This window comes from Thiobacter sp. AK1, assembly GCF_039822265.1.
GTDB lineage: Bacteria > Pseudomonadota > Gammaproteobacteria > Burkholderiales > Thiobacteraceae > Thiobacter > Thiobacter aerophilum.
Window position 1 is genome coordinate 112644 of the sequence record NZ_JBAJEX010000001.1, and the last position, 223348, is coordinate 335991.

229 protein-coding genes, 3 tRNA genes and 5 pseudogenes (1 of these 237 running past the window's edge) are annotated in these 223348 nt (G+C 64.5%); 111 read left to right on the forward strand and 126 right to left on the reverse strand.

The features are described 5' to 3' along the window. Nucleotides 1–30 precede the first annotated feature (30 nt). From queF to V6E02_RS00605, 7 genes are all read left to right on the forward strand, one after another. A complete protein-coding gene (gene queF, locus V6E02_RS00575; RefSeq protein ID WP_347306119.1) occupies nt 31–450 on the forward strand; it encodes a preQ(1) synthase in 420 nt (139 codons plus the stop codon). 163 nt (nt 451–613) lie between these two features. Then, nucleotides 614–1870, forward strand: coding sequence for an FGGY-family carbohydrate kinase (locus V6E02_RS00580; RefSeq protein WP_347306121.1), 1257 nt, complete (start codon nt 614–616; stop codon nt 1868–1870). 8 nt (nt 1871–1878) lie between these two features. Continuing rightward, complete coding sequence (locus V6E02_RS00585) at nt 1879–2394, forward strand: PilZ domain-containing protein (protein ID WP_347306123.1); 516 nt, start codon at nt 1879–1881, stop codon at nt 2392–2394. A 33-nt stretch (nt 2395–2427) separates the two neighbouring features. Continuing rightward, entirely contained in the window at nt 2428–2637 is a 210-nt protein-coding gene (locus V6E02_RS00590; RefSeq protein ID WP_347306125.1) for a type II toxin-antitoxin system HicB family antitoxin, read from the forward strand. After that, nucleotides 2634–2846, forward strand: coding sequence for a type II toxin-antitoxin system HicA family toxin (locus tag V6E02_RS00595; protein WP_347306127.1), 213 nt, complete (start codon nt 2634–2636; stop codon nt 2844–2846). The genes V6E02_RS00590 and V6E02_RS00595 overlap by 4 nt, the downstream gene beginning before the upstream one ends. Nucleotides 2847–2972: 126 nt before the next feature. Further along, on the forward strand, nt 2973–3401 hold the full coding sequence (locus V6E02_RS00600) for a PilZ domain-containing protein (RefSeq protein ID WP_347306129.1): 429 nt from the start codon (nt 2973–2975) through the stop codon (nt 3399–3401). 111 nt (nt 3402–3512) lie between these two features. After that, nucleotides 3513–5780 carry a TonB-dependent receptor gene (locus V6E02_RS00605; protein WP_347306131.1) on the forward strand — a complete coding sequence of 756 codons (2268 nt, stop codon included), beginning with the start codon at nt 3513–3515 and terminating at the stop codon, nt 5778–5780. Here V6E02_RS00605 and V6E02_RS00610 read toward each other — a convergent pair. After that, the gene (locus tag V6E02_RS00610) at nt 5764–6144 is read right to left on the reverse strand and encodes a VOC family protein (RefSeq protein WP_347306133.1); all 381 of its coding nucleotides are present in this window, start codon (nt 6142–6144) and stop codon (nt 5764–5766) included. The two genes, V6E02_RS00605 and V6E02_RS00610, sit on opposite strands and share 17 nt — an antisense overlap. Further along, nucleotides 6141–7031, reverse strand: a complete 891-nt coding sequence (locus V6E02_RS00615; protein ID WP_347306135.1) for a DMT family transporter — start codon at nt 7029–7031, stop codon at nt 6141–6143. The genes V6E02_RS00610 and V6E02_RS00615 overlap by 4 nt, the downstream gene beginning before the upstream one ends. Nucleotides 7032–7126: 95 nt before the next feature. On the opposite strand from V6E02_RS00615, the gene dapC reads away from it, so the two are divergent. The 5 genes from dapC (at nt 7127) to prmB (ending at nt 11831) form a co-directional block, all read left to right on the forward strand. Further along, nucleotides 7127–8317, forward strand: a complete 1191-nt coding sequence (gene dapC / locus V6E02_RS00620) for a succinyldiaminopimelate transaminase (protein ID WP_347306137.1) — start codon at nt 7127–7129, stop codon at nt 8315–8317. Nucleotides 8318–8567: 250 nt separating this feature from the next. Continuing rightward, nucleotides 8568–9389 carry a 2,3,4,5-tetrahydropyridine-2,6-dicarboxylate N-succinyltransferase gene (dapD, locus tag V6E02_RS00625; protein ID WP_430626748.1) on the forward strand — a complete coding sequence of 274 codons (822 nt, stop codon included), beginning with the start codon at nt 8568–8570 and terminating at the stop codon, nt 9387–9389. 59 nt (nt 9390–9448) lie between these two features. Further along, the gene (locus V6E02_RS00630; RefSeq protein WP_347306139.1) at nt 9449–9796 is read left to right on the forward strand and encodes an ArsC family reductase; all 348 of its coding nucleotides are present in this window, start codon (nt 9449–9451) and stop codon (nt 9794–9796) included. Further along, nucleotides 9793–10926 carry a succinyl-diaminopimelate desuccinylase gene (gene dapE, locus V6E02_RS00635; protein ID WP_347306141.1) on the forward strand — a complete coding sequence of 378 codons (1134 nt, stop codon included), beginning with the start codon at nt 9793–9795 and terminating at the stop codon, nt 10924–10926. The genes V6E02_RS00630 and dapE overlap by 4 nt, the downstream gene beginning before the upstream one ends. Before the next feature lie 38 nt (nt 10927–10964). Next, entirely contained in the window at nt 10965–11831 is an 867-nt protein-coding gene (gene prmB / locus V6E02_RS00640; protein WP_347306143.1) for a 50S ribosomal protein L3 N(5)-glutamine methyltransferase, read from the forward strand. 14 nt (nt 11832–11845) lie between these two features. Here prmB and V6E02_RS00645 read toward each other — a convergent pair whose 3' ends face one another. The 8 genes from V6E02_RS00645 to V6E02_RS00680 all read right to left on the reverse strand — a co-directional run bounded on the left by V6E02_RS00645 (nt 11846) and on the right by V6E02_RS00680 (nt 18805). Continuing rightward, the gene (locus tag V6E02_RS00645; protein ID WP_347306145.1) at nt 11846–12370 is read right to left on the reverse strand and encodes a DUF302 domain-containing protein; all 525 of its coding nucleotides are present in this window, start codon (nt 12368–12370) and stop codon (nt 11846–11848) included. 336 nt (nt 12371–12706) lie between these two features. After that, nucleotides 12707–13492, reverse strand: a complete 786-nt coding sequence (gene rluB / locus V6E02_RS00650) for a 23S rRNA pseudouridine(2605) synthase RluB (protein WP_347306147.1) — start codon at nt 13490–13492, stop codon at nt 12707–12709. Then, nucleotides 13485–14246 carry an SMC-Scp complex subunit ScpB gene (gene scpB, locus V6E02_RS00655; RefSeq protein ID WP_430626749.1) on the reverse strand — a complete coding sequence of 254 codons (762 nt, stop codon included), beginning with the start codon at nt 14244–14246 and terminating at the stop codon, nt 13485–13487. Before scpB ends, rluB begins: the two co-directional genes overlap by 8 nt. Next, complete coding sequence (locus tag V6E02_RS00660) at nt 14215–15063, reverse strand: segregation and condensation protein A (RefSeq protein WP_347306148.1); 849 nt, start codon at nt 15061–15063, stop codon at nt 14215–14217. The genes scpB and V6E02_RS00660 overlap by 32 nt, the downstream gene beginning before the upstream one ends. Before the next feature lie 198 nt (nt 15064–15261). Beyond that, nucleotides 15262–16464: a tryptophan--tRNA ligase gene (locus V6E02_RS00665; RefSeq protein WP_347306150.1), complete on the reverse strand. Its 1203-nt coding sequence runs from the start codon at nt 16462–16464 to the stop codon at nt 15262–15264. Between the two features lie 159 nt (nt 16465–16623). Further along, nucleotides 16624–17280, reverse strand: coding sequence for a site-2 protease family protein (locus tag V6E02_RS00670; RefSeq protein WP_347307080.1), 657 nt, complete (start codon nt 17278–17280; stop codon nt 16624–16626). A gap of 5 nt (nt 17281–17285) precedes the next feature. After that, complete coding sequence (locus tag V6E02_RS00675; protein ID WP_347306152.1) at nt 17286–17915, reverse strand: L-threonylcarbamoyladenylate synthase; 630 nt, start codon at nt 17913–17915, stop codon at nt 17286–17288. Nucleotides 17916–17953: 38 nt separating this feature from the next. Next, entirely contained in the window at nt 17954–18805 is an 852-nt protein-coding gene (locus tag V6E02_RS00680; RefSeq protein ID WP_347306154.1) for a 3',5'-nucleoside bisphosphate phosphatase, read from the reverse strand. A 142-nt stretch (nt 18806–18947) separates the two neighbouring features. On the opposite strand from V6E02_RS00680, the gene V6E02_RS00685 reads away from it, so the two are divergent. Genes V6E02_RS00685 through V6E02_RS00700 form a run of 4 tightly spaced genes read left to right on the forward strand, consistent with a single transcriptional unit; the run spans nt 18948 to nt 20899 of the window. Beyond that, entirely contained in the window at nt 18948–19487 is a 540-nt protein-coding gene (locus V6E02_RS00685; protein WP_347306156.1) for a septation protein A, read from the forward strand. Continuing rightward, the gene (locus V6E02_RS00690; RefSeq protein ID WP_347306158.1) at nt 19487–19789 is read left to right on the forward strand and encodes a YciI family protein; all 303 of its coding nucleotides are present in this window, start codon (nt 19487–19489) and stop codon (nt 19787–19789) included. Before V6E02_RS00685 ends, V6E02_RS00690 begins: the two co-directional genes overlap by 1 nt. Then, nucleotides 19786–20049, forward strand: a complete 264-nt coding sequence (locus V6E02_RS00695) for a BolA family protein (RefSeq protein WP_347306160.1) — start codon at nt 19786–19788, stop codon at nt 20047–20049. Before V6E02_RS00690 ends, V6E02_RS00695 begins: the two co-directional genes overlap by 4 nt. Before the next feature lie 22 nt (nt 20050–20071). Next, nucleotides 20072–20899: a peptidylprolyl isomerase gene (locus V6E02_RS00700; protein WP_347306162.1), complete on the forward strand. Its 828-nt coding sequence runs from the start codon at nt 20072–20074 to the stop codon at nt 20897–20899. Nucleotides 20900–21261: 362 nt separating this feature from the next. On the opposite strand, the gene purL is transcribed toward V6E02_RS00700, so the two are convergent. After that, on the reverse strand, nt 21262–25221 hold the full coding sequence (gene purL / locus V6E02_RS00705; protein WP_347306164.1) for a phosphoribosylformylglycinamidine synthase: 3960 nt from the start codon (nt 25219–25221) through the stop codon (nt 21262–21264). Between the two features lie 69 nt (nt 25222–25290). Beyond that, complete coding sequence (locus V6E02_RS00710; protein ID WP_347306166.1) at nt 25291–25497, reverse strand: DUF3330 domain-containing protein; 207 nt, start codon at nt 25495–25497, stop codon at nt 25291–25293. 88 nt (nt 25498–25585) lie between these two features. Between V6E02_RS00710 and V6E02_RS00715 the strand changes: the two genes are divergently transcribed. Then, entirely contained in the window at nt 25586–27082 is a 1497-nt protein-coding gene (locus V6E02_RS00715; protein WP_347306168.1) for an NAD(P)H-hydrate dehydratase, read from the forward strand. Here V6E02_RS00715 and V6E02_RS00720 read toward each other — a convergent pair. The 4 genes from V6E02_RS00720 to V6E02_RS00735 are packed head-to-tail and all read right to left on the reverse strand — an operon-like array spanning nt 27072 to nt 29893. Next, on the reverse strand, nt 27072–27827 hold the full coding sequence (locus V6E02_RS00720) for a sulfite exporter TauE/SafE family protein (RefSeq protein WP_347306170.1): 756 nt from the start codon (nt 27825–27827) through the stop codon (nt 27072–27074). The two genes, V6E02_RS00715 and V6E02_RS00720, sit on opposite strands and share 11 nt — an antisense overlap. A 7-nt stretch (nt 27828–27834) precedes the next feature. Continuing rightward, complete coding sequence (locus V6E02_RS00725; RefSeq protein WP_347306172.1) at nt 27835–28158, reverse strand: DUF190 domain-containing protein; 324 nt, start codon at nt 28156–28158, stop codon at nt 27835–27837. A 4-nt stretch (nt 28159–28162) separates the two neighbouring features. Further along, nucleotides 28163–28546, reverse strand: coding sequence for a fluoride efflux transporter CrcB (gene crcB / locus V6E02_RS00730; RefSeq protein ID WP_347306174.1), 384 nt, complete (start codon nt 28544–28546; stop codon nt 28163–28165). 36 nt (nt 28547–28582) lie between these two features. Next, on the reverse strand, nt 28583–29893 hold the full coding sequence (locus tag V6E02_RS00735) for an arsenic transporter (RefSeq protein ID WP_347307082.1): 1311 nt from the start codon (nt 29891–29893) through the stop codon (nt 28583–28585). Between the two features lie 112 nt (nt 29894–30005). On the opposite strand from V6E02_RS00735, the gene V6E02_RS00740 reads away from it, so the two are divergent. The 23 genes and pseudogenes from V6E02_RS00740 to V6E02_RS00850 all read left to right on the forward strand — a co-directional run bounded on the left by V6E02_RS00740 (nt 30006) and on the right by V6E02_RS00850 (nt 48821). Further along, on the forward strand, nt 30006–30380 hold the full coding sequence (locus V6E02_RS00740; protein WP_347306176.1) for an ArsR/SmtB family transcription factor: 375 nt from the start codon (nt 30006–30008) through the stop codon (nt 30378–30380). After that, a complete protein-coding gene (locus V6E02_RS00745; RefSeq protein ID WP_347306178.1) occupies nt 30377–31297 on the forward strand; it encodes a sulfurtransferase in 921 nt (306 codons plus the stop codon). The genes V6E02_RS00740 and V6E02_RS00745 overlap by 4 nt, the downstream gene beginning before the upstream one ends. Nucleotides 31298–31306: 9 nt before the next feature. Then, the gene (locus V6E02_RS00750; RefSeq protein WP_347306180.1) at nt 31307–32371 is read left to right on the forward strand and encodes a permease; all 1065 of its coding nucleotides are present in this window, start codon (nt 31307–31309) and stop codon (nt 32369–32371) included. Nucleotides 32372–32386: 15 nt separating this feature from the next. After that, nucleotides 32387–32677, forward strand: a complete 291-nt coding sequence (locus tag V6E02_RS00755; protein WP_347306182.1) for a hypothetical protein — start codon at nt 32387–32389, stop codon at nt 32675–32677. A gap of 18 nt (nt 32678–32695) precedes the next feature. Further along, nucleotides 32696–32986, forward strand: a complete 291-nt coding sequence (locus V6E02_RS00760) for a thioredoxin family protein (RefSeq protein WP_347306183.1) — start codon at nt 32696–32698, stop codon at nt 32984–32986. Nucleotides 32987–33115: 129 nt separating this feature from the next. Further along, nucleotides 33116–33421: a hypothetical protein gene (locus V6E02_RS00765; RefSeq protein ID WP_347306185.1), complete on the forward strand. Its 306-nt coding sequence runs from the start codon at nt 33116–33118 to the stop codon at nt 33419–33421. A 151-nt stretch (nt 33422–33572) separates the two neighbouring features. Then, nucleotides 33573–33839 (forward strand): F0F1 ATP synthase subunit gamma, encoded by a 267-nt coding sequence (locus tag V6E02_RS00770; RefSeq protein WP_347306186.1) that lies wholly within the window; start codon nt 33573–33575, stop codon nt 33837–33839. Then, nucleotides 33832–36381, forward strand: coding sequence for a cation-translocating P-type ATPase (locus V6E02_RS00775; RefSeq protein ID WP_347306188.1), 2550 nt, complete (start codon nt 33832–33834; stop codon nt 36379–36381). The genes V6E02_RS00770 and V6E02_RS00775 overlap by 8 nt, the downstream gene beginning before the upstream one ends. Beyond that, on the forward strand, nt 36378–37724 hold the full coding sequence (locus V6E02_RS00780; protein WP_347306190.1) for a hypothetical protein: 1347 nt from the start codon (nt 36378–36380) through the stop codon (nt 37722–37724). Before V6E02_RS00775 ends, V6E02_RS00780 begins: the two co-directional genes overlap by 4 nt. Next, nucleotides 37705–39507, forward strand: a complete 1803-nt coding sequence (locus V6E02_RS00785; protein WP_347306192.1) for an N-acetylglutaminylglutamine amidotransferase — start codon at nt 37705–37707, stop codon at nt 39505–39507. Before V6E02_RS00780 ends, V6E02_RS00785 begins: the two co-directional genes overlap by 20 nt. A 39-nt stretch (nt 39508–39546) precedes the next feature. Beyond that, on the forward strand, nt 39547–40506 hold the full coding sequence (locus V6E02_RS00790) for an efflux RND transporter periplasmic adaptor subunit (protein ID WP_347306194.1): 960 nt from the start codon (nt 39547–39549) through the stop codon (nt 40504–40506). Then, nucleotides 40503–41696 carry an ABC transporter permease gene (locus V6E02_RS00795; RefSeq protein WP_347306196.1) on the forward strand — a complete coding sequence of 398 codons (1194 nt, stop codon included), beginning with the start codon at nt 40503–40505 and terminating at the stop codon, nt 41694–41696. The genes V6E02_RS00790 and V6E02_RS00795 overlap by 4 nt, the downstream gene beginning before the upstream one ends. Before the next feature lies 1 nt (nt 41697). Next, complete coding sequence (locus V6E02_RS00800) at nt 41698–41871, forward strand: hypothetical protein (protein ID WP_347306198.1); 174 nt, start codon at nt 41698–41700, stop codon at nt 41869–41871. Then, nucleotides 41804–41962 (forward strand): annotated as a pseudogene (locus tag V6E02_RS00805) (ABC transporter ATP-binding protein); the annotation flags it as partial. The gene V6E02_RS00800 and the pseudogene V6E02_RS00805, both read left to right, overlap by 68 nt. Before the next feature lie 15 nt (nt 41963–41977). Continuing rightward, entirely contained in the window at nt 41978–42274 is a 297-nt protein-coding gene (locus V6E02_RS00810; RefSeq protein ID WP_347306200.1) for a thioredoxin domain-containing protein, read from the forward strand. Beyond that, on the forward strand, nt 42264–43196 hold the full coding sequence (locus V6E02_RS00815) for a cation diffusion facilitator family transporter (protein ID WP_347306202.1): 933 nt from the start codon (nt 42264–42266) through the stop codon (nt 43194–43196). The genes V6E02_RS00810 and V6E02_RS00815 overlap by 11 nt, the downstream gene beginning before the upstream one ends. A gap of 84 nt (nt 43197–43280) precedes the next feature. Next, entirely contained in the window at nt 43281–43826 is a 546-nt protein-coding gene (locus V6E02_RS00820) for a hypothetical protein (RefSeq protein ID WP_347306203.1), read from the forward strand. A gap of 12 nt (nt 43827–43838) precedes the next feature. Then, complete coding sequence (locus V6E02_RS00825) at nt 43839–44081, forward strand: DUF2789 domain-containing protein (RefSeq protein ID WP_347306205.1); 243 nt, start codon at nt 43839–43841, stop codon at nt 44079–44081. A gap of 397 nt (nt 44082–44478) precedes the next feature. Further along, nucleotides 44479–44790 (forward strand): ElaB/YgaM/YqjD family protein, encoded by a 312-nt coding sequence (locus V6E02_RS00830; RefSeq protein ID WP_347306207.1) that lies wholly within the window; start codon nt 44479–44481, stop codon nt 44788–44790. Between the two features lie 6 nt (nt 44791–44796). Beyond that, on the forward strand, nt 44797–45204 hold the full coding sequence (locus V6E02_RS00835; protein ID WP_347306209.1) for a phage holin family protein: 408 nt from the start codon (nt 44797–44799) through the stop codon (nt 45202–45204). After that, nucleotides 45182–45535, forward strand: a complete 354-nt coding sequence (locus V6E02_RS00840; protein WP_347306211.1) for a YqjK family protein — start codon at nt 45182–45184, stop codon at nt 45533–45535. Before V6E02_RS00835 ends, V6E02_RS00840 begins: the two co-directional genes overlap by 23 nt. A 576-nt stretch (nt 45536–46111) precedes the next feature. Continuing rightward, nucleotides 46112–47191 carry a TDT family transporter gene (locus tag V6E02_RS00845; protein WP_347306213.1) on the forward strand — a complete coding sequence of 360 codons (1080 nt, stop codon included), beginning with the start codon at nt 46112–46114 and terminating at the stop codon, nt 47189–47191. A 352-nt stretch (nt 47192–47543) separates the two neighbouring features. Then, complete coding sequence (locus tag V6E02_RS00850; RefSeq protein ID WP_347306215.1) at nt 47544–48821, forward strand: hypothetical protein; 1278 nt, start codon at nt 47544–47546, stop codon at nt 48819–48821. Nucleotides 48822–48827: 6 nt separating this feature from the next. On the opposite strand, the gene speE is transcribed toward V6E02_RS00850, so the two are convergent. The 3 genes from speE to V6E02_RS00865 all read right to left on the reverse strand — a co-directional run bounded on the left by speE (nt 48828) and on the right by V6E02_RS00865 (nt 53222). Then, nucleotides 48828–50093 (reverse strand): polyamine aminopropyltransferase, encoded by a 1266-nt coding sequence (gene speE / locus V6E02_RS00855; RefSeq protein WP_347306217.1) that lies wholly within the window; start codon nt 50091–50093, stop codon nt 48828–48830. A 138-nt stretch (nt 50094–50231) separates the two neighbouring features. Beyond that, nucleotides 50232–51503 carry an ABC transporter ATP-binding protein gene (locus V6E02_RS00860; protein ID WP_347306219.1) on the reverse strand — a complete coding sequence of 424 codons (1272 nt, stop codon included), beginning with the start codon at nt 51501–51503 and terminating at the stop codon, nt 50232–50234. A 3-nt stretch (nt 51504–51506) separates the two neighbouring features. After that, on the reverse strand, nt 51507–53222 hold the full coding sequence (locus V6E02_RS00865) for an ABC transporter permease (protein ID WP_347306221.1): 1716 nt from the start codon (nt 53220–53222) through the stop codon (nt 51507–51509). A 144-nt stretch (nt 53223–53366) separates the two neighbouring features. Here V6E02_RS00865 and merT point away from each other — a divergent pair, with 144 nt between their 5' ends. From merT to V6E02_RS13025, 4 genes and pseudogenes are all read left to right on the forward strand, one after another. Further along, on the forward strand, nt 53367–53711 hold the full coding sequence (gene merT, locus V6E02_RS00870; protein WP_347306223.1) for a mercuric ion transporter MerT: 345 nt from the start codon (nt 53367–53369) through the stop codon (nt 53709–53711). Between the two features lie 42 nt (nt 53712–53753). Next, nucleotides 53754–55450, forward strand: a pseudogene (merA, locus tag V6E02_RS00880) (mercury(II) reductase). A 350-nt stretch (nt 55451–55800) separates the two neighbouring features. Next, complete coding sequence (locus V6E02_RS00885) at nt 55801–56985, forward strand: MFS transporter (protein WP_347306227.1); 1185 nt, start codon at nt 55801–55803, stop codon at nt 56983–56985. Nucleotides 56986–57625: 640 nt separating this feature from the next. Further along, nucleotides 57626–58594 carry a TolC family protein gene (locus tag V6E02_RS13025; RefSeq protein ID WP_347306229.1) on the forward strand — a complete coding sequence of 323 codons (969 nt, stop codon included), beginning with the start codon at nt 57626–57628 and terminating at the stop codon, nt 58592–58594. Here the strand turns inward: V6E02_RS13025 and V6E02_RS00895 are convergent. From V6E02_RS00895 to V6E02_RS00905, 3 genes are all read right to left on the reverse strand, one after another. Further along, nucleotides 58528–58761, reverse strand: a complete 234-nt coding sequence (locus tag V6E02_RS00895) for a MerR family DNA-binding transcriptional regulator (protein WP_347306231.1) — start codon at nt 58759–58761, stop codon at nt 58528–58530. The two genes, V6E02_RS13025 and V6E02_RS00895, sit on opposite strands and share 67 nt — an antisense overlap. Before the next feature lie 119 nt (nt 58762–58880). After that, nucleotides 58881–61364: an arsenate reductase (azurin) large subunit gene (locus tag V6E02_RS00900; protein ID WP_347306233.1), complete on the reverse strand. Its 2484-nt coding sequence runs from the start codon at nt 61362–61364 to the stop codon at nt 58881–58883. A gap of 10 nt (nt 61365–61374) precedes the next feature. Further along, a complete protein-coding gene (locus tag V6E02_RS00905; protein ID WP_347306235.1) occupies nt 61375–61905 on the reverse strand; it encodes an arsenate reductase (azurin) small subunit in 531 nt (176 codons plus the stop codon). A 207-nt stretch (nt 61906–62112) separates the two neighbouring features. Here V6E02_RS00905 and V6E02_RS00910 point away from each other — a divergent pair, with 207 nt between their 5' ends. The 3 genes from V6E02_RS00910 to V6E02_RS00920 are packed head-to-tail and all read left to right on the forward strand — an operon-like array spanning nt 62113 to nt 65659. Continuing rightward, nucleotides 62113–62937 carry a substrate-binding domain-containing protein gene (locus V6E02_RS00910; protein WP_347306237.1) on the forward strand — a complete coding sequence of 275 codons (825 nt, stop codon included), beginning with the start codon at nt 62113–62115 and terminating at the stop codon, nt 62935–62937. Next, nucleotides 62934–64340, forward strand: coding sequence for a sensor histidine kinase (locus tag V6E02_RS00915; RefSeq protein WP_347306239.1), 1407 nt, complete (start codon nt 62934–62936; stop codon nt 64338–64340). Before V6E02_RS00910 ends, V6E02_RS00915 begins: the two co-directional genes overlap by 4 nt. Next, complete coding sequence (locus V6E02_RS00920; protein WP_347306241.1) at nt 64340–65659, forward strand: sigma-54-dependent transcriptional regulator; 1320 nt, start codon at nt 64340–64342, stop codon at nt 65657–65659. The genes V6E02_RS00915 and V6E02_RS00920 overlap by 1 nt, the downstream gene beginning before the upstream one ends. A 12-nt stretch (nt 65660–65671) precedes the next feature. Here V6E02_RS00920 and arsB read toward each other — a convergent pair whose 3' ends face one another. From arsB to V6E02_RS00975, 11 genes are all read right to left on the reverse strand, one after another. Continuing rightward, nucleotides 65672–66748: an ACR3 family arsenite efflux transporter gene (arsB, locus tag V6E02_RS00925; protein WP_347306243.1), complete on the reverse strand. Its 1077-nt coding sequence runs from the start codon at nt 66746–66748 to the stop codon at nt 65672–65674. Further along, nucleotides 66745–67197, reverse strand: coding sequence for an arsenate reductase ArsC (locus V6E02_RS00930; protein ID WP_347306245.1), 453 nt, complete (start codon nt 67195–67197; stop codon nt 66745–66747). The genes arsB and V6E02_RS00930 overlap by 4 nt, the downstream gene beginning before the upstream one ends. Before the next feature lie 160 nt (nt 67198–67357). Continuing rightward, nucleotides 67358–67774, reverse strand: a complete 417-nt coding sequence (locus V6E02_RS00935; RefSeq protein WP_347306247.1) for an arsenate reductase ArsC — start codon at nt 67772–67774, stop codon at nt 67358–67360. A gap of 37 nt (nt 67775–67811) precedes the next feature. Beyond that, a complete protein-coding gene (locus V6E02_RS00940) occupies nt 67812–68156 on the reverse strand; it encodes a metalloregulator ArsR/SmtB family transcription factor (RefSeq protein WP_347306248.1) in 345 nt (114 codons plus the stop codon). A 162-nt stretch (nt 68157–68318) separates the two neighbouring features. Beyond that, nucleotides 68319–68816 (reverse strand): DUF302 domain-containing protein, encoded by a 498-nt coding sequence (locus V6E02_RS00945; protein ID WP_347306250.1) that lies wholly within the window; start codon nt 68814–68816, stop codon nt 68319–68321. A gap of 41 nt (nt 68817–68857) precedes the next feature. Continuing rightward, nucleotides 68858–69202: a winged helix-turn-helix domain-containing protein gene (locus V6E02_RS00950; protein ID WP_347306252.1), complete on the reverse strand. Its 345-nt coding sequence runs from the start codon at nt 69200–69202 to the stop codon at nt 68858–68860. Further along, a complete protein-coding gene (gene moaE / locus V6E02_RS00955) occupies nt 69199–69654 on the reverse strand; it encodes a molybdopterin synthase catalytic subunit MoaE (protein ID WP_347306254.1) in 456 nt (151 codons plus the stop codon). The genes V6E02_RS00950 and moaE overlap by 4 nt, the downstream gene beginning before the upstream one ends. Before the next feature lies 1 nt (nt 69655). Continuing rightward, a complete protein-coding gene (gene moaD, locus V6E02_RS00960) occupies nt 69656–69910 on the reverse strand; it encodes a molybdopterin converting factor subunit 1 (RefSeq protein ID WP_347306256.1) in 255 nt (84 codons plus the stop codon). Beyond that, a complete protein-coding gene (locus tag V6E02_RS00965) occupies nt 69907–71115 on the reverse strand; it encodes a molybdopterin molybdotransferase MoeA (RefSeq protein ID WP_347307084.1) in 1209 nt (402 codons plus the stop codon). The genes moaD and V6E02_RS00965 overlap by 4 nt, the downstream gene beginning before the upstream one ends. Nucleotides 71116–71126: 11 nt before the next feature. Next, the gene (gene mobB, locus V6E02_RS00970) at nt 71127–71633 is read right to left on the reverse strand and encodes a molybdopterin-guanine dinucleotide biosynthesis protein B (protein WP_347306258.1); all 507 of its coding nucleotides are present in this window, start codon (nt 71631–71633) and stop codon (nt 71127–71129) included. An 85-nt stretch (nt 71634–71718) separates the two neighbouring features. Next, the gene (locus V6E02_RS00975) at nt 71719–71841 is read right to left on the reverse strand and encodes a 30S ribosomal protein THX (protein WP_347306260.1); all 123 of its coding nucleotides are present in this window, start codon (nt 71839–71841) and stop codon (nt 71719–71721) included. Between the two features lie 389 nt (nt 71842–72230). On the opposite strand from V6E02_RS00975, the gene moaA reads away from it, so the two are divergent. Next, entirely contained in the window at nt 72231–73208 is a 978-nt protein-coding gene (gene moaA, locus V6E02_RS00980; RefSeq protein ID WP_347306262.1) for a GTP 3',8-cyclase MoaA, read from the forward strand. Here the strand turns inward: moaA and glk are convergent. Both glk and merR read right to left on the reverse strand, forming a co-directional pair. Further along, nucleotides 73186–74196, reverse strand: a complete 1011-nt coding sequence (glk, locus tag V6E02_RS00985) for a glucokinase (protein ID WP_347306264.1) — start codon at nt 74194–74196, stop codon at nt 73186–73188. The genes moaA and glk overlap by 23 nt on opposite strands. A 172-nt stretch (nt 74197–74368) precedes the next feature. Further along, nucleotides 74369–74782, reverse strand: a complete 414-nt coding sequence (merR, locus tag V6E02_RS00990) for a mercury resistance transcriptional regulator MerR (protein WP_347306266.1) — start codon at nt 74780–74782, stop codon at nt 74369–74371. Nucleotides 74783–75017: 235 nt separating this feature from the next. On the opposite strand from merR, the gene V6E02_RS00995 reads away from it, so the two are divergent. Further along, a complete protein-coding gene (locus V6E02_RS00995; RefSeq protein ID WP_347306268.1) occupies nt 75018–75839 on the forward strand; it encodes an MlaA family lipoprotein in 822 nt (273 codons plus the stop codon). Here the strand turns inward: V6E02_RS00995 and V6E02_RS01000 are convergent. The 12 genes from V6E02_RS01000 to V6E02_RS01055 all read right to left on the reverse strand — a co-directional run bounded on the left by V6E02_RS01000 (nt 75798) and on the right by V6E02_RS01055 (nt 88155). Further along, nucleotides 75798–77090, reverse strand: a complete 1293-nt coding sequence (locus V6E02_RS01000; protein ID WP_347306270.1) for a DEAD/DEAH box helicase — start codon at nt 77088–77090, stop codon at nt 75798–75800. The two genes, V6E02_RS00995 and V6E02_RS01000, sit on opposite strands and share 42 nt — an antisense overlap. 91 nt (nt 77091–77181) lie before the next feature. Continuing rightward, the gene (locus V6E02_RS01005; protein WP_347306272.1) at nt 77182–77553 is read right to left on the reverse strand and encodes a thioredoxin family protein; all 372 of its coding nucleotides are present in this window, start codon (nt 77551–77553) and stop codon (nt 77182–77184) included. 59 nt (nt 77554–77612) lie between these two features. Then, nucleotides 77613–77987 carry an HIRAN domain-containing protein gene (locus V6E02_RS01010; protein WP_347306274.1) on the reverse strand — a complete coding sequence of 125 codons (375 nt, stop codon included), beginning with the start codon at nt 77985–77987 and terminating at the stop codon, nt 77613–77615. 11 nt (nt 77988–77998) lie between these two features. Continuing rightward, nucleotides 77999–79951, reverse strand: a complete 1953-nt coding sequence (yoaA, locus tag V6E02_RS01015) for a DNA repair helicase YoaA (RefSeq protein WP_347306276.1) — start codon at nt 79949–79951, stop codon at nt 77999–78001. Nucleotides 79952–80536: 585 nt separating this feature from the next. Continuing rightward, nucleotides 80537–81319 (reverse strand): secretin N-terminal domain-containing protein, encoded by a 783-nt coding sequence (locus tag V6E02_RS01020; RefSeq protein ID WP_347306278.1) that lies wholly within the window; start codon nt 81317–81319, stop codon nt 80537–80539. Beyond that, nucleotides 81316–81777, reverse strand: coding sequence for a hydrogenase maturation protease (locus V6E02_RS01025; protein ID WP_347306280.1), 462 nt, complete (start codon nt 81775–81777; stop codon nt 81316–81318). The genes V6E02_RS01020 and V6E02_RS01025 overlap by 4 nt, the downstream gene beginning before the upstream one ends. Then, nucleotides 81774–83072, reverse strand: a complete 1299-nt coding sequence (locus V6E02_RS01030) for a Ni/Fe hydrogenase subunit alpha (RefSeq protein ID WP_347306282.1) — start codon at nt 83070–83072, stop codon at nt 81774–81776. Before V6E02_RS01030 ends, V6E02_RS01025 begins: the two co-directional genes overlap by 4 nt. Beyond that, complete coding sequence (locus V6E02_RS01035) at nt 83056–83838, reverse strand: NADH-quinone oxidoreductase subunit B family protein (RefSeq protein ID WP_347306284.1); 783 nt, start codon at nt 83836–83838, stop codon at nt 83056–83058. The genes V6E02_RS01030 and V6E02_RS01035 overlap by 17 nt, the downstream gene beginning before the upstream one ends. After that, nucleotides 83838–84674: an FAD/NAD(P)-binding protein gene (locus V6E02_RS01040; protein WP_347306286.1), complete on the reverse strand. Its 837-nt coding sequence runs from the start codon at nt 84672–84674 to the stop codon at nt 83838–83840. The genes V6E02_RS01035 and V6E02_RS01040 overlap by 1 nt, the downstream gene beginning before the upstream one ends. Then, nucleotides 84664–85773 (reverse strand): 4Fe-4S dicluster domain-containing protein, encoded by a 1110-nt coding sequence (locus V6E02_RS01045; RefSeq protein ID WP_347306288.1) that lies wholly within the window; start codon nt 85771–85773, stop codon nt 84664–84666. Before V6E02_RS01045 ends, V6E02_RS01040 begins: the two co-directional genes overlap by 11 nt. A 46-nt stretch (nt 85774–85819) precedes the next feature. Continuing rightward, complete coding sequence (locus V6E02_RS01050; RefSeq protein WP_347306290.1) at nt 85820–87499, reverse strand: ABC1 kinase family protein; 1680 nt, start codon at nt 87497–87499, stop codon at nt 85820–85822. Continuing rightward, a complete protein-coding gene (locus V6E02_RS01055; protein ID WP_347306292.1) occupies nt 87499–88155 on the reverse strand; it encodes a DUF6781 family protein in 657 nt (218 codons plus the stop codon). Before V6E02_RS01055 ends, V6E02_RS01050 begins: the two co-directional genes overlap by 1 nt. A gap of 128 nt (nt 88156–88283) precedes the next feature. Between V6E02_RS01055 and V6E02_RS01060 the strand changes: the two genes are divergently transcribed. The 6 genes from V6E02_RS01060 to V6E02_RS01085 all read left to right on the forward strand — a co-directional run bounded on the left by V6E02_RS01060 (nt 88284) and on the right by V6E02_RS01085 (nt 96415). After that, nucleotides 88284–88787 carry a C40 family peptidase gene (locus V6E02_RS01060; RefSeq protein WP_347306294.1) on the forward strand — a complete coding sequence of 168 codons (504 nt, stop codon included), beginning with the start codon at nt 88284–88286 and terminating at the stop codon, nt 88785–88787. Between the two features lie 58 nt (nt 88788–88845). Further along, complete coding sequence (locus V6E02_RS01065; RefSeq protein ID WP_347306296.1) at nt 88846–89553, forward strand: hypothetical protein; 708 nt, start codon at nt 88846–88848, stop codon at nt 89551–89553. A 72-nt stretch (nt 89554–89625) separates the two neighbouring features. Then, complete coding sequence (locus tag V6E02_RS01070; RefSeq protein ID WP_347306298.1) at nt 89626–90621, forward strand: Fe(3+) ABC transporter substrate-binding protein; 996 nt, start codon at nt 89626–89628, stop codon at nt 90619–90621. 108 nt (nt 90622–90729) lie between these two features. Beyond that, entirely contained in the window at nt 90730–92298 is a 1569-nt protein-coding gene (locus V6E02_RS01075) for an ABC transporter permease (RefSeq protein WP_347306300.1), read from the forward strand. A gap of 2 nt (nt 92299–92300) precedes the next feature. Further along, nucleotides 92301–93347, forward strand: coding sequence for an ABC transporter ATP-binding protein (locus V6E02_RS01080; protein ID WP_347306302.1), 1047 nt, complete (start codon nt 92301–92303; stop codon nt 93345–93347). Nucleotides 93348–93385: 38 nt separating this feature from the next. Beyond that, complete coding sequence (locus V6E02_RS01085) at nt 93386–96415, forward strand: hybrid sensor histidine kinase/response regulator (protein ID WP_347306304.1); 3030 nt, start codon at nt 93386–93388, stop codon at nt 96413–96415. A gap of 99 nt (nt 96416–96514) precedes the next feature. Here the strand turns inward: V6E02_RS01085 and V6E02_RS01090 are convergent, their stop codons facing one another. The 6 genes from V6E02_RS01090 to clpB form a co-directional block, all read right to left on the reverse strand. Next, nucleotides 96515–96784, reverse strand: a complete 270-nt coding sequence (locus V6E02_RS01090; protein WP_347306306.1) for a hypothetical protein — start codon at nt 96782–96784, stop codon at nt 96515–96517. A gap of 172 nt (nt 96785–96956) precedes the next feature. Continuing rightward, nucleotides 96957–98147 carry an iron-containing alcohol dehydrogenase gene (locus V6E02_RS01095; RefSeq protein WP_347306308.1) on the reverse strand — a complete coding sequence of 397 codons (1191 nt, stop codon included), beginning with the start codon at nt 98145–98147 and terminating at the stop codon, nt 96957–96959. Further along, nucleotides 98144–98449, reverse strand: a complete 306-nt coding sequence (locus tag V6E02_RS01100) for an antibiotic biosynthesis monooxygenase (RefSeq protein ID WP_347306310.1) — start codon at nt 98447–98449, stop codon at nt 98144–98146. Before V6E02_RS01100 ends, V6E02_RS01095 begins: the two co-directional genes overlap by 4 nt. A 10-nt stretch (nt 98450–98459) precedes the next feature. Beyond that, nucleotides 98460–99359 (reverse strand): ankyrin repeat domain-containing protein, encoded by a 900-nt coding sequence (locus tag V6E02_RS01105; protein WP_347306312.1) that lies wholly within the window; start codon nt 99357–99359, stop codon nt 98460–98462. Between the two features lie 2 nt (nt 99360–99361). Beyond that, entirely contained in the window at nt 99362–99781 is a 420-nt protein-coding gene (locus tag V6E02_RS01110; protein WP_347306314.1) for a secondary thiamine-phosphate synthase enzyme YjbQ, read from the reverse strand. A 507-nt stretch (nt 99782–100288) separates the two neighbouring features. Next, nucleotides 100289–102886, reverse strand: coding sequence for an ATP-dependent chaperone ClpB (clpB, locus tag V6E02_RS01115; RefSeq protein ID WP_347306316.1), 2598 nt, complete (start codon nt 102884–102886; stop codon nt 100289–100291). A gap of 89 nt (nt 102887–102975) precedes the next feature. Between clpB and nadC the strand changes: the two genes are divergently transcribed. Further along, on the forward strand, nt 102976–103815 hold the full coding sequence (nadC, locus tag V6E02_RS01120; protein ID WP_347306318.1) for a carboxylating nicotinate-nucleotide diphosphorylase: 840 nt from the start codon (nt 102976–102978) through the stop codon (nt 103813–103815). Nucleotides 103816–103830: 15 nt separating this feature from the next. Here nadC and thrC read toward each other — a convergent pair whose 3' ends face one another. From thrC to alaC, 3 genes are all read right to left on the reverse strand, one after another. Further along, nucleotides 103831–105249 carry a threonine synthase gene (gene thrC / locus V6E02_RS01125; RefSeq protein ID WP_347306320.1) on the reverse strand — a complete coding sequence of 473 codons (1419 nt, stop codon included), beginning with the start codon at nt 105247–105249 and terminating at the stop codon, nt 103831–103833. Nucleotides 105250–105258: 9 nt separating this feature from the next. After that, nucleotides 105259–106572 carry a homoserine dehydrogenase gene (locus V6E02_RS01130; RefSeq protein WP_347306321.1) on the reverse strand — a complete coding sequence of 438 codons (1314 nt, stop codon included), beginning with the start codon at nt 106570–106572 and terminating at the stop codon, nt 105259–105261. 70 nt (nt 106573–106642) lie between these two features. Continuing rightward, nucleotides 106643–107827, reverse strand: coding sequence for an alanine transaminase (gene alaC / locus V6E02_RS01135; RefSeq protein WP_347306323.1), 1185 nt, complete (start codon nt 107825–107827; stop codon nt 106643–106645). 100 nt (nt 107828–107927) lie between these two features. Here alaC and V6E02_RS01140 point away from each other — a divergent pair, with 100 nt between their 5' ends. Further along, complete coding sequence (locus V6E02_RS01140; RefSeq protein ID WP_347306325.1) at nt 107928–108296, forward strand: Mth938-like domain-containing protein; 369 nt, start codon at nt 107928–107930, stop codon at nt 108294–108296. 30 nt (nt 108297–108326) lie between these two features. Here the strand turns inward: V6E02_RS01140 and yrfG are convergent, their stop codons facing one another. The 16 genes and pseudogenes from yrfG to V6E02_RS01220 form a co-directional block, all read right to left on the reverse strand. Then, the gene (gene yrfG / locus V6E02_RS01145; RefSeq protein WP_347306327.1) at nt 108327–108989 is read right to left on the reverse strand and encodes a GMP/IMP nucleotidase; all 663 of its coding nucleotides are present in this window, start codon (nt 108987–108989) and stop codon (nt 108327–108329) included. Beyond that, nucleotides 108989–109933: an RNA polymerase sigma factor RpoS gene (gene rpoS / locus V6E02_RS01150; RefSeq protein ID WP_430626750.1), complete on the reverse strand. Its 945-nt coding sequence runs from the start codon at nt 109931–109933 to the stop codon at nt 108989–108991. Before rpoS ends, yrfG begins: the two co-directional genes overlap by 1 nt. 14 nt (nt 109934–109947) lie before the next feature. Beyond that, nucleotides 109948–110910, reverse strand: a complete 963-nt coding sequence (locus V6E02_RS01155) for a peptidoglycan DD-metalloendopeptidase family protein (protein WP_347306329.1) — start codon at nt 110908–110910, stop codon at nt 109948–109950. A 16-nt stretch (nt 110911–110926) separates the two neighbouring features. Next, nucleotides 110927–111571: pseudogene (locus V6E02_RS01160) on the reverse strand (protein-L-isoaspartate(D-aspartate) O-methyltransferase); the annotation flags it as partial. Nucleotides 111572–111595: 24 nt separating this feature from the next. Beyond that, nucleotides 111596–112339, reverse strand: coding sequence for a 5'/3'-nucleotidase SurE (gene surE, locus V6E02_RS01165; RefSeq protein ID WP_347306331.1), 744 nt, complete (start codon nt 112337–112339; stop codon nt 111596–111598). 62 nt (nt 112340–112401) lie between these two features. Next, nucleotides 112402–112478 (reverse strand) — tRNA-Pro (locus V6E02_RS01170). 48 nt (nt 112479–112526) lie between these two features. After that, nucleotides 112527–112895: a MerR family transcriptional regulator gene (locus V6E02_RS01175; RefSeq protein ID WP_347306333.1), complete on the reverse strand. Its 369-nt coding sequence runs from the start codon at nt 112893–112895 to the stop codon at nt 112527–112529. A 49-nt stretch (nt 112896–112944) separates the two neighbouring features. After that, entirely contained in the window at nt 112945–113307 is a 363-nt protein-coding gene (locus V6E02_RS01180; RefSeq protein WP_347306335.1) for an integration host factor subunit alpha, read from the reverse strand. Nucleotides 113308–113329: 22 nt separating this feature from the next. Then, on the reverse strand, nt 113330–115687 hold the full coding sequence (pheT, locus tag V6E02_RS01185; protein ID WP_347306337.1) for a phenylalanine--tRNA ligase subunit beta: 2358 nt from the start codon (nt 115685–115687) through the stop codon (nt 113330–113332). Between the two features lies 1 nt (nt 115688). Beyond that, nucleotides 115689–116678 carry a phenylalanine--tRNA ligase subunit alpha gene (pheS, locus tag V6E02_RS01190; protein WP_347306339.1) on the reverse strand — a complete coding sequence of 330 codons (990 nt, stop codon included), beginning with the start codon at nt 116676–116678 and terminating at the stop codon, nt 115689–115691. A 114-nt stretch (nt 116679–116792) separates the two neighbouring features. After that, nucleotides 116793–117152, reverse strand: a complete 360-nt coding sequence (gene rplT, locus V6E02_RS01195; RefSeq protein ID WP_347306341.1) for a 50S ribosomal protein L20 — start codon at nt 117150–117152, stop codon at nt 116793–116795. A 12-nt stretch (nt 117153–117164) separates the two neighbouring features. Then, on the reverse strand, nt 117165–117362 hold the full coding sequence (gene rpmI, locus V6E02_RS01200) for a 50S ribosomal protein L35 (RefSeq protein ID WP_347306343.1): 198 nt from the start codon (nt 117360–117362) through the stop codon (nt 117165–117167). 101 nt (nt 117363–117463) lie between these two features. Next, entirely contained in the window at nt 117464–118045 is a 582-nt protein-coding gene (gene infC / locus V6E02_RS01205; protein WP_347306345.1) for a translation initiation factor IF-3, read from the reverse strand. 59 nt (nt 118046–118104) lie between these two features. Beyond that, on the reverse strand, nt 118105–120012 hold the full coding sequence (thrS, locus tag V6E02_RS01210) for a threonine--tRNA ligase (RefSeq protein ID WP_347306347.1): 1908 nt from the start codon (nt 120010–120012) through the stop codon (nt 118105–118107). A gap of 67 nt (nt 120013–120079) precedes the next feature. Next, nucleotides 120080–120156, reverse strand: a tRNA-Val gene (locus tag V6E02_RS01215). Between the two features lie 80 nt (nt 120157–120236). Further along, nucleotides 120237–122456 (reverse strand): RelA/SpoT family protein, encoded by a 2220-nt coding sequence (locus V6E02_RS01220; protein WP_347306349.1) that lies wholly within the window; start codon nt 122454–122456, stop codon nt 120237–120239. A 313-nt stretch (nt 122457–122769) separates the two neighbouring features. On the opposite strand from V6E02_RS01220, the gene V6E02_RS01225 reads away from it, so the two are divergent. Then, the gene (locus V6E02_RS01225; RefSeq protein WP_347306351.1) at nt 122770–124032 is read left to right on the forward strand and encodes a PhnD/SsuA/transferrin family substrate-binding protein; all 1263 of its coding nucleotides are present in this window, start codon (nt 122770–122772) and stop codon (nt 124030–124032) included. Between the two features lie 9 nt (nt 124033–124041). Here V6E02_RS01225 and typA read toward each other — a convergent pair whose 3' ends face one another. Further along, nucleotides 124042–125865 carry a translational GTPase TypA gene (gene typA, locus V6E02_RS01230; RefSeq protein WP_347306353.1) on the reverse strand — a complete coding sequence of 608 codons (1824 nt, stop codon included), beginning with the start codon at nt 125863–125865 and terminating at the stop codon, nt 124042–124044. A gap of 112 nt (nt 125866–125977) precedes the next feature. Between typA and V6E02_RS01235 the strand changes: the two genes are divergently transcribed. Then, the gene (locus V6E02_RS01235) at nt 125978–127585 is read left to right on the forward strand and encodes a bifunctional aminoglycoside phosphotransferase/ATP-binding protein (RefSeq protein WP_347306354.1); all 1608 of its coding nucleotides are present in this window, start codon (nt 125978–125980) and stop codon (nt 127583–127585) included. Here the strand turns inward: V6E02_RS01235 and V6E02_RS01240 are convergent. Further along, nucleotides 127578–128888, reverse strand: a complete 1311-nt coding sequence (locus tag V6E02_RS01240) for a vWA domain-containing protein (protein ID WP_347306356.1) — start codon at nt 128886–128888, stop codon at nt 127578–127580. The genes V6E02_RS01235 and V6E02_RS01240 overlap by 8 nt on opposite strands. 8 nt (nt 128889–128896) lie before the next feature. Next, nucleotides 128897–129946 carry an AAA family ATPase gene (locus V6E02_RS01245; protein WP_347306358.1) on the reverse strand — a complete coding sequence of 350 codons (1050 nt, stop codon included), beginning with the start codon at nt 129944–129946 and terminating at the stop codon, nt 128897–128899. A gap of 142 nt (nt 129947–130088) precedes the next feature. Here V6E02_RS01245 and V6E02_RS01250 point away from each other — a divergent pair, with 142 nt between their 5' ends. After that, entirely contained in the window at nt 130089–130628 is a 540-nt protein-coding gene (locus V6E02_RS01250; protein ID WP_347306360.1) for an NUDIX hydrolase, read from the forward strand. A gap of 26 nt (nt 130629–130654) precedes the next feature. On the opposite strand, the gene fliR is transcribed toward V6E02_RS01250, so the two are convergent. The 16 genes from fliR to V6E02_RS01330 form a co-directional block, all read right to left on the reverse strand. Continuing rightward, nucleotides 130655–131446, reverse strand: a complete 792-nt coding sequence (fliR, locus tag V6E02_RS01255; protein ID WP_347306362.1) for a flagellar biosynthetic protein FliR — start codon at nt 131444–131446, stop codon at nt 130655–130657. A 27-nt stretch (nt 131447–131473) separates the two neighbouring features. Next, entirely contained in the window at nt 131474–131743 is a 270-nt protein-coding gene (gene fliQ / locus V6E02_RS01260) for a flagellar biosynthesis protein FliQ (RefSeq protein ID WP_347307088.1), read from the reverse strand. Beyond that, nucleotides 131743–132492, reverse strand: a complete 750-nt coding sequence (gene fliP, locus V6E02_RS01265) for a flagellar type III secretion system pore protein FliP (protein WP_347306364.1) — start codon at nt 132490–132492, stop codon at nt 131743–131745. The genes fliQ and fliP overlap by 1 nt, the downstream gene beginning before the upstream one ends. Nucleotides 132493–132502: 10 nt before the next feature. Continuing rightward, nucleotides 132503–132928: a flagellar biosynthetic protein FliO gene (gene fliO / locus V6E02_RS01270; protein ID WP_347306366.1), complete on the reverse strand. Its 426-nt coding sequence runs from the start codon at nt 132926–132928 to the stop codon at nt 132503–132505. Next, nucleotides 132925–133380 (reverse strand): flagellar motor switch protein FliN, encoded by a 456-nt coding sequence (gene fliN / locus V6E02_RS01275; RefSeq protein ID WP_347306368.1) that lies wholly within the window; start codon nt 133378–133380, stop codon nt 132925–132927. Before fliN ends, fliO begins: the two co-directional genes overlap by 4 nt. Nucleotides 133381–133400: 20 nt before the next feature. After that, entirely contained in the window at nt 133401–134375 is a 975-nt protein-coding gene (fliM, locus tag V6E02_RS01280; protein ID WP_347306370.1) for a flagellar motor switch protein FliM, read from the reverse strand. A 9-nt stretch (nt 134376–134384) separates the two neighbouring features. Continuing rightward, nucleotides 134385–134900, reverse strand: coding sequence for a flagellar basal body-associated protein FliL (gene fliL / locus V6E02_RS01285; protein ID WP_347306372.1), 516 nt, complete (start codon nt 134898–134900; stop codon nt 134385–134387). 195 nt (nt 134901–135095) lie between these two features. Continuing rightward, entirely contained in the window at nt 135096–136130 is a 1035-nt protein-coding gene (locus V6E02_RS01290) for a flagellar hook-length control protein FliK (protein ID WP_347306374.1), read from the reverse strand. 71 nt (nt 136131–136201) lie between these two features. Further along, nucleotides 136202–136663 (reverse strand): flagellar export protein FliJ, encoded by a 462-nt coding sequence (gene fliJ, locus V6E02_RS01295; RefSeq protein ID WP_347306376.1) that lies wholly within the window; start codon nt 136661–136663, stop codon nt 136202–136204. Between the two features lie 11 nt (nt 136664–136674). Next, nucleotides 136675–138099 (reverse strand): flagellar protein export ATPase FliI, encoded by a 1425-nt coding sequence (fliI, locus tag V6E02_RS01300; protein ID WP_347306378.1) that lies wholly within the window; start codon nt 138097–138099, stop codon nt 136675–136677. Next, nucleotides 138080–138700 carry a flagellar assembly protein FliH gene (locus V6E02_RS01305; RefSeq protein WP_347306380.1) on the reverse strand — a complete coding sequence of 207 codons (621 nt, stop codon included), beginning with the start codon at nt 138698–138700 and terminating at the stop codon, nt 138080–138082. The genes fliI and V6E02_RS01305 overlap by 20 nt, the downstream gene beginning before the upstream one ends. Before the next feature lie 61 nt (nt 138701–138761). After that, on the reverse strand, nt 138762–139757 hold the full coding sequence (gene fliG / locus V6E02_RS01310; protein WP_347306382.1) for a flagellar motor switch protein FliG: 996 nt from the start codon (nt 139755–139757) through the stop codon (nt 138762–138764). Beyond that, complete coding sequence (fliF, locus tag V6E02_RS01315) at nt 139754–141370, reverse strand: flagellar basal-body MS-ring/collar protein FliF (protein ID WP_347306384.1); 1617 nt, start codon at nt 141368–141370, stop codon at nt 139754–139756. The genes fliG and fliF overlap by 4 nt, the downstream gene beginning before the upstream one ends. A gap of 221 nt (nt 141371–141591) precedes the next feature. Beyond that, nucleotides 141592–141912: a flagellar hook-basal body complex protein FliE gene (gene fliE, locus V6E02_RS01320; protein WP_347306386.1), complete on the reverse strand. Its 321-nt coding sequence runs from the start codon at nt 141910–141912 to the stop codon at nt 141592–141594. A 72-nt stretch (nt 141913–141984) separates the two neighbouring features. Then, nucleotides 141985–143322 (reverse strand): sigma-54-dependent transcriptional regulator, encoded by a 1338-nt coding sequence (locus tag V6E02_RS01325; RefSeq protein WP_347306388.1) that lies wholly within the window; start codon nt 143320–143322, stop codon nt 141985–141987. A 16-nt stretch (nt 143323–143338) separates the two neighbouring features. Continuing rightward, complete coding sequence (locus tag V6E02_RS01330) at nt 143339–144520, reverse strand: sensor histidine kinase (protein WP_347306390.1); 1182 nt, start codon at nt 144518–144520, stop codon at nt 143339–143341. Nucleotides 144521–144645: 125 nt separating this feature from the next. Between V6E02_RS01330 and V6E02_RS01335 the strand changes: the two genes are divergently transcribed. From V6E02_RS01335 to V6E02_RS01370, 8 genes are all read left to right on the forward strand, one after another. Then, the gene (locus V6E02_RS01335) at nt 144646–146283 is read left to right on the forward strand and encodes a methyl-accepting chemotaxis protein (RefSeq protein WP_347306392.1); all 1638 of its coding nucleotides are present in this window, start codon (nt 144646–144648) and stop codon (nt 146281–146283) included. A gap of 36 nt (nt 146284–146319) precedes the next feature. Further along, nucleotides 146320–147447 carry a methyl-accepting chemotaxis protein gene (locus V6E02_RS01340; RefSeq protein ID WP_347306394.1) on the forward strand — a complete coding sequence of 376 codons (1128 nt, stop codon included), beginning with the start codon at nt 146320–146322 and terminating at the stop codon, nt 147445–147447. Between the two features lie 27 nt (nt 147448–147474). Beyond that, nucleotides 147475–148440, forward strand: a complete 966-nt coding sequence (locus V6E02_RS01345; protein ID WP_347306396.1) for a chemotaxis protein — start codon at nt 147475–147477, stop codon at nt 148438–148440. Nucleotides 148441–148467: 27 nt separating this feature from the next. Then, nucleotides 148468–149403 (forward strand): chemotaxis protein, encoded by a 936-nt coding sequence (locus tag V6E02_RS01350; protein ID WP_347306398.1) that lies wholly within the window; start codon nt 148468–148470, stop codon nt 149401–149403. A 63-nt stretch (nt 149404–149466) separates the two neighbouring features. Continuing rightward, entirely contained in the window at nt 149467–149862 is a 396-nt protein-coding gene (gene cheY, locus V6E02_RS01355) for a chemotaxis response regulator CheY (protein WP_347306400.1), read from the forward strand. Nucleotides 149863–150014: 152 nt separating this feature from the next. Further along, nucleotides 150015–150620 carry a protein phosphatase CheZ gene (gene cheZ / locus V6E02_RS01360; RefSeq protein ID WP_347307090.1) on the forward strand — a complete coding sequence of 202 codons (606 nt, stop codon included), beginning with the start codon at nt 150015–150017 and terminating at the stop codon, nt 150618–150620. Nucleotides 150621–150649: 29 nt separating this feature from the next. After that, a complete protein-coding gene (locus V6E02_RS01365) occupies nt 150650–152497 on the forward strand; it encodes a chemotaxis protein CheA (RefSeq protein ID WP_347306402.1) in 1848 nt (615 codons plus the stop codon). A gap of 47 nt (nt 152498–152544) precedes the next feature. Beyond that, on the forward strand, nt 152545–153792 hold the full coding sequence (locus V6E02_RS01370) for an EAL and HDOD domain-containing protein (RefSeq protein WP_347306404.1): 1248 nt from the start codon (nt 152545–152547) through the stop codon (nt 153790–153792). A 25-nt stretch (nt 153793–153817) separates the two neighbouring features. Here the strand turns inward: V6E02_RS01370 and V6E02_RS01375 are convergent, their stop codons facing one another. From V6E02_RS01375 to V6E02_RS01445, 14 genes and pseudogenes are all read right to left on the reverse strand, one after another. Then, nucleotides 153818–155047, reverse strand: a complete 1230-nt coding sequence (locus V6E02_RS01375) for a nucleoside recognition domain-containing protein (RefSeq protein ID WP_347306406.1) — start codon at nt 155045–155047, stop codon at nt 153818–153820. Next, nucleotides 155041–156054, reverse strand: coding sequence for a lytic murein transglycosylase B (mltB, locus tag V6E02_RS01380; protein WP_347306408.1), 1014 nt, complete (start codon nt 156052–156054; stop codon nt 155041–155043). The genes V6E02_RS01375 and mltB overlap by 7 nt, the downstream gene beginning before the upstream one ends. Further along, nucleotides 156051–156893, reverse strand: coding sequence for an SDR family NAD(P)-dependent oxidoreductase (locus tag V6E02_RS01385; RefSeq protein ID WP_347306410.1), 843 nt, complete (start codon nt 156891–156893; stop codon nt 156051–156053). The genes mltB and V6E02_RS01385 overlap by 4 nt, the downstream gene beginning before the upstream one ends. A gap of 221 nt (nt 156894–157114) precedes the next feature. Then, nucleotides 157115–157720: a hypothetical protein gene (locus tag V6E02_RS01390; RefSeq protein ID WP_347306411.1), complete on the reverse strand. Its 606-nt coding sequence runs from the start codon at nt 157718–157720 to the stop codon at nt 157115–157117. Nucleotides 157721–157862: 142 nt separating this feature from the next. Further along, on the reverse strand, nt 157863–158528 hold the full coding sequence (locus V6E02_RS01395) for an SOS response-associated peptidase (RefSeq protein ID WP_347306413.1): 666 nt from the start codon (nt 158526–158528) through the stop codon (nt 157863–157865). Then, a complete protein-coding gene (locus tag V6E02_RS01400) occupies nt 158528–159925 on the reverse strand; it encodes an MBL fold metallo-hydrolase RNA specificity domain-containing protein (protein ID WP_347306415.1) in 1398 nt (465 codons plus the stop codon). The genes V6E02_RS01395 and V6E02_RS01400 overlap by 1 nt, the downstream gene beginning before the upstream one ends. An 8-nt stretch (nt 159926–159933) precedes the next feature. Further along, nucleotides 159934–161097 (reverse strand): pyridoxal phosphate-dependent aminotransferase, encoded by a 1164-nt coding sequence (locus tag V6E02_RS01405; RefSeq protein WP_347306417.1) that lies wholly within the window; start codon nt 161095–161097, stop codon nt 159934–159936. 151 nt (nt 161098–161248) lie between these two features. Continuing rightward, nucleotides 161249–161997 (reverse strand): annotated as a pseudogene (locus V6E02_RS12955) (diguanylate cyclase domain-containing protein). A gap of 6 nt (nt 161998–162003) precedes the next feature. Further along, complete coding sequence (locus V6E02_RS01420; RefSeq protein WP_347306421.1) at nt 162004–162480, reverse strand: hypothetical protein; 477 nt, start codon at nt 162478–162480, stop codon at nt 162004–162006. Between the two features lie 10 nt (nt 162481–162490). Next, a complete protein-coding gene (locus V6E02_RS01425; RefSeq protein ID WP_347306422.1) occupies nt 162491–163930 on the reverse strand; it encodes a DNA recombination protein RmuC in 1440 nt (479 codons plus the stop codon). Nucleotides 163931–164049: 119 nt separating this feature from the next. Next, the gene (locus tag V6E02_RS01430; protein WP_347306424.1) at nt 164050–164367 is read right to left on the reverse strand and encodes a YMGG-like glycine zipper-containing protein; all 318 of its coding nucleotides are present in this window, start codon (nt 164365–164367) and stop codon (nt 164050–164052) included. 83 nt (nt 164368–164450) lie between these two features. Continuing rightward, the gene (locus tag V6E02_RS01435; RefSeq protein ID WP_347306426.1) at nt 164451–164831 is read right to left on the reverse strand and encodes a group II truncated hemoglobin; all 381 of its coding nucleotides are present in this window, start codon (nt 164829–164831) and stop codon (nt 164451–164453) included. A 2-nt stretch (nt 164832–164833) separates the two neighbouring features. Continuing rightward, entirely contained in the window at nt 164834–166033 is a 1200-nt protein-coding gene (gene purT, locus V6E02_RS01440; protein ID WP_347306428.1) for a formate-dependent phosphoribosylglycinamide formyltransferase, read from the reverse strand. A 181-nt stretch (nt 166034–166214) separates the two neighbouring features. After that, nucleotides 166215–167525 (reverse strand): sigma-54 interaction domain-containing protein, encoded by a 1311-nt coding sequence (locus V6E02_RS01445; RefSeq protein WP_347306430.1) that lies wholly within the window; start codon nt 167523–167525, stop codon nt 166215–166217. Nucleotides 167526–167965: 440 nt separating this feature from the next. Here V6E02_RS01445 and V6E02_RS01450 point away from each other — a divergent pair, with 440 nt between their 5' ends. From V6E02_RS01450 to V6E02_RS01460, 3 genes are read left to right on the forward strand one after another with little or no spacing between them, the layout of a single operon-like run. Further along, nucleotides 167966–169246, forward strand: a complete 1281-nt coding sequence (locus V6E02_RS01450) for an NAD(P)/FAD-dependent oxidoreductase (RefSeq protein WP_347306432.1) — start codon at nt 167966–167968, stop codon at nt 169244–169246. A 37-nt stretch (nt 169247–169283) separates the two neighbouring features. Then, nucleotides 169284–169595: a c-type cytochrome gene (locus tag V6E02_RS01455; protein WP_347306434.1), complete on the forward strand. Its 312-nt coding sequence runs from the start codon at nt 169284–169286 to the stop codon at nt 169593–169595. Nucleotides 169596–169615: 20 nt separating this feature from the next. Beyond that, nucleotides 169616–170896: an FCSD flavin-binding domain-containing protein gene (locus V6E02_RS01460; RefSeq protein WP_347306436.1), complete on the forward strand. Its 1281-nt coding sequence runs from the start codon at nt 169616–169618 to the stop codon at nt 170894–170896. A gap of 109 nt (nt 170897–171005) precedes the next feature. Here V6E02_RS01460 and V6E02_RS01465 read toward each other — a convergent pair whose 3' ends face one another. Next, entirely contained in the window at nt 171006–173477 is a 2472-nt protein-coding gene (locus V6E02_RS01465) for an ABC transporter permease (RefSeq protein WP_347306438.1), read from the reverse strand. Beyond that, nucleotides 173474–174148 (reverse strand): ABC transporter ATP-binding protein, encoded by a 675-nt coding sequence (locus V6E02_RS01470; RefSeq protein ID WP_347306440.1) that lies wholly within the window; start codon nt 174146–174148, stop codon nt 173474–173476. Before V6E02_RS01470 ends, V6E02_RS01465 begins: the two co-directional genes overlap by 4 nt. Between V6E02_RS01470 and V6E02_RS01475 the strand changes: the two genes are divergently transcribed. After that, entirely contained in the window at nt 174147–174779 is a 633-nt protein-coding gene (locus V6E02_RS01475; protein WP_347306442.1) for an arylesterase, read from the forward strand. The two genes, V6E02_RS01470 and V6E02_RS01475, sit on opposite strands and share 2 nt — an antisense overlap. A 140-nt stretch (nt 174780–174919) precedes the next feature. Here the strand turns inward: V6E02_RS01475 and V6E02_RS01480 are convergent, their stop codons facing one another. Genes V6E02_RS01480 through V6E02_RS01490 form a run of 3 tightly spaced genes read right to left on the reverse strand, consistent with a single transcriptional unit; the run spans nt 174920 to nt 177315 of the window. Then, nucleotides 174920–175225, reverse strand: coding sequence for a putative signal transducing protein (locus tag V6E02_RS01480; RefSeq protein WP_347306444.1), 306 nt, complete (start codon nt 175223–175225; stop codon nt 174920–174922). Continuing rightward, a complete protein-coding gene (locus V6E02_RS01485) occupies nt 175225–176601 on the reverse strand; it encodes a sensor histidine kinase (protein WP_347306446.1) in 1377 nt (458 codons plus the stop codon). Before V6E02_RS01485 ends, V6E02_RS01480 begins: the two co-directional genes overlap by 1 nt. Before the next feature lie 6 nt (nt 176602–176607). Next, nucleotides 176608–177315: a response regulator transcription factor gene (locus V6E02_RS01490; RefSeq protein ID WP_347306447.1), complete on the reverse strand. Its 708-nt coding sequence runs from the start codon at nt 177313–177315 to the stop codon at nt 176608–176610. A gap of 151 nt (nt 177316–177466) precedes the next feature. Here V6E02_RS01490 and V6E02_RS01495 point away from each other — a divergent pair, with 151 nt between their 5' ends. Continuing rightward, nucleotides 177467–177634: a hypothetical protein gene (locus tag V6E02_RS01495; RefSeq protein ID WP_347306449.1), complete on the forward strand. Its 168-nt coding sequence runs from the start codon at nt 177467–177469 to the stop codon at nt 177632–177634. A gap of 42 nt (nt 177635–177676) precedes the next feature. Here the strand turns inward: V6E02_RS01495 and selD are convergent, their stop codons facing one another. Then, entirely contained in the window at nt 177677–178717 is a 1041-nt protein-coding gene (gene selD / locus V6E02_RS01500) for a selenide, water dikinase SelD (protein WP_347306451.1), read from the reverse strand. A gap of 102 nt (nt 178718–178819) precedes the next feature. Between selD and mnmH the strand changes: the two genes are divergently transcribed. Together mnmH and V6E02_RS01510 are read left to right on the forward strand one after the other, a co-directional pair. After that, entirely contained in the window at nt 178820–179887 is a 1068-nt protein-coding gene (mnmH, locus tag V6E02_RS01505; protein ID WP_347306453.1) for a tRNA 2-selenouridine(34) synthase MnmH, read from the forward strand. A gap of 159 nt (nt 179888–180046) precedes the next feature. Further along, complete coding sequence (locus tag V6E02_RS01510) at nt 180047–180478, forward strand: host attachment protein (RefSeq protein WP_347306455.1); 432 nt, start codon at nt 180047–180049, stop codon at nt 180476–180478. A gap of 47 nt (nt 180479–180525) precedes the next feature. Here the strand turns inward: V6E02_RS01510 and thpR are convergent, their stop codons facing one another. From thpR to ispD, 3 genes are read right to left on the reverse strand one after another with little or no spacing between them, the layout of a single operon-like run. Then, nucleotides 180526–181041, reverse strand: coding sequence for an RNA 2',3'-cyclic phosphodiesterase (gene thpR, locus V6E02_RS01515; RefSeq protein ID WP_347306457.1), 516 nt, complete (start codon nt 181039–181041; stop codon nt 180526–180528). A 13-nt stretch (nt 181042–181054) separates the two neighbouring features. Further along, nucleotides 181055–181534 carry a 2-C-methyl-D-erythritol 2,4-cyclodiphosphate synthase gene (gene ispF, locus V6E02_RS01520; RefSeq protein WP_347306459.1) on the reverse strand — a complete coding sequence of 160 codons (480 nt, stop codon included), beginning with the start codon at nt 181532–181534 and terminating at the stop codon, nt 181055–181057. Continuing rightward, entirely contained in the window at nt 181531–182232 is a 702-nt protein-coding gene (gene ispD / locus V6E02_RS01525; protein ID WP_347306461.1) for a 2-C-methyl-D-erythritol 4-phosphate cytidylyltransferase, read from the reverse strand. Before ispD ends, ispF begins: the two co-directional genes overlap by 4 nt. A gap of 214 nt (nt 182233–182446) precedes the next feature. On the opposite strand from ispD, the gene amrB reads away from it, so the two are divergent. From amrB to V6E02_RS01545, 4 genes are read left to right on the forward strand one after another with little or no spacing between them, the layout of a single operon-like run. Next, nucleotides 182447–183253, forward strand: coding sequence for an AmmeMemoRadiSam system protein B (amrB, locus tag V6E02_RS01530; protein ID WP_347306463.1), 807 nt, complete (start codon nt 182447–182449; stop codon nt 183251–183253). After that, a complete protein-coding gene (gene amrA / locus V6E02_RS01535; protein ID WP_347306465.1) occupies nt 183243–183824 on the forward strand; it encodes an AmmeMemoRadiSam system protein A in 582 nt (193 codons plus the stop codon). Before amrB ends, amrA begins: the two co-directional genes overlap by 11 nt. After that, the gene (amrS, locus tag V6E02_RS01540) at nt 183821–184915 is read left to right on the forward strand and encodes an AmmeMemoRadiSam system radical SAM enzyme (protein WP_347306467.1); all 1095 of its coding nucleotides are present in this window, start codon (nt 183821–183823) and stop codon (nt 184913–184915) included. The genes amrA and amrS overlap by 4 nt, the downstream gene beginning before the upstream one ends. Nucleotides 184916–184971: 56 nt before the next feature. After that, a complete protein-coding gene (locus V6E02_RS01545; protein WP_347306469.1) occupies nt 184972–185634 on the forward strand; it encodes a dienelactone hydrolase family protein in 663 nt (220 codons plus the stop codon). Between the two features lie 86 nt (nt 185635–185720). On the opposite strand, the gene V6E02_RS01550 is transcribed toward V6E02_RS01545, so the two are convergent. After that, on the reverse strand, nt 185721–186356 hold the full coding sequence (locus V6E02_RS01550; RefSeq protein ID WP_347306471.1) for a phosphoribosyltransferase: 636 nt from the start codon (nt 186354–186356) through the stop codon (nt 185721–185723). Between the two features lie 221 nt (nt 186357–186577). Between V6E02_RS01550 and mfd the strand changes: the two genes are divergently transcribed. Further along, nucleotides 186578–190000 carry a transcription-repair coupling factor gene (gene mfd, locus V6E02_RS01555; RefSeq protein ID WP_347306473.1) on the forward strand — a complete coding sequence of 1141 codons (3423 nt, stop codon included), beginning with the start codon at nt 186578–186580 and terminating at the stop codon, nt 189998–190000. Nucleotides 190001–190049: 49 nt separating this feature from the next. Further along, nucleotides 190050–190883 (forward strand): phosphoserine phosphatase SerB, encoded by an 834-nt coding sequence (gene serB / locus V6E02_RS01560; RefSeq protein ID WP_347306475.1) that lies wholly within the window; start codon nt 190050–190052, stop codon nt 190881–190883. 21 nt (nt 190884–190904) lie between these two features. Here the strand turns inward: serB and V6E02_RS01565 are convergent, their stop codons facing one another. Continuing rightward, nucleotides 190905–191978: a PA0069 family radical SAM protein gene (locus V6E02_RS01565; RefSeq protein ID WP_347306477.1), complete on the reverse strand. Its 1074-nt coding sequence runs from the start codon at nt 191976–191978 to the stop codon at nt 190905–190907. Nucleotides 191979–192088: 110 nt separating this feature from the next. Between V6E02_RS01565 and V6E02_RS01570 the strand changes: the two genes are divergently transcribed. From V6E02_RS01570 to V6E02_RS12960, 6 genes are all read left to right on the forward strand, one after another. Then, nucleotides 192089–192331 carry a hypothetical protein gene (locus V6E02_RS01570; RefSeq protein ID WP_347306479.1) on the forward strand — a complete coding sequence of 81 codons (243 nt, stop codon included), beginning with the start codon at nt 192089–192091 and terminating at the stop codon, nt 192329–192331. Between the two features lie 149 nt (nt 192332–192480). Then, nucleotides 192481–193359: a 4-hydroxy-tetrahydrodipicolinate synthase gene (gene dapA / locus V6E02_RS01575; RefSeq protein WP_347306481.1), complete on the forward strand. Its 879-nt coding sequence runs from the start codon at nt 192481–192483 to the stop codon at nt 193357–193359. Between the two features lie 40 nt (nt 193360–193399). Then, complete coding sequence (bamC, locus tag V6E02_RS01580; RefSeq protein WP_347306483.1) at nt 193400–194545, forward strand: NlpB/DapX family lipoprotein; 1146 nt, start codon at nt 193400–193402, stop codon at nt 194543–194545. Then, nucleotides 194545–195312, forward strand: coding sequence for an MBL fold metallo-hydrolase (locus V6E02_RS01585; RefSeq protein ID WP_347306485.1), 768 nt, complete (start codon nt 194545–194547; stop codon nt 195310–195312). Before bamC ends, V6E02_RS01585 begins: the two co-directional genes overlap by 1 nt. Before the next feature lie 196 nt (nt 195313–195508). Continuing rightward, a complete protein-coding gene (locus V6E02_RS01590; RefSeq protein WP_347306487.1) occupies nt 195509–195730 on the forward strand; it encodes a transposase in 222 nt (73 codons plus the stop codon). A gap of 279 nt (nt 195731–196009) precedes the next feature. Further along, nucleotides 196010–196702: a hypothetical protein gene (locus V6E02_RS12960; RefSeq protein ID WP_430626756.1), complete on the forward strand. Its 693-nt coding sequence runs from the start codon at nt 196010–196012 to the stop codon at nt 196700–196702. 60 nt (nt 196703–196762) lie between these two features. Here the strand turns inward: V6E02_RS12960 and V6E02_RS01600 are convergent, their stop codons facing one another. Further along, on the reverse strand, nt 196763–197095 hold the full coding sequence (locus V6E02_RS01600; protein ID WP_347306489.1) for a ribbon-helix-helix domain-containing protein: 333 nt from the start codon (nt 197093–197095) through the stop codon (nt 196763–196765). Here V6E02_RS01600 and V6E02_RS01605 point away from each other — a divergent pair. The 11 genes from V6E02_RS01605 to V6E02_RS01655 all read left to right on the forward strand — a co-directional run bounded on the left by V6E02_RS01605 (nt 197057) and on the right by V6E02_RS01655 (nt 202127). After that, the gene (locus V6E02_RS01605; protein WP_347306491.1) at nt 197057–197749 is read left to right on the forward strand and encodes a YeeE/YedE thiosulfate transporter family protein; all 693 of its coding nucleotides are present in this window, start codon (nt 197057–197059) and stop codon (nt 197747–197749) included. The genes V6E02_RS01600 and V6E02_RS01605 overlap by 39 nt on opposite strands. Nucleotides 197750–197751: 2 nt before the next feature. Further along, a complete protein-coding gene (locus V6E02_RS01610; RefSeq protein ID WP_347306493.1) occupies nt 197752–198351 on the forward strand; it encodes a YeeE/YedE thiosulfate transporter family protein in 600 nt (199 codons plus the stop codon). A 15-nt stretch (nt 198352–198366) separates the two neighbouring features. Beyond that, on the forward strand, nt 198367–198669 hold the full coding sequence (locus V6E02_RS01615) for a sulfurtransferase TusA family protein (RefSeq protein WP_347306495.1): 303 nt from the start codon (nt 198367–198369) through the stop codon (nt 198667–198669). 1 nt (nt 198670) lies between these two features. Further along, nucleotides 198671–198880: a hypothetical protein gene (locus tag V6E02_RS01620; protein ID WP_347306497.1), complete on the forward strand. Its 210-nt coding sequence runs from the start codon at nt 198671–198673 to the stop codon at nt 198878–198880. 96 nt (nt 198881–198976) lie between these two features. Further along, nucleotides 198977–199243 (forward strand): hypothetical protein, encoded by a 267-nt coding sequence (locus tag V6E02_RS01625; protein WP_347306499.1) that lies wholly within the window; start codon nt 198977–198979, stop codon nt 199241–199243. A 3-nt stretch (nt 199244–199246) separates the two neighbouring features. Next, nucleotides 199247–199831: a rhodanese-like domain-containing protein gene (locus V6E02_RS01630; protein ID WP_347306501.1), complete on the forward strand. Its 585-nt coding sequence runs from the start codon at nt 199247–199249 to the stop codon at nt 199829–199831. Beyond that, the gene (locus V6E02_RS01635) at nt 199828–200121 is read left to right on the forward strand and encodes a hypothetical protein (RefSeq protein ID WP_347306502.1); all 294 of its coding nucleotides are present in this window, start codon (nt 199828–199830) and stop codon (nt 200119–200121) included. Before V6E02_RS01630 ends, V6E02_RS01635 begins: the two co-directional genes overlap by 4 nt. Continuing rightward, nucleotides 200118–200396 carry a hypothetical protein gene (locus tag V6E02_RS01640; RefSeq protein ID WP_347306504.1) on the forward strand — a complete coding sequence of 93 codons (279 nt, stop codon included), beginning with the start codon at nt 200118–200120 and terminating at the stop codon, nt 200394–200396. The genes V6E02_RS01635 and V6E02_RS01640 overlap by 4 nt, the downstream gene beginning before the upstream one ends. Further along, entirely contained in the window at nt 200393–200572 is a 180-nt protein-coding gene (locus V6E02_RS01645) for a hypothetical protein (protein ID WP_347306506.1), read from the forward strand. The genes V6E02_RS01640 and V6E02_RS01645 overlap by 4 nt, the downstream gene beginning before the upstream one ends. 20 nt (nt 200573–200592) lie before the next feature. Continuing rightward, the gene (locus tag V6E02_RS01650) at nt 200593–201528 is read left to right on the forward strand and encodes a sulfurtransferase (protein WP_347306508.1); all 936 of its coding nucleotides are present in this window, start codon (nt 200593–200595) and stop codon (nt 201526–201528) included. A 44-nt stretch (nt 201529–201572) separates the two neighbouring features. Continuing rightward, entirely contained in the window at nt 201573–202127 is a 555-nt protein-coding gene (locus tag V6E02_RS01655; RefSeq protein ID WP_347306510.1) for a hypothetical protein, read from the forward strand. A gap of 52 nt (nt 202128–202179) precedes the next feature. On the opposite strand, the gene V6E02_RS01660 is transcribed toward V6E02_RS01655, so the two are convergent. Continuing rightward, nucleotides 202180–202269, reverse strand: a tRNA-Ser gene (locus V6E02_RS01660). A gap of 337 nt (nt 202270–202606) precedes the next feature. Between V6E02_RS01660 and mtnA the strand changes: the two genes are divergently transcribed. From mtnA to V6E02_RS01690, 6 genes are read left to right on the forward strand one after another with little or no spacing between them, the layout of a single operon-like run. Next, nucleotides 202607–203698 carry an S-methyl-5-thioribose-1-phosphate isomerase gene (gene mtnA, locus V6E02_RS01665; protein ID WP_347306512.1) on the forward strand — a complete coding sequence of 364 codons (1092 nt, stop codon included), beginning with the start codon at nt 202607–202609 and terminating at the stop codon, nt 203696–203698. Further along, nucleotides 203695–204339 carry a class II aldolase/adducin family protein gene (locus V6E02_RS01670; protein ID WP_347306514.1) on the forward strand — a complete coding sequence of 215 codons (645 nt, stop codon included), beginning with the start codon at nt 203695–203697 and terminating at the stop codon, nt 204337–204339. The genes mtnA and V6E02_RS01670 overlap by 4 nt, the downstream gene beginning before the upstream one ends. Before the next feature lie 34 nt (nt 204340–204373). After that, nucleotides 204374–205783, forward strand: a complete 1410-nt coding sequence (locus tag V6E02_RS01675) for an efflux transporter outer membrane subunit (RefSeq protein ID WP_347306516.1) — start codon at nt 204374–204376, stop codon at nt 205781–205783. Continuing rightward, nucleotides 205780–207045 (forward strand): efflux RND transporter periplasmic adaptor subunit, encoded by a 1266-nt coding sequence (locus V6E02_RS01680; protein ID WP_347306518.1) that lies wholly within the window; start codon nt 205780–205782, stop codon nt 207043–207045. Before V6E02_RS01675 ends, V6E02_RS01680 begins: the two co-directional genes overlap by 4 nt. After that, on the forward strand, nt 207042–207731 hold the full coding sequence (locus V6E02_RS01685; RefSeq protein ID WP_347306520.1) for an ABC transporter ATP-binding protein: 690 nt from the start codon (nt 207042–207044) through the stop codon (nt 207729–207731). Before V6E02_RS01680 ends, V6E02_RS01685 begins: the two co-directional genes overlap by 4 nt. After that, nucleotides 207728–208930 (forward strand): ABC transporter permease, encoded by a 1203-nt coding sequence (locus tag V6E02_RS01690; RefSeq protein WP_347306522.1) that lies wholly within the window; start codon nt 207728–207730, stop codon nt 208928–208930. Before V6E02_RS01685 ends, V6E02_RS01690 begins: the two co-directional genes overlap by 4 nt. Before the next feature lies 1 nt (nt 208931). Here V6E02_RS01690 and nth read toward each other — a convergent pair whose 3' ends face one another. The 4 genes from nth to V6E02_RS01710 are packed head-to-tail and all read right to left on the reverse strand — an operon-like array spanning nt 208932 to nt 211063. Beyond that, on the reverse strand, nt 208932–209570 hold the full coding sequence (nth, locus tag V6E02_RS01695; protein WP_347306524.1) for an endonuclease III: 639 nt from the start codon (nt 209568–209570) through the stop codon (nt 208932–208934). Further along, nucleotides 209567–210010 (reverse strand): bis(5'-nucleosyl)-tetraphosphatase, encoded by a 444-nt coding sequence (locus V6E02_RS01700; protein ID WP_347306526.1) that lies wholly within the window; start codon nt 210008–210010, stop codon nt 209567–209569. Before V6E02_RS01700 ends, nth begins: the two co-directional genes overlap by 4 nt. After that, a complete protein-coding gene (locus tag V6E02_RS01705; protein WP_347306528.1) occupies nt 210007–210864 on the reverse strand; it encodes an HAD-IIA family hydrolase in 858 nt (285 codons plus the stop codon). Before V6E02_RS01705 ends, V6E02_RS01700 begins: the two co-directional genes overlap by 4 nt. Beyond that, nucleotides 210851–211063, reverse strand: coding sequence for an antitoxin Xre/MbcA/ParS toxin-binding domain-containing protein (locus V6E02_RS01710; RefSeq protein WP_347306530.1), 213 nt, complete (start codon nt 211061–211063; stop codon nt 210851–210853). The genes V6E02_RS01705 and V6E02_RS01710 overlap by 14 nt, the downstream gene beginning before the upstream one ends. Before the next feature lie 104 nt (nt 211064–211167). Here V6E02_RS01710 and V6E02_RS13030 point away from each other — a divergent pair. Next, nucleotides 211168–211299: pseudogene (locus tag V6E02_RS13030) on the forward strand (DUF72 domain-containing protein); the annotation flags it as partial. Nucleotides 211300–211365: 66 nt separating this feature from the next. Then, nucleotides 211366–212763: a membrane-bound lytic murein transglycosylase MltF gene (mltF, locus tag V6E02_RS01715; protein ID WP_347306532.1), complete on the forward strand. Its 1398-nt coding sequence runs from the start codon at nt 211366–211368 to the stop codon at nt 212761–212763. Here mltF and serS read toward each other — a convergent pair. The 4 genes from serS to V6E02_RS01735 form a co-directional block, all read right to left on the reverse strand. Next, nucleotides 212750–214033, reverse strand: coding sequence for a serine--tRNA ligase (gene serS, locus V6E02_RS01720; RefSeq protein WP_347306534.1), 1284 nt, complete (start codon nt 214031–214033; stop codon nt 212750–212752). The two genes, mltF and serS, sit on opposite strands and share 14 nt — an antisense overlap. Nucleotides 214034–214548: 515 nt before the next feature. After that, nucleotides 214549–215856 carry a replication-associated recombination protein A gene (locus V6E02_RS01725; RefSeq protein WP_347306535.1) on the reverse strand — a complete coding sequence of 436 codons (1308 nt, stop codon included), beginning with the start codon at nt 215854–215856 and terminating at the stop codon, nt 214549–214551. Next, nucleotides 215849–216454: an outer membrane lipoprotein periplasmic chaperone LolA gene (gene lolA / locus V6E02_RS01730; protein ID WP_347306537.1), complete on the reverse strand. Its 606-nt coding sequence runs from the start codon at nt 216452–216454 to the stop codon at nt 215849–215851. The genes V6E02_RS01725 and lolA overlap by 8 nt, the downstream gene beginning before the upstream one ends. Before the next feature lie 95 nt (nt 216455–216549). After that, entirely contained in the window at nt 216550–218838 is a 2289-nt protein-coding gene (locus V6E02_RS01735) for a DNA translocase FtsK (protein ID WP_430626757.1), read from the reverse strand. 382 nt (nt 218839–219220) lie between these two features. Here V6E02_RS01735 and trxB point away from each other — a divergent pair, with 382 nt between their 5' ends. The 5 genes from trxB to V6E02_RS01760 form a co-directional block, all read left to right on the forward strand. Further along, nucleotides 219221–220168: a thioredoxin-disulfide reductase gene (gene trxB, locus V6E02_RS01740; protein WP_347306539.1), complete on the forward strand. Its 948-nt coding sequence runs from the start codon at nt 219221–219223 to the stop codon at nt 220166–220168. 1 nt (nt 220169) lies between these two features. Continuing rightward, nucleotides 220170–220736, forward strand: coding sequence for a Smr/MutS family protein (locus tag V6E02_RS01745; protein ID WP_347306541.1), 567 nt, complete (start codon nt 220170–220172; stop codon nt 220734–220736). 65 nt (nt 220737–220801) lie between these two features. Continuing rightward, the gene (locus V6E02_RS01750) at nt 220802–222451 is read left to right on the forward strand and encodes a glycosyltransferase family 39 protein (protein WP_347306543.1); all 1650 of its coding nucleotides are present in this window, start codon (nt 220802–220804) and stop codon (nt 222449–222451) included. Then, nucleotides 222448–222819, forward strand: coding sequence for an SMR family transporter (locus V6E02_RS01755; protein WP_347306545.1), 372 nt, complete (start codon nt 222448–222450; stop codon nt 222817–222819). The genes V6E02_RS01750 and V6E02_RS01755 overlap by 4 nt, the downstream gene beginning before the upstream one ends. Then, a protein-coding gene (locus V6E02_RS01760) for a DegT/DnrJ/EryC1/StrS family aminotransferase (protein WP_347306547.1) crosses the window boundary here: on the forward strand, nt 222819–223348 show its start. Its footprint extends 595 nt past the window's final position; only the first 530 of its 1125 coding nucleotides appear in the window; it begins with the start codon at nt 222819–222821; the stop codon falls past the right edge of the window. Before V6E02_RS01755 ends, V6E02_RS01760 begins: the two co-directional genes overlap by 1 nt.

Below are 223348 nucleotides of genomic sequence, written 5' to 3' on the forward strand. Positions count from 1 at the left end.
TTCTACCCGAATTCCCACGAGATTCGAGCCATGCCGAGCCAGCCTTCCAAGTCCCTGGAAACCTTCGATAATCCCTATCCCGACCGGGACTACCACATCCACATGGAGATTCCGGAATTCACCTGCCTGTGTCCCAAGACCGGGCAGCCGGATTTCGCCACCCTCTTTCTCGATTACATTCCGGACCACAAATGCGTCGAGCTCAAAAGTCTCAAGCTCTACATCTGGTCTTACCGTAACGAGGGCGCGTTCCACGAGGCCGTCACCAACCGCATCTTGGATGACTTGGTGACGGCCACTCAGCCCCGTTTCATGCGGCTGACGGCCAAGTTCTACGTGCGCGGGGGAATTTTCACCAATGTGGTGGCGGAATACCATCGGCCCGGCTGGCAGCCACGGCCGCTGGTGGAACTCACCGCCTTCCCACCCCAGTCCAACATGCGCGGCTGACACTTGCGCGTCCCGGGTGACGGCGCGCCGTGGCAGCGGCCTTGGCAAACCTCGATGAAACCCCGGCACGCCGCCCGGACTTTTTCCTGAACGCTCACTGCCGCCTTTTTGCCATTCGCGTTACTATACTGCCTCGATTTAACAAGAAAAGAACATCGGCGTAATGAGCAACGATCTTTTCCTGGGCCTGGATTTCGGCACCAGTGGCGCCCGGGCGTGCGTCATTGACGAGGGAGGACGCGTCCTGGCCCGGGCCCATGCCCTCTATGACGTCCACGAATGGATGAGCTGGCTTAAGGCCCTGGCTTGGCTGGTGGCCGAACTGCCGAGGAATCTGCGGCACCGGCTCGGGGCCATTGCGGTGGCAGGCACCTCGGGAACCGTGTTGCTCACTGACGCCACCAACCGGCCCATTACCGCGCCCCTCCTCTACAACGACGATCGCGCCCAGGACGAGGCCGCCCGCATCCGCGCGGTGGCGCCAGCGGGTCACGTGGCGGCCATGGCCACGTCAGGACTAGCCAAGTTAATGTGGCTGCGCGCCCAGCCGGGCACCGCGCGTGCCCGCTATTGCACCGACCAGGCGAGCTGGTTGGCGGCCATGCTCACCGGCCGGCCGGGCCTGAGCGATTACCACAACGCCCTCAAGCTCGGCTATGACGTGGAGCACCTCACCTGGCCAGACTGGGTGCGGGGACTGGGCATCGCTTCCCTTCTGCCGCGGGTGGTCGCTCCTGGTGAAACCCTGGGCATGGTACCGCTGGAAGTGGCGGTCAAGCTGGATATTCCAGACGACTGCCTGGTGCGCGCCGGCACCACCGATAGCATTGCCGCCTTCATCGCGGCGGGGGCATCGGAAAATGGCGATGGCGTCACCTCCCTGGGCTCCACGCTAGCGCTCAAACTCCTCTCGGCGCACCCGGTGCAGGATGCCGCCAGCGGCGTCTACAGCCACCGCTACGGCAGCCGCTGGCTGGCAGGCGGGGCTTCCAATAGTGGCGGCGCGGTGTTGCGCCAGTTCTTCGATGACCGGCGCCTGGCGGAACTCTCGGAAAAAATCGACCCGAACATTCCCAGCGGGCTCGACTACTATCCCCTGCCTGCGCCCGGCGAGCGTTTTCCCGTCAACGATCCTGGCCTGCTGCCCCGGATGGATCCACGTCCGGAGGATGACGTGCGGTTCCTGCACGGCCTGCTGGAAGGCATCGCCCGCATCGAGGCGGAGGGCTACCGGCGGCTGGTGGCCCTGGGCGCAAGCCCTTTGAAGCGGGTCTATACCACCGGCGGTGGCGCACGCAATGCCGCGTGGACCGCCATCCGCGCACGGTTGCTCGAGGTGCCGGTGACAGCGGCGCGCCACACCGAGGCGGCTTATGGCGCCGCACGGCTGGCCCAGCAGGGCACGCGCCTGTTGGCCTGAGGTGCCTCGTGGCATCGGCGGGTATCACCCTGGATCTCACCCTGCCCCTGGCTTTCACGCCCCGGGAACGGTTCGACGGACAGGAACTCGCCGACTGGATGCGCGGCAACGTCGCCATGCTACAGGCCTTGGCCAGTCTCGAATCCTCGCGCGAACGGGATGGTGAAAGCGGTGGCAATCCCCTCCTCGCGCGACTGGAAGCCAAGATCGATCTGACCCTCACCCTGGTGGGTGAACTGTTGCGGCGTCAGACGCCGCTGCCGCCGGCCACGGCGATGGCGCTCACCAGCCAGACCATCGCCTGGGAACACCCACAGACGCTTGCGCCCCACAGCCAGGGCGTGGTTTCGCTTTACGTTTCCCCGCGCCTGCCGTGGCCGCTCAAGCTGCCGGTGGAAATCATCGGCACCCAGGACGGCAAGACCCGCGCCAAGCTCATCCATCTCAGCGAAGAAGCCCAGGAATGGCTCGACCGCACCCTGTTCCGCCATCATCGGCGGGCAGTGCATGCGCGGGCCAAATAGCCTAGAATCTGGCCATAACCCTCGAGGTGATGCATGAAACTGAGTATCGAATACGAGCAGGAAGAAGACGGGCGCTGGCTTGCGGAAGTGCCGGAACTGCCCGGCGTATTGGTTTATGGGGTTAGCGCCGAGGCAGCCATGGCCAAGGCGGAGATCCTGGCACTGCGTGTATTGGCCGAGCGCCTCGAGGCCGGCGAAGGCCACCCCGAACCGATCAGCATTTCCTTCGCTGCTGCCGCATGAGCCAGTGGCCGTCGGCCAGGGCCAAGCGCGTTCTCGCGGCATTGCTCCAGATCGGCTGGAGCGTCAAACGCCAATCAGGTTCTCACCGCACCTTGTCGCGCCCCGGCTGGCCGGACGTGGTGTTTGCGTTTCACGATGGCGAGGAATTAGGGCCGCGCATGTTGGCGCGGATCGCCAAGCACACCGGGCTACAGCCCAAAGACCTCTGAGTTTGGATCTTATTCGTCCGTTCTCCAAACCAACCACGTGGAACCCACCGGCGTCCACCTCAGCGCAACACTGCCTTCCAATGGCTGCCCCGAGAGTCGTTCGCGCCGGAGGAACTGGCAGAATGGATGCACGGCAACAGCATCGTGCTGCAAGCCCTGAGCAGTCTCGAAAGCCTTCCCAAGGACGGCGACACCGAACACCGCATCGACCACAACGTCGCCCGGCTGGAAGCCAAGATCGACCTCACTCTCACCCTGGTGGGTGAACTGTTGCGGCGTCAGACGCCGCTGCCGCCGGCCACGGCGATGGCGCTCACCAGCCAGGGCATCGCCTGGGAACACCCACAGACGCTTGCGCCCCACAGCCAGGGCGTGGTTTCGCTTTACGTTTCCCCGCGCCTGCCGTGGCCGCTCAAGCTGCCGGTGGAAATCATCGGCACCCAGGACGGCAAGACCCGCGCCAAGCTCATCCATCTCAGCGAAGAAGCCCAGGAATGGCTCGACCGCACCCTGTTCCGCCATCATCGGCGGGCAGTGCATGCGAGGGCGCGCTGACTGCCGGCACCCGATCCGGACCCTGCGCCGCTGCGACATCGTGTCGCATTCCGCAAGCTGCCTGCCCTGCCTACACTCGCGCCTGTTGATTTTTCCGACAGGACGCTTGCCATGTACACACTCCCACCGCACCCGCGCCGCACGGCGCTCGCCCTCGCTCTCGCCGCCCTTCCCTGGAACGTAATGGCAGAGGAGATCACCCCGCTGCCGCCGGTGACGGTCACCGCGCCGGCGCTGACGGACTTCGAAGGCACGGTGCTGAACGGAGATACCCTGCGTGCGAGTACGGTGCGCGACAGCGCCCGGCTCCTCACGGAAATTCCGGGCGTGAGCGTGAACCCGGCTGGCGGCATCTCCAGTCTCCCCGCCATCCACGGGCTGGCCGACGACCGCCTGCGGCTGACGGTGGACGGCGCCGATCTCATCGCCAGCTGTCCCAACCACATGAACGCACCGCTATCCTACGTGGATCCGGCGCAGATCGAGGAGATCCGCGTCTATTCGGGCATCGCCCCGGTTTCCGCCGGTGGCGATGCCCTGGGCGCGGTGGTGCAGGTGGAAACACGCGGCCCGGCATTCGCCAAGCCCGGTGAGCGCCTCCTCAAGGGCCGCCTGGGCGCGAGCTACGGCTCCAACGCCAATGTCCGCGGGGTGAACGCCTCGGCGGTGCTGGCCAATGACAGCCTGTCACTGGCCTACACGGGCGCAGCGAGCCAGGCCGACAACTACACCGCCGGCAGCGATTTCAAGACCTACGACTTCAGCGGCCGCGCCGGCCACACCCTGCCCCGGGACGAGGTGGGCTCCACGGCCTACAAGGCGGTCAACCACCAGCTGGGCCTGGGCTGGAAGAGTGGCGAGCACCTGCTGGAGGCGAAGTTCGCCTTCCAGGACGTGCCCTACCAGCTCTATCCCAACCAGCGCATGGACATGCTGGACAACACCGAGCACCGCATGAGTCTGCGCTACGTGGGCCGCTTCCACTGGGGCGAGCTGGAGGCGCGCCTCTACCGGCAGACGGTGAACCACGCCATGGACTTTGGCGCAGATAAGCGGTTTTACTACGGCTTCTTATCCGGTGGCCCCGGCGCGCCCGTCGGCACGGCGTGCGGCCAGATGGGTAATAATTGTGCCTGGGGCATGCCCATGTACACGGAAAGCCGCACCACCGGCGGCCGCGTCAAGGCGGAGCTCGCCCTGACCGCGCGCGATCTTCTGCGGGTGGGGGGCGAATTCCAGCGCTATCGGTTGGACGACTGGTGGCCGCCTTCCGGCGCCGGCATGTGGCCCGGCAGCTTCTGGAACATCAACGACGGCAAGCGCGACCGCGTGGGTATGTTCGGTGAATGGGAACGCCAGTGGGATGGGCAGTGGAAGACCCTCGCCGGCTTGCGCTATGAGCAGGTGAAGACCGACACCGGTCCGGTGGTGGGATACGCCCGTGCTGTCATGGGGAATCAACTTCGTGATGCCGACCTGTTCAACGCCCGCGACCACGCACGCACGTTCAACGACTGGGATGTTTCCCTGCTCGCCCGCTACACGCCAAGCGCTACCCAGGACATCGAGTTCGGCTTCGCGCGCAAGACCCGCGCCCCCAGCCTGTACGAGCTCTACCCCTGGTCCACCTGGTCCATGGCGGCGGTGATGAACAATTTCCTGGGGGATGGCAACGGCTACATCGGCAATCCGGATCTCAAGGCCGAGAAGGCGCACACCCTCTCCGCCACCTTCGACTGGCATGCCGGCGACCGCGCCTGGGAATTCAAGGCCACGCCCTACTACACGCGCGTGACCGATTACATCGACGCCATTCAGTGGAACGCGGCGGCCAACGCCCCCGCGACGACGCTCACCACCCAGCAGTTCGTGACCCTCAAGTACGTGAACCAGACGGCGCGGTTGTATGGCATCGATCTCTCGGGCAAGCTGCCGCTCGCGCACAACGCCCTGGGCGACTGGGGCCTGAAAGGGCTGCTGGCCTACACCAACGGCAAGAACCTGGACACCGGCGACGACCTGTACAACATCATGCCGCTCAACGCCAGACTCGCCCTGACCCAGAAGCTCGGCCGCTGGGACAATGGCGTCGAAGTCGTGGCAGTACGACGCAAGGATGCCGTCTCCGACGTGCGCAACGAGCTTAAGACGCCGGGCTATGGACTCGTCAACCTGCGTGCGTCCTACGCCTTCAAGCAGGCACGGCTCGACTTCGGCGTGGAGAACCTGTTCGACCGGTTCTACTTCCTGCCCACCGGCGGTGCCTATGTGGGCCAGGGCACCACCATGGCCATCAATCCGAGCACCCAACCCAAGTGGGGCACGCCCCTGCCCGGCATGGGGCGCAATTTCTACGCCGCCGTCACGCTGGATTTTTGACTTCGATGAACTCCAGCGCGTTGCCGTCCGGGTCGCGGCAGAACAGCGCCGCCCGCCCCGACCTGCTCAGGGTGTAGGCGATGCCGGCCGCGTCGAGGGCCGCCCGAAGCGCCGCAAGGTCATCCACCGCCAGCGCCACATGCCGGTCCCGCCCGCCGTGGGCCGGCCGCCCCTCGACCGGATCCGGATTGGGCAACGCGAGCAGATGAATCTGCTGCGCGCCGATGTCGTACCACGCGCCGGGGTAGCCGAGATCGGGGCGACGCGGGTCGGGCGCGAGCCCCAAGACGCTTTCATAGAAGCCACGGGCGCGGGCGAGGTCCGCCACCAGCAGGGAGACATGGAGGATGCCTTGCAGTTTCATCGCTGTTTGGCTCTGGCGTTTGGCTCCATATGGCCAGACAACAGGCTGGCAGCGACGATCATCGCACCGCCGAGCCAGTCCCGCGGCGCCAGCTTCTCGTCCACCAGGAACCAGGCGGCGACCGCCGCCACCACCAGCTCGAATAGCAGGATCACGATCGCCCGATTGGCAGGGGTATGGGTGAGGCCATATTGCATCACCGCGGTCACGCCACACATGACCAGTCCCAAGCCCGCCACCAGCGCGCCGTGCTCCAACACCGGGGCCGCGCCACGGCCAAAGCTTGGCACATCCACCCAGACCACGACGAACGCCACCGCGACGACACCGCCCCACACCGAGAGTGACTTGGCCGCCACCGACAGGGCCTGCGCCTTGCGGCTCAGGACGTTGGAGCAGGCGAAGGCAAAGCCGGCGGAAAGCCCCAGCCATTCCGCGCCATTCTTCGGCCAGGGCAGGCCCACCTCCGGCCGCCAGAGCATGATGAGCGCACCCGCCAATGACAGGGCGATGACGCCGTAGCCTGCCAGCACCAGACGTTCCTTTAGCAACAGCCGGGAAAGCAATACGGTCCAAAGAGGCGCCAGGTAGAACAGCAGCAGCACGCGCACCACCTCGCCGTGGATCACGCCCAGCACGTAGGCCAGATTGGCCCAGCCGGCAGCGAGTCCGATGCCCAGCACAAGCCCCGTGCCAAAGCGGAATTCGTGCACCGCCCGCCAGGTCAAGGGTAGCCCGAGCAGCAAGGCGACGAGGAAGATCGCGAGGATGGCGGAGGGTCCAGGCAGACCTGCCTGCTCCAGCAGACGCAAGGGATACCAAACCAGGCCCCAGGTGGTAGCGCCGGCAAGCAGGCCGCCGATGGCGAGCGAGTTAGATTTGGTCACGGTGTGATCGCGTCTTATAATGCGGGCTTTTCCTGCGTATCGCCTGCCAGCCCGTCCCCGGCAGGCTCCTCGTGAGCGTTCCCTAGGAGCGTTTCTTGAATCCCGATCTCGCCAAGCTCAAGCCCTATCCCTTCCAACGCCTACGTGCGTTGCTACATGGTCTCACACCGCCGGCGGATTGTACCCCGATCAATCTCTCCATCGGCGAGCCGAAACATCCGACCCCGGCCTTCATCCGCCAGGCGCTGGTGGATCACCTGGATGGGCTGTCTGGCTATCCCGCCACCCACGGCATGGACGAGTTGCGATTGGCCATCGCCCACTGGCTGGAAAAGCGCTACGCCCTGCCCCACATCAACCCCCAGACCCAAGTGCTGCCCGTGCTGGGCAGCCGCGAGGCGCTGTTCGCCTTTGCGCAAGTGATCGTGGACCGCACGCGCCAGCCGGTGGTCATCTCGCCCAACCCCTTCTATCAGATCTACGAAGGCGCCGCGCTGCTCGCGGGCGCGGAACCATACTACGTCAACACGACGGCGGAGCATGGCTTTCGCATGGATCTCTCCCAGGTGCCGCCCCAGGTGCTGGCGCGCACCCAGCTGGTGTACGTCTGCTCCCCCGGCAATCCCACCGGCAAAGTGATGCATCTCGACGACTGGCGAGTGCTGTTCGAGCTGTCCGACCGTCATGACTTCGTGATCGCGGCCGACGAGTGCTATTCCGAAATCTATTTCGACGAGGCCAATCCGCCCTTGGGGGCGCTCGAAGCGGCGCATCGGCTGGGACGCCGCGACTTCGTCAACCTGGTGGTATTTGGCAGTCTGTCCAAGCGTTCCAACGTGCCCGGCATGCGATCCGGCTTCGTCGCCGGCGATGCCGAGCTACTGGAGAAATTTCTCCTCTACCGAACCTATCACGGCTGCGCGATGAGTCCCACCATCCAGCATGCCAGCGCCGTCGCCTGGCGCGATGAGGCACACGTCGCGGAAAACCGCCGCCTCTACCGCGCCAAGTTCGAGGATTTCCGTGCCATCGTTGGCGATGTGCTATCGCTCACCATGCCCGACGCCGCCTTTTACTACTGGGTGCGCACCCCGATTGCGGACACGGTCTTCGCCCAGGGTCTGTACCGCGACTATAATGTCACGGTTTTACCCGGCACCTTTCTTGCGCGCGAAGCCCACGGCGCAAACCCCGGTGCAGGCTTCGTGCGCATCGCGTTAGTGGCCTCCGAGACCGAATGCCGCGAAGCAGCCGAACGGATCAGGGCCTTCGTGAAGGCGCTTTGAACCAGATTATCCATTAGACCGGCGCGTGCGCCATGAACTGCACGGCTTAGCCAGCGGCAATTCAGGCCCATGCTTGACAGCCAGCGCCGCCCACTGGATTGCGGCGCCTGGCGCACCCGGCGGGAATGACGATCGGAACGGCATCTAGGGGATCACCATGGTAGCGCCTTTGCCAGGATTTTCTGCTCGCGCGGGAACGAGGCAAAGTGTCACGCATTTACGTAATTCTCGACGATAAGGACGACTCATCATGCATGAACTGCAAGCCATCATCAACGAAGCATTCGAGCGCCGTGCCGACATCACGCCGCGTACCGTGGACGCCAAGACCAAGGAAGCGGTAGACACGGTGATCGACCATCTCGACCGGGGCACGCTGCGTGTCGCAGAGAAAATCGACGGCCAGTGGGTCACTCATCAGTGGATCAAGAAAGCGGTGCTGCTGTCCTTCCGCATGCAAGACAACTTCTTCATCAAAGGCGGCTTCACCAATTACTTCGACAAGGTGCCCTCCAAATTTGCCGATTACAACTCCAAGGACTTCCGCGAAGGCGGCTTCCGCGTGGTGCCACCCGCGGCGGCACGGCGCGGTGCCTACATCGCCAAGAACGTGGTGCTCATGCCGTCCTACGTGAACATCGGTGCCTATGTGGATGAAGGGACCATGGTCGATACCTGGGCCACGGTCGGCTCCTGCGCCCAGATCGGCAAGAACGTGCATTTATCGGGCGGGGTCGGGATCGGCGGCGTGCTGGAACCAGTGCAAGCCAACCCCACCATCATCGGCGATAACTGCTTCATCGGCGCGCGATCGGAAATCGTCGAGGGCGTGGTGGTAGAAGACAATTGCGTCATCTCCATGGGCGTCTATATCGGCCAGAGCACCAAGATCTACGACCGCGAGACCGGCGAGATCCACTATGGGCGTGTTCCCGCCGGTTCGGTGGTGGTATCCGGTAGCCTGCCCGCCAAGGACGGTAAATACAGTCTCTACTGCGCGGTGATCGTGAAGAAGGTGGACGAGAAAACCCGCAGCAAGGTGGGCATCAACGAGCTGCTGCGCGGCGTATGAGCCTGGCTTTGCGAAAGAAGCGTGGCTAGGCCGACTTGCGTGTTGAGGGACGTGCGAGCATGAAACTCTATGGCATCAGCAATTGCGACACTGTGAAAAAGGCACGCGCCTGGCTGGAGGCACACGGCATCTCTTACGAGTTTCACGACTGGAAGAAAAACGGTGTGGATCCAGCGCTGCTTGCGCGCTGGATGGACGCCGTGGGCTGGGAGCAGGTGGTGAACCGAAACGGCATCACCTGGCGCAAACTCCCGGAAGCGGAGAAGGCCAAGGTGCGGGACAAGGATTCCGCCCTCGCCTTCCTCCAGGAAAAACCCAGCGCCATTCGCCGGCCGGCCTTCGAATACGATGGCAAGCTGGTCCTCGGCTTCGACCCCGATACCTACGCTCAGGTGTTTGGCAAATGACCTCTCCCACGCAAGCGCTGGCGGAGGAACTGATCCGCCGCCCTTCGGTCACGCCAGACGATGCGGGCTGCCAGGATCTGCTTGCCGCGCGCCTCGCACCACTGGGTTTTCGCATCGAGCGCTTGCGTTTCGGCCAGGTGGACAATCTCTGGGCGCGGCGCGGCACGACCCATCCCGTGGTGTGCTTCGCTGGGCATACCGACGTGGTGCCGCCGGGTCCGCGCGAGGCATGGCGCAGCGATCCCTTCACGCCTACCGTGCACGAAGCTCACCTCTATGGCCGTGGCGCGGCAGACATGAAAACCTCGCTGGCAGCCTTCATCACTGCTATCGAGCGCTTTCTCGAGGCGCACCCGGATTCAGCGGGCTCCATCGCGCTCCTCATCACTTCGGACGAGGAAGGCGCGGCGGTAGATGGTACGGTCAAGGTCGTGGACATGCTTGCCGCACGGGGCGAGACGCTGGATTATTGCGTGGTGGGCGAACCCACGGCGGTGGCGCGCACTGGTGACATGATCAAAAACGGTCGCCGCGGCTCGCTCTCCGGTCGGTTGGTGGTCAAAGGCATCCAGGGCCATGTGGCCTATCCCCAACTCGCGAAGAATCCGATCCATCTGGTGGCGCCCGCCATCGCTGAGCTCGCTGCCACGCAGTGGGATCACGGCAACGACTATTTCCCGCCCACCACCTTTCAGATTTCCAACATCCATGGGGGCACCGGCGCCACCAACGTGATTCCGGCGAGCGTGGAAATCCTGTTCAACTTTCGCTTTTCTACCGCCAGCACGGTGGATAGCCTCAAACAACAGGTACACGCCATTCTCGATCGGCACAGCCTGGAATACGAACTCACGTGGGAATGTTCGGGGCAGCCTTTCCTCACCCCGCGAGGAGAGCTGGTGGCGGCGGTGGCGGAGGCCATCCGCGCGGTAACGGGTCTGGAACCGGAGCTTTCCACCACCGGTGGCACGTCCGATGGCCGCTTCATCGCTCGCATCTGTCCCCAGGTGGTCGAGGTGGGCCCGCCCAATGCCACCATCCACAAGGTCAATGAGTGTGTGCCACTGGCCGACATCGAAACCTTGAGCGCCATCTACACGGGGATCCTGGAGCGCCTGCTGTGTCGTTGAATCCCTTGTTCGCCCAGGCACGCAAGCAGCTTTCAACCGTGCGTGATCTGTTGCGTTTCGCGGTGAGCCGCTTCAACGAAGCCGGTCTGTTCTTTGGCCATGGCACCAACAACGCCCACGATGAAGCCGCCTATCTCATCCTGCATACCCTGCACCTGCCGCTAGACCAGCTGGAGCCCTATCTGGATGCGCGCCTGCTGCCCACCGAAGTGGACGCCGTGTTACGCATCGTCGAGCTGCGTATGACCAGCCGCAAGCCGGCGGCCTATCTTACCCACGAAGCCTGGCTGGGCTCCTACCGCTTCTACGTGGACGAGCGAGTTATCGTCCCCCGCTCCTTCATCGCCGAGCTCTTGCAGGAAGGGCTCGCACCCTGGGTGGACGATCCGGCGTCAGTGGAATCGGCGCTGGATCTCTGTACCGGCTCTGGCTGCCTGGCCATCCTGCTCGCGGAGGCCTTTCCCCAGGCCCATGTGGATGCGGCGGACGTGTCAGCAGAGGCGCTGGAAGTCGCGGAACGTAACGTCGCCGATTACCATCTGCAGGCACGCGTCACGTTGATCCGCTCAGATTTATTCAAGCGCCTGAAGGGAAGGCGCTACGACATCATCGTCACCAATCCGCCCTATGTGGACGCCGCCGCGATGCAGACGCTGCCGGCGGAATACCGCGCGGAGCCACGGCTGGCCCTGGCCAGCGGTGAAGACGGCCTCGACCATGTGCGCGTCATCCTGGACCAGGCTTTCCAGCACCTCAACCCGGGCGGCCTCTTGATCGTGGAAGTGGGTCACAACCGGGAACGGCTGGAGCAGGCTTTCCCCCATCTGCCCTTCACTTGGCTCGAGGCTGGCGGCAGCGACGAATACGTCTTTCTGCTCACTCGCGAGCAGTTGCGGGGGCACTGAGCCGCAAAGCCCGATCACAGCTCTCCATTTGCGCCGGCGCGCATGATGCTCTCCAGCATGTCGCGCACCTCGATGGCCTTGGCCTTGAGTTCCGGCTTGAGGTTGGCGGCATTGATGAGCATGTTGAGATCCATCATCACCAGCCAGCCCTGCCCCTTCTCATCTTCCACCAGGGCAATGCGGCAGGGCAAATAGGCCGCGAAGTCGAGACTGTAGTCCAGCATCTGGCGCGCGGTCATGGCATCGCAAAACTGGAAGATGGTGGCCTGGCGGGAAGGCTTGCCGGTGATCGCTTCCACCTGCTTGGACAGGGGCAGCTCGGCCACCAGCTTCATGTTGAGCGCGTTGGCACGTAGCTTGAGGGATTGTTCCGCATCCTCCAGCGAGACGCCCTTGGCCAGCGGCATCTTGATCACCGTTTCCGCGATCGACATCAAACGCGGCGCGCCGGTTTGCGCCTTGCGGGTGCCCTGGGCGGCATGTGCCCCTGAAAATACCAACAAACCAGTGAGAACGATCAGGACAGACAATACACGCATGAGACCTCCACAAGACCCACGACAGAAACGGGGCACACGTTGCGCCCTTGCGCCAGCATAGCGCATATTTCGGCCTCAGACGCAAAGCCCCTGTGGGACGGGCTTGAGCCGCAATCAGCATCGCTTCACCACAGGCGGTCCACTCGCTGGGCGTCTCGTCATCTCCGCGCAAGCGGCAATCCCGGCTTACGCGGCATCAGCCACCGGCGTTGCTAGCTTCCGGCTTGCTTCGCTCGACCGGCACGACGGTCAATGTGCCAGTCGGCGAATCAGCGTTGTGGCCCTTCGCATCGATTCCCGGTTGCGCGAAGATGACGCCAAGGCGCCGCCGCAGACTTACCTGCTTTCCGGTAGCCGTGGACGCGGTCGTGCGGGCCGTGATGTGGCTCCCAGGCCCACTTCCTGGAGCAGGGCCGCCACCTCGTCGCGCGAAAGCTCCAGGAATTTGCCGCGCTTGAGGCGAGGCGGCAGGCGCAGGCTGCCATAGCGCACACGGATCAGACGGGAAACCATGAGGCCAACGGCCTCGAACATGCGGCGCACCTCCCGGTTGCGTCCTTCCCGGATCACCACGTGGTACCAGTGGTTGGCCCCTTCGCCGCCACCGTCTTCGATGCTTTCGAAACGAGCCGGCGTGCCATCGATGTCCACGCCTTCCCGCAACTGCTGGGTCTGCTCGGGCGTGAGCCTGCCCATCACGCGCACGGCGTATTCCCGTTCCACCTCGTAGCGCGGATGCATCAGCCGGTTGGCGAGCTCCCCGGAGGTGGTAAACAATAGGAGCCCGCTGCTGTTGAGATCCAGCCGCCCCACGGCCAGCCACTTGGCCGTGCGCAAAGGTGGCAAGTGGCGGAAAACGCTGGGGCGGCCCTGGGGATCGGAGCGGCTGACGATCTCGCCCTCCGGCTTGTTGTACAGCAGCACGCGCGGCATGCGCTTGGCCGCTAGATGCAAGCGCACCGGCTTGCCATCCACGAAGATGTGGTCGCCTGGACCCACACTTTGACCGATGACCGCCGGCTTGCCGTTGACCTGCACGCGACCGGCGCGAATCCAGGCTTCCATTTCCCGCCGCGAACCCAGGCCCGCCGCGGCGAGCACCTTCTGCAGGCGTTCAGACATCGTTGCCCGCCGCCTGCACGTCGCGCACGCCTAAATCCTCGATGACCGCTTCGATGGTCTCCCCCTCGCGTTGCGGCAAGCCCACCTCCCCTTCGACGCTCTCGCGCATCAGTGGCTCGCCATCCGCGGCCGCCGTGGTGGAGGCCGGCTCCTCTCGTTGAGGCGGTTGCGTTTCGTCGGCAACGCCCCCTGCGAGCTCTGGCATGAGCAACTGCTCGTTGATCACGAACTGGTCCAACGAGGGCAGCTCCTGCAGCGAGCGCAGGTTGAGGTCGTCCAGGAACTGCTTGGTGGTGGCATACAGCGCCGGCCGTCCCGGCACGTCGCGATGTCCCACCTGGTCGATCCAGCCCCGTGCTTCCAGCATTTTGAGGATGTGGGTGGAAACGGCCACGCCGCGGATGGCCTCGATGTCACCACGCGTGACCGGCTGACGGTAGGCGATGATGGCCAGGGTCTCCAGCACCGCTCGCGAATACTTGGGTGGTTTCTCGGGATTGAGGCGGTCGAGATAGACCTGGTATTCGGGCTTCGTTTGGAAACGCCAGCCGCTTGCAACCTGTACCAATTCCACGCCCTTGTCCGCCCAGTCGGCGCGAATCTCGTAGAGCACCTTGCGCAGGTTGTCGTGATCAATCTCTGCGTCGAATAGTTTGGCCAACTGGTGCAAAGAGAGTGGCTCCTGGCTGGTAAGCAGGGCGACTTCCAGCACCCGTTTCACCTCATTCAGATTCAGATTCTGGTTCTCGTTCATCCGGATCGGCTTCGGCCAATTTGACGTAAATGGGGGCATACACCTCGGCCTGCGTGATCTCAATCATGCGCTGCTTGGCGAGTTCCAGAATGGCGAGGAAGGTAACGACCAGTTCGGGCACGCCGGCGGCAGGATCGAACAGCTCGCTAAAGGCCTTGTAGCCCTCCACGGACAGCACCCGCAGCACCCGGCTCATGTGCTCCCGCACCGAGAGTTCCTCGCGCGTGACGTGGTGATGCATGTTGCGCCGGGCGCGGGCGACGATGGCCTCCCATGCGGCTGCAAGATCGGCCACGCTCACCTGGGGCAGGCGCGCCACCGCCACCTTTTCCAGATACACGTGGACTAGATGCAGATCGCGGCCCACCTGCGGTAGCTCGTCCAGCTGGCGCGCGGCGTATTTGATCTGCTCGTATTCCAGTAGGCGGCGAACCAGCTCCGCCCGCGGGTCTTCGGCTGGCGCCTCGCCTTCCTCGCGCGGCGGCCGCGGCAGCAACATGCGCGACTTGATCTCGGTGAGCATCGCCGCCATGACCAGATACTCCGCCGCCAGCTCCAGCTGCTTGGCGCGGATGCGATCCACATACTCCATGTACTGGCGGCACAACTCGGCCATGGGAATGTCCAGGATGTCCAAATTGTGCTTGCGGATCAGATAGAGGAGCAGATCCAACGGCCCCTCGAAGGCTTCGAGGATCACCTCCAAGGCATCTGGCGGAATGTAGAGATCGGGCGGCAGCGCCACCAGCGGCTCGCCATAGACGCGGGCGCGGGCTTCGACGGGCGCAGACGCTGGCGCAGCGATGGCTTCGGTCATGATCCGGCGATTTTACCGGATCGCGCCTAAGCCGCCCATGCCACTTCAAGCGGGACGGCAAACGCTGGCCGCCGCGGCTAAAGCCGCTGCCACAGACTCTTCCGCCATGCCAGCCGCGCAAAGCGGGCCGGCATCCAAGCAGCAGTGGCTATGACGAGGCCCCACGGCAAGGGGTCATGCTGCAAGGCTGACAAACGGCTAGCCGTAGGACAGCCCCATGGCCTCGCGCACGTCGCGCAAGGTCTCCTGCGCCAGTTCGCGCGCCTTCTCGCAACCATCGGCCACCAGGTTGCGCACCAGGGTGGGATCTTCCTCGTAGGGGCGCGCGCGCTCGTGCATGGGCTTTTGCTCTTCGAGCACGGCATCGATCACGGGCTGCTTGCATTCGAGACAACCGATGCCGGCAGTGGTGCAACCCTCGCGCACCCACTGGCGCGTAGCGTCGTCGGAATAGACGAGATGGAACTGCCAGACCGGGCATTTGTCGGGGTTGCCGGGATCGGTGCGCCGCACCCGCGCCGGATCGGTGGGCATGGTGCGGATCTTTTTTACCACGCTGTCGGCCGCCTCACGCAGGCCGATGGTGTTGTGGTAGGACTTGGACATCTTCTGGCCATCCAGCCCGGGCATGCGCGAGGCCGCAGTGAGCAGGGCTTCGGGCTCGGGCAGGATCATCTTGCCGCTGCCTTCCAGGTAGCCGAACAGTCGCTCGCGGTCGGCCATCGACAGATTCTGCGCCTCGTTGATCAACGCCTTGCCCGCTTCCAGCGCCTCGGCGTCGCCCTCCTGCTGGTAGCGCGTGCGCAGCTCATCGTACAGGCGCGCCTTCTTGGAACCCAGCTTCTTCACCGCGAGCCGGGCCTTCTCCTCGAAGCCGGGTTCACGGCCGTAGAGATGGTTGAAGCGCCGCGCGATCTCGCGCGTGAATTCGATGTGAGGTACCTGATCCTCGCCCACGGGCACGCGGTTGGCTCGATAAATCAGGATGTCCGCGCTCTGCAGCAGCGGGTAACCCAGGAAACCGTAGGTGGCAAGATCCCGATCGACCAGCTTCTCTTGTTGATCCTTGTAGGTGGGAATGCGTTCCAGCCAGCCCAGGGGGGTCATCATGGACAACAGCAGATGCAGTTCGGCGTGTTCCGGCACACGCGACTGGATGAACAGCGTGGCATTGGCCGGGTTCACACCGGCAGCAAGCCAGTCGATGACCATGTTCCAAACATGCTCCGCGATGGCATGAGGACTGTCGTAATGGGTGGTGAGCGCATGCCAGTCCGCAACGAAGAACAGACATTCGTATTCGTTCTGCAGGCGGATCCAGTTTTTCAGCACACCATGGTAATGCCCCAGATGCAGACTGCCGGTGGGGCGCATGCCGGAAAGGACACGTTCAGCGAACATGGCAACAGATCCTATCGAGGATGACGTAAAAGCGTGACGCCTTTGTCTCGTCCCCGGGCAAGCGGGAATCCAGCAAAATCGTCATGAAATAGCGCGCTCCCCGCTACGCGGGAATGACGGTCCGAGTGCGTGGCGTCTCACCTAGTTTTTCCGTCTCGATCAAGCAGCAAAAATGGTGAGCAGCAAGCGGGTGGTCAATACCACCAGTGGCCACAGTAGCGCGCCCAGTACCCCCGTCACCAGCAACACCACCAGGATGAGCATGCCATAAGGCTCGATGCGGGCGAAGCGCCAAGCATAGGGACTGGGTAGCAGGCTCACCGCAATGCGTCCGCCATCCAAAGGTGGGAGCGGAAACAGGTTGAGCACCATCAGAATAACGTTGATGAGAATGCCCTTCTCCGCCATCGCATAGAACCACTCGCCCACGCCGCCTGCCGGCAACCCGTTGCTGACGTTCGCCACCAGAATCCACAGCACCGCCATCACCAGATTGGCCATGGGACCCGCGGCCGCCACCCACAACATGTCGCGCTTGGGGTGGCGCAAGCGGCTGAAATTCACAGGCACGGGCTTGGCCCAGCCAAACAGAAAACCCTGCCCGGCTAGCGCGGTGGTGAAGTAGATGAACAGCGGCACCAGGATGGTCCCCACGGGGTCGATGTGGCGCAGGGGATTCAAGCTGATGCGCCCCGCCTGCCAGGCGGTGGGATCACCGAAATAGCGCGCCACGTAGCCATGGGCTGCCTCATGCAAGGTGATGGCAAACAGCACGGGCAGCGCCAACACCGAGATTTCCCGCAGGATCGCTTCCACTTCCATCAGTGCTCCAGTCCGAAAGGTGCAAGACTGCCCTTGCCCTTACGTAACACCTGAGGCGTCTCGCCCGTGAGATCGATCACCGTGGTGGGCTCCACGCCGCAGGGACCTGCATCCAGGATCAGGGCCACATGCTTTTCCAGCCGCTCGCGGATTGCTTCCGGGTCGTTGAGCGGCAGGGCATCGCCCGGGAGGATCAGCGTGGTGGAGAGCAACGGTTCACCGAGCTCGCTTAGCAGCGCGAGCGCCACCGGCTGGTCTGGCACGCGGATGCCGATGGTGGCCCGTTTGGGGTGTTGCAGCCGACGCGGCACTTCGCGCGTCGCCTCCAGGATAAAGGTGTAGCTGCCGGGTGTGTTGGCCTTGAGGAGACGGAACTGGCGGTTGTCCACCTTGGCATAGGTGGCGATTTCCGCCAAATCGCGCACCATCAGGGTCAGATGGTGATGTTCGTCCAGACCGCGAATCTGGCGCAATTGTCGCTCGCAATCCTTGTCGCCCAGATGGCAGCCCAAGGCGTAACAGGAATCCGTGGGATAGACGATCACGCCGCCGGCGCGCACGATGTCGGCCGCCTGGCGGATGAGCCGTGGCTGGGGATTCTGCGGATGAATGGAAAAGAACTGCGCCATGGAGGAAGGACATCGCGCCCACAGGAAGGGACCGGAACTCAGGCCGCTGCGGGAAGCACCTCGGGCCAGTCGTGCCAGACGGGGACGCAACCAGGGGGCAGCGCCGCGAGACGACCCATGTCCACGTAACCGTGGCCTGGACCATGATAGTCGGAACCGCGCGAGGCCTTAAAGCCGAACTCGCGTGCAAGCTGGGCGAAACGGAGGATCTCGTCCTGGGAATGGCTGCCGGATACCACCTCCACCGCACACCCCCCCAATTCGAGAAACTCGGCAAACAGCTCGCGCATAAGCCGTGGACCCAGGTCGTAGCGCCCCGGATGGGCGATCACTGCAACACCCCCTGCGCCCTGGATCCACGCCACTGCCTCGTCCAGTCCGGCCCAGATGTGCTCCACATAGCCTGGTTTGCCCTTGACCAGATACTTGCGAAACACGCCACGCATGTCGGCAGCGTGACCTTGCTCGATGAGGAAGCGCGCGAAATGGGTGCGGCTGATGATGTGCTCACTGGCCAGCGCCATCGCCCCTTCCAGACTGCCGGAAATACCAATGCGTTCCAGCTCCTGAGCGATGCGCCGGGCACGTTCGACACGGGACGCACGTAGCCGGGCCAGCCCCGCCTGAAGCACCGGATGGGTCTCGTCGATGCGAAGTCCCACGACATGGATAGTACGACCGCGCCAGGTGACGGAAATCTCCACGCCACTCACCAGATGCATGCCCTGGCAGCTCGCTTCCTCGCGCGCCTCGGCGACCCCGGCCACGTCGTCATGATCGGTCAGGGCGAGCACCCGCACGCCCCGGGCCGCGGCATGACGTACCAGCTCGCGGGGGGCGAGTTGGCCATCGGAGATGCGGGAATGGGCGTGGAGATCGACAGAGAACATGATGAGGACGATGGAATCTACAAATCATAACAAAAATGCGCGTGTGCTGTCTTGCGCGCCCGTGCTAAACTTCTTGCGCCCCACGAACATCGACCTGCGCGCGAACCTGCGACAGGCCCGCGTGTCGAAAACGAAGCCATCCATGAAATTTTTCTTCGACCTGTTTCCCATCCTGTTGTTCTTTGTGGCCTACAAGATCCACGGTATCTACACCGCCACGGCCGTGGCCATCGCCGCGACCTTTGCCCAGATCGCCTGGGTGTGGTGGCGGCGACGTCGTGTGGACACCATGCTCTGGGTGAGCCTCGTTTTGATCAGCGTGTTCGGCGGCGCCACCTTGTTTTTGCACGATCCGCTATTCATCAAATGGAAGCCCACCGTGCTCTACTGGCTGTTCGCCGTGGTGCTGCTTCTCGCCGACCTGTTGTTCGGGCGCAATCTGATCGCCGCCATGATGCGGCACCAGATCAAGCTGCCGGCTTCCATCTGGCGCAGGCTCAATCTCAGCTGGGCCGGGTTCTTTACCCTGATGGGAGGGCTCAATCTGTTCGTGGCCTACCGTTTTTCCGAGGCGGCGTGGGTGAACTTCAAGCTGTTCGGTTTTCTCGGCATCATGCTGGTGTTCGTACTGCTCCAGGCACTGATGCTGGCGAAATACGTGGAGGAAGGAGAACGTTCCTGATGCTTTATGTGATCTGGGGTGAAGACGTCCCGGACAGCCTTTCCCGCCGGCAGGCGGCGCGTCCTGCGCATCTGGCGCGCCTGGAAGCGCTGCAAAACGAAGGCCGCCTGCTCCTTGCAGGCCCCTGCCCTGCCATCGACAGCCCCGATCCGGGACCGGCGGGCTTTGGCGGCAGTCTGATCGTGGCCGAATTCGCCTCGCTCGAAGAGGCCCGCGCGTGGGCTGAGGCGGATCCCTACGTTGGTGCAGGCGTGTACGCCCGCGTCACCGTGAAACCTTTTCGCAAGGTGTTTCCCGCATGAATACGGTGGAATTGATCCGGCAACGCCTCGCTGCGCTTGCCCCGCAGCATTTGGAGATCGCCGATGACAGCGCGCTCCATGCCGGTCATGCCGGCGCCGGTGCGGGTGGACATTATCGCCTCACCATCGTCTGCGAGCGTTTCGCGGGCCTGTCCACCGTGGCGCGCCACCGACTCGTGTATGACACTCTGGGTGAGTTGATGCGAAGCGAAATCCACGCCCTCAGCATCACCGCGGCCACCCCTGACGAATTCTTCTGACCAACCCCAAAGAGGACCTTTCATGAAAACCATCACCTCCCGCGTGTTGTTCGCTCTTCTCGGCAGCATGCTCGCCTTGGGCGCTTGCAATGCTCAACCCGCCGCCAAAAGCGCCAATGATGGCGTGGCCGCCACCGTCAACGGCACGCCCATCAAGCAGGCCGTGATCGATGCCTTCATGCAGCAGCGCGCCGCCCAGGGCGCGCCCGATACACCCGAGGTACGCAAGGCCCTGCTGGAAGAACTCATTAGCCGCGAAGTGGTAAAGCAGGCAGCGGTGAAAGAAGGAATCGACAAGCGCCCAGACGTGCAGATGCAGATGGACCTCGCGCGCCAAAATATCTTGCTCAATGCCTATGTGCAGGACTACATCAAGAAACACCCCATCACCGATGACATGATCAAGGCCGAGTACGACAAGATCAAGGCACAGATCGGCGACAAGCAGTACCATGCGCGCCACATCCTGGTGGCGGACAAGAAGGAAGCCGAGGCCATCATCGCCCAATTGGCCAAGGGCGCGAAATTCGAGAAGCTGGCGCAGCAGAAGTCCAAGGACTCCTCCGCCCAGAATGGCGGCGATTTGGGCTGGAACGTGCCCACCGCCTATGTGAAACCGTTTGCCGATGCACTGGTGTCCCTGAAAAAAGGCGAATACACCAAGACGCCGGTGCAGAGCCAATTCGGCTGGCACGTAATCAAGCTGGAAGACGTGAAAGACGCGCCCAAGCTCGACGAGCTCAAGCCCCAGCTCATCCAGCGCCTACAGCAGCAGCAACTGCAGCAAATGGCTGCCGAGCTACGCGCCAAGGCCAAAATCGAATACGCCACGCCGGCCGAGAGCAAGTAAGTCTCTTACCACGAACCGCGCCGCATGCGCCGGCGCGGTTTTTTCGTCGGCGCGGCGGGGCACTAAAGGACGGGAAATCGCCGCCAACAATCCTCGCGAACGCCCAATGGGATGCCGATAGCCTAGGCATTCACCCCACTCTTCCCTCCCAGGTCAAGCAATCGAGCCCTGCTCGCCAAGGGTGTCAATCTCCCGCCTCAGCCACGGGTCCACCAGGAAATCAAGACGCTTGCACAACGGGACAATGTCAACCCACGCGCCATCGCGCGCCTGGTGAGCAAAGAAGCGAGGCTCACGGACGAAGCTGTGCAACAACTCCAGGAAAGCGTAACCTGACACGCAGCGCGTTCAACGCGCCCGTTTCACCCCAGCCAGCGGCGCGCGTTGCGGAACATGCGCAACCACGGGCCGTCCTCGCCCCATTCCGGCGAATGCCAGGAATGTTGCACGGTGCGGAACAGGCGCTCGGGATGGGGCATCATGATGGTGAAGCGCCCATCCGGTGTGGTGAGGCCGGTGATGCCTTCCGGCGAGCCATTGGGATTCATGGGATAGGTTTCCGTGGGCCGCCCATGATGGTCCACATAGCGTAGCGCTACACAGGCGCGGGCGCGCTGCTCGGGGCTGGCGAATTCCGCGTAACCCTCGCCGTGGGCCACCACGATGGGTAGCCGGCTGCCTGCCATGTCGCGCAAGAAGATGGATGGGCTGTCCGTCACTTCCACCAGCACGAAGCGGGCCTCGAACTGTTCCGATTTGTTGCGCACGAAATGCGGCCAGTTCTCCGCCCCGGGGATGCTCTCGTGCAAGTTGCTCATCATCTGGCAGCCATTGCACACCCCCAAGGCGAAGGAGTCTTCCCGCCGAAAGAAGGCCTCGAATTCGTCGCGGGCGCGGGCATTGAACAAAATGGACTTGGCCCAGCCCTCGCCTGCCCCCAACACGTCGCCGTAGGAGAAGCCGCCGCAGGCGACGAAGCCGGCGAAGTCCTTGAGGGACGCGCGCCCGCAGATGATGTCGCTCATGTGCACATCCACCGACTCGAAGCCGGCGCGGTGGAAGGCGGCGGCCATCTCCACCTGGCCATTCACGCCTTGCTCGCGGAGGATGGCCACACGCGGGCGAGCACCGGTGGCGATGAAGGGAGCGGCAATGTCCTCGGCCGGATCGAAGGTGAGCTTGACATTGAGGCCCGGATCGTCGGTCTTGAGCAGCCCGTCGAACTCCTGCTGGGCGCACAGCGGGTTGTCGCGCAAGCGTTGCATGTGGAAGCTGGTCTCGGCCCAGATGCGCTGCAGGTGCGCGCGCGGGGCGGCATAGATTTCCGCCCCGTTGCGCAGCAGACGAATGGTGTCATCCCGGTTCAGGGTACCGATCACGTGCAGTTCGCTGCGAAGTCCAGCGGCAAAAAAGGCGTCGAGCACCGCGGGGGTGTCGGCGCGTCGCACCTGCAGCACCGCTCCCAGCTCCTCATTGAAGAGCACCGGATAGATGTGGGGCGAATCAACACCCGGCGGCAGCTCCGGTTCCGGTTCGCCGCGCCGTTCCACACCCACGCGGATCTGATCGAAGCAGAGCTCGTCCAGCTCCACCGTGATACCGGTATGGCCGGCGAAGGCCATCTCGCATAGGGTCGCCCACAGACCGCCGTCGGAGCGGTCGTGATAGGCGAGGAGCTTGCCGGCGCGGTTGAGGGACTGCACGGTTTCGAAGAAGGCCTTGAGCTTGTCGGGGTTCACCACGTCGGGGCAGCGGTCGCCCAGCTGGCCATAGACCTGGGCGAGGGCGGAGCCTCCCAAGCGGCCGCGTCCCGCGCCCAGATCGATGAGGATCAGATCGGTCTCACCGCAATCGCTGCGCAACTGGGGCGTGAGAGTCCGTCGGGCGTCGTACACCGGCGCAAAGCCCGACACGATCAGAGACACCGGCGCCGTGACTTCCTTGCGCTGGCCATTTTCTTCCCAGACGGTTTTCATGGAGAGAGAATCCTTGCCCACCGGAATGGCAAGGCCCAGCGCGGGACAGAGCTCCATGCCCACCGCACGCACCGTGTCGAATAATGCGGCGTCCTCGCCCGGATGCCCGGCGGGCGCCATCCAGTTGGCAGATAGCTTGATGTCCGACAATTCGGCGATGGGTGCAGCGGCCAGATTGGTGATCACTTCCCCCACCGCCATGCGCCCGGAGGCGGGCGCGTCGATCAAGGCAAGCGGCGTGCGCTCACCGAGGGCAAAGGCTTCGCCCAGATAGGTGTCGTAGCCCATCAGCGTGACGGCGCAATCCGCCACCGGCACCTGCCACGGCCCCACCATCTGGTCGCGCGCAGTGAGCCCGCCCACGGTACGGTCGCCGATTGTGATGAGGAAAGTCTTGGCCGCTACGCTGGGTAGACGCAAGACCCGTTCCACGGCCTCCGCAAGACGCATGGGGGAGAAGTCCAGCGCCGGCAGCTTGCGTTCCAGATGGGTCACTTCCCGCGTCATTCGTGGCGGCTTACCCAGAATGACGTCGAGATCCACGTCCACCGGCAAGTTGCCGAAATGGGGATCCTCCACGCGCAGATGAGGCTCGGCGGTCGCCGTGCCGAGAACGGCAAACGGACAGCGCTCCCGTTCGCAGATCGCCCGGAACAGATCGAGGCGCTCCGGACGGATGGCGAGCACGTAGCGCTCCTGGGCCTCGTTGCACCAGATCTGCATGGGTGACATGCCGGGTTCCTCGATGGGAATCGCGCGCAGATCGAGCCGCGCGCCGTGGTGGCTCGCATGCACCAGCTCGGGCAGGGCGTTGGACAGACCGCCCGCCCCCACGTCGTGGATAGAGAGGATGGGATTGGCCTCGCCCAATTGCCAGCAGCGGTCGATCACCTCCTGGGCACGGCGCTGCATCTCAGGATTACCCCGCTGCACGGAATCGAAATCCAGGTTCTCGGCGTTGGCGCCAGTATTCATGCTGGAGGCCGCCCCGCCCCCCAGGCCGATCAAAAGCCCCGGCCCGCCCAGCTGAATGAGCAGCGCCCCCGGCGCCACCTCGTGCTTAGCGACGTGTGCGGCCGAAATGTTGCCGATGCCCCCGGCGAGCATGATGGGCTTGTGATAACCACGCATCTCGCCGGCCACCCATTGTTCATAGGTGCGGAAATAACCCGCCAGAGTGGGACGCCCAAACTCGTTGTTGAAAGCCGCCGCCCCGATAGGCCCCTCCAGCATGATCGACAGCGCCGAAGCAATACGCTCGGGCCGGCCGTAGGGCTTGGCTTCCCAGGGCTGCTCGAAGCCTGGAATCGCCAGGTTAGACACGGAAAAACCGGTGAGCCCGGCCTTGGGCTTGGCGCCCCTGCCGGTGGCGCCCTCGTCGCGGATCTCGCCCCCCGCGCCCGTGGCCGCCCCGGGGAAGGGGGAGATCGCCGTGGGATGGTTGTGGGTCTCCACCTTCATCAGGATATGGGTGAGCTCGTCGTGGAACCGGTAGCGGCCGGTGCTCGGATCAGGGTAGAAACGCGCCACCGGCGCCCCTTCCATGACAGCGGCATTATCGGAATAGGCCACCAGCGTGCCTTGCGGGTGCCGCTCGTGCGTGTGGCGGATCATGGCGAACAGGCTTTTACCCTGCCTATGTCCATCGATGACCCATTCGGCGTTGAAGATCTTGTGCCGGCAGTGCTCGGAGTTGGCCTGCGCAAACATCATGAGCTCGACGTCGGTGGGATTGCGCGCAAGGCGCGTGAAATTCTCCACCAGATAGTCGATCTCCTCTGGGGAAAGCGCGAGCCCCATTTCCCGATTCGCCGCCACCAGCGCCGCGCGGCCGCCGGTGAGGATGTCCACCGTCGCCAATGGCCGGGGACTATGGTGGGCAAACAATTCGCTCACGCGATCGAGCTCGGTGAGCACGGTCTCGGTCATGCGATCGTGGATCAGGGGAAACAGGGCGCGCCGCTCTGCCGCCTCCAGCGGCGCCCAGCCAGGCTTGCGCAGATACCAGGCCACGCCCCGCTCGATGCGCTCCACCGCATCAAGGCCGCAACGGCGCGCAATGTCCGTGGCCTTGGAAGACCAGGGCGAAATCGTGCCGATGCGCGGCACCACCAGAATGAGATCGCCCCGCGCATCCCCCGCCTCGCCTGCCGGGCCATAGCTGAGCAGCCGCTCGAGACGGCTACGCTCCTCGGGCGTCAAGGGGCGGCTGATGGCGGCAAAGTGCCAAAACTCGGCGTGCACCCCGGTGATCGAGGGCACCAGGGTGGTGAGGGTTTGGCTGAGTTTGTCGAGACGGAGAGGGGACAGGGCGCTGCGTCCGCGCAGCTGGATGATCTGGGACATGTTCCGGATTTCGCAGGGGAAACCGGAATTTTACCCGAAACCGTTCCACACCGGGCGCGGCGGGCGTCGTCATTGCCGCGTGTCGAGCTTTTCCTTCCAACGTGCCACGCAGTCCAGGCCACAGAAATACTGGACGTAGTCCGGACCTTCCGCGGTGAGCGCCACATCGGCCGGAATTTCGGCCAGACACGTGGCGCAGGACACGATCTCGCAGGCTTCAGTCTGCTCGCAGTTGACGATGGGCGCACCCCCCGGATTCACTTTCTCGCTTGCCATGGTCGCCTCCTTGCGCAGCTAGCGACATTCATCCCCATGCTATATTGCGGCAGTCCTCTCACCGAGTTTAGACCGCTATCCTGCGCGAATGTCCCATCCCCTGCCTATCTATCCTGCCGCCGGTATCCGCGAAATCGAACGCGCCGTGCCCATCGGCCCTGATTCTCCCAGCCTGATGGAGCGCGCCGGCTTGGCGTGCGCGGAACTGGCCCGCACCCTCGCCACGGACCCACGCCCCATCCTGGTTTTGGCCGGTCCCGGCAACAATGGTGGCGATGCCCTGGTGGCGGCGCGCTGGCTCAAGCAATGGTTCTATCGGGTGGAGGTCGTCTCCCGTGCGGACGAGGCCCGTCTGCCACCGGATGCAGCCACGGCGCTGGCGGCCTGGCGTGCCGTCGGGGGATCCTGCCAACCGGATCTGCCGGAGAAGCGCGACTGGGGCCTGGTGATCGACGGCCTGTTCGGCATTGGGCTTACCCGCCCCTTGGACGCCCCCTATGCGGACTGGGTGCAGCGTGTGAACGCGCTCGCCGTGCCCATCCTGGCACTGGACGTGCCCAGCGGCCTCGACGCGGATACGGGCTGCAGCCACGGTGTCGCCATCCGCGCCCAGCACACTGTCACCTTTCTTGCCCTCAAGCCAGGTTTGCTCACGGCGAATGGTCCAGACCACTGCGGCCAACTGCATCTGCGCACGTTGGACGTGCTGGCGCCCATGTATCATCCGGCGTCCGGCTGGCTCCTCGATGAGCACCTGGTGCGTGGCCTTTTACCACCCCGCCCGCTCAACAGCCACAAGGGGCTGTTCGGCTCGGTGGGCATTCTCGGCGGGGCGGCCGGCATGACCGGCGCGGCGCTGCTGGCGGGACGCGCCGCGCTTCACGTCGGCGCCGGTCGTGTCTATCTCGGGTTGCTCGATGACGATGCACCCGCCGTGGATCCCCTGCAGCCGGAGCTGATGCTGCGCCCGGCGGGCCATCTGCTGGACGCGCCCCATCTCAACGTGCTGGTGGCAGGCCCCGGTCTAGGCCGCTCGGCGGCGGCCGTCGGCTATTTGCAACACGTGCTGGCGGCCGATGCGCCGCTGGTATTGGACGCCGATGCCCTCAATCTGATCGCTGCCAGCGATGCCCTGAAGGCGCGCATCGCGCAACGCAAGGCGCCCACGCTGATGACGCCCCATCCTGCGGAAGCCGCCCGCCTCGTGGGGGCGAGCATCGGCGACGTGCTGTGCCAGCGGGTGGAAATCGCGAGCCTGATCGCAGTGCGCTTTAACGCCTTCGTGGCACTGAAAGGCGTGGGCACCGTCTGCGCCATGCCCAATGCCACCTGGTTCATCAATGCGAGCGGGAACCCGGGCTTGGCCAGCCCCGGCACTGGCGACGTGCTGGCCGGCATCTTGGGCGCCCTGCTCGCACAAGGGCTGTCCCCCCGCGACGCACTGCTCCTTGGCGTCTATCTGCATGGCGCCGCTGCCGACCGCTTGCGGGAACGGGGCATCGGCCCGGTGGGAATGACCGCTTCCGAGGTGATCGGCGCGGCGCGCGACCTGCTCAACGAATGGGTGTATGGCCTCAGCCGATGATGAGGCGCGCGCCGATGAGGATGGTCACGGCCTCGAACGCGCGCTTGATCCAGACATTGCCCTTCTTCAGGGCAAAATGAGCGCCGGCGTAGCCCCCCAATAGGGAGCCAGCCAGCAAGGCCGGCATCCAGTCCCAGGCGATGCGGCCTATCCAGCCCAGCACGAGGGCGCCGGTGCCGTTCCAGAACACGCCGCACAGCACCAGCGTATAGGCCACCGCGCGCTTGTAGTCCAGCCCAAACCAGCGCACCAGCCACAGGGTGAGGAACAGTCCCGTGCCGGAGGTAATGGAACCGTTCAACACACCAATGCCAAAAAGCCCCAGCAGGCCGACCGCGAGCGCCTTGCCTTCCCGGTTGCGTGGCGCATGTTCCAGCCCGAGCCGAGGTCTGAACACGGAATAGAGACCTAAGCCCATGGTGAGTACGCCCAGCGCCACCGTGGCCCAGCGCTCCGGCAGCCGCAAGATGGTGTAGGCGCCCAGCACCACACCCGGCAACCCCGCGCCCAGGATGAGTAGGGAAAAGCGCCGCTCCAGAGTACTCTCTCGGAGATGGCGCAGCGTCGCACCGAGGCCGAGGGCGACGCTGGCCACCTTGTGCGTGGCGAGCGCGATGCCGAAGGGCAGTCCGAGAAAGATCAGCATGGGAAACTGGATCAGCCCCGCCCCGCCGCCTGAGAGGGCGGAAAACCAGTTGGCGACGAAAGAGGCGAGGAATAGGATCAGCTGGCCCAACGAATCCATGGGCCCTTCAGCCGGGCTGGCCGGTTACCCCGTGTTGGGCCGGCAACTTGGCGTAGAACAGGCTCAGTCCTTCCTCGCCGATACGTGCCAACAGGCGCTCGGCATCCGCCTCCGAGGTGACGAAGCCCACCTCCACCGGCAGATCGCCCGCGAGCTCGAAGAAGGTTTCCTCATGCATCACGCCATGCCGCCCATAACCGGCGATGGCACGAAAGGCGGAGCCGCCTGGAATGCCCAACGCATGGGCCTGTTCCAGCAGCCATTCATAGAGCAGTCGGCCCCGGTGACGCTGGTTTTCTTCGGTGTAGATCTTGAGAAACACATCGGCCATGGGATCACCCCCTGATTAGTTTGAACGTCCAGATGCCGAGCACGGTGAGGCCCAAGGAACCCAAGAGATGAACCGTCGCGGCGGCAACCGCCCAGGCGAACTGCTCCCGCAAGAGGAGCGTCACCACCTCTGCGGAAAAAGTGGAAAACGTGGTAAGCGCGCCCAGGAAGCCGGTGACCACGAACAACCGCCATTCCGGCGCCAGGCCGGCGTGGTGCCCGAAAAACGCAACCGCCAAGCCCACGAGATAGCCCCCCATGAGATTGACGGCCAAGGTGCCTAAGGGCAGCGTGGGGAAGAAGGGATTGAGCCAGATGGCAAGCCCCCAGCGTAGCCAGGCTCCCAACACGGCCCCCGCCGCCACCGCAAGCAGGGCGTAGATATTCATGAATCGCCTCCGGAAAAACGCAAGGATACCCCGTCCTCAGCGGATGAAGGCAAGCCAGGCGGCGAGGGCCACCAAGCTGAATACCAACACCGGTAGCGTGATGAGCACGCCCAGACGCAGATATTCCAGCCAGCCGATCTTGACACCGCGCTGGGCCAGCACGTGCAGCCACAGCAGCGTGGCGAGGCTGCCGATGGGCGTCATCTTGGGGCCGATGTTGGAGCCGACGACATTGGCATAGATCATCGCCTCGCGCAGGGTTCCGCTCACGCCCGCATCATGGATGGCCAGGCTGCCCACCATCACCGTGGGGAGATTGTTCATGACGGCCGACATGAGGCCGAACAGCAGTCCCGCGCCCAGAGTGGCGGTGGTCAACCCCCAGCCCGCGAGCCATTCCAGTCCCTGGGCGATCTCGCGGGTGAGTCCCTGGTTGCGCAGGCCGAACACCACCAGATACATGCCCAGAGAAAAAATCACCACCTGCCAGGGCGCTTCCCGCAGCAGCGTCATGACCGGAATGACCGCCTTCGGCTGGCGCTGCAAAAAGTGCTCGCGGGCCGCCGCCAGCACCAGCACCAGCGCACCGATGCCGGTGACCACCGAAGTGGCCAGGCCCAGGGCATGCGAGGCGAGGTAGCCGGCGAGCAGGCACGGCAACACTCCCCAGCCCACGTAAAACACGAAGGGATCGCGAATGGCGGTGCTAGGCGCGGGCAGGCTGTGCGTGTCGAAGCGGCACGGGACGTCCTTTCTGAACAGCCACCACAGCACCGCCAGGCTGGCCGCCAGCGCAACGAGATTCACCACCCCCATCACCGCCGCGTAATCGACGAAGGAAATGCCGAAATAATTGGCGACGATGATGTTGGTGAGATTGGAAATCTTGAACGGCAGGCTCGTCGCATCCGACACGAAGCCGATAGCGACTAGAAACGCCAGCATGGCCCGCGGCGGGAAGCGCAGGGCGTGCAGCATCTCCAGCACCAGCGGCGTGAGGATCAGCACCGCCCCGTCGTTGGCGAGGAAGGCCGCTGTAGCCGCCCCCAGCAGCACCAGCAGCACGAACAGCCAGGGCCCGCGCCCGCCCGCCCAGCGCGCCACGCGCAAGGCCGCCCATTCGAAGAAGCCGGCCCCATCCAGCACCAGCGAGATGACGATGAGCCCGATCAGGGTAAAGGTGGCATCCCAGACGATGTGCCAGACGGCCGGCACGTCCCGGGGATGCACCACGCCCAACGCAAGGGCGACCAGTGCACCGCCCGCTGCCGTCCAGCCCACGGGCAGGCCCCTGGGCTGCCAGACCACCAGCGCGAGGGTGAGCAGAAAAATGCCGAGGGCGAGGATCGCGACGCTCCCTGAGTGGACGGGCCGCCAATCTACCCGACGCCTGCGGCGGCGCCAAGTGCAGGCGGCGGTCCCCTTGACATCATTTCAACGGTTATTGTAGTATTGAATCGTGGATAACCAAGCAGCCGTCGAACTTCTCGAGTCCCTCGCCTCCGGCCCCCGCCTGAGCGTCTATCGCCTGCTGGTGAAGCACGGCTCGGCGGGACTGGTGGCGGGCGAAATCGCCGGCACCCTGGGGCTTGCCCCCAGCAACCTGTCCTTCCATCTCAAGGCGCTGGCCCAGGCGGGGCTGGTGACCCCGGTGCAGGAAGGCCGCTTCATGCGCTACCGCGCCAACATTCCCCTGATGCTGGAACTCATCGCCTACCTCACCGAGGAATGCTGCGCCCACCAGCCCGGCGAGTGCGCCAGCCTGCGAGCGGCCTCGCCCTGTTCCGAGGCCGTACTGCCTCCCCTCAAGACGAAACCTGGAGTCAAAGCATGAAACGCCTGATCCTGCTGTTCGCCGCCCTGCTGGCGATCGCCCCGGCCGCCTTCGCCGACCGTTCCTTCCTCGTGGATGCGGACTGGCTCGCCGGCCAGATGAAAAACCCCAAGCTGGTGGTGCTGGAGGTGCGCTACCACCCCCACCGCTACTTCACCGTGGGCCACATTCCAGGAGCCATCCAGGTGCAGCGCTTCAAGGACCTGGGCGATAACGCGGGGCGCTCCATCATGCTGTTTCCGAGCCGGGACAAATTCCAGGCCACGCTGCGCGGCTGGGGCATCGACAACGACTCGCTGATCGTGCTCTACGACGACTCGCGCACGGCGCTCGCCGCTCGGCTTTACTTTCTGCTCGCGCTCTACGGCTACGACATGAGCCGGGTAAAGATCCTCGACGGCGGCACCGTGGAATGGACGGCCTTCAACGAATTGACCCAGAAGCCGACGTTACCGCGCAAGCGCGGCACCGTCACCCTCAAACCCGCGGACCGGCGCCTGTTCGTGGAATGGCCGCAGGTCTATGACGACGTGCTGTCGCGGCGCGACCCGAACATCGTGCTGGTGGATGCCCGCCCCCACGACATGTACACCGGCAAGGTGGTACGCCACGCGATCCAGCCGGGCCACATTCCGGGCGCCATCAACGTGGTAAGCCTGGATGGCACCGATGCGCAAACCCAGAAATGGCTGTCCGAGGAGCAGCTCGCCGCCCTCTACAAGGACGTGCCCCGCGACAAGACCGTCTATCTGTACTGCCACGACGGCTTCCGCATGAGCCTCGGCTGGCTGCAGCTGAAGTCCCTGGGCTACCAGGACGTGCGCGTGCTCAACGGCGGCTGGAGCATTTGGGACCGGGCCATGACCCTGCCGGTGGTCGAAGGCGAGCAGCCCTATGATGCCGACTTTTCACTTTGAGGATTGCCCATGAACACGGCTGACACCACCACAGCCAAAGCACCCCAGCCCCTGGGCCTGGGCGCCTGGATTGCCGCCATCGCGGTCGCGGCCGCACTCTGGCTGCTGGCCTATACCCATCTGACCGAATTCGCCGATTTCGTCGTCGGCGCCCTCGGCCTCTCGCGCAGCACCCACCTGGGCGAGGCGGTGCATTTCTTTTTCTACGACACCCCCAAGGTGCTGCTGCTGCTCGCAGGCATCGTGTTCCTCATGGGCATCATCCAGACCTTCTTCGCGCCGGAGCGCACGCGCGCGCTGCTGTCCGGCCGGAAGCTCGGCATCGGGAATGTGCTGGCGGCGAGCCTCGGCATCGTCACGCCATTCTGCTCCTGCTCGGCGGTGCCGCTGTTCATCGGCTTTCTCTCCGCCGGCGTGCCGCTGGGCGTGACGTTCTCCTTCCTGATTTCGGCCCCCATGGTGAACGAGGTGGCGCTCGCCCTGCTGTTCGGCCTGTTCGGCTGGAAGGTGGCGGCGCTGTACCTGGGCCTAGGCCTGCTGGTAGCCATCGTCGCGGGGCTCATCATCGGCGAACTGAAAATGGAACGCCACCTGCAGGACTGGGTGCGTGCCATCCACATGGGCGAAGCCGCCGCCACCACCGGCGAGACCCTGGGCTGGGTCGATCGCTTCCGCGCCGGACTGCATCACGTGAAAGAGATCGTCGGCAAGGTCTGGCCCTATGTCCTCATCGGCATCGCCGTCGGCGCCGGCATCCATGGCTATGTGCCGGAAGACTTCATGGCCTCCATCATGGGCAAGGATGCGCCCTGGTGGTCCCTGCCGGCGGCGGTGGCCATCGGCGTGCCCATGTACACCAACGCGGCCGGCGTGCTGCCCATCGTCGAAGCCCTGATCGGCAAGGGCGCGGCGCTGGGCACCACACTCGCCTTCATGATGAGCGTGATCGCCCTGTCGCTGCCGGAAGTGCTCATCCTGCGCAAGGTGCTCAAGCTGCCCCTCATCCTCGCCTTCGTGGGTGTGGTGTCGGCCGGCATCCTGCTGGTGGGCTACGTGTTCAACGCCATTCTGTGATCCAAGGAGACCCCCATGAGTGAAGTCACCCTGCATCCTTCCATCGTCGCCCTGGTGTCGCTCGCGGCAAACATCGCCGCCAACCATCCGAAACAGGGCCTGTGCCAGGTGGACAAGCTCAAGTCCTATGGCGTGGCCAAGGAGCAGATCGACCTGGTGATCGAGATCGCGCGCCACATCCGCGATGAAGCGGCACAGATGCTCGACGCCCGCTTCGACGAAGCCTATGCCGGCGCCGCACCAGCCGCACCCGAGCCTGCCGCCGCCTGCTGCACCCCCACGAAATCCGGCGCATCCTGCTGCTGAACCCGAGGAGACAATGCAATGATGAACATCAAGGTACTGGGCACCGGCTGTGCCAACTGCAAGACCACGCTCAAGCTCATCGAAGACGCCGCCCGCGCCAAGGGTGTGGCAGTCCAGCTGGAGAAAGTGGAAGACATCGCCGAGATCATGAAATACGGGGTCATGTCCACCCCGGGCGTGGTGATCGACGGCAAGGTGGTGCACGCCGGCGGCGTGCCCGCCAAAGACAAGATCGACGCCTGGCTCGCCGGTACGACCACCGCCGCTACCGGCGCCGGCGGCTGCTGCAGCGGCGGCAAGTGCGGCTGAGCCGAAGTGCGGTCCGGCCCGATCTTGCAGCAGCCAAGCCCGTCTATACTGGGAAAGGCCGCCCGTTCGAGGAGGGGACGGCCTGACACGCAAGACCTTCCCCTCGTTTCCTTTCAAAAGGAGTTCATCATGCAACGCAGACTCGTCCTCGCGGCCGCGCTGGCTGCCATCGTGCTGTCCACTTCCGCCCTGGCCCAGGGTCCCCGCTATCGTTTCAATCAAACCAACACGCCGGGCTGGACCCTGATGTCGGCGGAGGAGCGGGCCGAGCATCAGAAGAAAATGCTCGCCGCCAAGACCTACGACGAATGCAAGGCGATTCAGGAAGAACACCACAAGGCCATGGAAGCGCGCGCCAAGGAGAAGGGCGTGACCCTCAACGCCCCCCGCTACAACGCCTGCGACCGGATGAAGGCGCGCGGATTCTTCAAATAAGGCGAGACCCCGTCTTTCCTATTGCAGGCAGCGGCCTCGGGCACGTTCCCGAGGCAGCGGACGCGAGGGCCGTCCTGGCCTTCCGCAACACGCTGACCGGGACCTTGCCGAAACAGGAACCACCGACATTACCCTGAACAGCAAAGCCTCCATGCGACCCCTGGAGGCGGCCGCGACGCCCGCCTGCTTCGCTGAACTGCTCGACCAGTACCTGCTGGCCGTCCTCTATGGCCTGCTCTACGAATCGCTTGCCGCCGAGAGCCGCCAACGCCTGGCGCATAGGGAGCAGGCCCTGGACCGCCTCGATGAGACCCTCGCGCGCCTCGCCCTGAAGCGCAATGCCCTGCGGCAGGAAAAGATCGTGGAGGAAATCGAGGTCATTCTCTCCAGCCAGCAGGCCCTTCTCGATCATGGCTGACGCGCCCGTGAATGCGGTCCCCACCCGAACCGGCTTGGACCACGCCGAGGCCGCGCGCCGGCTTGCCGCCGACGGCCCCAACGTCCTGCCCGGCGGGCAACGCCGCACCTGGGTGAACATCATTGTCGAGACGGCCAGGGAACCCATGTTCCTGCTGCTCTTCGCCGCCGGCACGCTCTATCTCGTTTTCGGCGCGTTGCAGGAAGGGCTGATCCTGTTCGGCTTCGTGCTGGTCACGCTTGCCCTCACGCTCTATCAGGAAGGCAAGACCGAACGCGCCATCGAGGCCCTGCGCGACCTCACCAGTCCGCGTGCGCTGGTGATCCGCGACGGCGAACGGCTGCGGATTCCTGGGCGCGAGGTGGTGCGCGGCGACCTGGTGGTCTTGAGCGAGGGCGACCGTGTCCCGGCCGACGCCGTCTTGATCGAGGGCAGCGGCCTCATGGTGGACGAGTCCCTCCTCACCGGCGAGGCCGTGCCGGTCGCCAAATCCCCTGCGGCCGGCGAACCAGCGCCGGCGCGGCCCGGGGGCGACGCCACACCCTTCCTCTATTCCGGCACCCTGGTCGTCGCAGGCCAAGGAACGGCGCGGGTGACCGCGACGGGCCCGAAGAGCGAGATCGGCCGCATCGGCACCGCGCTGGGCACACTGGAGACGGAACGTTCGCCGCTGCAAAAGCAGACCGCGCAATTGATCCGCACACTCGCCTTGCTGGCGCTGGGCATGAGCCTGCTGCTGGTGCTGGCCCACGGCCTGCTGCGCGGCGACTGGTTACAGGCGCTCTTGGCTGGCATCGCCTTGGCCATGGCCATGCTGCCGGAGGAATACCCGGTCGTGCTCACGGTGTTTCCCGCGCTCGGTGCATGGCGGCTCGCGAAAGAAAAGGTGCTGACCCGGCGCGTCGCCGCCATCGAAACCCTGGGCGCCACGTCGGTGCTGTGCGTGGACAAGACCGGCACGCTCACCGAAAACCGCATGACGGTGGCGCGGCTGTGGGTCAACGGTGAAAGCTTGGCGATGAATGACCCGGCGGCGGTCGAACTGCCGGAAGCCTTTCATGCGCTGGTGGAGTATTCGATACTCGCCAGCGAGACCGATCCCTTTGATCCCATGGACAAGGCGTTTCTCCGCCTCGGCCAGCACTTTCTCGCCGATACCGAGCACCTGCACCGCGATTGGACGCTGGTGCACGACTATGGACTGAATCCCGCGTTGCGCACCATGGCGCATGTGTGGCGGGCGGTGGACAGCGCGATATTCGTGGTCGCGGTCAAGGGCGCGCCGGAGGCCATCGTCGATCTGTGCCACGTCGATACCGCCGCAGCCGCAGACATTTCCGCCGCCGCCGAGGCCATGGCCGCCGACGGCCTGCGCGTGCTGGGGGTGGCGCGGGCGCAATTCGAAGGCAAGGCTTTCCCCGCCGTCGAACATGATTTCGATTTCGAGTTCGTCGGCCTGCTGGGCTTGGCCGACCCGCTGCGCCCGGAGATCCCCGCGGCCGTGCGCCAGTGCCATGAAGCCGGCATCCGGGTGGTGATGATCACCGGCGATTATCCGGCCACGGCGCGCGCCATCGCGCGGCAGGCGGGACTGCCTGCCGACGAGATCCTGTCCGGCGACGAACTGGCGACGATGAGCGAGGCCGAACTGCAGGCGCGCATGAAGACCGCGCGCGTGTGTGCCCGCATCGCGCCGGAACAGAAACTCGCCATCGTGCGGGCGCTGAAGGCCAACGGCGAGATCACCGCCATGACCGGCGACGGCGTCAACGACGCCCCGGCGCTCAAGGCCGCCCACGTCGGCATCGCCATGGGCGGCCGCGGCACCGACGTCGCGCGCGAGGCAGCGGCGCTGGTGCTGCTGGACGACAACTTCGCCTCCATCGTGAATGCCGTGCGGCTGGGGCGGCGCATCTTCGACAACATGCAGAAGTCCATGTCCTACATCCTGGCGGTGCATGTGCCGATCGCCGGCATGGCGCTGCTGCCGGTGCTGCTGGGTCTGCCCGCCATGCTGTTTCCCATGCACATCGCCTTTCTCGAACTCATCATCGATCCGGCCTGCTCGCTCGCCTTCGAGAACGAGCCGGCGGAGGCGGATCTCATGCAGCGGCCGCCGCGCGATCCCCAGGCGCTGCTGTTCGGCGGCGCCACGCTGTGGCGGGCGCTGCTGCAGGGCCTCGGCGTGCTGGCGGTGACGCTCGGTGCCTACGCCTGGGCCGATCACCGGCTCGCCGAGCCCGCTGCCCGCGCCTTCGGCTTCACCACGCTGGTCGTGGCCAACCTGGCCCTGATATTCTCCAACCGCTCGCGCGCCAGCGCCGCGCTGGCGTCGCTCGCCGCGCCCAACCCCATCCTGTGGATCGTGACGGGCGCGACCCTCGGCTTGCTCGCCCTCGCGCTGTATCAGCCCTTCTTGGCCGGCGTGTTCCGCTTCGCCCCCCTGCCGCCGGGCGAACTGGCGGTCGCCTTCGGCCTCGGGCTGGCCAGCGTGGCGTGGTTCGGTCTGCTGAAATTTTTCCATCGAAAGCCCACGCCATGAATTCGCAACTCCCTCACGCCACGCTGCCGCTGCCGGTCAGCGCGGAAAGCCTCAACCGCGGCTGCGCCTGCCGCACCCTCGATCCGCAGCGCCTGCGCCAGCAGCTGGAGGCGGAACCGTCGCTCGCGGGTTTGTACGACGACATCGCAGCAAGCCGCCCCACGCTTTTTTCCGCCACCACGGTATTCATTTCACCGCAGCAGTACCGGGCCATGGCGGCCATCGTCTCGGCCGTGGAGACGGTGGTGGCCTTGCCCGCCTACCAGGAGGCGGTGCTTGCCCGCGCGCCGGCCATCGCGCGCCTCCACCACGGCCCGCGCGGCGTGTTCATGGGCTTCGATTTCCACCTCGGTGCACAGGGTCCGCAACTCATCGAGATCAACACCAATGCCGGCGGCGCGCTGCTCAATGCGGTGCTGGCGCGCGCCCAGGCGGCCTGCTGCCGGGAGATGGAATGGGCATTCCAGCCTTCCGCCGATCTCGCGCGGCTGGAAGAGACTTTCCTCGCCATGTTCCGGGAGGAGTGGCGCCGCCAGCGCGGCGAGGCGCCGCTCGCCCGCATCGCCATCGTCGACGACGACCCGGCGGGGCAGTATCTCTATCCCGAGTTCAAGCTGTTCGAGCGGCTGTTCGCGCGCGCCGGGATCACGGCGGTGATCGCCGACCCGGGTGACCTCGCCTGGCGCGACGGTCGCCTGTGGCACGACGGCAAAGCCATCGACCTCATCTACAACCGGCTCACCGACTTCTATCTCGACGAAGCCCGCCACGCCCAATTGCGCCAGGCCTACGAGGCGGGCGCCGTGGTGTTGACACCGCATCCGCGCGCCCACGCCCTGTATGCCGACAAGCGCAACCTGATCCTGCTGAGCGATGCCCAAGCGCTCGCGCGGATGGGCGCGCCGTCCCCGGCGATCGAAGTCCTGCAGGCCGGCGTGCCGCGCACGGAAGCGGTCACGCTGGATGACGCCGAGCGCCTGTGGGCGCAGCGCCGCGGCCTATTCTTCAAGCCGGCGTCGGGCTACGGCAGCAAAGCGGCCTATCGCGGCGACAAGCTCACGCGCCGGGTATGGCAGGCAATTCTCGCCGGCGACTACGTGGCCCAGACCATCGCCCCGCCCAGCGAGCGCCTGACGCAGGTGGACGGGCACACCGCCGACCTCAAGGTCGACGTGCGCGCCTACGTCTATGCAGGCCAGGTGCAACTGCTCGCGGCGCGGCTCTATGCCGGCCAGACCACCAACTTCCGCACGCCGGGCGGCGGCTTTGCGCCGGTGTTCGTGGCGCCGGAAACCCCCGCGAAACTTAGCCGAGGAGCAAGCAATGTGTGGAATTTGTGGTGAATTGCGCTTGGATGGCACGGCTCCCGACGCAGCCGCCGTGCGGCGCATGACGGAAGCGCTGGCGCGGCGCGGTCCCGACGATCAGGGCTATTTCCAGGACGGGCCGGTGGCCTTCGGGCATCGCCGGCTCGCCATCATCGACCTCTCTTCCCACGCCCACCAACCCATGGTGGACAAGGCGCTGCGGCTGGCCCTGGTGTTCAACGGCACGATCTACAACTACCGCGAACTGCGCGCCGAGTTGATGGAACTGGGCTACTGCTTTTTCTCCGAAGGCGACACCGAAGTGATCCTGAAGGCCTATCACGCCTGGGGCGAACATTGCGTGGAACGCTTCTACGGCATGTTCGCCTTCGCCATCCACGACCTGCGCCATGGCAGCCTGTTTCTCGCCCGCGACCGCTTCGGCATCAAGCCCCTGTATTACAGCCTGGACACGGCGCGGCTGCGTTTCGCTTCCAGCGTGCAGGCGCTGCTGGCCGGCGGCGGGGTGGACACCACCATCGACCCCGTCGCGCTGCACCACCATTTCACCCTGCACACCGTGGTGCCGGCACCGCGCACCATTCTCAACGGCGTGAAAAAGCTCGCGCCCGCCACGACCCTGACCTGGAGCGCCACGGGACAGGTAACCCAGCGCACCTACTGGCATTTGGACGCGACCCGCCCGGCTCAGGTGCTTACCGAAGCGGAGTGGCTCGACGCCACCCGTGGCGTGCTTGCCCGCGCCGTGGAGCGGCATCGCCGAGCGGCGGACGTGCCGGTTGGCGTGCTGCTCTCCGGGGGGCTCGATTCCAGCCTGCTGGTGGCCCTGCTGGCCGATCACGTGGCGGATCTGCGCACCTTTTCCGTGGGGTTCGAGGACTTGGACGCAGACGTCGAAAAGGCCGACGAATTCGCGTATTCGGACTTGATGGCGGAGCATTTCCGCACCCGCCATCATCAATACCGCATCCCCAATTCGGAGGTCCTCGAACGACTGCCCGAGGCCGTGGCCTGGATGACCGAGCCCATGGTGAGCCACGACGTCATCGCCTTCTATCTCCTGAGCGAAAAGGTCTCGCAACAGGTAAAAGTAGTGCTGGCGGGACAGGGGGCGGACGAGGTGTTCGGCGGCTACTTCTGGTATCCGCGCATGGAGGCCGAATCGGGCACGCCCCTGGAGCGCTTCCGTCGCCATTATTTCGACCGGGATCACGCCGAATACCTGGAGATGATCGCTCCCGCCTGGCATGTGCCGGACGTGACCGCCGAACTGGTGGAGCGCGAATTGGCGCGGCCCGGTGCCGATACCTTTCTCGATCAGGTATGGCGCTTCGACATCACCACGCTCATCGTGGACGACCCGGTGAAAAGAGTGGACAACATGCCCATGGCCTGGGGGCTGGAAGTGCGCGTGCCTTTTCTGGACCACGAACTGGTGGAGCTGGCGGCGAAAATGCCGCCGGAACTCAAACTGCGGGAAGGCGGCAAATACCCGCTCAAGGCCATCGCCCGGGGCTTGGTGCCGGACGCGGTGATCGACCGGCCCAAGGGCTATTTTCCGGTGCCGGCGCTGAAATACGTGCGCGGCGAGTTTCTGGAACGCATGCGCGGCATCCTGACCTCGCAGGCCTGTCTGCGCCGCGGCCTGTACCAGCGGGCCTATGTGGAAAAGCTGTTGGCCGAACCAGAAGCCCACTTCACCCGCATTCAGGGCAGCAAGCTCTGGCATCTGGCACTGCTGGAGTGGTGGCTGCAGGTCAATGTCGACGAAGCAGGCCATGCCCCGCCCAAACAATAGAAAACGGTTCAACGCGCCGCAAATGACTATTCTGGAAAAATGATGAACAACCGCTTTGCCCTGCCCCGCCAGCTCTGGCTGGTCATCCTCGGCGTCGCCCTGCTCGCCGCCTTTGCCTGGCTCGCGACCCATAGCGGCCCGTTCGCGCCGATCAAGGTGACGGTAGTCCAGGTCGCCCGGGGCGAGGTGCGGCCGGCGCTGTTCGGCATCGGCACGGACGAGGCCCGCCGCTACATCGATCTGGGCAAACAGAATTTCGTCAGCCAGAGCGTGGTGGACGCCAAGCTGCAGCTGCGGCAGTCGGCCGATGCCCAGGTGGCTGCCGCGCAATCGGCGCTGGCCAGCGCACGGGAAGACCTGGCCCGGCTGCAGGCCGAACGCGCCGGGGTGCAGCAGCAGCGCAGCAATATCCGTTTGCTGGCCCCGGTCGATGGCGTGGTGACCGCGCGCGATGCCGAGCCCGGCACCACGGTGATCGCCGGGCAGTCGGTGCTCAAGCTGGAGGATCCCGCCAGCCTCTGGGTGACGGTGCGGATCGACCAGGCACGCGCCGCGGGCCTCAAGGTCGGCCTGCCGGCGGAGATCGCCCTGCGCGCCCATGCAGGCACGCCGCTGTCGGGCAAGGTGGCGCGGGTCGAACCGATCAGCGACAGCGTGACCGAGGAGCGCATCGCCCAAGTGGCGTTCGACAGCCTGCCGCACGGCGTGAGCAGCAACGAGATGGCGGACGTGACGCTGCATCTGCCCGCGGTGGCCGATGCGCTGGTGGTGCCCAATGCCGCGCTGCGCCATCGCGGCGCCCAAGCCGGCGTCTGGCTGCGCGCCGACGGCAGGCTGCGCTTCGTGCCGGTGAAAGTGGGCGCCGAAGGGCTGGACGGCAAGGTGCAGATCGTCGACGGGCTGAAGGCCGGCGACGAGGTCGTGGTCTACAGCGAACGCTCCCTGCAGGAAGGCAGCCGCATCAAGGTGGTGGATGCCTTGGCCGGAGCCGCGCAATGATCAGCCTGGCCGGCCGCGACATCCTCCATTCCTGGGGCAAGTTCGTGCTCACCGGGCTGGGGCTGGGCCTGCTGATCGGCGTCACCTTCACCATGGCGGGCGTCTACCGGGGCATGGTGGACGATGCCCGCGTGCTGCTCACTAACAGCGGCGCCGACCTTTGGGTGGTGCAGAAGGATACGCTCGGGCCCTACGCCGAGTCGTCCAGCCTTCCCGACGACGTCTATCGCGGCATCCTCGGCACGCCCGGCGTCGCGCAGGCCGCCAACGTCACCTATCTCACCATGCAGGTGCGCCGGGGCAACAGTGACGTGCGCGCCATGGTGGTGGGCTTCGTGCCGGGCCAACCGGGGGAGCCCGATTACCTGGTGGCGGGCCGGCGCATCACCCGCGGCCATTACAAGGCGGTGGCCGATGGGATGACGGGTTTCCATGTCGGCGACCGAATCCGTATCCGCCGCCACGACTACGACGTGGTGGGACTCACGCGGCGCATGGTGTCCTCCGGCGGCGACCCGATGGTGTTCATCCCGTTGAAGGATGCCCAGGAGGCGCAGTTCCTCAAGGACAACGACGCCATCGTCAACCAGCGCGCCCGAACCGTCGCCAATCCCGCCCTCAACCGCCCCGGCGTGCCCGGCCTCTTGGACGCGATCGACGCCTCGCAGACCAGCAACCACACCGTCAATGCGGTGCTGGTGCGGGTGGCCGAGGGCCATTCGCCGGAGGCGGTGGCGCAGGACATCCGCCGCTGGAAGCACCTGCAGGCCTACACCCGCGCGCAGATGGAGAACATCCTGATCGCCAAGCTGATCGCCACCGCCTCCAAACAGATCGGCATGTTCCTGGTGATTCTGACAGTGGTCAGCGCGGCCATCGTCGCCTTCATCATCTACACCATGACGCTGGGCAAGATCCGCGAGATCGCCGTGCTGAAGCTGATCGGCACCCATAACCGCACCATCGCCAGCATGATCCTGCAGCAGGCACTGGGGCTGGGCTTGATCGGCTTCGTCGTCGGCAAGATCGCCGCCACCCTGTGGGGGCCAGCCTTCCCGAAATACGTGCTGCTGCTGCCCGAGGACGCGGTGCGCGGCTTCGTCATCGTCATGGGGGTGTGCATGCTGGCCAGCACCCTGGCGATTCAGGCGGCGCTCAAGGTCGACCCGGCCACCGCGATCGGAGGTTGACATGGACAAGGGCGTCGGCATCCGCATCGAAGGCTTGAGCAAGCGCTACGGCAAGGGCGACACCGCCGTCGATGCGCTCAAGGAGGTGAACATGCAGGTCGCCCCCGGCGAGGATGCGTATCCTCGACCAGATGGCAACGCAGTATCAGACCGCCACCATTGTCGTCACCCATGACGAGAAAATCATCCCCACCTTCAAGCGCATCTACCACATCCGCGACGGACGCACTGTGGAAGAGGCAAGTGAAGGACGGGCAATTGCGTAAAGGCGTGCATCAACCATGACTGCATGCGTCCCGCCGCCCCCCGGCGCCCCGCGCATCGCGCTGACCCTGGTCGGCAGCGGCGAGCCCCTGTTGCGCCTGGAAAAGCGCCTGCACTGCGCCGCCGCCGGGCTGGGACTGGCGCTGGACCTGGATATCCGCAAGAATGCCGAGGCGCTGGGCATCCCTTTCGCCCGGACGCCTGCCGTGTTGCGGGACGGGCGGGTCGTCCTCAACGGCCTGCCGCGCACCGAGGAAATCGAAGCCTGGCTGCGCCAGACCTTTCACACTGGGAAACAAGATCATGAGCCATGACCATAGCCACGCCCATACCGGTGCCGGCACCACCCTCATTCTGGCGACGCTGCTCACCCTGGGTTTTGCCGGCGTGGAAGCCGGCGTCGGCCTGTGGGCCGGGTCGCTGGCCCTGGTGGCGGACGCCGGCCACATGGTCAACGACGCGGCGGCCCTGGCCCTGGCGGCGGGCGCGGCCTGGCTCGCGCGGCGGCCGACCTCGCTGCGCCACAGCTACGGCCTCGGCCGTGCCGAATTCATCGCCGCGCTGGTCAACAGCATCGGCCTGCTGGTGCTGGTGGGCTGGCTCACGGTGTCCGCCGTCGAGCGCCTGCAGCAACCCCAGGCCGTGCAGGGCGAGGCCGTCTCCATCACCGCCGCCATCGGTCTGGCCATCAACCTGCTGGTGGCCTGGCTGCTGACGCGTGGCGAGAAGAACCTCAACACCCGCGCCGCCCTGCTGCATGTAATGGGCGATCTGCTCGGCTCGGTGGCGGCGCTGCTCTCGGGCCTCATCATCTTCTTCACTGGCTGGACGCCCATCGACCCGCTGCTGACCTTCGCCATCGGCGCGCTCATCCTCGTCTCCAGCCTGCGCCTGCTGCGCGAATCGCTGCACGGCCTGATGGAGGGCGCGCCCTTCAACATCGATCCGGAAGCGGTGGGCCGAGCACTGGCCGGCGTGCCAGGCGTGGCCTCGGTGCACGACTTGCACATCTGGGCGGTCAAGGCGGATGAGCCCCTGCTGTCGGCGCATCTGGTGGTGCGCGACATCGGCCAGTGGGAAAGCGTGCTCGACGCCAGCCACGCCCTGCTGGCCGAGCGCTTCGACATCCACCACGCCACCCTGCAGCCGGAACCCATGGTACGCATCGTTCGCTGGCGCGCACCACCCGGGCGCGGCCATGACCATGACCATGAACACGATCACGCACACGACTGAAAACGCCCCCATGACCGTATTCAACACTGTCGCACCGGGCACCGAACTCACCGGCCGGATCGTCCGCGCCCAAGGAGAAGCAGCATGAGCGACACGCCCCAGTCCGTCCCCCTCGCCCGCGCCCAGCTCGAAGGCGCGCTCGACGTCATGGCGGAACTGCACGAGGACCTGACCCTGCGCCGCGACGAGGCCCAGAACGAAGCGGCGCGGGAAGCCTACGACGAGGTGCTGACGCTGCTGGAAGCGCGCCAGACCGAATACCGCCGGCGCCGCGATGCGCTGCCGCCGCCCTCGCCCCGCCACGCCTCCTACGTCTTTCTGCTGGACCCGCAGGGGCAGGTGCACCCGCTACCCCATGGCCTGTACGTGGCCCTGGTGCGCGGCGCGGCCAGCGCGCCGGAGTTCGCCGGCCAGACCCTGCGTCTGGCCGAATGGTATGTGCGGCTGAAAGGCACCGAGCCGGACAGCGTGGTCAACGAACACTACGGCTTCCTCGCCTTCGACCGCGAAGGCCGGGTCGACTGGGACGCGACGCCCCGCGACGACCAAGCGGCGCTGCCCACGCCCGCGGAACGCGAACGGCTGCGCGCGCGCCTGTTCGCCGCGGGCCCGGATTCACCCAGCCCCTGAGGACATGCAGCGATGGAACACGGCTTTCACCCGTTTCATGAATTGTTCGAGCAACTGGGTCTGCCCAGCGATTCGGACTCCATTCAGCAGTTCATCGCCCATCACGCGCCCCTGCCCCACGAAATCGCCCTAGCCGATGCGCCCTTCTGGACGCCTGCCCAAGCGGCCTTTTTGCGCGAAGCCATCGAGGCCGACAGCGACTGGGCAGAAGTGGTAGATGAACTCAATGCGGCCCTGCGTGAACATCCCGCCTAACGGGGCTTGAACCCAGATCATCCATTAGACCCCCCCGTGCCCAAAGAACTGCCCTACATACGATCTTCATCAGTGATCCTTCAACATGCCACCCGCGCCTGCGCGGGTGCGGGCGGCTTCGTCCCGCGTCCTAACGTATTGCGCTTTACGAAAGTCGTTGACAGGCTGCGTAAGTCAAACGTCATTCCCGCGAAAGCGGGAACCCAGAGAACGTCATTCCCGCGAAAGCGGGAATCCAGAGTATTTTGGCCATTTTCCTGGGTCAGCGCTTTCGCGGGGAGGACACAACAAAGATGTAACCTACTCAATAATGCACAATATGGGTTGAAAATCCGCGCTGCGCCCCTATTTTTGGATTTGCATTTCTTTCAATCCACTCGTCAAGAAAGGTCCCACCATGGCAACCGAAGAACTCACTGCCCAGGAAAAGCTCGTCGCCGACATGAAAGCCGTGATCAGTGACGCGGAGGAAGTGCTGAAAGCCACCGCCGATCAAACCGGGGAGAAGATCGCCTCGTTGCGTGCGCGAGTGCAGGAGCGCCTGCAGGCCGCGCGCGCGCGTCTGGCCGCAGCTGAAGCGGTGCTGGTCGAAAAGACCAAGGCGGCAGCCCGAGCCACCGACGCCTACGTGCATGAGAACCCTTGGAAGGCGGTCGGCATCGCTGCCGGCATTGGCTTCCTCGTGGGTTTCATCCTCGGCCGCCGTTGATCGCCCATGTCGGAACCCACTGGAGGTGAAGGACTGTTCGCCTCCCTGAAAGCCCTGGCGGCCACCCTGGTCGCCATGGGCAAAACCCGCATCGAGCTCCTCTCCACGGAAATCGCCGTGGAAAAGGCGCGCCTGCTGCGCCAGTTGGTACTGGTCCAGCTGTTCCTCTTCTTCTTGATGCTGGCCATCGTGTTCGGGGCATGGCTCGTGGTGGCATCGTTCGAGGCCCATCGCATCGCCATCCTCGCGGCTCTCAGCATCGCCTTTCTTTTGGCCGCCGCTGTCTGTGTTTGGCTTCTCGTGCAGAGTAGGCGAAATGCCACTTTGCCGCTCGCCGACAGCTTGGCCGAACTGGAAGAGGATCTCGCGCACCTGAAGGCTGCCAGCCGCCATGATCGCGCGCAAGGAAGCTGAACTCTTGGCCCGCCGCGCCGTGCTGCGGGAACGCATCCGCACACAGCGGCAGCTCCTGGCCCAGGCCGCGCATCCTCTGGCCCAGGCGTGTGCGCGTGTGGATCGAATGCACGCCCTGAGCAGCGCGGTTTTCGGCCAGGTACGGCTGTTCGCCACCCGCCATCCCGCCTGGATCGCGGCGGCCCTTGCGGTACTGATCGCGTTGCGCCCCCGTCGCCTGTGGCGCTGGGGTGGCCGGCTGTTCTGGCTGTGGCAGGCGCTTCGTCCCATCCGTATATGGCTGGGCCCACTCCTGGCCCAAGGCCATGCTCGCAATTCTTCTGTTCCATAACCAAAGGGCGAGCGGCCGGCACGGTTTGGTGATCGGTTCAACCACGCCAGACGTTCGCCATGAGAACCCCCATCGTGCTTGCCGCTGTCATCTCGACCTCCATGGGTCCTGGCATCACCCGAGCCCAAGGTTTTCAGATCGCTTCAGTCACAACACCCGGGCTGGACCTCGATGATGCCGGGCGGAACATCAAAAAAGGCTTTCCACCAAGCCCCAGGAAGCGTGCGAGTCGATCCAGGCAGGCCACCGAGGCGCGTGCCTATTGAACGGTATGGGAGTCGGTGAGACTTGCGTCTTCCCTGCGAAAGTGGGGATCCAGGAAAATGGCCTGGACTGTGCTGAATTCCCCCTTACGCCGCAATGACAGACCACTGGCGGAGCCTGTCACCGACTTCTGTTGCCCTCTATAGGAGAAAAGCGTCACCCTCAGCATCCGCGCTACGATGCCTGCGGCCGCGTGAGGGTTGGGATCTGCTTACCACGACGCCGCGGGCTGCGCGATAATCGTGGTTTTCGTTTAGGCGTCCGCCCGCAGGAGCGGGCGGCGTTTTTTGTGTGTCCAGGAGCGAATAAAACATGAACGTCCCAGCTTCCGCACCCGGCGGTTTCCGGCGCGTGGTGCGTCACTTCGCGCCGTCGTGGTTCGCCGCCGTCATGGGCACCGGCGTGGTGTCCATCACCAGCTTCCATTACGGGGAAACCTATCCCTTGCTACGCAGCGTCGGCACCTGGTTGCATGGTCTCAACCTGGTGCTTTTCGTACTCCTGTTCGTGCCTTGGACACTGCGTTGGCTCATGGAGCGACAGGCCGCAGTCGCCGCGCTGCGCCATCCCATCATGGGCCAGTTCTACGCCACTTTCGGCATCGCCCTCCTGGTGCTGGCGGGTGAGTGTCTGCTCTACGGGCATCCCTTGGCGCTCAGCGCCACCCTCTGGGGCCTGGGCGTGATCTTTAGCGTGCTGTTTAGCTTCGCGGCCTTCTGGCTGCAATTCCACGGGCAACAGATGGAGCTGGAACACGTCACGCCGGGTATGTTCATTCCGCCCGTGGGACTGGTCGTGGTGCCACTGGCTGGCCAGGCACTGCTGCCCCAGGTACCCGCGGGCTGGCGCGAACTCATCCTGGTCGCCAACGTCGCCAGTCTGGGCGCGGGGAGCTTCCTGTGGCTGGGGCTCATGGCGCTCACCGTGCACCGCTTCGTCCTGGCCAAACGCCTGCCAGGCATGCTGCTGCCCACGATCTGGATCAACCTGGGCCCCATCGGGGTCGTCTCTCTGGATCTGATCGCTCTTGCGCAAGGACTGCCACTTCCGGGTGCGCGCGAGACCTTGCCGGTACTGGCCTTGATGCTATGGGGCTTCGGACTGTGGTGGTTCGCCATGGCACTCTTGATCACCCTCGCTTACTGGCGACGGGGTGAGTTGCCCTTCTCCCTCGCCTGGTGGGCCTTCACCTTTCCCCTCGGTGCGTACGCCGCCGCCAGCCATCGCCTGGGTAGCTTGTTTGGGTTGGAAAGCGTATGGGCCATTGGCTTTGCGGCCTACCTGGTGCTGCTGGTGCTGTGGACGGCGGCTTTCCTGGGCAGCCTACGCGGTGTCGTCAGCGGCAAGCTCTTCCTCGATCCGCCCGCGCCCAGTCCCTCGGCGGCGCCTTGAGCGGCGCGCCGCGCTGGTCTGGTGAGCGGGTCTGATCCGACCTCCAGCCTCACAGCGGCGAAAGCCATGCAACGGCTGCGACAAAGAGTCCCCACACCTTGCCAGGGAAGGCACGGCGCGGCTGGCCGCGCGTTCTTTCCGAGGCCCTTAGCAAGCTTATGTTCCTGCTCCTGATTGCTGCGGGCAGCCCCTATCTGGCGTTGGGCAAGCTGCGGGCAGGCTGGCTTTTGTTGGGCTTTGCTACTCACCCTGGGTCTCACCGTGTACCAGCAAGAGCGCAGCGAGCATGCCATCGCCACCCTGCCCCGCGAGCCTTGTCCATGCTGGGTCGAAGCCGGTTAGGGAGGGCGTGATGACGACGTTGCCGGTGACAGCGGAAGCCCTCAACCGCGGCTGCGGCTGCCGTACCCTCGATACCGCGAGACTGCGCCACCAGTTGGAAGCCGATCCCGCGCTGGCGGGACTCTATGAGACGATCCAAGCAAGTCGGCCCCACCTTTTCTCTTCCACGGCGGTGTTCATTTCCGCGCCGCACGCACACGTCATCGAGCAAGTGGTGCGCACGGTGGAGGCGGTGGTGGCGCACCCCAGTTATCGTGAAGCCGTGCTGGCGCGTGCGCCCGCCATCGCTCGCCACGACTTTGGTCCACGGGGTGTGTTTCTCGGGTTCGATTTCCATTTGGGGCCGGCCGGCCCGCAATTGATCGAGATCAACACCAATGCCGGCGGCGCCCTGCTCAATGCCGTGCTGGCACGCGCCCAGGCGGCCTGCTGCCGGGAGATGGAATGGGTGTTCAGGCCACCGGCCGATCTCGATCACATCGAGGCACGTTTCCTCGCCATGTTTCGCGAGGAGTGGCGGCGCCAGCGTGGCACCGGTGAGCCGCAGACGGTGGCCATCGTGGACGATGCGCCCAACCAGCAATATCTCCACCCGGAATTCGTGCTGTTCGAGCGTCTGTTTCACCGCCACGGCTGGCAGGCGTTCATCCTGGATGCGGCAGCGCTCAGTTTCGATGGAACTCGGCTTGCCCATGGCAGCACGACCATCGATCTGGTTTACAACCGGCTCACGGATTTCTACTTCGAGGCTTCCACACATGCGTCCCTGCATGCGGCCTATCGAGCGGGCGCGGCAGTCGTGACGCCCCATCCCCACGCCCACGCTCTCTACGCGGACAAACGCAATCTCGTTTGGCTATCGGACGCGGCCTGGCTCACAGCGTCTGGATTGCCGCCGGAATCGGTGGCGATTCTGACGGGCCACGTGCCGCGCACGGTCGAGGTGGATGCAACGAATGCGGACGCGCTGTGGGCGACCCGCCGAGAATGGTTCTTCAAACCCGCCACCGGTTATGGTAGCAAGGCGGCCTATCGCGGCGACAAGCTCACGCGCCGGGTGTGGCAGGAAATCGTCACCGGCGGCTACGTGGCCCAGGCGATCGCGCTGCCCAGTGCCCGGCTTGCGCCGGTGGAAGAAGGCACGGCCGAGCTCAAGCTTGATGTCCGTGCCTATGCCTATGGCGGGGAGGTGCAATTGCTGGCCGCCCGGCTCTACCGCGGACAGACCACCAACTTCCGCACGCCGGGCGGCGGCTTCGCGCCGGTATTCGTGGTGCCCGCGTCCTGAACCCGCTCAGCCGACGGCGCGTTTCGCCTCGGGCTGGACTGGCTCTTGTACCAGGGCGCGATAGAAGTTGGGTAGGGCAAACAGCCCGTAATGCACGTCGGCGTTGTAGTAGGAAAGCGCTGGCAAGGCCGCGGCGCGCTTCTCCACCACCGCGCGCGGGACGGCGGTGGGGTTGAGCCGGTCTGACGCCAGGGCGAAGCCCCAGTAGGCGCCATACAGCGGCACGTAAAGGCCGAAACAGTGCACCTGGGGAAATACGTGACGCAGTCCCCGCACAATGGTGCGCACCTGCTCGGCCTCGAACACGGGGGTGCCCACGTGGAGCACCACCGCGGCTCCTGGATTCATCACCCGCCGCAGATTCTCGAAGAATGCTTCCGTATAAAGTAGTCCAGCGGGCGTTTCGGGATCGGTGAGATCAAGCAGCACCAGATCGAAGCGGTCGCTGGTGTCCCGCACATAGGCAAAGCCGTCGCCGATGCGCAGGGAAAGCCTTGGATCGTCGAACACGCCGCGATGAATCGCGCCCAGATGCGCTTTTGCCACTTGCACCACTTCGGCATCCAGCTCCGCCAGCACCACCTGCTGCACGCTGGAATGCTTGAGCACTTCTTCCGCCGCGCCGCCATCGCCGCCACCGATGATCAGCACGCGCTCGGGCTTGCCATGGGCCACCGCAGCGGGATGCACCAAGGCCTCGTGATAGAAGTATTCCTCGCCTTCCGAGGTCATGAAATGACCATCGATACGCAGGGCACGACCAAAAGCCGGCGTGTCCAACACTTCGATGGTCTGATGGGGACTGCGCTTGACGAGCAACCGCTCGCGGCTGCGAAAGCCATAGACGGCATCGCCTGCGGCGTTGAGGGGTTCGAGGATGATTTCATCCGGTGGACGCCGGTCGCCGCCGCGTTCCAGATGGTGGATCTCGCTCTTGCCGGGCTCGAAGGCCGCGACGATTTCCCGCAGCAGGGCCTCCGCCTTGCCAGAATTGTCGGTGGTGAAGTTGCACACGTACACGTCCAGCGTGACGGCACGCTTCTCCGGCCAGGTATGCACAGCCAGATGTGATTCGGCGAGCAGCAGCATGCCGGTCACGCCACCCGGCTGGCCGTCGTAGGGTGGGAAGGCATACCACTTTTCATCCACGAGCGTGAGGCCCGCGGCGAGGGTGTGGTTGCGACACAGGTCGGCAAGCTGTTTGGCGTCGGTCATCAGACCGTCGGCACACCGGCAGTCATACAGATCAGCCGTCAGATGAAGCCCTTGCATGGCTCAATCCCCCATCCAATCGGTTGCACCACCAGACCGAAGCGGCCTGGACGAAAAGCCGCTGATTATAACAGCGACCCCCTCACGAACAAAGGGTCATAGGCAACGAAATGGGGACGACCGACGGAAATTCCAGACTCAGCCCGCTTCCAAATAGAGTTCGTGGCTGTCCTGGTCGTAGGCGAACAGGTCGGCGAAGCGGCCCCAGCCGATGGCAACGTCGAGCTGACTATCGGCCTCCTCGCCGAATTCCGGCAGCAGGCGTTCCAGGAAATAGTCGCGGTCCACGCGCTGGTTGTCGTCCTGCTGCAAAATTTCGTAAATCCAGCGGATGAGGGGCACACGCAACAGGCGCCCGGCGATGATTTCCTTACGCACCGGGATGCTCGCTTCGGCGTATTCATGACCCAAGGGCGTGAGAATGATATCGCCCGTCTCTACGCGAGCGAGGCCCAGGCGTTCCGCGGCCTCCAAAAGCGGCGCCAGGGCCGTGAAGTCGGGGCCGACCAATTGCGCGAGACGGGGCAGGTCGGCGCGGCCGTTCTCGGCGGCGATCTTTTCCACCAAACCACCCAGGGCATCCAGATGCGCCGCGGGCAGGCGTCTGAGCGCGCCGCCGGTTCCAGGCGCAGGCCCCTGCACCTCCGATTCGCTGCCGGTGCGACCCGTGACGGCTGCATAAACGCGATCCACCAGAGCTTGGAAGGCCGTGTCTTTACGGCTTCGCGGATGGCGCAGGGGCACGGCGATTTCCGCCAGCACCCGCCCCGGATCCTTGGCCATCACCACGATGCGATCGGCGAGCTCAACCGCCTCCTCGATGTTATGGGTGACCATCAGAATCGCCTGGGTCGGCATGGAGCGGGCCAGCCACAATTCCAGCAGCTCGCCGCGCAGGGCTTCCGCCGAGAGCACATCGAGCGCCGAGAAGGGCTCGTCCAGACACAAAAGCTCCGGCTCCACCGCGAGCGCCCGGGCAAAGCCCACCTTCTGCCGCATGCCGCCCGACAGCTCGCGTGGATAGGCGGACTCGAAGCCGGACAACCCCACCAGATCCACCAGTTCCTGGGCACGCGCTTCCCGCCGCGCCTTTTCCACTCGGCGTGCGGCGAGCGCCACTTCGACGTTTTCCAAGACGGTGAGCCAGGGAAACAGGGCGAAGGTCTGAAAGACGATGGCGGTATGGGGATTCACCCCGCGCAGACGTTCGCCGCGGTAACGCACCTCGCCGTGCGTCGCGGCCGTGAGACCTGCGATGATGCGCAGCAAAGTGGATTTACCGCACCCGGACGGCCCCACCAGGCAGACCAGCTCACCCGGCTCGATGACGAGACTTACATCACGCAGCGCATGGAAATGACCGAAAGTCTTGGCCACGCGATGCAGGGTGACGAGAGGATTGGATGCCATGATTCATTCCAGACGGTAACGTGCCTCTGCCAGTCGATACAGGCGCAGCCAGAATAGCCGGTTAGCCAGCACCACCGCGAGCACCATGACCAGGGTCGCCGCCGCCAGCAAGGGGAAATCACCCTGTTCCGTGGCGCGGGCGATCACCGCGCCGATGCCCACGGTGGCGTGAGTGGTGCCGGCGAATTCCACGTATTCGGCCACAATGCTGGCATTCCAGGCACCGCCCACGGCGGTGATCGCGCCGGTGACGGTGAAGGGAAACAAGGCCGGCAGATAGAGGATACGCCAGCGGGCCAAGCCGGTGAGCCCCAGGAGTTCCGTGGTGTCGCGCAGCTCGCGCGGAATGGCGGACGCACCGGCAATCACGTTGAACAAGAGATACCACTGACTGCCCAGCAACATGAGCAGCACGGCGGAGACATCCAAGCCGCCCGGCAGATGCAGAAAGGCCAGCAGCACGATGGGAAACAGCGCGGTGGCTGGCACTGATGCAGCGATTTGCGCCAACGGCTGCAACACCGCCGCCAGCCGCGGGCGCGTGCCAATGGCTACACCCAGGGGCAAGGTCCACGACAAGGCGATCACCAATGCCGCAGTCACGCGCAGAAACGTAGCGATGAGTCCCAGGCCGATGTCTATCCAGGCGCTCGCAGAAAGCGCGGTCAACAGTTCCAAAAGACGCAGCAGGCCGTAGGCCAGGCCGATACCGAAAAGGAACCAGACTAGCCGCTGCCACCAGTGGCGTCGCCTCGCTCTCCCTTCGAGGCGAATGGGCGCGCGGGGATCCTGCCAGCGTCGGTCGAGCCGCTCTACGAGCGGCGCCCAAACGCCCTCGATAAAACGGGAGACCAGCACCGAATGGGACAGCGCGTCGTACACCCAGGAGGTGGCGGGGGCCGCACCCTCCACGGTTTCCAGCTTGAAACGCTCGGCCCAGGCGAGGAGCGGCCGCCATACGAGCTGATCCAGCGCGACGATCAGCCCGATCAAGGTTAGCACCCCAAGGATCAGGGCGTGCATGTCGCCCACATGGGCCGCCGTCTGGAGGTAGCTGCCCAACCCGGGCAGACGGTAATCGCGGCTCCCGACGGTGAACATTTCCGCGGCCATCAGGAAGAACCAGCCCCCCGCCCAGCTCATGATGCTGTTCCAGATGAGGCCCAGCGCAGCGAATGGTAGCTCCACGTGCTTGAAACGAAACCAGCGGCCGAAGCGGAATACCGCCGCCGCTTCCATGAGCTCCCGCGGCACGGTGCGCGCGGACTGATACATGCTGAAGGCGAGATGCCAGGCTTGGGAAGTGAAGATGAGCACGATGGAGGCAAGCTCCACCGCCACCCCCGTGGGCAAGACGACTGTGAGAGACAAGAGCACCACCGGCAAGAAAGACAGGATGGGCACGCTCTGCAAGACATCGAGCAGGGGGAGAAGCACCCGTTCCGCGCGCCGATTGTGGGCGGCGGAGAGGGCATAGCTCAGGGCAAAGGCCAGGGAAAGCGCGTAAGCCGCCAACATGCGTAGCAGCGACAGTGCCGCATACCAGGGCAGGGCCGAAGCCGAGAGGGAAATCTCCGGCCCCTTGACCACGGCAGGAGCGTGCAAGGCGAGCTGCGCGCCAAGCCAAATCGCTGCCGCGATGGCGGCTAGTACCAGACCATCGCCCCAGGTGAGAAGCGGCCGGGCGGGCAGCACGAGACCAAAATCGAAGCGGCGCATGGTGGGTGGGCACTGAAAACAGCGCATGTTACCCAGCTAGGCGGCGTCTCGCTACCGCATTCCAAGCTGGCGAGCACCTACTGCTTGACTCCGTACCGTGGTACTGGGTTTAGCCTGGGAACTTCGCAACTTCCGGAGTCTGCCATGTCCCCCAACCCCAAGCTGCCCCTGGTGGGAAGCGTCATCGCCGCCATCGCCGCCTCCCTGTGTTGCATCGGTCCCTTGGTGCTCGTGCTGCTGGGCGTGGGCGGTGCCTGGGTGGGCAACCTCGCCGCCCTGGAACCGTTCCGTCCCTTTTTCCTCGCCGCGGCCCTGATTGCCCTCTATCTCGCTTGGAAGAAGCTCTACCGCAGCCCGAAAGCCTGCACCCCAGGCAGCCTCTGCGCACATCCCGCCACCGACCGTCTTTACAAGGCGCTGTTCTGGCTGGTGGCCGTGCTGGTCGGGCTCGCCTTCGTCTTCCCCTATCTCGCCCCCTTGTTTTATTGATTGAGGAGTTCCGCCATGCTCAAAAAGTTCACGCTCGCCGTCATGCTTGCCTTCGGCCTTGCCGCTTCCGCCTTCGCCGCCGTGCGCACCGTGACCCTGTCGGTGCCCGGCATGTATTGCGCGGTCTGCCCCATCACGGTGAAGAAAGCATTGCAAAAAGTGCCAGGGGTCAGCCAGGTGGAGGTCTCCTTCGAGAAGAAGGAAGCCGTGGTGACCTTCGACGATACCAAGACCAGCGTCAAGGCGCTGGAGGATGCCACCTTCGAGGCCGGCTATGAATCAAAAGTGAAGGACGGCCCGCGATGAATGCCACCTGTCACTGTGAACTCGGTAAGGGGGCGGAACGCTCGCTGTCCATCGCCATCATCGGCAGTGGCTCCGCGGCCTTCGCCGCCGCCATCCGCGCCGCGGAGGAAGGCGCGGACGTGACGGTGATCGAGGCGTCCACCATCGGCGGCACCTGTGTGAACGTCGGCTGCGTGCCTTCCAAGATTCTCATCCGCGCCGCACACGTGGCGCACCTCGCCGCCCAGCACCCGTTTGCCGGCCTCACCCATCACGCGCCGACACTGGACCGCAAGGCCCTCACCGCGCAATTGCAGGGGCGGGTGGAAGAGCTGCGCCACGCCAAGTACGAAAGCATTCTGGAGACCAATCCCGGCATCAACCTCCTGCGCGGCTTCGCCTCCTTCGAAGATGCCAAAACCCTGGTCGTGCGCAAACCCGACGGCAAGGCGCAGCGCCTTGCGCCCGACCGCATCCTCATCGCCACCGGCCGCTCGCCGCAGGTACCGGATGTGCCGGGGCTTGCCGGCACGCCGTTCTGGACTTCGACCGAGGCCTTGGTCGCCGAGGAAACACCGGATCACCTGATCGTCTATGGCGGCTCGGTGGTGGCGCTGGAACTGGCCCAGGCCTATTCTCGCCTGGGGTCCCAAGTCACCCTCATCGCCCGCGGCAGCTTGCTGTCGAAGGAAGATCCGGCCTTGGGCGAAGGACTCCAGGCGGCGCTTGTGGAAGAAGGCATGCGCGTGCTGACGCACACCACGGTGACAGCCGTGCGTTTCGACGGCAAGGCGTTCGAGCTGGATACCAGCGCGGGCATCGTCAAGGGCGAAAAACTACTCATCGCCACCGGCCGCAAGCCCAACACCGCGGGGCTGGGACTCGACCGCGCCGGCGTGGCGGTGGACGCCAGCGGCGCCATCGTCGTGGACGACCATCTGCGCACCTCGGTGCCCCACATCTATGCGGCCGGCGACTGCACCAACGCACCGCAATTCGTGTACGTGGCCGCCGCCGCCGGCACCCGCGCCGCCATCAACATGACCGGGGGCGATGCGGCCCTGGACCTGTCCGTGCTGCCCGCCGTGGTGTTCACCGATCCTCAGGTGGCCACGGTGGGCCTGACCGAAGCGCAGGCGAACAAGCTGGGCATGGAAACCGACAGCCGCACCCTCACGCTGGACAACGTCCCGCGCGCGCTGGCGAATTTCGACACCCGCGGCTTCATCAAGCTGGTGGCGGACAAAGCGAGCGGTCGCCTGCTGGGCGCCCAGGTACTGGCAGCGGAAGCCGGCGAAATCATCCAAACCGCCGCGCTGGCGCTCCGCAATCGGATGACGGTCGCCGACCTGGCCGGGCAGCTCTTCCCCTATCTCACCATGGTAGAAGGCCTGAAGCTGTGCGCGCAGACGTTCACCAAGGACGTGAAGCAGCTTTCGTGCTGCGCGGGGTAGAACGACAGGGACGCCGCACGCCGGGGATCTCGCAAATGCGACAACGCGTACTTGTACAAGGCGGCGCCGTGCTCGGTCAGCCATGGTTCCGCCTCGTCCATATCGGGGGTTCCCAAGGGGCCTTCTCTTCTTTTTGAGCGTTGCCGCAAGTCCGCCACAACCCCGGCCAGTCACTCACGACAGCTTCGTGGCCGGTCAAGCCACCCGTTGCGGTCGTCCTTCTCCTCGGCCAGTCGTGTGCTCGGCGCGGCTAGGTTTTTCGCGCTATAGTGCGTGCACATCATTCATCTTACCCGCCTACCGCGAGTACCAACCACGGCCGCGCTGCGCGCCCTGAGGAGAAGGCACTCATGCGCACCCATCTGCCCTCCGGTGTCATCACCCTTGGCTTTGTCTCCCTATTCATGGATCTCTCATCCGAGATGATCCATAGCCTCTTGCCCGTCTTCCTGGTGACGGTGTTGGGCGCGTCGGCGATGGCGGTGGGTCTGATTGAGGGCATTGCCGAGGCCACCGCCGCCTTCGCCAAGGTGTTCTCAGGCGCCATCTCCGACTGGGTCGGGCGCAGAAAGCCACTGGTGCTGCTGGGCTATGGGCTAGCGGCCCTCAGCAAGCCGCTCTTCCCCCTTGCCGGCAGCATCGGGGCGGTGCTGCTGGCGCGCTTCCTCGACCGCGTCGGCAAGGGTATCCGCGGCGCGCCCCGCGATGCCCTGATCGCCGACATCGCCCCGGAAGCGCAGCGTGGTGCGGCCTATGGCCTGCGCCAAGCGATGGACACGGTGGGAGCCTTTGCCGGCCCGCTCATCGCCATGCTCCTGATGGCGGCCACCCATGATGATTTTCGCCTGGTGTTCTGGGTGGCGGTGCTGCCAGCAGCGGTGTGCGTGCTGCTCATCGTGTTCGGTCTGCAGGAGCCGGAAGCCACGCGCCCCATTCCCGCGGCCCGTTTTCCCATCCGCCGCGAGGCGCTGACGCGCTTGCCCGCACGCTACTGGAAGATAGTGGGTTTCGGCGCCGTGCTGACCTTGGCACGCTTTTCAGAAGCCTTTCTGTTGCTGCGCGCCGAGGTGCTGGGTCTGGCCGCCACCTGGATTCCGCTGATCCTCATCGTGATGAATGTCTTTTACGCGGCAAGCGCCTATCCCTTCGGCCGGCTGGCCGACACCATGAGCCGCCGTGCGCTGTTGCTTGCAAGCGTGGCTCTCTTGGTTGCGGCCGACCTGGTGCTCGCTACAGCGGGAGACGTCTGGCTGGTGGGCGTGGGTGCTGTGCTATGGGGCCTACACATGGGTGCCAGCCAGGGCCTGCTCTCCACTCTGGTGGCGGCTCACTGCCCAGAGGCATTACGCGGCACGGGTTTCGGGGTGTTCCATCTGGTCAGCGGCGCGTCCCTGCTGTTGGCCAGCGTCATTGCTGGCGCCTTGTGGAGCAAGTTGGGACCCGCCGCGACTTTTTACGCCGGCGCGGGCTTCGCTTTGGTGGCGGGCGCAGGGCTCATGCTCGACGCCCAACAAAAGCCCCGCGAAAAGCGGTGAATGGGTGCAGCGCGACGCCATGCTTTGTGCGCTCATCGCGGGACGTCTACACAAGCCCGTCATGCCGGCAATCGCCGCTATCGGCTTTGGCGTTGACTTGCGGTGGGTTTGCAAACCCTGGGTTTCGGCCGAGACAGCCGGGGTTTCCTCAACGGACCAGCCTGGTTTACAGTGCAGCCATGTTTCGCAGAAAAATACGCCGCATCCTCGCTTTGCTCTGCGCCACGATACTGATCTGGAGTCAACTCGCGGTGGCGGCGTATGCGTGCCCGCAGTTGCTTTCTGTCCCGGCGCCGGGCGCTGCCCAGGACGCGAACATAGCGCCGGCTTGCGCGCGGGAAATGGGCAACACACCCTCCCCCCTGTGCAAGGCACATTGCGACCAGTCTGCCCAGTCTCATTCGCTTCCTACGCTGGACGTCATGCCCTTCGTTGGGCTAGCGCTCTGGACGGTGGCGTGCGCCGAGCTGGCCGCGCCGCCAGCTTCGCGCGTCTATCACCACCGTCCGGCGTGGCTGACGGACGCCTCCCCTCCCCTGCGCATCCAATACCAGGTTTTCCGTATTTAGACCACTTCGGTGCATGAAGCGGCGCCGCGTCTGCGCGGCGCCACGTCCTGTTCCACCGAAGAGAGGTCGTCATGTTTTTACCCGATCCGTTTCAAAAGCAGCGCATGCTCCTCGCCGTGCTGCTTGCCTGTTTCAGCGCACTTGGCCACGCGCTGACCTTCGATGAAGCGTTGCGCCTGGCGCAGACGCAAGCGTCGCAACTCAAGGCCCGCGAGGAAAACGTTGCCGCGGCGCGTTCCAATGTGCTGCCCGCAGGTGATTTACCGGACCCCAAGCTCGCCCTCGGCGTCGACAACCTGCCCGTCAACGGGGCCGACGCCTACAGTGTCACGCGCGACTTCATGACCATGCGCCGCGTCGGCGTGATGCAGGAATTTCCCAACGCAGTCAAGCGGGCGGCGCGTGTCGCGGTGGCTCAGGCCAAGCTGGCCGTGGCCGAGGCGCAGACCCGCAGCACGCGCCTGGCTGTCCTGCGCGAAACCGCCGTGGCCTGGGTGGCACGTGCAACCGTGGAACAGGCTCTCGCCTACATCGACGCCCTCAGGCGCTGGATCGGTGCGGCGGCGGACGAAGCCTTGGAGGGCCAGCCCCCGGACTGGCCGATTGCCCGCGACGTGCTGGCGCAAAGGCTGCACCAGCATCCCGAGCTCACCGAATTCGACTCGAAGGAAAGTCTGGCCGACGCCGAGATCGGCGAAATGCAAGCCGAGAAAAAGTCCGACTGGTCGCTGGAACTCGCCTACCAGCAACGCGGGCCGCAGTTCAGCGACATGGCTCGGTGCAGTTCCGCTTCGATCTGCCGATTTTCCCCGGTTCGCGCCAGGACCCGAAGATTGCCGCCAAGCGCGCCGCGCGTGCGGCCGTTGCAGCCGAACGCGAGGCCACGCTGCGCCAACACGCCGCCATGCTGGAGTCCGACCTGGCCGAACACGAGCGGCTGGCAAACGCGGTCCGGCGCCAGCGCGAGGTGCTGCTACCCCTGGCACGGGAAAAGGTCGAGCTGGCCATGGCGGCCTGGCGCGGCGGCAAGGGCAGCTTGAGCGAAGTGGCGGCGGCGCAGGGCCTCGCCGTCGTATAGCCGGTAGCCGGCTGAGGTCCGGCTCGCGGGCGCGAGCAGCGCTTCCTTCTCGTAGTAGCGCACGGCATCGGCGGTCACACCGGCCTGCGCCGCGAGCTTGCCGATGGTGTAGGTCGCAGGTGCTTTCATCGAGGCCCAGTGCAAACCCTGGAGTGCGGTCCCAGGTCAAGGGGCACGGCGTAAAAAAACGGCGACGGGTCACAAAACCCGCCGCCGCATGACGCCTGCGGTGCTTTTTGAGAATTTCCCTAGGTCTGATAGCGCCGCGACTTGAACGACGTCCCCTCGCGGAAATGGTCGCCGCCGCCGATCTTGCGGATGTTGGCCCAGGTGCCCTTGTAGTAGGGAATGTAGTGGCGGTCGGTCCAGTCGGTGACCACGTCGCCGACGATCCCGTTGAACCACCCGAATTGCATGAAGGTGTGGTTGCGCTTAATGGCGGCATCCGGGTAGGCCATGGCATAGGTGGCCCCGTAGTCGTTGTACAGCTCGACGATGTCGCCCGGCTCCACACCCAGCTCCCTTGCATCCTGCGGGTTGAGTTCGATGATGGCCACGGGGTAGCGGTCCTTCACGTGGGGGTCGTACTTGTTGTGGTAGCCGGTCTGCCACACCTCGTTCACCCGACCGTTGTTCACGTAGAAGCGATACTTGGCCTTCTGCGCGGCCACCGGCGCAGCCAGTCCCGGCCATGGGGAAGGCAGGAATTTCGCCTTGCCGTCCGCGGTGTCAAACTTGTTGTCGGTGTAGAGCATTTCCGTGCCGACCAACTTACCGTCCTTGTATTCCTTGATTGGTAGCTGCACGCCGTTGTTGCCCGCCTTGCGCAGACGCTCGTAAGTGGCCAGGTAGCCGGTGCCGCCGCCCTGGCTGTCGATGGGCCCGGCGCCCGGCTGGCCAGCGCGGCGGAAGCCGTCATTGAAGGCATCCTCCTCGGTCTTCCAGTCGAAGCCAGCAAAGCGCGCGGCCATGGCGGCGTTGCCTTCCTGCTCGTACAGGCGCTTCATGGTGTTGGCGATGTCGGCGGCGATCAGGCAGTCCGGCTTGGCCACGCCCGGCGGGTCCATGAATTTTTCGGAGAGGCGCAGGCGCCGCTCGCCGTTCATGGAGGTGAGGTTCATCTCGCCCGGATGGGCCGCCGGCAGGGCCACATGGGCAGCGTCCATGACCATGGTCGGGTAGAGATCGATCAGAGTCACGAACAGGCCGCCCTTGTTCATCACCGCGTCGACGATGGCTTCCACGATGCGCGGCGTGTCGGCGCCGCGCAGCTTGCGCATGGCCTGCTTGACGATCTCGGAGCGACGTAGCACCGCGTTGCGGTAGGCCTCGGCGTTAAGGGTGGTCTGGAAGGCATTGCAGCCCCAGATGGTGAGCGTGCGGCCCTTGCCTTCGATGATTTCCTTGTCCACGTAGATCATCTTCTTGCCCGGATAGGGCGGCCGGGCGTAGCCCTCCTGGTGCCCGCCCATGCGCACACAGCCGGTGCCGCGCCGCCCCACGTTGTGGGTGGCGATCACCAGGTTAAGCAGCGCCGACTGGATCAGGTAGTTGTCGTTGCCCCAGATGATGCCCTTCTCGTAGGTGTGGCAGGTGCGCTTCAGCACGCCGGGCGCCTTCGGTTTGTAGGCCCATTCCGCATACTGCTTGAGCTTGTCCACCGAGACGCCGGTGATGCGGCTGGTTTCCTCCAGGCTCATGCGGTTGGCCTTCACGGCGTCTTCGAAGCCCGTGGTGTGCTGGGCGATGAAATCCTTGTCGATCCAGCCCTGCTCCACCACATAGGTGAACACGCCGTTGAACAGGGCAATGTCGGTACCCGGTTCGAGATCGAGATGCAGCAGCCGGTCCTTGCCCACGGCGGTCTCCAAGATGGTGATGGTGGGCGTGCGGCGCGGGTCGATGAAGACGATGCGGGTGTCGGGCTGGGGCTCGGCGCCGAAGAATTTCTTCTTCTTGTCGCGGGTTGCGCCCTGCATGTTGGGCAGCAGATGGGCAAGAAAATAATTGGTCTGGGTTTCGTACTGGTTCGCGCCCACGGAGACGATGCAGTCGGCGATCTCCGTGTCCTCATAGGAATTGTTCAGCTCGCCGATGCCCATGTCCCGCGTGGCGTGGCACTCGGAATTGTAGGCCGGCCGGTTGTGGATGCGCACGAATGGCGTCTGGAAGGCGCTGAAGATGAGCTTGCCCGTGCCCCAGGTGTTCTCGAAGCCGCCGCCCGCCCCCCCATGGTCGAAGACATTGAAGCCCAGCCCGTCCGGACCTTCCTTGTCGAGGATTGCCTTGTGCACGCCGGCGTAGATGGCCAGCGCCTTGTCCCAGGTGGTGTCCAGCCACTGGTCGCCGGTGTAGAGGCGCGGATAGGCCAGGCGCTCCTTGGTGAGGCCTTCCGGCTGGTACATGTAGGAGGCCATCTTGCCGCCGCGGGTAGAGGACAGCCCCTGGTTCACCACGCAGCCCTTGTCCGGCACGATCATGATGTTGTAGCGGCGGCCGTCGCGGTCGGTGATGACATTGGTCATCGCCGGCGTGAGCGTGGCGGCGAGGGGCGGCAGCTGCTTGCGGAAATCCAGCCCCAGGGCATTCTGGTGGGGCGCTCGGCCGCCCTCCTCGTTCTCCGGCCATTTGTACACATGGTAACCGCAGCCCACGATGCAGAAGTGGCAGGCCAGGTTGGTCTTCTTCGCCGTGACCGGCGGCAGTGCGATGCGATCGGCGCGTTTGCTCATGATCTCCTCCTCACAGCACGTTGGCCTGGCGGCCGTAGATGAGACCCTCCACCGCCACGGCGGTGACGGTGTCGGTCTTGGCGTCGTATTGCAGCACGATCCGGGGCAGGTCTTCGGTGGCCTGGCCGCAGATCATCTGGCCTGAAAGTTCCGCGTCGAAGGTGCTGTAGTGGCAGGGACAGCGGAAGACGCGGCTGGCGGTGTCGTAGCTCACCGGGCAGCCCATGTGGGTACACAGCGTGCTGTAGGCCACGATGTCCTTGTCCGGTCCCACGCCGCCGGGGACCGCGCGGCCCATCTTGATGAGGGTGCAGGGGGACGCGGCGTCGGGGAAATTGAAGTTCACCGGCATGTTGGTCCGTAGCTCGCGCGCGCGCGTCACCACTTTGTGCGGATAGGGCAGCGTCATGCGTCCGACATCGGCGGGCGCCGCCTGGGCCTGGCCCGGCAGGGCCACGGTGGCCACGGTGCCGGCCGCCACGCCGCCACCGAGCTTCAGGAAGTTTCTGCGGGAAATTTCAGTCACGGTTGTCTCCTCCATCTGGATTTCGCAGCCCCGGTCCGGGCTGCTGGGGCATTGCGCTTGCAAGCTTCGTACCGGCATAACAACCGCAAGCAAATCAGCGGCTTGGATGAAAAGACGTTTCCGGCTGTTTCGCCGGCGTAACAACGGGGTTACCATGTCGTAACAGATACCCGGGCCTTGACGATGCGGCGACTCGTTCACTCTAGGACAATTTGCTGGCTTGTGTGGGGCTGGCTCGCGCTCTTTCCCCTGCCGGCGACGGCGGATCCCGCCCCTCTGCGCATCGGCACCACCGCCGTGTTCCTGGACGACCAGATCGGATTCCTGCGGCAGTGGGGCGCCTATCTCGAACGGCGTCTCCAACGCCCCGTGCGCTTCGTGCAGCGCACCAGCTACCGCGAGATCGTCGATCTGCTGATGAAGGACGACATCGAGTTCGCCTGGATCTGCGGCTATCCCTACGTCCGTGGCGAGCCCGCCCTCAAGCTGGTGGCCGTTCCGCTGTTCGAAGGCAAGCCCCTGTATCGCTCCTATGTGATCGTGCCCAGCACGGACACCCGCACCCGTACCCTGCTCGACCTGCGCGGAAAGATCTTCGCATTCTCGGATCCCCTGTCGAATTCCGGCTGGCTCGTGCCCGAAGCGCGGCTGCGCGAGCAGGGGCTGGACCCCGGCCGTTTCTTCGCCCGCACCTTCTTCACCTGGGCCCACCGCCGGGTAGTGGAGGCGGTCGCGGCGGGACTGGCGGACGGCGGCGCCATCGACGGCTACGTCTACGACACCCTCGCCAAGCTCCACCCGGAACTCACGCGCCAGACCCGGATCGCGGAGCGGTCGCCAAAATTCGGCTTTCCCCCGGTGGTGGCGGCGCCGGGGGCATCGGCCGCCGACATCACCGCCCTGCGCGCGGCCCTGCTGGGCATGGCAACCGACCCCGATGGCCGCAGCCTGCTCACGCATCTGAATCTCACCGGCTTCACGGCGGGCAGTCCCGCGCTGTTCGACGGCATTCGCCGCAACCGCGCCTTGGTGGAGGCCCGCCCATGAAATGGCGGGATCTGTCCTACCGGCACAAGGTGCCGCTGTCTCTGACGCTGGTGATCCTGGCCACCGCCGGCATCGTCTCCGCGGTCCTGCTCGGCCACGCCTGGCGCGATGCCCGCGACCAGTTCGTGCAAAACGCCAGCGCCATGGGGCGGGTGCTGGCCCAGGGCCTGACCGGCCCGCTGCTGCACGACGATCTGTGGGCGGCCTACGAGACGGTGCGCGCTCCCATCGACGGTAATCAGGACGGCCAGCGCTTCATCGTGCTCGACCCGCGCAACCGGGTGTACGTATCCAGCGACCCGCGCGCCATTCGTCCGCTCACCGATGCCGCCCGGCTGCCCTTCCTGCGTGCGGCGCTGGCGGCCGATGGGCAGGCAGCACCGGTGCGCGACGACGGCGACTGGCTGTACCTGCAACTGCCGATCCAGGCCGGCGACGGCACGCGCCTCGGACGCCTGATCCTGGCCTATCATAAGGATCTCGTGCTCCCGCGCTTCCATGCCACCGTGCGCCGCGTGCTCATTGCCACCGCGGCGGCACTGCTGGTGCTGCTGCCGCTGGGCTGGTATGCGGGCAATGCCCTCGCGGTGCCCCTCATCCGCCTCGCCGGCTGCTTTCAACGAATCGGCCAGCAGCCGCTCCGGCAGGAGGATTGCCCGCTCAGCACCGGACAGGACGAGATCGGGCTGCTGGGCCGGCGCTTCCGGGAAATGCTCGGCGAGCTGGAGGAAAAGCAGCGTCTGCAAAAACAGATGGTCGCCACCCAGCGGCTCGCCGCCATCGGACGCCTCACTGCCGGCATCGCCCATGAGGTCAACAATCCCCTCGGCGGCATGCTCAACGCCATCAACACCTACAAGCGCCATGGCTCCGAAGATCCCATCGCCCAACGCACCATCGCGCTGATCGAGCGCGGGCTGATCCAGGTGCGCGAGACGGTGGGGGCGCTGCTGGTGGAAGCCAAGCTGGAAAACCACGCGCTCACCGCCGCCGACCTGGAGGATATCCGCACGCTGGTCGGGCCGGAGCTCAGCCAGCGACGGCGCCATCTGCGCTGGACGTGCGCGGTGCCAGATACCCTGCCGCTGCCTTCCACGCCGGTGCGGCAGATTCTGCTGAACTTGCTGCTCAATGCGACTCACGCGGCGGACGGCTACGTGGCCTGCGACATCGCAGCGGACGCCACGGCAGTGACAGTGCGCGTGGAGAACGATGGCCCGCCGATACCGGCGGCACGGATGGACCACCTGTTCGAGCCCTTTGCCGAGGATGAAGGCGAAGGCCGCGGCCTCGGCCTGTGGATCATCTACCAGCTGGTGCAGCAACTCAACGGCAGCATCGACTGCGAAAGCGCCGCCGGCCGGACGCTTTTCACGGTGCGCCTTCCCCTGGAGACACGCTGATGACGCATCCCCCCGTCTGTCTCGTCGAAGACGACGCAATCATGGGCGAAAGCCTGCTCGACCGCTTCACCCTCGAAGGCATAAAGACCCACTGGTTCCGCACCGGACGCGAGGCCCTCGCGGCGCTGGAACGTCACGACTACGCGCTGGTGCTGAGCGACATCCGCCTGCCAGACATCGAGGGCGAGACGCTGTTCCGCACCGCCATCGAAAAGTTGCGCGCGGTGCCGCCCTGGATCTTCATCACCGGCTATGGCTCCATCGATCACGCGGTGTCGCTGCTCAAGCTGGGCGCCATGGATTACATCACCAAGCCCTTCGACCTGGACGAGCTGCTGATCAAGATGCGCGCCGTCTGCCGTCATTGCGCCGCCGACAACGGCGATCTGCCCATGCTCGGCCCTTCGCCCGCCATGCGCCGCATCGCGGCAACCCTGCCCCAGCTCGCCCGCAATGCGCGCACCATCCTCATCACCGGCGAGTCCGGCGTGGGCAAGGAAATCATCGCCCAGACCATCCATGATCTGGCCCAACCCGGCGCGCCCCTGGTGGCGCTCAATTGCGCCTCCCTCAGCGAAAGCCTGCTGGAAACGGAACTCTTCGGGCATGAGCGGGGCGCCTTCACCGGCGCTACCCGTAGGCGCCACGGCGTGTTCGAACAGGCGGACGGCGGCACCCTGTTTCTCGACGAAATCGGCGACATGCCCCTGTCCATGCAGGCCAAGCTGCTGCGGGTGATCCAGGACAAGCGCGTCACCCGGGTCGGCGGCGAAGTGGCCGTGCCGGTGAACGTGCGCCTGATCTGCGCCACCCACCGCGATTTGCGCGCGCGGGTGGAGAGCGGGGCATTCCGAGAGGATCTCTATTACCGCATCAACGTGATTCACCTGCGGGTGCCGCCGCTAAGGGAGCGGAAGGAAGACGTGCTGTGGCTCGCCCGCCAGTTTCTGCGGGATTACGCAGCCGAGCATGGCGTGGAACCCAAACAACTATCCCCCGAGGCGGAGCGGGTTCTGACCAGCCACCGCTGGCCCGGCAACGTACGCGAGCTCAAGCACGCCATCGAACGCGCCTGCATCCTCACGCCGGGGCCCCTCATCGGCGTCGATTTCCTGCTGGAGGACGACGCGGAAGCGGGCAGCGAAGGAACGGCGTTCGAGCCGCTGGAAGCCTATCTGCGCCACTGCGAGCTGAGCTACATCCAGCAGGCCCTGGCCCATTGCGACGGCCAGATCGCGAAGACCGCGGGCGTCCTCGGCATCAGCCGCAAGACACTGTGGGAAAAGCTGAAAAAACTGGGTGTGGGCCAGGGACCCTGAAGCAGCATTCCGCTAGCGGGGGGCCGCCCGCTCGTACCAGTCGCGGCTGGCATTGACGATGCGCACCACCGACAGCATCACCGGCACCTCGATCAGCACGCCCACCACGGTGGCCAGGGCGGCACCGGACTGGAAGCCGAACAGGCTGATGGCCGCCGCCACCGCCAGCTCGAAAAAATTGCTGGCGCCGATCAGGGCGGAGGGCCCGGCGACGCAGTGCTCAACCTTGAACTGGCGATTGAGCAGATAAGCCAGACCCGAATTGAAATACACCTGGATCAGGATCGGCACCGCCAGCATGGCGATGACCAGGGGCTGCTCGATGATGGCCTGCCCCTGGAAGCCGAACAGCAGCACCAGTGTGAGCAACAGGGCCGACAGCGAGAACGGATGCAGCCGGTCCAGGGTGCGCTTGAGCGCGGCCTCGCCCCGCGCCAGCAGCCAGCGCCGCCACAGCTGCGCAATGGCCACGGGAATCACGATGTACATCACCACCGACAGGAACAGCGTATCCCACGGCACGGTGATCGCCGACAGTCCCAGCAGCAGCGCGACGATGGGCGCGAAGGCGAAGATCATGATGACATCGTTCAACGCCACCTGGCTCAGGGTGAAGTGGGGCTCGCCCCGGGTGAGATGGCTCCACACGAACACCATCGCCGTGCAGGGTGCGGCGGCCAGCAGAATGAGGCCGGCCACGTAGCTGTCGAGCTGGTCTGCCGGCAGGTAAGGCGCGAACACGTGGCGGATGAAAATCCAGGCCAGCAGCGCCATGGAAAAGGGCTTCACCGCCCAGTTGATGAACAGCGTGACGCCGATGCCGCGCCAATGGGCGCCGACTTCTCTCAAGGCATGAAAGTCGATCTTGAGAAGCATGGGGATGATCATGACCCAGATCAGCACCCCCACCGGCAGATTGACCTTGGCCACTTCCATCGCGCCCACGGCGCGGAACACGCCGGGCAGGGCCTGGCCGAGGCCGATGCCCGCCGCGATGGCAAGAAACACCCACAGCGTCAGCCAGCGCTCGAAGAAGCCCAGCTCGGCCCCGGCCGCGGCGCGGGCGGTGATCTCGCACTGCGCCGTCATGGCTTCACGCCTGCCTCGCGCAGTTTCTTCAGGATGGCGGGCTGCCAGATCGACACCCGGGTGCGGATTTCGTTGCGCACCCGGCGGAAGACCCCGAGCTGCTCTGCCTCGCTGCACCTCGCCGCGGCCGGATCCTCGAAGCGCCAGTGGATGCGCGCGTTGTCGCCGGGAAAGGTGGGGCAGTTGTCGCGGGCGCGATCGCACACGGTGATGATGTAGTCGAATTCCTGGTTCAGAAATTCAGTCAGATCTTTGCTGCGCTGGCCCGAGATGTCGATGCCCGCCTCCCGCATCACCTGCACCGCCAGCGGGTGCAGGGCCTTGGGTTCGGTGCCCGCGCTGAACACCGCGAAATGTTCCTTGCCCATGGTGCGCAGGAAGGCCTCCGCCATCTGGGAGCGGGCGGAATTGCCGGTGCAGAGAAACAGCACGCGCACAGGATGATGCATGGACTCCCCTTCCCCCTTCAGCGACCGATGCCGCGGCCCCTGCCCGGGCGCGCCGCGGAGCCCGCGACACGGCAAGCGGCCCACGGCGCATGCGCGCGGATGGGCTCCGCCGCTTGGGTTAGGCCTGCATGCAGGCAAAGATTTTCCATGGCCTGCGCCTTCATGCGCCCAGCAGGCGGCGCTTGACCTCGGGCACCAGCTTGGCCCGGATCTCGTCCCGCACTTTCAGAAAGCTCTCCAGCGGCTCGCCATGGGGATCGTGGAAAGGCAGGTGGACGCTGGGGATGGGGCGTGGGAACACCGGGCAGCTCTCCTTGGCGTTGTCGCAGACGGTGATCACCAGATCGATGGGCTCATTGATCACCGCGTCCACATCCTTGGGATGGAGGCCGTCAGTGGGAATGCCTGCCAGCCGCAACGCTTCGATGGCGCCCTCAGCCACCTTGGGCTGGGGCCGCGTGCCAGCAGAGATGGCGCGCACCGCCGGGCCCAGGTCGTGGTTGACCAGGGCTTCCGCCATCTGGCTGCGGCAGGAATTGCCGGTGCAGAGGATGAGTACGGTCTTGCTGTCGGACATGCTTGCTTGCCTTTCTATATTCATTTTAATGCATGAATCAGGCGGCACAGGGGGTGCCGCCGCAGGCGCGCTTGACCCGCTCGCGATCGCTCCGGTAAGGCTCGCTGCGGGCGGCGCCATCCGCTAAAGCGGCTAGGATCTGTAGCGCCCAGAGCGGCATGTCCGGATTGAGCCGGTAGTGCACCCAGGTGCCGTGCCTGCGCGACACCACCAGCTGCGCGTCGCGTAGCACCGCCAGATGCCGCGACACCTTGGGCTGGGGCAGCTCCAGCGCGCCGAACAGGTCACACACGCACAATTCGCCCTGCGCCAGGAGCAGCAGGAGGATGCGGCGACGGGTTTCGTCTGCGCAGGCGTTAGCAATGGCGGCAACATCGATCATGCCGGCCATTATATTTGTTTCAACGCATATTGCAAGCCGACAAGCGGCGCGTCGAAATGCGTCAGGCTGCGCGGCGGCCAAAGACCGATGAAAAGGGGAAAGCCGCCGCAGGGCAGTGGTGGAGAAACTGGCAGGCCGGCTCGGCCTGCCGCAGGTGGTTTACTACTGCAGCGCTTCCTTGACGATGTCGCGCAGCAGCTTCTCGACGTCCTTGAGCGCCTCCTGCGATTGCTTGGAGCCGACCATCTGGAGGCGGCGGAAGGAGACGTAAGTCTTGCCGGGCTCGTTGGGCAGGACGTAGATGGAGATCACGTAGGGGCAGAACACGATGTTGTGGGGGTCGGCCTCCATCATCTTGCGTGAGACGGTGGCACTACAGAATTCGATGCCCTCCGCTTTCGTATAGACCTGCCGGCTGGCGCCCAGGTCCTTGCCCGTGCGTTCCAGCATGTCACCGATGTGAGCCACGTTGTTCACCACCAAGCCGCGGCTCACGAGTGCCTCCTCGATCAGGGTCTTGACCGTGTCGAAGTCGTCTCGCGCCACGTAAGTCACGCGCACCGGCGTCTCCTCCAAGGGCCTAGGCGCGGCCGCCTGGGCCCATGGCGCGGCTAAAAGACACGCCAGCAAGCCGGCGCGCAACGGGTTTGGCATGTTCATGCGATGTTCTCCCATGCAAAAAAGCATAACAGCATCCCCGCTCAGGACGCCTTGCAAAGCAGCGCGCGGAAGCGTTCCAGATCAGCTTCGATGGCCTTCTGCGCCTTGGCTTCCATGGCGCGATAACGGCGCAGCACCTCGCGCCCGAAATCCGTGAGCGCCGCGCCGCCTCCCCGCCTACCGCCGGTGGCCGTGGTGACCAATGGCTCACGGAAGCCCCTGTTCATGGCCTCCACCAGCAGCCAGGCGCGCCGGTAGGACATGCCCATGGCACGCGCCGCCGCAGAAATGGAACCCTGGTGATCGATTTCTTCCAACAGCGCCGCCTTGCCCGGGCCGAGCGAGCTTGCGCCCCCGAGCAGGATACGCACCGTGGGCTGTGTCATGACCGTTCCCAGCGGGCCGCCGCCGCTTCGTCAGCGGTGCGCGCTTCCACCCAGCGGCTGCCTTCCGGGGTGTGCTCCTTCTTCCAGAACGGGGCACGTGTCTTGAGGTAATCCATGATGAATTCGCAGGCGGCGAATGCCTCGCCCCGATGGGCGCTCGTTACCGCCACCAACACGATTTGGTCCGAGGGCTTTAGCCGTCCCACGCGATGGATCACCAGGGCATCGAAGATGTCCCAGCGCCGGCGTGCCTGTTCGACGATGTCCTCCAGCGCTTTGTGGGTCATGGCGGGGTAGTGTTCCAGCAGCATTTCCTGCACGCTGCTATCGCCGTTCACATCGCGCACCAGCCCGATAAAGACGGCGATGGCCCCAATATCGCTGCGTCCACCACGCAGGGCAGCGAGCTCCGCGCCCACGTCGAAATCCGCTTCCTGCACCCGCACCGGCATGTCAACCTCCGGTGACCGGCGGGAAGATCGCCACCTCATCGCCTGCTCCTACCTGCGCCGAGGCATCGCGCATCTCTTGGTTTACCGCCACGCGGAAGGGTCGCTCCGTTAGCTCGCGTGCCCAAACGTCGCCCCGCGCGCGCAAAAGATCCAGGAGAACGTCCACCGTGGCCGCGTTAGGCAATTCCACCTGCTCCTCGCTGCGGCCGAGCACTTCCCGAAGCCGCGCGAAATACAAGACCTTGACCGTGATCATCGCATGAGCTCCGCGAAAGGAATGAACCGGACGCGCTCGCCTTGCCGCACTGGTGCGGCGGCCGGCACATCCACCAAGCCGTCGCCCCACACGGTGGAGGTGAGCACCCCCGAGCCCTGATGAGGATAAATCTCCACCCGCGTCGTAGGCTCCTCGTCGCGCACCAGCCTGGCGCGCAGGAATTCTCGCCGACGGTCGGGACGCGGCCAGTCGAAGGCCGCCTCCACCCAGAACGCGGCGGGCATCACCTGTTGCACGCCCTGCATACGCAGCAGGAAAGGCCGCGCGAACAGACAGAAGGTGACGAACACCGAAACCGGATTACCCGGCAGGCCGATAAAGGGTTTGCCAGCGACCTCGCCGAACGCGAGAGGTTTGCCCGGCTTGACCGCGATCCGCCACATGTCCAGACGGCCCTGTCGCTCCACCGCGGCCTTGACGAAATCCGCCTCCCCCACCGACACACCCCCGCTCGTGATGACGACGTCGGCGCATTGCGCGGCACGGGCCAACACCGCCATTGTCGCAGCCAGATCGTCCCGCACCGTGCCCAGATCCACCACCTCGAAGCCCAGCGCGGTCGCCAGCCCGTTGATGGTATAGCGATTGGAGTTGTAGATGCGGCCGGGTTCCAGCGGCATGCCCGGCGCGACCAGCTCATCCCCGGTGAAGAAGGTGGCCACCCGGAGACGGCGCACTACGGGCAACTGAGCAAGCCCAACGGAAGCCGCCAATCCCAAATGCTGGGGAAAAAGCCGCGTGCCGGCCGACAACACGGTGGCACCTGGAGCAATGTCCTCACCCGCGCGCCGGATGTGGGCACCGGGCGTCACCGCCTTGTGGACGGTCACCCCATCCTCTACGGCAGTCGTGTCCTCCTGCATCACCACGGCGTCGGCGCCCGGTGGAATCGGCGCGCCGGTGAAGATGCGGGCAGCCGTTTTCGGCGCAAGTGGCACCCCCACCGAGCCGGCGAGAATGCGCTGGCTTACCGGCAGGCGCGTGTCCCCCTGGGTATTTAGATCGCTCACGCGCACGGCATAGCCGTCCATGGCGCTGTTGTCGAGCGGCGGCACGGCGATGGGCGAGACCTGGGATTGGGCCAATGTGCGGCCCAACGCCGCCTCCGTGGCAACCGTCTCCACTTCGGTCAAAGGCCGCGCCGCAGCGAGCAGGCGGTCAAGCGCCTCATCGACGGAAAGCATCGGTTGTTGGCTCATGGGATTCGTCCGTGTTGCAGTATGAATTCCGCGATGGCTGTCACGTCATCGAGATGAAACCAGGGCAGCGGAACCGGCACCCGTTCATCGCCCGCGAGTGCCAGAATGTGGCTGTCGTCCCGATAAAGAAGTGGCTTGCCAAGACTAGGACGGTGCACTTCCAGCTTGGGAATGGCCTCCCGCTTGTAGCCTTCCACCAGGACCAGGTCACAGGGGGCAAGCCGCGCCAGGTGCACCTCCAAGCTGGGCGGAGGCTTGCCGCGCAGCTCGTGCATGAGTGCCCAGCGTCGGTCGGAACTCACCAGCACCTCGGTGGCGCCGGCCTGACGCTGGCGCCACGAATCCTTGCCAGGCCGATCGATGTCGAAGTCGTGATGGGTCTGCTTGATCACCGACACCTTTAGGCCACGCTCAACGAAGTGGGGAATCAGCTTTTCCAACAGGGTGGTCTTGCCCGCCCCGCTATAGCCCGCCAACCCGAACACCCGCGCACCCGCCGCCATTGGTTATATTCTGATCGATATAACGCCGTCTGCCAAGCGCCGCATGGGGACATAAAAAAACCCGGCACGGGCCGGGTTGGCAAGCCTACTTGCGTTTGCCAGCCGGCTGCGGTGCTTCCTGTTTCTTCTTTTCCTTGTGGGGACGGCTCACGCCATAGGAGCCGTTATAGATCTTGCCGCGCCGGGTGCGCAAATCGCCTTTGCCCATGGTGGTCTCCTGACTTTGAAAAAACTCGGGGCGCTTATTCTACCCCAGCCCATGACTTCCACTCGCGTTGACCACTCTCCTGAACGTTGTCATCGAGACTTACACTACTCGAGCGCTACGTAAGCACGTCACACCGTTGTGTTGTCTGCGCGAAAGCGGGGACCCAGAAAAATGGCCAGGACCATCCTGGATTCCCGCTCTCGGGGGAATGACAGTCCACTTGCGGCGCCTGTCACCGACTTTTGTCACGATCTATCGCAGGTGTAACGCTCGATAGCAGGTATCCCCGCCGAGACACCGCGTGCGCTACCCTCCCCTGCGATGGAAGTGGTTGTCTGCGACGGATGAAACCGGCTATATTCTGCGCAATATAACGCAGGGAATGCCCCATGCCCACGCTCATCGACCGCTTCGGCCGCCGCATCGAATATCTGCGCCTTTCGGTGACGGACCGCTGTGACCTGCGCTGTAGCTACTGCATGCCGGAGGGCTTCAAGGGCTTCGAGGAGCCGGCGCACTGGCTCACTTTCGATGAGATCGAGCGTCTGCTGGCGGCCTTCGCTCGTCTCGGCCTGCGCCGCGTGCGCCTCACGGGCGGCGAACCGCTTTTGCGCGGCAATTTACCGGAGCTTGCGGCGCGGCTTGCCCGCCTACCCGGCATCGAGGATCTTTCCCTCAGCACCAATGCCACGCAGCTGGCCCGGCACGCGCTCGCGCTCCGGGCGGCTGGCATCACACGGCTCAACGTCAGCCTCGATTCGCTACGGCCAGAACGCATCGAGCGCATCGCCGGACGCGACGTGTTGGCACGCATCCTGGCGGGGCTGGATGCCGCCCAAGCGGCGGGATTTGCGCCCATCAAGATCAACATGGTGGCCATGCGCGGCGTCAACGACGACGAAATCGAGGACATGGTGGAATTCTGCATGGCACGCGGCTTCGTCCTCCGCCTGATCGAAACCATGCCCATGGGCGAAACGGGACGCAACGCCCAATATCTAGATTTACAGCCTGTGAAGGCGCGGCTTGCGGCGCGGTTTGGGCTGATGGAAGGCGAGTTTCCCGGAGGCGGTCCGGCGCGTTACTTGCGCACGCCAGACGGACGTTTCAGTGTCGGTTTCATCACGCCCATTTCCCAGCATTTTTGCGCCACCTGCAACCGCGTGCGGTTGTCGGTGGATGGCACCCTCTACCTCTGCCTGGGCCAGGAAGAACGCATGGAATTTCGGCCGCTATTGCGACGTGGGGCCGGCGAGGAAGAACTGACGGAGGCCATCCTGCAGGCAATTGAACTCAAGCCGGAACGCCACGAATTCCGCGAACAGCCAAACAAGATTTTGCGCTTCATGTCGATGACGGGCGGCTGACGGCCCGCGCCGCCACCTGTAGCGCGCCCATTACGCCCACGTCCGGGCGCAACACCAGATGGACCGGAAAGCGGGCAAGAGCATCCCGGTAGCGGCCTTTGGCGCGGAAGGCAGCAAGGAAGCCACTTAACGCGAATCGTTGCGCGAGGCGGGGCGCAATCCCTCCTGCCAGATAAACCCCGCCGGCGGCCCAGGCGGTGAGGGCGAGATTGCCCGCCTGAGCCCCGTAGATGCGCAAGAACAGTTCCAGCGCCTGATTCGCCACCGCATCCCCATCGTCCAGGGCGGCGCGGCTTACCGCCGCCGCCCCCGCTTCCGCCACCGCCTTGCGCAAGCCAGGGGAGACCGGCCACCTGTCGGCCAAGTATTCAAACACGGCGACCAGTCCCGCGCCGGAGAGAATGCGTTCGTAGGAGACATGCCCGTGGCGCGCCATGAGGAAGCGCAGCAGGCCGATTTGCTCTTCATCGGTGGGCGCGAAATCCACGTGGCCCCCTTCCGAGGGCAGCACCTGGTAGTGATCGCCTGCCCAGACCAGAATCGCCTCACCCAGGCCCGTGCCGGCCCCCAGCACCGCGCGCGGGGCGTGCGGCTTTTCCTGTCCTGCCTGCAGGGTCAGCAAATCGGAAGGCTTGAGCGCTTCGATGCCATGGCCGACCGCCACGAAATCGTTGATGAGGATCACCTGGGGCAAGCCGCAGGCAGTCTCGATTTCGTCCGCATCCACCGTGAGTGCCAGATTGGTGAGCTCGAGACGCCGGCTTTCGACGGGTGCCGCCACGGCAAGACAGGCCGCATAAGGCCGCGGCCAACCGGCGAGAAAATGCTGGATCATGGCGGTAAGCGACGGCCACGCCCTGCTGTCGAAGCGCGCCTCGTTTAGCGTGCGTGCGGGCCGGCCATCATCCAAGGCGGCAAGACGCAGCAATGTCTTGCTGCCACCCACGTCGGCGGCAAGGACACAGGGAAGGGAATCGCTGGGGGTCATGCCCGCCCATGGTAGCCGGCACAGGGCGCGCGCGCCAGCGGCCATGCGACGTCACGGGCAGCGCGCTCGGCGCGCGGCTATCCTTGCCTTACGCCCGGCCAAAGCCAGCAGGCGGCATAACCCTGGCCCACGAAGCAAGGCAGGCCAAGATGCCGCCCTCTTCGGCCCAGGATCAGCGGGCGTCGAATTCCCGGTCGGCGAGGCTAGCGACGATGGGGCAACGAGCCTCTGCTACCCCCGACTCGCACTGCTGCACGAGCTGCTGCAAGGTGCGCCTCATGCGTTCCAGGTCCTGGAGCCGGCTTTCGATGGCCGAGAGCTTTTGCATGGCCAGGGCCTTGGTTTCGCTGCAGTTGCCCTCCCCCAGCCGGAGCAGATTGATGATCTCCTCCAGGCTGAAACCCAGCCGCTGCGCGCGCTTGATGAACAGCACACGCGCCACCGCCTCTAGGGGATAGAGCCGGTAGCCTTCGGCGGGCTTGGGCGGTTCCTGCAATAACCCGCGCCGCTGGTAATAACGGATGGTCTCGATGTTGACGCCGGCCTTGCGCGCCAGGGTGCCGATGGTTATGCCTTTGATCGCCATGTGGGCCATTAACGGCAGCCTCTGGAAAACCTTTAGCGTGAGATAACGCGAAACAGCGCCTGCCGGGGCCGCTCTACGGAGCCAATACCCGCGCAGCGCACCGGCTTAAGACTCAAGATCCCGGCGCCACTGCCGTTACGATTGGGCAATACGGGCGTGATTCCCGCGCTGGCAGCGAGCTGCTATCATTCGCAAGTCTCGCCCGCAAAAAATAAAGACGAACGGAAAACACACCATGCGCCTTGTTTCCTGCACCGTCCTGCTCGCCCTCAGCCTCTCGGGCTGCGCCACTGCCACGGACCCCCGGGATCCGCTGGAGCCCGTCAACCGCGGCATCTATCGGTTCAACGAAACCGTGGACAAGGCCGTGCTCAAACCGGTAGCCCAGGGCTACAAGGCGGTCCTGCCCCAGCCCGTGCGCACCGGAGTGGCGAATTTCTTTTCCAACATCGAAGACGTGCTGATCGCCCTCAACAACTTGCTCCAGTTCAAGTTCCACAATGCCGCCTCCGACGTGGCGCGGGTCGCGTTCAACACGACGTTCGGCATCGCGGGCATTTTCGATGTGGCCACTTCCTTCGGGCTGGAAAAGCACGACGAGGATTTCGGCCAAACCCTGGGTTACTGGGGCATTGGAGACGGTCCTTTCCTGATGCTGCCCATCCTGGGCCCGAGCAATCTGCGTGATACCGTTGGTTTGGCGGCTTATTACCAGCTCGACCCGGTGCTGAACCTAGACCACATTCCCACGCGCAACACGTTGAGCACTCTGCGCTTCGTGAACCATCGCGCGCAGCTGCTGGATGCGGAGAAAGTCCTGGACGAAGCCGCCCTTGATCCCTATACCTTCCTGCGGGATGCCTACATCCAGCACCGGCGCAGCCTGATTTATGACGGCAACCCGCCGCGGGAGAAACTGCTAGACGACGAGGACCCGCCGCCCCAGCCCGCGCCTCGTTCGGAAGCGCCCGCGGCTTGGGAAGCAGCCGCCCCGGCGGCACCGGCAGAACAGGAATCACTCGCCGTCACGAACGACCTGTCGGGGCGGCAAGAGTAAGGCAGGGATTTCCCGCTTGCCCGCAGCAGGACGCGGCGGCACCGGCGCGACGAGGGGACAGCTGGGCGGGGCGCCACGTTCCTGCTGCGGCCCTGCCGAGCGCGCCCTGCCCACCTCCACCGGCGGCGGCGCCTCCAGCGGCAGCTCGCGCTTGATGAACTTTTCGATCTCGGCGAGCAGTTTCTTCTCTTCCGGACTCACCAGGGAGATCGCCAGCCCAGAAGCCCCTGCCCGGCCCGTGCGGCCGATGCGGTGCACGTAGTCTTCGGCGTTGAAGGGCAGCTCATAGTTCACCACGCAGGGCAAGTCATCGATGTCCAGGCCCCGCGCGGCGATGTCGGTCGCCACCAGCACCATCACCTGCCCTGCCTTGAAGTCCTCCAGCGCCTGCATGCGCGCCTGCTGGGTCTTGTCGGAGTGGATGGCGGTCGCAGCGATGCCGACCCGCTCCAGCTCGCGGGTGAGGCGATCCGCTCCCACCTTGGTATTGACGAACACCAGCAGCTGGGACAGCCCGCGGCTGCGCACGATGTCCACCAACACACGCCGTTTCTGCTCGTTGGGCACCCGGTAGGCGAGCTGGGTCACGGTCTCCGCAGTCGTGTTACGCCGCGCCACCTCGATGCTGACCGGGTCGCGCAGCAATTCGCGGGCCAGTTTCTTGATCTCTTCCGGGAATGTAGCGGAAAACAGCAGCGTGCGACGCTTGGCCGGCAGGTGGGTGAGGATGCGTCGAATGTCCGGCATGAACCCCATGTCCAGCATGCGGTCGGCTTCGTCCAGCACCAGGAATTCCACCTGGGACAGATTCACGCTGCGGTTTTGCAGATGGTCGAGTAGCCGCCCGGGGGTGGCCACCAGAATCTCCACGCCTTTACGCAGCTCCGCGATCTGGGGATCGATGCTCACCCCGCCATAGACCACGGCGGCGCGCAGGGGAGAATACTTGCCATAGGTCTTGACGCTCTCGTACACCTGCGCCGCGAGCTCGCGCGTGGGCGTCAGGATCAATGCCCGCACCGGATGCCGCGCCGGCGAGGTGCTGGTATTGGCGTGGACCCGTAGCGTGTGCAGCATGGGCAGGGTGAAGCTGGCCGTCTTGCCGGTACCGGTCTGGGCACCGGCCATCACGTCGCGTCCGGCGAGCACCACGGGGATGGCCTGGGCTTGGATGGGCGTGGGTTCCACATAGCCCGCTTCTGCGACGGCGCGCAGGACTTCAGGACACAGGCCGAGTTCTTCGAAAGTCATGGGTAGGGACTGACCGCCGCGGGAAGGGCTCAATGGGAACGGGGCATCACCCGCCCCAATGGGTCATTATAGGGCGATTTTTCCTGAATCCTCAAGGAGTTGTATCGAGGAACAAGCCGCCATGCTGCTTGAGAAAATCGCGCACCCAGCGCTCGGGCCTGGCGCTGGCGAAACGCGCCCTTTCCTCGCCGTCGACGAACAGGAGCACGGTGGGAAAGCCACGCAGGCCGTAACGGCCCGCAAGCTTCATGTTGTCGCCCTCGTCCACCTCCACCTTGGCCAGACGAAGCTTGCCGCCGGAGGTCTGCACGACCTTTTCCAAAACGGGTGCCAGAACGATGCAAGGCGGGCACCAGTCAGCCCAGAAATCCACCAAAATGGGCGTCTCCCGGGAGGCGGCGATCACGTCCCGCTCGAAGTTTTCCAGGGAGGTATCGTAGATCAGCGGCAAATGGTCATTCATTACGAAACAGACGAAGGCATAAAGAGCTGCATTGTAGCGGATCGCCGACCGCGCGTTCGTCACGGCTCGATCACGACTTCAAACTGCACACGCGCCCAGTGGGAACGTCCTGGCTGCAAATGGGTGATGCGTCCCGACAGCCGCACGCCTTGATCCAGCAAACGGGCGACCGTCTCGTTGCCGGCACGGGGCACGTAGCCCAGCATTTCACCCCGCCACGACACCCGCACCGCGCGCGGATCGTGGGGGTTGTCCGGTTCCCGTTCCAAGGTGAGCACATCGCCGACGCGTAACTGATTCCAAACCTGTCTGCCGGCGTGGTACTGGAACCCCGCGAGCGGCAGGGTGGCCAGCACCATGCGCGCCTGCACCTCGGCGGCCAGGGTGGGTGCAACGAGCGCTGCCCAGGCGGCGGCAAGCACGAGGCGAAGCACGCCTGCCCGCATCATGCGCCCCCGAGCCGCGCCTGCCGCGGGGCCTCCTCGAAGAAGCGTTCCGCCTCTCGCTGCTCGCGGGTGCGGCGCATGGGCGGTAGGCTTTGCCAAATGCGGCGTCCGTATGCTTTGTCGATCAGCCGTGGGTCGCAGATCATGAGCACACCACGGTCGGTCTCAGACCGAATGAGGCGTCCTGCCCCTTGCTTGAGAGTGATCACGGCATGGGGGAGCTGGTATTCCATGAAGGCATTGCACCCCTCCCGGTTCAGCCGTTCGATGCGCGCCGCGAGCACCGGGTCGTCCGGCGGTGCGAAGGGCAGGCGATCGATGACGACTACCGATAGCGCCGCGCCCGGCACATCCACGCCTTCCCAAAAGCTTTGCGAAGCCACCAGCACAGCATTGCCGAGCCGGCGGAAGCGTTCCAATAATGCCGTGCGCGTACCTTCGCCCTGGAGCAGCAGCGGGAAATCCAACCCCTCGCGGGCGAAGGCCTGCTCGAGTAGCCCATGGGCCTCGGTCATCGCCTTCAGGGTGGTAAACAGCAGAAAGGCACGACCACCGGCGGCGCGCAGGATGGGCAGGGCGGCTTCCACCACCGCCTGGGTGTAATCACCGCGATTCGGCTCAGGTAGGCCCTGTGGAACGTAGAGCAGCGCCTGGCTGGCGTAATCGAAGGGGCTGTCGAAAGCCGCCGTGCGGGCCGCCTCGAGCCCCATGGTGCGCTGGTAATGGGAAAAATCCCCCTTCACCGCCAGCGTGGCGGAGGTGAAGATCCAGGCCCGGGCTTGACCCTCGATGTGGCTGCGCAGGGTATCCGCCACCGACAATGGCGTGCCGTTGAGCTGAAAGCCGTGTGGGGAAGCTTCCACCCAACGCACCACTTCCCCTGCCGAGTGCGTCCGCCACTGGCGCAAACCCTGAGCCAAAGTCTGTGTCCGCAGTCGGCAGTTTTCAAGGCCCGGCGCGCGCTCCGCCTGGGCAGCGAGCGCCTCTTCCAGCTCGCAAAGACGTGCGGCAAGCGCATCGAGCGCCGCTTCGAAACCGTCCTTGGCGAGCGCCCGTTCCAGCGGCGCACGCCAACTTTCTCGCGGCAGAGTCAGACGTACTTCGCGCACCGCCTTCTCCAGGGCCTGCGCCGCCTCCGGTAGGCTGGTGGCATCGCGCGCATGGGCGAGCGCCTCGCTGCGGCTGTCGCGGGCAAGCTCCAGCAACTGACCCGCGGTGATGCTGCTACCAAAAAACAAGCTGGCGATCTCCGGCAGCTGGTGCGCCTCGTCCAGGATCACCGTGTTGGCCGCAGGCAAAAGCTCCGCCACCCCCCCTTCGCGCAGGGCGAGATCGGCGCAAAACAGATGATGGTTCACCACCACCACATCCGCCGCCAGCGCGCGACGGCGCGCTTCCATCACGAAGCATTCGCGATAGTAGGGGCACTCGCTGCCCAGGCAGTTGTCGCGTGTGGACGTGACGTAGTTCCACACCGTGGCGCTCTCCGGCACGCTACTACAGGCTGCCTTGTCGCCGCTGTCCGACGTACGCGCAAATCGCTCCACGTGCGGCAAAAGCCTGGCATCGCGCCGGTCGAAAAAGCGTCCTTCCGCGCAGGCCCGCTCCAGGTGGTAGTGGCAGACGTAATTGGCGCGCCCTTTCAGCATGGCCACCGTCACCGGCAGGCCCAGCGCCGCCCGCACCGCGGGAATGTCCCGCAGAAAAAGCTGGTCCTGCAGAGTTTTGGTGCCAGTGGAAATGATGACCTTGCCTCCCGCAGTGAGAGCAGGAACCAGATAGGCCAGGGTCTTGCCGGTCCCCGTGCCCGCCTCCACCACGAGCTGCGCACAAGAGCCAATGGCCTCGGCGACCAGACGCGCCATGGCCACCTGCTGGGGACGGGGCCGAAAACCCGGAATGGTCCGCGCGAGAGGACCATTGGCAGCGAAAAATTCAGCTGGATCGGGCATGGCGCTGGAAATGCTAACACGCGCCGAACCAGGAAGGCCGATCTGGCTTGGCTATTGAGCATTACGTAAATAGGTGACACCTTTGTGTCGTCCCCGCGAAAGCGGGGACCCAGGAACATGGTGAGAAATACCCTGGATTCCCGCTTTCGCGGGAATGACGTTTGACTTACGCAGCCTGTCAACGACTTACGTAACGCTCAATAGGCTCAGCAAAACGCCTAATACAACGCTATCGACACTTGCAAAACCAAGTGACAGGCCACGCATGGCACCGTCATTCTCACGAAGGCGAGAATCGAGAATATTTGGCCATTTTCCCGGATGCTCGCTTGCGAGGCACCACGCTGGCCGCTGCGAGCCTCGCGGCAAGTTTCCGTTGGTCGCGGTGAAGTCGCCGATTGTTCACCGCCTCCTTGGCGGCGGCTTGCGCAACCGCCCCGCCGGCGAATGTCAGGCTGCCTGCCGGAAGCGCTTTCTCGCTCAACCCTTGCGCATTGGGGAGGAAGCCTCCGACGAAAGCCACCGTGGCCTTGCCGAGCACGCCCGAGGCCCAGTCTCGGCCGGCCAGCGCCGCCCCGGCGCAGCTCAGGGCAATAGCTCCACCTTGACGCGCATGCTAAAGGCAAGCGCATCCCGGCCACGGGTGCTGTAGGCGATGCCCCCGGCATCCCCCTCCGACGTGACGTTCACCCCGCCCAGCTCGATCCATTCGCCCAACCGTCCGGAGACCGTGGTGGCGGCCGCTTCCACTGCCACGCTCCGGTCGTCCACAAGTCGACTGCGTCTGGGATGGATGTCCAGGAACACGCGATCGCCCGCCAACCGGGGCACCACCTCAAAGCCCGTGTCCACGTCACGGTAATCGGTGGTTTCCTGGACCACCGTGCGACCCCAGGCGTCCCGCGTCACCACCTGGCGGCGAAAAGGCACCGCTGTACCGGTGCGAATGAAGGCGGAATTGCCTTCCAAGACTTGCAGGCGTTGCTCGTCCTGGCGCTCGCCCTGCGCGCGATTGGACCAGACCTGCGCCTTCACGCCTTGAGCCGGCCCGATCTCACCAGCTACGGCAGCGCCCATGTCTTCGCCGGTTGCGCTGCCTCCCATGCGCACGCTGATCATCAGCCGCCGCGGCGCGCTGTCGAGGCTGGCCAGCAACTGGCGGATCTGGGCCAGCCGCTCCGGCGTGGTGCGTACGATCAGCTTGTTTTGCATGCCCGTCACCACGCCATCCGGCCCCACCAACGACTGAATCACAGGAATCACTTGTTCGGCGCTACGCCATTGCAGGGGGATCACCTCCAGCCGCGCCTCCGCCCAGGCGGCAGCCGAAATGATGAAAAGTAGCGCAGCCTTCAACCATATCTTCATGTTCCGTCTCCTTGCCCCTCACATTCCGCGCACACCGCCTCCACCAGCACCGGCAACGCCGCTGCGAGATGGGCGTCGAGGCCGAATGCCTGCCGCGGGTGGATGATTTCCAGTCCGTACAGGATGAAACGACGCGGCCCGTTGCCGAGCCGACGGCTCAAGGCAAGCGCGTCCGCCAATCCAAAGCCATGGGTGGACGTGTGCCGGGCCAATTGCCGCAGCACCGCCTCCTCTTCCAACCGGTGCAGGGTGCCGACCGGCGCGCCGCTCACCACCGCATCCACCAGGATCGCCTCGTCCAGTCCTTCCAGGGCCTGCACCAGACGCGCGCCCGGCCGGTCCAGCGTCCACACGGGAATCCCCAGGGGCGCCAGCCGGGCTGCGATGAGGGGCGCGGCGGCCATGCCCAGCGCATCGTCACCAAAGGGTGAACCCACGCATAGCACCGCACGCTTCATGTGCGTTCCAGCCTCAGGCGTAGGAAATGGGTGGCACAGGAAATGCACGGATCATAGTTGCGGATCACCTGCTCCGCGCGCAGGCGCAAAGCCGCCTCGTCGCGGTCCAGCCCGAAGGCACCGAGGTTGGCGGCGAGATCCGCCTCGATGCGCGCCTGGTTCTGGCTGGTGGGCGGCACGATGCGCGCCGAGCTCACGCAGCCGCGCGCGTCGAACGCATAGTGGTGCCAAAGCAGTCCCCGCGGTGCCTCGCTGGCACCAAAGCCTTGCGCCGCCCGGGGGGTCATCGCGACAGCCGGCTGGTCGGTCTCCTGGTAACGGTCGAGCAGATCGACGGCCTCGCTTAAGGCAAACAGGATTTCCACTGCCCGCGCCACCACGCTGTGGTACATGTTGCGCGAAGGCCAAGTAATGCCCGTGGCCTGTGCGCGTTCGCGCACCACCTCCGGCAACTGCGCAAAATGACAGTTCAGGCGCGCGAGCGGCCCCACCAGATAAGGCCGCCCACGCAGCAGACAGTGCAGGGCCGTGGAATGGGGCACCTGCCGCTCCTCGAACACGTGGGGAAAATCGGCGATGGGGATGTCCAGTCCCCGATCGGAGACGATGCGATCCCCCATCATGGGGTAACGCCCGGGCTCGCTTAAGCTCACACATTCGAAATCTTGATCGTCCGCGGGCAGGGGCCAGGCGGCACACCACGCCACCAGCGCCTCCGCCTCGGGGAGCGCGGCCAGTAGCCGCTCGCGCAGATGCGACGCCTCGGCATGGGTGGGGCTGTGGTGAAAACCGCCCACGCGCGCGCCTACCGGATGAACGGAACGCCCGCCCAGGAAGCGGATGATGTCGTTTCCCAACGCCTGCAAGCGCAAGCCACGCCGCACTGCCTCCGGCGCCTTCTCGGCGAGGGCGACCACGCTGTCGCAGCCGAAGAAGTCAGGCGCCGCCAGCAAATGGATGTGCAAGGCATGGGATTCGATCCATTCTCCACAGTAGAACAGGCGCCGCATGGCTTCTACCCAGGGCGTGACGCGCACGCCAAAGGCCGACTCGATGGCCCGCACCGCGCTCATCTGATAGGCCACGGGGCAGATCCCGCAGATGCGCGCCACCGCATCCGGCACCTCCTCGAAGCTACGCCCCTCGAGCAGCTTCTCGAAGAGCCGCGGCGGCTCGTAGATATTGAGCTGCAGTCGCTCGATGTGCCCATCGCGGATGAATAGCTCGAGCGCGCCCTCGCCTTCCACGCGCGAAAGCACGGGCACGTCGATGCGGATCTCACGGCGTTGCGTCATGGTCCTCCCCTGCCGCGCGCCGGAAGGCTTGCGCCCCGGCAGCGATGAACAGGAAACGTTGACGGGCCTCCTCGGCGCGCAAACCCAATTCCTGGAAGCGCGCAACGAGCGCGGCGCCGTTGACCTGTTCAGCGGGCCCGAAACAGCCATAGCAGGCGCGTTGATGGGCAGGGCACAGCGCCCCACAGCCACCATGGGTGACGGGCCCCAGGCACGGCTCACCCTTTGCCACCAACACGCAGATCTGCCCCGCTCGCTTGCATTCGAGACACACGGAGTCTGGCTCCCTGCGTGGCCGCACACCCAGCAGCAGATCAGCCAGGGCCGCCATCACCTGGCGTGGACTCACCGGACAGCCGGGCAGTTCCAGATCCACCTTCACGTGCTCGGCAATGGGCGTAGAGGTGTCCAGTGCGTCAAGCATCTCGGGCCGGGCATACACCGCCGCCAGCCAGTCGCCTTGACGCATACGCCCGTTGCGTAGCGCCTGGATGCCACCTGCGGTGGCACAGGCTCCTAGGCTCACCAGATAGCGGCTGCGCGCCCGCACGTCACAAATGCGTGTCGCATCGTGCGCAGTCGTGATGCTGCCTTCCACCAAGGCGATGTCGGCCTCGGCCTCGGGGTCCACGATACCGGCCTCGGCAAAGTGCACGAAGCGTACCCGCGTGGCGAGTGCGAGTAGCGCTTCGCCGGCGTTGAGCAAGGCAAGCTGGCATCCGTCACAAGAGGCAAACTTGTGTACTGCGACGCGTGGCTTTTCCATCAGAAGCCCCGCACACCGAACCAAGAGCGAACTTGGGCGAAGTTGAAGACCGGGCCATCGCGACAGACGAACTGGCCACCAATCTGGCAATGCCCGCAATGGCCGATGCCGCATTGCATGTTGCGTTCGAGGGATAGAAACAGCGCCGTGTCGGGCAGCCCCTTGTCCATCAGCATGCGGGCCGCCGCCAGCATCATGCCTTCCGGGCCGCACATCATGACAACGGTGCGCTCGGGATCGGGTTCGGCCTGAGCGATGAGTTCGGTCACCGGCCCCACGTGCCAGGGCCAGGCGCCACGCACCGCGTTGGCCGCCACGTGCACCTCGGTGTTGGGCACCTGGGACCAGGCCTGGTACTGGTCGCGGTAGATCATGTCATCGCTGTGCTTGACGCCCTGAATGATGGTGAGCTTGCCGAAGCGACGCCGGTGGCGGATCGCGTAATGGATGACGGACACCACCGGCGCGCAGCCCAAGCCCCCGGTGATGACCAGCAGATCCCGCCCTTGCGCCTCACTAAGCGGCCAGCCCCGTCCGTAGGGACCGCGGATGCCGACACACTCGCCCTCATGCAGACTGGCCAACCCCTCCGTGACGCGCCCCACACAGCGGATGGTGTGGTCGAACACGCCATCGAGCTCCGGATCCGAGACGATGGAAATGGGCACCTCGCCCACGCCCAGCAGATACACCATGTTGAACTGTCCCGGCGCGAAACGATAGCGAGCGCGCAGGCCAACATCCTCGAAACGCAGACGCAAGGTGAAGACGGTATCGGACTCCTGCCGCCGCTTAAGGATGCGCGCTGGCTGGGGCAGGTAGGGGTTAAGCGCCATCGGCTGCCTCCGCAAGCAGGACTTCGACCTCCTCGGTGAGATCGATGCCCACGGGGCACCAGCTGATGCAACGGCCACAGCCCACACAACCGCTGCGCCCGAATTGCGCCTGCCAACCGGCAAGCTTATGGGTGAGCCACTGGCGGTAGCGCTGACGAATTTCGGGGCGGACCTGGTATCCATGCAGCCAAGCATGTCCCGCGCTGAAGCAGGAATCCCATTGCCGTTCGTGCACCGTCGCCTCGCCTTCAAGCGCAGGCACGTCTTGCTCTCGATGGCAGAAACAGGTGGGACAGACCTGGGTGCAATTGCCGCAGGAAAGACACCGTGCCCCAACGTCTTCCCACCGGGAATGATCCAGCCGCTGGTAGAGGCGGCGCAAACGCTCCGGCGCCGGCAGGCGCCTGGTTTGCGCGGCCGCGGCCAGCCCGATTGCCTGGCTGGCGGCAGCCCGTTGTTCCGGCGTGGCGGGGGCGAGTACGAGGGCCTGCATTAGCTCCCGTCCTTCCTGGCTGCCGGCCTGGGCAACGAAGCCATCGTCGAGTTCCGTCAGGGCAAGATCGAATCCCGCCGCAGCCTGCGGCCCATCGCCAGTGGCGGCGCAGAAACAGGTGTCGGCGGGATGGGTGCAGTTGACGGCGATGAGTAGCATTTCCTCGCCGCGCGCGGCGTAATAGGGGTCGGGGTGAAGGCCCCCCAAAAAATGACGGTCGTGGATGGCCAATGCCGCCAGATCGCAGGCACGCACCCCCAAGAAGGCGAGCGGACGCGGCGGCGGCACAAGCTCTTGTACCTCGAAACAGCCCGCTGCCCGGCGTGCCTGCCACAAAGGCTCGCGTGGCGCAAACAGAAAAGGCTTGATGGCCTGCGCACCGTTGGCCCAGGCAAAGCAGCGACTCCCAGCCGTCTGCTCGAGACGGTAACGACCAGGCGCTTGAGCATCCCGCCAGCCCCAAGGGAGCTGTGTCGCAGCATCGATCGTATCGTAGGCGATGACGCCCGCACGCACCCGAGGACCGATCACGCGGAAGCCCTGGGTCAGCAAAAGTTGGATCAGATCATCGAGACGGGCGTGGGGCAGGAACGACACGTCATTCATGTTTACCTCATCCACCCATCTGACTCGCCGATGACATAGCCGCCCTTCAGTCCCGTCCGGAGCGCCAGATGGAAAACACCAACCAGATGCTGTTCATCACCGCCAGCAGGAAACCAAAAAAACCCAGCACCGGCATGCCGAAGATCTTCGGCCCGCCCTGGATGGTCATGACGATGGAGGAGCCGATGATGAGGCTGGCGGTAAGAATGCCCAGGGTAAGCCGGCTGGCACTGCGATCGATCTGGTTGCCGAAGCGCTCGAGCCGCTTGAGATCCAGGTCGATATGGGCGCGTCCCTTGCGCAGTTCCTTGAAGAAACGCGAAAGATCCCGGGGCAGCCCCATCAGCACGCTCGCCATCTCGGCCACACCACGCTCCGCTCGCTTGGCCAATGCCTGCGGCGAGTAGCGCAGGGGCAGCACCTGGGTCATGAAGGGTTCCACGTGTTCCCCCATGTCGAATTGGGGATCCAGCTGGCGGCCCAGACCTTCCAGGGTGATGAGGGCCTTGAATAGCAGGGTGAGATCCGGCGGCAGCACCAGATGGTGTTCTCGCATGATGACGGTAAGCTCCGATAGCAGCCGTCCCATGCTGATGTCGCGCAGCTGCACGCTGGAATAGTTGAACACGAATTCGATCAGATCCGAAGCCAGGCGCGCCTCGTCCACCGGCCCGTCCCCGCTCCATTCCAGGATCACTTCCAAGAGCGCGCGCTCGTCCTTGCGCAAAAGGGCCAGCAGCAGATCCGTGATCTGGTTGCGCCGCTCGGTGGTGAGCATGCCGGTCATGCCGAAATCGATCAGCCCCAGGCGATGCCCCGGTAGGTAGAATACATTGCCAGGATGAGGATCGGCATGGAAATAGCCATGGATCAGAATCATCTTCAGCACCACGTTGGCGCCGCGCACCGCCAGCAGCCGACGGTCGAGACCGGCCGCGTCCACCTGATCCAGCCGATTGCCCGGGATGCCCTCGATGCGTCCCTGTACGTTCATCACCGCGCTGGTGTAGTCCCAGTACACGCGCGGAATCACCACCGTGGGATCGTCCGCGAACATCTCCCCGAAACGTTCCACCGCACGCGCCTCGGCGGCGAGATCCAGTTCCCGGCGCAAGGATTTGGCGAATTGCTGCACCACCCGCCGCGGCTGGTAGCGGCGCGACTCCGGGATCTCCGACTCCAGCAGCGCCGCCAAGTGGCCCATGATGCGTAGATCCGCCTCCACCTTGGGCACAATGCCCGGGCGGCGAACCTTGAGCACCACCGGCGTGCCATCTGGCAGCAACGCATCGTGCACTTGGGCAATGGAGGCCGCCGCGCGCGGGGTGGGATCGATCTGGGCGAAGACTTCCTGCGGCGGGCGCGTGAGCGCCTGCGTCATGTCAGCCAGCAGCGCCTCGAAGGGCACCGGCGGCACCTGGTCTTGCAGCCGCTCCAGCTCGGCGATCCACTCCGGCGGCAGCAGGTCCACGCGTGTGGCAAGCACCTGGCCGAGCTTGATGTAGGTGGGCCCCAATTCCTCCAGCATGCGCCGGAAGCGCTGCGGCGGTTCCAGCCGGGTGATCTCGCTTTCCTCTTTCCAGTGCAGGATGCGGCCCGCGCGCTCGAGGGCGCTGACCAGGCCCATGCGCCGCACCAGGTCGCCCAGCCCGTGGCGAATCAGCACGGAGCTGATCTCGTGCAGCCGGGGAAAATCCCGCACCACACTGATCGTCTCCCACAGCATCAGCGGTCCTTCCCGCCTGCCTTGTCTTGCAGCGCCTGGGCCACGCCAGCCAGGATGCCGCTTGCCACCAGGGCCAGCCTGCGCGCCACCTCACCCGCCGCGGCCGTGCCCTGCGCCGCCCCGTTCTTCACGATCGGCGCGGCGCGGTTAGCGAGGCTTTCCACGGTCTCGGCCACCATGCGACCCGTGTCGGTTCCGGTCCGGCGCGCGTGGGTGAGCAGATCGGCGAACGCCTGCTTCACCCGCTCCTGGGCGCGCTCGCTGCCGCGCCCCAGCGCCTCCAACAACGCCCCTTCTAGCCGGCGCAGATCCTCGAGCACGGGGCGGAGGTCTTCCGCTGTGAGGGCCTTGCCTTCGGCAATGAACTGCTCGGCGGCAAGCTTGGTGGCCTCGGCCGACTTGCGCACGGCTTCATCGAGGCCGGCCAGGGCATCGGCGGCAGCCGCCTTGAGCTCGCCGCCACGCCGCGCAAGGCCCAGGCTCACGCCTTCGGTGACGGCGGCGAGCACCGCGCGCAATTCGGACAGCTCCAGGGCGCGCGACGTAAGCGCCCGCAGGGTGAGATCGCGCACCGCGGTGCGTAGATCCGGGGCCTGTTCGGCGCTGGCGGCGGCCTCTTCCCGGACGCTTTCGATGGAGATGGGCGTGGCGTTCATAGCGGACTCCTGTTGGCTGGCGATTAGGCCAAATCATAGCGGAAACGCCAGCAGGCAACCGGGAAACCCGGGGCAGGTCCGGGCGCGCCGGCTTTGACTTCGGGCGGAAACTCCCGTTTAATCCGCCCATGGCTGCCAAATCTCATGCCCTCGTCCTGATCCTGTGCACCCTCGCCCTCCCCTGCCGGGCCGAGCCGGCTCAAGGGGAGGCATCGCGCAGCCAGGAACCGGCATTGATGGCAGGCCCCACCACGGATCTCACTCTTTATGCCCTGAGCCTCAACGGCACGGCCTACCGCTACGGCGGCAGCGATCCGGAAGGCGGGCTCGATTGCAGCGGCTTCGTGGGTCACGTCTTTCGCGAGGTGGCAGGTATCGACCTGCCCCGCAGCGCCCAGGCCATCGCCCAGCTGGGCCGCAAGATCGGCATCAGTGAACTCAAGCCCGGCGATCTGGTGTTTTTCAACACGCTGCGGCGGGCGTTTTCCCACGTGGGCATTTATCTCGGCAACCAGCAGTTCATCCACGCCACCAGCAGCCGTACCGGCGAGGTCCTCATCTCCAGCCTGCGCGAGGCCTACTGGGCGCGCCGTTTCGACGGTGCACGCCGCATCGATCTCGCCGGGCAATAAACCCCGGCCCGTCGTCGGCCGGCTGCGCCAGGCGGCCTTCGATGAGAGGGAAGCAATCATGGCTTGCTCCTTTCGCACTTTAGCCCGTCTTCTGGGCGTGGCTGTGTCGGGCTTGGGTCTGTCGCTGGCCGCGCTTGCTCAGGACATGAGCCAGCAGGAACTCGAGGACTGGTTCAATGACGACACCAGCGCACGCATCGCCGCGGTGAATACGGGAGAGCTGGTATTCCTCGCCACACCACCCGCCAAGCCCGTGCATCACCATCACAACATCCTCACCGTGGACGACCGCACGCTCGCAAGCGGCTGGGCAGAGCTGCGGCAATGCCATGGCAATCTGGACCGGGTCTTTGCCACCCAGATCGTGTTTCGTCCGGAACGCGTGCGAAATCTGGTCATCCTGAGCCGGGAAGGCATCGGTCAAGCCTGGGTGGAAGGCGCGACGGTGCAGTTGCGCGACATTGGACCCAATGCCCGCATCTGCCTGCGCCTGCAAAGCCAGGTGCTCATGCCCAACGCGGACGGCACCTACCACGTGAATAGCGGGCCCTTCATGCGCCGTTTCCTGGATGGCTACTATCCCATGCACGTGACCATGGAGGTGCGGCTCCGTACCCGGCACCTGCGCTTTCTCGACATCACGCCCGCCAGTCAACAAGGCTTCCAAGTAAGGGTCACAGCCCATCAAGTGCGCTTCGATACCTGGTTCGAAGGGCGCCTGCAAACCCTCATCCGCTTCACCCGAGTAGGCACGCCACCAGGTTGATGCATGCTTTTGCGAATTATTCGCGTTTGCGTTAACATGCCTTGACGTTTTCTTTAACCGGAGGTCAAGCCCATGTTTTTACGACTATTTCTACCCTTTGCTCTGATCGCTGCCACCCTCCTTCCCGCCCGCGCGGAGGAAGTGGTGGTCTATTCGGCGCGAAACGAGCAACTCATCAAGCCCGTGTTCGATGCCTACACCCGTGCCACCGGGGTGCAGGTCAAATTCATCACCGACAAGGAAGGGCCGCTCTTGGCCCGGCTCAAGGCGGAAGGCGCCAACACGCCCGCGGACCTATTGCTCACGGTGGATGCCGGCAATCTTTGGCAGGCGGCCGAGGAAGGCGTGTTGCAACCGGTGGATTCGGTCGTGCTGGAGCGCAACATCCCGGCCAGCCTGCGCGACCCGGCCAAGCGCTGGTTCGGCCTGTCGGTGCGCGCCCGCACCATCGTCTACAACACGCAGCGGGTGCGGCCATCCGAGCTTTCCACCTATGAGGCGCTCGCTGAGCCGAAATGGAAGGGGCGCCTGTGCCTGCGCACCTCGAAAAAGGTTTACAACCAATCTCTGGTGGCCATGATGATCGCCGAACATGGTGAAGCGAAGACGGAGCAAATCGTGCGCGGTTGGGTCGCCAATCTCGCCACCGACCCCTTCCCCGACGATACCAAGATGATGGAAGCCGTGGCGGCTGGCCAATGTGACGTGGGCATTGGCAACACTTACTACTTTGGTCGACTGATGGAAAAGAACCCCAATCTGCCCCTGGCGCTGTTCTGGCCCAACCAGCGGGGCTCCGGGGTGCACGTGAACATCTCGGGCGCGGGCGTCACGCGCTTCGCTAAGAATCGCGCCGGCGCCATCCGCCTGCTAGAATGGCTCTCCTCCAGGGAGGCCCAAAACATATTCGCCGACGTGAACCTGGAATACCCGGTGAACCCAGCGGTCAAACCGGATCCGATCGTGGCCGCCTGGGGCGAGTTCAAGCGCAATCCCATCAACGTGGCCAAGGCTGGTGAACTGCAGGCAGCAGCCGTAAAATTGATGGACCGAGCCGGGTATAAATAACCAAGCATGTCCCTCGACACCCTTTCCGGGGCAAAAGCGCCGCAAGGCGCTTTTGCCTTTTTGCAGCCTCGGAAATCGCCGGGCCCCTGGCGCCTGCTGACTGCAAGCGTGACCTTGTTCATGGCCATTCCCCTGCTGGTGGTGGCCTCCGCCATGCTGCACCCAGATCGGGAGACCTGGCGTCATCTGGCAGAGAACGTCCTGGTTGGCCTGGTGCGCAACACGCTCCTGCTCACCCTGGGCGTCAGCCTCGCCACCGCCGTGCTGGGCACCGGACTCGCTTGGCTCACGGCAGTGTGCGAGTTCCCGGGGCGCCGGTTATTTGCCTGGAGCCTGATGCTGCCCCTGGCGCTTCCCGCCTACGTCACGGGCTTCGTGCTGGTGGGGCTGCTGGATTTCACGGGTCCGGTGCAGACCTTTTTGCGCGAGGTCTTCGGGCCGAATTTGCGCCTGCCACCCATCCGCTCGGGGGGTGGCGCGGCCCTCGCCCTCACCCTCGCCCTCTACCCCTACGTCTATCTGCTGGCGCGCAATGCCTTCTTGAGCCAAGGAAGGCGCGCCCTCGAAGTGGGGCAGAGTCTGGGACTCAGCCGCCGCCAGGGTTTCCTGCGCATTGCGCTGCCCATGGCGCGCCCATGGATCGCCGGCGGCGTCGCCCTGGTGGCCATGGAAACCTTGGCCGATTTCGGCACCGTGGCCGTGTTCAACTACGACACCTTCACCACCGGCATTTACAAGGCCTGGTATAGCCTGTTTTCCCTGCCCGCAGCGGCCCAGCTCGCCTCCGTGCTCATGCTCATCGTGCTGGTCGTTTTGCTCGTGGAGCAACACCTGCGTTCAGGCATGCGTTACACCCAGACAGGACGCGCAAGCCAAGCACGCGAGCGCATCGTGTTGCGCGGCGCGGCGGCCTGGGGCGCAAGCCTCATGTGCGCGGCGGTGCTCGCCGCCGCCTTCGTCGTGCCGGTGGGGCAGCTCGCTGTGTGGACGCTGGAAGTTGCGGCGCGTGACCTAGACAGCCGTTACTGGGCCTACCTCGCCCGCTCGCTATTATTGGCGAGCAGCGCTGGCCTGTTGATCGCCGGCGTGGCGCTCCTCATGGCTTATGCCCGCCGGCACCACCCCGACACCCTGATGAACGTGATGGTGCGCATCGCCACCCTGGGTTATGCGGTGCCGGGTGCGGTGCTGGCCATCGGCATCTACCTGCCCATCGCGTGGTTCGACCATGCCTACGTGGCCCTGATGCGGGAACTGTTCGCCCGCGACGCCGCGCCGCTTCTGTCGGGCACGCTTGCGGCCATGCTCTCCGCCTATCTGGTGCGTTTTCTGGCGGTGGCATATGAACCGGTGTCGGCAGCCCTGCAGCGCATCACGCCCAGCATGGACGAGGCCGCGCGCAGCCTCGGTCTCACGGGACGCCAGCTGCTGGCACGGGTGCACCTTCCCCTCCTGCGCGGCGGCGTGCTCACCGCGGCGCTGTTGGTATTCGTGGACGTGATGAAGGAAATGCCCATTACGCTGATGACCCGTCCCTTCGGGTGGGACACCCTTGCCACCCGCATTTTTGAGATGACTTCGGAGGGCGAATGGGAGCGCGCCGCCCTGCCCGCCGTGGCGCTGGTGCTAGCGGGGCTCGCGCCCGTGATCCTGCTCACGCGGCAAACGGAGCGCTGAACATGGCGGCAGCCCTTGAGTTGAAGGAGGTGGAAAAGCGCTTCGGCGCAACGAAAGTGGTACAGGGCGTGTCCTTTCATCTGGCCCCGGGCAGCATCGCCTGCCTGCTTGGCCCCAGCGGCTGCGGCAAGACCACGGTGTTGCGCCTCATTGCCGGCTTCGAAGAAGTCAGCGCCGGTGAGATCCTCCTTGATGGCAGCGTGGTGAGTCGGCCGGGGCATACCCTGCCGCCCGAGCGGCGCCAGGTGGGCATGGTGTTCCAGGATTACGCCCTGTTTCCCCATCTGAGCGTGGAGAAAAACATCGCTTTCGGTCTTTCCCGCTGGCCGGCCGCCGCCCGCGCCACGCGCGTCAAGGAGCTGTTGGAACTGGTGGGCCTGGCAGGCTACGCCCGGGCCCATCCCCACGAGCTCTCCGGTGGCCAACAGCAGAGGGTGGCGCTGGCGCGGGCGCTAGCGCCCCGGCCCGAACTGCTGCTTCTGGACGAGCCCTTCTCCAACCTGGATGTGGAATTGCGCGAGCGGCTCGGCCTGGAACTGCGCCAGATCCTCAAACACGAAGGCATGACCGCCATCCTGGTGACCCACGACCAGCAGGAGGCCTTCGCCATGGCAGACGAGATCGGGGTCATGCACGAGGGCCGCATTCAGCAATGGGATAGCGCCTACCGCCTGTATCATCAGCCCGCCAACCGCTTCGTGGCCGACTTCATCGGCCAGGGCGTGTTCCTGCCGGGCACGGTGCTCAACTCCCATCAGATCGAAATCGAGCTGGGCATCCTCGACGGGTCCTTTCCTCGCGAATGCAGCAAGGGCTGTCCGGTGGACGTCTTGCTTCGCCCCGACGACATCGTGCACGACGATAGCAGCCCTCTCCTGGCGGAAGTGGTGCACAAGGCCTTTCGCGGCGCCAGCATTCTCTACACGCTGCGCCTACCGAGCGGGGGCACAGCCCTCTCCCTCGTGCCCAGCCACCACGATCACGCCTTGGGGGAAAAAATCGGCATCCGTCTCGACGTGGATCACGTGGTGGCGTTCAAGCGCCTATAATCCCGAGCCTGCCATACCTCCTGCGCGCAGCGTCCCGCATGGTGAAACCACCCCGCCCGTTCTCCCACAAGATGGCTTTGAGCGTCGCCGCCGGCTTCGCGCTGGTGCTCGCCCTCATGGTGTCGCTGGCAGTGGTCGGCCTGCGCGAGATGGCCTCCATCAACGACCACCTGGAACGCATCGTCAACGAGAACAACGCCAAGGTGGAACTCGCCACCGCCATGCGTGATGCGCTGCGTCAGCGCATCATCACCATGCACAGCATCGTCATCGCCCCCGATCCCTTCGAGCGCGAAGAGGCCTTGCAGCGCTTCTACGAATACGGCATCCAGTTCAACAACGCCCGCCAGAAGCTGGATCGGCTCGCCTTAAGCCGCGAGGAAAAAGCGGTGCTGGAACGCATCCGCACTCTGGCCAACGTGGCCCAGCCCAAGGTGGTCAGTGGCATCGAGCATGCCATGAACGACGAGCAGGAAGCAGCCCTGCGCATCCTGCGGCAAGACGCCATCCCCTCCCAGCAGCAGCTGGTGGCGCAACTGGAGGCCATGGTGGATCTGCAGCGTCAGGCAAGCCGGCAGGCCGCCGAGGAGGCCGCCCGGGCCTACCGTCAAACGGTGTGGTTAATGATCGCCCTTGGAACCAGCCTGGTGCTGCTGGGCATCGTCGTCTCGGGCTGGGTAGTGCGGCACATCAGCCAGCAGACCCAGCAGATCGTGCGCGAGCAGGTGAAGTACAAGACCCTGTTCACCACCAACTCCGATGGCATCGTCCTGGTGGCCGATGGCCGCTTCATCGACTGCAATCCCGCCACCCTCACCATGTTCGGCTACGACAGCGTGGAAGCCTTCTGCCGCACCACGCCCGCCGAGCTAGGCCCGGCGAGCCAGGCGGACGGCACACCCTCCGGCGAATACGGCATGCGCCAAATCGAGAAGGCGATACGCGAGGGCCACTGCCAGTTCGAATGGCTGGGCCGCACGCGCGACGGGCGCGTCTTTCCGGTGGAAATCGCGCTGCACGCCATGACCCTGGACGACAAGGTGGTCGTGCAGGCCATCATGCGCGACATCACGGAGCGCAAGGAAAGCGAAGCGCGCCTGCGCGCCGCCTATGATGCCGCCTTGGAAGCCTCGCGCATCAAGTCCCAATTCGTGGCCAACGTCAGCCACGAAATCCGCACGCCGCTCAACGGCATCATCGGCATGGTGGGGCTGCTCCTGGACTCGAACCTGGATCCAGAACAGCGGGATTATGCCGAAACCATTCGCTTCTCGTCGGAAGCTTTGCTCACCATCATCAACGACATCCTCGACTTCGCCAAGATCGAGGCCGGACGTATGGAACTGGAGATCGTTCCCTTCGATCTGCGCGAGACCGTGGAAGAAGCCCTGGAGCTATTCGGCGAGCGCGCCCATGCCAAGGGTCTGGAGATTGTCTGCGATCTGCCACCCAACTTGCCGACACAGGTATCGGGCGATCCGGCGCGCCTGCGCCAGATCCTGATCAACCTGGTGGACAACGCCATCAAGTTCTCCCAACAGGGCGACGTGGTGGTGCGCGGTCGAGTCACAGCGGTAAGCGACACTGAACTCGAGCTGCGGATAGAGGTGAGCGATGCCGGCATCGGCATCAGTCCAGAAGGCATGAAGCGCCTGTTCCAGGCGTTCTCCCAAGCAGACGGCTCCACCACGCGGCGTTATGGCGGCACCGGACTTGGGCTTGCCATCTCGCGCCAACTCGCCCAGCTCATGGGTGGCGACATGGGGGCGCACAGCACGCCGGGAATGGGCAGCACTTTCTGGTTCACCGCACGTGTCAAGCCGGCCGGTCCCGTGACGAATGCCGACGCGGCCCCTGCCCTGCGTGACGTCCCGGTCCTGCTCGCCGTGCCCAACACTCACCTGCGAGAGGTGCTGGCGCGTCAGCTGGCCCACTGGGGCATGCGAGTGGAAGTCGCCCTCACCAGCGTGGACGCCCACACCAAGTTAAGCCACGCGGCACACCGTGGCGCGCCCTTGAGCGTCGCCCTGATCGACGTCCAGCTATTGGAGGGAAGTGGTGAGAAGCTGCTTTACGCCCTCGATCAGGATCCGGCTCTGGCGGGTCTCAAACAGATCTTGCTCACGGGCATGGCACCCAGGCCTGCGTGGCGTGCCTGGCTCACACCGGGACGACGCGTGCATCTGCCCAAACCGGTGCGCACCGGCCGCCTGCAGAGTCTGCTGGGCGAGCTTTTGGGCTACGCCCTGCCCGCCCCTGTCCCGGCGGCCCCGGCCAAACATGCCGCGCCGGTGCGCGTGCTGGTCGCGGAGGACAACGTGGTCAACCAGAAGGTGGTGAGTCACATGCTGCGCAAGCTGGGGGTGCGCGCCGACGTGGTGGCCAACGGCAAGGAGGCTGTGCAAGCCATGGCGCGCATTCCCTACGACCTCCTGCTCATGGACTGCCAGATGCCGGAACTGGATGGTCTGGAAGCCACCATCGAGATTCGCCACCGGGAACTCACCCTGCCCGAGCCGCGGCGCACCCCCATCGTCGCCATGTCCGCCGATGCGCGACCGGAAGCCAAGGCACGCTGCACCGCGGTAGGGATGGACGACTACCTGGTCAAGCCCGTGCGCCTGCCGGTCCTCGAGCAAACCCTGCGGGCCTGGATCCCATCCTGGCAGCAACCCCAGCAAGACGCCATGAGTGAGGAAAACCCGCCAGGCCCGGCCATTGACCTGGACAAGGTCCGGCACATGATGAAACGCAATGCCACAGCGGAGCAGGAACTCATCATGCTCTACCTGTCCACCACCCAGGGTTCGCTGATGGAACTGGCGAACGCGGCGCAACGGGAAGACACAGCAACCTGCGCCGCCAAGGCCCACGAGATCAAGGGTGCCTCGGCCTACGTGGGTGCCCAGGAGATGCAGCGGCTCGCGGCTGCGGTGGAGCTGGCGGCTCGCAACGGGGAGTGGGAACGGGTACGTGCTGCGACGGAAGAACTGGAAGCGGCGTTCATCCGCGTCTGGGCCCAGGTCAACCAGGTGGAAGCCAACCAAGACATCTCGGTTCATCCTTGACACGGGCGCCGAAACGAGGAGACAGGCTGCGCCTGGAGTGAATGCCGCTTTGGTATCGAGGACTCTCCCACCGCCCTCGCCGCAGCGGCCGCCGGGCCGCTACTGCCGCGCTGGCGAGGGCCGCAATCCGGGAAAATGCCCTTCCACGATGCGCCGCGAGGCGGGGCTGAGATCGCGCGCTTCCCTGCGCCTGAGGCTCGCCTTGACCTCGGCCTGGTACACGGTCTGGATGAGCTGGGATGCCAGCGCGCGGGCTTCCTGGGGCGTGAGATGAAGCACCGTGCCACCGAAATCCACGCGCACCCGTTCCCCCTCCTCGCCTTCCGCGACACTGACAGCGACGGGGCATTCGGTTCTATCCTGATGCATGGCTGAGTCTCTCCTCGTCGATGGATATCCGAGGCAAGAATCTGCAAGCGCCGTGCCAGAACCCAAGCATGCGTCCATGCGGCTGATTTGCTGCGGATTTCTGCGCCGGTTCGGGCCATTCGGCGTATGCCCGGCGTGGAAAGTCCGACAGCGCCGTCGGCGGCCCATCCAATCACAGACGCTTGACGAGGATTTCGCGCACCTCGTCGTCGCTCAGCACGATGGGATTGGTCTTCATGCTGGAGCCACGGCAATGGGCTACGATGCGGGGCAGGTCGGCCTCGGTCACCCCGTAGGCGGACAGGCGCGGCAGGTCAAGGGCGCGGGTGAGCTCGGCTAGGCTATGCACCAGGAACACCCGCGCGCCCACCGGCTCCAGATGCGTCTTATTGCGAAACAGCCGTCCGGCCTGGGCATATTTCACCAAGGCGGGGTTGTCCGGATCGCGCGCCTCCATGATGTCGATATTGGCCCGCGTGGCCTCGGCCACCAGGGTGCCGCAAACCACTCCGTGGGGGATGGGGAAGAAAGCGCCCAAGGGAGAGGCCAGCCCATGCACCGATCCCAGCCCCGCCTGGGCAAGCGTGATGCCCGACAGTAGGGCGGCGTAGGCCATCTTCGCCCGGCCCTCCGCCGCACGCGGCCCGCCTTCGTACCACTGCAGCAGTCCATCCCGCGCCGCGGTCAGACCACTCAAGGCAAGCGCATCGGTGAACGGATTGGCCTTGGTGGAGACGAAACTCTCCAGTAACTGGGTGAGCGCATCCATGCCATTGGCGGCGATCAGCTGCGGCGGGCAAGACGCCAACAGGTCCGGATCCACCACCGCGTATTCCGCGACCAGTTTCTCGTCGCCAAAAGATTTCTTGTAGCCGTTCTCGCCGCGCACCGAGAGCACTGCGTTCTTGGTGGCCTCTGAACCCGTTCCAGCGGTAGTGGGAACGGCAATGAAGGGCGTGGCGGGCCCCAGGTAGGGCCGTTCGGGTCCCACCCCCTCCAGGTGGTCGAGCACGGAATTGCCGGGCTTGAGCAGTCCGGCAATGGCCTTGGCCGCGTCCAGCACGCTGCCGCCGCCGATACCCAGCACCACCTCGATCGCCTCCGCGCGGAAACGCGCCACCGCCTCGTCCACCAGCTGCGGCGAGGGTTCGCCAGTGACGGTGAGGCGCTGCCAGCTGATTCCCGCCTGTTTCAGGCCGCTTTCAAAGCGTTCCCAGTGCCCTGCCGCTTCCAGGGAATGGCCGCCGGTGACGATCAGGGCGCGCTGACCGAAACGGGCAGCCAGCGCCGGGACCTTCGCGAACATGCCGGCCCCGAACTCGATGCGGGGCAGGCGCGAGACGGAAAAGGGCGCAAGCTTCATGGCAGCACGAACGCCGGACAGAGCAAATGATGCGCCACCCCCTGACGGGGCTCAGCCATCCAGGGCGCCACCAAGTCACGCCACTTGAGATAATGGGCTGTCTGCTTGTGGGCGGCGGCGGCCGCGGCGTCGCGGAACACTTCGTAGAGCACGAAGCGCGTGGGGTCCTCCGCCTGTTGCAGGACATCGAAGCGAAGATTGCCGGATTCGGCCACGCTAGCCAGATGGTTCTCCCGGGTGGCGGCAATGAAATCCGCCACATGTTCCGGCTTGACGTGGACATGGACCAGGGTCACGTGCATGGGGTCTCCTTCACTCTTGCAAAAGCGCCACAATGTCCTCGCGCCGCGCCTTGCGGGCGAGGCTTAGCGGCGTGTCGCCCGCGAGCGTGGTGGCCCGCCGGTCGGCGCCGCGCGCGAGCAGGAAGCGCACCACTTCCAGATGACCGTTGGCACAGGCCTTGTGCAAAGGCGTAAAACCCTCGTGGCCCGCCTGGTTCAGCAGTGCGCCCCGCTGAACCAGCATCTGTACGATGGCGTGATGCCCGCGGCTTGCTGCCTGCATGAGCGGTGTGAAGCCGTAGGCGGTCATGGCGTTGGGATCGGCCCCCTTGTCGAGGATGAACAGCGTGGCGCGTTCATAGCCATTGAGGGCCGCCCAGTGCAGGGGCTCATAGCCGTGCCGGTCCCGGGCCCGCACATTGGCGCCGCGGGAAAGCAACAGCAGCGCCGTCTCCTCGCGCCCATTGAACAAGGCCACCATGAGGGGCGTCCAGGAGTCGGCACGGCGCACGTCCACGTCCATTCCCGCACGGAGGAACAACAACACCTCGTGCGTCTGCCCCGCCTCCACGCGGCGAAACAGGGCATCAGGCGCGAAGCGCTCTCCCCGCCGCGCGAGCCCGGCCAAAAATTGGGTACGCTCGGCCTCATCCATGGGCCGCTCGTCGGCCCATGGATCGGCATTGGCCTCTTCCCGCGCACGCCAGTGCTGATGGGCCAGGGACAGGCGCAGAATCTCCCGCGCCACCTCCGGCGGGAAGCCCTGCCGGGTTTCCGTGTCGGCCACCGCCAGCTCGGAGAGATAAGCCTCACAGGCATCCGTGCCCCACAGCTCGACGATACGCTCCAGGATGCGCGGGTAGTCGCGCTCCAAGGCATGGGGATAACGATCCGGTTGATCCGCAAGCCAGCCCGCAAGACGCGCATCCATGGTCATTCTCCTAGCAGGTGCAGCACCACCTGTCGGTGCTGGGGCGCACTGCGGTGCTCGAACACGTAGATACCCTGCCAGGCACCCAGCACCGGCGCACCCTCCCGCACGGGAATGGAAAGACTGGTCTGGGTAAGCGCCGCACGCACGTGGGCGGGCATGTCGTCGGGCCCTTCGATCACGTGCTCGAACAGGGGATCGCCATCCGGCACCAAACGGGCGAAGAAGCGCGTGAGATCGGACTGCACGTCCGGGTCGTAATTTTCCTGAATGAGCAGACTGGCCGAAGTGTGGCGGATGAAGAGGGTGAGTAGACCAGTGGCAATGCCGGTTTCGCGCACCCAGCGCAGGACTGGCTCGGTGCACGCGTACAGTCCCTTGCCACGGGTGATGATCTCGATCACATGATTGGCCTGACGCATGGCGCGATTGTACTGCGAGAACACGGCAGCCGAAGCCGCGATGCGGTCATGCGATGGAAGGTCGGATAGGGGGCGACACGTTCCCGTCGCCCCGGAAGGCGCACGGACCCACAGAAATGGCCATGAAATACGCCCGTATCCGCCTACGTGGGCATGACGTCCCAACCGTCAGTCCGGCTAGCCGAAAGGAGAGCCGGAATCCAGAAACGTCGGTGGCTTAAGCCGAGGCGTCCTGGATTGCCCCATGCGTGGGAATGAGGGTTCGTTTCGCACTCGGCGAGTGGAGCGGGGAAGCGACGCCGATCGCGGCTAAAGCCCCTCCCACAAGGTCTTCCCCACCCGGCTGGTGGGCGGTACTCAAGCCATGCAGGTCTTTCATTGCGCGCGCGGCTTGCTACGACCGGGAAATCGAGAAGCGGCGATAGTCCGGACAACAGGGGGCGCAATCGCCGCTTGCGCGGGAATGACCATCGCCGCGTAGCGTTTCGCGACTGTCAGCGCCCGCCCTCAGGCAGCCTGGGCGAGAGTTCCCTTCTCGAACACGATCTCGCCGCCACGCACATCGACGCGAATGACATCCTTGGGCCCGAAGTGTCCCGCCAGGATTTCCTTCGCCAGCGGGTTTTCGATCCGGGTTTGGATTGCCCGCTTGAGCGGTCGCGCCCCGTACACCGGATCGAAGCCCGCCTTGGCGATTTCCGTCAGCGCCGCATCGGTGACTTCCAACCCCATGTCCATAGCCGCCAGCCGCTTCGACAGGTAGCCAAGCTGGATGCGAGCAATGGCCTTGATATGCTCCTCGCCCAAGGGATGGAACACTACCACCTCATCGATGCGGTTGATGAACTCCGGCCGGAAATAGTTTTTCACTTCCGCCAGCACCGCTAGCTTGATTACCTGGTAGTCGTCCCCCGCCATCTGCTGAATCATCTGGCTGCCCAGGTTGGAGGTCATGACGATCACCGTGTTGCGAAAGTCAACCGTGCGGCCCTGACCATCGGTGAGGCGCCCGTCGTCCAACACCTGCAGCAAGACGTTGAACACGTCCGGATGTGCCTTCTCCACTTCGTCCAGCAGGATCACGCTGTATGGCTTGCGTCGCACCTGCTCGGTGAGATAGCCACCCTCCTCATAGCCCACGTAGCCGGGAGGCGCGCCAATCAGCCGCGCCACGGAGTGCTTCTCCATGTACTCGGACATGTCGATGCGGATCAAATGGTCCTCGGAATCGAACAGGAATGCCGCCAGCGCCTTGCACAGTTCGGTCTTGCCCACGCCGGTAGGTCCGAGGAAAAGGAAGGAGCCATAGGGCCGGTTGGGATCCGACAAGCCCGACCGGGAACGCCGGATGGCATCCGATACCACGCGCACCGCCTCGTCCTGTCCCACCACCCGCTCGTGCAGGGCCTCTTCCATGTGCAGTAGTTTGTCGCGCTCCCCCTGGAGCATCTTCGCCACCGGGATACCGGTCATGCGCGAGACCACCTCGGCGATCTCTTCCGCGCCGACCTGGGTGCGCAAAAGCTTGAACTTGCGCTTTTCGGTTCCGGCAGCTTCGGCCTGCTTGAGCTGCGCCTCCAGCTGCGGCAACTTACCGTACTGGATCTCCGCCACCTTGTCGAGTTGGCCCTTGCGCTGCAATTCCGCCATCTCGGCGCGCAAGCGCTCTATTTCTTCCTTGATGTGCTGAGTGCCTTGCACCATCGCCTTCTCGGCCTTCCAGATTTCCTCCAAGTCGGAGTATTCCTTCTCCAGCTTGCGGATCTCTTCCTCCAAGAGCGCTAACCGCTTCTGGCTGGCCTCGTCCTTCTCCTTGCGCACCGCCTCGCGCTCGATCTTGAGCTGGATCAGCCGCCGCTCCAGCTTGTCCATCGCCTCCGGCTTGGAGTCGATCTCCATCTTGATGCGCGCGGCCGCTTCGTCGATGAGGTCGATGGCCTTGTCCGGCAGGAAGCGGTCGGTGATGTATCGATGGGACAGTTCTGCCGCGGCGACGATGGCCGGGTCGGTGATCTCCACGCCATGATGGACCTCGTATCTCTCCTGCAAGCCGCGCAGGATGGCGATGGTGTCTTCCACCGACGGTTCTTCCACCAGCACCTTCTGGAAGCGGCGCTCCAGCGCGGGGTCCTTCTCGATGTACTTGCGGTATTCGTCCAGCGTAGTGGCGCCGATGCAGTGCAGCTCGCCGCGGGCGAGCGCGGGTTTGAGCATGTTGCCAGCGTCGATCGCTCCTTCCGCCTTACCGGCGCCCACCAGCGTGTGAATCTCGTCGATGAACAGGATGATGCGCCCTTGCTCCTGGGCGATTTCCTTGAGCACGGCCTTGAGCCGTTCCTCGAATTCACCGCGATATTTCGCGCCTGCCAGCAGACCGGCCATGTCGAGGGAGAGCACCCGCTTGTTCTTGAGCGTCTCCGGCACCTCGCCATTGACGATGCGCTGCGCGAGCCCCTCCACGATGGCCGTCTTGCCGACGCCAGGCTCACCGATCAGCACCGGGTTGTTCTTGGTGCGCCGCTGCAGAATCTGGATGGTGCGACGAATCTCGTCGTCGCGCCCGATGACCGGATCGAGCTTGCCTTCCCGCGCGCGCTCGGTGAGATCAATGGTGTATTTTTTCAGGGCCTCGCGGGTCCCCTCGGCTTCCGGATTCTGCACGGTTTCACCTCCTCTGATGGCATCAATGGCTTTTTCGATCGCGGCCCGGTTGGCACCCGCATCCTTCAAGGCGCGGCCGGTATCACCTTTGTCCTCGAGCGCCGCGAGCAGAAACATTTCCGAGGCGATGTACTGGTCGCCGCGTTTCTGTGCCTCCCGGTCGGTGAGGTTGAGGAGATTGTTGAGGTCACGGGAAATGTTGACCTCGCCTCCATGGCCCTCGACCTTGGGCAGGCGGTTGATGGATGCCTTAAGGCCCGCCCGCAGCGCCTGCACATTGACGCCGGCGCGCTCTAGAATGGAGGCGCTACTGCCGTCCTCCTGGTTGAGCAGCGCCAAAAGCAAGTGCTGAGGCTCGATATAGGGATTGTCGTTGCCCACCGCCATGCTCTGGGCATCGGCGAAGGCCTGCTGGAACTTGGTCGTGAGTTTATCGAAACGCATGACTGTCCTTTCGGGATTTTTCGGGTTTCTCCCAATATAGGGGGCGAGGGGCCGATTTCAATGCCGCTTTGGCGCTACAATCCGCTGCCATGACCGAAACCGACCTCGCACGGGCCATCGAGGCCAATGTCAGCGCTGCCCTGGCCGAGGATCTAGGCAGTGGCGATCTTACCGCCGCCCTCATTCCCAGCGAGCGGCGCGCGCTGGCCACCCTGATTACCCGCGAGGATGCGGTCCTGTGCGGCCTGCCTTGGTTCGAGGCCTGTTTCCGCCATCTGGATGACGCGGTCGTCTTCCGCTGGCAGGCGCAGGAGGGCGCAACGGTCAGAGCTGGCAGCCTGCTGTGCGAGATCGAAGGCAGGGCGCGCGCCCTGCTCTCGGCGGAACGCCCGGCGCTCAATTTCCTGCAGACCTTGTCCGCAGTGGCAACCACCACGCGGCGTTATGTGGAAGCGGTGCGCGGCACGCGCGCCGTGATCATGGATACACGCAAAACCCTACCGGGTCTGCGCATCGCCGAGAAATATGCGGTGAGGGTGGGTGGCGGCGTCAATCAGCGCGTGGGGCTGTTCGACGGAATTCTGATCAAGGAAAACCACATCGCCGCGGCAGGCGGCATCGGTGAAGTGCTGGCGGCGGCGCAGCGGCTGGCGCCGCCGGGGATGCCCATCCAGATCGAGGTGGAGAATCTGGAAGAGCTAAAACAGGCTCTGCAGGCGGGGGCCACCTTGGTGTTGCTGGATGATTTCTCCCTGGAGGACATGCGCACGGCGGTGCGCATGGCGGCAGGTCGGGCGCTGCTGGAGGCCTCAGGCGGCATCACCCTGGACAATGTGCGCGCCGTCGCCGAGACCGGCGTCGATCGCATTTCCGTGGGCAGCCTCACCAAGAACATCCGCGCCGTGGATCTCTCCCTGCGCATAAGCTGAGCGCCGGGCGCGCCTTCAGACGTGAGCGGCGATGTATTGCTTCACCACCTCCACGTCAGCCTCCACCACCTCGACGCGCTGGGGACGCGACTCCAGATCGGCCAGGTCTGCGGGCCGCTCGGGTGCCCGGCCCAGCGCCTCGCGGATGGTGTCCTCGAACTTGGCCGGCAGCGCGGTCTCAAGACAGATGAGTGGTACGCCGGCTTCTCGATATTCCAGTCCCACCTTGACGCCATCGGCCGTGTGGGGGTCGATCATCTGGCCGTATCGTTCGAACACCTTGCGGATGGTGGCGATGCGGTTGGCATGGGTGCTGCGTCCGGACACGAAGCCGAACCCCTTAACCCGCGCGAACTCGCTGGCCGCAAGAGTGATGCCCTCGCCCCGGTCCACACGCGCCCACAGTTCACGGATGCGCGCCGCATCCCGGTCCACCGCGTCGAAGATCATGCGCTCAAAATTGGAGGCCTTGGAGATGTCCATGGAAGGGCTGGAGGTGGGCACCGTCTGCGCCCGCGGCGCGTAGCGGCCCGTCTTGAAGAACTCGTCTAGCACGTCGTTTTCGTTGGTGGCGACGATCAGCCGACGGATGGGTAGCCCCATCATGCGGGCGATGTGGCCTGCGCATACGTTGCCAAAATTCCCAGAGGGCACGGAGAAAGAGACTTCCTGGCCGATTTCTTCCACCACGGCGAGATAGGCCTTGAAGTAATAGACCACCTGCGCCGCAATGCGTCCCCAGTTGATGGAATTGACCGCTCCGATGTGGTAGCGGGCCTTGAACGCAAGATCGTTGGAGACGGCCTTGACGATGTCCTGGCAGGCGTCGAACGAGCCGCGTACGGCCAGGTTGTGAATGTTGGGTTCGTTAAGCGAATACATCTGCGCCCGCTGGAAAGGAGTCATGGCCCCATGTGGAGAGAGCATGAATACCCGGATGCCGCGCTTGCCCCGCATGGCGTATTCCGCCGCCGAGCCGGTGTCGCCAGAAGTCGCGCCCAGGATGTTGAGAGTCTGTCCTGTGCGCGCCAGGGTATATTCGAAGAGCTGGCCCAGTAGCTGCATGGCCATATCCTTGAAGGCGAGGGTGGGGCCGTTGGACAGGGCAAGGATGTACAAACCCGGTTCCAGGGCGCGCACCGGCGTGATGTCGCCGGCGTTTTCGCCCGGACGCGTGTGGCAGAACACGGTAGGGGTGTAGGTCCGCGCCACCAAATTCTTCAAGTCGGGGGGCGGAATATCCGGCGCGAAGCGGGAAAGGAGCGCAAAGGCGAGCTCCGCATAGCTCAAACCCCGCCAGCTCGCCAGCTCGTCACGGCTGATCGCAGGATAGCGCTCCGGCACATAAAGCCCGCCATCCGAGGCAAGCCCCCCGAGGAGGATTTGCAAAAAACTTTGTGGCTCGGCATGGCCACGGGTGGAAACGTAGCGCATGGCGCGTCCTCAGCCCAGATGTTCCAATCGCAATTTCACCACTGGACCGCTCACGCTGGCCAGCGCCTCGATGCGCTCGATGGCGGCCAGCACGTGTTTTTCCAGCGTGTCATGGGTAAGCATGATGATGTCCACTTGTTCCTGTCCTTCCAGCGGCTCCTTCTGGATCATCGCGTCGATGGAGATACCCAGGTCGGCCAGGATGCGCGTGATGTCGGCGAGCACGCCCGGACGGTCGTAGGCGCGCATGCGCAGGTAGTAGGAGGTACGCACCTCGCCCATGGGCAGGATCGGCTCGTTGGACAAGGCATCCGGCTGGAAGGCCAAATGTGGCACGCGGTTTTCCGGGTCGGCAGTCGCCATGCGCGTCACGTCCACCAGATCCGCCACCACGGCGGAAGCGGTGGGCTCGGCGCCGGCGCCTCGGCCATAGTAGAGCGTGGCGCCCACCGCATCTCCCTTGACCAGTACCGCGTTCATCACCCCTTCCACGTTCGCGATCAGCCGCCGCGCCGGAATCAGAGTGGGATGCACCCGCAGCTCGATGCCCTGGTCGGTGCGCTTGGTAATGCCCAGCAACTTGATGCGGTAGCCCAGCTCCTCGGCGTAGCGAATGTCTTCCTTGGTGAGCTTAGAGATACCCTCTGTGTAGGCCTTATCGAATTGCATAGGAATACCAAAGGCGATGGCGGAGAGGATGGTCAGCTTGTGCGCGGCATCGATGCCTTCGATATCGAAAGTGGGATCCGCTTCCGCATAGCCGAGCCGCTGTGCCTCCGCCAGCACTTGGTCGAAGGGCAATCCCTTGTCACGCATTTCGGACAAGATGAAATTGGTGGTGCCGTTGATGATGCCCGCCACCCATTCGATGCGGTTGGCAGTGAGTCCTTCGCGGATCGCCTTGATGATGGGGATGCCACCGCCAACCGCCGCTTCGAAGGCCACCATAATCCCCTTGTCCTGGGCCGCGGCGAAGATCTCATTGCCATGCTTGGCGATCAAGGCCTTGTTGGCAGTCACCACGTGCTTGCCATTGGCGATGGCCTGCAGCACCAAAGTGCGCGCTGGTTCCAGACCACCGATCAGCTCCACCACGATGTCGATGTCGGGATGGTTCACCACCGCTCCTCCATCGTCGGTGATCACCAATCCTTGCCCGCCGTACTGCTGGCGGGCCCGCTCCACGTTGCGCACCGCGGCCATGGTCACGCGAATCTCGCGCCCGGCTCGGCGGGTGATTTCCCGAGCGTTGCGCCGCAGCACGGTGAGGGTTCCGCCACCGACGGTGCCGAGGCCAAGCAGGCCAACATTGATTGGTTTCATAGTCAATTCCATTGCCAAAAAGGCAGAGGCGCCACCATTGCGCGATGGTGGCAACCTCCGCTGCGGGTTCTTAGAGCAATCCGTCTTTCCTGAACATTTCTTTCAACCCACGGATCGCCTGGCGCGTGCGGGCCTCGTTTTCGATCAGCGAGAAACGCACGTGGTCATCACCGTATTCCCCAAAACCGATGCCTGGCGAAACGGCGACCTTGGCATCCGCCAGCACTTTCTTGGAAAACTCCAGCGAGCCCATGGCACGGTAAGGTTCCGGAATCGGCGCCCAGACGAACATGGTCGCCTTGGGCACCTCCACCTGCCAGCCGATGGAATGCAGCCCCTTGCACAGAGCATCGCGCCGCCGCTGATACATCTGGCAGATCTCGCGCACGCAATCCTGGGGGCCTTCCAGTGCCAGGATACTGGCCACCTGGATGGGCGTGAAGGTACCGTAGTCGTGATAGCTCTTGATCCGCGCTAGGGCCGCGACCAGATCTTTGTTGCCCACCATGAAACCCACTCGCCAGCCGGGCATGTTGTAGCTTTTTGACAGGGTGAAAAACTCCACCGCGATGTCCTTGGCTCCCCGCACCTGCATGATGGATGGCGCGCGATAGCCGTCGAAGACGATGTCGGCATAGGCAATGTCATGCACCACATAGATGCCCTGTTCGCGGCACATCGCCACCACCTTTTCGAAGAAAGGCAGCTCCACACACTGCGTGGTGGGATTGCTCGGGAAGTTGAGGATGAGCATCTTCGGCTTGGGATAGGAGGTCTTGATCCCCTTCTCCAGCTCCTCGAAAAAGTCGAGTCCAGGCCGCATCGGAATGAATTGAATGTCGGCCCCAGCGATCACCGGTCCGTAGATGTGAATGGGATAGCTTGGGTTGGGCACCATCACGATGTCGCCGCGGTCTAAGGTCGCCAGGCACAGGTGAGCGATGCCCTCCTTGGAGCCGATGGTGACGATGGCTTCCGTGTCCGGATGGATGTCCACGCCGTAACGGGTCTCATACCAGTGACTGATGGCCCGGCGCAGCCTGGGAATACCCTTGGACACGGAGTAACGATGCGTATCGCCGCGCTGAGCGCTCTCAATGAGCTTGTCCACGATGTGGCGCGGCGTGGGCTGATCGGGATTGCCCATGCCAAAGTCGATGATGTCCTCACCGCGCTTGCGTGCGGCGGCCTTCAACTCGCCCGTGATGTTGAACACGTAGGGCGGCAGGCGCTGAATACGGGGAAACGCGTCCATGATGCCCAAAATGGCCAAAAAGCCAAAAAAGTTATAATCTTACCGAACCCTACCCCGCCCCGCAACGACACTCGAGGGAACACCAAGAGGCGCTACCGTCATGAAACTCCATCTCGCCCAATTTGCCGGCCAGAACGCCTTCACGGGCTATGGGGCGGGCTATGTGCTGGTGAATGGCGAGCGCTTTGAGCGCAGCCTGATCGTGTTGCCGGACCGTCTGATCACCGACTGGACACCGCGCACCAGCGCGGAGCTGACGGAAGCAGACTTGGCGTTTCTGGCCACGCTCGCCGTGGATATCGTACTGCTCGGAACCGGGGCGCGGCTGTGCTTCCCCCCACCCGGGCTCGCCCAAACCCTGCCGCGCCAGGGCATCGGTCTGGAAGTGATGGATAGCCAGGCGGCCGCCCGCACCTACAACATCCTGCTCGCCGAGGGCCGACGGGTCGCCGCGGCCGTGATGTTATGACCAAAGCCGCTTGCCGCGCCACGACTTCCCTCAGGTCGGCGTAAACGGCGTGACGTCGGCGAAGCGGGTGAGAACTGGGAATTCTTCCACCTGCTTGCGCGGTGCACGCGTGTCTGGCTGCGCCACCGCCAGCAGGTGCCGGATGCCATGGGCCCGCGCCGAGCGCAGCACGGGCAGGCTGTCGTCGATGAGCAGGGTGCGGTCCGGGGCAAACGGCTCTTGCTTTGCCAGGTAGGTCCAGAAGCTCGCCTCTTCCTTGGGCACGCCGAACTCGTGGGCGCACACCAGCCGATCGAAAAAGCGCGCAAGCCCCGTCTGCTCCATCTTCAGGGCGAGGCTGACCTGGTGAGCATTGGTCACCAGCACCACCCGCTTGCCCAGAGCTCGCACCGCTTCGAGGAAGGGCACCACATCGGAATGCACCGCGATCAGATGCGCCACCTCGCGCTTGAGACGGGCGATGTCCAGTTCCAGCTCCCGGCTCCAGTAGTCCACGCAATACCACTGCATGCTACCCGCTAGCCGATCATAGCGTGCACGTAGTTGCGCGCGCGCCTCCTCGGCCGGTATCCCGTGCTTCTCGGCATAGCGCCGGGGCACGTGCTCGAGCCAGAAATGATTGTCGTAGTGCAGATCTAGGAGGGTGCCGTCCATGTCCAGCAGGACGGTGTCGATGGCATCCCAGTTAAGCATCAGAAGAGCGCGTCCTTGGACACACCAGCACGGCGCAGGATCTTGCGTAAGGACTGCAGGGCTTCCATCTGGATCTGGCGCACCCGCTCGCGGGTGATGCCGTGCGCCTCGGCCACCTCCTCCAGCGTGCTAATCTCGTGGCCATTGAGGCCGAACCTGCGCTCGATCACGCTGCGCTGCTTGTCGGTGAGCTGGCTGAGCCACTCATGCACGTGCTGTTCCACCTCGACCCGCTGCAACCAGGTTTCCGGCAGGACGCCCTGCTCGTCGGGAATGGCCTCGCCAATGGACAGATTGGGATCGATGTCCAGCGGCGCATCGAGGGAGGCCATGCGCTCGTTGAGACTCAAGATATAGCGCACCTCCTCCACGTCCCGGCCCAGGAGATGGGCCACGTCCTCGGGCGTCGGATCGGGCTTGCCATGCGCCTCCAAGTGCCGCTGGGCGCGCAGATAGGTGTTGAGTTCCTTGATGATGTGCACCGGCAGACGAATGGTGCGCGACTGGTTCATGATCGCGCGCTCGATGTTCTGGCGGATCCACCACGTGGCGTAGGTGGAAAAACGGAAGCCCCGTTCCGGGTCGAATTTTTCCAGGGCGTGGATCAGCCCCAGATTGCCTTCTTCGATCAGATCCAACAACGGCAGGCCACGGTTCACATAGTGCTTGGCAATGTTCACCACCAGGCGCAAATTGCACTCGATCATACGCTGGCGCGCGGCGAAATCGCCCTGGGCCACGCGCCGCGTCAGTTCCAGCTCCTCCTGGGCGGTGAGCAGGGCATTGTGGCCGATCTCGTTGAGATAGAGCTGGGTGACGTCGGCATTGGGGTCAGAAAGAAAAGCCTCGCTGTCTTGAGGCGCCTCGACGCGATTCTCGGCCGCCTCTTCGGGGCCCTCCAGCCCGCCTTCCAGCGGGTCGTTTTCCTGTGTGTCGTCAGGCATAGGAAGCTTGGCGCTCAAGACGTCTTGTCGTTGGGAAGGTATTTCAGGGGGTCCACGGGCTTGCCCAGGCGGCGGATTTCGAAGTGCAGTTTGACGCGATCCGCATCGCTGTCCCCCATCTCGGCGATTTTCTGACCACGCACCACGTTTTGGCCTTCTTTCACCAGGATCTGGCTGTTGTGGGCGTAGACGCTGAAATAGCTCTTGTTGTGCTTAATGATGATGAGTTTGCCGTAGCCGCGCAAGGTGGTCCCGGTGTGCACCACCTTGCCCGCAGCGGCGGCCAACACCGGCTGGCCCAGGTTGCCGGCGATGTCCACGCCCTTGCTGCCGCCTTCACCGAAGCTGGCGAGCAGCTTGCCAGTCGCCGGCCAAACCCACTCCACCCGGTCCGGATCGTCCTCTTCCGGTGCCTGGTTCTCGGCTGCCAAGGGTTTATCGGCCGCGGGTTTTTCCGGCGGGCTGCGCCCTAAAGCATTGGCCGTCGAGGCGCTTTCAGGCTTGGGCGGCGCCGATTTCTCCAGCCGCGCCAGCGCCTGTTCGGAGTAGGGTTCGCGGATGGCCTTGGGTTCGGTCTTGAGCACGGCCTCCGCCGCCGGCAGCGGTTTGGCCTCGGCAACCGCCGGTGCTTTGAGCGGCTGCACCCCTTCGCCCCCAGGCGGTGTCAGGCGCAATACCTGCCCGACGCGGATGAGATAAGGCTCGCCGATGCCGTTCCATTCCGCCAGTTCCCGGTAGTCGAGACCGAATTCCAGGGCGAGACTGTAGAGGGTGTCGCCCTTCTTAACGGTGTAGGTGGCGGGCCGCCAGTCCGGTTCGCGGGGTGCGACCTTGGTCGCAGGTTTGGCTGTGTTCTGGGGGGAGCGTGCGCTCTCCGCTGGCAGGCGGTCGATCACGGGCGCCCGGTGCGGCGTCGTGCCACAGCCCGCGACCAGTAGAGCCGTAAGCGACAAGGTGGCAAGCGTTTTCAAGGTCATGGAACTTTTGCCCCCCTCATGCCACCCCCGGCAGCAGCGGCACGAACTTGACGTCCTCCAGGTCCGACTGCTGGAAACCTTGGGGCGTGCGTTCCACCACTGTGAGGCGCTGGCTGTCCGTGCCCAGGGGCAGCACCAAACGTCCTCCCACGGCAAGTTGCAGCAGCAGGTGCTGGGGCATGTGTGTTGCGGCGGCCGTTATCACGATGGCATCGAAGGGAGCGAGTTCCGCTAGGCCTAGACTACCGTCGCCGTATTTCACCTTCACGTTGTACAGGCGTAATTCGCGCAGGTTCTTGCGTGCACGCGCGATCAGAGGCGCGATCCGCTCGATGGTCACGACTTCCTTCGCCAGCCTGGCGAGAATCGCCGCCTGATAGCCACACCCAGTTCCGATCTCCAGCACCCGCGCCAGTTCCCGGCCGTTGCGTGCCAGTTCCGTCATGCGCGCCACGGTATAAGGCTGGGAAATCGTCTGACCGAAGCCGATAGGCAAAGCCACGTCCTCGTAGGCTCGGCTGGCGAGCGCTTCTTCCACGAAAATGTGGCGCGGCACGGTTCCCATCGCCGCCAGCACCACCTCGTCGGCGATGCCCTGCGCACGCAGACGCTCCACCATGCGCGCGCGGGTGCGCTGGGAGGTCATGCCGATACCCGAGAGCTTGGGATCCATGGGATCGCAGAATCAGCCGCCGAGCCAGCTACGCACGGCATCCAATTGGGCGAAATGGGTGAGATCCATCTGCAGCGGCGTCACCGAGACATAGCCATTGGCCACCGCGTGGAAGTCGGTACCGGGGCCGGCATCTTGGGCGCTGCCGGCGGCACCCACCCAGTACACGGTCTCGCCGCGCGGACTCTGGCTCTTCACCACCGGCTCCGCCTTGTGTCGCTTGCCCAGGCGCGTGACCTGCAAGCCTTTGATGGCCTCGAAGGGCACATCCGGCACGTTCACGTTGAGCAGAAAAGGAGGTGGCAGCGGGCGTGCTTGCAGGCGCCGCACCAATTCAAGGGCAATTCGCGCCGCAGCTGGATAATTACCCTGGCTTACGCTGGCGAGCGACACCGCCATGGCTGGGATGCCCAGCAAAAACCCCTCGGTAGCAGCAGCCACCGTGCCCGAGTAGATGGTGTCGTCCCCCATGTTGGCGCCATGATTGATGCCGGAGATCACCATGTCGGGCTGTTGCGCGAGCATGCCGGTGACGGCCAGATGCACGCAGTCCGTGGGCGTGCCGTTCACGTAGTAAAAACCGTTGTGCGACTGGCGCAGGCTTAAGGGACGGTCGAGCGTGAGGGAATTGCTGGCACCGCTTCGATCGCGCTCTGGCGCCACCACGGTGACTTCGGCTAGCGCCGACAATGCCTCGGCGAGAGCGGCAAGACCTGGGGCGAAATATCCGTCGTCATTGCTTAGCAGGATGCGCATGCTCGAAATGGAAACCCGGCCCCAGACGGATGGACCCCGGATAGGCCCGCAATTGGAAAGTCTGGTCGGGGCGAGAGGATTTGAACCTCCGACCACCTGCACCCCATGCAGGTACGCTACCAGGCTGCGCTACGCCCCGAAGGCCCGCATTATAACGGAAAGCTTGGTAGCGAGCCAACACGGGACGTCAGCAGCGCAAAAGCTCGATCACTTCCTGGATCTCGCGTCGGATCACCGCCACATCCACGCTCGGCGCGGCGCCACGCTTGTCGGCGTCCGCCTCTTGCGCCAGGCCGGACTCCAGTCGATTGCGCGCGCCGCTGATGGTGAAGCCCTGTTCGTAGAGCAGCTCGCGGATGCGCCGGATCAGCAGCACTTCGTGATGCTGGTAGTAGCGCCGGTTGCCACGCCGCTTGACCGGCTTGAGCTGCGTGAATTCCTGTTCCCAGTAACGCAGCACATGGGGCTTGACACCGCACAGCTCGCTCACCTCACCGATGGTGAAGTAGCGCTTGGCAGGAATCGGCGGCAGAGCGTCGGTCTTGGTGTTCTGCATGTGCGGGCGAAAACAGGGATGACGGCACGCGCGTCAGCGCGGATGCGGGCTATTCTGCTGCCGCCTGGGGCTCGGGCTCACCCTGCCCCTGCGGAACCGCCTGGCCCTGCTGGCGTTGCTGGCGGGCATAGGACTGCTCCACCAGCGACTTGAGCTTTTGGCTGGCGTGGAATGTCACCACACGCCGGGCGGTGATGGGAATCTCGGCACCGGTCTTGGGATTGCGTCCGGGGCGTTGGGGTTTGTCGCGCAGTTGGAAATTGCCGAAACCCGAGAGTTTGACGCTTTCACCAGACTCCAGGGCCAGGCGGACCTCCTCGAAGAAGGATTCCACCATGTCCTTGGCCTCGCGCTTGTTGAGCCCCACCTTTTCGAAAATCATGTCGGCTAGTTCGGCTTTTGTTAGCGTCATACGGCTCCCTCGCGATGCGCGCCTACTGCCGCAGTCTGGCCCCGAATCGGTCGGCCAGGACCTGGGTCAGACGGGCGATGACCGCGTCCACTTCTGGGTCGGTCAAGGTCTTCCGAGTATCCTGCATTAAAACCCTGAACGCAAGACTTTTCTTTCCAGAATCAATGCCTTTGCCCTGGTAGAGATCGAAAATCGCGATCTCCGTCACCTGCTTGGGCGCTGCCTGGCGACAGGCCGCCAGCAGCGCGCCGGCCTCCACGGTTTCATCGACGATCACCGCGAGATCGCGTCTGACGGGCGGAAACTTCGACACCTCGAGGTAGTGGGGCAAGGGCACCGTCATGAGCGGCGCAAGCAGTAGCTCGAACAGGACCGGCGCGGCCGGCAATTCGTATTTCTGCACCCAGCGGGGATGCAGGCTGCCCACCCAGCCGATGGGGCGGCCCCGATGGAAAATCTCGGCGCACCGGCCCGGATGGAGGGCCGGGTGCTCAGCACGCCGAAATGCTAGATCCTCGCCAGCGGCGAAAAGGCTTTCCACGTCCCCCTTGACGTCGAAGAAATCCACAGGCCGGCTCACCACGCCCCACTGCTCGGGATCGGCGGGACCGAAGGCAATGCCTCCCAAACGCTGCGGTTGCTCGAAGCCCGCTTCCACAGCGTGGAAGGTGCGGCCCAGCTCGAACAGGCGCACCCGTGTCTGCCGGCGATTGACGTTGAAGCGTAGACAATCTAGCAACCCGCCCCAGAGGGTGGTGCGCATCACACCCATCTGGGCAGCGATGGGATTTTTGACGGGCACGGCTGCGCCCCGCCCGAGATCGTTCTCCCACTGGGCGTCCACGAAGCTGTAGGTCACCACTTCGTGGTAGTCGCGCCTGGCCAGATGCTCGCGCAAGGCGTGCTCGTCGCGCCGGGTCTCCGGCAACGGCAGCATGGCAGCCGCTGTATGAGGACGGCGCGCCGGCAGGTTCTCGTAGCCATAAAGACGCACGATTTCCTCGATCAAGTCCTCTTCGATGGCTAGATCGAAGCGGTAACTGGGCGGCGTGACCAACAAGCCTTGCGCGTCTTGCTGCACCCCAAGCCCGAGCCGTTTTAGGAGGGCACCCATAGCCTCGTCCGCCACTTCGACCCCCAACACGCGGCGCGCCCGCTCCGGACGCAGACGGATGGGCACGCGCGCACGCAACCGACCCTGGACTTGGGTGACGGGCCCCGGCATCCCACCGCAGATCTGAAGCACCAGTTGGGTGGCGTATTCCAGGCAGGCGGCCGTTGCGCCAAAGTCCACGCCGCGCTCGAAACGGTAGGCGGAATCGGTGGCAAGCCCCAGTCGCCGCGCTCGTCCCAGGATGCTGGCAGGATCGAAGAAGGCCGCCTCCAGGAACACGTCCACGGTGGTTTCGTCCACCGCGGTCTCGGCACCGCCCATGATGCCAGCCAGGGCCACCGGCCGCGCCGCGTCGGCGATCACCAGCATGTCCGGCGCCAGGCTCACGTCTTGGCCATTGAGCAGTACGAGGCGCTCGCCAGCAGCCGCCAGCCGCACCGTGAGGCCGCCCGAGAGTTTGCGGCAATCAAAGGCATGCATGGGTTGGCCGCGTTCCAGCAGCACGTAGTTGGTGATGTCCACCAGGGGGTGGATGGCACGCAGGCCGCTGCGCGCGAGCCGTCGCACCATCCATTGCGGAGTGCGTGCGGCCGGATTCACACCCCGGATCACGCGCCCGCAGTAGAGGGGACAGGCCTCAGGCGCCGCCACCGTGATGGTCAGCGCGTCCGTGATGCGCGCCGGCACGGGTGCCGGCTGCGGCAGGTCAAGCGGACTTGCAGTCATGGCGGCCACCTCGCGCGCCACGCCCACCACACTCAGACAATCTGCCCGGTTGGGGGTGAGCTTGAGGGTAAAGATCCGGTCGTCAAGCTCCAGGTAGGCGCGCAGATCGGCCCCCACCGGCGCGTCCGCCGGCAGCACCAACAGACCCTCGCTTTCCTCCGCAAGCCCCAGATCCCGCGCGGAGCACAGCATGCCGCAGGATGCCACGCCACGTATTTTGGCCTCCCGGATGGTCATGCCTGGAAGCGTGGCCCCCACCCGGGCGCAGGGCACGCGCATGCCCGCTGCCACGTTGGGCGCCCCACACACGATTTGAAGAGGGGCTTCCTCACCCACGTCCACCTGGCACAGCTTCAGCCGATCGGCGTTAGGGTGGCTGTCCACCGATTTCACTTCTGCCACCACCACGCCGGTGAAGGGTGGCGCGGCCGCTTCTAGCGCCTCCACCTCCAGGCCCGCCATGGTCAACACATGGGCGAGCTCATCGCTGGAAAGCGGGGCATTGACGAAGCGGCGCAGCCAGTTCTCGGAAAATTTCATGTCAGGTGAATTGCTTGAGGAAGCGCAGGTCGTTTTCGAAGAACAGGCGCAGGTCGCTCACCCCGTAGCGCAGCATGGCCAGGCGCTCCACGCCCAGCCCGAAGGCAAACCCCTGGTAGCGCTCGCTGTCGATGTCCCCATGCCGGAGCACGTTGGGATGCACCATGCCGCAGCCGCCGATCTCCAGCCAGCCGCCATTCCAGCTCATGTCGATTTCGGCCGAAGGCTCGGTGAAGGGAAAGAAAGAGGGGCGGAAACGCACCTTGAGATCGTCGCGCTCGAAGAAACGCTGCAGGAAATCCTGGACCACGCCTTTAAGGTCGGCAAAACTCACGTGCTCGTCCACCCACAGCCCTTCTACCTGATGGAACATGGGGGAATGGGTGGCATCCGAATCCACGCGGTACACCCGGCCCGGGGCGACGATCTTGATCGGTGGCCGATGGCTTAGCATGTAGTGGATCTGCACGGGCGAGGTATGGGTGCGCAGCACGTGCTCATCATCCACGTAGAAGGTGTCGTGCATGGCACGCGCCGGATGGTTCTCCGGGATGTTGAGCGCGGTGAAGTTGTAAAAGTCCGTCTCAATCTCGGGCCCGTCCGCCACCTCGAAACCAATGGAGCGAAACAGCGCCTCGATGCGTGCCATCACTCTCGTCACGGGATGAAGCCCGCCCACGCCGCGACCCCGCCCAGGCAGGGTCACATCGAGGGCCTCTTGCGCGAGCTGTGACCTGAGCGCCTGCTCGCGGATCGCCTCGCGCCGCCCCTTGAGCGCCTCCTCAATGCGCGCCTTGGCGGCATTGATCAACGCCCCGGCACGGGGCCGTTCCTCCGGGGCAAGCCGGCCCAGCATCTTCATTAGCTCGGTGAGCTGGCCCGTCTTGCCCAGCCAGCGCGCCTTCACCTGCTCCAGTTCGGCAGCCGAATCGACGCGTGCAAGGGTATCGAGGGCGTCCTCGACGATGGCGTCCAGGTTTTCGATGGACATAGCTTCCCCGGAAACAGAAAAGGAGGCATGATCGCCTCCCTTTCGCTCTCGCCCGGGCTGGCGGTGGCGCCGGCTGCGCCCGGCGGCAGGCCCGGAGGCGGATCAATCGGCGCTTTACGCCGCGAGGCTGGCCTTGGCCCGCTCGGCCAACTGACCGAATGCGGGTTTGTCGAACACCGCAAGATCCGCCAACACCTTGCGGTCGATCTCGATGGCGGCTTTCTTCAGGCCGTTCATGAAACGGCTATAGGTCAGACCGAATTCGCGGGCACCGGCATTGATGCGCGCAATCCACAGCGCGCGAAACTGGCGCTTGCGCTGGCGCCGATCACGATAGGCATACTGACCAGCCTTCATCACGGCCTGTTTGGCGATGCGATAGACGTTCTTGCGACGGCCGCGGTAGCCCTTGGCCTGCTCCAGCACCTTTTTGTGACGCGCACGGGCGGTCACACCACGTTTGACGCGAGGCATAGGCGGTCTCCTTTACACGTAGGGCATCATGGCACGGATGCGACGCGCATCGCTTGCATCCACCAGCGTCATGCCGCGCAGGTTGCGCTTGCGCTTGGTGGTCTTCTTGGTGAGGATGTGACGCAAATTGGCATGCGTCCGCTTGACTGCACCACTACCCAGCGCCTTGAAGCGCTTGGCCGCACCGCTTTTGGTCTTCATCTTGGGCATTTCTCGATACTCCGCATTGGCGGAAGCGGGATCTCCCGTCTTCCCTGACCACGCCCGCTGGCGCGGGGGGCCGATTCATCGAAACAAGCCACGGGCCGAAGTCAGGCTTCTTTCGGAGCCGCTTCCTTCTTGCCACCCTTTTCCGGCTTGTGCTTTTTCAGGGGCGCCACCACCATCACCATCTGCCGACCTTCCAGCTTCGGGTATTGCTCCACCTGGCCATATTCGGCCAGGTCGGCCTCGACCCGCTTCAGGAGCCGCAAGCCCAGCTCCTGATGGGTCACTTCCCGGCCCCGGAAACGCAGTGTGATTTTGGTCTTGTCGCCTTCCTGCAGGAAACGTATCAGGTTGCGCAGTTTGACCTGATAATCTCCCTCGTCCGTGCCCGGACGAAACTTGACTTCCTTGACCTGGATCTGCTTCTGCTTGAGCTTCGCCTCATGCCGCTTTTTGCTTTCGCGGTACTTGAACTTGCCGTAGTCCATCAACCTGCATACCGGCGGCTGGGCGGTCGGCGCGATCTCCACGAGATCGATGTCGTTCTCCTCGGCGAGTGCCAGCGCCTGTTCGCGGCTGACGATGCCCAACTGCTCGCCGTCCATGCCGATGAGACGAATCTGTGGCGCAGTGATCTCCTCGTTGACACGCGCCTCTTTTTCCTGAGCGATAGCAGAAACCTCCAATCAAGTTAAAGCGAGGAGCCCGCTGAGGCCTTCAGCGGGCTCCTCGCCAAATCCAGCCGTCACCCCTTGGCCGCGATCTCCCGGCGCACGCGTTCGATGAACGCCGGTACCGTCATCTGACCCAGGTCCTCGCCCTTGCGAGTGCGTACGGCCACCTGGTTTGCCTGCACTTCCTTGTCACCGCAAATGACCTGGTAGGGCAGTTTTTGCAAACTATGTTCTCGAATTTTATAGCTTATTTTCTCGTTTCTCAAGTCCGTTTCGACGCGCAGTCCCGCAGCGCGCATTTCTTCGGCCACCCGCTCAACGTAGCCCGTCTGGGCATCGGTGATGCTCATCACCACCACCTGCACCGGGGCAAGCCATACCGGCATGGCGCCGGCATGGTGTTCGATGAGGATACCGATGAAACGCTCAAGCGAGCCCAGGATCGCTCGGTGCAGCATGACCGGCACCCGACGGCTATTGTCCTCGGCGACGTAGTGCGCCCCCAGGCGCTCCGGCAGAGCAAAATCCAGCTGGATGGTGCCGCACTGCCAGACACGCCCTAAGCAATCCTTGAGGGCAAACTCGATTTTCGGCCCGTAAAACGCGCCCTCTCCCGGCTGCAGCTGGAAGGCCAGCCCCTTGGCCTTGAGCGCCGCTTCCAGCGCTGCTTCGGCCTTATCCCAGGTCTCGTCGGAGCCGACACGCTTTTCCGGCCGCGTGGAAAGCTTGACGGACACTTCGCCGAAGCCAAAGTCCCGGTACACCTTGAGCAACAGGTCGATGAAGGCCGAGACCTCGTCCTGGATCTGCTCTTCGGTGCAGAAAATGTGAGCGTCGTCCTGCACGAAAGCGCGCACCCGCATGATGCCGTGGAGCGCGCCAGAAGGCTCGTTGCGATGGCAGGCACCAAACTCCGCCAGCCGCAGCGGCAGGTCGCGGTAGCTCTTGATGCCCTGGTTGAAGATCTGGATGTGCCCTGGGCAGTTCATGGGCTTGACCGCGTAGTCGCGGTTTTCCGAGTGCGTGGTGAACATGTGGTCGCGGTAGTTCTCCCAGTGACCGGATTTCTCCCACAGCACCCGATCCATGACCTGCGGCGTGCGCACCTCCAGGTAACCATGGGCACGCAACTGGGCGCGCACGTACTGCTCGATTTCCTGCCAGATGATCCAGCCCTTGGGATGCCAGAACACCATGCCCGGCGCCTCGTCCTGCAGATGGAACAGATCCAGCTGCTTGCCCAGCTTGCGGTGATCGCGTTTTTCCGCTTCCTCCAGGCGGTTTAGATAGGCGTCGAGATCCTCCTTGCGCGCCCATGCGGTGCCGTACACGCGCTGCAGCATCTCGTTGCGGGAATCGCCGCGCCAGTAGGCACCAGCCAGCTTCATCAGCTTGAACACCTTGAGCTTGCCGGTGGAGGGAACGTGGGGGCCGCGGCACAGATCGGTGAAGTCGCCCTGGCGGTAGAGGGAGATCTCCTCCCCTTCTGGAATGGACTCGATGATCTGGGCCTTGTAGTGCTCGCCAAGGTCCTTGAAGTACTGGATGGCATCGGAGCGCGGCATGACGATGCGATAGACCGGCAGATCCTGGCGCGCCAGCTCCTGCATGCGCTTTTCAATCGCTGCCAGGTCTTCGGGTGTGAAGGGCCGTTTGTAGGCGAAATCGTAGTAAAAACCATCCTCCACGACCGGACCAATGGTGACCTGAGCCTCTGGAAAGAGCTGCTTGACCGCCTGGGCAAGCAGATGGGCGGTGGAATGACGGATCACCTCCAACCCTTCCGGGTCCTTGTCGGTGATGATAGCCACCTCGGCATCGTCCTCGATGCGATAGGAGGTATCCACCAGCTTGCCGTTCACCCGTCCGGCCAGCGCCGCCCGCGCCAGGCCAGGCCCGATGGCGGTCGCCACCTCGGCCACCGTCACGGGATGATCGAACCTGCGCTGGGACCCATCGGGCAAATGGATTGTGGGCATTGGACGACTCTGATTGCGGCTTTGCAAACAACAAGAGCCAGGCAGGGCCTGACTCTCGCGGGGTAACTGGTAGGCGCGATTGGACTCGAACCAACGACCCCCACCATGTCAAGGTGATGCTCTAACCAGCTGAGCTACGCGCCTGGGGAGGGCGAATTATAACGGAGCCGGCTCGCCGAAACAAACGCCTGTATTCGTCCAGCCACCATGGCCTCGAACCGGCCTCAAGTGGGTACACCCTGCGCCGTGCGCCGCGCCAGGCGCACGCCGCGCACGGCCGTGAGCGCCGCAAGAAGGCGCTCGAGCTGTTCCAGATCGCGCACCTCGATGGTGAGGCGCAGGTCGGTGAGCCCACCACCCGTGACCGCGTTGACGGCGAGCGGGTTCATTTTTTCAGCGGCGAGCGCCGCCAGCAGATCGCGCAGCAGGCCTGGCCGGTCATCACCCCGCACCAGTAGATCCACCGCATGCAGGCTGTCAGCGCCAGCCGCCCAGCTCGCCGCCAGCAGGCGCGCGCTGCGTTCGCCCGCTAGCCCTTGCACGTTGGGGCAATCCTGGCGGTGTACCACCGCGCCCCGGGCGCGGGTGAGATAGGCAACGATGGGATCCGGTGGCACCGGCCGGCAGCACTTGCCATAGGCGACGGGCAGACTGCCCACCCCTTCGATCAACACATCGCTTCTGGCCGCACGGGAAGGCCCGCGGCGCGGCGGCGCAGGCATGACCTCCCGTGCCGGTGCGGGCGCCAGGTTGCGGATCGCCTGCTCCAACTGCAGCTGCCGGTACTCCCCCCGGCCCAGGGCGACGAGAAAGTCTTCCAGCCGTGGTTGGCCGAATGCCTGGGCAAGCTTCTCCTGGTTCAGGCCGCTCACGCCGAGCCGGATGAGCTCCTTGTCCAACAGCTCCCGACCCTGGGCCAGGTGCGCATCGTGCTGCTGGGCATGGAACCACTGACGCACCTTGGCCCGGGCGCGCGATGTGACGAGATAATCGCCAGACAGCCAGTCGCGCGAGGGCCCGCCCTGTTTGGCGGTGAGGATCTCAACCCACTGGGCGTTTCGGAGCTTGTAGTTGAGCGGCACGATGTGCCCATCCACCTTGGCGCCGCGGCAGCGATGGCCCAGATCCGTGTGCACGGCATAGGCGAAGTCAAGGGGCGTCGCGCCCTGCGGCAGATCGATCACCTTGCCTTGGGGGGTGAGCACATAGACACGGTCGCGGAACAGCTCGGTCTTGAACTGCTGCACCCATTCACCGGCATCGCCGCCACTGGCGGCGACCTCATCCCGCCACGCCAAAAGCTGGCGCAGCCAGGCGATTTTCTCGTCGAAGCCCTGGCTCGCCTTCACCCCTTCCTTGTAGCGCCAGTGCGCGGCCACGCCGAATTCGGCGTGGCGATGCATTTCATGGGTGCGGATTTGCACTTCCAGCGCCTTGCCTTCGGGCCCGATCACGGCAGTGTGCAGCGAGCGGTAGTCGTTGGCCTTGGGATGGGCGATGTAGTCGTCGAATTCTCCCGGGATGGGTTGCCACAAGCCATGCACGATGCCCAGCACCGTGTAGCAGTCTTTCACGTCGTTGACCAGGACACGCACCGCGCGCACGTCGTACACCTGCTCGAAATCCAGGTGCTTGAGCTTCATCTTGCGCCAGATGCTGTAGATGTGCTTGGGCCGTCCGGTGACTTCGGCCTGGATCCCCGCTTTGGCAAGCTCGCCGCGCAGGATCTCGATGACGCAGGCGATGTATTGCTCGCGGTCCAGCCGCCGCTCGTCCAACAGGCGTGCCATGCGCTTGTAGACCTCGGGTTCCAAAATGCGCAGGGCGAGATCCTCCAGCTCCCATTTGAGCTGCCAGATACCCAACCGGTTGGCGAGCGGCGCGAAGATTTCCTGGGCTTCCCGTGCCACTTGGACGCGCGCGGGATGTTCGCTTTTCACCAGCTCGCGCAGCAATTGCACCTGCTCGGCCAGAATAATCAACACCACGCGGATGTCTTCGGCCATGGCCAGCAGCATCTTGCGCAGCGACTCGGCCTGATTCACGGGCTCGCCGCGGCGGGTCTCGAGGCTCGACACGCCCCGGTGCACCTGATCCATGCGCCCCACGCCCTGCACCAGGCGTAAAACATCCTCCCCCAGCTTGGCCGCCAGTGTTTCCGGCGCGAGCAGCTCGCCGTCGAGGACGTGAGCGAGAAGCGCCGCGGCCACCGCCTGGTGATCCAGTTGAGAATCGGCGATCACGCCCGCCACCGCCAAGGCATGCAGGAATAGGCGTTCACCCTGGGGCGTACGCCGCTCCCCATAGGCCTTTTTGGCCAGATCGAAGGCCACGCCGAGCGCTTCGCGCGCGGGCGCGTCGTAACTCGCGGCATGGGCGGCAAGCCACGCTTGCCGCGTGGGGAGGGACGCGCCGGGCGCGAGTGTACGGGCAGTGGAAACCATGCTCCGATTATTGAGCCTTGCGAAAGCAGGTGACAAGCACGGCAATCGTGCCGCTACCCGATTTAGACCCTCGTTTCCGTGCAAGGGGGTATCCGGGCCTACGGTGCCGGGGCGTATGGCGGTTCTGGATTCCGGCGCTCGCTTCGCCCGCAAGGAACGACGGCTCCGGCGCCGGTCCTCGACAGACGGAAACCAAAGGATTGGCATGGCCGTTTTCGTGGGTCTTTCTTGCCTCGATGCGCAATCTGCAAAGGAAAGGAACCGCCACACGCCCTGTGCTAGACTCAAGCGCCCGAGCTTCTTCCACCCCGCCATGGCTTCCGCCCGCCGCCTGCTTGCCGCCATGCTCTTGGTTCTGTCTGGCATGCTGCCGTTCGCCGACGACACCCAGGCGGCGGACCGCTTGGTGCGCGTCGGCGTCCTGGCCCACCGTGGCAAGGAGGACGCCCTGCGGGCGTGGACCCCCACGGCGCATTACCTGTCCGCCGAGATCCCGGGTCACAATTTCGTCATCGTCCCCTTGACCAACGACGACATCGGTCCCGCGGTGGAATACCGCGACGTGGAATTCGTGCTCACCAACCCAGGATCCTACGCGGAGCTGGAATTCCTCTACGGCATCACCCGCATCGCCACCCTCAAGAGTCACGCGCCAACAGGTGGGCTGAGTCGTTTCGGCGCGGTGATCTTCACCCGCGCCGACCGGCGGGACATTCGCACCTTGACGGATCTCCGCGGCAAACGCTTCATGGCCGTGCATCCCAATGCCTTCGGTGGTTGGTGGCTAGCCTGGCGCGAACTCAAGCGACAGGGCATCGAGCCGACACGGGATCTGCGCGCCCTGCACTACTCTGGTTTTCCACAAGACCAGATCGTATTTGCAGTGCGCGACGGCCAGGTGGACGCCGGCACAGTGCGTACCGGTCTGCTGGAGAGTCTGGCGCTGGAGGGAAAAATCAAGCTGCGGGATTTTCATGTCCTCAACGCGCGGCATGTGGAGAATTTTCCCTATGCACTGAGCACGGAACTCTATCCGGATTGGGCGTTCGCAGTGCTGCGCCACACCCCAGACGACCTGGCTCAGCTGGTCGCGATTGCGCTGCTGAAAATGCCGCCCAACCATCCCGCCGCCCAGGCCGGCGGTTATTACGAATGGACGGTGCCGCTCGACTACCACAACGTGCACCAGCTGATGATGGAACTGGGCGTGGGTCCCTATGGACGCTATGGTCGTCCCGACTACGCCCAGCTCGCCCGCCGCTATTGGGGCTGGCTGGCCGCCCTCGCCCTCGTGGTGATCGCCCTCGCCGCGGCCTACGTCTACACCCTGCACATGAACCGTCGGCTGCGCGCCATCCAGCATCACTTGGAAGCCGAGATCGCCCGCCGGCAAGCATTCGAGCAGGCCTTGCAGCAGGCACGAGACGAGCTGGAACAACGGGTCGCCGAGCGCACGGCGGAGCTCAAAAAGATCAACGAAGAGCTGGAATCGCGGGTAGCCCACCGCACCGGGCAACTGCTGGCGGCGATGCAGAAGCTGGAGGCCGGCCTGCGCATCCCGCGCAACGGCCAGTGAGCACTGCTGTCATGCCACGTTTTCCAGCCGTGCCGCGCGCTTGCGCTCGTGCTCCTTTAGATGCCGCTTGCGCAGGCGGATGGATTGGGGTGTGATTTCCACCAGCTCGTCGTCCTCGATGAATTCCACGGCCGATTCCAGCGTAAGACGAATAGGTGGGGTAAGACGCACCGCCTCGTCGTTGCCGGAGGCGCGAATGTTGGTGAGCTTCTTGCCCTTGATGGGGTTCACCACCAGGTCGTTGTCCCGGCTGTGGATGCCGATAATCATGCCTTCATACAGCTTGTCACCAGGGCTTACGAACATGCGGCCACGGTCTTCCAGATTCCACAGGGCATAGGCCACGGCCTCGCCGTTTTCCTGGCTGATCAGCACGCCGTTGCGTCGGCCGGGGATGTCGGGCTTCACCGGACCGTAGTCGTCGAAGACATGGTTCATGATGCCCGTGCCCCGGGTGAGGGTCATGAACTCCGACTGGAAGCCGATCAACCCGCGCGCAGGAATGCGGTATTCCAGCCGAACGCGGCCATTACCGTCCGGTTGCATATCCGTAAGATCACCGCGGCGGCGGCCCAGTTCCTCCATCACCGCGCCCTGATGGGCCTCTTCCACGTCCACCGTGAGCAGCTCGTACGGCTCGCATTTCACGCCGTCGATCTCCTTCATCACCACCCGCGGCTTGCCCACCGCCAGCTCGTAGCCCTCGCGCCGCATGTTTTCCAACAAGATAGTGAGATGCAACTCACCCCGCCCCGAGACCAGGAAGACATCGGCATCGGCCGTGTCCTCCACGCGCAGGGCGACATTGGTGAGGAGCTCTTTGTGCAGTCGCTCGCGGATCTGGCGGCTGGTAACGAACTGGCCTTCGGTGCCCGCCAGGGGTGATGTATTCACCTGGAAGGTCATGGTGAGCGTAGGCTCGTCCACTTGCAGCAATGGCAACGGCCGGGGATCGTCGCGGTCGGTGACGGTGACTCCAATGCCAATCTCCTCGATGCCGGTGATGAGCACGATGTCACCCGCTTGCGCTTGCTCTACCGGCACCCGTTCCAGCCCACGGAAAGCGAACACCTGGTTGATGCGTCCGGTCTTCATCGCCCCACCGGGACCGGCTACCACAGCGACCTGTTGTCCGGGGCGAATGCGTCCGTCGGCGATGCGGCCCACGCCGATGCGGCCCACGAAGGAGGAATAATCCAGGGCAGCAATCTGTAGCCGCAGCGGCGCATCGGGGTCACCCTGGGGCGGCGGCACGTGGCGCAGCATGGTCTCAAACAGGGGACGCATGTCGCCCACAGGCGCCTTGAGATCGAGGGTGGCATAGCCATTGAGCGCGGAAGCATAGACCACTGGAAAATCGAGCTGCTCCTCGGTTGCGCCCAAGCGGTCGAAGAGTTCGAAGGTTTGGTTCACCACCCAGTCGGGACGGGCTCCTGGCCGGTCCACCTTGTTGACCACCACGATGGGCTTCAAACCCAGGGCGAGCGCTTTCTTGGTCACGAAGCGGGTCTGGGGCATGGGGCCTTCCACCGCGTCCACCAACAAGAGCACGCCATCCACCATGCCCAGCACGCGTTCCACCTCGCCACCGAAATCGGCATGGCCGGGCGTATCCACGATGTTGATGTGGGTCCCTTCGTAGTTCAGGGCGGTGTTCTTCGCGAGAATGGTGATGCCTCGCTCCCGTTCCAGATCGTTGCTGTCCATCACGCGCTCCACCACCTGCTGGTGGGCGGCGAAAGTGCCTGCCTGATGCAAGAGCTTGTCCACCAGGGTAGTCTTACCGTGGTCCACGTGGGCGATGATGGCGATGTTGCGAAGGGCGCGGGACATGGGCGAACCTGACTTTCGAGATGACGAGGAAAAAGGCGGGCGATTCTAACACAGCTGGCCTGCGACCCCGGCCGCCCCGAAAAATTCCCCACCTTCCATCAGGTTTTCGCTAATGTTGCAAAATCAGCTTGCCGGTCGCATCCCCATGCCAGACCCCGTCCGCTTGCACCAGATCCTGGTCAATGCTCTCCTCGATCCGCGCCGCTATCCCCACCCGGTGGAGCGCGTTACGCGGATCGAGACGCACATTTCCACCGTGCTACTGGCCGGGGCATTCGCGTACAAGATCAAGAAACCCTACGACCTTGGTTTTCTCGACTTCACCACCCTTGCCGCCCGCCGCCATTACTGCGAAGAGGAGTTGCGACTCAACCGCCGTTTTTCCCCCGAGCTCTACCTGGCGGTGCTGCCCATCACGGGCAGTCATGAGGATCCTCACCTGGGCGGCGAGGGTCCCGCCATCGAGTACGCCCTCAAGATGCGGCGTTTTCCGCCCGGCTCGCTGCTTTCCGAGGCGATGGCCCGCGGTGAGATCAGCGAGGCGCAAATCGATGCGTTGGCATGCGATGTGGCCGCCTTGCACCAACGCATCGCCGTGGCCAGCCCGGATACGCCTTGGGGCATGCCCACCACCTTGGCCGCCCAAGCGCGCCAGAACGTGGAACAGATCCAGCCGCTTCTGGGAAGCGACGCCCAGCGGAGGGAATTGCAGGCCCTGGCGCGCTGGACCGAAACAGAGCTGGCGCGGCTCGAACCCCTGATCCAGCGCCGCAAGCAGGAAGGCTTCGTGCGGGAATGCCACGGCGACATGCACACCGGCAACATGGTGGTGATCGACGGCCGGATCCGGCTGTTCGATTGCATCGAATTCAACGAAGCCTTCCGCTGGATAGACGTCATGAGCGAGGTGGCCTTTCTCGTCATGGATCTGGCGAGCCAAGGCCGCCCCGAGCTGGGCTGGCGTTTCCTCAACCTCTATCTGGAGCAGACCGGGGATTATCCGGGCGTCGGCGTGCTGCGTTACTACCTGGTGTTCCGCGCGGTGGTGCGGGCGAAGGTGGCCGCATTCGAAGCAGCACAGCCCGGTATAGAGGAGCACGCCCGCCTTAAAGCCTGGCGCCGCTATGAACAGTACATGACGTTAGCGCGCCGTTTCCAGCATGCCGAGCCGCCGCTACTCATCGTCATGCACGGACTGTCGGGCTCTGGCAAAAGCACCCTGGCGGCGCGTCTTGCCGAGCGGCTGGGCGCGATTCGCCTCCGCTCCGACGTGGAGCGCAAGCGCCTATTCGGCCTGAAACCCCTGGAACGCAGTACCGGCCAGGACATCTACACCGCTGAAGCCACCCGCCGCACCTACGCCCGCCTGCACGGCCTGGCGCCTGTCATTCTGGCCGCGGGTTTCACCTGCATTCTGGACGCGACCTATCTTAAAAAAAGCGAGCGCGACGCGGCCAGGCAGGCGGCCCGGGACCATGCCTTCGTGATCCTCTCGTGCCAGGCGGGAAAGGCCACGCTGCGTGCCCGCGTGGCCACGCGTCACGCGGCAGGCACCGATGCGGCTGAGGCCGATCTGCGTGTACTGACCTTGCAGAGTCATTGGCTGGAGCCCCCCAGCGCCGACGAGCCCGTGCTCACCGTGACAACGGACAGCGAGATCGATCTGGAGGGCCTAATCGAAACGTTGCGCGCCAGGGCCGGACCGACCCGCCTCAGTTGAGCTGGATGCGCTGGCCCCAGGGCACCGGCGCCTTACCCTTCACCAGCCAGATCACGGGATAGGCGGGTTCCAGCGGCGGGAACTCGCCTTCCGCATCGGTGAAATAAACCAGCACGTCCGGGCGAATACCCTGGCTGTTAAGCCACTGAAAGACGGGACGGAAATCGGTGCCACCGCCGCCGGTGAGATCGCGCGGTAGGGTAAGCGGCTCCCAGACCTCGTACAGCCAAGGTCCGTTCTCGCATAGTCGGTCGTCGCAGGCGTGGAGCGTGACGCGGGCGCGGATCTGGGCCTTGATCACGTCCACCTCGGAGAGAAATTCGCGCAGCTCCTCATCGTCGATGGAACCGCTGGTGTCCAACACCACCACTACGTCGATCATGCTGGAAGCCAGACTGGGCATGATGGCGTCCCCCTCACGCCGAGAGGGCTTCTGGAAGCTGTAATCGTCACGCGCGGCGGTCTTGAGATAACGCGCAAGCAGCATGCGCCAAGGCAATTGCGGCTGCAGCAGATTGTCCACCATACGCGCCAGGGTCTTGGACAGCTTGCCTGCCATCGCCGCCTGCTGGGCGGCGGCGGCGAGCCGTTGCTGCCACTGCCGGCCCAGTTCCTCCTTTTCCGTCTCGGTCAAGCCCTCGATCTCACGCTGGCTGCCTAAACCCTGCTGCTGTTTCGCGGCCTGGCCCGGCGATTCTCCCTGGAGCGAGTCGGGCGGTGGCTCATCAAGGTTGCCCTGCCCCGCGCCCCTGCCCGCATCCTGCTGGGAATCGCCGCGGTCGGCGGACGATTGTTGATCGGGCCGACTTTGCGAACCACTACTGGACTCGCTGTCGTAGAGATGACTGTCTATCGTCTCCTCATCTGGATCAGGCGGGATCAGGGGATAGATCTCCTCCGCCGTGAGGCCATGGTATTCCGGATTCATGAGCACGCCGGGTGGCGGTTGCAGCCCCTCTTCCCAGAGAATGAGATTCACGGCGTGGTCACAGGCCACGTCCCAGCGCTTGCGCTCCCGATGATGACGCCGCGCGAAATGGGCGAGCGCGCAATGCATGGCCTCGTGCGCCAACATGAACTGGGTCTGGGCCAGGGTCAGGTGACGGATGAAGCTTGGGTTGTAGTAGAAATGCCGCGCATCGGTGCCCGTGGAGCGGCACAGGGCAGGGTCCACGGCCTTCAGCTCCAAATGCATGACCAGGGCACCCAGGAAGGGTTTCTCCAGGATCAGCCGGGTGCGCGCCGCCGAGAGCTTGGTCTTGAGCGCCTCCAGATCCGGCACCTCGGGCAAGGGAGAGGACATGGTCAAACCTATTTGAGATCGTAGAGCATGAGATCGGTGATGCTGTTCGCCCACTCGGCGAATTCCGGCACAGCGAACAGCGGCTTGCCCACCGCGCGGTGCAGGTCGGTGACCAGCATCACTCCCATTTCCCGCTGCGGGAAACGGCGGGCGTATTTGAGCACGTTGCCCAGCACCCGGTTGGCATCCGGCGTGCCCTTGGCCAACACCGCGCGGCGCACCAAGGCTGCGGCCACGCCATATTGCAGATCGATGCCCTGGGGCACATGGCTGTCCTGGCCGTTGACGATGGCGTCGATATCGGGCAGCTGATCCATGCTGTCGATGAAGGCTTTCACTTCCACGCCCGCCGCCGGCCCCACGCAGGCTTCCAGCGTATCCCGCAACAGGTCTGGCATGTGGCCGAATTTCTTGACTGCCCGATGGGCAAATTCCCAGGAGCGCGGGGAAGGAAAGGCGATGGGATTGTGCGCGGGGTCGAAATGGAACAGCAGATCGGGGCGGAAGCGCAGGAAACCGATGATGCGCTCGTCGATCTGATTGGCGTGAGCCCAAGCCACCCAGTCGTCGAGATGCGCCTCCATCTCGTAATGGGTGAAGCGGTTGGCCAGCGGCGCGGGCATGGTGTAGGTCACCCCCCGGTCGCCCTGGCGATTGCCTGCAGCGAAGATCGCCCAGCCGTCCGGGATCTGATACTCACCCAGACGCCGGTCCAGGATCAGCTGGTAGGCCGCAGTGGACACTGTGGGAGGCGCCGACGTAATCTCATCCAGAAACAGGATGCCCGCGGGACCATGGCGCTTCGCGTCCGGCAGCATGGCGGGTACGGCCCATTCCACATAGTCTTCCTTGCGGAAGGGAATACCTCGCAGGTCGGTGGGCTCCATCTGCGACAGACGGATGTCGATCAGGGGCACGCCATGCTTTTTGGCGATCTGGGCAATGATCTGCGACTTGCCCACACCCGGCGGTCCCCACAGCATGACTGGGGTGTGCTGGCCGCTGAGCGTGGCTTGAAATTCCTGATCGAGAATGGCGGCAATGTGGGCGGGACGCATTGAGACTCCAGCATAATAGGGAATGCGCGCAGGACCGGCGCGCGGTCGTGAATTTTAACCGCAATCGTGCGCCCGTTGCGGAATGGCCCTACACCATGTCGCGGAATTTTGTTACTTTGGCGCATCACTCAGGCGTCCTCCCATGAATTTCTGCAGCCAGTGCGGCAATCGCGTCGTCATCACCGTGCCTCCCGGCGACACCCATCCGCGCCATGTGTGCCCGGCCTGCGGCACCATCCATTATCAGAATCCGAAGATGATCGTGGGGACCATTCCCGAGTGGGAAAGCAAAATCCTGCTCTGCCGCCGCGCCATTGATCCCAAGCGTGGGCTGTGGACGCTGCCGGCGGGCTTCATGGAAAACGGCGAGACCACCGCCCAGGGCGCGGCGCGCGAAACTCTGGAGGAAGCCAATGCGCGGGTCGAGGTGGGAGAACTTTACAGTCTTTACAACTTGCCCCACATCAACCAGGTGTATCTGATGTTTCGCGCCCGGCTATTGGATCTGGATTTCGGACCGGGTGCGGAAAGCCTGGAGGTGGCGCTGTTCGAGGAGAAGGACATTCCCTGGGATCGGCTCGCCTTTCGCACGGTGGAAGCCACGCTGCGGGCCTATTTCCACGATCGTCGACAAGGCCGCTTCCGCTTCCACATGGCCGACATCGCCCCGCCGCCAAAATAGCGGCGCACAGTGCTGCCGGTAAAGCACTAGCGCTTCCCCGCAAGGGCGGCGAGGAAACTCATGCTCATGTTCAAACCGTCTTCATAAAGCCGCACGAAGTGCGGGCCAAAGTGAGGCAGCGCCAAAAGCAGGACGGCGAAGCCGGCCATCAGGGTGAGTGGGAAACCCACCGCGAACAGGTTGAGTTGGGGCGCGGCGCGACTCATCACGCCCATGGCCACGTTCACGATCAAAAGGGCCGCCAGCACCGGCAGCGAAAGCATGACCCCCACGACGAATAGCTGGCCACCCGCCATAGCCAGCGCCTGAAAACCACCCGCCGCCAGGGGAACGGCCGAGATGGGTAGGATGCGAAAGCTCTCCACCAGCGCGGCAATGACCATCAGGTGGCCGTTGATGGCGAAGAACACCAGAATGGCGAGCAGGCCCATGAACTGGCCCAGCACGGGCACCTGCGCGGAATTCTGCGGGTCGTAGAAGAGGGCGAAACCAAGCCCCATGGATAGCCCGGCGATGGCGCCCGCCATTTCCACCGCCGCCAGCACAAGCCGCATGGCAAAACCTAGGCTCAGGCCGATCAGGATCTGCTGCACGGCGATCAAGAGACCCTGCGCCGAGGCCAATCCCACCGGTGGGGGCGACGGCAGCACCGGAGCAAGCAGCCAGGCCAGCACCAAAGCGAAGGCCAAGCGCGCCCGAAGGGGAATGGCGCGATGGCCCAGGAGCGGCTCGGATACCAACAGAGCCGCGATGCGCAGAAAAGGCCACAGCAGGACGGCAAGCCAGGCTTCGAGCTGGACGCTGGTGACGGTGATCATGGGCGCGTGGCCGCGACAGGCGCCGCCTTAGCGGATGAGTTCGGGAATGCTGGTAAACAGCCGCGTCATGTAGTCCGCCATGGTGCCCAGCATCCAGGGTCCCGCCAGGATCATCACCAGGAACATCACGAGCAACTTGGGGATGAAGGAAAGCGTCATCTCGTTGATGGAAGTGGCCGCCTGGAAGATGCTCACCAGCAAGCCGGTGACGAGCGCTGCCAACAAAAGTGGCGCAGAGACCAGAATGGTGACTTCCAGCGCCTGCTGGCCGATGTTGATCACGGCATCCGCAGTCATCATGGATTGAAGCTCCGCACGAGAGACGCCAAGAGCAGTCCCCAGCCATCCACCAACACGAACAACATTAGCTTGAACGGCAGAGAAATGAGCACCGGAGAGAGCATCATCATGCCCATGGACATGAGCACGCTGGCCACCACCATGTCGATGATCAGGAAAGGAATGAACACCAGGAAGCCGATCTGGAACGCGGTCTTCAGTTCGCTGGTGACGTAGGCGGGAATCAAAATCTTCATGGGCACCGCCTCCGGCCCGGGCATCGGACCCACCTTGCCCAGCTTCGCGAACAGGGCCAGATCTTCCTGCCGCACCTGCGCCAGCATGAACTGCTTGAGGGGCTGGGAGGCCTTTTCCAGTGCCTGATCGAAGGGCAGGCGGTTCTCCATGTAGGGCTGATAGGCCTCCACGTAGATGCGATCCAGCACCGGAGACATGATGAAGAAGGTCAAGAACAGCGCAATGCCCACGATCACCTGGTTGGGCGGCGATTGCACCGTGCCGATGGCCTGCCGCAAGAGCGAAAGCACGATGACGATACGCAGGAAGGAGGTCGTCATCAGCAGGAGGGCCGGGATGAAGGTCAGCGCCGCGATCAGGATCAGGGTCTGGACACTCAAGGTGTAAGTCTGGCCGCCGCCCGGCGCCGGGGTGCTGGTGAAGGCGGGCAGGCCGGTCTGGGCCCAGACCTCCCCCACCGACAACAGCAAGGGCAGACCCGAGAGCAAAATCGCTTTCGCGAGCCGCATGCCGCCCTCCTCAACCGCGCCGGCTCGCCAGGAGCTGGCGCAGGCGCTCGCCGAAGGGCGTGGCGGGCAGGTTTGCCTCGAGCGCGCTCGCGTCCTCGGGACGCGGCATGCTGTGCACGGCACTGACCCGTCCCGGCGCCACGCCCACGATGAGCCAGGTCTGTCCCACTTCCACCAGGACCAGGCGCTCCCGGGGCCCCACCGCGACGCCCCCCAACACCTTCATCGCCCCCCCTGCCGCGAGCTGGCTTGCGCCCAGCCGGCGCATGAGCCACGCCGTGGCAAAGATGGCCGCAAGCACAAGGGCGAGCGCAGCCAACATTTGCGCGAGGCTGGCGACGGAACTGGAGATAGGGACATTGGACGCCTCGGCGGCATGGGCCGCGAAAGCCACCAGCGCGGGCAGCCCCGCCAGGGCGCGAAGCAGGGGGATCATCGCTGGAGTTTGCGGATGCGCTCGGCGGGCGTGATGATGTCGGTGAGACGGATGCCAAACTTGTCGTTCACCACGACCACCTCCCCCTGGGCGATCAGACAGCCATTGACCAGGACGTCCATGGGTTCACCCGCCAATCCATCGAGCTCCACCACGGAACCCTGGGCAAGCTGCAGGAGATTGCGGATGGCGATTTTGGTGCGGCCCAACTCCACGGTGAGATTCACCGGGATATCCAGGATCATGTCGAGATTGTTGGCTGCAGGTGCGGCCGTGGAACCGGCATTGTCGAACACTGGCATTTGCGCCGGCTTGGCGGCTTCCGCCTGGGCTTGTTCGGCAAGCGCGGCGGCCCAGTCATCGCCGGTGGTGGCTGCCGCTTTCTCCTGCTCGGCCAGTGCTGCCGCCCAGTCGTCCGCCGTGATCTCTTGCTTCGCCTCGTCTTCCGCCATTGCCGCCTCCCTGGCAAGCCTCAGCTTTCCGTGCTGCTCACGACGCGCTTCACCTTCAGGGCATACTGGCCATTATGGACGCCGTACTGACACTCTAGGACGGGCACGCCATCCACTTCCGCCAGCACCGCGTCGGGCACGTCGAGGGACAGGACGTCTCCTACCTTGAGATTCAGAACGTCACGCAGCGTGACGCGCGCCGAGCCCAGATTCGCCACCAGCGTGACCTCGGCCAGTTGGATTTGCTCGCGCATCAGACGCAGCCAGCGCTCGTCCACCTCGAGCCGCTCGCCCTGCATGGTCGAACTGAGAATATCACGAATGGGTTCGATCATGGCATAGGGGGTGCAGATATGGAAATCGCCTCCGCCTTCGCCCAGCTCGATGTTGAAAGTAGTCACCACCACCACTTCGCTGGGCGTGGCCACGTTGGCGAATTGGGGGTTCATCTCCGAGCGCACGTATTCGAATTCGATGGGGTAGATGGGGTCCCAGCATTTTTTGTACTCACTAGTAGCCACGTCCAGCATGCGCTGGATGACGCGCTGCTCGGTGGGCGTAAAGTCACGGCCCTCCACGCGCACGTGGAAACGGCCATCGCCACCGAACAGGTTGTCCACCACCAGGAACACCAGGTTGGGATCAAAGATGAACAGGCCCATGCCGCGCAGCGGCTTGAAGCGCACCAGATTGAGATTGGTGGGCACCACCAGGTTGCGCATGAACTCGCTGTACTTCATGACCTTCACCGGGCTCACCGAAATCTCGGCAGTGCGCCGCATGAAGTTGTACAGACCGATGCGCAGGTTGCGCGCGAAGCGCTCGTTGAGGATCTCCAACGTGGGCATGCGCCCACGCACGATGCGCTCCTGCTTACCGATGTCGTAGGAGCGAACCCCGCCCTGCTCTTCAGCCGGCTTTTCCTCCTCGGTCTCGCCGAGCACGCCCTTGAGTAGGGCGTCCACTTCGTCTTGAGAGAGGATCTCCTCGGCCATGGGAACTTGTCACTGGATCACGAAAGCGCTGAAGTACACCGCCAGCACGCCCTGCTTGGGATCTTTCACACCCAGGATTTGGTTGACCTGGGTGACGATGTCGTTGGCAAGCTTCTGCTTGCCCTCCACCGGCGCGAGTTCTTCCGCCGTCTTGCTGGACATGAGCAGGAGTGTGGCGTTGCGAATCTGTGGCATGCGCAGCTTGATCTGCTCGATCACCTTTTCGTTGGCCACCTGCAGATCCACCTCTACCTGCAGATAGTGGTCCTCGCCATCCGCGCCGCGCTGCAAGTTGACCGTGAACTGGTCGAGCCGGGTGAACACGGGCGGTTTTTCCGTTTCTTCCTTGTGCGCCGTCTCGTGGCTGCCGCCGCCCTTGCTACCGGCGAGGAACCACCACGCAGCGCCGCCACCGCCGCCGGCTAGGAGCACCGCCACAATGGTGATAATCAGGAACTTGCTTTTCTTCTTGGGTGCCGCATCACCACCATCTGCGGGCGGCGGGGCGTTTTTTGCTTGCGCCATGGGCTTCCTCGAATGCCTGCCGCAACCGCGGCCTTCCAGGCTTTATAACCTCAAACCCACGACGGATCAAGTAGTTTGGCGATGGTTTTTAGGCAGTTTGTCAGTTTGGCTCCGGAACCCATGGCGAATATTGCGTTTAAACGGCAATAAAAAACGGGTCTCAGGGACCCGTTTTCTGGTTTTTCCAGACGCGAATCAGGCAAATACGTCCACCAGGCCTTCGCGCCCCGCCCCGCGCCATGCCGGGGTCGCCCTCGCGGGCGTCAGGACCGGTGCCACGCTAGCGTGGGAGCCCTGGTGCAAACCGGGTTCGCCGTCCTGACGCGGCCCCTGGCCAAAGGAATGGGACGCCACCTCCACATTCCCAAGCTGGATGCCGCTTTCGGCAAGCATCTCCCGCAGGCGCGGCAAGGCGGCTTCGATCGCTTCACGCACCGGGGCATGAGGCGAGACGAAGGTCATGTTGGCCTGATCCTGGCCCAAGCTGAGATGGATCTCCACCGGCCCGAGCTGGGGCGGGGTCACCTGGATCTGGGCGAACTGCTGTCCCTGGTGGTTTAACCACACCACCTTCTGGGCGAACTCGCCACCCCAGCCGGGACTGCCCACCGGCTGCTGCACGGCCGCCGCCGGCATGATTTCGCCGCGCGACGGTGCGACGCCCTGGGCATGCCAAGCGGCAAGCGGTTGGGGTGTAGCCTCCGCCAGCCTCGAAGCCGGGGCGTCCAAGCTATCAAGATTTCGCGCTCCGACGGCGTCTTTGGCCATATTCACCCCGGCCGGCAAAAGGAAAGGCTCGTCGGCAACTTTTGCCGGCTTGGCGTCAACTTGCGGCAAGACCGGTGGCAGCGAAGCAGGCGCATCACCGGCCCTCTCGGCTTTGCTCGTGCCGGTGCGCGGCAGGTTGTCCTGCCGCCCGGCGGTCGGGGCCAGTTGCGAAGTAGCCGACACCAGGGGCATTAGCGGCAGCGTCGGCAACGCTGCCGCGGGGTCCGTTGTCGATGGAACCGACCCGGCCACCGTGCCTGAATCGTCGGTAACTTGAGCCCCCTCCGCGCGCGCTTCGGCGATGGGAGGCGAAAGCGGCACGGCGTCCTGCGCGAGCTGGCGCGCAAGCAAGCTGGCAAACAGCGCGCCGTCGGTTGCCGCCGGCTGGTTAGCCGGTTGCTCGGCCACTGGGGGTGCGACGGCGATCACGGTGATGTGGGAAGAAACAGGCATGTTGGGCATGAAACCGGCTCCTGCTTTGGGCCCGCTACGGGCGACACGAGCGGATAAGCAAACGACATGCCAGAACGTGGTCAATCTTCGCCGCGGGGCAGATGGGGGGTCGCCGCCCGGATGCGGCGCGCATGTTCGTCCTGGTCCCGCTGCTCCAACCGGTTTTCTCGCACACGCTCGCTAGCGGCATGGCGCGCCTTGAGGACTTCGTAGGTTTTCAGCTTGCGGCGTTCCTCGAGCCAGACGCGCTGGCCGTGCTCCCAGGCCTGGCGGCAGCGTTCCACTTCGGCGAGCTGATGGCGAATGGCGACTTCGATCTTGGCAAGAAAGGCGTGGAAGTCTCGCATGCGCGTCACATCCAGCCCCTCCCGCACGGCCTGTCCGAGGCGCTGGCGGTATTCCTGCTGGTAGTCGCGCAGCTTGGCGAGTTTGTCCTCGGCGGCCTGCCAGGTCCGCTTGAGCTCGGCCAGCCGACGCGAGGCCGCCTCCAGCCGATCGGCCGCCAGATCGTGCAGGCTTTGCAGAGGGAAGCGACGCGGCATGGGCTAGATGCTCACCCGCCAAGAAGCCGTTCCAGGCGTAGGATGCTATCGTCGTAGCTCGCCCGCTCGCGCATGTCCTGCACCAGGAAGGCCTCCAGCTTGGGATACATGACGATGGCCTCGTCAAGCAAAGGGTCGCTACCGCGCACGTAGGCGCCCACGCTGATGAGATCCCGGCTGCGCTGATAGCGGGAATACAGGTTTTTGAAGCGCCGCACCCGCTCCAGCTGCTCAGGCGAGACGATTTCGGTGATGGCCCGGCTAATGGAGGCCTCGATGTCGATGGCCGGATAGTGGCCTTGATCGGCGAGGCTGCGCGATAGCACCACGTGACCGTCGAGGATGGCGCGCGCGGCATCGGCGATGGGATCCTGCTGGTCGTCGCCCTCGGTGAGCACGGTGTAGAAGGCGGTGATAGAACCCCCACCCTCGCGCCCGTTGCCGGCCCGCTCCACAAGCTGCGGCAGCTTGGCGAACACGGAAGGTGGGTAACCCTTGGTGGCCGGCGGCTCGCCAATGGCCAGAGCGATCTCCCGCTGCGCCATGGCGAAGCGGGTCAGTGAATCCATGATGAGCAAGACGTGCTTGCCCTGGTCGCGGAAGTACTCGGCGATAGCGGTGGCATAAGCCGCCCCATGCAGGCGCAGCAGGGGCGGCGTGTCCGCGGGGGCCGCCACCACCACGGCGCGGGTGCGGCCCTCATGGCCCAGGATGTTCTCGATGAACTCCTTGACCTCGCGCCCGCGTTCGCCGATCAGGCCGACGACGATCACATCCGCGCTGGTATAGCGCGCCATCATGCCTAAAAGAATGCTCTTGCCCACGCCGCTACCGGCGAACAGGCCCATGCGTTGGCCGCGGCCCACGGTGAACAAGGCATTGATGGCACGCACACCGGTATCCAGCACCTCGCGGATGGGGGCGCGCGCCAGGGGATTGAAGGGCCGGCTCTGCAGCGGCACGCGCGTTGCCGCTTCCACCGGACCGAGCCCGTCGAGGGGACGGCCGGCCCCATCCACCACCCGGCCGAGCAGCTCCGGGCCCACCGCCACCTGGCGTGCCCGGTCTTCCGCGCGCCGGCGCCGGATCAGACTATCACGGGGGCGCGGCACCTGGAGCTCACTACTTTCCACGGGAATCACACGCGCGCCTGGCACCAGGCCATACACATCGGTGGAAGGCATGAGGAACAGGCGCTCGCCGGAAAAGCCCACCACCTCGGCATCCACGGTGAGCCCGTTGGGCAACTCCACCAGGCAGCTCGAGCCCACTGCCAGTTTCAGCCCTACCGCTTCCATCACCAGTCCAGCGACACGGGTGAGACGGCCCGTCATCGCCCAGGGCTTGGTGGCCCTCACCACATCCTGGCAGTCGCGCAGGAAGGCCTGCCAGTGCGCCAGGGCGTTGTCTTCGCTCTCAATCGTTCCAGTTTCCATCGCTGCCCAGTGCCGACACGATTCGTTTCCAGCGCGTCTCAAGGGTGGCATCGAGTTCGCTTTCTGCGGTTTCGATGCGGCAGCCACCGCGCGTCATGTGGGGATCTTCCACCACCCGCCAGACCGATTCCTGATATTCGTAGGCCAACATCTGGCGCACCAGGTTGGCGTCGTCCGGATTCAGCACCAGCACCGGGTGTTCCGACAACTGGGGTAGGCTCTCGATGGCCTCACGCACCACGTCCAGCACGCGTTCGGGTTCCACGCTGAGCGTGCGTCGCACCAACTGACGGGCGACTTCCAGGGCCAAGGCTAGGATCTCACCCGCCATGGCGTGCTCGAAACCTCTTAGCGCCTGATCCAGGCCTTGCATGAGCTCGCGCATGCGGTGCGCATCGGCCTCGCCCTGGGCACGTCCCTCGCGCACGCCGGCCGCGAAACCTTCCTGATAGGCCTGCTGGTGAATGCGTTCCAGTTCCTCGGCGGTGGGCAGCTTCACCGCGGGCTCCGGTGGCGGAGGGGGGTTGTCCTCCAGGGAGGCAAGCTCCCAGCGCTGGTAGGCGGAGAGCTGTTCCTTGGGGATGATGGGTTTGGAGGCCATGGCTAGCTGGCGTAAGGGTTACTCATGAATTATGACGCCGCCCGCCGCCGGGGCAAAGGGGTCAAATGAAGGCTTCTTCGCCCTTGCCGCCCAGGACGATCTGCCCTTCGTCGGCCAAGCGGCGCACGATCTTCAAGATCTCTTTTTGTTCGGCCTCCACTTCCGAGACACGCACCGGACCCTTGGCTTCCAGGTCGTCGCGCAGCATTTCCGCCGCGCGCTGGGACATGTTCTTGAAGATCTTCTCGCGCAGCTCTGGGCTGGCTCCCTTGAGGGCGATGATGAGGCTTTCCGACTGCACCTCGCGCAGCAACAGCTGTACGGCGCGATCGTCCAGGTCCAAGATGTTCTCGAAGGTGAACATCTCGTCCTGGATCTTTTGCGCCAGTTCGGGATCGAAGTCGCGCACCGCGGCCAGCACCGATGTCTCCACCGCCCCGCTCATGAAATTGAGGATCTCGGCCGCAACACGGCTGCCACCCATGGCGCTCTTCTTGATGTTGTTGGGCGAGGTGATGAGCCGGGTGAGCACGTCGTTGAGATCGCGCAGGGCCTGGGGCTGGATGCCATCCAGGGTGGCGATGCGTAGGATCACGTCGTTCCTTAGCCGCTCGGTGAACTGGCCCAGAATCTCGCTCGCCTGGTCGCGATCCAGATGCACCAGGATGGTGGCGATGATCTGAGGGTGTTCGTTCTTGATGAGTTCGGCCACGGCGGGGGCATCCATCCATTTCAGACTCTCGATGCCCGCGGTGTCGCCGCCGTGCAGGATGCGATCGAGCAGGCTCGCGGCACGGTCGGAGCCCAAGGCCTTGGTGAGCACGTTCTTGATGTAGGCGGCGGAATCCGCGCCCAGGGCAGTCTGTCCTTCCGCCTTCTCGCGGAATTCGGCCAGCACTTTTTCCACCTTCTCCCGGTTGACAGTGGATAGGCTGGCCATGGCTGCGCCCAGTTTCTGCACTTCCTTCGGCCCCAGGTATTTGAACACCTCGGCCGCCTCTTCCTCGCCCAGGGCGAGTAGCAGGATGGCGCTCTTCTCGATGCCCTCCTCGTTCACGCACCCTCCTTGCCGACCCACTCCCGCACGACGTTGGCCACCACGCTGGGATTCTGGCGCGCGAGCTCTCGCACCGCAGCGAGATTCTGCTCATAACCAGTGGGTTGGGCCGCCTCCGCGCCCCCCTCCGGCGCGGCCACGCCCTCTGGTAAGGGAGGCGGCGCCGGGGGGCGCGCCAGTTCCCGCAGGATGGGCCGCAGCACCACGAACACCACCAACCAGATGATGCTGGCGATGCCCAGGAACTTGAGCAAACCCAACCCTGCGCTCTGCACCCACGGGTTCTGGTAGAAAGGCAAAGCTTCCACCTTCTCCGCTGGCGGCAAGTTGAAGGCCGCGTTGACGACGTTGGCCGTATCACCCCGCTGGGCGTTGAAGCCCATGGCCTCCTTGACCAGGTTGGTGATCTGGGCGAGCTCCGCCTGGGACAGGGGCGCGATGCTCACCTTGCCATCCTTGCTGGTGATTCTGCGGTAGTTCACCACCACTGCCGCCGACAGGCGCTTGACTGCACCGGGCGGTAGCCGGGTATGGCGCACGGTCTTGTCCACCTCGTAGTTGATGGTCTGCTCTTTCTGGGAGGGCGCCACGGCCTGGGTCTGCCCCGCAGCAGGCGCAGTGGCCGGCGCGGTGATGGGCGCGCTGGCCGCGCCGGGCGGCTGGTTGGACAAGGCGCCCGGCACGCCGGCCGGTCCGCCGGTGGCGCCGATGCTCTCGCGGCTTTGCAGGCTACGCACCGCCGCTTCCTGCGGCGCCGGGTTGGGCTTATAGGTTTCCGCCGTCTGCTCGGTCTGGGCAAAATCGAGCTCTGCCGTCACCTGGGCACGCACGTTCTCCGGCCCGACGATGGGGGCGAGTATGGCCTCGATGCGGCGCGCAAAGCCCTCCTCCACCTGGCGCACGTATTCGAGCTGGGTGGCATCCAGTCCCGCCTTGCGTAAGGCCGCCTCGGGGCCGGTGAGCAGGTTGCCGTTCTGATCGATGACGGTGACGTTTTCCGGTGGCAAGTCGGGCACGCTGGAGGCCACCAGATGGACGATGCCGGCCACCTGCGCCGGTTCCAACCGGCGCCCGCCGCCCAGGTTGAGCAGCACCGAAGCAGAAGGCTTCTGCTGGTCCCGCAGGAACACGGAAGGCCGCGGAATGGCCAGATGCACGCGTGCGCCCTGCACCGCCGACAGGGACTGGATGGAGCGGGTGAGCTCGCCCTCCAGCGCCCGCTGGTAGTTGACCTGCTCTACGAACTGGCTCACCCCCAGCTTCTGGCCTTCCATCAGCTCGAAGCCCACCACGCTACCCTTGGGCAGGCCCTGGGAGGCGAGTTTCAGGCGCACTTCGTACACCTGCTCCATGGGCACGAGGATGGTGCTAGTGCCCTCTGTCTTGTAGGGCACGTTCATCTGCTGCAGGGCGGCGATCACCGCACCGCCGTCGCGATCGGAGAGATTGGAGAACAGGACCTGGTAGGTGGGCGTGCGATACCAGAGCACCCCGGCCACCACCAGTGCGAAGATGGCCGCGATGCCAATGATCAGACCCAGCTTCTGACTGTTGGAAAGCTGGGTGAAACCCGCCAGTGGGCCAAGCAGTGAGGATTGGGGGGCGAGGGCCATGGTTCAGCTTCCCGCCTCGAACGCGGTGCCGCCGCACCCGTCAACGCCCTGGGGCAGGCCCAGAAAGCGCGTACACTCAGCAACCAGGCCGATCCTCATGCCCGAGCCCTCGCTTCCCATTGCTGGGACGCGGCTAAGCGGCTTGCCCATAGAAAAAGCGGCGGCGGCGACACCAGCGGGCTCAAACCCCGTCGCGCCGCACGCCCTGCCGCTTCGTGTCATCAAACCTGGAGGTTCATGATCTGCTGGTAGGCCTCCACCAGCTTGTTGCGCACCTGGACCATGGTCTGGAAGGACACATCGGCCTTTTGCAGGGAAATCATCACGTCTTCCAGACTTACGTTGGGCGCCCCCTGTTCGAAGGCCTGGGCCAGGCGTTGCGCTTCCGTCTGGCTTTGGCTCACCTGCTCCAGGGAAGCCTTGAGCAAAGCGGCGAATTCGCCCCCTTCCGCGCCCGCGGGCTGCGTGCCCTGTCCGCCCGTGGCGAGCTGGGAGGCGGCCCGCATCTGACCTAGCAGCTGATCGATCCCTTTGGCATCCATGGCGTCGTCCTTGCTCGCGGTTCAAGTCACTATCGGCATTCGGAAGCATAAATGCAAGATCCATGCCGATCGTCAAGAGGCGTCGCCTCCTAAGGCAGCATCCTCTTTCCGGTAGCGGGCGAGCTTGTAGCGCAGGGTGCGCTCGCTCATGCCCAGCCGCTGGGCCGCGCGTTTGCGGGATCCACCCTCCGCCGCCAGCGCCTCCATGATGTGCTGGCGTTCCAGCGACTTGATGTCGGTTGGACCTCGCGCCGCTTCGGCTGCCGCTACCGCCGACCCGGCAATTTTTGCCGCCGGCAAATGCAAATGGGACGGCTCTATCACGTGCCCCGGGGCGAGGATAAGTGCCCGTTGGATCACGTTTTCCAGCTCGCGGATGTTACCGGGCCAGGGTGACTGAGTCAATTTGAGCGCGGCCTCCGGCGAAAAGCTCATGCCATGGCGCTGCGCCTGTTTCGCCAGCCGGGCGAGGATGTGGCGTGCCAGGGGCACGATGTCCTCCCGCCGGTCCCGCAAGGGCGGCAGGTAAAGGGGAAACACATTGAGGCGGTAGTAGAGATCCTGGCGGAATCGTCCGGCCGCCACCTCCGCTTCCATGTCGCGGTTGGAGGTGGCGATGATGCGCACATCCACAGGAACCGGGCCCTTGCCACCGAGCCGCTCCACCTCCCGCTCTTGCAGCACGCGCAGCAGCTTGGCCTGCAGCGCCAGCGGCATTTCGGAAATCTCGTCGAGCAGCAGCGTGCCGCCATTGGCTTGCTCGAACTTGCCGGGCTGGGCGCCCGTGGCGCCGGTGAACGCACCTTTCTCGTAACCAAACAGAATCGATTCCAACAGGTTGTCCGGAATCGCGGCGCAGTTGATGGCGACGAAGGGCTTGTCGGCGCGGGGTGAATGGCGGTGCAGGTAGCGGGCCATCACCTCCTTGCCGGTGCCGGACTCACCGGTGATGAGCACGGTGGCATTGGAAGCGGCCACCCGCCGCGCCAGCGCCAAGACCTCCCGAGACATGGCGTCTTCGGCCACCACGTCGTCCTCGACCGGCGGCGTGAGCAGATAGCGCGCCACTTCGGCGAGCAGCCGGTCGGCCTCGAAGGGCTTGGTGAGGTAATTGCAAGCCCCATCACGCATGGCCTCGACGGCCTTCTCGATCATGCCATAGGCCGTCATCAACAGCACGGGAATCTCCGGCCAGCGGCTCTTGATGGCTTTGAGCAAGGCGTGACCATCCATGGGACGCATCTGCACGTCCGATATCACCAAGCCCACCGGTTCCCGCTCCAGGATCTGCAAGGCGGCGCGACCGTCTTCCGCCACGCGCACCGTATGGCCAGCGAGCGCCAAGGTGTCGCTGAGGGCCTCGCGCAGGTCGCGGTCGTCTTCGACGATGAGGATGGGCAGAGAGGACATCGAGGCGGCCTTCGGTTTAGGCGATTGTAGCCAAGGGCAGGCGCAGGGTGAACGTGCTGCCCTGCCCCAGGCGCGAGTCCACCGCCACGCTTCCGCCGTGAGCCTCGGCCACGCTGCGTACGATGGCAAGCCCCAGCCCCGTGCCCTCGGCGCGGGTGGTGAAGAAGGGCTCGAAGATGCGTTCGAGATGCGCCGGCTCGATGCCCGGGCCGCTGTCCTCCACCACGAACACCACCGCGTCGGCGTCCACGCGGGCCGCCAACCGCACCTGGTCACCAGCGCGGCAGACCTGCAGGGCGTTTTCCAGCAGGCTCATCAGGGCGCTGGCCAGGGCGTCACGGCTGCACGTGAGTGCGGCGCCTGCTGCTGCGTCCACGACGCTGAAGCCCACGCCGTGCGCCTGCATCTGGGGCTCCATCATCTGAGCGAGGTCTGCAAGCAGCGTGGAGACGGCGAGGGTTTCCCGTCCCGCCGCCTCGCCGCGCACGAACAACAGCATGTCCTGGATCAGATGCTCGAGATGACGCAGCCGTTCCAACACCTTGCCAGCGAAACGCAGCCGGTCTGCCTCGGCAAGCCCTGTTCGATTGAGATGCGAGGCATACAGAAGCGCGGTGGCCAGGGGCGTACGCAACTGATGGGCGAGCCGCGCTGCCACTTCGCCCATGGCCGACAAGCGCTGGTGCCGGTTGAGCTCGCTACGCAGGGCGTGGGCTTGGGTGACGTCGTGCACGAGCAGCAAATCGCCCCCGAAGGCGGGCAGGGCTTGGGTCGAGATGCTCACTCGCCGGCCCGCGCGCGTTTCCCATTCATCTGGGGCGGGCGTGGCAGCAAGTCGCGCCGCGCGCACCGCCGGCCAGCTTTCCCCTAAGAGGGGCGCGCCGAGAATACGCTCGGCCGCTGGGTTCACCTGCACGATGCTGCCTGCGCCATCCAGCACCACCACCCCCGCGGGCAAGGCATCGAGCAAGCCCGCCAGACGCTCCGACAAGGCCTCCTTTTCCTCGTACTGACGCTTGAGCGCGCCGTTGGCCACGGCTAACTCTGCGGTGAGGCTGGCCACCTTCTGCTGCAGCTCGGCATAGGCGCCAGCGAGCTGCTCGGAGGCCCGGCTAAACAGGGAAAAGGCCTGTTTCAGCTCACGCGGATCAATGGGCGGTGGGGTTTCGGCCATGGGCAGAAGAGGGTGGCTGGGCACGATTATAGCGTTACGCGCCTAAGCCCACCGACTCGATCGCGCCGACAGGGGAAAATTTACTGGCCCTAAAGTTTTGCCGGGCGGCTGCCGCTATAGGGGCACAACCCGTATCCGAGGAGTCAACCGTGTCATTGCTGAACCAGCTCAGCATTCGCAGCAAGCTCACTTTGCTGGTGGCGTCAAGCTCACTAATCATGCTCGCCGTGGGCATCACCGGCCTGTGGGGCCTGCATGCCGCCAACCGGGTGGCCGAGTCCATCTACAAGGAACGTCTGGTGGCCATCAATCAACTCAACACCATCCGCCACTACCAGATGCAAAACCGCATGGAGCTTTTGGCGGCGCGCCTCGAGCAAGACGCCTTCGAGATCATGGCCCACGCCGACAAGGTGCGCAGCAACATGTACAAGGTGCAGCAACTGGTGAATGCCTACGCGGCCCGCAAGCCTGCCGGTGAGGAGGGGCGGCTGTTCACCGCGTTGCTCAAGGCGCGGCGCGCCTTCAGCGACGAAGGCCTGCTGCCTTTGATCGACCTCCTGCAAGCAGAAAAATTCGCCGAAGCGGACCGGCTGCGCAAGAACACCATGGATGCGCTCTTCGACACCCAGGCTGCGGCCATCGATGCGCTCATCGACCACCAGACTCGGGCGGCGGAACGGGATTTCGCCCGCGCTCAAGCGCGGGCGCGAGTGGTGGATGGCATCGCCATCGGCGCTATCGTCGTCGGTGTGCTGCTTTCCACGCTGTGGGGCCTATTGCTCACCCGTTCGGTGAACCGCGGCGTGGCACGTCTGGAGCAAGCCGCCGCGCGGCTTGCCCAGGGCGATCTCACCACCCGTGTCCACGCCGAAGCCCATGACGAGATCGGCGCCGTGGCCCAAAGCTTCAACCGTATGACCGACCAGTTTGCCGGTATCGTGCGCGAGGTGAGCGAGGCGAGCCACAGCGTGGACAACACGGCCGAGCGCCTGTCCCATGTGGCAGAGCAGGTGACCACCCGTTCCCGCAGCCAATCCCGGGAAGCGGCCGAGGCCGCCGCCGCCATCGAAGACCTCAACCGCGCCTTCCAGGAGATCGCGGCCACTGCGGAGCGGATCGAGGCGGCCGCCGCCGAAGCACGCGCCCTGGCCGAGCGCGGCAATGGTGTGGTGACCACCGCCGTCAAGGGCATCCAAGACGTGGCGCAAACGGTGAGCGAATCGGCGCAAATGATTGCCCAGCTGGGAGAACGCTCGAGCCAAATCGGCCAGATTCTGGCGGTGATCAAAGACATCGCCGACCAAACCAATCTGCTTGCCCTCAACGCCGCCATCGAGGCGGCGCGCGCCGGCGAACAGGGGCGCGGCTTCGCGGTGGTGGCGGACGAAGTGAGAAAGCTCGCCGAGCGTACCGCCAACGCCACCAATGAGATCTCCGCCATGATCGAGGCCATCCAGTCCGAAACCGCCCGTGCCGTGGCCACCATGGAGAAAGGCAGCCAGCAGGTAGCTGAGGGCGTCAGTCACGCCAATCTGGCGGGACAGGCCTTATCCGACATCAATCGCAGCGTGGCCGACGCGGTGCGGCGCATCCACGACATCGCCGTTGCCACCCGCGGACGCACCGGCCAGAGCGAGGCCCTCGCCGCCCAAGTGGAGCGCATCGCAGCGATGGCCGAATCCAATCGTGCTGCCCTGGAAGACACCAGCCAGGCGGTACATGCCCTGCTGGCCCAGGCCCATAATTTGGAGCAGGTGGTGAAGCGATTCCGCCTGGCTGCCTGAATCCCCGACGACAAGCAACGACAAAGGAGACGCAGCATGTTTGGCAAGAGCAAAGAACTGATCAAAAACCTGCGCGCACAACTGGACGCCATGGCGGCGGAAAAAAGCCGGCTCGCCATGGCCGCAGACAAGGCCAAGCAGGAAAAAGAAGCGCTCGCCGCGCGGGTGGCAGAGCTGGAGGCGGAGCTTGCGTTCCAGCGCGGCATGTTCGAGAACATGGAGCGCTTTGGCGTGTCCTTTCTGGAGATGCAACGCACCCTGGCGGGGCTGGCCCAAAACATGAAGACTGAGAAGGAGCACGCCGTCACCGCCGCCAGTGCCTCTGGCGCCAGCCGCGCGGTGATGGAGGATATCGCCTCCAACCTGCAATCTGTGGCGGAAAAGACACAGCAGACGGCATCCAGCGTAGAGCGCCTCAATGAACGTGCGGGACAGATCGGCGGCATCGTCAAGCTCATCAAGGAAATCGCCGATCAGACCAATCTGCTGGCCCTCAATGCGGCCATCGAGGCCGCCCGCGCCGGCGAGCAGGGCCGCGGCTTCGCGGTGGTAGCAGACGAGGTGAGAAAGCTTGCCGAACGAACTGCAAATGCCACCAACGAAATCTCGACCCTGGTGGGCGCCATTCAGACCGAGATCCAAGGCACCAAAGGTCAGATGGAAACGGAAGCCCGGGAGTCCGCCAACTTTAGTCTCAAGGGTGAGGAAGCATCGAAGGCCCTCAAACACCTGATCGAGCTATCCCACGACATGGAAGGCGCCATTTCCGCCTCTGCCCTGCGTAGCTTCGTAGAACTGGCCAAAGTGGATCACCTGGTGTTCAAGTTCGAGATCTATAAGGTGTTCATGGGCCTGTCGGAGAAGAAACCCCAAGATTTCGCTAGCCACACCGCCTGCCGCCTGGGCAAGTGGTACTACGAAGGGGATGGCCATGCCTGCTTCAGCCAGCTGCCGGGGTATCGCGAAATCGAAGCACCACACAAGACCGTGCATAGTGCCGGCGTGGCTGCCCTCGAAGCCTTCTATGCGGGGGACAAGACCGCTGCCCTGTCTCACCTGCAGAAGATGGAGAACGCTAGCCTAGACGTGCTAGCCAATCTAGAGCGCATGGCCGCCAGCGGCGAGGCGGATAGCAGCATCTTGTGCGTCAACCACGGCCATTGAGGAACAAATCGTCTGACGGAGCACACCATGTCCGAACTGCTGAAAAACATCGATGCCCGTACCAAGTTGGCCGGCACCAACAAGCTGGAGATCCTCCTCTTCACCCTGGGCACCGATGTGCGCACCGGGCGCCGGGAGACCTTCGGCATCAACGTGTTCAAGGTGCGTGAAGTGATGCGCGTGCCAGAGATCACCCGTGCGCCGGAAATGCCACCCGCGGTTGAGGGCATGGTGAGCCTGCGCGGCGTGCTGGTGCCCGTGGTGGATCTGGTGAAGTTCACGGGCATCCAGACCGAGAACAAACCCGAAATCATGATCGTCACGGAATACAACGGTCACACACAAGGCTTTCTGGTGGAGGCTGTGGACACGATCCTGCGATTGGATTGGTCCTCCATCAAAGTGCCGCCGGAGATGTTCGCCGGCCACATGGGCGGCCTGGTCACCGCCGTGACGGAACTCAAGGACGGCCGTCTCGTGATGCTGATGGACGTGGAAAAGATTCTTGCCGAAACCACCCACGTGGACGACGAGTTCCTCTACAGCGCCGTGCAGCCACTGGAGTCCGAAGAACCACACACTATCTTTTTCTGCGATGACTCGGCGATCGCCCGCAAGCAGATCGAGAAAACGCTGCAAGCCATGGGCGTCAACTACCACATGGCCAACAACGGGCGCCAGGCCTGGGAGGCCTTGCTCAAGATCGCCAATCAGGCGGAAGCCGCTGGCCTGCCCGTGAGCCACTTCATCCAGGTCATCCTCACCGACGTGGAAATGCCGGAGATGGACGGCTACATCCTCACCAAGAACATCAAGAGCGATCCCCGCTTCGCCGGCATTCCCGTCATCATGCATTCCTCTCTGTCGGGCATGTCCAACCAGCAGTTGGGCCGCTCGGTGGGGGTGGATGAATACGTCTCGAAATTCGAGCCGCAACGGCTAGCCGAGACGCTCACCCGCATCCTCAAGGGTAACGTTCGCGCCGCGGCCTGATCGCAAACTGACCACGGAAACTCGATCATGGACATGTCTGCCAATCCCGCTCTCATCGAGAGCATCGACGCCCGCACCAAGCTCGCGGGGTCGAACAAGATGGAGATCCTGCTGTTCTCGCTGGGCACCGGCGAGGTGTTCGGGATCAACGTCTTCAAGGTACGGGAAGTGTCCCAGACCCCGCCCATCACGCGCACGCCCAATACGCCCCCGGGGGTGGAGGGGGTGATTTCCCTGCGCGGCAACATCATTCCCGTGATCTCGCTCGCCACATTCATCCGCATCGACGGCGCTCCCGAGAACACCGGTCAGACCATGATCGTCACGGAATTCTCGCGCCACACCCAGGGGTTCCTGGTGCACGACGTGGACCGCATCATTCGCGTGGACTGGGACAAGGTGAAACCCCCCACCTCCATGCTCACCGGCCAGGACTCCATCATCACTGCCATCACCGAGCTGCCCGATGGCAAGCTGGTCTCCATCCTGGACGTGGAGCAGATCCTCGCCCAAGCCATCGGCGAGGAAGAGGTTCCGCCCCTAGAACCGGTGCAGTCGGAGAAAGAACATCTAGTGTTTTTCGCCGATGATTCCGTGGTGGCGCGCAAGGAGATCACCAAAGTCCTGGAGACCATGGGCATCAAGTATCAGCAGGCCACCAATGGCCAGGAAGCCTGGGAAAAACTCCAAGCCTTGGCGGCTCAGGCGCTGGCCGAGGGCGTGCCGCTCAACGAAAAAGTTAGCCTTATCCTCACCGATGCGGAAATGCCTGAAATGGACGGCTACGTGCTCACCAAGCAGATCAAGTCGGATCGCCGCTTCGAGGGCATTCCGATCATCATGCACTCTTCCCTCTCCTCCGAAGCCAACCGGGCCATGGGCCAGGCGGTGGGAGTGGATCACTACGTGGCGAAATTCGACCCGGCAGTGCTGGCAGAAACCCTGCGTCCCTTCCTGCACTGACGGAAGGACTGCACCCGATGATGAACAGAAAGGCTCACATGCAGATAAACCAAGGAGCGCCGCATGGCTGACCCCAACATGAAGTTCCTGGTAGTGGACGACTTCTCCACCATGCGCCGTATCGTCCGCAACCTGCTAAAGGAGTTGGGCTTTGCCAACGTGGAGGAGGCGGAGGACGGCGTGGTGGCGTTGCAGAAACTGCGCAATGGCAAGTTCGACTTCGTGGTCAGCGACTGGAACATGCCCAACATGACCGGACTCGATCTGCTCAAAGCCATTCGCAGCGACCCTGCGCTCAAGCACATCCCGGTGCTCATGGTGACCGCGGAGGCGAAGAAGGAGAACATCATCGCGGCGGCCCAGGCCGGCGCCAGCGGCTATGTGGTGAAGCCCTTCACCGCAGCCACTCTCGAGGAAAAACTCAACAAGATCTTTCAGAACCTAGGAGGTGCCAAGTGAGCAACACGGCAAGCGGTGACAATGACGAACTGGAAGCCCTGTTCGATAGCATCGTACGCGCCAACGCCCTGGCAGAAGCCGGGCATGCGCCCGCCTTGACGCCAGATCAGGCTGCCGAGGCCACCGTCCACCCAGCGGAGGGCGGCGGCATCATGGAACCCTATTACAGCCAGTTGGGCCAGCTCACACGCAAGCTCCATGACACCTTGAAGCAACTGGGCTACGACAAAACCCTGGAGAAGGCCGTGGACTCCATGATTCCCGATGCCCGCGACCGCCTGGCCTACATCGCCGCCCTCACCCAGCAAGCCGCGGAGCGGGTGCTCAACGCCACCGACGTGGCCAAGCCCATTCAGGAAGAGTTGGAATCCAAGTCGAATACCCTGTCTGCCCGTTGGGACAGCCTGTTCCGCAACGAGTTGTCGGTGGAGGAGTTCAAACAGTTGGTGCACGAGACGCGCGGTTTCCTACAGGACGTGCCGCGCATGACCTCCGCCACCAATGCCCAGCTCCTGGAAATCATGATGGCCCAGGATTTCCAGGATCTCACCGGCCAGGTGATCAAGAAGATCATCGACATGGCCCAGGAAATGGAAAACGAGCTACTCAAGGTGCTGGTGGAAAGCACGCCCATTGAGAAGCGAACCCAGCTCGAGAGCAGCCTCCTCAATGGCCCAGTGGTCAATGCCGAGGGCCGGACCGACATCGTTACCAGCCAGGCCCAAGTGGACGAGCTGCTGGAAAGCCTGGGTTTCTGAGGTCGCAACACAAAGAGAGGACACGCCTCATGAGCGCATTCGAAGGCATGGAAGACCTGCTGCAGGACTTCCTCACGGAAGCCACGGACCTGCTGTCCGAAGTGGACAACAGGCTAGTGGAACTGGAAAAGTCCCCAAACGACAAGGAGCTGCTCAACCAGATCTTCCGTGGCTTTCACACCATCAAGGGGGGCGCAGGCTTCCTTAACGCGACGCCGCTGGTGGAGCTGTGCCATCGCACCGAAAACCTGTTCGACAAGCTGCGCAACGGAGAAATGTCCCTCAACCCGGAGATCATGGATGTGATCCTAGCTGCCACCGCGGCGGTCCGGGAGATGTTTGGCTACCTCGCGCAAGGCCGCATGCCGGAACCCACCGACAAGGATTTGATGCTGGAGCTGGATGCGGTACTTGCCGGCGAAAAGGCCATGCAGGTCTGGCAGAATCAGGCGGCCCATACGCCCCAGGCGCCGGTGGAAGACGAGGTCCCATCCACCCAGGCAGCAGCGGAACATGGCCCGGACTGGCGATTGCTTTATCACGCGCTGCTAGGCAGCCGCCCGGAGGAAAGCCCGGGGGCGGAACGTCCGGCGGCGACCAATCCCGCCTCCTCGGCTCCGCCTGCGCGGCTTGAGCCCAAGCCCGCCCCCGCCAAGAGTACCGCGCCAGCGGGGAAAGAAACCACCATTCGCATCGACACGGCGCGACTGGATCAGGTGCTCAATCTCTCGGGTGAAATTGGTCTCACCAAAAACCGCCTCAACTGTCTGCGCGCGGACATCCTCGCCGGCAAGACCGATCTCGCAACGCTGAAAGCCTTGGATGAAGCGGTGAGTCAGCTGGATCTGCTAGTGGGGGATCTGCAAAACGCGGTGATGAAGACCCGCATGCAGCCCATCGGCCGCCTGTTCCAGAAATACCCGCGTCTGGCGCGGGACTTAGCGCGTAGCCTGGGCAAGGAGGTGGAGCTGATCCTAGAAGGCGAAGATACCGAGATCGACAAGACCATGATCGAGGACCTCAACGATCCGCTGGTGCATCTAGTGCGCAACGCAGTGGACCATGGCGTGGACAGCCCCGAGGAACGCCTCGCCGCAGGCAAGCCGGCCAAGAGCGTGATCAAACTTTCCGCCCAGCAGGTAGGTGACCACATCGTCATCGAGATCGCCGACGATGGCCGTGGTATCCGCCCCGACGTCATCCGGCGCAAGGCACTGGAAAAGGGTCTCATCGACGTCGAGACCGCCAACAGCCTGGACGAGCGCCAAAGCCTCAATCTCATTTTCCTGCCGGGTTTCTCCACCAAGGACCAGATTTCGGACGTTTCCGGTCGCGGCGTGGGCATGGACGTGGTGAAGACCAACATCACCCGCTTGAACGGCCGCATCGACATCCGCTCCGTGGTGGGCCAGGGCACCACTTTCACCATCACCCTGCCCTTGACGCTGGCCATTCTGCCGGTGCTGATCGTGCGCCTGGGGCAACAGCCCTTCGCCGTCCCCTTATCCATGGTGCGGGAGATCATTCCCATCCGGCCCCACGAGGTGCAGCAGGTCTCGGGACGCGCCACGCTGGTGGTGCGCGACGAGGTGCTGCCGGTGAAGACGCTGGCCGGCATCATCGGTTGGCCGGAAGAAGGGCCACCGTCCTTCGGGGTGCTAATGCAATCCGGTGAATCCACCTTCGTCCTGGCCATCGACGGCTTCATCGGCCGCGACGACGTGGTGATCAAACCGTTGCAGGGCATCAAGCCCCACGGCGTGGCCGGCGCCACCCTCTCCGGCGACGGGCAGGTGGTGCTGGTGCTGGACATGGAAGCCCTGCTGTCTAGCGAAACGCCCAGCCCCCAGGCCAGCCTATTCCGCGCCGCCGGCTGATGGCGGGCGCAGACTAGAGAACCGGCATCGCACGTGGAGACCCGCCCATGAACCCCTTTGCGCCCGCCGCCATCAGCCACCGCTCCGAGGAAGTTTTCGTCGGCCGCCAAGCCATCGTCGACGGCCAGCAGCGCATCATCGGCTACGAGCTCCTCTTCCGCGACCAAGCGCATGCCACCCAGGCCGAGATCACGAACGACCTGCTGGCCGGCACCCGGGTGCTGGTGAACACCCTGAACAATATGGGCACGGAATGGCTATTCGGCGACCGCATAGCCTTTCTCAACGTCTCCAACCCGATGCTGGAAAGCGAGTTCCTGGAACTGCTGCCCGCCCGCCGGGTGGTGCTGGAAATCCTGGAAGACGTGGCGCCAACGCCCGAGTTGCTGCCACGCTTGAATGACCTACGCGCCCAGGGTTTCGCCCTCGCCCTCGACGACTACGACGGCAATCCCGACCTTGATTTCCTGCTGCCCCTGGTGAGCTACGTGAAAATCGACGTGCTGGCCACGCCAGCGGAGCGCTTGCCCGACCTGGTGGCAAGCGTGCGCCGGCATCCAGTGAAGCTGGTGGCAGAGCGGGTGGAAACCCGCAGCATGTTCCACACCTGCCGCAACCTCAAGTTCGATCTGTTTCAGGGCTTTTATTTCGCCCGGCCGGAAACTCTCACGGCGCGCGTGATCAACCCGGGGCAAGCGCTGGTTTTGGAGCTGCTCAATAAGGTGCGTGCCAATGCCGACATCGGCGAGATCGAAAAAGGCTTCAAGCGTGACGTGGCCCTCTCCTTCAAGCTGTTGCGCTATATCAACTCGGTAGGCTTTGGGCTTTCCTGTGAAATTCAATCCATCCGCCATGCGCTGGCCATCCTGGGCTATCAGCAGCTCTACCGCTGGCTCACCCTACTCGTGGTCACGGCCAACGAAGGCTCGACCCCGCCGGCGCTGATGAAAACCGCCGTCACGCGAGGCCGCCTCACGGAGCTTCTGGGACAGGAGCTGTTGGACAAGCACGAGCGCGACAACCTGTTCATCGTCGGCATTTTCTCCCTGCTCGACGCCATGCTGGAAATGCCCATGGAACAGATCTTGGAAAGGCTAAATCTGCCGGAGCCCATCGCCGATGCGCTACTACACCGGGAAGGCGTGTATGGCCCCTTTCTGCAGCTAGCGGAAGCCTGCGAGGGCGCCGACATCCCGCGCATCCGCGCCCTGGCCGAGGCCCTGACCCTGGATCCGGAACGGGTGAACGTGGCGCACCTACAGGCGCTCGCCTGGGTGGAAGAGCTAGGCGTGTAGTGTCTGCCTTTTATGGGTTTCCGGCTCAGGCAAAGAACAAATAAGACACGGCGATCGCCGCCACCACGCCAGCCAAATCGGCCAAGAGGGCGCAGGCAATCGCATGGCGCGCGCGCTTGATGCCCACCGCGCCGAAATACACCGCCAGCACGTAAAAGGTCGTTTCCGTGCTGCCCTGAATCACCGCCGCCAGGCGCCCCGCGAAGGAATCGGGGCCGAAAGTACGCATGGTCTCCACCATCATCGCCCGTGCGCCGCTGCCGGACAGGGGTTTCACCAGAGCAGTGGGCATTGCGTCCACGAAGCGGGCATCCAGTCCCAGCGCCGTCACCAGCGCACGCAGGCCGTCGAGGAGCATATCCAAGGCGCCACTCGCGCGCAGCATGCCAATCGCCACCAGCATCGCCACCAGATAGGGAATGATGCCCACGGCGATCTGGAAGCCATCCTTCGCCCCTTCAATGAAAAGCTCATACACCGGCAGCCGCCGACGGAGCGCTCCCAACAGGAATCCGGCTACCAGGGCGAGCAGGATGGCATTGGTGAGGATGGCCGATTGGCGCTGCATCTGCCCGGCCGGCAAAGCAGCGAAATAGGCCGCCATCCCCGCCACACAGGCCGTGGCACCCCCCAGATAGAGCAAGATGACCGGATCCATGAGCCGGATGCGCTGCACCCATGCCACCGCAAGTAGCCCCACCAGGGTCGAGCACCAGGTGGCGATCAGGATGGGGATGAAGACATCGGTGGGGTCCGCCGCGCCCATCTGGGCGCGGTAGGTGAAGATGGTCACCGGAAACAGCGTGACGGACGAGGCATTGATCACCAGAAACAGGATCTGGGCATTGCTCGCCGTCTCCGGGTGGGGATTGAGCCCCTGCAGCTCGCGCATGGCCTTGAGCCCCAGGGGCGTGGCGGCATTGTCCATCCCCAACACGTTGGCGGCGAGATTCATCACCACCGCGCCCTGCGCCGGATGGCCCGGCGGGACCTCTGGCATCAAGCGCGTAAGCAAGGGCGCCAAGGCGCGCGTCAGCAGCGCGAGAAGCCCGCCCGCCTCGCCGATGCGCATGAGCCCCAACCAAAGACTCATCACGCCGGTCAGCCCCAGGGCCACCTCGAAGGCGAGGCGGCTATTTTCGAACATGCTCTTCATAAGGGTGGCGAATACGTGGATGTCGTCAAACCACAAGGCCCGCGCCAGGGCCGTGGCCAACGCCACCAGCACAAAGCCCGCCCAGATGGCATTCAGCATGGATCGGCACCGCAGGCGGTGAAGCGGCTGGCGGCAATCGCGCTCGCCAACTGATACACCGCCAGGGCGTACTGGAAGCTGCGGTTATAGCGGGTGATCACGTAATAGTTCTGGAAGGCGAGCCAGAATTCCGGCCCGCTCGTCGTATCGAGGCGCACCAGCATGGCCTGCTCGTCCTCTGGCAATGGGGTGGCCTGGTTCACGCCCAACCGCCGCCACTCGGCCACCGTCTTGCGCGTGCTCCAGCCGGTGTTGGCCAGCTCCCGCGTCGCCTCTCCCGCCACTTCCACCGGGACCACCACCCGCCCGCCTGGCTGCCAGCCGAAAGCCTGCAGGTAATGGGCCACGCTGCCGATGGCGTCCACCGGATTGCGCCAGAGATCGGCATGGCCATCGCCATCGAAATCGACGCCGTACTTGCGGCAACTGCTGGGCATGAACTGCCCCAGCCCCATCGCGCCCGCATAGGAGCCTTTCACCGTCAGGGCATCCACGCCCTGCTCCCGGGTGAACAGCAAGAATTCTGTCAGCTCGCGGCGAAAATAATCGGCGCGGGGTGGATAGGCCACCGCCAGGGTGGTGAGCGCATCCAGCACCCGCCAGCCGCCCATGTTGCGGCCATACTGGGTCTCCACGCCCAGGATGGCCACGATTACGGCTTCCGGCACACCATAGGTTTCTCGCGCTCGCGCCAGCGCATCCGCATGACCCTCCCAGAAGGCCACCCCGCCTTGGATACGGGCCTCGTTGAAGAACAGCGGGCGATATTGATCCCAGGGCCGTGCCTCGGCGGGCAGCGAAATGGCACGCAGGATCTGGGGCTTGATGTGCACCTGTCGAAACAGGTGATCGAGTTGCTGCCTATCGAGCGAAAGGGTATCCGCCAGGCCCTGCACGAAGCGCTCATAGCCAGGCTGCGCCGCGAATAGCGGCCCGGGATCGGGCCCGCGTCGCGCCGCCACCGGCAGACTCACGGCGAGCAACAGCATGACGAACAGCGCCCTCATTTCGTCTCTCCCTCTGCCACCCTAAGCAGTAGCGCGTCAAGCCAGCGATCCGGTAGCCAGCGCCGGGCATACCAGAACAACGTGGCGGGTAGCGTGACGCGGTAGCGGGTGCGCGGTCGGCGCGCCTCCAGGGCGCGGCGGACGGCCGCCAGCACCGCCTGCGCCGGCAAGGTGAACGGGACAGCCGGCCCTGGTTTGGTCAGGCGGCGCTCCATGGTCTCGTAGCGCTGCCGGTGCACGCTGTGCGTCTTGTCGATGTTGCGCTGGTAGGCACTAAAGGCATTGGCGCGGAAGCGGCTTTCGATGGGGCCAGGCTCGATGAGCACGACGTGGATGCCACTTTCTGCGAGTTCCAGCCGAAGGGTATCGGTGATGCCTTCCAGTGCGTATTTGGAAGCGGTGTAGGCGCCGCGATAGGGCAAGGCCACATAACCCAGAAGCGAGCTCACCTGCACGATGCGGCCATGACCCTGGCGGCGCATCACGGGAATGACGCGATTGGTGAGCTCCACGGTGCCGAACAGATTGGTCTCGAATTGCTCGCGCAACACCTCCCGCCGCAGATCCTCCACCGCGCCCGGCTGGCCATAGGCGCCGTTGTTGCACAGGGCATCGAGCCGTCCACCAGTTTGCGCCAGCACCTCCTCGACGGCATTCGCGATGGAAGCGGAATCGGCAAGATCGAGCCGCACCGCAGGAAAACCCGCGTCAGTAAGACGCACCACGTCTTCCGCCTTGCGCGCAGTCGCAAATACCCGCCAGCCCCGGGCTCTGAGACCGTGGGCCAGTGCGAGCCCAATGCCGCTGGAACAGCCGGTGATGAGAACGCTCTTAACCATGCAGATCGTCAAACTATCACGGATGGCTTATCGGGAATTATTAAAGTATGGGTGCCTTTCCGTCCGCCCCGCGCAAGCAAAGACCCAGTAACCGGACGCAGCGCGAGGTGCAAGCCCGGACACCGCCCAAGCCGGGACGATCAAGGCTTTGTTTCCCGCCGGCGCAGGAAAGAGATGACGGTCCGATCGCATGGCTACCCCATGGGGTCGCTTGTCCCACTTTATATCGGCAGGAATACGGCGGTGGCGAGATTCTGGATGACGCGCACGATGGTGCGCTGGGTGCGTCCCGCGACAATGCGCGCCATCATATCCGTCTCGCCGATCAGCTTGCCAAACTCACGTTCGAAGGAGAGATTGCGCCCTTCCCCGCCCATCTCGTTGGAAAGCAGGAAGAGCTCGCCCCGGGCATCACGCGCGTTTGCCAGCTTCCAGGCCGCAATCTCGTAATTGCGCGCCGCGTTGTAGAGTTTCTGGGGGTCGAGCTCGTCCAGAGCATAGTATTCAGTGCGGTCGTTGTAGGCCGCAAGCGTCATGGTGGCCAAACCCCAGATGAAGGCGAGCACCCGATCACCGCCGTAGTCGTCCCGGAAGGCCAGGTGCACGGCAGCGGTGCCGCGCCGACCCTGTAACTCCGGCAGTTCGCGCTGGAACCCACCTTCGAACAGGCGCGCCATGGCCTGCTCCAGGGACACGTGCCCGCCCTTGCGCCATTCGCGCGGATTACGCCGGTAGAGCTTCTCCGCCAGCACCCTCAGGTGGTGCAGCGCTTCTTGCACGTGCAGCTCCGCCACGTTGTCGATGTCGGTCTTGGCAAGAGAGGTCATGCGCCATTCTGGCGTCGCTGGGCCGGTGCCGCCGCCGACATGGGTGCAGGCAAGTAAAAGACAAGCGGAAGAGCAAGCCGCAAACCAGCGCATGATGCAGCCAGTGTAGCGTGAAACGCCAGACCGGTGACAGCACGCCCCATCATGAGTCCAGCGGGCGGATCAGCTCGGGTCCATCGTTGCGCGGATTGTTCACGCGTGCACTCACCGGCTCGGCCGTGAGCTCATCTGCGCTGTAAGGGGCCAACAACGGTAGCAGTGTCTGCGTCGGCGTGGCGGGATCAAGCCAGGCACGGTAAGTCTCAGGCGGCAAAATCACGGGCATGCGCCCATGGATGGGCCGGATCAGAGCGTTGGCCTCGGTGACGATGATGGCGCAAGTTTCCAGCGCTTCGTCCCCACCCTGCCAGCGCTCCCACAATCCGGCAAAGGCGAAGGGCTGACGGTCCTTGCGATGGATGTACCAAGGTTGCTTGCCCGTTCCCTGTTTCTGCCATTCGTAGAAGCCATCGGCGGGAATCAGACAGCGCCGCCGCCGGAAAGCGTCGCGGAAGGCGGGCTTCACCGACACCGTCTCCGCGCGGGCATTGATGGTGCTGTACTCGCTCCTGGGTTCCTTCGCCCAGTGGGGAACCAACCCCCACTTCACCCAGGCCAGTTCATAGCCGCCCCTGGCGCCGACGCGGATGATCGGTACCGGCAGACTGGGCGCGATGTTATACGACACGGGCACGGCCGGCAGGGTCACACCCAGCACCGCGCCGATGGGGGCAAGATCCGGGGTGGTGAGCGTGTAGCGGCCGCACATCAGAGCCGTGCAAGCTCCAGACGCTGGCCCAGCCCCGGCGTGTGTACCCGGGCACCCAGGGTCGTGCGCAGGTGTTGCGCCAGGGCGTCCATGGCCGAGGGCTCGCCATGCACCAGAACGACCGGTGGCCGGTTGCGGAAATGGGCATACCAATTCGTCAGGCCCGCTTGATCTGCGTGGGCGGACAGGCCACCCACGGTATGGATACGCGCCCGCACCGGCACGTCCTCGCCGAACAAATGGACGTGCTTGGCGCCATCCACCAATGCCCGGCCCAGGGTGCCCCGGGCCTGGAAGCCGACGATGAGCACATGAGCCTGGGCAAAAGGCAGATTGCGCTTGAGGTGGTGCAGAATGCGCCCACCCGTGCACATGCCGCTGCCGGCAATGATGATGGCGCCGGCACGGATGTCGTTGATGCGCATGGACTCCTCCGCCGTGCGCGTCAGGCGCAGATTGGGCACGGCGAAGGGATCGCCGTGATTGGCCACGATCTCGCGCGCTGCTTTGTCGTACACCCCCTGATATTGGCGGTAGAGCGCGGTGGCCTCGATGGCCATGGGACTATCCAGAAACAGGTGCCACTCGTCCAGATGCCAGTCGCGATAATAACGCGCGAACACGTAGAGGAGCTCCTGGGTTCGCCCCACGGCAAAGGCGGGTACCAGGATGTTGCCCTTGCCCGCGCGGGCGCTGCCGATGATCTCGCCCAACTCTGCCCAGGTGGCGTCCCATGGCCGGTGGCAGCGGTCACCGTAGGTGGATTCCATCAGCACCAGATCCGCCTCCTCGAGCACGGTGGGATCGGCCAGGATGGGTGCGCCCACATGGCCCAGATCGCCGCTCACCACCACGTGGCGGCTGAGATTACCTTCCTGCAACCGGAGCTCCACGATGGCCGAACCCAGGATGTGCCCGGCATCGTGCAGGGTGACGGTGACGCCCGGCAGGATCTCCACCGGCTCGTGGTAATCGATGGGTTTGAAATGGCGCTCGGTGGTATAGACGTCGTTCTGATCGAACAGGGGTTCCAGGCGCGGCTTGCCGCGCCCCGCCTGATAGCGGTTATAGCGTTCCGCTTCCTTCTCGTTTAGATGGGCGGCATCCTCCAGCATCACGCGGCAAAGTGAGGCGGTGGCGCGGTGCGCGTAGATGTAGCCACGAAATCCCGCCTTGATGATTAGCGGCAGCCGGCCGGAATGATCCAGATGCGCATGGGTGAGCACCACGGCATCGATCTCGCGAGCGTTGAAAGGAAGCGGCTCGCGGTTCAGTTTCTCGTGCTCGGGCGAGCCCTGGATCAGCCCACAATCCACCAGGAAACGGTAGCGCCCCACCTGGAACAGATGACAGGAGCCCGTGACCTCGCGTGCCGCGCCATGGAATTCGATGTGCATGTTGAATCCTATCTCAGAATCCGCGCCAGACGCGCCACACCTTCCTCGAGCCGCTTCATGCCCGTGGTATAAGCGAAACGCAGGTGATGCCGCGCCTGGTGGCTGCCGAAATCGACGCCTGGTGTAACGGCGACCCCGGCTTCTTCCAGCAGTCGCTGCGCCAACGCCATGCTGTCGTCGCTGAAGCGCTCGCAGCCGGCATAGACGTAGAACGCACCATCCGGCAGCACAGGCACGCTGAATCCCAACTCACGCAACGCCGGCACCAAGAAATCACGACGCTGGCGGAAAGCCTCGCGCCGTTCCTCCAGGATGGCCAGCGTGTCGGGCCGGAATGCCGCCAGCGCCGCGTGCTGGGCAATGGTGGAGGGTGCGAGGAAAAGATTCTGGGCCAGCCGCTCCAGGGCCGGCAGGAAAGCCGTTGGGGCCACCAGCCAGCCCAGCCGCCAGCCAGTCATACCGAAATATTTGGAAAAGCTATTCACCACGAACACTTCATCACTCACGGCAGCCGCGGTGTGGGCATCGCAACCATAAGTGAGGCCGTGGTAGATCTCATCCACGACGAGTGCCCCTCCCCGCTCGGAAATGGTCCCATAGAGGCCCCGCAAGGCCTCAGAACTGATCAACGTGCCCGTGGGATTGGCCGGCGATGCCACCAGCACGGCGCGGGTGTGCGCCTGCCAATGGGCGGCGACCGCTTCCGCAGTAAGCTGGTAGCGGCTCGCCGGCCCCAAGGCAATGCCCCGCGCCCGCGCCTCCAGGAAGCGCGCAAAATGCCGGTTGCAAGGATAGCCCGGATCCGCCAGCAGCAGTTCGTCGTCCCGCCCCAGGAGTGTAGCCAGAGCAAGCAATAGCGCGCCGGATGCACCCGGCGTGACGATGATGCGCGCAGCCGCCATCTCGACCCCATAGCGGCTTGAGTAGAAATCCGCGATCGCCTCACGCAGGGCGGGCAACCCCAAGGCCGGCGTGTAGTGAGTGTGCCCGGCCCGCAGCGCCTGCATACCCGCCTCGATGATGGGGAAAGCAGTGGCAAAATCGGGTTCACCGATTTCCATGTGCACGATGTCGCGCCCCGCGGCTTCCAAGGCGCGGGCACGCGCCAGAATGTCCATCACATGGAAAGGCTGAATGTCTTGGGCGCGGGCGGTGAGAGGTGGCAGGGACATGACCGGATTCGCTAAGGGCCAACGACAGCGCGCAGATACCATTATCCCGGAAAGCGGCGTCTCACCCCAAGGAGAGGCGCGCCATCCCGTCGCGGCTCGAACCCCTCCCACACCCATCCACCTCTGTCGTGGGAAGCGCTCAAAGAGCGACTCATCCGAGCCTCGCGCCGCTCCCGCACGCGGCGCCGACCTGCACCAAACGAATGCAGCCGTTCTCCACGATCATGGCCCCTGCCTGGCGTGTTTCTTCTACCCACGCGTCGAAAGCATCCGCCGCCAAGGTCTGGGTCAGATAATAACCTTGGGCCGGGTCGCAGCCGAGGTCGCCTAGCCTCTCAAACAAAGCTCGCGTGATTGCGCTTGGCGGCATACTGGCCATGTCGGCTCGCTGTAACAGCGTATCGGGATCGGTGTCATGCTCGGGATAGATGGCGATGCCCATGCTCGCGCGCACGTCGAGCCTGAGCTGCTCCAGCATCAGGGGCATTGCCATCGTCTGCTCGATCTTCTTCACCACCGCTCCCACTGCCTTGATCGCGGACGGCGCTGGCACGAGCACCGCGTATTCGTCGCCCCTAGCCGCGCCACGCTCTCCGGCGCCTGCACGACGGCGTGCAGTCGGATCGCCATCTGCTTTAGCAGCCGGTCGCCGTTGTAGGGGCCCATGGCTTCGTTGATTTGCTTGAAACGATCGAGGCCCATCACCCGCACCGCCACGCGCTTTTGCTGCCGCGCCGCAGCCAGCAACGCTTGCGCCAACCCATCCTTGAACGGAAAACGATTGGGCAGTCCCGTAAGCGGGTCTTGAGGGGCGTTAAACGTGGCCTGCGCCTCCAGGGCCTCCGTCTGGGCGCGCAGTGATCGACCTACATCAGCGCGGGAACGACAAAGCTGGGAAATGGCGCTTCAGCGTATGCCAGCGCGGGCGAGCGCGGCCTTGACGTCGAAGGGCGTGGTACGGCGCCAGCCCTCGTCCATCTTGCTGATGTAACCCTGGATGGGGTGGCGCTCAACCAGTGTGGCCAGGACACAGCGCGCCAGTGCCGCCTCGTCCGGGCCAGTGCAGGTCCCCTTGCGTCGGGCCAGGATGGCGGCGAAGTAGCGTTGACCGTCCGGTCCTTTGATGTTTTCCACGTCGTAGTTCTCTACCAGGGCCAGGTAGAGAAAAGCGAAATCATGGAGCACAGGCAGCGCATCGCGGCCCTCCAGGATGAAGCGCAGACAGGTATCGTCCGGGCAATGCTCGACGATGGCCTGGCGGCTGGTCTGCACCATGCCCACGTTGTTCGCGCCGAACACCTGTTTCAAAGGCCAACGCTGGCTTTCCCCGCCCCATGCCGAAAGAGCCATCACAGCGAGCAGGAGTAGCACGCCCCCTCGCATGCAAGCCCCCTCAGTTGACCGGCCGCGCCGCCTGCTCGTCCTCCTCTACCTCCAGGAGTTGGAATCGGGCCGCGGCCTCCTCGTGTTCCAGTTCCACCGCCTCGATCTGGGCGAAACGGCGACTGATCCTCTGACTGGTCGTATGCACCCTTTCGGCGTCCTCGTGGGCCTGGCGGATGTGGTCGGCGAGCTTCTTCATACGCGCGTCGAACATGTGGAAATCCTTAGCCAGCTTGGCCAGGGAATCCTTGATGATATGCACCTGCTTGCGCGTCTCCACGTCCTTGATCACGGCGCGCGCAGTGTTGAGGATGGCCATCATGGTGGTGGGCGAGACGATCCACACGCGCTTTTGCATGGCATATTCCACCACGTCCGGATGATAACCGTGAATCTCGGCGAACACCGCCTCCGCCGGCACGAACATCACCGCGCCATCCGCTGTCTCGTTGGGAATGATGTACTTGGCTGCGATGTCGTCGATGTGTTTCTTCACGTCCTGCTTGAACTGACGTTGCGCCGCCGCCCGTTCCGCCTCGGACAGGGATTTGTCGAACATGCGGTGGTAGTTCTCCAGTGGAAATTTGGAATCCACCGCGACGGTGCCCGTGGGCTCCGGCAGGAACAGCGCGCAGTCCACGCGCGTGCCGTTGGACAGCTTGTGCTGCATGGCATAGATGGGCTGCAGCGAATTATTGGGCAGGATGTTGCGCACCAGGGTTTCCAGTTGCACTTCGCCAAACGCCCCGCGGGCGCGCTTATCGCCCAAAAGCTCCTGCAGACTGACGACATTGCTGGTAAGGCCGTCGATCTTTTTTTGCGCCTCGTCAATGGTGGCCAGCCGTGCCATGACCTGGGCAAAGGTTTCATTGGTCTTGCGGAAGCCCTCGTCCAGCCGTTCCGAGACCTTGCCTGAGATTTGTTCCAGGCGGCTATCCGTGGTCTTGGTGAGGGCTTCCATGGCACTCATGAGCTGCTGCGTCACCGCCGCCATGGTCTTGGTGATCAGCTCCTGATCGGCGCGTCCCTGTTCGCTCATCGTCTGGGTGAGCCGCGCCAGCGTGTCCTCGCGTAGGGCATTGAGACGTTCCTGGGTGGCCGCCGTGGTCTCCATCAGGCTACGTGCCATCATTTCGCGCAACTGGCCCAGGCTTTCCGTCTGCGCGACCTGGAGCTGATGCATGGACTCGCGCGTGAGCTTGAGCTCAAGGGAAATGACACTGCGTTGCCGCTCGGCCTGATCGGCGATCACCTGGTTGATGCGGTCACCCTGCTTGTTGAGATTGTCGTGGAGATCGGCCAGCATCAGCCGATGCTTGTCCTCCAGCATCTGGCCGATTTCCACGGGAGACTGCTCCTGCAGCCGCGCCATGTGCCCCAGCCGCAGGCCAATCCAGAGGGCGCCCAGCACGAAGAAGAGCAGCAAGACGCCGATCAGAATTTCCAGCATGAAAACGCTCCGGGTTCGATGCCAATGCGCATGGCCCCAGTATAACCCAGCGCCCCAGGCACTTGCTCCTGGAATGACAAAGCCCGGCGCTGGGCCGGGCTTCGCGAACAGGTCAGGACTCAGTCGTCCCAGTCGTGACGATGCTTGCGCTTGTGCTTATAGTGCCCAAGATGCAGGCCGTTATCGTGGCGCTTTTCCACGTACACCACCTCTTTCTTCACCCGTTTGGGGCGATCCTGGGTGGCGATCGCCGCGCCGGCCGCGCCGCCCAAGCCCGCGCCGATCACCGCGCCCTCACGGCCGCCTACCGCCGAGCCCACCGCCGCACCGGCCGCGCCTCCCAGGGCGCCGCCCACCACTGCGTCAGTATCCAAAGCATGGGCCGTGGAAATGAGGCCTGCAGAGGCCAGCCACACCGTCAGCAAAGTCCGTTTCATAGTCCATCCTTTCAGAAAGTTCCGCGCGCCTTGTATACCATCCTCCGCCGCCGGGCAACATGAAATTTCTGTCAGACAACCCTTCACCCCGGCACGTTGCGCATATGATCGGCCGTGCGGGCGAAAGCTTGAATCAATTCTTGGCGCAGCTCGTTTTCTACCCCCAGTTCGGCCATGGCCCGCGCCATGCACGCGAGCCACTGGTCGCGTTCCGCCACGCCGATGGGAAAGGGCAGGTGCCGCGCCCGCAGCATGGGGTGGCCGAAGGCCTCCACATAAAGTGGCGGACCGCCCATCCAGCCCGACAGAAACATGAACAGCTTCTCGCGGGAAGCGGTGAGATCCCGTGGGTGTAGCTTGCGAATGCCGTAGTAGTCCGGATCCTCGTCCATGAGATCGTAGAAGCGGTCCACCAGTTGGCGGACTTTTTCTTCGCCGCCGATTCGTTCGTAATGCGTCTGCATGCTCAAGCCTTCACCGGTCGCACCAGGCTCGCCGCCCGTTTGGCCCGTGCCCTCGCCTCGTCGATATCCTTGCCATTGGCCAATGCCACGCCCATGCGCCGGCGCTCGAACGACACCGGCTTGCCGAACAGGCGAATCTCGCTTTGCGGCACCGCCAGCGCCTCGGCCACGCCCTCGAAGGCGATGCCCGCCGCTTCCATGCCGCCGTAGATCACGGCACTCGCCCCGGGCTCGCGCAGGCTCACATCCACCGGCAGGCCGAGGATGGCGCGCGCATGCAGGTCAAATTCGCTCTGCACCTGCGAACACATCGTCACCATGCCCGTGTCGTGGGGCCGCGGGCTCACCTCCGAGAACCACACCTCATCGCCCTTGACGAACAGTTCCACGCCGAAGATGCCGCGCCCGCCCAGCGCATCCGTGACACGCTGGGCGATCTCGCGCGCGCGCTCCCGCGCCAGCGGGCTCATGGGCTGAGGCTGCCAACTCTCCACGTAATCGCCCTTGACCTGCACATGACCGATGGGCGCGCAGAAGAAAGTTTCCACCTGCCCGGACCCGCCCACGGCGCGCACCGTGAGCTGGGTGATCTCGTAGTCGAAATCGATGAAGCCCTCGACGATCACCCGGCCCCTGTCCACACGGCCGCCGCGAGCTGCATAGTCCCACGCCGCCTGCACCTCATCCGGGCCATCCACCTTGGACTGGCCCTTGCCCGAGGAGGACATCACGGGCTTGACCACGCAGGGATAGCCGATGCCCGCGTCAATCGCCGCGCGCAATTGCTCCAGGCTGTCGGCGAAGGCATAGGGCGAAGTGGGCAGGCCCAGTGTCTCCGCCGCCAGCCGGCGAATGCCTTCCCGGTTCATGGTGAGCTGCGCCGCGCGGGCAGTGGGAATGACTTCGGCGAGGCCCTCGGCTTCGATTTGCACCAGCATGTCGGTGGCGACGGCCTCGATCTCCGGCACCACCAGCTGCGGGCGTTCCTGCTCGATCAGCGCGCGCAATGCCGCGCCATCGGTCATGTCGATCACGTGGGCGCGGTGGGCCACCTGATGCCCGGGCGCATTGGGGTAGCGGTCCACGGCGATGGTTTCCACGCCGAGCCGCTGCAAGGCGATGATGACTTCCTTGCCCAGCTCGCCGGCGCCGAGCAGCATCACCCGGGTGGCGCTGGGAGAAAGAGGGGTTCCGATTTTCATGGAGCGCTCGCCTATCGAGGATTCCGTAAGTGCGTGACACCTTGCCGTCGTCCCCGCGCAAGCGGGGTCCCAGGAAAACGGCCCTGGAATGACGGTCCAATGATGCCACCCATCACGCCTTTGGCAACACCTAGCCAATCCGGCTTTCCGGCAAGGCGCGTATCATGCCCGTTTCGGGTTATCAGCGCAGTTGGTAACGCGCGAGCTTGCGATAGAGGGTGCGCTCGCTGATGCCCAGCGCTTGCGCCACACGGCGGCGGTTACCCTGGTGGCGGGTGAGCATTTCGGCGATGTGGCGTGCTTCCAGCTCCACCATACGCGGCGGCCGGTCCGGGACGGGTGCCGGCGCTTCCGGCACGCTTCGCCTGTCTCGCTCGTGGGGAAACAGGATGTGCTCGGGACCGATCAAGCCGTTGGGGGCCAACGCCGCCGCTTTCTGCACGATGTTGCGCAGCTCGCGCACGTTGCCTGGATAGTCGTACTGCACCAGAAGCGCGAGCGCCTCGTCGCTGAAGCGGTAGCGCCGCCCATCGCGCGTGCCCAGCCTTCCCAGCAGCACCTCGGCCAGCGCCGGAATGTCGCTCCGGCGCTCCCGCAAAGGCGGCAGGCGCACGTCGATGCCGGCGATGCGGTAGTAAAGATCCTGCCGAAAGCGCCCCTCATCCACCATGGCCAGCAGGTCACGGTTGGTGGCCGAGACCAGGCGCACGTCGGCACGGATGATCTCGCGGCCGCCCACGCGACGGAATTCGCCCGTCTCCAGCACCCGCAGCAGCTTGGCCTGCATGGACAGGGGAATCTCGCCGATCTCGTCCAGGAACAAGGTGCCGCCGTCGGCTTGCTCGAACAGGCCCTCGCGCCGTCCCACGCAGCCGGTGAAGGCGCCCCGCTCGTGTCCGAACAGCTCGGCCTCGAACAGGCTTTCGGGAATCGCGGCGCAGTCTAGCGCGACGAAGGGCTTGGCCGCCCGCTCGGAGCGGCGGTGGATGTACTGGGCCGCGAGCTCCTTGCCCACCCCCGATTCGCCCAAAAGCAGCACCGGAGCCTCGGCCTGGGCGGCGGCGGTGAGGTGTTCCACGCAGGCGAGGAAGGCGGGCGAGCGCCCGATCATGCGCAGCTCGTCGCAATCCAGCTCGGTGCCCGCGAGGCGGCGTATCTGTTCGCCGAGATAGGTGCGGCCGTCCACCGAGGCCAGGCGCCGTCCCACCAGCTTCACGTGTTCAGGACGACCCAGCGCATCGAAGTGCACGTGCACCAGATCCACCCGAGTCTGCCCCGAAAAAACGCGCACATGGGGGCAGTCCTCGCCGTTTTCGTGACAGGGCACCCGGGAATGGTGGGACACCTCGTGGCAGCGCCGTCCCACCACGTCCTCCCGCGCCACGCCATAGGCCTGGCAATAAGCCGAGTTGGCCGCGACGATGCGATAGTCCCGATCGATCAGGACGAAGGGGTCGTCCTGTAGATCGATCAGGCCCTGAATGTCGAGCATGGGGGTTTCTGCCATATTGGCAGAGTATAGCGCGAGGCCGAGTCCGTGTCGTGTCACACGGCATGTGGACGAGCCCGCGACGAGACACAGGCCCAACCGTCGTGCCAATAAGCACAGACTCCCTTACTAACAGCCGAGACACGCTCTTGGCTCGAGCCGGAGAAATAGACCTGGCGCGGTCTTAACCTGATTTTGACATTATGACCGCGACCTAGTACGGTTGCGCCAGACTGACATGATTGCTTCGGGCTGCCGCAACACGGTCCGTATCTGTTGGTCAGCACATCTGCCATTGTGGCAGTCCTGACAGTTGAACAGACAGGGATCATTCGTCGGGGAAACGACACAAGTTACTGACTTAAAAAGGTGTCTGATCGATGGCACAGGCCTTGCTCAGCGTGAGCTTCATCTGTCATCACTAAACGAGGAGCATTGGCATCATGGCACACATCGTCATCATGGGTGCGGGCATCGGCGGCATGCCCATGGCCTACGAAATGGCGGAACTCGCCCGCAAGGGGGACCGCGTCACCGTCGTTTCCAACACGCCGAATTTCCACTTCGTGCCCTCCAATCCCTGGGTGGCGGTGAACTGGCGCACGCGCGAGGACATCGAGTTTCCCGTTGCGCCCTACCTTGCCAAGAAGGGTATCGAATTCGTCGCCACCGGCGTCAAGCGGGTGCATCCAGAGGAAAGCCGCCTCGAGCTCAGCGACGGCACAAGCCTCGCCTATGACTATCTGATCATCGCCACCGGCCCCAAGCTCGCGTTCGAGGAGGTGGAAGGGCTGGGACCGCAAGGGCATACCCAGTCCATCTGCCACGTGGACCACGCGGTGCAGGCGGCACGCGCCTGGGAGCAGTTCGTGCGTGACCCTGGGCCGGTGGTGGTGGGCGCAGTGCAGATGGCCTCCTGCTTTGGTCCCGCCTACGAGTTCGCCATGATCATGGACACCGATCTGCGCAAGCGCAAAATCCGCGACAAGGTGCCCATGACCTTCATCACTTCCGAGCCCTACATTGGCCACCTGGGTCTTGGCGGCGTGGGCGACTCCAAGGGGCTATTGGAATCGGCCATGCGCGATCGGCACATCAAGTGGATCACCAATGCCAAGACCACCAAGGTGGAAGCCGGCAAGATCTACGTCACGGAATACGACGACAACGGTCAGGAAAAGAAGCAGCACGAGATTCCCTTCAAGTACGGGATGATGCTGCCCGCGTTCAAGGGCGTGGACGCGGTGTTCGGCATCGAGGGCCTCACCAACCCGCGCGGCTTCATCATCGTCGATGAGCATCAGCGCAACCCCAAGTACAAGAACATCTACGCCGTGGGCGTGTGCGTGGCCATCCCGCCGGTAGAGCAAACCCCCGTGCCCACCGGCGCGCCCAAGACCGGCTATATGATCGAGACCATGGTCACCGCCACCGCCCACAACATCCGCGCCGAGCTGGATGGCGGTCAACCTACTGCCAAGGCCACGTGGAACGCCATTTGTCTGGCCGATTTCGGCGATACGGGCGCGGCTTTCGTGGCACTGCCGCAGATTCCGCCGCGCAACGTCAACTGGTTCAAGGAGGGCGCGTGGGTGCATCTGGCCAAGGTCGCCTTCGAGAAATATTTCATCCGCAAGATGAAGAAGGGCACCACGGATCCTCTCTACGAGAAATACGTGCTGTCCGCGCTGGGCATCAAGAAGCTCAAAGAACCCGTGCAATGACCACCCACCAACCAAGCAAAAAAGGAGGTACGACACCATGAAGCGAAGCCTGCTTTGGGTGACCCTGGGACTCGTCACCGCGAGCCTCGGGGCCCATGCCCAGGAGGTCAACAAGCACGCGCGCATCCTCGCCGCGCCCTGCGCCGCCTGCCACGGCACCAATGGCAACAGCGTCGGCGGCACGCCCGTGCTGGCCGGCGCCGACCGTGCCCACTTCATCCTGCAGATGAAGGAATTCAAGTCGGGGGCCCGTCCCGCCACGGTGATGCACCAGCACGCCCGCGGCTACACGGATGAAGAAATCGAAATGCTGGCCGACTTTTTCGCCGCCCAGAAGCGCGGCCAATAACGGATTGGAGGAGGACCAAGATGAGTCTTGATCGTCGTTCGTTTCTGAAACTGGCGGGCGCCACTGGCCTGTTCGCGCTCTCCCCTGCGGCGGTGCAAGCTGCCGAGACCCTGGGCAAGGGCAAACACAAGCCGCGCGTGGTGGTCATCGGCGGCGGCTATGGCGGGGCCACCTGCTCCAAGTACCTGCGCATGTGGAGCAACAACGCGGTGGAGGTGGTGATGGTGGAACGGCAAAAGCAGTTCATCTCCTGCCCCATGAGCAACACCGTGCTGGGTGGTTCGCGCACCATGGCCGACATCACCCACGACTACGACAGCCTGACACGCAAGTGGGGCGTGAACCGCGTGGAGGCGGAAGTCACCGCCATCGATCCGGCCAAGAAAACCATCCGCACCGCGCGCGGGGAACTTTCCTATGACCGGCTGGTGCTCGCGCCCGGCATTGACTTCCTCTACGACCAGGTGCAGGGCACCTCCCACGAATTGGCCGAGACCAAGGTGCCCCACGCCTGGAAGGCCGGCAAACAGACCGCGCTTCTGCGCAGCCAATTGGAAGCCATGCCGGACGGCGGCGTCTATGTGCTGGCCATTCCCAAGGCCCCCTATCGCTGCCCGCCCGGCCCCTACGAGCGCGTCTGCCAGGTGGCCTTCTATCTCAAGCACCACAAGCCCAGGTCCAAGATCATCGTGCTCGATGCCAACCCGGACATTACCTCCAAGAAGGGCTTGTTCATGAAGGCCTGGAACGAGCTCTACCCGGGCATGATCGACTACCGTCCCAATGCCCAGGTGGTGCGGGTGGATGGCGCCACCCTCACCGCCCACACCGACTTCGACGCGGTCAAGGCGGATGTCCTCAACGTGGTGCCGCCCATGCGCGCCGGCAAAGTGGCGGATCTGGCCGGCGTGGTCACCGCGGACAAGCGCTGGTGCGGCGTGGATTTCCTGTCCTTCGAATCCACCGCCCAGCCGGGCATCCACGTGATCGGCGATGCGGTCTCTTCCAGCCTGCCCAAGTCCGGACACATGGCCAACACCCAGGCCAAGGTCGCCGCTGCCGCCATCATCGAACTTCTGGCCGGCAACCAGCCCGACCCCGATCCGGTGCTGGGCAACACCTGCTACAGCATGGTGTCGGACAAGGAGGCCATGCACGTGGCCAACGTCTTCAAATACGACAAGGAGAAAAAGCAGTTCGTCGCCGCCCCGGGTGGTGGCGTCTCCGACAAGCATTCGGAGACGGAAGGCAGCTATGCCAAGTACTGGGCCATGAACATCTGGTCCGACGTGCTCAAATAATTCATCTGTCGAGAGCCTTCCGGGCCGCGCAAGCGGCCCTTTTTTTGTCCATACAGGGTAGGGCGCTCACCCGTCGCTCCCCCGCGCAGAGGGCTTGCCGGCCGCGCCTTCAGCCGCGCAGTATCGTAAGCGGCGGTGTGCCCAGCACCCGACGTGTGGCGAAAACACCGGCGAAAGCCACGCCCACACAACCAGCGGCCACCCCGATCAGCCAGAGCATCGGGTTCATCGTATAGGGCAGATCGAGCACCCGCTCTGCCAGCGCCCAGGCCACGAAGGCCGCGCCAGCAGCACCCACCAGGCCGGCGAGCGCGCCGATGAGGGCGAATTCGAGCCACTGCGCCAAGAGGAGCTGACCTCGACGCGCCCCCAGCGCACGCATCAGCGCCGCTTCGTACATGCGTTCATCGCGCGTGGCGACGAGCGCAGCATAAAGCACCATGAGCCCTGCCAGCAGCGTGAACAGGAACACGAATTCGAGCGTCTGCGCCACGCGATCCATGATGCCGCGTACTTCCTCCAGGATGGCAGCCACGTCGATCACGCTGACGTTGGGAAAGGCGCGCACCAGGGCATCTAGCACCGCCTCCCGCCCCCGCGGCAGATGAAAACTGGTGATATAGCTGGCTGGCTGGCCAGCGAGCAGCCCTGGGGTGCCGATGACGAAGAAATTGACGCGCATGGAGTCCCAGTCCACGTGGCGCAGGTTGGTGACCGGTGCCTCCACTACGGTTCCAGCTACGTCGAAACGGAGCCGATCACCCAGGCGGATACCCAGCGTTTTGGCGATGCCTTCTTCCACCGACCACTGGGACAGACCGGTCTGTGCCTGCCAGAAGCGCCCTGCCACGACCCGATTGTCACTGCGCAAAGTGCTCGCCCAGGAAAGGTTGAACTCCCGCTCCACCAGTCGCTGGCTGCGTTCGTCTGCGTAATCGCGTGCGCGAACGGGGCGATCGTTGATGGCAATCAGCCGCCCCCGCACCGTGGGATAGAAAGTTGGCGGCGCAAGTCCCTGCTGGTTCATGAAATGAGCAAGGCTCGACACCTGGTCCGGCTGCACGTTGATGAGAAAGCGATTGGGCGCATTCGCCGGCAGTGTGCGTTGCCAGCTCGCCAACAGATCGCCGCGCACCAGGGTAACCAACAACAACGCCATGAGCCCGACGGCAAAGGCAAGGATCACAAGACGGCTCGACTCGCCCCGCCGCGTGACGGCGGCCAGACCGTAGAAAAGCACGCCATGGGCGCGCGAGCGCAACCGGGCCACGAGGGCAAGCAGTGCCGAGGCGGCGAGCCAGGCGACGCCCAACACCGCGCCCAACCCCGTAGCGACGTAGAGCGCAAGTCTGGGCTCGCCGGCCTTCCACAGAAAAAGCGCTGCGAGCACGGCGACGGCCAGGGCCTGCCCTGCTCGCCCCAGCCCGGTAGGCGGAGCGAGTTCTCGGCGCAGCACGCGCAACGTGGGGACGCGCGCCAGCCGCGCCAAGGGCACGACGCCAAAGGCGGTCAGTAGCACGGCGCCCAACAGCATCCCCTCGATGAGAGGCATCGGGCCTGGCAAGGGCAGCAAGAGCCCAAGCTGCCCCGCGAGCAGGCGCGCCAGAACCTCCTGCGCGGCCATTCCCATTAGGCTGCCCACCAAGCCTCCCACGGCACCGAGGACTAGCAGCTGCACGAAATACAGGCCAAAGATGCGGCGCTGAGCAGCCCCGAGGCAACGCATGATGGCGCAGGCATCCAGATGGCGGATCACAAAGCGCCGGGCCGCCAGCGCCAGCGCCACACTGGAAAGCACCGCTGCCACTAGCGCGGCGAGCCCCAGATAGCTGCGCGAGCGCTCAAGCGCGGAACGAATCTCCGGGCGCGCATCGCTCACCCCTTCCAGGCGCTCGCCACGGGCAAGCTTAGGCTCGATCGCGCGCCGATAAGCCGCCACTGCCCGTGGCTGGCCCGCCACCAAGAGTCGGTAACGAATGCGGCTACCCACGGTGATCAGTCCCGTCGCCGGCAAATCGCCCTCATTCATCATCAGCCGCGGCGCGATGTTGAAAAAATCCCCTGCCCGATCCGGCTCACGCTCAAGCACAGCCACCAGGGTCAACGCCTTGCGCCCCACCTCGATGACATTTCCGGGCACAAGGTTGAGCGCCCCCATTAGCCGCGCATCCGCCCAGACCGTTCCCGGCGCGGGACCGTGGGCCACGTCCATCCCTTTGCCGGTCGCCGCGGTGATCCGGAGACGGCCCCGCAGGGGGTAGCCTTCGCTTACTGCCTTGATCTCGGCCAGGTGGGCATGGCCCGCCGCCACCACCATACTGGGAAACACTGCGCTATGCGCCACCGCCAATCCCAAGGCCCGGGCCTGAGCCTCCCGGTGCGCCTCGATGGGATGGTCGCTCGCGAGCACAAGATCCGCGGCGAGCAACTCGCTCGCCTGACGGTCGAGCGCCTGATTGACGCGGTCTGTGAAAAAGCTCACAGTGGTCACGGCCGCCACCGCCACCAACAGCGCGAGGACGAATACGGTAAGCTCCCCCGCGCGCCACTCGCGCAAAAACAGGCGCAAGGCGAGGGTCATGTCTGCCCCAGAAGACGCCCACCATCCAGTACCAACCGACGCGCGCACCGATGCGCCAGGGCAGGATCATGGGTGACCAGCACCAGAGTCGTGTCGCGCTCCCGGTTGAGATCGAACAACAGCTCGATCACCCGCGTTCCGGTGGCGCTATCCAGATTGCCCGTGGGCTCGTCTGCAAATAGGATGGCTGGTTCCATGACGAAGGCCCGGGCGATGGCCACCCGCTGCTGCTCGCCCCCCGAAAGCTGGCGGGGATAGTGCACCAGGCGCTCGCCGAGGCCGACGCGCTCCAGGATCGTCTCGGCGCGTTTGCGAGCCGCGCGCACCCCCGCCAGCTCCAAGGGCAGCATGACGTTCTCCAACGCGGTGAGTGCAGGCAGCAGGTGAAAAGACTGGAACACGAAGCCCGCCAGTCGGCCGCGCAAGGCCGCGCGCGCGTCTTCGTCGAGCGCAAAGAGATCCTGACCATTCCAGTGCACCTGGCCGCGGCTGGGCGCGTCCAGTCCCGCGAGCAACCCCAGCAAGGTGGACTTGCCAGAGCCAGAAGCGCCCAAAATGGCCAGGGATTCGCCGGCTTTGACTTCCAGCGACACATCGGCGAGGATCGTAAGCCGTCCGCTTGCCACAGGGACGTCTTTGCCAAGGTTGGTTGCGCGAATGAGGGGCGTCATGCGATTTCTTCTTCCGTGGCATTGGTGCTTGGCGATTCTCGCCGCGTTAGTGGTTGCGAGCAATCTCGCCCACGCCGCGGTCGCGCCGCGTATCCTCGTGCTGGGAGACAGCCTATCAGCCGCCTATGGCCTGCCGCAGGAGGCGGGCTGGGTCGCCCTGTTGCAGAGTCGTCTTAAGGCAAGAAAGTTTCCCTATCAGGTGGTGAACGCAAGCATCAGCGGCGAGACCACGGCCGGCGGACGCACACGGCTGCCAAGTCTTTTGGCGCACTACCGGCCGCAGGTGGTGATCCTGGCCCTGGGCGCCAACGATGGCTTGCGCGGCCTGGATCTCGAGCAGACGCGGGGCAATCTAGAGGCCATGATCCGCGCCGCGAAGGCCAGCGGTGCGCGGCTGCTGCTTGTCGGCATGAAGCTGCCGCCCAACTACGGTCCGGCCTATACCCAACGCTTCCACGCCCTGTACGGGAGCCTTGCGCGCCAGCACCAGCTGGCCTTCGTGCCCTTCCTGCTGGAAGGGCTGGCCACCCGGCAAGATTGGTTCCAGGCCGATGGCCTGCACCCCACTGCCGAGGCCCAACCCCACATCCTCGACACGGTGTGGCCCGTTCTCGAGCCCCTCCTGCGTTGAACCCCGATCATCGATTACCGAGGGTGGCGAAAGTCGTGCTGCCTGCGGACCGCCGTTGCCGTATTCATGGGAATGACGGTAAAGGCACAGCGTGTCGCCTGCTTTTGTGAATCTCGACAAGGAAAGATCTGGGTTGAACTTCAGAGCCTGCCACCGCAATTCCAGCAGACATCGAAGGACGCGGGGGATGCCTCGCCACAGGCGGGACAGCGCCGGCTCGCTGCCTCGTTGTGCGCGGTCTCGTAGGCGCGCACCACGGCCCGCGCCCGTTCGAAATCGGCATCGTCTTCGATCCATACCTCGGGCGCGGTCTCGGCAAAGGGGAGCTCCCCTAGCCCACCCCGGGCATGTTGTTGCAGCACCCGCGCGGCAATGCCCCGCTGGATAAGCAAGCCAAGCAGGATGTGTGCGTCGGCGAGGTCTGCGGCGCTATAGACGCGGCGCATTAGGTGACTGGCAGCAAAATGGTGAAGGCCGCACCGCCCAGCCGGCTATCGGACACGCTCACCGAGCCGCCATGCAATTCCACGAAGGCCTTCACCAGGGACAGGCCCAGGCCCGTTCCCGGCAGGGTGCGGCTGGGGTCGAGACGCACGAAGCGATCGAACACCTTGCTGCGCATCTCGGGGACAATGCCGGGACCACTGTCGGCCAACACGATTTCCACGCGCTCACCGCGCCGTGCCAAGGCCAGTTCGATCATGCCACCGGCGGGCACGTACTTGATGGCATTGTCGAACAGGTTGGAAAACACCTGGGCCAGGAGCTGGCGGTCGCCACTGATGGTCACGCCCTCGGGGATGCGGGTAGTGAGGGTCTGTTCCTTCTCTTCCATGAGGGGAGCGTAGAGTTCCGCCATGTCCTCCAGCAGCGCGGAGAGATTCAGCGGTTTCTTGCGAATCTGCAGGCTGCCCGCCTCGGCCTGACCGAGGGAGAGCAGGGACTGGAAGATCTCCTGCATCTCCTGCAGCTCCTCCAGGGCGCGTTCCAAGGTCTCCCGGTATTTGACCGGGTCCTCCTGCTGCAATGCGACCTCCACGTCCGCGCGCAGGCGGGTGAGCGGACTTCTCAGGTCATGGGCAATGTTGTCGCTCACCTGACGGATGCCCTGGAATAATTTTTCGATGCGATCCAGCATGGCATTCATGTTGCTCGCTAGGGCAGCAAACTCGTCGTCCCCGCGCACCGGCAAGCGGCTGGAAAGATTGGCGGAGTGCACGATCTTCATGGCCATCTCGTTGAAGGCTTCGATCTGGGACCAGAAGCGCCGGCCAAGCCAGTAGCCGAGTCCCACGCCCACCACGAGGATCAACACCAGGGCTTGGATCAAGGCCATCCAAAAACCCTGCATGGTGCGGTCGATGGACTGGGTGCTGTGGGCGAGATACACCCTGTAGCGCTCGCCCAGCGTGAAACTCACCGCGCGTGCATGTCCACCGGGCTCACCGCCCACTGGCGGGATCTTCATGTCCTGTACGCCCTTGAAGGGTTTGACCTCGGGGAGGGTGAGCTCACCCGCCTCGAACACCACGCGACCGTTGCGGTCCAGGATGCGGTAGTTGCGTTCGCGCTTACCCTTGGACAAAAGCTCGCTTTCGATGGCGCGGAACAGGCCTGCCACGCCACTGTCCCGGTATTGCACCGTGAGCAGGCTTTGTTGATCCAGCAAGGCCTTGTCGATCTGGGCGATCAAGGCCGCCTTGATCTGGAAGCTCAAATAGGCGAAGACAAGCAGCGTCCCCACCAGGAACAAAGAGACGAAGCCAAGCGTGAGCCGCGCGGGTGTGGAACGGAAAAATCGCAGGAACGAAGCCAGTGGCACTGGCGGTCATTCCCCGCCTTGCTGGGGCGCATCTTCGGCCGCGCGCAGCACATAGCCCGTGCCGCGCACGGTGTACAGCATCGGCTTAGGAAAGTACTTGTCGATCTTGTAGCGCAGTCGGCTGATGTGAACATCCACCACGTTGGTCTGGGGATCGAAGTAATACTCCCAGACGTTCTCCAGTAACATGGTGCGCGTCACGACCTGCCCTGCGTGACGCATCAAATACTCCAGCAGACGGAATTCACGCGGCTTGAGGTAGATCTCCTGGCCTGCGCGGCTGACCGTGCGAGCCAGCAGATCCATGTGCAGATCGCCCACGGTGAGCTCAGTCTCCGGGTGCTTGCCGTAATTCTTCGCCCGCCTAAGCAGCGCCTCGATGCGTGCCTGCAGCTCGTTCAGGGCATAGGGTTTGACCACGTAATCATCGCCACCGGCACGCAAACCTTCCACCCGATCGTCCACCTGACCACGCGCCGAGAGGATCAGCGCAGGCACCTGCTTGCCCTCGTGGCGCAGGGATTTCAGCACCGACAAGCCGTCCCGCTTGGGCAGCATCACGTCGATCAGCCACAGGTCGTAATCGGTCTTACGGGCCATGGCAAGACCTTCCTCGCCGTCGTGGGCCACGTCCGCCTCGTACCCAAAATTACTCAAACCCTGGCGCAGGAAATCCGCAGCGGAATTGTCGTCTTCGATGATCAGGAACCTCATGGCGTTTCCCCCTGCCAAAAGTATGGCTTCATTCTAATTCAGGCCCGTTTCACGGCGGAAATTACAAAGGGGTTAAGTGACGGCACAGTAACGGTTTTGTCGCCATGTGCGCGATAGCATGGAAAACGACGGTGATCCTGGAGCACGCCTGATGGAAAGTCCTCTCCTGCCCCTGTACGAAGTCGAGTATCTGCCGGTGGAGCGGCGGCTGGGTGAGCGCCGTCGCAACCCTCCGAACCTACGCCCACCGGGGTTGGAGCGCCGCCGCGGAGAACGGCGTCAACCCGAAGCCCCGGCGGTCTTGCGTCCGATGGCCTGACCTGGCAGCGGAAGGCTGCGCACCTTCGCGGCTTCAACGGCTCTAGACCACGCGCACCGACACCTCACCCGCCATGAGCGCGCCGATCTCGGCCGCGTAGCCGAAGCCCTCCCGGGCAAACAACGCCATCACCTCGTCCACCGCCTCCGGCGCGCAGGCCACGAGCAGGCCGCCGCTGGTCTGGGGATCGCACAAAAGCTTGCGCCGCCACTCGGGCCAGTCCGCCGGCAGGCGCACCGCCTGACCATAGCTCGCCCAATTGCGGTCCGCCGCACCCGGCGCGAAGCCTGCCTGCGCCAGGGCTTCAACGCCTGGCAAGATGGGCAGCCGATTCCATTCCAGTTCTGCGCCCAGGCGGGAGCCGCGGCAAATCTCCAGCAAATGCCCCAGCAGGCCGAAGCCGGTGACGTCGGTGAGGGCGTGCACCCCCGGCATTTCCGCCAGCGCCGCGCCGGGCGTGTTGAGCTGGGTGGTGCTGGCCACCATTTGCCGGTAGCCTGCCGCGTCGAGCCGTCCTTTCTTGAGGGCCGCGCTCATGATGCCGACGCCGAGGCCCTTACCCAGAATCAGCCGGTCGCCCGGCTGCGCTTGGTCGTTGCGCTTGACCCGCTGCGGATGCACCACGCCCAGGGCCACCAGGCCGTAGATGGGCTCGGGCGCGTCAATGGAATGGCCGCCGGCGATGGGGATGCCCGCCGCCGAGCAGACGCTACTGCCCCCTTCCAGAATGCGGCGGATCACCTCCACCGGCAGCTTGTCCACCGGCATGCCCACCACCGCCAGGGCAAGGATGGGACGCCCGCCCATGGCATATACGTCGGAGAGGGCATTGGTGGCGGCGATGCGTCCGAAATCGTAGGGGTCATCGACGATGGGCATGAAGAAGTCGGTGGTGGCCACGATGGCCTGCTCAGCGTTGAGCCGGTAGACCGCGGCATCGTCGCTGGTCTCGGTGCCCACCAGAAGATCGGGAAAGGCATGGGTCAAAGAGACCTGGCCGAGGATTTCGGAAAGCAGGGCGGGGGCGATTTTGCAGCCACACCCACCGCCGTGGGAGTAGTGGGTCAGTTTGATCTCGGTCATAGGTGTACGAAGACTGGCTAGCCCGTGGGCTTGATCATCGTGCTGGGCCATCCCTCGGGTTAGAATGACACTCTTTCGTGCGAAGAAAAGCAGAAGCGAGCCATGACGGGCGTCGTTACCGTAGCACAGCTCACCGGCTTTGACGAGATCATCGACGTGCGCACCCCCACGGAATTCCGCGAAGATCACATTCCGGGCGCGGTGAACCTGCCGGTGCTCTATGACGAAGAGCGGGCACGCGTGGGGACCCTCTACAAGCAGGTCTCGCCCTTCGAAGCGCGCAAGGTGGGGGCGGCACTCATCTCACGCAACATCGCCCACCACATCGAGCACCATCTCATGGATCGCCCGCGCGATTGGCGTCCCCTGGTGTATTGCTGGCGCGGCGGCAAACGCAGTGGCGCCTTGTCCCACATCCTGAGTGAGATCGGCTGGAAGGTCTCGCGCCTGGAAGGCGGCTACAAGGCGTATCGACGCCGGGTGATCGAGGAGCTGGCCACGCTGCCCGCCCGTTTCCACTTCCACATCGTCTGCGGCCCAACCGGTTCCGGCAAAAGCCGGCTACTTGCCGCCCTCGCCCGGCGCGGCGCCCAGGTGCTGGACCTGGAGGCGCTCGCCGCCCATCGCGGCTCGGTGCTAGGCAGCCTGCCCGACGCCCCGCAACCCAGCCAGAAATGGTTCGAAAGCCAAGTGTGGCACGCACTTGGCCACTTCGATCCGGCCCGGCCGGTGTTCGTCGAGGGCGAAAGCAAGAAGATCGGCAACCTGCGGGTGCCGGAAGCCTTGATCCAGCGCATGTGGACCACCGGCCTATGTATTCGCCTGCACGTGGACGCGCAGCAGCGCGTGGCCTTGCTCAAGGAGGAATACCGGCACTTCTTGGAGCAGCCGGCCACCCTCCTGTCGCGGCTCGATGCCCTCACCGCCCTGCACGGCGCCGAGCGTATCCAGCTCTGGCGTGACCTCGCGACCGCCGGCCGCTGGGACGAACTCGTGCGTGATCTGCTGGAAAAGCATTACGACCCCAGTTACACACGCTCCATGGCCCGTCACTATCCCCAGCTGGAATCCGGTCCCCTGCTTGAACTTCGCGACACTTCACAGGCCGCCTACGACCTCCTAGCCAACGAGCTCATGCCGGACCTGGCCGAGAAGTTGCACGCAAAATGAACGATCAGGCGCAGCCAAGGCCCGCGGCTTTCGATTTCGGCGATGTTCGCATGCCGACCGTTCGCAACGCAGGCACGGGCCGGTCCAGGGGAGAATCTGGGTTGAATGGGGTTTAATGCCCCTGTACCCTATAGTGAAACTTTGATGAAGGAGCACAGCATGAGTATGACCTGGGTCGTCGTCGCCAACGCAAGCATCGCCCGCATCTACGAACGCAACAAAGGTCTGCATCCCGTGACCGAGCTCACCCACCCGCAAAGCCGCATGAAACGTGCCGACCTGGTCACCGATCGCCCCGGCTACATGCAGAGCGTGGGCAACGGCCATGGGTCACGTCAGCCCGCCACCGATCCCAAAACCCACGAGGCCGAGGAATTCGCGCTGGAAATCGCCAAGCTCTTGGATCACGAACGGGCGGCGGGCAAGTTCAACCGCTTGGTGCTGGTGGCATCCACCCCCTTCATGGGCATGCTCAAGCAGCGCCTGCACGCCCAGACTGCGGAGCTCGTGACGGACACCATCGAGAAGGACTACACCAAGGCCTCCGAAAAAGAACTCGTGGAACGACTGAAAGAGCAGATTGTCATTTGAACCCAGATTATTCTGGGCCGGCACCCGCCCCCATTTTTTGTTTGCCCTCAGCCGGGCAAGGACCAGGCGGCGAGCTGGGCGTAGGACGCCCCTTCGTTGCCCAGCCGCGAGGAAACCAGGACGAACTCCCGGACAGGCCAGACGATGTCATCAACCTTGGGCAGGTCGCCGCGGCAGCGCGCCTGGCGCAGCAGGGTGACATGGGGCAGGTAGGGTCGATCATCGAGCGCGAAGCCCCGCGCCCCCAGGCCGCTGGCAAGGGCCGAGACCAGATCGAACAAGCCTCGTGGCGGCTCGGTGGGCGCAAGCCAGGCAATGCGCTGGCGTGGCCAGTACCCCAGCTCGCGCAAGTCGAGCTCGAACGCCCGCGCGCTCACCGCATCGGCGGCGGCGCGCACTTCCGGAAGCCGCGCCGGCTCCACCTCGCCCAGGAACACCAAGGTGAGATGCAGATTCTCAGCCCGCGTGGGCTTGCCGCCACAAGCCTTCGCCACACGCCAGCCGGCCGTCTTTAGCGCGGTGCGCACTTCCTCCTGCGGCCAAAGGGCAAAGAATAGGCGCATTCTCCGCGCCCGGTCAGGCGTCGCGCATGATGAGGCAGACGGCTTGGGCGGCGATGCCTTGGCCCCTACCCGTGAACCCCAGCTTCTCGGTGGTGGTGGCCTTGACGTTGACGCAGTCCTCGGCCACTTCCAGGTCGCTCGCGATGTGGCGCACCATCTCCGGAACGTAGGGCGTAAGCCGCGGTGCCTGGGCCACCACGGTGGCATCCACGTTGCCCACCCGCCAGCCCTGCTCCTTGAGCACCGCGCGCACCTGGCGCAACAGCCGCCGGCTGTCGATGCCCCGATACTGGGGGTCGCTATCGGGAAAATGGCGGCCAATGTCTCCCATTGCCGCCGCGCCCAAAAGCGCATCGCAAATGGCGTGGAGCAGCACGTCGGCATCCGAGTGGCCTTCCAGCCCGAGCGGAAAAGGAATCTCCACCCCACCGAGGATCAGCTTGCGCCCTTCCACCAGGGCATGCACGTCGAAGCCTTGTCCAATACGCATCATAGGTAGGTCCCCCTGTCACTGAGGATCAGTTCTGCCAGGCGCAGGTCCCGGGGCCACGTGACCTTGAGATTGCTGGCGTCGCCCTCCACCAGCTTGGGTTTGAGGCCCAGTGCTTCTACCGCCCCAGCCTCGTCGGTGGGCTCACGGCTAACAGCAGTCTCCAGGGCGCGCAAAAGCAGGGCGTGGCGAAACATCTGCGGTGTCTGGGCCTGCCAGAGGCCTTCCCGCGGTGCGGTGGCGGCGATGCGGCCTTGCGCGTCTGACCGCTTGAGCGTATCAGCTACCGGAATGGCTAGGATGCCACCCACGGAATCGTGCTCGACGCCAGCGATTAGACTGTCCAGATGATGGCGGCTCAGACAGGGACGTGCCGCGTCATGTACCAGCACCCAATCCTCGGCCGCGACCTCGCCTGCCATCGCTCTGAGCCCATTTAAGACGCTCATCGCGCGCGTGGCGCCGCCGCAGCGCAGCACGGCAAGCCCGGGAAATTCCGTCTGCCAGTCCCAGGTATCGAAAAGCCTATCTTGCACAGAGAGCACCACATACACGCGCCGAATGCGGGGATGCATCGCGAGGGTCCGCACCGCATACCAGATGAGCGGCCGGCCCGCTACGGTGAGATATTGCTTGGGCAGTGCGGCACCGAAACGGCTGCCGTTGCCCGCGGCGGGAATCAGGGCGAAGCAGTGGGACATGGAATTTTCTGGCGGTAGAGGTCTATATTGATGAGGATGCGTATAGCCACTCACCCGGCCCGCACTTCGATGAGCCCACTTGGGTGAGTGAGCCAGGTCCTTTGCGCATCATTAGGACGCGCGATGCGGCTATCGCGCGCCGCAGGGCGATCCGGGTTGAAAAGCGCCTTCGCGGCCCCATTCCCCGGGCCAGCATCAGCAAGAGGAGAGGACCATGGCGCACGCCGTCCGCCACCCCGCCGTCGCCGGCACCTTTTACCCGGAGCATGCCGGCAAGCTCGACTACGATCTGGACAATCTGCTGCGTCGGGCGCGCAAGACCACCGGGCCCGTGCCCAAGGCCGTGATTGTACCCCACGCCGGTTACATCTATTCCGGTCCCATCGCCGCCAGCGCCTACCAGCGCATCGCCGCCGGACGCGACCACATTCGCCGCGTGGTGCTGCTCGGGCCCGCCCACCGGGTGCCGGTACGGGGCCTGGCCCTACCCGGCGTGGACGCCTTCGAAACCCCCTTGGGCGCTGTGCCCCTAGATCAGGACGCCATTGCGCGCCTGCGCAGCCTGCCCCAGGTGGTGGAAAGTGCCCCCGCCCATGCCTGGGAACACTCGCTGGAAGTGCAGTTGCCCTTCCTGCAGAAGGTGCTCGACGAGTTTACCCTGGTGCCGTTGGTGGTGGGGGATGCCACGCCGGAAGAAGTGGCCGAGGTGCTAGAACGTGTCTTGGGCGGCCCGGAGACCCTGATCGTCATCAGCTCGGATCTGTCCCATTACCTCCCTTACGATCTGGCGCGGCGCATCGATGGCGACACGGCGCAACTGATCCTCGACCTGCGCCCCGTGAGCCATGAGCAGGCCTGTGGTGGCACCCCGGTCAACGGGCTGCTGCTCGCGGCGCGCCGTCACGACCTCAAGCCGGAGCTGCTCGATCTACGCAATTCCGGCGATACCGCCGGCGATCATGACCATGTGGTGGGCTACGCCGCCTTCGCCTTCGTGGAGGATCAGTCCGGTGTCCACTGACGAGCAGCAAGATCGCGGCCAGATCCTCCTGTCGATCGCGCGCGCAAGCATCGCCGAGGCCCTGGGCCGCCATTATGTCCTGCCGGACTATGACCAGCCTTGGCTCGATGAACCCGGCGCAAGCTTCGTCACACTGACCCGCAATGGCGCGCTGCGCGGCTGCATCGGCAGCCTCGAAGCCCATCGTCCCCTGCGCGTGGACGTGGCCAGCAATGCGCTGGCCGCCGCCTTGCGCGACCCGCGTTTCCCGCCGCTCACCAGCCGGGAATGGCCGGACATCCGGGTCGAGGTGTCCCTGCTTTCGCCACCCGAGCCCCTGCCGGTGGCATCCGAGCAGGACGCGTGGGAAAAGCTGCGGCCCCACGTGGATGGCGTGATTCTGGAATACGGCCCCTATCGCAGCACCTTTCTGCCCCAGGTGTGGGAACAGCTGCCGGACCCCGACCGCTTTCTGGCGCACCTGAAAATGAAGGCCGGTCTGCCTTGGGACTTCTGGGCGCCGCAGCTCAAGCTTGCGCGCTATAGCGTGCGCAAATGGAAGGAACCCGAACAGGAGATCGTCACGCCATGAGCCATGTTCCGGAATCCCATCACCCCGGCCGCTGGTGGCACAGGCTGCCGGATGGCCGCATCCAGTGCGACCTGTGTCCCCGCGACTGCAAGCTGCACGAAGGCCAGCGCGGCGCCTGCTTCGTGCGCAAGATGGAAGGCGGCCAGATGATCCTCACCACTTATGGCCGCTCCTCGGGCTTTTGCATCGACCCCATCGAGAAGAAGCCGCTCGCCCATTTCTATCCGGGCACCAGCGTGTTTTCTTTTGGCACCGCCGGCTGCAATCTCGCCTGCAAGTTCTGCCAGAACTGGGACATCAGCAAGTCGCGCGAGATGGACCGCCTCATGGACCAGGCCGCGCCGGCGGAGATCGCCAAGGCGGCGCAGCGCCACGGCTGCAAGAGTGTCGCCTTCACTTACAACGACCCGGTGATCTTCGCCGAATACGCCATGGACACGGCTGACGAGTGCCACAAGCTGGGCATCAAGACGGTGGCAGTCACCGCAGGTTACATCCATGCGGAGCCGCGGCGGGAATTCTTCGCCAAGATGGATGCCGCCAACGTGGACCTCAAAGCCTTCACCGAAGAGTTCTATTTCAAGCTTACCGGCGGCCATCTGCAGCCGGTGCTGGACACCCTGCTTTACTTGAAAAAGGAAACCAATGTCTGGCTGGAAATCACCACGCTGCTGATTCCAGGCAAGAACGATTCCGACGAGGAAATCACGGCGCTTTCCCAGTGGGTCGCCCGGGAGCTGGGGCCAGACGTGCCCCTGCACTTCTCCGCCTTCCATCCCGACTACAAGATGATGGACGTACCGCCAACCCCGGTCTCCACGCTGGTGCGGGCGCGCGAGATCGCCATGAAGCAGGGCCTGCACTACGTCTATACGGGCAACGTGCACAACGTGGAGGGCGACACCACCTTCTGCCCCAACTGCCATGCGCCGGTGATTCAGCGCGACTGGTATGCCATCAAGGATTACCAGCTCGACGATTCCGGCCACTGCCGTCACTGCGGCACGCGCATCGCCGGCCATTTCCAGCACTTCGAGCTTGGCCGGCAGTTCGGCCCGCGCCGCATTCCGGTGGCCATGCACATCGCCTGAGACGGACCGGCGCGTTCGTCTGTCCTTTGCCCTGCGGGTCGTCTATATATGAAGGCATGCTGCAACGACTCGTGCACATTCCGGATGGGCCGGCCCTCATCGAGGGCATGCTGGAAATCCCCGACCAACCCCGGGGCATCGTTCTGTTCGCCCACGGCAGCGGTTCCAGCCGCCACTCGCCACGCAACAACTACGTCGCGGGCGTCCTGCGCGAGGCCGGCATCGGCACCCTGCTCATGGACCTGCTCACGGCCGAAGAAGACGGCGACTACAAGACCCGCTTCGACATTCCCCTGCTCACCCGGCGGCTGACCGTCGCCACCCAATGGCTCGCGCAGCAGCCCGAGGCCAAGGGCCTGCCCATCGGCTATTTCGGCGCCAGTACCGGCGCCGCCGCGGCGCTGCAGGCCGCGGCGAAGATGGGCAAGGCCGTCGCGGCCGTCGTCTCGCGCGGCGGGCGCCCCGATCTCGCCGGCGGTGTTGCCCTGCGCCAGGTGGTGGCTCCCACTCTGCTGATCGTCGGCAGTCTGGATGACGTGGTGATCGAACTTAACCGCGCCGCCTTCGAAGTGATGACCTGCGAGAAGGAACTGCGCATCGTCCCGGGCGCAAGCCACCTGTTCGAGGAGCCAGGCACCCTGGAAGAAGTGGCGCGGCTAGCCACCGACTGGTTCCTGCGTCATCTACTGCTGCAATTGGGCAACCCCCACGCGCTGTAGAAGTAGAGGGACGCTCCCAGCCAGACGGCAAGGTGGGTGAGGGCAGCCGCGTCACGCCCCCTGTGCGCGGTGACGGACAGTCTGGCTCAGGGGCGCGCCGAGGCCTCGCGCAGGACGCGCATGACCTCCTCGTCCTCCACCTGAGGAAATTCGGCATAGAACTGGCCGACGGCATAGAAGTCGTATGGGGTCTCGAGGCATACCACCTCGTCGCAGTAGCCGCGCACCCTCTCCACCGTCTCCGGCGGCGCGACCGGTACCGCACAGATCAGTTTCGCCGGCCCCTTGGCGCGCAGCGCATGCAGCGCGGAAATCATGGTGGCCCCGGTAGCCAATCCGTCGTCCACCACGATCACGATGCGCCCAGCGGGATCGATTGGCGGGCGCACCGGCGTGTACTGCGCCCGCCGCTGGCGCATGATAGCCATCTGACGTGCCTTTTCCCGCTCGATGTAGTCCGGAGTGGCACCCGCTGCGGCCGCATAGTCTGCGATGTAGGTCCAACCCGTTTCGTCCACCGCGCCGATGGCGAATTCCGGGTTACCCGGTGCACCCAGCTTGCGCACCAGGACCACATCCACCTGGCCTTGCAACACGTCGGCGATATGCTTGGCCATGGGCACCGCGCCACGGGGAATGGCCAGCACCAGCGGATTCTGTCCCTTGTAGGCGATAAGACGCCGCGCGAGGCGATCGGCGGCTTCGAGACGGTTGCGAAACATGGCAGTCCTCCTCGCTGTCACCATAGCACAGGGGTCATCGCAGTCAGGCAGGCCGCCCACGAAAAAAGAGGCGGAACCCGTCCGCCTCCCAAGGAGAGCCCCACTCCGTCCCGAGCAGGTAACTCTTGTATCGGCCACCATCGCCGCCACTTGAGAAGAAGTTTTCGCAGCCCGCCGGCCCGTCGCCGCACTCCCTTATAATTCGCAGTTTTGTCTTGCCCATGCTGTTCTCCGCTCCCCTCCCCCGTCCCGGCGAAAGCCAGCGCTACACGAACCTCACCGGCTCGTCGGATGCGCTCGCCCTGGCGCAACTGGCCGCGACTGGCCAACGGCTGGTGGTGATCACGGCAACGGCATTCAGCGCCCAGCGGCTGCGCGATGAGATTCCCTGCTTCGATCCCAGCCTGTCCGTCCACCTGTTTCCGGACTGGGAAACGCTGCCCTACGACCAGTTCTCGCCCCACCAGGATCTGGTCTCGGAACGGCTGGCCACCCTATACCAGCTGGATCGCTGCGCCTTCGACGTGGCCATCGTGCCTGTCTCCACCGCCCTCTACCGCCTCCCACCCAAGGATTTCCTAGCCGCCCACACCTTTTTCCTGAAACAGGGCGCCCCGCTAGACCTCGATGCCCTGCGCCGCCAACTCACCTTGGCGGCCTACGTTCATGTCAACCAGGTGCAGGCCCCCGGCGAATTCTGCGTGCGCGGCGGCGTCATCGACTTGTTTCCGATGGGCAGTCCGGTGCCCTACCGCATCGATCTGTTCGACGAGGAAATCGAGACCATCCGCACCTTCGATGTGGACACCCAGCGCTCCATTTATCCCGTGCCGGAGGTGCGGCTGCTGCCCGCGCGGGAATTTCCCCTCAACGAGACCGGCATCGCACGCTTCCGCCAAGCCTTCCGTGAGCGCTTCGAAGGCGACCCGTCGCGCAGCCGCCTATACAAGGATGTGAGCAACGGGCTTGCACCGCCCGGCATCGAGTACTACCTGCCGCTTTTTTTCCAGGAGACGGCTACCTTTCCCGATTATCTGCCGCACGATGCGCTGATTTGCCTGCACCACGGGGTAAAAGAAGCCGGCGAGCAGTTCTGGCGGGATACCCGTTCCCGTTATGCGCTGCTGCGTGGCGATGTCGAACGCCCGCTTTTGCCTCCCGAGGCGTTGTTCCTCACCGTCGATCAGCTCTTCGCTGCCCTTAAGACCCATCCACGCCTGGAAATTCTCCCCCCTGCAACACCGCTGCCGGCTCGCACCGTGGCCTGTGCCACGGCGCCGCTACCGCCCGTACACGTGGACCGGCGCGCGGAGCGGCCCTTGGCCCGGCTCGAGACTTTCCTGGCCGAGTTCCCGGGGCGGGTGCTGCTTGCGGCGGAAAGCGCGGGCCGCCGCGAGACCATCGCCCAGATGTTGCACGACCATGGCCTTAAGCCGGCGCCGGTGGAGGGCTTCCAGGCCTTCTTGGCGCAGACGGCCCCGTTCATGCTCGCCACGCTGCCGGTGAGCCAGGGCTTCATGCTGCCGGCGGCAGGCATCGCCGTCATCGGCGAATCTGAGCTGTATGCCTTGCAGGTGCGTCAGTCGCGCCTGCGCGAAGGGAAGAAACCCGGTTCGGAGCACTGGCTGCGGGATCTCTCGGAGGTACGCGTCGGCGATCCCGTGGTGCACGAGGCCCACGGCGTGGGCCGCTATCACGGCCTGGTCACCTTGGATCTGGGCGAGGGCGACACGGAGTTCCTGCTATTGCAATACGCCGGAGGCGATAAGCTCTACGTGCCGGTGGCCAATCTGCATCTGATCAGCCGCTACAGTGGCGGCCCGCCCGAGACCGCGCCCCTGCACCGGCTGGGCAGCGGCCAGTGGGAGAAGGCTCGCCGCAAGGCGGCGCGCGCGGTACGTGATACTGCGACGGAACTCCTCGAGCTGTACGCGCGGCGCGCGGCCCGGGCCGGTCACGCCTTTCGGCTCAAGCCTCAGGACTACGAGGCGTTCGCCGCCGCCTTCGAATTCGAGGAAACGCCGGATCAGGCGGCGGCCATCCGCGCCGTGATCGAGGATATGACCTCGGGCAAACCCATGGACCGCCTGGTCTGCGGCGACGTGGGTTTCGGCAAGACCGAGGTGGCGCTGCGCGCCGCCTTCGTCGCCGTGGCAGACGGCAAGCAGGTGGCGGTGCTGGTGCCCACCACGCTGCTCGCCGAGCAGCACTACCAAACCTTCTCCGACCGTTTTGCAGACTGGCCGGTTAAAGTGGCGGAAATTTCCCGCTTCCGCACCGGCAAGGAGCAAGCGGAGGTGCTAAAGGGCGTGCGAGAAGGTGCCATCGACATACTGATTGGCACCCACCGCCTGCTGCAGCAGGACGTCGCATTCAAGAACCTGGGGCTGGTCATCATCGACGAAGAGCATCGCTTCGGCGTGCGCCAGAAAGAACGCTTAAAGGCGCTGCGTGCTGAAGTGGACGTGCTCACCCTGACGGCCACCCCCATTCCCCGCACCTTGTCCATGGCCCTGGAAGGCCTGCGTGACTTTTCCGTGATCGCCACCGCGCCGCAGCGCAGACTTGCCATCAAGACTTTCGTCCATCCCTTTAGCGACGGCCTGATCCGGGAAGCGGTGCTGCGCGAGCTCAAGCGTGGTGGACAGGTCTATTTCCTCCACAACGAGGTGGAGACCATGCACAACATGCACGAGCGCCTGGCGCGCATCGTGCCCGAGGCGCGCATCCAGGTCGCTCACGGCCAGATGCGTGAACGTGAGCTGGAACACGTGATGCGCGATTTCTATCACCAGCGCTTCAACGTGCTTCTGTGCACGACCATCATCGAGACCGGCATCGACATTCCCACCGCCAATACCATCATCATCAACCGCGCCGACAAATTCGGGCTGGCGCAACTGCACCAGCTACGCGGCCGGGTGGGGCGTTCCCACCACCAGGCCTACGCCTACCTGCTCACTCCGGAAGGCACGCTCACCGGGTCGGCAAAGAAGCGGCTGGAGGCGATCCAGATGATGGAAGACCTGGGCGTGGGCTTTAACCTCGCCATGCACGACCTGGAAATCCGCGGCGCGGGGGAGCTGTTGGGAGAATCCCAGAGCGGCGAGATGCAAGAAATCGGCTTCACCCTCTACGCCCAGATGCTGGAGCAGGCGGTCAAGGCCCTCAAGGCGGGCAAGGAGCCGGCGCTCGATGCACCGTTAAACGTCACCACCGAAATCAATTTGCATGCGCCGGCCCTTTTGCCTGCTGACTACTGTGGCGACGTGCACGAGCGACTGGTGCTCTACAAACGCCTCGCCCACTGCGAAACCCTCGACCAGCTCGATGCCATGCACGAAGAACTGGTGGACCGCTTCGGTCTGCCGCCCGCCCCGGCGAAAACCCTGCTCGACACCCACCGTCTGCGCATCCTGGCCAAGGAGGTGGGTGTGGCACGCATCGATGCCAATGGCGAGGTCATCACCCTGCAATTCGTCCCCAGCCCGCCCATCGACGCGGGCCGCATCATCGAGTTGATCCAGACCCGGAAAAACTACAAACTTGCCGGCCAGGACAAACTCAAGGTCACACTGGCCACACGCGATGCCGAAACTCGGGTCAAGGCCGTGCAGACGATTTTCCGGGAACTAAAGGCATGACGCCCGCTGTGTCCTCCCTGTCCTTTGTTTCCACTTTTGGAAGGAAGCGATGAACCTTGTCATCCAGGGTCTCGACGTCAAGACGCCCGATCTCAAGACATTGGCCAGACTCACCCAGGCCAACGGCATCGAGCAGGTGCGGCCGAACGTGTTCCGGCTCGTCCACTCTACACCCCACCCCGATGTGCCCCGCCTATGCGAAGGCGCCCAGCTCGACTATGGCTACGTCCCGGAAGGCCAGAGGCTTGATCAGCTGGGCCTGGTGGTGATGGACATGGATTCCACCCTGATCACCATCGAGTGCATCGACGAAATCGCCGATATGCTGGGCATCAAGCCTCAGGTCGCTGCCATCACCGCCAGCGCCATGCGCGGCGAGATGGAATTCGCCGAGAGCCTAACCCGCCGCGTGGCTTTGCTTGCCGGCCTCGAGGAGATTGCTTTGCAGCGCGTCTATGACGAGCGGCTAAAACTGTCGCCTGGGGCAGAGCGCCTGCTTGCCGTCCTCAAGGCGCACGGCATCAAGACCCTGCTGGTATCGGGCGGTTTTACCTTTTTCACGCAGCGTCTTAAGACCCGTCTGGGGCTGGATTACGCCGTAGCGAACACGGTCGAGATCGTCGACGGCAAGCTCACCGGCAAGGTGCTAGGCAAGATTATCGATGCCCAGGGCAAGGCCGACTGGCTCAACCGTGTTCGGACGGAACTGGAGCTTGGGCGCGAGCAAGTCCTGGCCATTGGCGATGGCGCCAACGATCTCAAAATGTTGGCCGAGGCGGGCATCAGCGTGGCCTATCACGCCAAGCCAGTGGTGCGGGAAAAAACCAGTTACGCCATCAACTACGTGGGGCTGGACGGCGTGCTCGAGTTCTTCGAGTACTGAACAGCGGGGGACCGTGCAACTTCAGAAAAGGCTCATCTGGCCGGAGGTCGCTGGCGGCCGGAAACGATCCGTAGCGAGCACTGGCAACCCAGGGAAGCCAAGCCGCCGGTAGGCTAGTCGAAAGCGGTCGCGTAAGAATCGGGCGTAGGGGCCACTGCCCACCAGGCGTACGCCGAATGCGGCCTCATAATCCTTGCCGCCGTTTAGCTCCCGCACCCGACTCATCACGTGCTGGGCCGCGAGCGGCCGGTGGCTGGCCAGCCATTCCCGGAACAGATTCTTCACCTCGTGCGGCAGGCGGAGCACCGCGTAACCCGCTTCCTGCGCCCCGGCTGCCCGCGCCCGTTGCAGAATGCTTTCCAGCTCCGGATCGGTGAGGACGGGTATCACCGGCGCCACCATCACCCCCACCGGTACCCCTGCCCGAGCCAGAGTCTCGATCACAGCAAGCCGCCTTTCCGGCTGGGCCGCGCGTGGCTCCATGCAGCGGGCCAATTCGCGGTCCAGGGTGGTGAGGGAGACGAACACATGCACCAGATCGTCCCGTGCCAGATCGGTGAGCAGATCCAGATCGCGCTCAATCAGCGCGGACTTGGTGACGATGGATACCGGGTGACGGCACGCTGCCAGCACTTCCAGCAGGCGCCGTGTCAGAGCGAGCCGTCGTTCTGCCGGCTGCCAGCCGTCGGTATTGATGCCTAGCGCAATGGGCTGGCACCTGTAGCGCGGATGAGCCAACTCCTCGCGCAGGCGCTCGGGTGCATCGGGCTTGTAGAACAAGCGACTTTCGAAGTCCTGGCCCGCCGACAAGCCGAGATAGCCGTGAGACGGCCGGGCAAAACAGTAGATGCAGCCGTGCTCGCAGCCGCGATAGGGATTGATGGAGCGGTCGAAGGGGATGTCGGGCGAGTCGTTGTAGGTGATCACCCGGCGCGCGCGGTCCACACCCACCACGGTGGCGAGCACCGTCTCTTCCGAGACGCTGCCCCAGCCGTCGTCCTCGCGCTCGCGGCGCAAAGACTCGAAGCGGCCATCGGGATTGCTCGCCGCGCCACGCCCCTTGCGCAGGTTGCGAAATTTGGCGGATTCGCTCATGAAGCCATCTTTCAGGATCAAAAAGAGCTTACCCACCCCTCAAGCTTTTGCAAGCGGGGACGCTATAGTGAATGCAGGCGGCAATGATTCGCCGCCCAAGGAGGTGCATCATGCTGATCGTGAAAGACATGGGCTCCGGCACCATCGAGGAATGGATCGGTCCGGACGACGAGACATTCGCGGACGACTACGACGCCGCCCTCTCCTCCGGCTGGGACCCCGTGATGGCAGAAGTGATAAAGCGGGAACGGGACCATTACGAGATCTCTCAGGCGGAAACGCCGATGCCGGCCGATCTCAACGACGTGGACATCGACGCCTTCTTGGACCGCATGTACACGTACATGGGTTGAGCCCTGCGCCGAAACGGCCACGACGTCCCCGGGAAACGGGGCAAAGTGGCCGTTTTTCTTTGCCTCCGCCAGGGGCGTTTGCAAACAGCAGCCGGTTTCCGCGGCGCTCCGGCGTGGGGTAGAATGAGCTTTTTGCCAAAGAAGCCGACATGATCAAAGGCAGTCTGGTGGCGCTGGTCACCCCCATGCATGAGGACGGCAGCCTCGACTGGGAAGCCTACCGCGCCCTCATTGAATTCCACATCGCCCAGCAGACCGACGGCCTGGTAGTAGTGGGCACCACCGGGGAATCGCCCACTGTCGATTTCGACGAACACCGCCGCCTGATCGAGGAAGCGGTGAAAATCGCCGCCGGCCGCATTCCGGTCATCGCCGGCACCGGCGCCAATTCCACGCGTGAGGCCATTGAGCTCACCCAAGCAGCGAAGCAGGCCGGCGCCGATGCCTGCCTGCTGGTGGCGCCCTACTACAACAAGCCGGGACAGGAAGGGCTCTACCAGCACTACAAAGCAGTGGCCGAGGCGGTGGACATGCCCCAGATCCTCTACAACGTGCCAGGCCGTACCGCCTCCGACATCGCCAACGACACCGCGCTGCGCCTTGCGCAAATCCCCAACATCGTCGGCATCAAGGATGCCACCGGCAACCTGCAGCGGGGCACGGATCTCCTGCTGCGCGCCCCGGAGGGCTTCGCCATCTACAGCGGTGACGACGCCTCTGGGCTTGCCCTCATGCTACTGGGTGGCCATGGCGTGATCTCGGTAACGGCCAACGTGGCGCCCCGCCTGATGCACGAGATGTGCGCGGCGGCGTTGGCAGGGCGGCTTGAGGAAGCGCGCGCCATCAATGCCCGCCTGTTCCCCCTGCACGACAAGCTGTTCGTGGAGGCCAACCCCATCCCGGTGAAATGGTGCGTGGCGCAGATGGGGCTGATCCGGCCCGGCATCCGCCTGCCCCTCACCCCCCTGTCCCCGACTCACCACGACGCCCTACGCGCCGCGATGCGCGCCGCTGGCGTGCTGGGCTGATGACGCAGCCCTTTAAGCGCCCCTCTAGGAAGGACGGAGCATGAAACGAGGTATCAAATCGGGGATGGCGCTGCTTTTGATCGCCACCCTCTCCATCGGCGGCTGTTCCATGTCGCTGGAGACTAAGAAGATCGACTACAAGTCGGCGGGCAAGATCCCGCCCCTGGACGTGCCGCCCGACCTCACCGCCACCACGCCGGATGATCGCTACGTGGTGCCCGATGTCACGCCACGGGGCAGCGCCACGCTCTCGGCCTACCAACAAGAACGCCAGGCACGCCCAACCACCGCCAACGCCACGGCGGGCAATCTTTTACCGGACCTGGCCAACGTTCGCGTGGAACGCGCAGGCAACCAGCGCTGGCTCGTGGTGAAAGCCCCGCCGGAGCAGGTCTGGCCCGTCGTGCGCGATTTCTGGCAGGAGCTGGGCTTCATCATCAAGACCGAGCAACCGGAAGCCGGCATCATGGAAACCGACTGGGCGGAGAACCGGGCCAAGATCCCGCAGGATTTCATCCGCAACATCCTGGGCAAGGTGCTGGATAGCCTGTATTCCACCGCCGAGCGGGACAAGTTCCGCACCCGTCTGGAGCCAGGCAAGGAGCCGGGCACCACCGAGGTCTATATCAGCCATCGCGGCATGTACGAGGTCTTGGAAGGCGGCGATGGCGGCCAGCGCACCATCTGGCAGCCCCGCCCGCCCGATCCTGAGCTGGAGGCGGAAATGCTGCGCCGCCTGATGGTGCGCTTCGGTGTGGAGGAAAGTCGCAGCAAGACGCTGCTCGCCACCAGCAAGGACGTGGACCGCGCCCGGCTCGACCGCCGCCCGGACGGCAGCGCCAGCCTGGTGCTGGACGATGCCTTCGACCGCGCGTGGCGGCGGGTGGGACTGGCCCTCGACCGCGTCGGCTTCACCGTGGTGGACCGAGATCGCTCCCAGGGTCTCTACTACGTGCGCTACCTGGATCCAGAGGCGGAAGACACCAAGAAGAAAGACGACGGCTGGTTCTCCAAACTCGCCTTCTGGCGCAGTCGCGACAAGCAGCAAAAACCGGAAGAGTTCCGGGTGCGCGTGACCGAGGTCAACGAGGCCACGCGGGTGGCCATCGAGGACAAGCAAGGCGCGCCGGACAAGTCGGAGACCGCCAGCAAGATCCTCAACCTTCTCTATGAGCAGCTGAAGTAATGCGCTTCGCCTGCCTCGGCAGCGGCAGCGAGGGCAACGCCTTGCTGGTCGAGTCAGGCAAGACGCGCCTGCTCCTCGACTGCGGCTTCAACCTCAGGGAAACCACGGCGCGGCTGGCGCGGCTAGGACGTTCGCCCAGTGATCTCAGCGCTATCCTAGTCAGCCACGAGCACGGCGATCACGTCGGTGGCGTGCCCCGGCTCGCGGCGAAATTCGGCTTGCCGGTGTGGCTCAGCCACGGCACCCATCTGCAGCTGGCAGCAATAGGACAGATGCCAGAGCAGTTTCATCTGTTCGACACGCATCACCCCTTCGCCGTAGGCGATCTGTGGATCCAGCCTTTCCCGGTGCCCCACGATGCGCGCGAGCCTACCCAATTCGTCTTCAGCGACGGCGCGTATCGCCTCGGTGTGCTCACCGACCTGGGTCGCAGCACGCGTCACATCGAAACCATGCTCGATCGCGTCGATGCCTTGGTTCTGGAATGCAACCACGACGTGGAGCTGCTCGCCGCGGGGCCGTATCCCCCAACCCTCAAGCGGCGGGTGGCGGGCGACTACGGGCACCTGAGCAATGCCGCCGCTGCGGCACTCCTCGCCAAACTGGACACGCGGCGGCTCAAGCACATCATCGCCGCTCATCTATCACGCACCAACAACCGGCCAGGGCTTGCGCGGCAGGCGCTCGCCCAAGTGCTGGCATGCGAGCAGGACTGGATCGCGATCGCCGACCAGGATACCGGCCTGGACTGGCGGCAGCTTCTGTAAGAAGGGGCCGGAAAAAAAGCGGCTGTTTTGAATTTCGAGTGGGTTAAGCGGCATGCGGGTTGAAGCGAGTGAAGTCGAGCTTGCCGACGATGAGGACAATCACGGTGCGGATGGTGGAGAATCGTCTAGTGCGCCGGTCCCGTTTTTTTGGACAGTCGGATAAGCCAAAGCGGTCCGGTTGAAAGGAACGTGAAGCATGGGAGCAAAGCGCAAGCAGCACAGTGGGGAATTCAAGGCGCAAGTCGCGATGGCGGCACGGGCGGGGGACAAGACCCTGGCGGAGCTGGCCTCGGAATACGGGGTGCATCCGACGATGATCAGCACCTGGAAACAGGAACGGGTAAAGAACGCCAAGAACCTTTTCGAGCGGGGCAACAAGAAAGCCGCCGACCCGCAGGCGGTGATCGACAACCTGTAGCGCAAGATTGGCCCGTTGCAGGTCGAACGGGATTTCTTGGCCGGACAGCCCGCCATTGCCCGCCTCGTGAGAGGCGCGCGATGATCACCCCGGACAGCGAGCTGTCCGTGGCCCGGCAAGCCAAGCTGCTCGGCGTCTCGCGCAGCAGCGTCGATTACCGGCCCAAGCCGGAATGTCAGGAAGAACTCGATCGCCTCAAACGGCTGGACGAACGCTTCACCGAGAACCATCCGCATGCGGCACGGTTTCCTGTACCTGTGCGCGATCATGGACTGGTCGATGCGGAAAGTGCCGAGTTGGCGCTTGTCGAACACCCTGACGAGCGACTTCTGCACAGCGGCGTTGCGGGCGACGCTGGCGCGTTACGGCGCCCCGGAGATATTCAACACCGGCCAGGGCAGCCCATTCACCAGCGCCGAATGCACCGACGTGCTCAAGGCGCATTCGATCCAGATAAGCCAGGATGGACGCGGGCGATGTCACGACAACATCTTCGTCGAACGGCTGTGGTGGACCGTCGCACGAATGGGTCTATCTGCGCCCCTGCGACACCGCATCGAGCAGCAGCGTAGTCTCGCCCAGTGCTGCGAGTGGTATAACCGCCGAGGACTTACCCGTCGCTGGACTGGCAGACACCCGACGAAGCCTACTTCAGCGCCCTGGCGCAAACCCTGCCAATGGCGGCGTGACATGGAAAGCCAATGCACTGTGGATTTGTGGGCAGCCGGCAGCACCCGCCTGACCGCGAAGCCGCGGACCCCCATGGACAAGCCATGGACAACGCTTGCCCACAGGTCGGCGGCTGACCGCCAGCGCCACAGCGCGCAAGTTACAATCCTGCAAATCCGGGAACGTCAAAACCCTCTCTCTCCGGCACCAGCCTTAGCTTATTCCTCCCTGGTGGCTGTCCAAGCTACCGTGACCACCGCAGCCGATTCAGTTCTTGCAGCACTGGATCAGCACTCAGCATAAGCAAAATCTGGCAGCATGAAACCCGCCGCTTGGAAGACGAAAAACATAGGGAATGTCACGTCAACCCAGCAAGGCGGTGGCATCCACCGCCTCGCCCTGGCTGTAGATCATCAGCCACTTGACGCAGATGACGCGCAGGCAAGAGGCGATGTTCTTGTCGTTGGCCACCAGACAGCCGTCATGAACGCGCTGGATGAGCTTGGGCAGGGTTAGTCCCAGTTCCCGCGCCATGTCCTCCAGCACGTTCCAGAAGGCACGCTCCAGAGCGATGGTGGTGCTGTGACCGTGGATGCGGAAACCGCGTTTTTCCGGGATGAACTCCGTGATCTGCGCCGTGGTGCAGGCGTTGAACATATGATCAAGGGCGTCGTGCTCCTCGATGAAGATCTTCATCTGCTCCTCTCCTATCGTTTCTTCCGATTACAACGCAGACACAAGTGCTTAGCAAGGTATCTCTGCCCGCGCGGCGCGAAGCGTCGCCTGTTGGCAAAGATTACTACCACGGGGCGAGCACGCTGGCCTATCCTTGCTTCAACGATACAACAAGGAGGCAAGGTGGAACTCTTCAAAAAAACGCTGGATCCGGTGTTCGCCCTGGCGGTGATCGCCGTGCTCGACATCTTTCTCTTCCTGACCATCGGCGCCTGGACCGTGGGCGGCGGCGAAACCATGATGACCGGCCTCATGGCTCAGGCCATCCTGGGTGAAGACCTTAAGCGCCTGCCCTTCTGGAGCCTGGTGTTCCAGCCCCACTGGGACTACTGGAAGATGTACATCAGCCTGGGCATGTTCTTCGGTGCCTTCCTCGGTGCGGTGCTCAGCAAGGAGTTCTACCTGCGGGTGCCGCGCCGCCTATCGGAATGGGTAATGATCACCCTGGGTGGTCTACTCATGGGCGTAGGCATCCGCCTCGCCTTCGTCTGCAACGTGTCTACCTTTTTCGGCCTCACCCCGGAAATGAACCTGGGTGGCTACCTGGCCGTCTCCGGCATCGTCGCCGGCGCCTGGGTCGGTTCCCTCGTGTACAAAAAAATGTTGGAGGGGTAAACATGTCCACCATCGCCGAATGCATGATCGCCTTCATTTTCGGTAGCGTCGTAGGCCTTTTGGTGCAGCGCTCCCGGTTCTGCAACACCGCCGCCTTGCGCGATGCCATCATGTTCCAGACCTATCGCAACACCAAGGCGTTACTGGTGGCCATGATGATTCTCACCCTGGGCTTCACCGCCTTCATGACCGTGGGCGCAGGTCATCCCTTGGATTTCGATGTGGGCCTCAATACCTTTCTGGGCCTGTTCCTGTTCGGGGTGGGCATGGTGCTCGCCGGCGCCTGCACCGTTTCCACGTGGGTAAAGGCCGCGGAGGGCAACGTGGGCGCCGTATGGGCGCTGCTGTTCACCTTCATCGGCATGTTTCTCTTTTCTCTGCTCTGGTCCTACAACCAGTGGCCGCCGGCGCCCGCCTCCATGACTGGTGACCCCAATCCCGAAGCGCTGCAGGCGGGTTTTGCCAATGCCCGTACCCTACAGGAAAAAACCGGCATCCCCGCCATTGTCTTCGGCCTGATCCAGTTCGCCGTGCTGCTCGGCATTTACCGGGCGATCCGGCGCAAGGAAAAGGCTCGCGAACAGGATGACGCTCACGAATGAAACAAGGAGACAACGATGGGACTTTTTGCTAACAAGAAAACGCAAAGCGCAGGCAGCGGGGGCAGCGCGACCCTACCGAACGGGCAGATGGTGACCGTGGCGCGGCAGGTGGATGCCATCGGCGACTCCTGTCCCCGCCCCCAGCTCATGACCAAGAAGGCGATGGGCGAGCTTACTTCCGGCCAAGTGCTGGAGGTGATTGTGGACAACCCCACCTCGATGGAAGCCCTGCCACCCATGTGCGCGGAACTCCACTGTGAGCATCTGGGCACGGTCAATACCGGTCGCGCCTGGCATGTGTATCTGAGGAAACTGTGACATGGCCCGTTTCTTGATGCGCGCCTATCTGGCAGTGTCCCTTGCCATCTGCGCCTGGGGCGTGTGGAAGGTCTATCTCCACCCGCCGGCGAGCATGAAGGTCAACCGCGACGGCGTACCCTATTTCACGCCGCCGGTGATCGACCCGGCGACCGGCAAGCCGATTCCCGTTGAGGTCCTGGTACGCCACTACAAGGGTGAGAAACCATGATCGTCGACTTCGAAACCACGCTCCAGATCGTTATGTTCGTCATCGCCTTCGGGGTGATGTACCTCGCCTTACTCCACGACACGCTCTAAGGTCGCCATGAACCGCGAAAGCCTAATCTTCTGCATCCTGGCCCTGGCTGCGGCGCTGGCCATTTCCGTCCTTGGCTTCCGCTACGCCGCGCTACCGCCCGAAGTGGTGGCGCAAGCCAAGACCCCCGTCACCCCGGACAAGCTGCCGGAGTTGGACCTGGGCAGCTTTGGACGAGTCTCCGGCATCGACCTGATGGCCTACTGGATGGAGCATCCCCCGGCGGCGGGCAGCGACGCCGCGCCCGCCTCGGTGAAACGCTTTGGAGGCTGCTAAAGCATGCGCGCCCTGTTCTGGCTGCTCGCTTGCACGATCTTGCCTGCCCGCGCCGAGCTGGGTCTGCGCCCCGTGCTTCCCCCGCCCGGGGTCGAAGTGGTGCTCCTCGACGTGCGACCGCTGGCAGTCTGTCAGGCGCGTTCGGTGGCGCGCGCCCGCTGCCTACCCGCTTCCGACTTTCTCGATGTCCAGGGACGACTCGCGCCCTGGCGGGAGGTGGTGTGGCTGATGAGCACCGCCGGGCTCACCGGCGCCGAAGCCGTGATCGTTCTCGGCGATGATGGCGTCGACCGTCGCTTCGTCGCAGGCTTGTTGGAGCTTGCCGGTCAGCGCCGGGTGTGGTTGGTGGAACGGCCCGTGCCCGCTCTGTGGAAGAGCGGCTGGCCCGCCGGGCAAGGTCGCCCCCGGGATTTCGCGCGCCAAGTGGCTTATACGGCGCCAATGCGCGAAGGCGACATCGTTCTACCCCATGAGCCGCGCCCCGCTGCCACCGTGACCGCTGCCGATGTGCGCAGCGCAGTGACGCGCTGGGTGGAGTTGCGGCTAGCCGGCAAGCAGTGGCGCATCCTTCTCGGGGGACAGACATGAGCATCGACATCCTGTTCCATGTCAGTCATCGGGGCGCAGGACGCTACCTCTTTCCCCTGATCGCCGCCGCCCGCCGCCGCGGAGCGAGTGTCGCCTGCTTCTTCACCTACGACGGCGTGCTGGTAGCAGCCGACCCGCGCCTTAAGGAAGTTTTAGGTGACGCACGCGCCGTGGTATGCGAGGAATCCTGGCATCGCTTCCGGCCGGGCGAACCCTGCCCTGTGGAAGCCGGCAGCCAGACCGTGAACAGCGCCCTGATGGCGGAAGCGACGCGGGTGGTGAGTCTATGAATACCAAGCGCAAACTGCTGGTGCTGGCGCGGCGTGACCACGCCGAGGCCATGCGCGTGGCAGCAGGCCTCACGATCTTCGGCCACCAGGTGCGCTTGGTATTCATGGATCGGCTAGTCGCAGAAACGGAGGAAAATGCGGCCATGGCGGAACTGCTCGCCCTGTCGGACATCGCCCCGGAAACCACCGTGGCCGAGCAGACGGATCTCGCCTACCTGGATGCCGCCGCCTTGGGCGCAGCCATTGCCGAAGCGGATGGCGTGCTCAGCCTATGAGGATCGTCGCCCTGAAAACGGACTTGTTTCCGGACGCCCGGACCGTGGCGGCTGCGCTGGCCACCCTAGCCGGTGAGGTCACCGTTCTCGATCTGACGCGCCTGGAACATGAAGAGGCGGACTGGCTGCGCATCGTCGATGCGCTGCTCGCCGCCGAACGCATCATCACCCTTTAACCCGACCAAAGGAGCAGACCATGAAAACGCTCGCCTCCATGCGCACGACCCTTCTCGGGTTCTGCGCGCTGCTTTTGTTCTGGTCCATGACCGCACTCGCCGCGACACCGTTGGTGGATGTGGCATGGGTCAAGGCCAACATTGGCAAACCCGGCATTGTCTTCCTCGACTTGCAACCGCCGGCGGATTACCTGCGCGGCCACATTCCAGGGGCGGTCAACACCAGTTTCGAAAAAGATGGCTGGCGCGAGGAGCGTGCCCGCGACAAGGTGCCGGACATGTTGCCCGAAAATCTCGACAAGCTGGCCGCACTCATCGGCCGACTGGGGATCGACAACAAGACCCATGTAGTGCTCGTCCCCCCAGGCCAGAGCCATTTGGACATGGGCTGGGCCACACGCATCTACTGGACATTCAAGGTGCTTGGCCACGATGAGGTGTCCATCCTCGACGGTGGCATGAAGGCCTACACTGCAGACAAGAAAAACCCGCTGCAGGCCGGGCCCATTACTCCTGAGCCCAAAACCTTTGTGGTCCATTTCCGACCCGAATACCTGGCCACCGTGGATGACGTGAAACACGCGCTGGCCAGCAAAAAAGTAGTTTTGGTGGACCTGCGCCCCGAGGACCAATACGTGGGCATCAATCGCAATCCCAAGGCCACCATGAACGGCACCCTACCAGGGGCGAAGAACCTCCCTTCGCCTTGGCTCACGGATAACGCCGGCGGGACCTTCCGTAATCTGGAACAGCTCAGGGAACTGGCCAAGATCGCTGGCGTCCCGACCACGGGGCCTCAGATCGAGTTCTGCAACACGGGCCATTTCGCCGCCAACGGCTGGTTCGTCATGCACGAACTCTTAGGGAACAAGGAGGCCAAGCTCTATGACGGCTCCATGGTGGAATGGACCCTCACCAAGGCCGGGCCGGTGGAACAGAAGGTCAAGCTGCCCTGATCCGGGGAATTCCTCTCCTCATCCTGGGCGCCGCCTCGCTCCTGATGGGCCAGGCGGCGCTCGGTGCCGACGAAAGCGAGCAGCGCCTTGCTGCGCTGCTTGCGGTCATGCAGGCCGATTTGGCTCAGCCCACGACGCCGGGCGGCCGGGCCCGCCTGCTGGAATCCGCATCGCTTTTGCCAATCATGTTACGGGAGGCACGTGCGCCGGCAGAAGAGGTGCGCCTTGCCCGCCGGCTCTACCCCGTGCTGCGGCGAGGCGACGGGGCGGCCGCCCGCGTCAGTCTTGCCCGGCTTACCGCCGCCCATCCCTTTCACCCCCCACCTGCCCCGAGCAACCCGCAGCGCGCCTTGCGGCTAGCGGCCGCCATCCACCGGGAGGCCTGTGGCGGCTGCCACGATCACCCCAGCAGTGATGCGTTTCTCCCCGCTCAGGACCTCTTTCGTCTGGCCTGTCGCGAAGCCCCAGAGGTTTTCGCAGCCCGGCTCTACCTGGGCGTGAAGGGCCAGGCGGAGATGGGTTTTCGCAATCCTTTCAGCCCGGAGGAACGGGCCGCTCTCGCGCTCTGGTACCGAACCGCCCGCCCTTGCGCGCGCTGATCGATGTAGCGGCGGGAGCTGGCTACGCGCCTCCACAGGCACGTCGTGCAATTGGCGGAGAGAGTGGGATTCGAACCCACGATGGGCACAGGCCCATACCGGATTTCGAGTCCGGCGCTTTCGACCACTCAGCCATCTCTCCTGTTTGAACTGTGCGTGGGACGCAGACCGTTGCCGCTCCGCTCACCCCGCGCCTCGCTCCGGCGCTTTGGCTCCGGCCCGCGCTACGCGCTTAACCCGGCTCGCGCCGGGTTAGCCTTCACCCAACGGGTTTCACCCGTTGTCGACCACTCAGCCATCTCTCCTGTTTGAACCGAACGCGGTAAGCGCAACATCGCGGCTGCGATGACCGATGCCATCCACTGCTGTGGTGCGAGCATGGCGCGCCGAGTCGTCGCCACGGAAAAGGGCGCATTCTACCAGAACGGCCGTGGCCACAGAACTGCGGCATGGGCAGCACTTCTGCGATAATGCGCGTCATGAGAATCGACGGCCAGCCCACACGCACCATCGCGCCCCTCGAAGATGGCCGTGGGGTACGCATCATCGACCAGACGCTATTGCCCCACCGTCTGGAATTGCGCGTGCTGCGCTCACTGGAGGATGCGGCCGAGGCAATCTCAGCGATGCGGGTGCGGGGCGCGCCGCTGATCGGGGCCACGGCGGCCTACGGGGTGGCCCTGGCGATGCAGGAAGACGCTTCGGAAACCCATCTGGAAATCGCCTGCGCGCGTTTGCTCGCCACGCGTCCCACGGCGGTGAACCTGCCCTGGGCGCTGGAACGCATGCAGCGTACGTTGGCGCCGCTTGCGCCCACGGCGCGACGGGAGGCTGCCTGGCAGGAGGCGGCAGCCATCTGCGAAGAGGACGTGGCACTCAACGCGGCCATCGGCCGTCATGGACTCACGCTCATCGCAGCGCTGCACCGCAAACAAGGCCAGCCGGTGCAGGTGATGACCCATTGCAATGCGGGGTGGCTTGCCACCGTGGATTGGGGCACCGCGCTGGCGCCGGTTTACATGGCCCACGACGCGGGCATTCCCGTGCACGTGTGGGTGAGCGAGACCCGGCCGCGCAATCAGGGCGCCGCCCTCACCGCCTGGGAGCTGGCGCGCCACGGCGTGCCCCATGCGGTGATCGCGGATAATGCCGCCGGCCATCTCATGCAGCGGGGTGATGTGGATCTGGTGATCGTCGGCGCCGACCGCGTGGCGGCCAACGGCGACGTGGCCAACAAGATCGGCACCTATCTCAAGGCGTTGGCGGCGCGCGACAACGGCGTGCCTTTTTATGTCGCCGTGCCCGGCCCCAGCATCGACTGGCGGCTCGATGAGGGACGCGCCATTCCCATTGAGGTGCGCGCGCCGCGGGAGGTGACCCATGTCACCGGTGTCGATGCGGAAGATAAGCTACGGGAAGTGCGTCTGACGCCGGCGAGCAGTGATGCCCTCAATCCCGCCTTCGACGTGACACCGGCGCGTCTCGTCACCGGCCTCATCACCGAGCGGGGCGTGCTCGTTGCGCAGAAAGCAGCGCTGCGCCAGGCCTATCCCGAAGCCGAATGCCCATGAACGATGAAAGCAGTCTGCGCGAAGCGCTCGCTGAAACCAGCCGGGAGACCGTGCGACGGGGACTCAATCGCGGCACGGCGGGAAATGTCAGCGTGCGGCTCGGCGATGGACTCCTCATCACACCCAGTGGTCTGCCCGCCGATACCCTGACCCCCCAGCACATGGTGCGCATGGACATGACGGGTCACCACCAAGGCCCCCTCAAGCCTTCCAGTGAATGGCGCATTCATCGCGACATCTATGCCGCCAAACCCGAGGTGAATGCCGTGGTGCATGCGCACGCGCCGCATGCTGTGAGCCTGTCCTGCCTGCGTGTGCCCATCCCACCGTTCCACTACATGGTCGCGGTCGCGGGCGGCAAGGACATTCCCTGTGCCCGTTATGCCACCTTTGGCACGCAGGCCCTGTCGGACGCGGTGCTAGAGGCATTGGCCACACGCCGCGCCTGTCTGATGGCCAACCATGGCCTGGTGGCGGTCGGAGCCGACTTGGCCAACGCGCTGGCGCTCGCTGAAGAGGTGGAGGAACTGGCCGCCCAGTACTGGCGCGCACGTCTGCTGGGTGAACCCGTCCTCCTCAGCGACGCCGAGATGGACGAGGTGCTCGAGCGTTTCAAGTGCTACGGGCAGCGGGGCCGCTGAACCGCCCCTTAGTTTCGCCTGTCCTAAGCTCTCTATGCAGAAGAACAAGGCCGCTTTTCTGTTTGCCCTGCTTTTCGCCGGCTGCGCCGCGGGCCCCGACTATCGCCCCCCCGCCCCTTCCGTGCCCCCAGAATGGTCCCGGTTGGACGAAGTGGGCATGTCGCATGCGCCCGGCGACCTGGCACGCTGGTGGGCAAGCTTCGGTGATCCCCTGCTAACAGCCCTCGTTACAGAGGCGGAGCGCGCCCATCCCGATCTCACCCTCGCCCTGGCCAAGCTGCGCCAGGCCCGCGCTCAGCGCATCGTCAGTGGTGCCGCGCAATGGCCGGAGCTGTCCGCCGCGGCCAGCGCCAACCGCAGTGACACAAGCAGCCAAACCGGCAGCGGCCTGGTACGCAAGCTCTATCGGGCCGAGCTGGATGCAAGCTGGGAGCTCGATCTGTTCGGTGCGGTGCGCCGCTCGGTAGAGGCGGCCGAGGCCGAGGTGGCCAGTGCCCAGGCGAATCTCGCCGCCACGCGCGTGAGCCTCGCCGCCGAAACCGCGGCAGCCTATGTGGATGTGCGCAATTTCCAGAACCGCCTGAACATCGCCAGGGACAATCTGGCACGCCAGCAGGACACCCTCACGCTCACTGAATGGCGGGCGCGCGCAGGACTGGTGAGCAGCCAGGACGTGGAGCAGGCACGAGCCAACGTGGAACAGACCCGCGCCCAGATACCCGTGCTGGAACAAAATCTCGCTGCGGCGGAAGACCGTCTCGCCCTGCTCGTCGCCCAACCGGTGGCGGTCCTGCGGGCGCGGTTACAGCCGGTGAGACCCTTGCCGCCGCTCCCCGAGCACCTTGCCGTGGGCATTCCTGCCGACACTTTGCGTCAGCGGCCAGACGTGGCGGCCGCGGAACGGGCGCTCGCCGCAGCCACCGCGCGGGTGGGCGTGGCAGAAGCGGCCCGTTGGCCGCGACTTGTGTTGTCTGGCACGCTGGGCGTGGAGGCCTTTGGCGCCAGCGCCCTCGCCGACCCTGGTAGCGGCTTTTCCACGCTGCTAGCCCAGCTCACCGCGCCGTTGTTCGATGCCGCCAAGCGTCGCGCCCAGGTGGAGGTGCAGGATGCGCTGCGGGAACAGGCCGAGGCTCAATATCGCAAGACCGTACTGACCGCCCTCTCGGAAGTGGAAGACGCCCTCGCCGCCATCGCAGCGGCACGCAGGCGGGAGGCAAGCCTCGCCGTCGCCGCCGAAGCCGCGCGCAACGCTGCCTTGCTCGCCCGCCACCGTTATCAAGCAGGACTCATCGATTTCCAATCGGTGCTGGACACGGAGCGCAGCCAGCTCGGGGTAGAAGACGCACTCGCCACGGCGCGCGCCGACCGGCTATCCAGCCTGATCCGACTGTACAAGGCCCTCGGAGGTGGCTGGAATCCATCGCAACAGGAAAACACACCATGACCGACCAAGCTTCTTCCATCCAGCGCTTGCTGGGCCGCGAGGCCGTAGGCGGCCGGCGTCTCATGCTCGTCGTTGCCGGGCTCGTTCTGCTCGCCGCCGCTGCCCTGGCCTACTTCGTCCAGCGCAACGAGGCCAAACCCCGCTATGAGACCGAGGAAGCGAAACGGGGCCGCTTGGAAGTAACGGTATCCGCCACCGGCAGCCTGCAGCCCACCAATCAAGTGGACGTGGGCAGCGAACTGTCGGGCATCATCGACAAGGTATTCGTGGACGTGAACGACCAGGTGAAACGGGGTCAGGTGCTGGCGCGACTGGATACCCGGCGGCTTGAGGACCAGGTGGCGCGCTCCCGTGCCGCGCTGGTAGCAGCCGAGGCCACGGTCGCGCAGGCTCGCGCCACCTTGCAAGATGCCCGCGCCAATCTCGCCCGGCTGGAGGAAGTCGCGCGTCTGTCCGGCGGCAAGGTGCCCTCCCAGGCGGAACTGGAAACCGGGCGCGCCAACGTGGCCAAGGCCGAGGCGGCAGTCAAGAGCGCCGAAGCGGGCGTGGAACAGGCGCGCGCCACGCTGCGCACGGACGAGACCAATCTCGCCAAAGCCAGCATCCGCTCCCCCATCGACGGCGTGGTCCTGACGCGCAAGGTGGAACCGGGCCAGACCGTGGCCGCTTCGCTACAGGCACCGGTGTTGTTCACCCTGGCCGAGGACCTCACACACATGGAGCTACAGGTGAACGTGGACGAGGCGGACGTGGGCCAGGTAAAACCGGGACAGAAGGCCACCTTCACGGTGGATGCCTGGCCGGGGCGCAAGTATCCCGCAGTGATCGAGCGGGTGGCCTACGGCTCCCAGGTCACCGAAGGCGTGGTGTATTACCCCACCACCCTGCGGGTGAACAACGACGATCTCAGCCTGCGGCCCGGCATGACGGCGACAGCGGAGATCCTCACCGCAGTGCACGATGACGTTTTGTTGATACCCAATGCCGCGCTGCGCTTCACACCCCGCACCAGCGCCAGCAAGAAGAAAGGTGGCATCCTCGATGCCCTGCTGCCCAAGCCGCCGCGCCCGGAGAGCGGGCGGGTACCCAAGGAGGCGAAACGCAAGGATGCGCCGCGCCGCGTATGGGTGCTGCAGGATGGCACGCCGACGGCAGTGGAAGTCACCCTGGGTCTGAGCAATGGCCGGGTCACCGAAGTGCTGAGCGGTGGGCTCAAGCCGGGCATGAAGGTCATCACCGACATGAGCCAGCCGGCCAAATGAGCGCATGCCTTTTGCGTCTTCAGGGCGTGACCAAGATCTACGGTCGCGGCAGGGCGGCCTTCCAGGCGCTGCGCGGCGTGGACCTGGCCATTGAGGCCGGCGAATTCGTCGCGGTCATGGGGCCCAGTGGTTCCGGCAAGTCCACGGTGATGAACATTCTCGGCTGCCTGGACGTTCCCAGCGACGGGCACTACTGGTTCGAGGATCTGGCCGTCACCCAGCTCAGCCGGGACCAGCGCGCCCTGTTGCGGCGCAATCAGCTCGGCTTTGTGTTCCAAGGCTTCAATTTGCTGCCCCGCACCACGGCGCTGGAAAACGTCGAGCTACCCTTGCTCTACCGGCGCGAGCCAGCGGCACGCCGTCACGGGCTGGCGCGCGAGGCGCTCGCTGCGGTGGGGCTCGCGGGCTGGGAACATCACACGCCTGCGGAACTCTCGGGTGGTCAGCAGCAACGGGTGGCCATCGCCCGCGCCATCGTCACCCGGCCGCGCGTGCTGCTGGCCGACGAACCCACCGGCAATCTGGACACCCAGACCAGCGGCGAGATCATGGAGCTGATCAGCGGGCTAAATCGGGACAAGGGCATCACCGTGGTCATGGTGACCCACGAGCCCGACATCGCCGCCTGGGCGCAGCGCGTTATCCACTTCCGCGATGGCCGGGTGGAAAGGGAGGAACGCCGATGATTTGGAACACCTTGCTACTCGCTCTGCGGGCGATCCGCCGCAACCTGCTGCGCTCCTTCCTCACTATCCTGGGTGTGGTGATCGGTGTGGCCTCGGTGATCACCATGGTCACTCTCGGCGATGGCGCCACGCGCGCCGTCTCCGACCAGATCGCCAGTCTTGGCAACAACCTGCTCACTCTGCGTCCCGGCCAGCGCCTTGGCCTGGGCTTCATCGGTGCCCCCTCGTTCAAGGTCAGTGACGCGGACGCCATCGCGGAGCAGGTTCCCGGCGTGCGCGCGGTGGCGCCGGTCGCCAGCCGTTCCACCACCGTGGTGGCGGGCGCCAACAACTGGACCACCAGCATCACCGGCTCCACCGTGAGCTATTTCGAGGTGGGCAACTGGAAGCTCACGGAGGGCCGCTTCTTCAACGAAAGCGAGGAGCGCGCGGGCAAATCCGTATGCCTTTTGGGGCAGACGGTGAAACGCGAGCTATTCGGTAGCCAAAGCCCCATCGGCGAAGAGATCCGCGTCAAGCAGTTCGCCTGCGAGGTGATCGGCGTGCTAGCGCCCAAGGGACAGTCAACCATGGGTGCCGATCAGGACGACACCATCGTCATGCCCTTGCGCGCGGTTCAGCGCCGTCTCCTCGGCAACACTGACGTGCGCGCCATCATGGTTTCCGTCAAGGACGCGGAGTCCATGGAAAAGGTCAAGCGCCAGATCGAACAGCTCATGCGCGAACGGCGACGCCTCGCCGACAACGAAGACAACAACTTCACCATCTTCGATACGCGCCAGATCGCCGACACCCTCACCGGCACCATCCGTGTGATGACCACATTGCTGGGCGCGGTGGCGGCGGTCTCCCTGCTGGTGGGCGGCATCGGCATCATGAACATCATGCTAGTGTCGGTGACCGAGCGCACCCGCGAGATCGGCATCCGCCTCGCCATCGGCGCGCTGGAGCGGGACGTGCTCCTACAGTTTCTGATCGAGGCGGTGGCGCTTTCTGCCTTCGGCGGGCTGGTGGGCATCCTGGTCGCGTTCGGCGCCGCCATGGGGCTGGCGAGCCTAATGCAGGTGCCCTTCCTGTTCAATCCCAGTATCAATCTGCTTGCTTTCCTGTTTGCCGGCGCCATTGGCGTGATCTTCGGCTTCTTCCCCGCACGGCGCGCGGCACGCTTGAATCCCATCGACGCCCTGCGTCACGAGTAAGTCAGGCGGTCTTCCCCGGCCAGGGACAAAGATCGCGCAGCACGCACTCGCCGCAACGCGGCTTGCGTGCCGTGCAGGTCTCGCGTCCGTGCAAGATCAGAACGTTGCTGGCGGTGACCCAATCCTGTTTCGGCAAAGCTTGCATCAGCGCCCGTTCGATTTCTTCCGGGTCGTCGCTGGCCGCCAGCCCCAGCCGCTGGGCCACGCGCGCCACGTGCGTATCCACCGCGATGCCTGGAATGCCAAAGGCGTTGCCCAGCACCATGTTGGCAGTCTTGCGCCCCACCCCGGGCAGGGTGAGCATGGCCTCCAAGCTGTCCGGCACGCGGCCGCCGAAGTCCGCGACCAGCTTGCGACAGCAGGCGATGAGGAGCCGCGCCTTGTTGCGGTAGAAGCCGGTTGGGCGAATATCTGCTTCCAATTCGGCTGGATCCGCCTCGGCATAATCGCGCGCGCTGCGATACTTGCGAAACAGCGTGCGGGTCACTTCGTTGACGCGGGCATCCGTGCACTGGGCGGAGAGGATCACCGCCACCAAGAGTTCCAGCGGATTGTGATAGACCAGTGCCAACCTCGGGTTGGGATGCGCTTTAAGCAGGCGGGCGAGGATTTCCCGGGCGCGATTGGCCGGCGCGGTCATCGTGAGCTCTCCTCGACATGGCGCGCCGCCCATTGCAGCACGGGCAAAAGACGCGGTGAGACCAGTCGGCGGGCCTCTTCCAGCGTCACCCAGCGCCATTCGTGGTGTTCCGGATGGCCCAGCTCAGGCGAGACGGGCAAATGGATATCCCGCGTCGCCGTCTGCGCCAGGTAATAGCGGGAAATCTTGCGGCGCGGTCCGTAGGGGCCGGTTTCCACGTAGTCCTCGCCCCAGCGAAAATCCAGATCGCGAAGCCCGGCTTCCTCGGCCGTCTCACGCACGGCGGCCGCCAGCGGCGTTTCGCCGGCTTCCACCGCACCTTTGGGAAAATCCCAGTTGCGCCAGGCACGCAGCAGAAGAAAACGCCAGCCATCCGGCTCCTGCCGCACCACCACCACGCCCGCGGAAAAGGCACCGGGCTTCGCCTCGGGCCGGCTCATGGCAACGGCCCCGCCAACGAAGGCAGCACCCAGGTGGGCGCGAAGCGCGCATCGGCAAGCGGGCCCGCACTCACACCCCCCTCGAGCCACGCGGCATCCAAGCCAAAGGCGCGCGCGCCCCGCACGTCCGTCTCCAGTTGATCGCCGATCATCACCAGCCGGCGCGTGCCGAGCCGCTCCACCGCGGCGGCGAAGAGAGCGGGTTCAGGTTTACCCAGACGGTGAAAACGCAAGTCCCGGCGACCGGGATAGCGGAGCGCAAGCGCCGCCTCGATGATCAAGGCGATGCTGCCGGCAGTGACCCCATAACCTTTGCCCGTGGGATAGATGAGATCCGGATTAGGCAACACCAGATGCGGCGTGCGTCCGCCGTCGATGGCGGCGAACAGGGCGGTGAGCACACCATCCACCGTCTCCAGGAAGGGAAAGCCCTTTTCGTCGCAGATGACCAGGACATCGAACTCCCCATCCCCTGTCACCACGTGGCCGCCGGCACGCACCACGTAGGTACGGCTGTCCTCCGGTCCCAGCACCACGCAGCGCGCATCAATGAGACGATGGGTGCGAAAATGCTGTTGCAAGAGGCTACCAGAAGTGAGAATGCGCTGCGCTGGAATGTCCAGACCGAAGTCCCCATAACGGCGCGCGGCGGTCTCCGGTAGGCGCGAAGCGCTATTGGTGACCACCAGATAGGGCTTGCCATGATCGTTCAGCCAGTCGATGAGCGCCACCGCGCCCGGCAATGCCGCCTCGTCTCCCACCAGTACGCCGTAGGCGTCGAGGAGCAGCGCATCGTAGCGCGCAAGCAGTTCGGCGAGGGAAATGGCAGGGATGTCCACTTCAGTCGATCCCAAGCCGCAGGTCGTCGTCGAGCTGGGTGAGCAGCTCCTCCACACGCAACACGCCATCGGGTGTCGACAGCATTTGGCGCGGTGTGCGTCCAGCAAGCTGCACACGCGGATGATCGAGCCACGCCTCGGCCTTCTCGCGGCTGCCGAGCAGGCGCTCGGCCAGCTTAAGAATGCGGTGCGGATCGTGCTGGTGCAGCGTCATGGCCGGCTCACTCCTATACTGGGACAAGCATGCCCCGCCCAATGGCACGCGGCATGCCGGCACACATAGCCACGGCGTTTCTACTGCGCAGTCCTCGATACGCGATGCAGGCCTACATCGGCACCTCAGACTGGTCCTACCGCCACTGGCAGGGACGATTCTACCCCGTCGCGCTGCCCAGGTCCCAGTGGCTCACCTTTTATGCACACCATTGCCTGACGATGGACATCAACGCGAGCTTCTCTCGGCGGAAGCCTGTGGCGTGGACAAAGCCGGCCTGCTCGGCGAAACTTGCGCCCATCATGCGTGGTCTGGCTTTGTTTGGCTTTTGTCTAGTACTCGCCGCCTGCGGCCGTGGACCGGAGCCGCTCAAGCCCGTGCGGGAAACCGGTGAGCTGGTCGTGGTCAGCCGCAATGGTCCGACCACTTATTACGAAGATGCCGACGGTAATCCCATCGGCCCGGAGCACGATCTTGCGCAGATGTTCGCAGATGAGCTGGGTTTGCGGCTGCGCTGGATCGTCGTGCCTTTTCCAGATGTGCTGCCCACATTGACGGCGGGGCAAGCCCATCTCGCGGCGGCGGGGCTCACCATCACAGACGAACGCAAGAAGCGTGTGCTGTTTGGCCCACCCTACCAGACGGTGCGCGAAGAGCTCGTGTACCACCGCGATGCCCCACGCCCGAAAAGCCTGGCCGACGTGATCGGCAAGCGGCTGCAGGTCGTGGCGGGAAGTAGCTACGTGGAGACTCTGCGCCGCGTCCAGCGCAAATATCCCGGACTTGCCTGGGAGGAAGTGCCGGATCACGATAGCGAGGAGCTGCTTAGGCGGGTGGCGGAAGGGGAAATCGACTACGTGATCGCCGACTCCCACATCGTCTTGCTCGCCCAGCGCTATTACCCGCAACTGGCGGTGGCCTTCGACGTGGGTCCGCCGGAAGAGCTCGCATGGGCCTTCGCCAAGGATGGCGATGCCTGGCTTTACCGCAAGGCAGTGGAATTCTTCGCACGCATCCGGCGCGACGGCACCCTCACGCGGCTACTGGACCGCTATTACGGCCACATCGAACGCTTGGAACCCGCCGACGTGATCGAATTTTTGGCACGCATGAACCGCGTGCTGCCCAAGTATCGCGCCCTGTTCCAGCAGGCCCAGGAAATCACCGGACTGGACTGGCGCCTGCTGGCGGCGCTGGGTTATCAGGAGTCCAAATGGGATCCCCTGGCCACGTCTCCCACCAATGTGCGGGGCATCATGATGCTCACGGAACAGACCGCGGACCACATGGGTGTGGCCGACCGTCTGGACCCGGCCCAGAGCATCATCGCCGGCGCGAAATATCTCCTGAGCCTGAAGGAAGCCCTACCGGCGCGCATTCCCGAACCGGATCGCACCTGGATGGCGCTTGCCGCCTACAACGTAGGGCTCGGACACCTGGAGGATGCGCGGATACTCGCAACGCGTCAGGGGCTCAGTCCAGATGCCTGGGCGGACCTCAAGAAGACCCTGCCTCTGCTCGCGCGCGCCAAATGGCATGCGACCGTCAAGCACGGCTACGCGCGCGGTGGCGAGGCGGTGATTCTCACCGAAAACATCCGCACCTATTACGACATCCTCCTTAAGTTCCAGCCGGCCTACAAACCGCCCCTGTCGCCCTTCGGCCAGAACCATCAGGAAGTGCGCCTCAGCCGGCGCTGATGCGCGCAAGTCCCCCGAGGTAGGGGCGCAGGACAGTGGGCACGCTGATGCTGCCGTCCCCATTCTGGTAGTTCTCAAGCACCGCCACCAGGGTGCGGCCCACGGCCAGCCCCGAGCCATTCAAGGTGTGCACCAGCTCGGGCTTGCCCTTCTCGCCACGGAAACGGGCCTGCATGCGGCGCGCCTGGAAGGTCTCGAAATTGGAGCAGGAGGAGATTTCGCGGTAAGTATTCTGCCCAGGCAGCCAGACTTCCAGGTCATAGGTCTTGGCGGCGGCAAATCCCATGTCGCCAGTACACAGCGCCATGACGCGATAGGGCAGCTCCAGCTTCTTTAGGATCGCCTCTGCGTGGGCAGTGAGTTCCTCCAACGCCTCGTAAGAGCGGGACGGATGCACGATCTGCACCAGCTCCACTTTGTCGAACTGGTGCTGTCGAATCATACCCCGCGTGTCCTTGCCGTATGAACCGGCCTCGGAACGGAAGCAGGGCGTGTGGGCGACCAGCTTGAGCGGCAGCGCCTCTGCCGCCAAGATGGTGTCGCGCACGATGTTGGTGACCGGCACTTCCGCCGTGGGGATGAGATAGAGTTTTTCGTTCTCGCCTTTGCGAGTGGCGAAGAGATCGGCCTCGAACTTGGGCAGTTGTCCCGTGCCGAACATGCTCTCTGCGTTAACCAAATAGGGCACATAGGCTTCCGTGTAGCCGTGCTCCTGGGTATGCACGTCCAGCATGAACTGGGCAAGCGCCCGGTGCAGGCGCGCCAGCGCGCCTTTCATCAGGCTGAAGCGTGAACCCGAAAGCTTCGCCGCAGTGGCGAAATCCATGAGCCCCAGCGCCTCACCCAGATCCACGTGGTCCCGCACAGGAAAATCGAACACGCGCGGCGTTCCCACCCGCCGCACTTCCACATTGTCCGCCTCCGACTGCCCGACCGGCACCGATTCGTGAGGCAGATTGGGCACCACGCTCAACAGCTCGTGCATGCGCACCTGAATGTAGGCGAACTTTTCCTCCAGGCGCTCAAGCTCATCGCCCAGCCCCACCACCTCAGCCATCAGAGCGGATGCATCCTCGCCCTTGGCCTTGGCCGCCCCGATTTGCTTGGAAAGCGCATTGCGCCGAGCCTTAAGCTCCTGGCTGCGGGTCTGCACCGTCTTGCGCTCCTGCTCCAGCTTCTGGAAATGGTCGACGTCGAGAACGAAACCCCGCGTGGCGAGCCGCCGGGCCACGCCGTCGAGGTCGTTGCGGAGGAGTTGGATGTCGAGCATGGTTGTCGTTCCTTCTGTCGCCCCTATTGCGACTCACAAAAATTGGTCACAGGCCGAGCAGAGAGGATCCTTCCCGCGCAAGCCGGAATCCACTCCCACGGCCCGCGCCTCTGCCTGAATTGCGTGTAGCCTGCGCTGCCCAAAACGACGCTGAACGCGTCATTCCGGGCAAGCCCCAGTCTCCTGCGGATGGTCAAGGTCTGCGCCGATTCTGGCATGCCCGCGCAGGCAGCAATGGCGTACTATTGAGCGTTACGTAAGTCGTTGACAGGCTGCGTAAGTCAAACGTCATTCCCGCGAAAGCGGGAATCCAGGGTATTCCTCGCCATGTTCCTGGGTCCCCGCTTTCGCGGGGACGACACAAAGGTGTCACCTACTTACGTAATGCTCAATAGAGCGCGATTTTCCAGGTCCCCGCTCGCACGAGGACAATGGGTCTCACACAGCTACGTCATCCTCGATAGCATTAGGAAACAGCTTGCTGTCGCCCAATCCACCCGGACTCGCGCCGCGGGCTATTTCTTCTTCGCCTGGCGATCCAGCTCCCGCAGCTCGCTCAAGCGTTCCGCGATCCGGCTTTCCAGGCCCCGCGGGGTGGGTTCATAGAAACGCACCTCGGGCATGCCTTCCGGGAAATAGTTTTCCCCCGCGGCGTAAGCGTCGGGTTCATCGTGGGCGTAACGGTAGGCCTTGCCATAGCCGAGCGCTTTCATCAACGGGGTGGGCGCGTTGCGCAGATTAAGCGGCACCGGACGCGAGGCATCGCGGGCGACAAAATCGCGGGCGGCATTATACGCGACATACACCGCATTGCTCTTGGGCGCGCAGGCGAGATACAGCACCGCTTCGGCCAAAGCGAGCTCCCCTTCCGGCGAGCCTAAACGCTCATAGGTCTCCAACGCGTCCAACGCCAGACGCAGCGCACGCGGGTCGGCCAAGCCGATGTCCTCACTGGCCATGCGCACGAGACGTCGTCCCAGGTATAGGGGATCGGCGCCACCGTCCAGCATGCGCACGAACCAGTACAGTGCCGCGTCTGGATTCGAGCCGCGCACGGACTTGTGCAGCGCCGAGATCTGGTCATAGAAGGCCTCGCCCCCCTTGTCGAAGCGTCGTCCGCTGCGCGCCAGGGCATCCCCTACGAAATCCTCACCTACGCACCCAAGCTCTGCGGCCTGCGCCGCAGTGTGCACCTGTTCCAGCAGGTTGAGCAGGCGCCGCGCATCGCCATCGGCATAGGCGATGATGCGGCTGCGTGCGCCGGGCTCGAAGGTCAATCCATGAAGCGCCGCAGCGCAGGCCCGGTCGAACAGCTCACCCAATTCCGCCTCGCTCAACGGTTCCAGCACATAGACCTGGGCACGAGACAGCAGCGCAGCGTTGACCTCGAAGGAGGGATTCTCGGTGGTGGCGCCGATGAAGGTGATAAGGCCCTGCTCCACGTAGGGCAGGAAAGCGTCCTGTTGCGCCTTATTGAAGCGGTGCACCTCGTCCACGAACAAAATGGTGTGACGTCCCCACTGCTTGTGCGCAGCTTCCGCTTGAGCAATGGCCTCGCGGATGTCCTTCACACCAGAGAAGACCGCGGAAAGCGCAATGAACTTGGCATCGAAGGCGTCGGCCATCAGCCGCGCCAGGGTGGTCTTACCCACCCCAGGCGGGCCCCAGAGAATCATCGAATGCAACCGCCTCGCCTCGAAGGCAAGCCGCAGGGGTTTGCCCGGCCCCAGTAGGTGCCGCTGGCCGATCACCTGGTCCAGGGTGCTCGGACGCAGACGTTCCGCCAGGGGAGCGGCCAATTTGCTGGTAAACAGATCACTCACCGATTACGTCCACCCCCTTGGGCGGCGTGAATCGAAACAACTGGGGATCGAGGCGTGGATTGCGCTCCAGATGCTCGAATCGGATCACCGTGCGGTTGCCGAAACTGTCCTTCAATTCCATCACACGCAACCCATTGCCGGCAAAACCCATGCGAATCTGCTCGAAGGCGGTGTCACGGGATTTCGGAACCGCCTCCAGCCAGGCCAGGCCATCGCGACTGCCCGCCTCGCGTAGCGTGAAGAATTTCTCGATTTCGTTGTCCCCCGCCAGCAGGGCCGCCGGGGAACTGCCAAGGGCCTCGCCCAGGGGTTTCACCGTCACCTGCTCCAGATCCTTGTCGTACACCCACAGCTTCGCACCATCGCCCACGATCACCTGTTCGTAGGGTTTGTCATAGGTCCACCGGAAGCGCCCTGGCCGGGCAAACACCATCACCCCCGCGGCCTGTTGCCGCGGCTGTCCAGCGCGGTCTAGCACCACCTGGGAAAACTGGGCCCGCGCCGACTGGGTCTCACGCACGAAGGCACGCAGACTGTCGATGGCGCCAGCGTGGGCAGTCGATGCCAAGAAAAGAAGTCCTGCGATCCAGAATCTCATCAACGAAACCTTTTACACTCAGATTATCCATTTAAGACTTGCACAAGTCTCCTCGAACTCGGCGCGCCCTCTACTTGGCGCAATGACGCAGGTCGTCATTCCCGTTCCGGCACGAGCACGTCCCGGTTGCCGTTGGGCTGCATGGGAGAAACGAGGCCGGCGCGTTCCATTTGTTCGATCAGGCGGGCGGCCCGGTTGTAGCCGATGCGCAGCTGGCGCTGCACGCTGGAAATGGAAGCACGCCGCGACTTGAGCACGATGGCCACCGCCTCGTCGTAGAGAGGATCCGCCTCGCCCTCGGCCCCGCCTTCTGCGCCGCCGCTTTCCCCTTCCGCCGAGGCCCCTTCCAGGATGCCTTCCACGTACTTGGGTTCGCCCAGCTTCTTGAGATACTCCGCGACCCGGTGCACTTCCTGATCGGAGACAAAGGCGCCATGTACCCGCTGCGGATAGCCCGTACCCGGCGGCAGATAGAGCATGTCGCCCTGTCCCAGTAGGGCTTCCGCGCCCTGCTGGTCGAGGATGGTGCGGGAATCCACCCGGCTCGACACCTGGAAGGCGATGCGGGTGGGAATGTTGGCCTTGATCAGCCCGGTGATCACGTCCACCGAGGGACGCTGGGTGGCGAGCACCAGGTGAATACCGGCGGCGCGCGCCTTCTGGGCGAGCCGCGCGATGAGCTCCTCGACCTTCTTACCCACCACCATCATGAGATCCGCCAGCTCATCGATCACCACCACGATGTAGGGCAAAGGCTCCAGCGGCTCCGGCTTCTCCGGCGTCACGCTGAAGGGATGGTTCAAGGGTGTGCCCGCCTTCTTCGCCTCGGCCACCTTCTGGTTATAGCCAGACAGGTTGCGCACACCCAACGCCGACATGAGTCGGTAGCGCCGCTCCATTTCTGCCACACACCAGTTGAGGGCATTGGCAGCATGCTTCATGTCCGTGACCACCGGCGCCAGCAGATGGGGAATGCCATCGTAAACCGATAGCTCCAACATCTTGGGATCCACCAGAATCAAGCGCACCTGGGAGGGATCGGCCTTGTACACCAGAGAAAGGATCATGGCATTGATGGCCACGGACTTGCCGGAACCCGTGGTGCCGGCCACCAGCACGTGAGGCATCCTCGCCAGATCGGCGACCACTGGCTTGCCAGTGATGTCCTTGCCCATGGCGATGGTGAGGGGAGCGTTCATGTCGTTGTAAACCTGAGAGCTCAGGATCTCCGACAGACGAATGATCTGGCGTTTGGGGTTGGGCAGCTCCAGCCCCATGCAGCTCTTGCCAGGGATGGTCTCCACCACGCGGATGCTCACCACCGAGAGGGCGCGCGCCAGGTCCTTCACCAGATTGGTGATCTGGCTGCCCTTCACGCCCACCGCGGGCTCGATCTCATAGCGGGTAATCACGGGGCCCGGATAGGCCGCCACCACCTTCACTTCCACGCCGAATTCCAGCAGCTTGCGCTCGATGAGGCGGGAGGTGAATTCCAGTGTTTCCGCCGATAGCACTTCCAGGTTGCCTTCGCTCGCATCCAGCAGATGCAGCGGCGGCACGCCGCTGTCTGGCAGATGCTCGAACAAGGGAACCTGTCTTTCTTTCTCCACGCGCTTGGACTTGGGAATCTCCACCACTGGCGGCTCGATGTGGATCGGCTTGTGCTCGTCGAGCGTCTTTTTCAGTTCCTGCACCACCACCGCCCGCTCGCTTTGGGCCTGTTCACCCGCCTTGCGGTCGCGCCAGTGCTCGATGCGGCTGCGCAGGAACAGGTAGAGCCATTCCACACCGAGCCCAATGCGCTCCATGATGGTAAGCCAGGACGCGCCCGTGAACAGGCTAAAGCCCACACCGAACAGGGCGAGCAGGAACAGGGTGGCGCCCGTGAAGCCAAAGGCCGCCGCCAACATGTCGCCGATCACCGCGCCGGCGATACCGCCCGGCGCATCCGGCAGAGTGAACTGGACGTGATGCAAACGCAGCCGCTCCAGGGCGGCGCTGGCCAGAAGCATCACCAGGAAACCCGCGCCAATCACGAACAAGGGACGGCGTTCATCAAAGTTCGCCCCCTCCAGCCGCTGGTAGCCCCACCACACCAAGTACAGGGTGAAAATCAGGAACCAGTGGGCGGAAAAACCGAACACATGGAGCAGCAGGTCGGCCAGCCAGGCGCCGAAGGCTCCGCCCCAGTTGTGCACGGTGGCCTCGCTGGCACTGTGGGACCAGCCGGGATCACCCTTGTGATAGGTGAAGAGGATCAGGGCCACGTACAGGGCCAAGGCCACGGTGGTGAGCCAGGCGGCTTCGCGCAGCATGGGTACCAGCCGCGAATGGGCCGCCGGTGAGGTGACGGGCGTGGCAGGCTTGCGATCGTTCAGGGGCATGGACCGGATGCGGGTGAATCGCATCATTATCCCAGATTTCCCCAGGGATTACCCTTTCCGGACGGCGCCGGCCACGTATCCTTTCTCACGGCAACGCGCGGGTGCGGACGGACACGACGGCCCACGTCCCATGCGCCCTGGCGCAAATATTGAGCGTTACGTAAGTCGTTGACAGGCGGCGTAAGTCAAACGTCATTCCCGCGAAAGCGGGAATCCAGGGTATTCCTCGCCATGTTCCTGGGTCCCCGCTTGCGCGGGGACGACACAAAGTGTCACCTACTTACGTAATGCTCGATAGACGGTCGCTGCCGGGCGTCTGCCAGCTGTCTGCCACCGGTCTGTTAGAATCGTGGACTTTTCGCAACGCATCAGGAGGATCGCCATGTCCACCAAGCACTGCCAGCTGCTCATCCTTGGCTCCGGTCCCGCCGGCTACACTGCCGCCATCTATGCCGCGCGCGCCAATCTCAAGCCCGTGCTCATCACCGGCCTCAACCAAGGCGGGCAACTCATGACCACCACCGAGGTGGACAACTGGCCCGGGGACGTGAACGGCGTGCTGGGTCCCGAACTCATGCAGCGGCTGCAGCAGCACGCCGAGCGTTTCGCTACCGAGATCGTCTTCGATCACATCCACACCGCGAAACTCACAGAGCGTCCTTTCACCCTGATCGGTGATTCCGGCACCTATACCTGCGATGCCCTGATCATCGCCACCGGCGCCTCCGCCAAGTATCTCGGTCTGCCCTCGGAGCAGGCCTTCATGGGCAAGGGGGTGTCCGGCTGTGCCACTTGCGACGGCTTCTTCTACAAAGGCCAAAAGGTAGCCGTGGTGGGGGGCGGGAATACCGCCGTGGAGGAGGCGCTCTATCTTGCCAACATCGCTAGCCACGTGACCCTGATCCACCGCCGCGACACTTTCCGCGCCGAAAAAATCATGGTGGACAAGCTGATGCAGCGGGTAGAGGAAGGCCACATCAGCCTGGAACTCGACAGCGAGGTGGACGAGATCCTGGGCGACAAAAGCGGGGTCACCGGCGTGCGCATCAAGGCCAAGGACGGCAACACCAAGGAAATCGCCGTGGCGGGCGTTTTCATCGCCATCGGTCATAAGCCCAACACCGATATCTTCGTCGGCCAGCTGGAGATGGAAAACGGTTATATCGTCACCCAGGGCGGTCGCAACGGTAACGCCACCGCCACCAGCATCCCAGGCGTGTTCGCGGCGGGCGACGTACAGGATCACGTCTATCGCCAGGCCATCACCAGCGCGGGATCCGGCTGCATGGCAGCGCTGGATGCGGAACGCTACCTCGATAACCTGAAATGAGATGAAGCCCCGCTCTGGCCGTTCGTCCCCGACGAAACTTTCCCAGGCGGAAGTGGAAGCGTTCCGCGCCGCCGTGGCGGGCGCCCGGCCGTTACCAGATTCCGGCCGCATCGAGCCGATGCGGCCGCGCGTGCGACCGCTGCCCCGGCAGCGTCTGTTGGACGAGCGGCGCGTGCTGGGTGATCTGCTCTCCGATACGCTGCCCTGGGAGGAAGCGGAAACCGGCGAAGCGCTCCGCTTCGTGCGCCCGGGCCTATCCCACCAGGTCTTGCGCCGCATGCGCCGTGGCCATTGGGTGATCGAAGCCGAGCTGGATCTGCACGGCCTCACCCGCGATGAGGCGTCCGTGCATCTGGCTGAATTCCTCCAGGCGTGCCGCAAGCGGCAGTTGCGCTGCGTGCGCATCGTGCACGGCAAGGGGCTGGGCTCGAAAAATCGGGAACCCGTGCTCAAGCACAAGGTGCGCAGCTGGCTCATGCAGCGCGATGAGGTGCTCGCCTTCGTCGAGGCCCGTCCCTGCGACGGCGGCATCGGCGCGGTGATCGTGATGCTCAAGGCCGGGCGCTGAAGGCGAGCGGCCACAGCGGCACACCCGTTAAGCTAGTTGTAAGCCGCTCCCGCTATTCTTTCGCTATGCTCATATTCCCCCGCGCGGTTAGCGTCCTGCTGCTCGTCCTGTTCACTCTCCTCTGGTTCGGCAACCTGGATTATCGCCACCTGATCCGCCCGGACGAAGGACGTTACGCCGAAATCGCCCGCGAGATGGTGCAAAGCGGCGACTGGATCACGCCGCGGCTCAATGGCATCAAGTATTTCGAGAAACCCCCCTTGCAATATTGGGCCACCGCCGCGGCCTATCGTCTGTTTGGCGAACACGAGTGGACCGCGCGTCTGTGGACGGCGCTCACCGGCTGGGCCGGCGTCCTTTTGGCATGGTTCGCCGGTCGTCGCCTGTTCGGCCAGACGGCCGGCCTCATCGCCGCCCTGGTATTGGGTTCCAGCGCCTATTACGTGCTGGGAGGACACGTCAACACCCTGGACATGGGGGTGAGTTTTTTCCTCCAGCTTTCCTGGACCGCCTTTCTGCTGGCCCAGACCCGGGAAAAACAAAGCACGCGGCGCAACTGGATGCTGCTGGCCTGGACCGCCGCGGCGCTGGCACTCCTTAGCAAAGGGCTGATCGGGCTGGTGCTACCCGCGACCACCCTGGTCACTTATTGCCTCTTTACCCGCGATTTTCAGATTTGGCGGCGCCTCTATCTGCTGCCGGGGCTGGCGCTATTCCTGCTCTTGGCGGCGCCATGGTTCATCGCCGTGTCTGTGGCCAATCCCGAGTTCGCCCAGTTTTTCTTCATCCACGAGCATGTCCAGCGGTTCCTGACACGCATCCACAACCGATATCACCCCTGGTACACATACTTCCCCTTGCTCGTGCTCGGAAGCTTGCCCTGGCTGGGGAGTCTCTTCCCGGCGCTTGCCCGCGCCTGGGCCACGGAATGCGGACAGCAGCGCTTCCGACCGCGTCTTTTCCTGCTGTTATGGGTGATCGTGGTAGTGGGCTTTTTCAGTGTCTCCCAATCCAAGCTGCCGGGCTACATCCTGCCCGTGTTTCCAGCCCTGGCGCTGCTCATCGGCGATGCCTGGGCACGCGCCCCGACACGCAGCCTACGTCTGCAGCATGCCATTGGTCTTGCTGCGGTGGTGATCGTCACCCTCGCAGGCGTGGTCGCCTTCGAGCGTTACGCCCAAGCGGAACCCGTGCTTTACGGACGGTATGCGCTGTGGCTCGCCGCCGCGGGGGCACTGCTCATCTTCGCCCTGGTTCTCGCCCAGCGCTGGCTTACACGGGAGAAGCGCCTGGCTGCTGCCCTGGTCACCGCCCTGGGGGGGCTACTCGCGGCCCAAGCAGTGGTGACCGGCCATGAGGCTCTCGCGCCCATCAATTCAGGGTATGATTTCGCGCGCAAGCTGCGCCCCCTGCTGCGCCCAGAGCAAACCCTCTACTGCGTGGAAATGTACGACCAGACCCTGCCCTTCTATCTCAAGCGCACCTGCACCCTGGTGGCATACGAAGACGAAATGGCTTTCGGTCTTGCCCAGGAGCCCTGGCGGCGCGGCCCCGATCTCGACACCTTCCTCCACCGCTTCCCCACGGAGCGGGCCGCGGTGGCCATCCTCTCCCCCGAGTCCTATGATCGGTTGAAGGACCGCCTGCCCCATCGCCTGTTGGTGCGGGAGCGGGAACACGTGGCCATCGCGCCGCCCCAGGCCGCCAGCCAATGAATTTCGTCTCTGCCAGCCTCATCTTCACCGGCGTCTTGCTCAACGCCATCGCCCAATTGCTACTCAAAGCAGGCACCAATGCCATAGGCCCGTTTGCCTTCACCGCGCAGAACGTCTGGCCGGTGGGGCTCAAGCTCGCGACCCAGCCCTACATCCTCACAGGCATGGCCTGCTACGTCGTAAGCCTGGTGGTGTGGATCATGGCCCTGTCGCGGGTCGAGGTGAGCGTGGCTTATCCCATGCTCTCGGTGGGCTATGTGCTCAACGCGATCGCCGCTTGGTATTTCTTCGGCGAGGCAGTGACACCGACGCGGCTGGCTGGCATCGGCATCATCATCCTCGGCGTGTACATCGTCGCCCGTTCCTGATGGACTTCCTGCCCTTCACCCGCCCCAGCATCGACGAGGACACCATTGCGCGCGTGGCCGAGGTGCTGCGCTCCGGCTGGCTCACCACTGGGCCTCAATGCGCTGCGTTCGAGACGCGTCTGTCGGAACTGTGTGGCGGCCGCACGGTGCGCGTATTCAATTCGGGCACGGCGGCGCTGGAGATCGCCCTGCGTCTGGCCGGCATCGGCCCCGGGGACGAAGTCATCACCACACCCCTGTCCTGGGTGGCCACCGCCAATGTCATCTTGACCGTGGGCGCCCGCCCGGTGTTCGTGGACGTGGAGGCAACCACCCGCAACATCGATCTCACACGCATCGAAGCCGCGATCACACCCCGCACCAAGGCCCTGCTGCCGGTGGACCTGGCCGGTCTGCCGGTAGATCGGGAGCGCTTGTATGCCATTGCCGATGCCCATGGGCTGCGCGTGATCGAGGACGCCGCCCAGTCCTTCGGCGCCACCTGGCGCGGCAAGCCCATCGGCAGCTGCGGCGATTTCGTTGCGTTCAG

Excerpts from the sequence above, each read along its gene's own strand:
- rplT (WP_347306341.1), bottom strand. The coding sequence starts at position 117,152 with ATGCCTCGCGTCAAACGTGGTGTGACCGCCCGTGCGCGTCACAAAAAG.
- V6E02_RS00800 (WP_347306198.1), top strand. The coding sequence starts at position 41,698 with ATGGACAAGGGCGTCGGCATCCGCATCGAAGGCTTGAGCAAGCGCTAC.
- V6E02_RS01100 (WP_347306310.1), bottom strand. The coding sequence starts at position 98,449 with ATGCACGTGACCCTGGTCCATGTCCACGTCAAGCCGGAACATGTGGCG.
- V6E02_RS01345 (WP_347306396.1), top strand. The coding sequence starts at position 147,475 with ATGTCCGAACTGCTGAAAAACATCGATGCCCGTACCAAGTTGGCCGGC.
- V6E02_RS00915 (WP_347306239.1), top strand. The coding sequence starts at position 62,934 with ATGAAATGGCGGGATCTGTCCTACCGGCACAAGGTGCCGCTGTCTCTG.
- V6E02_RS00815 (WP_347306202.1), top strand. The coding sequence starts at position 42,264 with ATGAGCCATGACCATAGCCACGCCCATACCGGTGCCGGCACCACCCTC.
- fliF (WP_347306384.1), bottom strand. The coding sequence starts at position 141,370 with ATGGCCCTCGCCCCCCAATCCTCACTGCTTGGCCCACTGGCGGGTTTC.
- V6E02_RS01365 (WP_347306402.1), top strand. The coding sequence starts at position 150,650 with ATGAGCGCATTCGAAGGCATGGAAGACCTGCTGCAGGACTTCCTCACG.
- V6E02_RS00900 (WP_347306233.1), bottom strand. The coding sequence starts at position 61,364 with ATGAGCAAACGCGCCGATCGCATCGCACTGCCGCCGGTCACGGCGAAG.
- fliO (WP_347306366.1), bottom strand. The coding sequence starts at position 132,928 with ATGATCCCCCTGCTTCGCGCCCTGGCGGGGCTGCCCGCGCTGGTGGCT.
- V6E02_RS01095 (WP_347306308.1), bottom strand. The coding sequence starts at position 98,147 with ATGAAGCTTGCGCCCTTTTCCGTCTCGCGCCTGCCCCGCATCGAGTTC.
- V6E02_RS00645 (WP_347306145.1), bottom strand. The coding sequence starts at position 12,370 with ATGCGTGTATTGTCTGTCCTGATCGTTCTCACTGGTTTGTTGGTATTT.
- mltF (WP_347306532.1), top strand. The coding sequence starts at position 211,366 with ATGCGTGGTCTGGCTTTGTTTGGCTTTTGTCTAGTACTCGCCGCCTGC.
- V6E02_RS01155 (WP_347306329.1), bottom strand. The coding sequence starts at position 110,910 with ATGACCTTGAAAACGCTTGCCACCTTGTCGCTTACGGCTCTACTGGTC.
- crcB (WP_347306174.1), bottom strand. The coding sequence starts at position 28,546 with ATGAATATCTACGCCCTGCTTGCGGTGGCGGCGGGGGCCGTGTTGGGA.
- fliL (WP_347306372.1), bottom strand. The coding sequence starts at position 134,900 with ATGGCGCAAGCAAAAAACGCCCCGCCGCCCGCAGATGGTGGTGATGCG.
- cheZ (WP_347307090.1), top strand. The coding sequence starts at position 150,015 with ATGGAACCCTATTACAGCCAGTTGGGCCAGCTCACACGCAAGCTCCAT.
- amrS (WP_347306467.1), top strand. The coding sequence starts at position 183,821 with ATGAGCCATGTTCCGGAATCCCATCACCCCGGCCGCTGGTGGCACAGG.
- V6E02_RS01290 (WP_347306374.1), bottom strand. The coding sequence starts at position 136,130 with ATGCCCAACATGCCTGTTTCTTCCCACATCACCGTGATCGCCGTCGCA.
- V6E02_RS01635 (WP_347306502.1), top strand. The coding sequence starts at position 199,828 with ATGAGCATCGACATCCTGTTCCATGTCAGTCATCGGGGCGCAGGACGC.
- nth (WP_347306524.1), bottom strand. The coding sequence starts at position 209,570 with ATGACCGCGCCGGCCAATCGCGCCCGGGAAATCCTCGCCCGCCTGCTT.
- moaD (WP_347306256.1), bottom strand. The coding sequence starts at position 69,910 with ATGATCACGGTCAAGGTCTTGTATTTCGCGCGGCTTCGGGAAGTGCTC.
- V6E02_RS01550 (WP_347306471.1), bottom strand. The coding sequence starts at position 186,356 with ATGTTTCGCAACCGTCTCGAAGCCGCCGATCGCCTCGCGCGGCGTCTT.
- V6E02_RS00940 (WP_347306248.1), bottom strand. The coding sequence starts at position 68,156 with ATGATCGATGTTGCCGCCATTGCTAACGCCTGCGCAGACGAAACCCGT.
- V6E02_RS01020 (WP_347306278.1), bottom strand. The coding sequence starts at position 81,319 with ATGAAGATATGGTTGAAGGCTGCGCTACTTTTCATCATTTCGGCTGCC.
- rpmI (WP_347306343.1), bottom strand. The coding sequence starts at position 117,362 with ATGCCCAAGATGAAGACCAAAAGCGGTGCGGCCAAGCGCTTCAAGGCG.
- nadC (WP_347306318.1), top strand. The coding sequence starts at position 102,976 with ATGACCGAAACCGACCTCGCACGGGCCATCGAGGCCAATGTCAGCGCT.
- V6E02_RS00935 (WP_347306247.1), bottom strand. The coding sequence starts at position 67,774 with ATGTCCGACAGCAAGACCGTACTCATCCTCTGCACCGGCAATTCCTGC.
- V6E02_RS00660 (WP_347306148.1), bottom strand. The coding sequence starts at position 15,063 with ATGACCGAAGCCATCGCTGCGCCAGCGTCTGCGCCCGTCGAAGCCCGC.
- V6E02_RS01220 (WP_347306349.1), bottom strand. The coding sequence starts at position 122,456 with ATGGTTTCCACTGCCCGTACACTCGCGCCCGGCGCGTCCCTCCCCACG.
- V6E02_RS01600 (WP_347306489.1), bottom strand. The coding sequence starts at position 197,095 with ATGAAGATCTTCATCGAGGAGCACGACGCCCTTGATCATATGTTCAAC.
- V6E02_RS01640 (WP_347306504.1), top strand. The coding sequence starts at position 200,118 with ATGAATACCAAGCGCAAACTGCTGGTGCTGGCGCGGCGTGACCACGCC.
- V6E02_RS01025 (WP_347306280.1), bottom strand. The coding sequence starts at position 81,777 with ATGAAGCGTGCGGTGCTATGCGTGGGTTCACCCTTTGGTGACGATGCG.
- V6E02_RS01655 (WP_347306510.1), top strand. The coding sequence starts at position 201,573 with ATGGGCCAGGCGGCGCTCGGTGCCGACGAAAGCGAGCAGCGCCTTGCT.
- V6E02_RS01390 (WP_347306411.1), bottom strand. The coding sequence starts at position 157,720 with ATGACCTCTCTTGCCAAGACCGACATCGACAACGTGGCGGAGCTGCAC.
- V6E02_RS01305 (WP_347306380.1), bottom strand. The coding sequence starts at position 138,700 with ATGGCCTCCAAACCCATCATCCCCAAGGAACAGCTCTCCGCCTACCAG.
- bamC (WP_347306483.1), top strand. The coding sequence starts at position 193,400 with ATGAAACGAGGTATCAAATCGGGGATGGCGCTGCTTTTGATCGCCACC.
- V6E02_RS01650 (WP_347306508.1), top strand. The coding sequence starts at position 200,593 with ATGAAAACGCTCGCCTCCATGCGCACGACCCTTCTCGGGTTCTGCGCG.
- V6E02_RS00590 (WP_347306125.1), top strand. The coding sequence starts at position 2,428 with ATGAAACTGAGTATCGAATACGAGCAGGAAGAAGACGGGCGCTGGCTT.
- fliR (WP_347306362.1), bottom strand. The coding sequence starts at position 131,446 with ATGATCACCGTCACCAGCGTCCAGCTCGAAGCCTGGCTTGCCGTCCTG.
- V6E02_RS00975 (WP_347306260.1), bottom strand. The coding sequence starts at position 71,841 with ATGGGCAAAGGCGATTTGCGCACCCGGCGCGGCAAGATCTATAACGGC.
- fliM (WP_347306370.1), bottom strand. The coding sequence starts at position 134,375 with ATGGCCGAGGAGATCCTCTCTCAAGACGAAGTGGACGCCCTACTCAAG.
- merR (WP_347306266.1), bottom strand. The coding sequence starts at position 74,782 with ATGGCGATCAAAGGCATAACCATCGGCACCCTGGCGCGCAAGGCCGGC.
- selD (WP_347306451.1), bottom strand. The coding sequence starts at position 178,717 with ATGACCGAGATCAAACTGACCCACTACTCCCACGGCGGTGGGTGTGGC.
- V6E02_RS01400 (WP_347306415.1), bottom strand. The coding sequence starts at position 159,925 with ATGCACATCGAATTCCATGGCGCGGCACGCGAGGTCACGGGCTCCTGT.
- serB (WP_347306475.1), top strand. The coding sequence starts at position 190,050 with ATGAACCTTGTCATCCAGGGTCTCGACGTCAAGACGCCCGATCTCAAG.
- V6E02_RS01405 (WP_347306417.1), bottom strand. The coding sequence starts at position 161,097 with ATGTCCCTGCCACCTCTCACCGCCCGCGCCCAAGACATTCAGCCTTTC.
- pheT (WP_347306337.1), bottom strand. The coding sequence starts at position 115,687 with ATGAAATTTTCCGAGAACTGGCTGCGCCGCTTCGTCAATGCCCCGCTT.
- V6E02_RS01340 (WP_347306394.1), top strand. The coding sequence starts at position 146,320 with ATGTTTGGCAAGAGCAAAGAACTGATCAAAAACCTGCGCGCACAACTG.
- V6E02_RS01250 (WP_347306360.1), top strand. The coding sequence starts at position 130,089 with ATGAATTTCTGCAGCCAGTGCGGCAATCGCGTCGTCATCACCGTGCCT.
- V6E02_RS01675 (WP_347306516.1), top strand. The coding sequence starts at position 204,374 with ATGCAGAAGAACAAGGCCGCTTTTCTGTTTGCCCTGCTTTTCGCCGGC.
- V6E02_RS01755 (WP_347306545.1), top strand. The coding sequence starts at position 222,448 with ATGAATTTCGTCTCTGCCAGCCTCATCTTCACCGGCGTCTTGCTCAAC.
- V6E02_RS00745 (WP_347306178.1), top strand. The coding sequence starts at position 30,377 with ATGAAACGCCTGATCCTGCTGTTCGCCGCCCTGCTGGCGATCGCCCCG.
- V6E02_RS01745 (WP_347306541.1), top strand. The coding sequence starts at position 220,170 with ATGAAGCCCCGCTCTGGCCGTTCGTCCCCGACGAAACTTTCCCAGGCG.
- V6E02_RS00835 (WP_347306209.1), top strand. The coding sequence starts at position 44,797 with ATGTCGGAACCCACTGGAGGTGAAGGACTGTTCGCCTCCCTGAAAGCC.
- dapA (WP_347306481.1), top strand. The coding sequence starts at position 192,481 with ATGATCAAAGGCAGTCTGGTGGCGCTGGTCACCCCCATGCATGAGGAC.
- typA (WP_347306353.1), bottom strand. The coding sequence starts at position 125,865 with ATGTCCCGCGCCCTTCGCAACATCGCCATCATCGCCCACGTGGACCAC.
- V6E02_RS01570 (WP_347306479.1), top strand. The coding sequence starts at position 192,089 with ATGCTGATCGTGAAAGACATGGGCTCCGGCACCATCGAGGAATGGATC.
- fliI (WP_347306378.1), bottom strand. The coding sequence starts at position 138,099 with ATGGAAACTGGAACGATTGAGAGCGAAGACAACGCCCTGGCGCACTGG.
- V6E02_RS00845 (WP_347306213.1), top strand. The coding sequence starts at position 46,112 with ATGAACGTCCCAGCTTCCGCACCCGGCGGTTTCCGGCGCGTGGTGCGT.
- V6E02_RS01030 (WP_347306282.1), bottom strand. The coding sequence starts at position 83,072 with ATGACGCAACGCCGTGAGATCCGCATCGACGTGCCCGTGCTTTCGCGC.
- V6E02_RS01685 (WP_347306520.1), top strand. The coding sequence starts at position 207,042 with ATGAGCGCATGCCTTTTGCGTCTTCAGGGCGTGACCAAGATCTACGGT.
- V6E02_RS01070 (WP_347306298.1), top strand. The coding sequence starts at position 89,626 with ATGTTTTTACGACTATTTCTACCCTTTGCTCTGATCGCTGCCACCCTC.
- V6E02_RS00760 (WP_347306183.1), top strand. The coding sequence starts at position 32,696 with ATGATGAACATCAAGGTACTGGGCACCGGCTGTGCCAACTGCAAGACC.
- purL (WP_347306164.1), bottom strand. The coding sequence starts at position 25,221 with ATGTCCCAGATCATCCAGCTGCGCGGACGCAGCGCCCTGTCCCCTCTC.
- V6E02_RS01690 (WP_347306522.1), top strand. The coding sequence starts at position 207,728 with ATGATTTGGAACACCTTGCTACTCGCTCTGCGGGCGATCCGCCGCAAC.
- fliJ (WP_347306376.1), bottom strand. The coding sequence starts at position 136,663 with ATGCCGCGTCGCTTCCCTCTGCAAAGCCTGCACGATCTGGCGGCCGAT.
- rluB (WP_347306147.1), bottom strand. The coding sequence starts at position 13,492 with ATGTCTGAACGCCTGCAGAAGGTGCTCGCCGCGGCGGGCCTGGGTTCG.
- V6E02_RS00775 (WP_347306188.1), top strand. The coding sequence starts at position 33,832 with ATGGCTGACGCGCCCGTGAATGCGGTCCCCACCCGAACCGGCTTGGAC.
- V6E02_RS01605 (WP_347306491.1), top strand. The coding sequence starts at position 197,057 with ATGATCAAGGGCGTCGTGCTCCTCGATGAAGATCTTCATCTGCTCCTC.
- V6E02_RS01175 (WP_347306333.1), bottom strand. The coding sequence starts at position 112,895 with ATGCAGAACACCAAGACCGACGCTCTGCCGCCGATTCCTGCCAAGCGC.
- mnmH (WP_347306453.1), top strand. The coding sequence starts at position 178,820 with ATGACGGGCGTCGTTACCGTAGCACAGCTCACCGGCTTTGACGAGATC.
- V6E02_RS01350 (WP_347306398.1), top strand. The coding sequence starts at position 148,468 with ATGGACATGTCTGCCAATCCCGCTCTCATCGAGAGCATCGACGCCCGC.
- V6E02_RS00600 (WP_347306129.1), top strand. The coding sequence starts at position 2,973 with ATGCACGGCAACAGCATCGTGCTGCAAGCCCTGAGCAGTCTCGAAAGC.
- V6E02_RS01130 (WP_347306321.1), bottom strand. The coding sequence starts at position 106,572 with ATGAAACCAATCAATGTTGGCCTGCTTGGCCTCGGCACCGTCGGTGGC.
- V6E02_RS00840 (WP_347306211.1), top strand. The coding sequence starts at position 45,182 with ATGATCGCGCGCAAGGAAGCTGAACTCTTGGCCCGCCGCGCCGTGCTG.
- V6E02_RS00785 (WP_347306192.1), top strand. The coding sequence starts at position 37,705 with ATGTGTGGAATTTGTGGTGAATTGCGCTTGGATGGCACGGCTCCCGAC.
- V6E02_RS00945 (WP_347306250.1), bottom strand. The coding sequence starts at position 68,816 with ATGAACATGCCAAACCCGTTGCGCGCCGGCTTGCTGGCGTGTCTTTTA.
- clpB (WP_347306316.1), bottom strand. The coding sequence starts at position 102,886 with ATGCGTTTCGATAAACTCACGACCAAGTTCCAGCAGGCCTTCGCCGAT.
- V6E02_RS01425 (WP_347306422.1), bottom strand. The coding sequence starts at position 163,930 with ATGCTGGAAATTCTGATCGGCGTCTTGCTGCTCTTCTTCGTGCTGGGC.
- V6E02_RS01420 (WP_347306421.1), bottom strand. The coding sequence starts at position 162,480 with ATGCGAGGGGGCGTGCTACTCCTGCTCGCTGTGATGGCTCTTTCGGCA.
- V6E02_RS00830 (WP_347306207.1), top strand. The coding sequence starts at position 44,479 with ATGGCAACCGAAGAACTCACTGCCCAGGAAAAGCTCGTCGCCGACATG.
- rpoS (WP_430626750.1), bottom strand. The coding sequence starts at position 109,933 with ATGCCTGACGACACACAGGAAAACGACCCGCTGGAAGGCGGGCTGGAG.
- amrB (WP_347306463.1), top strand. The coding sequence starts at position 182,447 with ATGGCGCACGCCGTCCGCCACCCCGCCGTCGCCGGCACCTTTTACCCG.
- V6E02_RS01050 (WP_347306290.1), bottom strand. The coding sequence starts at position 87,499 with ATGCTGTGGGAGACGATCAGTGTGGTGCGGGATTTTCCCCGGCTGCAC.
- V6E02_RS01005 (WP_347306272.1), bottom strand. The coding sequence starts at position 77,553 with ATGAATGACCATTTGCCGCTGATCTACGATACCTCCCTGGAAAACTTC.
- fliE (WP_347306386.1), bottom strand. The coding sequence starts at position 141,912 with ATGGATGCCAAAGGGATCGATCAGCTGCTAGGTCAGATGCGGGCCGCC.
- V6E02_RS01385 (WP_347306410.1), bottom strand. The coding sequence starts at position 156,893 with ATGGTTAAGAGCGTTCTCATCACCGGCTGTTCCAGCGGCATTGGGCTC.
- V6E02_RS01065 (WP_347306296.1), top strand. The coding sequence starts at position 88,846 with ATGGCTTGCTCCTTTCGCACTTTAGCCCGTCTTCTGGGCGTGGCTGTG.
- V6E02_RS01375 (WP_347306406.1), bottom strand. The coding sequence starts at position 155,047 with ATGCTGAATGCCATCTGGGCGGGCTTTGTGCTGGTGGCGTTGGCCACG.
- arsB (WP_347306243.1), bottom strand. The coding sequence starts at position 66,748 with ATGACGGCGCAGTGCGAGATCACCGCCCGCGCCGCGGCCGGGGCCGAG.
- V6E02_RS00710 (WP_347306166.1), bottom strand. The coding sequence starts at position 25,497 with ATGGCAAGCGAGAAAGTGAATCCGGGGGGTGCGCCCATCGTCAACTGC.
- V6E02_RS00700 (WP_347306162.1), top strand. The coding sequence starts at position 20,072 with ATGAAAACCATCACCTCCCGCGTGTTGTTCGCTCTTCTCGGCAGCATG.
- mobB (WP_347306258.1), bottom strand. The coding sequence starts at position 71,633 with ATGGCGGCGGGTGCGCGGGTGTTCGGGTTGGCGGGCTATAGCGGGGCG.
- V6E02_RS00810 (WP_347306200.1), top strand. The coding sequence starts at position 41,978 with ATGACTGCATGCGTCCCGCCGCCCCCCGGCGCCCCGCGCATCGCGCTG.
- pheS (WP_347306339.1), bottom strand. The coding sequence starts at position 116,678 with ATGTCCATCGAAAACCTGGACGCCATCGTCGAGGACGCCCTCGATACC.
- queF (WP_347306119.1), top strand. The coding sequence starts at position 31 with ATGCCGAGCCAGCCTTCCAAGTCCCTGGAAACCTTCGATAATCCCTAT.
- V6E02_RS01325 (WP_347306388.1), bottom strand. The coding sequence starts at position 143,322 with ATGTCCTCTCTGCCCATCCTCATCGTCGAAGACGACCGCGACCTGCGC.
- mfd (WP_347306473.1), top strand. The coding sequence starts at position 186,578 with ATGCTGTTCTCCGCTCCCCTCCCCCGTCCCGGCGAAAGCCAGCGCTAC.
- V6E02_RS00765 (WP_347306185.1), top strand. The coding sequence starts at position 33,116 with ATGCAACGCAGACTCGTCCTCGCGGCCGCGCTGGCTGCCATCGTGCTG.
- V6E02_RS01040 (WP_347306286.1), bottom strand. The coding sequence starts at position 84,674 with ATGGCGCTTAACCCCTACCTGCCCCAGCCAGCGCGCATCCTTAAGCGG.
- V6E02_RS01000 (WP_347306270.1), bottom strand. The coding sequence starts at position 77,090 with ATGACTTTCGAAGAACTCGGCCTGTGTCCTGAAGTCCTGCGCGCCGTC.
- thrC (WP_347306320.1), bottom strand. The coding sequence starts at position 105,249 with ATGCGCTACGTTTCCACCCGTGGCCATGCCGAGCCACAAAGTTTTTTG.
- V6E02_RS01670 (WP_347306514.1), top strand. The coding sequence starts at position 203,695 with ATGAACGATGAAAGCAGTCTGCGCGAAGCGCTCGCTGAAACCAGCCGG.
- V6E02_RS00795 (WP_347306196.1), top strand. The coding sequence starts at position 40,503 with ATGATCAGCCTGGCCGGCCGCGACATCCTCCATTCCTGGGGCAAGTTC.
- V6E02_RS00930 (WP_347306245.1), bottom strand. The coding sequence starts at position 67,197 with ATGCATCATCCTGTGCGCGTGCTGTTTCTCTGCACCGGCAATTCCGCC.
- V6E02_RS01610 (WP_347306493.1), top strand. The coding sequence starts at position 197,752 with ATGTCCACCATCGCCGAATGCATGATCGCCTTCATTTTCGGTAGCGTC.
- V6E02_RS01590 (WP_347306487.1), top strand. The coding sequence starts at position 195,509 with ATGGGAGCAAAGCGCAAGCAGCACAGTGGGGAATTCAAGGCGCAAGTC.
- purT (WP_347306428.1), bottom strand. The coding sequence starts at position 166,033 with ATGAAAATCGGAACCCCTCTTTCTCCCAGCGCCACCCGGGTGATGCTG.
- V6E02_RS01475 (WP_347306442.1), top strand. The coding sequence starts at position 174,147 with ATGCGATTTCTTCTTCCGTGGCATTGGTGCTTGGCGATTCTCGCCGCG.
- V6E02_RS01545 (WP_347306469.1), top strand. The coding sequence starts at position 184,972 with ATGCTGCAACGACTCGTGCACATTCCGGATGGGCCGGCCCTCATCGAG.
- V6E02_RS01700 (WP_347306526.1), bottom strand. The coding sequence starts at position 210,010 with ATGAGCCGGCCCGAGGCGAAGCCCGGTGCCTTTTCCGCGGGCGTGGTG.
- V6E02_RS01460 (WP_347306436.1), top strand. The coding sequence starts at position 169,616 with ATGAGTCTTGATCGTCGTTCGTTTCTGAAACTGGCGGGCGCCACTGGC.
- V6E02_RS01370 (WP_347306404.1), top strand. The coding sequence starts at position 152,545 with ATGAACCCCTTTGCGCCCGCCGCCATCAGCCACCGCTCCGAGGAAGTT.
- V6E02_RS01445 (WP_347306430.1), bottom strand. The coding sequence starts at position 167,525 with ATGCTCGACATTCAGGGCCTGATCGATCTACAGGACGACCCCTTCGTC.
- fliN (WP_347306368.1), bottom strand. The coding sequence starts at position 133,380 with ATGGCGGAAGACGAGGCGAAGCAAGAGATCACGGCGGACGACTGGGCG.
- V6E02_RS01625 (WP_347306499.1), top strand. The coding sequence starts at position 198,977 with ATGAACCGCGAAAGCCTAATCTTCTGCATCCTGGCCCTGGCTGCGGCG.
- V6E02_RS00950 (WP_347306252.1), bottom strand. The coding sequence starts at position 69,202 with ATGACACAGCCCACGGTGCGTATCCTGCTCGGGGGCGCAAGCTCGCTC.
- cheY (WP_347306400.1), top strand. The coding sequence starts at position 149,467 with ATGGCTGACCCCAACATGAAGTTCCTGGTAGTGGACGACTTCTCCACC.
- V6E02_RS00790 (WP_347306194.1), top strand. The coding sequence starts at position 39,547 with ATGATGAACAACCGCTTTGCCCTGCCCCGCCAGCTCTGGCTGGTCATC.
- serS (WP_347306534.1), bottom strand. The coding sequence starts at position 214,033 with ATGCTCGACATCCAACTCCTCCGCAACGACCTCGACGGCGTGGCCCGG.
- V6E02_RS01435 (WP_347306426.1), bottom strand. The coding sequence starts at position 164,831 with ATGCAGACGCATTACGAACGAATCGGCGGCGAAGAAAAAGTCCGCCAA.
- V6E02_RS00920 (WP_347306241.1), top strand. The coding sequence starts at position 64,340 with ATGACGCATCCCCCCGTCTGTCTCGTCGAAGACGACGCAATCATGGGC.
- V6E02_RS01430 (WP_347306424.1), bottom strand. The coding sequence starts at position 164,367 with ATGAAACGGACTTTGCTGACGGTGTGGCTGGCCTCTGCAGGCCTCATT.
- fliP (WP_347306364.1), bottom strand. The coding sequence starts at position 132,492 with ATGCGGCTCGCGAAAGCGATTTTGCTCTCGGGTCTGCCCTTGCTGTTG.
- V6E02_RS00965 (WP_347307084.1), bottom strand. The coding sequence starts at position 71,115 with ATGCTTTCCGTCGATGAGGCGCTTGACCGCCTGCTCGCTGCGGCGCGG.
- glk (WP_347306264.1), bottom strand. The coding sequence starts at position 74,196 with ATGACCCCCAGCGATTCCCTTCCCTGTGTCCTTGCCGCCGACGTGGGT.
- V6E02_RS01455 (WP_347306434.1), top strand. The coding sequence starts at position 169,284 with ATGAAGCGAAGCCTGCTTTGGGTGACCCTGGGACTCGTCACCGCGAGC.
- V6E02_RS01735 (WP_430626757.1), bottom strand. The coding sequence starts at position 218,838 with ATGCCCCTGAACGATCGCAAGCCTGCCACGCCCGTCACCTCACCGGCG.
- V6E02_RS01395 (WP_347306413.1), bottom strand. The coding sequence starts at position 158,528 with ATGTGCGGCCGCTACACGCTCACCACCCCGGATCTTGCCCCCATCGGC.
- V6E02_RS00630 (WP_347306139.1), top strand. The coding sequence starts at position 9,449 with ATGAAACTCTATGGCATCAGCAATTGCGACACTGTGAAAAAGGCACGC.
- V6E02_RS00715 (WP_347306168.1), top strand. The coding sequence starts at position 25,586 with ATGTCCCATCCCCTGCCTATCTATCCTGCCGCCGGTATCCGCGAAATC.
- V6E02_RS00690 (WP_347306158.1), top strand. The coding sequence starts at position 19,487 with ATGCTTTATGTGATCTGGGGTGAAGACGTCCCGGACAGCCTTTCCCGC.
- V6E02_RS01645 (WP_347306506.1), top strand. The coding sequence starts at position 200,393 with ATGAGGATCGTCGCCCTGAAAACGGACTTGTTTCCGGACGCCCGGACC.
- V6E02_RS00850 (WP_347306215.1), top strand. The coding sequence starts at position 47,544 with ATGACGACGTTGCCGGTGACAGCGGAAGCCCTCAACCGCGGCTGCGGC.
- V6E02_RS01480 (WP_347306444.1), bottom strand. The coding sequence starts at position 175,225 with ATGCGCCGCGTCTATAGCGCCGCAGACCTCGCCGACGCACACATCCTG.
- alaC (WP_347306323.1), bottom strand. The coding sequence starts at position 107,827 with ATGGACGCGTTTCCCCGTATTCAGCGCCTGCCGCCCTACGTGTTCAAC.
- scpB (WP_430626749.1), bottom strand. The coding sequence starts at position 14,246 with ATGAACGAGAACCAGAATCTGAATCTGAATGAGGTGAAACGGGTGCTG.
- V6E02_RS00770 (WP_347306186.1), top strand. The coding sequence starts at position 33,573 with ATGCGACCCCTGGAGGCGGCCGCGACGCCCGCCTGCTTCGCTGAACTG.
- V6E02_RS01510 (WP_347306455.1), top strand. The coding sequence starts at position 180,047 with ATGAGTATGACCTGGGTCGTCGTCGCCAACGCAAGCATCGCCCGCATC.
- fliQ (WP_347307088.1), bottom strand. The coding sequence starts at position 131,743 with ATGACTGCGGATGCCGTGATCAACATCGGCCAGCAGGCGCTGGAAGTC.
- V6E02_RS00895 (WP_347306231.1), bottom strand. The coding sequence starts at position 58,761 with ATGAAAGCACCTGCGACCTACACCATCGGCAAGCTCGCGGCGCAGGCC.
- V6E02_RS01085 (WP_347306304.1), top strand. The coding sequence starts at position 93,386 with ATGGTGAAACCACCCCGCCCGTTCTCCCACAAGATGGCTTTGAGCGTC.
- V6E02_RS00685 (WP_347306156.1), top strand. The coding sequence starts at position 18,948 with ATGAAATTTTTCTTCGACCTGTTTCCCATCCTGTTGTTCTTTGTGGCC.
- mltB (WP_347306408.1), bottom strand. The coding sequence starts at position 156,054 with ATGAGGGCGCTGTTCGTCATGCTGTTGCTCGCCGTGAGTCTGCCGGTG.
- V6E02_RS00605 (WP_347306131.1), top strand. The coding sequence starts at position 3,513 with ATGTACACACTCCCACCGCACCCGCGCCGCACGGCGCTCGCCCTCGCT.
- V6E02_RS01585 (WP_347306485.1), top strand. The coding sequence starts at position 194,545 with ATGCGCTTCGCCTGCCTCGGCAGCGGCAGCGAGGGCAACGCCTTGCTG.
- V6E02_RS01245 (WP_347306358.1), bottom strand. The coding sequence starts at position 129,946 with ATGCGTCCCGCCCACATTGCCGCCATTCTCGATCAGGAATTTCAAGCC.
- V6E02_RS01710 (WP_347306530.1), bottom strand. The coding sequence starts at position 211,063 with ATGACGCTGCACCAGCACGATCCGCACCGCATTCTTAAGCTGGCCGAG.
- V6E02_RS13025 (WP_347306229.1), top strand. The coding sequence starts at position 57,626 with ATGTTTTTACCCGATCCGTTTCAAAAGCAGCGCATGCTCCTCGCCGTG.
- thpR (WP_347306457.1), bottom strand. The coding sequence starts at position 181,041 with ATGCGCCTATTCTTTGCCCTTTGGCCGCAGGAGGAAGTGCGCACCGCG.
- V6E02_RS01180 (WP_347306335.1), bottom strand. The coding sequence starts at position 113,307 with ATGACGCTAACAAAAGCCGAACTAGCCGACATGATTTTCGAAAAGGTG.
- merT (WP_347306223.1), top strand. The coding sequence starts at position 53,367 with ATGTCCCCCAACCCCAAGCTGCCCCTGGTGGGAAGCGTCATCGCCGCC.
- V6E02_RS01620 (WP_347306497.1), top strand. The coding sequence starts at position 198,671 with ATGGCCCGTTTCTTGATGCGCGCCTATCTGGCAGTGTCCCTTGCCATC.
- V6E02_RS01060 (WP_347306294.1), top strand. The coding sequence starts at position 88,284 with ATGGCTGCCAAATCTCATGCCCTCGTCCTGATCCTGTGCACCCTCGCC.
- V6E02_RS01140 (WP_347306325.1), top strand. The coding sequence starts at position 107,928 with ATGAAACTCCATCTCGCCCAATTTGCCGGCCAGAACGCCTTCACGGGC.
- V6E02_RS00595 (WP_347306127.1), top strand. The coding sequence starts at position 2,634 with ATGAGCCAGTGGCCGTCGGCCAGGGCCAAGCGCGTTCTCGCGGCATTG.
- V6E02_RS12960 (WP_430626756.1), top strand. The coding sequence starts at position 196,010 with ATGCGGAAAGTGCCGAGTTGGCGCTTGTCGAACACCCTGACGAGCGAC.
- V6E02_RS00905 (WP_347306235.1), bottom strand. The coding sequence starts at position 61,905 with ATGGAGGAGACAACCGTGACTGAAATTTCCCGCAGAAACTTCCTGAAG.
- V6E02_RS00860 (WP_347306219.1), bottom strand. The coding sequence starts at position 51,503 with ATGGCATCCAATCCTCTCGTCACCCTGCATCGCGTGGCCAAGACTTTC.
- V6E02_RS00725 (WP_347306172.1), bottom strand. The coding sequence starts at position 28,158 with ATGGCCGATGTGTTTCTCAAGATCTACACCGAAGAAAACCAGCGTCAC.
- V6E02_RS00820 (WP_347306203.1), top strand. The coding sequence starts at position 43,281 with ATGAGCGACACGCCCCAGTCCGTCCCCCTCGCCCGCGCCCAGCTCGAA.
- V6E02_RS01225 (WP_347306351.1), top strand. The coding sequence starts at position 122,770 with ATGGCTTCCGCCCGCCGCCTGCTTGCCGCCATGCTCTTGGTTCTGTCT.
- V6E02_RS01680 (WP_347306518.1), top strand. The coding sequence starts at position 205,780 with ATGACCGACCAAGCTTCTTCCATCCAGCGCTTGCTGGGCCGCGAGGCC.
- V6E02_RS01630 (WP_347306501.1), top strand. The coding sequence starts at position 199,247 with ATGCGCGCCCTGTTCTGGCTGCTCGCTTGCACGATCTTGCCTGCCCGC.
- V6E02_RS01090 (WP_347306306.1), bottom strand. The coding sequence starts at position 96,784 with ATGCATCAGGATAGAACCGAATGCCCCGTCGCTGTCAGTGTCGCGGAA.
- V6E02_RS01565 (WP_347306477.1), bottom strand. The coding sequence starts at position 191,978 with ATGAGCGAATCCGCCAAATTTCGCAACCTGCGCAAGGGGCGTGGCGCG.
- V6E02_RS01470 (WP_347306440.1), bottom strand. The coding sequence starts at position 174,148 with ATGACGCCCCTCATTCGCGCAACCAACCTTGGCAAAGACGTCCCTGTG.
- mtnA (WP_347306512.1), top strand. The coding sequence starts at position 202,607 with ATGAGAATCGACGGCCAGCCCACACGCACCATCGCGCCCCTCGAAGAT.
- yoaA (WP_347306276.1), bottom strand. The coding sequence starts at position 79,951 with ATGCCCGATCCAGCTGAATTTTTCGCTGCCAATGGTCCTCTCGCGCGG.
- moaA (WP_347306262.1), top strand. The coding sequence starts at position 72,231 with ATGCCCACGCTCATCGACCGCTTCGGCCGCCGCATCGAATATCTGCGC.
- V6E02_RS01240 (WP_347306356.1), bottom strand. The coding sequence starts at position 128,888 with ATGTCCTCTCCCTTGCCCGAGGTGCCGGATCTGGAGGCGCTCAAGACC.
- ispD (WP_347306461.1), bottom strand. The coding sequence starts at position 182,232 with ATGTCCCACTGCTTCGCCCTGATTCCCGCCGCGGGCAACGGCAGCCGT.
- moaE (WP_347306254.1), bottom strand. The coding sequence starts at position 69,654 with ATGCCGGTGCGGGTGCAGGAAGCGGATTTCGACGTGGGCGCGGAGCTC.
- dapE (WP_347306141.1), top strand. The coding sequence starts at position 9,793 with ATGACCTCTCCCACGCAAGCGCTGGCGGAGGAACTGATCCGCCGCCCT.
- V6E02_RS00825 (WP_347306205.1), top strand. The coding sequence starts at position 43,839 with ATGGAACACGGCTTTCACCCGTTTCATGAATTGTTCGAGCAACTGGGT.
- V6E02_RS00865 (WP_347306221.1), bottom strand. The coding sequence starts at position 53,222 with ATGCGCCGCTTCGATTTTGGTCTCGTGCTGCCCGCCCGGCCGCTTCTC.
- speE (WP_347306217.1), bottom strand. The coding sequence starts at position 50,093 with ATGCAAGGGCTTCATCTGACGGCTGATCTGTATGACTGCCGGTGTGCC.
- trxB (WP_347306539.1), top strand. The coding sequence starts at position 219,221 with ATGTCCACCAAGCACTGCCAGCTGCTCATCCTTGGCTCCGGTCCCGCC.
- V6E02_RS01750 (WP_347306543.1), top strand. The coding sequence starts at position 220,802 with ATGCTCATATTCCCCCGCGCGGTTAGCGTCCTGCTGCTCGTCCTGTTC.
- V6E02_RS00580 (WP_347306121.1), top strand. The coding sequence starts at position 614 with ATGAGCAACGATCTTTTCCTGGGCCTGGATTTCGGCACCAGTGGCGCC.
- V6E02_RS01045 (WP_347306288.1), bottom strand. The coding sequence starts at position 85,773 with ATGAATGACGTGTCGTTCCTGCCCCACGCCCGTCTCGATGATCTGATC.
- ispF (WP_347306459.1), bottom strand. The coding sequence starts at position 181,534 with ATGATGCGTATTGGACAAGGCTTCGACGTGCATGCCCTGGTGGAAGGG.
- V6E02_RS01490 (WP_347306447.1), bottom strand. The coding sequence starts at position 177,315 with ATGAGGTTCCTGATCATCGAAGACGACAATTCCGCTGCGGATTTCCTG.
- V6E02_RS01110 (WP_347306314.1), bottom strand. The coding sequence starts at position 99,781 with ATGCGTCAGGCCAATCATGTGATCGAGATCATCACCCGTGGCAAGGGA.
- V6E02_RS00995 (WP_347306268.1), top strand. The coding sequence starts at position 75,018 with ATGCGCCTTGTTTCCTGCACCGTCCTGCTCGCCCTCAGCCTCTCGGGC.
- dapD (WP_430626748.1), top strand. The coding sequence starts at position 8,568 with ATGCATGAACTGCAAGCCATCATCAACGAAGCATTCGAGCGCCGTGCC.
- V6E02_RS01495 (WP_347306449.1), top strand. The coding sequence starts at position 177,467 with ATGGAAAGTCCTCTCCTGCCCCTGTACGAAGTCGAGTATCTGCCGGTG.
- thrS (WP_347306347.1), bottom strand. The coding sequence starts at position 120,012 with ATGCCCACAATCCATTTGCCCGATGGGTCCCAGCGCAGGTTCGATCAT.
- V6E02_RS00665 (WP_347306150.1), bottom strand. The coding sequence starts at position 16,464 with ATGTTCGCTGAACGTGTCCTTTCCGGCATGCGCCCCACCGGCAGTCTG.
- V6E02_RS01235 (WP_347306354.1), top strand. The coding sequence starts at position 125,978 with ATGTTGCAAAATCAGCTTGCCGGTCGCATCCCCATGCCAGACCCCGTC.
- V6E02_RS01465 (WP_347306438.1), bottom strand. The coding sequence starts at position 173,477 with ATGACCCTCGCCTTGCGCCTGTTTTTGCGCGAGTGGCGCGCGGGGGAG.
- yrfG (WP_347306327.1), bottom strand. The coding sequence starts at position 108,989 with ATGCTTAACTGGGATGCCATCGACACCGTCCTGCTGGACATGGACGGC.
- V6E02_RS00695 (WP_347306160.1), top strand. The coding sequence starts at position 19,786 with ATGAATACGGTGGAATTGATCCGGCAACGCCTCGCTGCGCTTGCCCCG.
- V6E02_RS01035 (WP_347306284.1), bottom strand. The coding sequence starts at position 83,838 with ATGGAAAAGCCACGCGTCGCAGTACACAAGTTTGCCTCTTGTGACGGA.
- V6E02_RS01615 (WP_347306495.1), top strand. The coding sequence starts at position 198,367 with ATGGGACTTTTTGCTAACAAGAAAACGCAAAGCGCAGGCAGCGGGGGC.
- V6E02_RS00610 (WP_347306133.1), bottom strand. The coding sequence starts at position 6,144 with ATGAAACTGCAAGGCATCCTCCATGTCTCCCTGCTGGTGGCGGACCTC.
- V6E02_RS00885 (WP_347306227.1), top strand. The coding sequence starts at position 55,801 with ATGCGCACCCATCTGCCCTCCGGTGTCATCACCCTTGGCTTTGTCTCC.
- V6E02_RS00780 (WP_347306190.1), top strand. The coding sequence starts at position 36,378 with ATGAATTCGCAACTCCCTCACGCCACGCTGCCGCTGCCGGTCAGCGCG.
- V6E02_RS01055 (WP_347306292.1), bottom strand. The coding sequence starts at position 88,155 with ATGAACGCCACGCCCATCTCCATCGAAAGCGTCCGGGAAGAGGCCGCC.
- lolA (WP_347306537.1), bottom strand. The coding sequence starts at position 216,454 with ATGAGATTCTGGATCGCAGGACTTCTTTTCTTGGCATCGACTGCCCAC.
- surE (WP_347306331.1), bottom strand. The coding sequence starts at position 112,339 with ATGCGCATCCTGCTAAGCAATGACGACGGATATTTCGCCCCAGGTCTT.
- V6E02_RS01450 (WP_347306432.1), top strand. The coding sequence starts at position 167,966 with ATGGCACACATCGTCATCATGGGTGCGGGCATCGGCGGCATGCCCATG.
- V6E02_RS01080 (WP_347306302.1), top strand. The coding sequence starts at position 92,301 with ATGGCGGCAGCCCTTGAGTTGAAGGAGGTGGAAAAGCGCTTCGGCGCA.
- V6E02_RS00750 (WP_347306180.1), top strand. The coding sequence starts at position 31,307 with ATGAACACGGCTGACACCACCACAGCCAAAGCACCCCAGCCCCTGGGC.
- V6E02_RS00680 (WP_347306154.1), bottom strand. The coding sequence starts at position 18,805 with ATGTTCTCTGTCGATCTCCACGCCCATTCCCGCATCTCCGATGGCCAA.
- V6E02_RS00675 (WP_347306152.1), bottom strand. The coding sequence starts at position 17,915 with ATGGCGCAGTTCTTTTCCATTCATCCGCAGAATCCCCAGCCACGGCTC.
- V6E02_RS00720 (WP_347306170.1), bottom strand. The coding sequence starts at position 27,827 with ATGGATTCGTTGGGCCAGCTGATCCTATTCCTCGCCTCTTTCGTCGCC.
- V6E02_RS01105 (WP_347306312.1), bottom strand. The coding sequence starts at position 99,359 with ATGGATGCGCGTCTTGCGGGCTGGCTTGCGGATCAACCGGATCGTTAT.
- V6E02_RS00755 (WP_347306182.1), top strand. The coding sequence starts at position 32,387 with ATGAGTGAAGTCACCCTGCATCCTTCCATCGTCGCCCTGGTGTCGCTC.